Origin of the sequence: Pseudomonas japonica, assembly GCF_900188455.1 — a bacterium.
GTDB lineage: Bacteria > Pseudomonadota > Gammaproteobacteria > Pseudomonadales > Pseudomonadaceae > Aquipseudomonas > Aquipseudomonas japonica.
Window position 1 is genome coordinate 115344 of the sequence record NZ_FZOL01000001.1, and the last position, 229135, is coordinate 344478.

The following is a 229135-nucleotide window of genomic DNA, read 5'->3' on the forward strand; positions in this document are numbered from 1 at the left end:
CAGCTGGAAGATCACCGTGCCCTTGGCCGCGTACTGGCCGTCGTCCACCAGTTGGCGGGCCACGGTGCAGTCGCAGGGGCTGGTGAGGGTGCCGCTCAGTTGCTTGCCGAACAGTTCCTCGACCTTGGCCGGCTGCAGTTGCTGGTCGTCCAGATGGCCCTTGAGCAGGTCGAGCATGCTGCTGCTGAACGAAGCCAGCGGCGCGCCCTTGACCACCTGCCCGCCGTTCTCCACCAGGGCCTGCAGCGTGCCGTCACGGGGCATGGTGACCTGGGTGGTGGGCACGCTGACCACGCCGGCTTCGGCATGGCTGACGAAGTACACGCCGTACACCGATTTGGCGATGAAGCCGAACGCCGCCACGCCGACCACGAACACGCCGAGGCTGAAGGTCACCGCGCGCAGCCGGCCGAGCGGGCTGAGGCCGCCACCGTCGTGCTTCTGCTTGCGCGCCTTGGTGAAGTTGTCGCGCTGCAGGGTGCTGAGCACGTCGCCGATGCTGATCAGCTCGCCGGACAGGTGCGAGGTGATCAGGTGGCGCAGGGTGGCGATGTCGCGCTGTTCGAGGTTCTGGAACTGCACACCGGCACGGCCGCTGGTCGGGTTGAAGGAGCGCACCTGGAACTCGATGTCCATCGACAGGCCGAGGTTGTCGACGGTGAACTGCAGGCGCCCGCGCAGCACTTCGCCGATGTTCAGCGGCTGCCTGGCATGGAAGCTGAGGCCGCCGGCGGAGAGGTCCTCGACCTTGGCTTCGAGGGTCTCGCGGTTCGCGCCCAGGTAGCGCAGCTTCGCCGGGATTTTCACCCGGGCATGCTGGCGCTGGGTCTCGGACTCATGCACGACATTGACGTTCACGGCGGTATTCATGGTGATGTTTTCCTGTTGGATCCGTAGGGGCTGCGACTCACACGACCACGAACAGCACAGCCACGAAGATGCTGGCCGCCGAGAAGGTCATGGTCCGCGAGGACCAGGTGTTGAACCATTGCTGAAAGCTGGCGAGGTCGCGTTTGAGGGCGGTGGGCTGGCGGGTCCAGGACTGCCGGTCGAGGCGGAAGAACACGTAGATCTTCATCAGCGCGCCGACGATCTGGTTGTAATAGAGGATCAGCGGATAGGCCGGGCCGATCCGGTGTCCGGAGCACAGCAGCATGATGGTCAGGATCAGCCGGGTGATGCCGATCCACAGCAGGTAGGCGAGGATGAACTTGGCGCCGAACTTGAAGCTGGCGATCAGCGCCACGGTCAGGCCGAGCAGGCTGGTCCACATCGACACGCGCTGGTCGAACAGGACGATGCTGGTGAACAGGCCGAGGCGGCGCATGCCCAGGCCCAGGGCGCGGGAGTTCTGCCGCAGGTTGTTGCCGTACCAGCGGTACATGAGTTTGCGGCTGGCCTTGAAGAAGCTCTTTTCCGGCGGGTGCTCGACGGTGTTGATGTCGGCGTCGGGCACGTAGAAGGTGTCGTAGCCCAGGCGCATCAGGCTGAACCAGCTGGACTTGTCGTCGCCGGTGAGGAACTTGAAGCGGCCGAGGCGCCAGTGGTACAGCGAGTCGCTTTCCACGTCGGCGATGAATTCGGGGTTGGTCACCACGGTGGCGCGGAACATCGACATGCGCCCGGTCATGGTCAGCACGCGCTTGGACAGGGCCATGGAGCACATGTTGATGTGGCGCTGGGCGAAGCGCAGCTTGTGCCACTCGCTCATCACGTAGCCGCCGCGCACTTCGCAGAATTCGTTGGTGGTCAGGCCGCCGACATTGCCGAACAGCTTGAACCAGGGCACGGTCTTGCGCACCACGCCTTCGCCGAGCACGGTGTCGCCGTCGATCACCGCGACCACGGCGTTGTCGTCCGGCAGGTGGCGGGAGATGGCGCGGAAACCGAAGGCCAGGCCATCGCGCTTGCCGGTCCCGGCGATCCGCACGAAGTCCAGGCTGACCCGCTGCGGCGGGTTGTACCTGGCCCACAGGCTCTTGATCAGCAGCTCGTCGGACATCTCCACCAGGGAGCAGACCACGGTGGTCGGGTAGCCGCAGTCGATCGCCTCGCGGATCACCGAGCTGTAGACCTGGGCGGTGGTCAGGGCGTCGATGCGGAAACTGGTGACCATCAGGTACACGTGCGACGGGTCGGCGGCGGCGCCGAGCTTGCGCACCTTGCGCCGCAGGCGCGGGTAGACCACGTAGAGGAACAGCATGCCGCGCACGAAGTGGGTCGCGCCCATGGAATAGCGCCAGATGCCGACCGCGCCGATGAGGAACAGGAAGTCCTTGGAGTCGGGGTCGAACAGGGTATTGGGCAGGGCCAGGGCGATCAGCATGAGCAGGCTCACGTAGAACAGCCAACCGGCGGCCTGCAGCAGGCCGTGCTTGAGGCTTTGCATGTTCAGCATCCGTATCGGTGACGGGACGTTCGGAGAAGCGCGCGGGGCCGGCTGGCCCCGCGCGGTCTGCTTACCAGCAGATACCTTCGGTACGGCTGGTCGCGCAGGTGGCCTTGCTCATGAAGCCCACCAGGTCGATGACCTGCTTGCCGGCCGGGGCCTGTTGGGCGAGGGCACGGAACTGCTCGTCGCGGTTGCCCAGGACGATGATCTCGGCGTCGTCGATGACCTTCTGGAAATCGGCGTTGAGCAGGGACGAGACGTGGGGGATCTTCGACTCGATGTAGTCCTTGTTGGCACCATGGACCCGGGCGTACTGCACGTTCTGGTCGTAGATGTTCAGCTCGTAGCCCTTGCCGATCAGGCGCTCGGCCAGTTCCACCAGCGGGCTTTCGCGCAGGTCGTCGGTGCCGGCCTTGAAGCTCAGGCCGAGCAGGGCGACCTTGCGCTTGTCGTGGCTTTCGATGATGTCGAAGGCGTTCTGCACCTGGGATTCGTTGCTGCGCATCAGCGAGTCGAGCAGCGGGGCTTTCACGTCGAGGCTGCCGGCGCGGTAGGTGAGGGCGCGGACGTCCTTGGGCAGGCACGAGCCGCCGAAGGCGAAGCCCGGGCGCATGTAGTACTGCGACAGGTTCAGGGCCTTGTCCTGGCAGACCACGTCCATCACTTCGCGGCCGTCGACGCCCACCGCCTTGGCGATGTTGCCGATCTCGTTGGCGAAGGTGACCTTGGTCGCGTGCCAGACGTTGCAGGTGTACTTGATCATCTCGGCGACTTCGATGTCCTTGCGGATGATCGGTGCGTCGAGTTCTTCGTAGAGGGCCTGGAGTACGTCGCCGCTGGCGCGGTCCAGTTCACCGATGACGGTCATCGGCGGCTGGTCGTAGTCCTTGATCGCGGTGCTTTCGCGGAGGAATTCGGGGTTCACCGCGACGCCGAAGTCGACCCCGGCCTTTTTCCCGGAGCAGTCTTCGAGGATCGGGATCACCACGTTCTTCACCGTGCCCGGCAGCACGGTGCTGCGTACCACGATGGTGTGGCGGCTGGCTTTCTCGCGCAGGACGAAGCCGATCTCGCGGCACACCGACTCGATGTATTCGAGGCCGAGGTCACCGTTCTTCTTGCTCGGGGTGCCGACGCAGATCATCGACAGGTCGCTGTCGCGGATGGCCTGGGAAAAGTCGGTGGTGCCACGCAGGCGGCCGTTGGCGATGCCCTGTTGCAGCAGGGTTTCCAGGCCAGGCTCGACGATCGGCGATTTGCCCTGATTGATCAGATCGATCTTGGTCGCGGACACATCCACGCCGATGACCTCATGGCCGCGGGCGGACAGGCAACCGGCACAGACCGCACCCACATAACCCAAACCAAAGATGCTGATACGCATCGCATTCACCTCATGTAGTTAGCTACGCCGATTCCCTTCAAAGAACCGGACCGGGTTGAATTACCAGCCGTTTTCCAGGCGCACGACGCCGCTCCGTTAGTTCGCGGTGTCGAACGCAGGCATAAGTAAGTTGTGAGCGCTAAAACAGGTGCACTCGAACAAGGCAGGCAAAAGCCTTAAAACGGGGCATGCCCCAAACGTTGGCCGTCTTTATTGCAGTACCCATCTTTCGATACTGCAGTGCTTGTTTTTTCAAGTGGATAAAATCCTTTGAAATCAACCACTAGGACGAATTTTTAGGGCGTCTTCTCCTGAGCCTGAGCGGCGCGCCGGAGGGGTTCCGGGCGGGGCTCACCGAAGGTCCGTACAACTTCCAATGGGGACGATTTGTTATGTAAGTCATTTCTCACATGGAGCGCGAAAATCGTTACGGGTGGTATGAGCGGACGAACAGGGGAGAAGTTCCGGGGGTGGCAAAGTGCTGGTGAAAGATTTTTTAATATTTTTTCCGATGGCGATACTTTCAATCTGATAGCACGCGGGAGTTTCACCCCTATATATAAAGGGCGAACTTGAGGTGGGATGGTTTTATGCCAGTACGTGAAAAGATTTCAGGATTTTTCGTCAAAAAACTACGAACGGTCTTATGGCGTTTTGCGATAACGGCGTGGTGGTGGTTTTATGGCGCTGGTTTTTTGGCTAAATCTGGGTTTATGACTGGCCTGTAGGAGCGTGGCTTGCCCGCGAAAGGACCGCAAAGCGGTCCCCGATAGCACTGAGATCCGGGACCGCCATGCGGTCCTTTCGCGGGCAAGCCACGCTCCTACAGGTCCAAGCCAGCTCAGTTGCGGTGATCAATCGACCGGGTGATCCCGCAGGAACACCAGGTTGTCCACCTTCGACAGCTCGGCACTGTAGTAGTAGCCCTGCACGTCGAACTGCTTGAGCTTCTCCGGGTCCGCGATCCGCTCCTGGATCACGAAGCGGCTCATCAGGCCGCGGGCCTTCTTCGCATAGAAGCTGATGATCTTGTACTGGCCGTTCTTCTGGTCGCGGAACTCGGTGTTGATCACCCGTGCCTTCAGGGCGCTGCGTTTCACCGCGCTGAAGTATTCGTTGCTGGCCAGGTTCAGCAGCAGGTCGTCGCCCTGGTCGGCCAGGGCCTGGTTCAGCCATTCGCTGATCCGCGTGCCCCAGAACGCATACAGGTCCTTGCCGCGGGCGTTGGCCAGCTTGGTGCCCATTTCCAGGCGATAGGGCTGCATCAGGTCCAGCGGACGCAACAGGCCATACAGGCCGGAGAGCATGCGCAGATGCGCCTGGGCATGGCTGAAGTCGTCTTCGCTCAGGCTCTCGGCATCCAGCCCGGTGTACACATCGCCCTTGAAGGCCAGCAGCGCCTGCTTGGCGTTGGCCGGGGTGAACTGCGGGGTCCAGCTGCCGAAGCGCGCGGCGTTGAGGCCGGCGAGCTTGTCGGAGAGGTGCATCAGTTCGCTGATCTGCGCCGGCGACAGTTCGCGCAGTTGCAGGATCAGTTCCTGGGAGTCGTCCAGGTATTGCGGCAGGGTGTGCCGTGCGGTCACCGGCGGGGTGTCGTAATCGAGGGTCTTGGCGGGGGAAATCACCGTCAGCATGGGGTCGGCTCCTTGAATCGTCGGGCGATTCTACGGGGCAGGGCGGATGTTCTCCAGCTATCGCGGCGATAGGCGGACGCGCTGCTATAGTGCCCGGCGGATCAACCGATGAGTGTTCACCGTGCGCCTAGTCCTCGTTGCCCTGACCGCCTTGCTCGCCTTCGGCGTCCAGGCCGCCCCGCAGCCGATCGCCATTTTCGACCGCGGCCACTGGCCGGAAACCCTCGAGACCCCGGTGCTGTTCGATGTCGCCTCGCGGGCCGAGATTCTTTCGTTCGCCCGCGTGCTGAGCGAAACCGAGTCCCTCGACGACGCGACCCTGACCGCGCGCCTGCAACTGCGCCAGGCCAACCTGCCGATGGTCCGCGAACTGCGCGAGCGCCTCTGGGGCATGCTCTGGCGCAACTACGCCATGGCCCAGCAGAGCTGCGAGCAGGATGCTTCGTTCTGCTACGCCGTCGACAACCTCGGCGACCTGCGCCGCACCGCCGCCACCTTCACCGTCGAGGCCGGTTCCTTCTATGCCGGCTGGGCCGAGCCGAGCCGGCAGTTCCATTTCGCCTACCTCAATGAACTGCTGCGCAAGGCCGCGCTGTTTCCGCAGACCGCCAGCGAAGTGGCGTTCTTCTCGCTGCAGGAGGTCAGCGGCGACCGTCTCAACGACCGTGTGTTCCTGCTCAGCTTCGACGGTGGCCCGAGCGTGGTTCCCGGCACCACCGAAGCCCTGACCACGTTCCTGCGCAAGCAGAGGCTGAAGGGCCTGTTCTTCGTCCTCGGGCAGAACCTGCAGAGCCGTCGCGACAAGCAATCGATGCAGGCCCTGCGGGATGTCTATCGCGGCCAGTGCGTCGGTACCCAGGGCTGGCAGTACCGCTCCCATGCGCAGTGGCAGGACTGGGAGGATTCGGTGATACGCGGTGCGGCGCGGGCGCAGAGCGATCTGCCGGAGCAGTACGTACCGCTGTTCCGCCCGCCTTACGGCCAGCGCCGTGCCGACAGCCCGGCCTTTTTCGCCAGCCAGAACCTGCGGGTCACCCTGTGGGACATCGACGCCCAGGACCTCAGCCCGCTCACCGCCGAACAGTCGGCGCAACGCACCCTGACCCTGATGCTGCTGTGGCGCCGCGGCCTGATCCAGTTGCATGACGGCCAGCCGAAGGCGCAGCAGGTGGTGACCTGGTTGCTGAGCAATACGGCGCAGAGTGGGATTGGTTGGGAAGGTTGCAGGGACTTTGCCGAGCGGCAATGAAGAAGGCTTTGGCGTGCTGGAGGAAACGTTTCAACGAGGTCCAATCATGACTGTAGTCGTGCTTTTCCCACGCGCCAAGGGCTATTCGTCAAACCGAAAAATAAACTTCACTTACATGCAAAAACGCTTTTTCCGGTAATGGTTTTTGCGGTATGTAGGAGTCAGACAGCCGAATCCTGCAGCCAGGTGGCGTCTTCCGGACACTCACAGTGCAGGTGCGCTTCCCGCCCGTAACGACGCGGATACGGGGAGAACGGCGGTCACTCTGCGATGCGGCAGTAGCGCATCGTGTAGCTCCCACACAAGGTGACCGAGTATGGATGACCAAGGACGCACTTCTTCCTCCAACCAGCCAATCCTCTATGTGTTGGATACCAACGTCCTGATTCACGACCCCAACGCCCTGCTCAATTTCGAAGAACACCACGTCGCCATTCCGATGACGGTGCTGGAGGAACTCGACAAGCTCAAGACCGGTAAACACACCGTCGCCGCCGAATGTCGCCAGGCCATCCGCCTGATCGACCAGACCCTGGGCGATGCGACGCCGTCCGATGTCGAGCTGGGTGTGCCGATCCAGCGCGGCAAGAGCGGTCCGAAGGGTTCCCTGTCGATCCTGATGACCGCGCGTACCGAGCCCAATCGCCTGCTGCCGGAGCACCTCAACGACAACATCATCATCAACCAGGTCCTGGACTTGCGCGCCAAGCACAAGGACCGCGACGTGGTGCTGGTGACCAAAGACATCAACATGCGCCTCAAGGCCCGCGCTTGTGGGATCGCGGCAGAGGACTACAGCACCGACCAACTGGTTGACGACGTCAGCCTGCTGTCCAAGGGCTATCACTCGGTCACCGGTTCGTTCTGGGATCGGGTCGCCAAGGTCGAGACCCGTCAGGAGCGCGGTCGCACCTGGCACCGGGTACAACTGATCGACAACCTGCCGGCGGTGCATGTCAACGAGTTCATCATCGATGAGCAGGGGTTCGTCGGCTGGATCAAGGCCATCAAGGACAGCGAACTGCTGCTCCTCGACCTGCATCAGGAACCGCTGCTGCACCAGGAAGCCTGGGGCCTGAAACCGCGGGACATTCATCAGGGCCTGGCGCTGTTCGCCTTGCTCGACCCGGACATCCACCTGGTCAACCTGACCGGTGCCGCCGGTTCCGGCAAGACCATCCTGGCCCTGGCCGCGGCCATCGAGCAGACCATGGTCAGCAAGCGTTACCGGCGCATCATCGCCACTCGCAGCGTGCAGGGCCTGGACCAGGAGATCGGCTTCCTGCCCGGCACCGAGGCGGAAAAAATGGAGCCCTGGCTCGGCGCCATCACCGATAACCTCGAAGCCCTGCACATGGACGACGAGAGCACTCACGGCAGTGTCGAATACATTCTCGAAAGGGTGCCGCTGCAGTTCAAATCGCTGAACTACATCCGCGGACGCAGCTTCCAGCAGAGCCTGATCCTGATCGACGAATGCCAGAACCTCACCCCGCACCAGATGAAAACCATCATCACCCGTGCCGGCGCCGGTTCGAAGGTGATCTGCCTGGGCAACCTGGCGCAGATCGACACCCCCTACCTGTCGGCCACCAGCTCCGGCCTGACCTACCTCACCGAGCGCTTCAAGGACTTCCCCAACGGGGTGCACATCACCCTGCAAGGGGTACCACGGTCGATTCTCGCCGAATACGCGGAGTCCCATCTGTAGACCAGCCCGCCGGGCGGCCTCGTGCCGTCCGGCTTTTTTTCGCTGCGAGATCCTGACCCGCGGGTTTACAATCAGCGCCCCCGATCAGGAGTTTCCGCTGTGCTGACTCATCTCGATTCCCAAGGTCGCGCCGCCATGGTCGACGTGACCGACAAGGCCGTGACCCACCGCGAAGCCGTGGCCGAAGCGCGGGTGCGCATGCTGCCGCAGACCCTGCGCATGATCGTCGACGGCGCCCATCCCAAGGGTGACGTGTTCGCCGTGGCGCGCATCGCCGGTATCCAGGCGGCGAAGAAGACCAGTGATCTGATACCGCTGTGCCATCCGCTGATGCTGACCAGCGTCAAGGTCGAGCTGAGCGCCGAGGGCGACGACTGCGTGCATATCGTCGCGCGCTGCAAGCTGGCCGGACAGACCGGGGTGGAGATGGAGGCGCTGACCGCCGCCAGCGTCGCGGCGCTGACCATTTACGACATGTGCAAGGCGGTGGACCGCGGCATGACCATCGAGAACGTGCGTCTGCTGGAGAAGCTCGGCGGCAAGAGCGGTCATTACCAGGCGGAGGCGCAATGAAGATCAAGGTGGTCTATTTCGCCCGCTACCGCGAGCTGCTGGGTCGCGATGGCGAAACCCTCGACGGTGCTTTCGGCCGGATCGAGGATGTGCGCCAGGCCCTGCTCGGCAAGGGCGAGGCCTATGCCGTGCTGGCCGAGCAGAACCTGATGTGCGCGCGCAACCAGGACCTGTGCAAGCCCGACGAAGCCCTGGTGGACGGCGACGAAGTGGCTTTCTTCCCGCCGGTCACCGGAGGTTGAGATGAGCGTTCGGGTCCAGACCGCGCCCTTCGATCCGGGGGCGGAAACCAGTGCGATGCATGCGGCCAATGTCGGCGTCGGCGCCGTGGTGGCGTTCGTCGGGTATGTACGTGATTTCAACGATGGCCTCGAAGTGGCGGGGATGTTCCTCGAACACTATCCGGGGATGACCGAGAAGGCCCTGGGCAAGATCGTCGTCGAGGCCGAGCAGCGCTGGCCGCTGCTCAAGGTCGAGGTACTGCACCGCATCGGCGTCCTTGAACCGGGCGAGCCGATCGTCTTCGTCGGCGTCGCCAGCGCCCACCGCCAGGCGGCATTCGACGCCTGCAACTTCATCATGGATTACCTCAAGACCCGCGCTCCGTTCTGGAAGAAGGAACAGACCAGCAAAGGCGAGCGTTGGGTGGAAGGGAAGCAGAGCGATTCGGACGCCGCCGATCGCTGGTAGATCCACTTTTCCCGTTGGTCTTCAAGGGACTCATCGCGGGCTTGCCTGCGATGAGTCCGCTCATCTCCGTCTGTTGTAATTTCGTACAATAGAGTCCAGTATGGACTCACAAGTACAAATACAGGCAGCACCTCCCCCTTTCCTCTGCTTTGTCACCACCCCAACAACAACGAGCGAGAGAGACCCAACATGAAGACCTCCCACCTGATCGCCGGTCTGGCCCTTGGCCTGTTCGCCAGCAGCCCGCTGTTCGCGGCCGACAAGCCCCTGCGCATCGGCATCGAGGCCGCCTATCCACCGTTCGCCTACAAGACGCCGGAAGGCAACATCGCTGGCTTCGACTACGACATCGGCAATGCCCTGTGCGCCCAGATGCAGGTCAAATGCGAGTGGACCGAGCAGGAATACGACGGCCTGATTCCTTCGCTGAAGGTGAAGAAGATCGATGCCGCGCTGTCCTCGATCACCATCACCGAGGAACGCAAGAAGTCCGTGGACTTCACCCACAAGTACTACTTCACCTCCGCGCGCCTGGCGATGAAGGAGGGCACCCAGGTCGACGACCAGTACGAGGCGCTCAAAGGCAAGCGTATCGGCGTGCAGCGCGCCACCACCACCGACCGTTACGTGCGCGCGGTGCTGGAGCCGAAGGGTGTGACCGTGGTGCCGTACACCACCAACGAAGAGATCTTCATGGACCTGGTCGCCGGACGCCTGGATGGTGTGTTCGCCGATACCATCCCGCTGCAGCTGGGCTTCCTCGACACGCCGAAGGGGCAGGGCTTCGCATTCGTCGGTCCGGAGCTGAAGGATCCGAAATTCGTCGGTGAAGGCGCCGGTATCGCCGTGCGCAAGGGCAACACCGAGCTGGTCGGCAAGCTGAACGCCGCCATCGACGCGATCCGCGCCAATGGCGAGTACCAGAAGATCCAGTCGAAATACTTCAAGAGCGATATCTACGGCGACTGATCTGCCGCTCTGATGGAGCGTGGTTTCTGTAGGAGCGTGGCTTGCCCGCGAAGGACCGCGTAGCGGTCCCTGATAGAGGTGAGGCCTGGGACCGCTATGCGGTCCTTCGCGGGCAAGCCACGCTCCTACGCAGACGGCGCGGCAGCGCCGTTGCAAAAGCCATCAGGCCTTCAGTTCCTTCAGGTGCTTGTACACCGTCGCCCGCCCCATGTTCAGCACATTGGCCACATAGTTGGCCGCACTCTTGCCACGGAATGCGCCCTCGGCGTGCAGGGCCAGGACCAGCTCGCGCTTGTGGTCGCGGTTGAGCAGGTTGAGGCTGAGCTGGCGCTGGCGCAGCCAGCTGTTGAGAAAGGTGTTGATGCGCTCCTGCCAGTCGTCGCGAAACAGCGCGTCCGGCTGCGGAATCAGTTTGCTCGGCGAGAGGAACAGGTCCAGCGCCGCCTTGGCGTTCTCGAACAGGGAAATGTTCAGGTTGATGCACAGCACCGCCAGCGGCTGGCCGTGCGGGTCGCGCAGCACTGTGCTCAGCGAGCGGATCTTCTGCCCGTCCCAGTTGAGCTTTTCGTACGGGCCGATATTGGTCTCGTCGCTACCCTCCTCGAACATGTCCTCCAGCGCCGCGTCGTCGCCGATCTCGCGCTTGGACAGGTTGTTGGCGATGTAGTCGATCTTCTGCGTGCGCAGGTCGTGCAGTACCACTTCGGCGTGGGGGAAGAACAGCGTGGCGATGGCGTCGGCGATCGCCCGGTAGTTCTGCAGGAGAGGATCGGTGGTGGACATTCGGGCGGGCTCCGCGAAGGGGGTCAGCGCCCTTGGAGCAAGGGCGCTGGGAGTGTGCCGCAAACGCGCGGGGGCGTCATCCATTCAGGCGCGCGGGCGACAGTTGCGCGGCGCTCAGGCCGAAGGCGGCGAGGCTTTCCGGCAACGGCTCGCCGCGCACCAGTGCGGCACTGGCCTGGCCCATCGCCGGCGAGGTCTGGATGCCGTAGCCGCCTTGCGCCGCGACCCAGAACAGACCGTCGACACGCGGATCGAAACCGGCCACCAGATCGCCGTCGGCGACGAAGCTGCGCAGCCCGGCCCAGGTCCGGAACGGCCGGCGGATGCTCAGGGTGGTGGCTTCCTCGATCAGGTAGATGCCGGTGGCGATATCCAGTTCTTCCGGTTGCACGTCGTGGGGTTCGACCGGATCGGCATTGCACGGCGAGCCCAGGAGCATGCCGGCATCCGGCTTCATGTAGAACGATTCGTCGAGGCTGACCAGCATCGGCCAGCCGTGGCTGTCGATGTCCGCCGGCGCTTCGAAGATGAAGGCCGCGCGGCGCTTGGGCTGCAGGCCCAGCGCCGTGGCGCCGGCCAACTGGCCGATCTGGTCGGCCCAGGCGCCGGCGGCGTTGATCAGCACCGGCGCGCGGAACTGGCCGCGAGTGGTCTGCACCAGCCACTGACCGTCGGCATCCCGCTGCAGGGCGAGCACTTCGCAGTCGCCGTGGATTTCGCCCTGCTGGCGGCGAATACCGCGCAGGTAACCCTGGTGCAGGGCATCGGTATCGATGTCGCTGGCGCTGGGGTCGTACAGCGCGCCGTGGACTTTCTCCCGGCGCAGCACCGGCAGGCGCGCGCAGGCTTCGTCGGCGCTGAGCAGCTGCATTTCCGGTACGCAGGCGCGGGCGCTGTCGAACTGGCGCTGGAGTTCTTCGGCGTTGCCGTCGAAGTCCACGGTCATTTCGCCGCGGGGCATCAGCAGCGGATGCTCGGCGAAGCCGGCCGGCGGCTGGTCGAAAAAGGCGCGGCTGGCCAGGGTCAGGGCGCGTACCTGTGGCGTGCCGTAGGCGGCGGTGTACAGCGCCGCGGAGCGGCCGGTGGAGTGGTAGCCCGGCAGGGTTTCCCGTTCCAGCAGCAACACCTTGCCGTGGTTGGCCAGCCAGTAGCCGGTGGAGGCACCGGCGATGCCGGCACCGATGATGAGGTAGTCAGCCTGTTGCATGGCGCTCTCCACGGCTCAGTGGCCGCGCTGCAGGTGATACAGGGCGTTGGCCAGGGCGATGTCTTCCAGACCCAGGCCGATGGAGCGGAAGAACGCGTGGCGCTGGTAGTCCGGGCGTGCGGCCTGGCCGCTGACCAGTTCCGGCAGGTCGCCACGGATGGCTTCCGGGCTCCAGCCGTGCTGTTCGGCGGCGAGGCGCATTTCGCCGGCGCTGCCGGGGGTGGTCTCGCGGTAGTCGCAGTAGACATCCATGGCCGCCAGGCTGGCCGGCGGTACTTCGTGGGCGCGCACGGCGTTGGTGCTGATGGAGGTGATCAGCGCCGGTTTGCTCAGGCTGGCCGGATCGATGACCGGACGGGCCGAGGAGGTGCAGAGCAGGATGACATCGGCGTCGATCAGCGCTGCGTCGGCATCGTCGTGCAGGCTCAGGCGTGGATCGCTGGAGGCCAGGGCATCGCGTTCGCTGGCGCCGAGGTCTTTCAGGCTCGGCGCGTAGAGACGAATGTCCTGCCATGGGCGCAGTTCGCGCGCGTAGCGCAGGTGCGCGCGGGCGACCGGACCGCCACCGATGATGGTCAGGCGCCGGGCGCTGTCGGGGGCGAGGGCGTCCACGGCCACGGCGGTGGCCGCGGCGGTGCGGGCGATGGTCAGTTCACCGGCATCGCAGAGCAGCAGCGGCTGGCCGCTGTCCATGGACATCAGCAGGGTCCAGGCGGTGACCAGCGGGCCCTGTTCGCGAACGATGTAGGGCGAGGTCTTGACCCCGTAGACGCGGTCTTCGGCGAGCACGCCGCCGTAGTTGATGAAGTCGCCCTGGCCGGCCGGGAATTCCACCAGTTGCTGCGCGGGCTGTACTGCCTGGCCGGCGGCGAGGTCGCGGAACAGGTCGCGCATCACCCGGGGAACATCCACCTGGGCGAGCAGTTGACGGGCTTGCTGCTGATCGAGAACGAGGGGGGCGGCCATCGGGGTGCTCCGGGGTTGGGTTTAAACTAATTTTTCCATTATGGACTTTTAGTTTAAGTTTTTGCTATCCCCGTCGTCTGAAAAATCTTGGCGCTGCAAGGCAGCCCCAAAAAGAAAAACGCAGCCCTGAGGCTGCGTTTCCTTGATTACCCGTGCTTCTTCGGCACCGGTTTGAGCAACTCCGTCGGCGGCATCTCGCAACTGATCTTGCGCCCCAGCAATGCCTCGATCGCCGGCAACTGATAGGAATCGTCCTCGCCGGCGAAGCTGATCGACACGCCGCTGGTCCCGGCGCGGCCCGTCCGGCCGATGCGGTGGACGTAGTCGTCGGGATCTTCCGGCAGGGTGAAGTTGATCACGTGGCTGATGCCGTCGATATGGATGCCGCGACCCGCCACGTCGGTCGCCACCAGCACGGTGATGCGGCCTTCACGGAAGTTTTCCAGGGTGCGGATGCGCTTGTGCTGCGGCACGTCGCCGGACAGTTGCGCGGCATTCACGCCGTCGCGCACCAGGCGCTCCTCGATGCGGCGCACCTCGTCCTTGCGGTTGGCGAAGACGATGACCCGCTCCCACTTGTTCTCGGTGACCAGGTTGTACAGCAGCTTGTACTTGTCGCTGCCGGCCACGGCGTAGACGTGTTGTTCCACGGTTTCGCTGGCGACGTTCTCCGGCTCGATCTCGACGATGGCCGGGGTGGTGGTCCACTGCTTGGCCAGGTTCATCACGTCTTCGGTGAAGGTGGCGGAGAACAGCAGGGTCTGACGCTCGGCCTTCGGTGGGGTCTGACGAATGATCTGACGCACCTGCGGGATGAAACCCATGTCCAGCATGCGGTCGGCTTCGTCCAGCACCAGCACCTCGACCATGTCCAGGTGCACTTCGCCGCGCTGGTTGAAGTCCAGCAGGCGGCCCGGCGTGGCGACGAGGATGTCGCAATGACGGGCTTCCAGGGCCTTGAGCTGCTTGTCGTAGTCCATCCCGCCGACGAAGGTCATCACGTTGAGGCCGGTGTACTTGGTCAGCGCCGCGGCATCCTTGGCGATCTGCACCACCAGCTCGCGGGTCGGCGCGATGATCAGCGCACGTGGCTCGCCCATGTAGCGCTCTTTCGGCGGTGGGGTCTGCTGCAGCTGGGTGATGATCGAGATCAGGAAGGCCGCGGTCTTGCCGGTACCGGTCTGGGCCCGGCCGATGGCGTCCTGGCCGCGCAGGGTGAAGCCGAGCACCTGGGCCTGGATCGGTGTGCAGTACGGGAAACCGAGATCGTGGATGGCATGCATCAGCTCGTTGGAGAGCTTGAAATCGTGGAAGCGGGTCTTGCCTTCCTGCGGTTCGACCGCGAAGTCTTCCAGCTTCCAGGTCGAGGCCTGGGGTTTCGGCTTGCGCTCGCGGCGCGGCTTGGCGGCGGGTGCCGGCTCGGCGGGCGCCGCTTCTGCAGGCGTCGGCTGAGCAGCAGCGGGCTGGGCCACTTCGCTGTTCCTGGCCGGGGCTCTGGGCGCTGGGGCGGGAGCGGGTGCTGGAGCGGGCGGCTGCATCACGGGGGCAGCGCTTTCGGCGGCGAGTTGCTCGACCTCGCCTTTGCCGAACATTTTCTTGAGTGCTTTGAGCACGGGCTTCTCGTCAATTGGTTAAGGAATGTACGCCGGGCAGTGTAATGCAAGATCCGGGCTCGGCGTAGGGGAATGCACCGACAACTACAGGGAATGCGACTTTCAGCGCAAGCGCTGCAGCAGCCAGGCGCCGATGTCGCTGATTTCTTCCGGCACTACCGCGTGTTCCATCGGGTATTCCTGCCAGCCGACACTCACGCCCCAGTGCTTGAGGTGTTCGTAGGCGGTGCGGCCCATGGCCGGTAGCACCACCGGGTCGTACTGGCCGTGCAGGCACAGCGCCGGAATGCGCTGCTGGCTGGCGGTGAGCTGGGTGTCGTCCTTGAAGGTCGGGGCGTAGGTGGACAGCGCAAGCACGCCACCGAGGGCACCTTGCCACTTTATATAGGCCGTGTGCAGCACCACCGCGCCGCCCTGGGAGAAGCCGGCGAGGATGATGCGGTTGGGGTCGATGCCCAGCGCGCGCTGTTCCTCGATCAGGGCGATGACCTGGGCGGCGGACTCTTCCAGTTGCCCTTCGTCGATGGCTCGCGCCGGGCTCATGGCCTTGATGTCGTACCAACTGGGCATTTCATAGCCGCCGTTGATCGTCACCGCCCGGGTCGGGGCCTGGGGCATAACGAAACGGGTGGTCAGCAAGTGTTCCTGCAGGGCCTCGGCCACTGGCATGAAGTCGTAGCGGTCGGCACCCAGGCCGTGCAACCAGATGACACAGGCGTCGGCGTTCTTTTGTGGTTCGAGAATCAAGGGTTTGCTCATGACTGCTCCGAAAAAGTGCACGCGATCTCAATGGGGTGCATGAAAAAAAGGCACGCGGGGATCACAGCTAAAAAAGATGTCGCATTGCTATAACTTTGCCCGTTGCAACTGACTGAATCGCTTTAGCGAAACGATCTGGTACGCGCTTTGCAAATCCGTCGGGTACGTGAGGGAAGTAGCAATGCGCGGTAACACCCCTCATGGGAAACCCAAGGCTGTCACAGAACAGCGAATTGCGCCAATTGACCCAATAACAAGCCGAAAAGGGTCGGATGCGCCTCATAAGGGTGCGGTGCAAACCGGCTCAACACAATAAGAGCGAACTGGAGGTTTTAATGAAGATGTTGAAGACCACCCTGGCAGTCATGACGGCTGCCGCGGCACTGGGCGTGAGCGCCATGGCCCAGGCGGGTGCGACCCTGGATGCAGTGCAGAAGAAGGGTTTCGTCCAGTGCGGCGTGAGTGACGGTCTGCCGGGCTTCTCGGTACCGGACGCCAAGGGCACCATCGTCGGTATCGACGCCGACGTCTGCCGCGCTGTCGCGGCCGCGGTATTCGGTGACGCGACCAAGGTCAAGTTCAGCCAGCTCAACGCCAAGGAGCGCTTCACCGCGCTGCAGTCCGGCGAAGTCGACGTGCTGTCGCGCAACACCACCTGGACCAGCTCGCGCGACGCCGGCATGGGCCTGGTATTCGCCGGTGTCACCTACTACGACGGCATCGGTTTCCTGGTGAACAAGAAGCTCGGCGTTTCCAGCGCCAAGGAGCTCGATGGTGCAACCATCTGCATCCAGGCCGGTACCACCACCGAGCTGAACGTGTCGGACTACTTCCGCGCCAACGGTCTGAAATACACCCCGATCACCTTCGACACTTCCGACGAGAGCGCCAAGTCGCTGGAGTCCGGTCGTTGCGACGTGCTGACCTCGGACAAGTCGCAGCTCTACGCACAACGCTCCAAGCTGGCCGCGCCGACCGACTACGTCGTGCTGCCGGAAACCATCTCCAAGGAGCCGCTGGGCCCGGTGGTGCGCAAGGGTGACGAGGAGTGGTTCTCCATCGTGCGCTGGACCCTGTTCGCCATGCTCAATGCCGAAGAAATGGGCATCACCTCGAAGAACGTCGAGGCCGAAGCCAAGGCCACCAAGAACCCTGACGTCGCGCGCATGCTCGGTGCCGACGGCGAATACGGCAAGGACCTGAAACTGCCGAAGGACTGGGTGGTACAGATCGTCAAGCAGGTGGGCAACTACGGCGAAGTGTTCGAGAAGAACCTCGGCAAGGGCACCCCGCTGCAGATCGACCGCGGTCTGAACGCCCTGTGGAACAACGGCGGTATCCAGTACGCGCCGCCGGTGCGCTGATTGGGCCGGCCCGCGGTGACGCTGTGGTCACCGCGGGCCGTATCGTTCCTTCTTTTCGGGGCCTTTCATGCACAATCCACCCAGGGGCTTGTCCCTTAGCGATCCACGCGTTCGCGCGTGGCTGTTCCAGATCCTCACGATCGTCTTCGTGGTCGGTCTGGGCTGGTACCTGTTCCACAACACCCAGACCAACCTGCAACACCGGGGTATCACCTCGGGCTTCGACTTCCTCGAACGCAGCGCCGGCTTCGGCATCGCCCAGCATCTGATTCCCTATGTCGAGTCCGATTCCTACGCCCGGGTCTTCGTCATCGGCCTGCTCAACACGCTGCTGGTGACCTTCATCGGGATCATCCTGGCGACCTTGCTCGGCTTCATCATCGGCGTGGCGCGGCTGTCGCCGAACTGGATGATCAACAAGCTGGCAACGGTCTACGTCGAGACCTTCCGCAACATCCCGCCGCTGCTGCAGATCCTGTTCTGGTACTTCGCCGTGTTCCTGACCCTGCCGGGACCGCGGGGCAGCATCAACCTCAACGACACCTTCTTCATCAGCAACCGCGGCCTGAACATGCCCGGCGCCTCGATCGCCGAAGGTTTCTGGCCGTTCGTGATTGCCGTGCTGCTGGCCATCGTCGCGGTGGTCGCCATGGTGCGCTGGGCCAACCGTCGCTTCGAGGCGAGCGGTGAGCCGTTCCACAAGTTCTGGGCCGCCGTCGGCCTGCTGCTGGTAATCCCGGGCCTGAGCGTGCTGCTGTTCGGCAACCCGCTGAGCTGGGAACTGCCGCAATTGAAAGGATTCAACTTCGCGGGCGGCTGGGTACTGATCCCCGAACTGCTGGCGCTCACCCTGGCCTTGACCATCTATACCGCGGCGTTCATCGCCGAGATCGTCCGTTCCGGGATTCGCTCGGTGAGCCACGGCCAGACCGAGGCGGCCCGCTCCCTCGGCCTGCGCGAAGGCCCGACGCTGCGCAAGGTGATCATTCCCCAGGCGCTGCGGGTGATCATTCCGCCGCTGACCAGCCAGTACCTGAACCTGGCGAAGAACTCCTCGCTGGCGGCCGGCATCGGCTATCCGGAAATGGTCTCGCTGTTCGCCGGCACCGTGCTCAACCAGACCGGGCAGGCCATCGAGGTGATCGCCATCACCATGAGCGTGTACCTGGCCATCAGCATCAGCATTTCCCTGCTGATGAACTGGTACAACAAGCGCATCGCGCTGATCGAGCGGTAAGGAGACGCGCATGACTACCCATGTTTTCAAACCCGACATGCCGCCACCGGTGAAGACCGTCGGCGTCGTGGCCTGGCTGCGGGCCAACCTGTTCTCCAACTGGCTGAATACCCTGCTGACGCTGTTCGCCATCTACCTGGTCTGGCTGATCGTGCCGCCGCTGCTGCAATGGTCGATCTTCGACGCCAACTGGGTCGGCACCACCCGCGCCGACTGCACCAAGGAAGGCGCCTGCTGGGTGTTCATCCAGCAGCGCTTCGGCCAGTTCATGTATGGCTATTACCCCACCGAGCTGCGCTGGCGCGTCGACCTGACGGTCTGGCTGGCGGTGATCGGCGCGGCGCCGCTGTTCATCTCGCGCTTCCCGCGCAAGGCGATCTACGGCCTGTGCTTCCTCGTCGCCTACCCGATCATCGCCTACACCCTGCTGCACGGCGGGCATCTGGGCCTGACCACGGTATCGACCAGCCAGTGGGGCGGCCTGATGCTGACCCTGGTGATCGCCACCGTGGGCATCGTCGGTGCCTTGCCGCTGGGTATCCTGCTGGCCCTGGGCCGGCGTTCGCGCATGCCGGCGGTGAAGGTGGTCTGTGTGACCTTCATCGAGTTCTGGCGCGGCGTGCCGCTGATCACGGTGCTGTTCATGTCGTCGGTGATGCTGCCGCTGTTCCTGCCCGAAGGCATGAGCTTCGACAAGCTGCTGCGGGCCATGATCGGGGTGATCCTGTTCCAGTCGGCGTATATCGCCGAGGTGGTGCGCGGTGGTCTGCAGGCCATTCCCAAGGGCCAGTACGAAGCCGCTGCGGCCATGGGCCTGGGCTACTGGCGCTCGATGGGCCTGGTGATCCTGCCGCAAGCCCTGAAGCTGGTGATTCCCGGCATCGTCAACACCTTCATTGCCCTGTTCAAGGACACCAGCCTGGTGATCATCATCGGCCTGTTCGACCTGCTCAACAGCGTCAAGCAGGCGGCTGCCGACCCCACCTGGCTGGGCATGGCGACCGAGGGCTATGTGTTCGCGGCCCTGGTGTTCTGGATTTTCTGTTTCGGTATGTCCCGCTACTCCATGCATCTGGAGCGCAAGCTGGACACAGGCCACAAGCGTTAGGAGTGTTTCGAATGAGTGAAGCGATCAAGCAGTCTGTCGGCCCTGAAGGCATTATCCAGATGCAGGGCGTGAACAAGTGGTACGGCCAGTTCCACGTGCTCAAGGACATCAACCTCAATGTGCGCCAGGGCGAGCGTATCGTTCTGTGCGGGCCGTCCGGTTCGGGCAAGTCCACCACCATCCGCTGCCTCAACCGTCTGGAAGAGCACCAGCAGGGCCGCATTGTTGTAGATGGCGTGGAACTGACCAACGATCTCAAGCAGATCGAGGCGATCCGCCGTGAAGTCGGCATGGTGTTCCAGCATTTCAACCTGTTCCCGCACCTGACCATCCTGCAGAACTGCACCCTGGCGCCGATGTGGGTACGCAAGATGCCCAAGCGCAAGGCCGAGGAAATCGCCATGCACTACCTGGAGCGCGTGCGCATTCCGGAGCAGGCGCACAAGTTCCCGGGGCAGTTGTCCGGCGGTCAGCAGCAGCGCGTGGCAATCGCCCGGGCGCTGTGCATGAAGCCGAAGATCATGCTGTTCGACGAGCCGACCTCGGCACTCGACCCGGAAATGGTCAAGGAAGTACTGGACACCATGGTCAGCCTGGCCGAAGACGGCATGACCATGCTCTGCGTGACCCACGAAATGGGCTTCGCCCGGACCGTGGCGAACCGGGTGATCTTCATGGACAAGGGGGAAATCGTCGAACAGGCCGCGCCGGATGACTTCTTCGACCGGCCGCAGAACGAGCGGACCAAGTTGTTCCTGAGTCAGATCCTGCATTGATGCTGTAAGGACAGGCCTCATCGCGGGCAACGCCCGCTCCCACAAGGTTCAGCGGCGCATGCGATCCTTGTGGGAGCGGGCGTTGCCCGCGATGAGGCCATCAGCAGCAATAAAGCTATTGAATCAGTTCTCTTCTCCCTGCACCGCCGGCGCCGGTGGCGGACGCAGCCCCACCGCGGCGATCAGTTTCAGCTGCTTGCCATTGCGCAGCACCTCGATGGCGACCTTCTCGCTCGGCTTGATCCGTGCGACCTGGTTCATCGACCGCCGACCATCACCAGCCGGCTCGCCATTGATGCTGAGAATCACGTCACCCAGTTGCAGACCCGCCCGCTGCGCCGGACCGTCGCGGAAAATCCCGGCGACGACGATGCCTGGACGCCCCTGCATACCGAACGATTCAGCCAGTTCCTCGCTCAACGGCTGTACTTCGATACCCAGCCAGCCACGGATCACCTGGCCATGCTCGATGATCGACTTCATCACCTCCAGCGCCAGCTTGGTCGGAATGGCGAAGCCGATGCCCTGGGAACCGCCGGACTTGGAGAAGATCGCCGTGTTGATCCCGGTCAGGTTGCCGTTGGCGTCCACCAGCGCGCCGCCGGAGTTGCCCGGGTTGATCGCCGCGTCGGTCTGGATGAAGTCTTCGTAGTTGTTCAGGCCCAACTGGTTGCGCCCGGTGGCGCTGATGATGCCCATGGTCACGGTCTGGCCGACGCCGAACGGGTTGCCGATGGCCAGGGCGACGTCGCCGATGCGGATGTTGTCGGAACGGCCGATGGTGATCGCCGGCAGGTTCTTCAGGTCGATCTTCAGCACCGCCAGGTCGGTTTCCGGGTCGCTGCCGATGACCCGGGCCAGGGTTTCGCGGCCGTCCTTGAGCGCCACCACGATCTGGTCGGCACCGGCGGTCACGTGGTTGTTGGTCAGCAGATAGCCTTCCGGGCTCATGATCACCGCCGACCCCAGGCTCGACTCCCAGCGTCGCTGCTTGGGCAGGTTGTCGCCGAAGAAACGGCGGAACTGCGGATCTTCGAACAGGGGATGGGCGGACTTGTTGACCACCTTGGTGGTGTACAGGTTGGCCACCGCCGGCGCCGCGTGGCTCACCGCGTCGGCATAGGACACCGGGCCCTGGACCATGCTGGTGGTCTGCGGCGCCTGTTGCAGGTTCACGTCCTGGCTGGGCAGGCCGACCCATTGAGGAAAACGCTGGATGACCAGCAACGCGACCAGCACGCCGGTGAACAGCGGCCAGCCGAAATAACGCAAAGCCTTGAACATTGAATGGATCCTGGGGAGTTGGCCCGAGCCGGTAATGCGGTGGGGAAGGGTGACCGCGCGCGATCATACTTCGGCAAGACCTGTGCAGGAACCGCTAAATCATTCGACGTGTGACAGCGTCGGTCGAATGCCCCCAGGTAGTTGCCGTCGGTTTCCCCAAAACAGTCGACGGCCCATAATGATGGCCATTATACGGGGCCTTGTGCCGCGCTGAACTGCTGAATTGAGGAGTCTTTTCCATGGCTGTTGCCCTGACTACCCTGGTCGAGGAAGCCGACCGCTATCTCGGTAGCGCGAAAATCCAGGACTACTGCCCCAACGGCCTGCAGGTCGAGGGCCGTCCGCAGGTGACCCGCATCGTCAGCGGCGTGACGGCCAGCCAGGCGCTGCTGGACGCCGCGGTCGAGGCCGAAGCCGACCTGGTGCTGGTCCACCACGGCTATTTCTGGAAAGGCGAGAACCCGTGCATCACCGGCATGAAGCAGCGCCGCCTGAAAACCCTGCTGAAGCACGACATCAGCCTGCTGGCCTACCACCTGCCGCTGGACGTGCACCCGGAAGTCGGCAACAACGTGCAACTGGCGCGGCAACTGGATATCACCGTCGAGGGCCCGCTGGACCCTGACAATCCGCGGGTGGTGGGGCTGGTCGGGTCGCTGGCCGAACCACTGTCGGCGCGCGACTTCGCCCGTCGGGTCAATGAAGTGATGGGCCGCGAGCCCTTGCTGGTGGAAGGCGAGGCGGTCATTCGTCGGGTCGGCTGGTGCACCGGTGGTGGCCAGGGCTACATCGACCAGGCGATCGCCGCCGGCGTCGACCTGTTCATCAGCGGCGAAGCCTCCGAGCAGACCTTCCACAGCGCGCGGGAAAACGGCGTCAGCTTCATTGCCGCCGGGCACCACGCCACCGAGCGCTACGGTGTGCAGGCGCTGGGCGACTACCTGGCTCGCCGGTTTGCCCTCGAACACCTGTTCATCGACTGTCCGAACCCCGTGTGACAGCCCAAACACCCGGGCATATCCATAGATTGTTTCGTTCTAGGCCGCCTCCTAAATAGAAGCGGGCGCTGTGATAGAGTGGCCCGCTCGAACACGGCCCGCCTGGCCGTCCATAAAAGATCGTTTTTCCCGTGAGTAGCCATGGTCGACAAACTGACGCATTTGAAACAGTTGGAGGCGGAAAGCATCCACATCATTCGTGAGGTGGCCGCCGAGTTCGATAACCCGGTGATGCTGTACTCGATTGGCAAGGACTCGGCCGTGATGCTGCATCTGGCGCGCAAGGCCTTCTTCCCTGGCAAGCTGCCGTTTCCCGTGATGCATGTCGACACCCAGTGGAAATTCCAGGAGATGTACCGCTTCCGCGACAAGATGGTCGAGGAAATGGGGCTGGAGCTGATTACCCACGTCAACCCGGAAGGGGTGGCGCAGGGTATCAACCCGTTCACCCATGGCAGCTCCAAGCACACCGACATCATGAAGACCCAGGGCCTCAAGCAGGCGCTGGACAAGCACGGCTTCGACGCCGCCTTCGGTGGCGCGCGCCGCGACGAAGAGAAGTCGCGGGCCAAGGAGCGGGTCTACTCGTTCCGTGACAGCAAGCACCGCTGGGATCCGAAGAACCAGCGTCCGGAGCTGTGGAACATCTACAACGGCAAGGTCAACAAGGGCGAGTCGATCCGCGTCTTCCCGCTGTCGAACTGGACCGAGCTGGACATCTGGCAGTACATCTACCTCGAAGGCATCCCGATCGTGCCGCTGTACTTCGCCGCCGAGCGCGAAGTCATCGAGAAGAATGGCACCCTGATCATGATCGACGACGAGCGCATCCTCGAGCACCTCAGCGACGAGGAAAAGGCCCGCATCGTCAAGAAGAAGGTGCGTTTCCGTACCCTCGGCTGCTACCCGTTGACGGGTGCCGTCGAGTCGGAGGCCGAGACCCTGACGGACATCATTCAGGAAATGCTCCTGACCCGGACGTCCGAACGCCAGGGCCGTGTCATCGACCACGATGGCGCCGGTTCCATGGAAGACAAGAAACGCCAAGGCTACTTCTAATTTCAGGGTTACTCCATGTCGCACCAATCTGATCTGATCAGCGAGGACATCCTCGCCTACCTGGCCCAGCACGAGCGCAAGGAACTCCTGCGTTTCCTGACCTGCGGCAACGTCGACGATGGCAAGAGCACCCTGATCGGGCGCCTGCTGCACGACTCGAAGATGATCTACGAGGACCACCTCGAGGCCATCACCCGCGATTCGAAGAAAGTCGGCACCACCGGCGAGGAAGTCGACCTGGCGCTGCTGGTCGACGGCCTGCAGGCCGAGCGTGAGCAGGGCATCACCATCGATGTCGCCTACCGCTACTTCTCCACCGCCAAGCGCAAGTTCATCATCGCCGACACCCCGGGCCACGAGCAGTACACCCGCAACATGGCCACCGGTGCGTCCACCTGCGACCTGGCGATCATTCTCGTCGACGCCCGCTACGGCGTGCAGACCCAGACCCGCCGGCACAGCTACATCGCCTCGCTGCTGGGGATCAAGCACATCGTCGTCGCCGTCAACAAGATGGACCTGAAGAACTTCGACGAGCAGGTCTTCGAGTCGATCAAGGCCGACTACCTGAAGTTCGCCGAGGGCATCGACCTCAAGCCGAGCAGCCTGCACTTCGTGCCGATGTCGGCGCTCAAGGGCGACAACGTGGTCAACCGCAGCGAGCGTTCGCCGTGGTACACCGGCCCTGCGCTGATGGAAATCCTCGAGACCGTCGAAGTCGCCGCCGACCGCAACTTCACCGACCTGCGTTTCCCGGTGCAGTACGTCAACCGTCCGAACCTGAACTTCCGCGGCTTCGCCGGCACCATCGCCAGCGGCCTGGTGCACAAGGGTGACGAGATCGTCGTGCTGCCGTCGGGCAAGAGCAGCCGGGTCAAGTCCATCGTCACCTACGAGGGCGAGCTGGAAAACGCCGGTCCCGGCCAGGCCGTGACCCTGACCATGGAAGACGAGATCGACATCTCCCGTGGCGACCTGCTGGTCCACGCCGACAACGTGCCGCCGGTGACCGACCAGTTCGACGCCATGCTCGTGTGGATGGCCGAAGAGCCGATGCTGCCGGGCAAGAAATACGACATCAAGCGCGCCACCAGCTATGTGCCGGGCTCGATCGCCAGCATCACCCACAAGGTCGATGTGAACACCCTGGAGCAGGGCGCCGCCAGCGCGCTGCAACTGAACGAGATTGGCCGGGTGAAAGTCGCCCTGGACGCCTCGATCGCCCTGGACGGTTACGACAGCAACCGCACCACCGGCGCCTTCATCGTCATCGACCGCCTGACCAACGGCACCGTTGGCGCCGGCATGATCATCGCGCCACCGGTTCTGCCGCACGGCAGCACCGGTCAGCATGGCAAGCAGGCCCACGTATCCACCGAGGAGCGTGCCCTGCGCTTCGGCCAGCAACCGGCCACCGTGCTGTTCAGCGGCCTGTCCGGCGCTGGCAAGAGCACCCTGGCCTATGCCGTCGAGCGCAAGCTGTTCGACATGGGCCGTGCGGTCTACGTCCTCGACGGCCAGAACCTGCGCCATGACCTGAACAAAGGCCTGCCGCAGGACCGTGCCGGTCGCACCGAGAACTGGCGCCGTGCCGCCCACGTGGCGCGCCAGTTCAACGAAGCCGGCATGCTCACCCTGGCCGCTTTCGTCGCCCCGGATGCCGAAGGCCGCGAGCAGGCCAGGGCGCTGATCGGCAAGGAGCGTCTGGTCACCGTTTACGTCCAGGCTTCGCCGCTGGCCTGCCGCGAGCGTGACCCGCAAGGCCTGTACGCCGCCGGTGGCGACAACATCCCGGGCGAAAGCTTCCCGTACGATGTGCCGCAGGATGCCGACCTGGTCATCGACACCCAGTCCACCAGCGTGGAAGAGGGTGTGAAGCTGGTCCTGGATGTGCTGCGTGAGCGTGGCGCTATCTAAGCGTCCGGGCTGACAGGAAAGAACCCGCGATGGTGAAGGCCATCGCGGGTTTTTTCTTGTCCGAAGAGCGGGCTCAGATGTGCTTTTCCGACACCGGAATCACCCGTTTCTCTTTCACCGCCTTGTAGGAAAAACTCGAATAGATCTCCTTCACCCCTGGCAGCGATTGCAGGGTTTCCCGGGCGAATTCGCCGAAGGATTCCAGGTCGCGGGCCAGCACTTCGAGGAGAAAGTCGTAACGTCCTGAAATATTGTGGCAGGCGACGATCTCGGGAATCTCCATCAGGCGTCGCTCGAAGGCGCGCGCCATCTCCTTGGTGTGGGAGTCCATCATGATGCTGACGAAGGCAGTCACGCCGAAGCCAAGGGCCTTGGGCGAGAGGATTGCCTGGTAGCCGGTGATGTAGCCGCTTTCCTCGAGCAGCTTGACCCGGCGCCAGCAGGGCGAGGTGGTCAGGGCGACACTGTCGGCCAGTTCGGAGATGGTCAGCCGCGCGTTGTCCTGCAGGGCGCCGAGCAGGGCGCGGTCGGTGCGGTCGAGGGCGTTGGGCAAGATTTGCCCTGTCTTCAGCGGATCGTGGAATTTCATGCTCGGAAAGCCCCGGAGTAGTGGTCACATTTGGAAAAATATTAGCTGATCGCTGGCATAAGCTTATGGCAATCCAACAAGAGGGCATCGCCATGAGCGGCTCCAGCAAGACCCAGGGATTCGCCACTCGTGCCATTCACCATGGCTACGATCCGCAGGCTCACGGAGGGGCACTGGTGCCGCCGATCTACCAGACGGCCACGTTCGCCTTTCCTACCGTCGAATACGGTGCGGCCTGCTTTGCCGGCGAAGAGGCCGGACATTTCTACAGCCGAATTTCCAATCCCACGCTGGCGTTGCTGGAAAGCCGCATGGCTTCGCTGGAAGGCGGCGAGGCGGCCCTGGCCCTGGCCTCGGGCATGGGCGCCATCACCGCCACGCTGTGGACGCTGCTGCGCCCCGGTGATGAGGTGCTGCTCGGCAGCACGCTGTACGGTTGCACCTTCGCCTTCCTGCACCACGGCATCGGCGAATTCGGGGTCAAGCTCAAGCATGTCGACATGGCCGACCTCAAGGCGGTGGAGGCAGCGATTTCGCCAGCGACGCGGCTGATCTATTTCGAGTCGCCAGCCAACCCCAACATGCATCTGGCGGATATCGCCGGGGTGGCGAAGATCGCGCGTCGGCACGGCGCGACGCTGGTGGTGGACAACACCTATTGCACGCCGTACCTGCAGCGGCCGCTGGAGCTGGGCGCGGATCTGGTGGTGCACTCGGCGACCAAGTATCTCAGCGGGCACGGCGATATCACCGCAGGGCTGGTGATCGGCGCCCGAGACCTGGTGGGGCGGATTCGTCTGGAAGGCTTGAAGGACATGACCGGTGCGGTGCTGTCTCCGCACGATGCCGCGTTGCTGATGCGCGGACTGAAGACCCTCAATCTGCGCATGGAGCGTCACTGCGCCAATGCCCAGGCGCTGGCGGAGTTCCTGAAGAAACAGGCGGAGGTCGAGGTGCTGCATTACCCGGGGTTGCCGTCGTTCCCGCAGTACGCCCTGGCGAAGAAACAGATGGCATTGCCGGGTGGCATGCTGGCGTTCGAGTTGAAGGGCGGGATCGCCGCGGGGCGGCGCTTCATGAACGCGCTGCAATTGTTCTCGCGGGCGGTGAGCCTGGGCGATGCCGAGTCCCTGGCACAGCATCCGGCGAGCATGACCCATTCCAGCTACACCCCGCAGGAGCGGGCGCGCTACGGGATCTCCGAAGGCCTGGTACGGCTCTCGGTGGGGCTCGAGGATATCGACGACCTGATCGCCGATGTTCGTCAGGCGCTCAAGGCCTGTGCCTGAACGATAAACGCCGGAAACGAAAAGGGGCGCCATGGAGGCGCCCCTTTTCGTTGTTGCCAATCAGCGTTTCAGGCCGTAGCTCTCGTCGAGCATGCCGGGCGTATTCGGCGTTTTCGGCGCGTAGTCGCGTGGCACTTCGGTGTCCCGTGGCGGGGTCAGGCGATCGCGCGGGCCTTGCGCCGCGTCGGAGTGCAGGGCGGCCAGCAGGCGCTGACGGGTCAGGTCGTCCAGGGCCAGGCGGTTGGCGCCATCGGCCAGATGATCCTGCACTTCCTGGTAGCTTTGCGTGAGCTTCTTGACCAGAGCCGCGGTGCTGTTGAAGTGGGTCACCACTTCGTTCTGGTAGCTGTCGAAGCGTTCTTGGATATCGTCCAGTTGCCGCTGGGTGCTGCTCGGCGCGGCGTTGGGCAGGAGGCGGGCAACCAGGAAACCAACGACGACACCCACTGCCAGGGCCAGGGTCGGCAACAACCAAACTAAGAGCGAGAGTTCCACGAGTCCTTCCTCTATAAACGGCTTTGCTTTACGTTAACGGCTCGGACCTGCGCTGTATACCGCGAAGCATCGCAAATATCTCAGAACAGAATCATTCAGCTAGACGAGTCGACCCTTGCCGGGGTCACGGAGTTTAATTCCTTGCTTACCCGCGAAATCCCTGCATTCATCGACGGCCCGGTCGGTCAACTGGAAGCCCTCTATCAGGAAGTGCCCGATGCCCACGGCGTGGTGCTGATCTGTCACCCCAACCCGGTGCAGGGCGGGACCATGCTCAACAAGGTGGTGTCGACGTTGCAACGCACCGCGCGGGACGCCGGCCTGATCACTCTGCGCTTCAACTACCGCGGTGTTGGCGCCAGCGCCGGTAGTCACGACATGGGGACCGGCGAGGTTGACGATGCCCAGGCCGCCGCGGCCTGGCTGCGGGACAAGCATCCCGAACTGCCCCTGACCCTGCTCGGTTTCTCGTTCGGCGGTTTCGTCGCCGCGGCGCTCGGTGGCCGTCTCGAAAGCCAGGGTGTGACGTTGAAGCATCTGTTCATGGTCGCGCCGGCGGTCAGGCGTCTGAACGCCACCGAGGCCGCTCCGCGCAACGCGCCGCTGACCATCATCCAGCCGGATGCCGACGAAGTGATCGAGCCGCAGACCGTCTATGACTGGTCCGCCGCACTGCCGCGCCCCCATGAGCTGTTGAAAGTGGCAGAATGCGGACACTTTTTTCATGGCAAGCTGACCGACCTCAAGGATCTGGTACTGCCGCGTCTTTCGAACTGAGCCAAGCCTGATAAGCGATTACCCATGACTACGCGCATCCTCACCGGTATCACCACCACCGGCACCCCGCACCTGGGCAACTACGCCGGTGCCATTCGCCCGGCGATTCTCGCCAGCCGCCAGCCGGGTGCCGACTCCTTCTATTTCCTCGCCGACTACCACGCGCTGATCAAGTGCGATGACCCGCAGCGCATCCAGCGTTCGCGCCTGGAAATCGCCGCGACCTGGCTGGCCGGTGGCCTGGACTGGGAAAAGGTGACCTTCTATCGCCAGTCCGACATCCCCGAGATCCCCGAACTGACCTGGCTGCTCACCTGCGTCAGCGCCAAGGGCCTGCTCAACCGCGCCCACGCCTACAAGGCCTCGGTGGACAAGAACCTGGAAAACGGCGAAGACCCGGATGCCGGCGTGACCATGGGGCTGTACAGCTATCCGGTGCTGATGGCCGCGGACATCCTGATGTTCAACGCGCACAAGGTTCCGGTCGGCCGCGACCAGATCCAGCACGTGGAGATGGCGCGGGACATCGGCCAGCGCTTCAACCACCTGTTCGGCAACGGCAAGGACTTCTTCGTCCTGCCGGAAGTGGTGATCGAAGAGAGCGTGGCCACCTTGCCGGGCCTGGACGGGCGCAAGATGTCCAAGAGCTACGACAACACCATCCCGCTGTTCAGCAGTGCGAAGGAAATGAAGGACACGATCTCGCGCATCGTCACCGACTCCCGTGCGCCGGGCGAGGCCAAGGATCCGGACAACTCGCACCTGTTCACCCTGTACCAGGCCTTCTCCACGTCTGAGCAGTCGGCGGAGTTCCGCGACGAACTGCTGCAGGGCCTGGGCTGGGGCGAAGCGAAGCAGAAGCTGTTCCAGTTGCTCGATGGCCAGTTGGCCGAGTCCCGCGAGCGCTACCAGCAACTGATTGCCCGTCCGGCGGACCTGGAAGACATCCTCCTGGCCGGCGCGCAGAAAGCCCGCAAGGTTGCCACGCCGTTCCTCGAACAACTGCGCGAAGCGGTGGGCCTGCGTTCCTTCCGCACCATCACCCAGGGCCCGGCCGAAGTGAAGAAGAAGGCCGCGAAAGCCGCACGCTTCGTCAGCTTCCGCGACGACGACGGCAGCTTCCGTTTCCGCCTGCTGGGTGCCGACGGCGAACAACTGCTGCTGTCGCGCAGTTTCGCCGACGGCAAGGCTGCCGGTGCGGTGACCAAGCAACTGCAGCAGGGTGACGAACTCGACGTGCGCGCCGAAGGCCTGGGCTTCAGCCTGTGGCTGGAGGGCGAGTCTGTCGCCGAAGGCCCGCAGTTCGCCGACGCCATCGCTCGCGACGCCGCCATCGAGGCCCTGCGTGCCGCCCTGGCGCCTCAACAGGACTGACGGCTTATCGGAAGTCTGATTGCCATTACCCAGGGCCGTCGCTACAGTGACGGCCCGCTTTTGTTGCCTTGCTAACGAATTATGACGCCCCTAGAACGATATCAAGCAGATCTGAAACGTCCCGACTTCTTCCATGACGCGGCGCAGGAAACGGCGGTGCGCCATCTGCAGCGCCTGTACGATGATCTGCTCGCGGCGCAGAACAACAAGCCGGGGGTATTCGGCAAGCTGTTCGGCAAGAAAGAGCAGGCGCCGGTCAAGGGTCTGTATTTCTGGGGTGGAGTAGGCCGGGGCAAGACCTACCTGGTCGATACCTTCTTCGAGGCGCTGCCGTTCAAGGAAAAGTCGCGCACCCACTTCCACCGCTTCATGAAGCGCGTGCATGAGGAGATGAAGGGCCTCAAGGGCGAGAAGAACCCGCTGACGCTCATCGCCAAGCGTTTCGCCGATGAGTCGCGGGTCATCTGCTTCGACGAATTCTTCGTGTCCGACATCACCGATGCGATGATCCTCGGCACCCTCATGGAAGAACTGTTCAAGAACGGTGTGACCCTGGTGGCGACGTCCAACATCGTTCCGGACGGCCTGTACAAGGATGGCCTGCAGCGGGCGCGCTTCCTGCCGGCCATCGCGCTGATCAAGCAGAACACCGAGATCGTCAACGTCGACAGTGGCGTCGACTATCGTCTGCGCCACCTGGAACAGGCGGAACTGTTCCACTTCCCGCTGGATGAAGCCGCCCATGAAAGCCTGCGCAAGAGTTTCCGCGCCCTGACGCCGGAATGCACCCAGGCACTGGAAAACGATGTGTTGATCATCGAGAACCGCGAGATCCGCGCCCTGCGTACCTGCGACGACGTGGCCTGGTTCGACTTCCGCGAATTGTGCGACGGCCCGCGCAGCCAGAACGACTACATCGAGCTGGGCAAGATCTTCCATGCCGTGTTGCTGAGCGGTGTGGAGCAGATGGGCGTGGCGACCGACGACATCGCGCGGCGCTTCATCAACATGGTCGACGAGTTCTACGACCGCAACGTCAAGCTGATCATCTCGGCCGAGGTCGAACTCAAGGACCTGTACACCGGCGGTCGCTTGACCTTCGAATTCCAGCGCACCCTCAGCCGTCTGCTGGAGATGCAGTCCCACGAGTTCCTCGCGCGGGCGCACAAGCCTTAAGCGCTATCGACAGCTTGACTCCGACCCTGTGGGAGCTGGCTTGCCAGCGATGAGGCCAGCCAGCTCCCATGGGTTTTTCTGTCAGCCTCGATATTCAGTGCACGACGATCAGGCTTCCTGCATGAACTGCTGCCGATACTGGTTCGGTGACAGCGCAGTATGCTGCCTGAACAACCGTGCGAAGAAGCTGGCATCGTCGTAGCCGACTTCGTAGCTGATGGTCTTGATGCTTTTGCGCGTGCCGGAGAGCAGTCCCTTCGCCGTTTCGATGCGCAGCCGCTGCAGGTAGTGCAGCGGCTTGTCGCCAGTGGCGCTCTGGAAGCGCCGCATGAAGTTGCGAATGCTCATGCCGTGATTGCGTGCGACATCCTCGAAGCGGAACTTGTCGGCGAAATGCTCTTCGAGCCAGTGCTGGATCTGCAGGATGATCACGTCCTGGTGCAGCTTCTGCCCGCCGAAGCCCATGCGCCCCGGGGTGTAGTTGCGCTGCACTTCATAGAGGATGTCACGGGCCACGGCCTGGGCGACATTGGCTCCGCAGAAGCGCTCGATCAGGTAGATGTAGAGATCGCAGGCCGAGGTGGTACCGGCGGCGCAGAACAGGTTGTCGGCATCGGTGAGGTGCTTGTCCTGGTTCAGGTTGACCTTGGGGAAGCGCTCGGCGAATTGATTGAAGAAGCGCCAGTAGGTGGTCGCTTCCTTGCCGTCCAGAAGCCCGGCCTCGGCCAGCCAGAACACGCCGCTGGCCTCGCCGCAGAGCACCGCGCCGCGGGCATGCTGCTGGCGCAACCAGTGCAGGACCTGGGGGTAACGCTCGCACAACGTGGAGAAATCTTCCCAGAACGCCGGGAGAACGATCACATCGGCATCTTCCAGACCGCTGTCCACGGGGACCAGGACATCGCTGAAACTGCGCACCGGTTCGCCATCGGGGCTGACCAGGCGGGTCTCGAACATGGGCTGCAGGTTCAGGCCCAGTTGCCTGGCATAGCGCAGGCTGGCCAGATGGAAGAAGTCCTTGGCCTGCATCAGGGTCGAGGCGAATACCGTGTCGATGGCGAGGATGCTGACGCGCCGCAGGGGCACGTTGGGTTGGGTAAACATCATGTTCGTTATTCTTATAGGGGAGAGTGGTCAATCACCGGCGGGATCGTCTTATTTTTTGGCGATTGTGTCCAGCTTCGTGTCCCTGAGCGGTACGGCGGGCGTGTTCCGGGTCACGTCAGGACTTGCTGCGGGAAAAGATCCAGAAAATCAGCTTGATATTTCTCCGGTAATCCGGATAATCCGCCGTCTCTTTCTACGGTGGAAGTGATGCCCCGCCGCTGAAAAAGAACCCCCGCCGAGTACTGGACGCGCTGACCCGAGCCCCCGAAAGCGTTCGTAGCCGGCTGCCTTTGACCTTGTCAAAGTAAGCACTATTCAGTAAGATTCGCCGTCTTATTTTCGCTGGGCGGCCTCTGAGGCTTATTAAAGAATGAAAACTTTTACTGCTAAACCGGAAACAGTAAAACGCGACTGGTTCGTCGTTGACGCTGCTGGTCAGACCCTGGGTCGTCTGGCCACTGAAATCGCGAGCCGTCTGCGTGGCAAGCACAAGCCAGAGTACACCCCTCACGTTGACACCGGCGACTACATCGTCGTGATCAACGCCGAGCAGGTACGTGTCACTGGTGCCAAGACTTCGGACAAAATGTACTACTCCCACTCCGGCTTCCCGGGCGGTATCAAGGAAATCAACTTCGAGAAGCTGATTGCCAAGGCCCCTGAGCGCGTGATCGAGACCGCGGTTAAAGGCATGCTGCCGAAGAACCCGCTGGGTCGCGACATGTACCGTAAGCTGAAAGTCTATGCGGGCGCTACTCACCCTCATACTGCTCAGCAGCCCCAAGAACTGAAGATTTAACGGAATAGTTCATTATGTCGGCGACTCAAAATTACGGCACTGGCCGTCGCAAGACTGCAACCGCTCGCGTTTTCCTGCGTCCGGGCACTGGCAACATCTCCATCAACAACCGTTCTCTGGACGTGTTCTTCGGTCGTGAAACCGCGCGCATGGTCGTTCGCCAGCCGCTGGAACTGACCGAGACCACCCAGAAGTTCGACATCTACGTCACCGTCATCGGTGGTGGTGTCAGCGGTCAGGCCGGTGCGATCCGTCACGGCATCACCCGCGCTCTGATGGACTACGACGAGTCCCTGCGTGGCGCTCTGCGCCGTGCTGGCTACGTCACCCGCGACGCTCGTGAAGTCGAGCGTAAGAAAGTGGGTCTGCGTAAAGCACGTAAGCGTCCACAATACTCCAAGCGTTAATTCGCTCAGAGTTTCAAAAAAAGCCCGGTTCCAAGTGGAACCGGGCTTTTTTTATGTCTTGAATAAGGAGGGCTGGCCATTCGTGTGACAACTTGCCGCATAGACGCAGATCAAGGCTAGCGCGGGATACAGGCCTTTGGCCAGGGTAATAACCTTGTCAGACATGGGTCTTTTCTTTACCATGCGGCAAATTTTTAGCGCTTCAGAAATTACTTAGTAGATGCCTGTTTCAACAGGCCACAAAGCTGATGGGAGAGGACTGAATGAGCAATGACGGCGTCAATGCAGGCCGGCGTCGCTTCCTGGTTGCAGCCACATCTGTTGTGGGTGCCGCGGGAGCGGTGGGGGCTGCGGTCCCGTTCGTAGGGTCATGGTTCCCCAGTGCCAAGGCGAAAGCTGCCGGTGCACCGGTGAAGGTCAATATTGCCAAGGTCGAGCCTGGGCAGCAGTTGGTGGCCGAGTGGCGTGGTCAGCCGGTTTTCATCGTCCGTCGTACCGAGGAAATCCTGGGTAATTTGAAGAAGATTACCGGAGATCTCTCCGATCCCGAGTCCAAGGCCTCGGTTCAGCCAACTTACGTCGATCCGTCGAATCGCTCGATCAAGCCAGAGATTCTGGTTCTCGTCGGCCTCTGCACCCATCTCGGTTGCTCGCCGACGTTCCGTCCTGAAGTCGCTCCCGTCGATCTCGGTCCGAAATGGGTTGGTGGTTATTTCTGCCCTTGCCACGGTTCCCACTACGACCTTGCTGGCCGCGTCTACAAGTCCCAGCCCGCACCGCTCAATCTGCCGGTGCCGCCGCATTCGTACGAGTCGGATGACATCATCATCGTCGGCGTCGATCAGGAGAAAGCGTGATGAGCAAGTTCATGGAATGGGTTGACGCCCGCTTCCCCGCCACCAAGATGTGGGAAGATCACCTGAGCAAGTATTACGCACCGAAGAACTTCAACTTCCTGTATTTCTTCGGTTCCCTGGCGCTGCTGGTGCTGGTCAACCAGATCGTTACCGGTGTCTGGCTGACCATGAGCTTCACCCCCTCGGCCGAAGAGGCATTCGCCTCGGTCGAGTACATCATGCGTGACGTCGAGTACGGCTGGATTCTTCGCTATCTGCACTCCACCGGCGCGTCGGCGTTCTTCATCGTCGTCTACCTGCACATGTTCCGCGGGCTGCTCTACGGTTCCTACCAGAAGCCGCGCGAACTGGTGTGGATCTTCGGCATGCTGATCTACCTGGCGCTGATGGCCGAAGCGTTCATGGGCTATCTGCTGCCATGGGGCCAGATGTCCTACTGGGGTGCCCAGGTGATCATCTCGCTGTTCGGTGCCATCCCGGTGATCGGCGATGACCTGACCCAGTGGATCCGTGGTGACTACCTGATTTCCGGCATCACCCTGAACCGCTTCTTCGCCTTGCATGTGGTCGCACTGCCGATCGTCATCCTCGGCCTGGTGGTCCTGCACATCCTGGCGCTGCATGAGGTGGGCTCGAACAACCCTGACGGGGTCGATATCAAGAAGAAAAAGGATGAAAACGGCATTCCCCTCGACGGCATTCCGTTTCACCCCTACTACACGCTGAAAGACATCGTTGGCGTAGTGGTCTTCCTCTTCGTGTTCTGTGCCGTGGTGTTCTTCTTCCCGGAAATGGGTGGCTATTTCCTCGAGAAGCCCAACTTCGAGCAGGCCAACGCCTTCAAGACCCCCGAGCACATCGCACCGGTCTGGTACTTCACGCCGTTCTACGCAATTCTGCGGGCCGTTCCGGACAAGCTCTTGGGCGTCATCGCCATGGGCGCGGCGATCGCGGTGCTGTTCGTCCTGCCGTGGCTGGATCGCAGTCCGGTGCGTTCGATGCGCTACAAGGGCTGGCTGAGCAAGATCTGGTTGGTGGTGTTCTGCATCTCGTTCGTGATCCTGGGCGTGCTCGGTGTTCTGGCGCCGACCCCGGGTCGCACGTTGCTCTCGCAGGTATGTACCTTCCTGTATTTCGCCTACTTCATTCTGATGCCGTTCTACACCAGGCTTGAGAAGACCAAACCGGTTCCGGAAAGGGTGACTGGCTGATGAAAAAGCTATTTGCAGTATTGATTCTGGCAGTGATGCCCGCGCTGACCTTCGCCGCCAGTGAGCACGGCCCGGAACTGGACAAGGTTGATATCGACCTGACCGACAAGGCTGCCATGCAGGATGGTGCGCGTACTTTCGCCAACTATTGCATGGGTTGTCACGGTGCCAAGTTCCAGCGTTATGAGCGTGTTGCCGATGACCTGGGCATCCCTCACGAGCTGATGCTGGAAAAACTGGTCTTTACCGGCGCCAAGATCGGCGACCACATGAACACCGGCATGCAGCCGGCCGACGCCAAGGTCTGGTTCGGTGCCGCGCCACCGGATCTGACGCTGGTCGCCCGGGTTCGTGGTACCGACTGGCTGTACAGCTACCTGCGCGGCTTCTATGAGGATCCGGCGCGTCCATGGGGTGTGAACAACAAGATCTTCCCCAACGTCGGCATGCCGAACGTGCTGGTGGGACTGCAGGGTCGTCAGGTCGTGGGTTGCAAGCAGATCCAGACTGTTGCCGATGGCAAGAAGCAATTCGACCCGCTGACCGGTGCTCCGTTGACTCACGAAGCCTGTGACCAGCTGACCATCGTGCCGAAATCCGGTACCCTGAACGAAGAGCAGTTCGACGAGAAGGTCAAGAATCTGGTGACCTTCCTGGCCTACTCGGCCAACCCGGTCAAGCTGGAAAGCCAACGCATCGGTACCTATGTACTGCTGTACCTGGCCTTCTTCTTCGTATTCGCCTACCTGCTCAAGCGCGAATACTGGAAGGACGTGCACTGATCACGCAGTAATTTCTGGTAGTTGAACGCGCGCCCTGGGGCGCTTCCGGAATCCGGAGGCACCCCAGGGCGCGTTTGCGTTTTTAGCCTTTACCATTTCATGCGAGGAGGAACCTTATGGGCATGACCAACCGGTTGGCCTGCTACTCCGACCCCGCTGACCACTATTCTCATCGGGTGCGCATCGTTCTCGCCGAGAAGGGTGTCAGCGTCGAGATCATCGACGTCGCGGCCGGCAACCAGCCTGCCCGGCTGCTGGAGGCCAATCCGTACGGCAGCCTGCCGACCCTGGTCGACCGCGACTTGGCGTTGTATGAATCCACGGTGGTAATGGAATACCTCGATGAGCGTTACCCGCATCCGCCGCTGCTGCCGGTCTATCCGGTGGCGCGGGCGAACAGCCGGTTGTTGATCCATCGTATCCAGCGTGACTGGTGTGCGCTGGTCGACCAGATTCTCGATCCACGGGCCAAGGATGCGGCTCGTGTCCAGGCGCGCAAGGAGCTGCGCGAGAGCCTGACCGGGGTTTCCCCGTTGTTCGCCGACAAGCCCTGTTTCCTCAGTGAGGAGCAAAGTCTGGTGGATTGTTGTCTACTGCCCATATTGTGGCGTTTGCCACTATTGGGTATCGAATTGCCACGGCAGGCCAAACCTCTGCTGGACTATATGGAGCGACAGTTTGCCCGCGAGCCTTTCCAGGCAAGCCTGTCCGCTGCTGAACGAGAAATGCGCAAGCTTTAAGGAGCTGTTGATGAACTCCAGTCGCCCCTACCTGGTGCGTGCACTGTACGAGTGGATCGTGGATAACGATTGCACGCCTCATATCCTGGTGAATGCCGAGTACCCCGCGGTACAGGTGCCTCAGGGTTTCGCCAGCGACGGCCAGATTGTCCTGAATGTTTCGCCGAACGCCGTGCGCGGTTTGCAGATGGAAAACGACGCGGTCAGTTTCGAGGGTCGCTTCGGTGGCGTTGCCCACAGCCTGTATGTACCGATTGGCGCCATCCTCGGCATCTATGCCCGTGAGAACGGCCAGGGCATGGTGTTCGAGCTGGAATCGCCGATGGTCGACGATGAAGACGATGTCGAGCCGGATGATGATGGTCCACCGGATGGTGGGCAGCCGCCGCGTCCGAGCGGGCGGCCGAGTCTGAAAGTGGTGAAATGAAAAAAGGCGACCTTCGAGGTCGCCTTTTTCATGGCTTGTGCCTGTTCGCGATCAGTCGATGTATTCGAACAGCTTGACGATCTTCTGCACGCCGGACACACCCTGTACCAGGCTGGTGGCGCGGTTCGCCTCTGCTTGAGTCATCAGGCCAAGCATGTAGACGATACCGTTCTCGGTGATGATCTTGATGCGCGAGCCGGGAATATTGGCGTCCGCGAGCATCTGCGTCTTGATCTTGGTGGTCAGCCAGGCGTCGTTGTTGCGTGCCAGCAACGAGGAGGGCTGTAGCACCTGCAATTCGTTGTGGACTTTCTTGACCTTCTGTACCTGGCTGGCGGTCTGTTCGGCCAGGCTCTTCAGGTCGGCGCGCGGGGTCTGGCCGGCCAGCAGGACGATGCCGTTGAAGCTGCTGACGACGATGTGCGAGTTGCGATCCAGGTCGGGACTGGCCTTGGCCACGTTGACCGCGACCTTGGTTTCGATCAGCGAGTCGTCGATCTTGCTGCCCAGGGTGCGGGTGCCGCGGTCGTCATCGATCGGTGACTCACGGCTGGCGGTGATCACCGAGCTGCAGCCGGTCAGGCTCAGGCACAGGGTCAGGGCCATCAGGCCGAAGCGTTTAGCGGTCATTCTTCACTCCCGAACAGTTGGCTGTCGATCAGGTCGCAGAGGCAGTGGATCGCCAGCAGGTGGACTTCCTGGATACGTGCGGTGACGTTGGCCGGTACGCGAATCTCGACATCTTCGGGCAGCAGCAGGGAAGCCATGCCGCCGCCATCGCGTCCGGTCAGGGCTATGACAATCATTTCGCGATCATGTGCGGCCTGGATTGCTTGAATGATGTTCGCCGAGTTGCCGCTGGTGGAGATTGCCAGCAGCACGTCGCCCGGCTGGCCGAGGGCACGGATCTGCTTGGAGAAGACTTCGTTGTAGCTGTAGTCGTTGGCGATCGAGGTGATGGTCGAGGTGTCGGTGGTCAGGGCGATCGCCGGCAGGCTCGGACGCTCGCGCTCGAAGCGGTTGAGCAGTTCCGACGAGAAATGCTGGGCATCGCCGGCTGATCCGCCGTTGCCGCAGGCGAGCATCTTGCCCTCGTTCAGCAGGGCATTGACCATGATCTGGCTGGCTTGCTCGATGTGGGGTGCAAGGACTTCCATCGCCTGTTGCTTGGTGTTGATGCTGGCCTGGAAAAGCTGGCGAATTCGGGATTGCATGTCCATCAGTGTGACCTTAAATGGGGCTGGCCGGGCGGGGATTGAAAGGCTCCCGGCACATGTCTGTGCAGCCCGCGAAGCAAAGAGCAAAAAGTTGAGTGGGTAAAGACGCATCCGTCGGCGCGGGGTCAGCTGTAGAAGGCATTCTGCAGCCAGTCGAGTGGTTGTCCCGAATGGCCACTGCCTTGCAGAGCGATTACATCGAAACGGCAGGGATGGCTGGCCCAGCGTGGTTCCTCCATCAGGAAATGCTGCGCGGCGAGCGTGAGCTTTTCCTGTTTGCGGGCGTCGATGCTGCCGAGGGCGCCGCCAAAGCCTGCGTGCAGGCGATAACGAACTTCGACGAATACTACTGTATCGCGGTCGAGCATGACCAGATCAAGCTCGCCGCGTTTGCAGCGCCAGTTCCGCGCCAGAAGCAGCAGCCCCTGGGCCAGAAGGTAATCCAGGGCCTGTTGCTCGGCCGCCATTCCGGCGGCCTGACGCGAAGGAACGGGCATCAGCGTGGGGTGTCGGGCAGGCGCTTGACCTGGCCGCCGGCGAACTCCGCCCACGGCAGCTGGCGCTCGATGCGCTGGCTCGGGTTCATGCTGAGGCTGCCGGAAAGGCCTTCGATGCGGTTGTCCGGCAGGGTTTTCAGTTGGCCCAGGCGCGGTGCCAGGCTGTAGGCGTCGACACCCATCGCGTAGAGGCGGCCCAGGCTGCCGGCGGCTTGCGGCCACTGGCGAACCACCTGCTGGCGCAGGCCGTTGGTGCTGTCGAGCAGCCATGGGGTTTCGCAGAAGCGGATACCGGTCATGTCGTTGTACTGATTGACGTCGCCGCTCGCGCTGTAGACGTTGGAGGTCGCGTAGACCGGCACGTCGCCGGCGTACTGGAAGTTCAGGGTCGGCTTGATCTGTTGCGCCTGTTGCGGCGTCGAGGCGAGGAAGATGAAGTCGATGTCCTGGCGCCGCGACGGCTGCGCGGAGACGTTGCCGCCCACGGTGCTTTGCAGGCTCTTGGCGCGACCTTCGCTCTGGCGCAGCTGGAACAGATCGGCGATCTGCTGCGCCAGTGCCACCGGCTGGGCCACGCGCTCGGCGGCGATCAGGGTGCCGCCCTTGGCTTGCCAGTCCTGGCGGAAGGCATTCAGTACACGGTCACCCCACTCACCGCTCGGCACCAGCGCCACGGCACGGCGCATGCCGTCGGCGTATGCGCGGCGGGACACTTCGCGGGCTTCGTCCTCGGCGGCGAGGCCGAACTGGAACAGCTGTGGCGGGTTGCTCTGGCCGGCATCGCTGTAGTTCAGCGCCAGGGTGGTGATTGGCAGCTGAGGATACGCAGCGAGTTGCTTGACCAATGGTTTTTCCAGCGGGCCAACCACCAGTTGCACGCCGGCGGCCTGGGCCTGGCGGTAGAACTCATCGAGGGAGGTCAGGCGGGAGCTGTCGAACACCTGGATGGCGGGCGGGTTCTGGCCGGCCTGCTGGGCCTGGAAGTGCGCAGCCATGAAGCCGTCGCGCAGGGCGCGGGCGACGCCGGCCAACTGGCCTTCCTGGGGGAGCAGCAGGGCGATTTTCGTCAGCGGCTGGCTGGTCAGGCTTTTCAGTTTGACCAGTGGCGATGGCAGTTGCAGTGCGGCTGGATGTTCGGGGTGCTGGGCTTTCCAGGTATCGATCGCTGCCTGCTGCTGCTCCAGGGTGCCGGCGCTTTTCACCGCCAGGGCCAGGCTGGTCCAGCCGCCAAGGGTGTCGCTGCCTGCACTCTGCAGTTGCTCGGGGGGCAGGGCGGCGACCAGGTTCCAGATCGCGTCGTTGTTGCTCATGGCGGCATCGCCGCTTAGCAGCGGTGCCAGGGCAATGCGCTCCTGCGCGGCGGCGAGGGTCTGGCCATCGGCTTCGAAAGCAAGGGCATGGGCGCTGCGGGTGCGCGCCTGAAGATCGGCCGGCAATTCATTCAGATGGGCCAGGCTCGGGTGGCTCAGGGCGTTGAGCGCGGCTTTCGGCTGGTTGCGGCTCAGGGCCAGCTCCGCCGAGAGGGTGCTGGCGAATACCTGCTGGGCCGGCTTCAGCGAATCGATCTGCACCTGCTCGAGGATGCGCGCAGCACGGGCATTGTCCTTCTGCCGATAGGCCTGGTCGGCGGCGCTCAGGCGCAGCAGTGCGGCTTTCTCCGGCGTTTTGCTGTTGGCAGCCTGCTCGAGCAATTGCTCGATGCTGGCATCTGGAGTGCGTGGCAGCTCGCCCAGGCTGGACGAAGGCGAGCTGGCGCAGGCTGCCAGCAGGGCGGCGAGGCAGATGGCTGAGAGCAGCCGCAGGCATGCGATCATGTAAGGGTCCTGTTACTCGATCAAATAGCCTGCGATTGTACCCAAGCGCTGGCCGGGGTGCGATCTTGCTGGAGTGAAACCTTCTTTGCAGATTGTGGGAAATGTCTCTGATGGGGAATTGTTGTCAGTGATCACGCTACAATGGCGGCTTTCATCCAGATGACAGGTATGTGCTGTGACCGATGCTCCAGGTGCTTCCAACCCCGCCGCCGGGACTCTCTATGTAGTGGCGACTCCCATCGGCAACCTGGATGACATCAGTGCCCGGGCATTGAAGGTGCTCGCCGATGTTTCGCTGATCGCCGCCGAGGACACCCGTCACTCGATCCGTTTGCTGCAACATTTTGGAATCAATACGCCGTTGGCGGCCTGTCATGAGCACAACGAGCGCGATGAGGGCGGGCGGTTCCTGGTCCGCCTGCTGGCCGGGGACGATGTCGCGCTGATTTCCGATGCCGGAACGCCGCTGATTTCCGATCCGGGTTATCACCTGGTGCGTCAGGCTCGGGCCGCGGGTGTCAGTGTGGTACCGGTACCGGGGGCCTGTGCGCTGATTGCGGCATTGTCGGCAGCGGGGCTGCCGTCGGATCGTTTCATCTTCGAAGGGTTTCTGCCGGCGAAGGCAGTGGGGCGTCAGGCGCGTCTGAATCTGCTGAAGGAAGAGCCTCGTACGCTGATTTTCTACGAAGCGCCGCATCGTATCCTCGAGTGTCTTCAGGACATGGAGGCGATTTTCGGTGGCGAGCGCCCGGCGGTACTGGGGCGAGAACTGACCAAGACCTTCGAAACCCTGAAGGGGCTGCCGCTGGCACAACTGCGCGAGTTCGTCGAAAGCGACAGCAATCAGCAGCGTGGCGAGTGCGTGGTGCTGGTGGCAGGCTGGAGTGCGCCGGAGGACGAGCAGTCAGTCAGTGGCGAAGTGCTGCGCGTACTTGATTTGTTGCTGGCGGAGATGCCGCTCAAGCGTGCGGCGGCGTTGGCTGCGGAAATTACCGGTGTGCGCAAGAATGTTCTCTATCAAATCGCGCTGGAAAAACAAAAAAATAAATGATGTCACGATGATATTATATATTTTGTCACTTGTTCTCGGAGCGCGCTGCCGTTAATCTTTCACGCGGAGAGTCGATTGGACAGTCGCTGCCTTCTTTTGTTCCGCAAAAGTAGGGGGAGGAAAGTCCGGGCTCCATAGGGCAGAGTGCCAGGTAATGCCTGGGAGGCGTGAGCCTACGGAAAGTGCCACAGAAAATAACCGCCTAAGCACTTCGGTGCCGGTAAGGGTGAAAAGGTGCGGTAAGAGCGCACCGCACGTCTGGTAACAGTTCGTGGCTAGGTAAACCCCACTCGGAGCAAGACCAAATAGGGTTCCATTGGCGCGGCCCGCGTTGGAACCGGGTAGGTTGCTAAAGACGTCCAGTGATGGCCGTCGTAGAGGAATGACTGTCCTCGACAGAACCCGGCTTACAGATCGACTCTCCACTCCTTCCTTTCTCTGCTTGGTTCGATAGCAGAAGCGCTTCGGTAATACCAAAAAAGTCTTACTCTTAATAAATCACTTTAACTTCACACTCTATTCGTTTGAGTGAGTTCGCCTTTTCGTCCCGAAATCCCCGCCAAAGTAGCCCATTGTCTGTCCTTGTTACCCTAAATCGCCGATCTGTAAGGGTTTTCCTTATATGCGCGCCTTGACGGTGTGGTAGGCGGATTCCTATAGTGTGCGCAAGTGGCAGAAAGTGGCATGAAGTGGGTTTTCAGACACAAAAGAGCTAACATTTAGGGAATCGCAGCCGTGTTTCGCGGAGCAAACGTCATCAATCTCGACGCCAAGGGCCGTCTCGCCATGCCGAGCCGGTACCGTGACGAGCTTGAAACGCGTAGTTCCGGGCAACTGATCGTGACGATCGATGCGGTGGATCCCTGCTTATGTGTGTACCCGCTCGACGAGTGGGAACTGATCGAAGCCAAGTTGCGCGCCTTGCCGTCGTTACGCGAAGAGAACCGTCGCCTGCAGCGTCTGCTGATCGGCAATGCGGTGGATCTGGAGCTGGACGGCAGCGGGCGTTTTCTGGTTCCGCCGCGTTTGCGCGAATACGCCAAGCTCGACAAGCGCGCGATGCTGGTGGGGCAACTGAATAAATTCCAACTGTGGGACGAGGATGCCTGGAATGCTGTTTCCGCAGCGGACCTGGCAGCCATTCAACAACCGGGCGCCATGCCCGATGAACTGCGTGATTTGATCCTGTGACTATCGATAGCGGCTTTAACCACATCACTGTGCTACTGAACGAAGCCGTGGAGGCTCTTTCGGTGCGCGCCGATGGCTGCTATCTGGATGGCACCTTCGGGCGTGGCGGTCACAGCCGCCTGATCCTGCAGAACCTGGGGCCGGATGGGCGCCTGCTGGGGTTTGACAAAGACCCTCAAGCGATTGCCACCGGGCAAGCGCTGGCGGCCGAAGACGGCCGCTTTGTCGTTGTGCAGCGCAGTTTTGCCGAACTGGGTGCGGAAGTGGCCGAGCGCGGCCTGGCCGGCAAGGTCAGTGGCGTGCTGTTCGACCTCGGCGTGTCTTCGCCGCAGCTCGACGACCCGGAGCGCGGTTTCAGCTTCCTCAATGACGGTCCGCTGGACATGCGGATGGACCCGTCCCGCGGCGTCAGCGCCGCCGAATTCATCGCCACTGCGCCGGAAGAGGAAATCGCCCGCGTATTCAAGGAGTACGGCGAGGAGCGTTTTGCCAAGCGCATGGCGCGCGCCGTGGTTCTACGCCGCGAACAGCAGCCGTTCACCCGTACCGCCGACCTGGCGGAAGTGCTCAAGGTTGCCAACCCCGCCTGGGAAAAAGGCAAGAACCCGGCGACCCGTGCCTTCCAGGGCCTGCGCATCCATGTGAACAATGAGTTGGGCGATCTCGAGACCGGTCTCGAAGCGGCGCTCGACGCCCTGGAAGTCGGTGGCCGTCTCGCGGTGATCAGCTTCCATTCCCTCGAAGACCGTATCGTCAAACTGTTCATGCGCAAGCTGGCCAAGGGCGAGCAGGACAATTTGCCGCGCAACCTGCCGGTTCAATACAAACCGTTCGAGCCGCGGATCAGACTGATCGGCAAGGCCCAGTTCGCCTCCGAGGCCGAACTCAAGGCCAACCCGCGTTCGCGTAGCGCCGTCATGCGTGTGGCGGAGAAGCTGCGGTGAGCAGGCTCTACGCCAAACCCCTGCCCGGCGGGAGCTTCCTGATGCTCCTGCTGTTCATCGGTGTGCTCGTGTCGTCGGTGGCGGTGTCCTACAGCGCGCACTGGAACCGGCAACTGCTCAACACCCTGTACGGCGAACTCAATGAGCGCGACAAGGCACAGGCCGAATGGGGCCGGCTGATTCTTGAACAGAGCACCTGGACGGCACACAGCCGCATCGAGATGCTGGCCAGCGAACAGCTGAAAATGCGCGTTCCCGCCGCTGACGAAGTGCGGATGGTGGCGCCATGATGAAGCTCGAGGGCGCTCTCTACCCCTGGCGTTTCCGTGTCGTGCTGGGTCTGCTGGCGCTGATGGTCGGTGCCATCACCTGGCAGATCATCAACCTGCAGGTGATCGACCGTGACTTCCTCAAGGGACAGGGCGATGCCCGCAGCCTGCGTCATATTCCGATTCCCGCGCACCGTGGCCTGATCACCGACCGCAACGGCGAGCCTCTGGCCGTCAGTACTCCGGTCACGACCTTGTGGGCGAACCCCAAGGAAATGCAGAGTGCCAAGGATCGCTGGCCGGCACTGGCCGCGGCGATCAGGCAGGATCCCAAGCAATTGGCCGAACGCCTGGAGCAACAGGCGAGCAAGGAGTTCATCTACCTGGTTCGCGGCCTGACCCCGGAACAGGGGCAGGTGGTGCTCGACCTCAAGGTTCCTGGTGTCTACGGCATCGAGGAATTTCGTCGTTTCTACCCCGCCGGTGATGTCGCGGCGCACATGGTCGGCTTCACCGACCTCGACGACCACGGTCGCGAAGGCGTCGAACTGGCCTACGACGAGTGGCTCGCCGGCGTGCCCGGCAAGCGGCAGGTGATCAAGGATCGGCGCGGTCGCTTGATCAAGGATGTCCAGGTAACCAAGAACGCCAAGGCCGGAAAGACCTTGGCGTTGTCGATCGACCTGCGCCTGCAGTACCTGGCCACCCGCGAGCTGCGCAACGCCATTGCCGAGCAGGAAGCCAAGGCCGGCAGCCTGGTGATCATGGATGTGAAGACCGGCGAAGTCCTGGCCATGGTCAACCAGCCGACCTACAACCCGAACAACCGTCGCAGCATGTTCCCGGCGGCGATGCGCAACCGCGCGATCATCGATGTGTTCGAACCGGGCTCGACGGTCAAGCCGCTGTCCATGAGCGCCGCGTTGCAGAGTGGGCGCTGGAAGCCGACCGACAAGGTCGAGGTCTATCCCGGTACCCTGCAACTGGGCCGCTACACTATTCGTGACGTTTCCAAGACCGAGGGGCCGATCCTCGACCTGACCGGTATCCTGATCAACTCCAGTAACGTCGGTATGTCGAAAATTGCCTTCGATATCGGCGGCGAGGCCATCTACCGGGTGATGTCGCAGCTGGGCCTGGGTCAGTACACCGGCCTCGGCTTCCCTGGCGAGCGCGTGGGCAACCTGCCGAACCACCGTGAGTGGCGCAAGGCCGAAACCGCGACCCTGTCCTATGGCTACGGCGTTTCGGTGACCGCGCTGCAGCTGGTGCATGCCTACGCCGCGCTGGCCAACGACGGCAAGATGGTGCCGCTGAGCATTCTCAAGGTGGACAAGGCGCCCGAGTCGACCCAGGTAGTGCCGAAGGACACCGCGGAAACCATCCAGCAGATGCTGCAGCAGGTGATCGAAGCGCCGCGTGGCGTGTTCCGTGCGCAGGTGCCGTCCTATCATGTCGCTGGCAAGTCGGGTACTGCGCGTAAAGCCACCATCGGCTCCAAGGGCTACACGGAGAACGCCTACCGCTCGCTGTTCGCCGGCTTCGGTCCGATGAGCGATCCGCGTTACGCCATCGTCGTGGTGATCGACGAGCCGAGCAAGGGCGGCTACTTCGGTGGTCTGGTCTCGGCACCGGTATTCAGCAAGGTCATGTCTGGCACCCTGCGTCTGATGAACGTTCCGCCGGACAACCTGCCAACATCCCAGCAGCAAGTCGATGCTGCGCCCGCCAAAGGAGGGCGCGGTTGATGACGATGCCATTGAGCAAACTTTTCGCCAACGCCAGCAGCGATCCGCTGATTCGCGAACTGACCCTGGACAGCCGCAACGTGCGGCCGGGTGACCTGTTCCTGGCCGTGCCGGGGGCCAAGGTCGACGGCCGTGAGCACATCGCCGATGCGCTGCGGCGTGGTGCCGCGGCGGTGGCCTATGAGGTTCAGGGCGCTACCGTCCTGCCGATCACCGACGCGCCGCTGATTCCGGTCAAGGGTCTGATCGGGCAACTGTCGGATATCGCCGGACGCTTCTACGGCGAGCCCAGTCGCCTGCTGGATCTGGTGGGGGTCACCGGCACCAACGGCAAGACCAGCGTGACCCAGCTGGTGGCCCAGGCCCTGGACCTGCTCGGTCAACACTGCGGCCTGATCGGCACGCTCGGCACCGGCTTCTACGGCGCGCTGCAAAGTGGCCGCCTGACGACCCCCGATCCGCTTGCCGTGCAGTCGACCCTCAACGACCTGAAAAAGGCCGGTGCCCGCGCCGTGGCCATGGAAGTGTCGTCTCACGCCCTGGAGCAGGGCCGGGTCGCTGCGCTGGCCTTCGATATCGTGGTGATGACCAACCTGTCCCGCGACCACCTCGACTATCACGGCAGCATGGAGGCTTACAAAGCGGCCAAGGCCAAGCTGTTCGCCTGGTCGAACCTGCGTTGCCGGGTGGTGAACCTGGATGATGATTTCGGTCGCGAGCTGGCGGCTGAGCCTCGTGAATCACGATTGATCAGCTACAGCCTCAAGGAGCCGTCCGCGACCCTGTACTGCCGCGAAGCCAGCTTCGACGACGAAGGCGTGCGCGCTGTGCTGGTGACCCCGCAGGGCGAGCACATGCTGCGCAGCCGTCTGCTCGGTCGCTTCAATCTGAGCAACATGCTGGCGGCGGTGGCCACCCTGCTGGCGATGGATTTCCCGCTCGACGAAATTCTCAAGGTCACCGCGAAGCTGGAAGGTCCGATCGGACGCATGCAGCGTCTCGGTGGTGGCAGCAAGCCGTTGGTGGTGGTCGATTACGCACACACCCCGGATGCCCTGGAGAAAGTCCTCGACGCCCTGCGTCCGCATGCGCGCGGGCAACTGATCTGCCTGTTCGGCTGTGGCGGCGACCGCGACCGCGGCAAGCGCCCGCTGATGGCGGAAGTGGCCGAGCGCCTGGCGGACCGGGTGATCGTCACCGACGACAACCCGCGTACCGAGGGCCCGCAGGCCATTTTCAACGACATTCGCCCCGGCTTCGCCGACGTCGATGCGGTGCAGTTCATCGCAGGGCGTGGTGAGGCGATCGCGCGGGTCATCGCCTGTGCCGGTGTGGATGACGTGATCGTTCTGGCCGGCAAAGGGCACGAGGATTACCAGGAAATCAACGGCGAACGTCACGATTTTTCCGATTTGGTCGAAGCCGAAAAAGCGCTGGCAGTCTGGGAGGCGACCCATGCTTGAATCCCTGTCCCTCAGCCAGTTGACCGAAGCGTTGCAGGGCCGCCTGCTGGGCGCCGATGCACGTTTCGACGGTGTCAGCATCGACAGTCGCAAGATCGGCCCCGGCCAGTTGTTCGTCGCCTTGGCGGGTCCGCGTTTCGACGGTCACGATTATCTGGATGAGGTCGCTGCCAAGGGCGCTGTCGCGGCGCTGGTGCAGCGTGAAGTGCCAGGCTCCAGCCTGCCGCAGTTGCTGGTGGCCGATACCCGTCTGGCCCTGGGCCAGTTGGGGGCGCTGAACCGTCGCGCCTTCAAGTCGCCGGTGGCGGCGATCACCGGTTCCAGCGGCAAGACCACGGTCAAGGAAATGCTCGCCAGCATCCTCGCTACCCGTGGCCCGGTCCTGATGACTCGCGGCAACCTGAACAACGATCTCGGCGCGCCGCTGACCCTGCTCGAACTGGCGCCGCAGCACACCGCCGCAGTCATCGAGCTGGGCGCCAACCACGTTGGCGAGATCCGCTACACCGTCGGTTTGACGCAGCCGCAGGTAGTGCTGATCAACAATGCGGGCACGGCTCATGTCGGCGAGTTCGGCGGGCCGGAAAAGATCGTCGAAGCCAAGGGCGAGATCCTCGAAGGGTTGGGGGAGGGTGGCGTCGCGGTATTGAATCTGGACGACAAGGCCTTTGGCATATGGAAACAGCGCGCCGGCAAACACGCCGTGCTGACCTTCGCCCTGAGCAACGCTGCCGCCGATTTCCACGCCAGCGACATCGCCCATGACCCGCGTGGTTGCCCATCCTTCGTCCTGCACGCTGCGCGAGGCAGCGTGGCAATCCAGCTCAACCTGCTCGGCACCCACAATATCGCCAATGCCCTGGCCGCGGCCGCGGCCGCGCACGTCTTCGGCATATCGCTGCAAGGCATCGCCGAGGGACTGAACAGCGTGCAGCCGGTCAAGGGGCGCAGCGTGGCGCAGATGACCGCCGGTGGCTTTCGTGTGATCGACGACACATACAACGCAAACCCCACCTCGATGTGCGCCGCGGTTGATATACTCGCCGGCTTTTCCGGCCGCACCGTCCTGGTGCTCGGGGATATCGGAGAGTTGGGCCAGTGGGCCGAAGAGGGCCACCGCCAGGTCGGTGACTACGCTCGGGGCAAGGTCGACGCCCTGTATGCCGTAGGTCCGATGATGGCCCATGCGGTCAAGGCCTTTGGCCAGAATGCCCGCCATTTCACCAATCAAGCTGACCTGATCGACGCCGTTCGCGGCGAGCAGGCCACCAACACCACTATTTTGATCAAGGGCTCGCGCAGCGCTGCGATGGAGAACGTCGTGGCGGCCTTGTGCGATTCCAGCGGGGAGAAACATTAATGCTGCTGCTGTTGGCTGAGTACCTGCAACAGTTCTACAAGGGCTTCGCGGTCTTTCAGTACCTGACCCTGCGCGGGATCCTGGGTGTGCTGACCGCGTTGTCGCTGGCCCTGTGGCTGGGCCCGTGGATGATTCGCACCCTGCAGATCCGTCAGATCGGCCAGGCGGTGCGCAATGACGGTCCGCAATCGCACCTGTCCAAGTCCGGCACCCCGACCATGGGTGGTGCGCTGATTCTTTCCGCCATCGGCGTGAGTACGCTGCTGTGGGCCGACCTGAGCAACCGCTATGTCTGGGTGGTGCTGATCGTCACCCTGCTGTTCGGTGCCATCGGCTGGGTCGACGACTACCGCAAGGTGATCGAGAAGAACTCCCGTGGTCTGCCGAGCCGCTGGAAATACTTCTGGCAGTCGGTGTTCGGCCTGGGCGCGGCGATCTTCCTCTACATGACCGCGCCGACCAGCGTGGAAACCACACTGATCGTGCCGATGCTGAAAGACGTCACCATTCCCCTGGGTGTCGGTTTCGTCGTGCTGACCTACTTCGTCATCGTCGGTTCGAGCAACGCGGTCAACCTGACCGACGGCCTCGACGGCCTGGCGATCCTGCCGACGGTGCTGGTGGGCGGGGCCCTGGGCATTTTCTGCTACCTGTCGGGCAACGTGAAATTCGCCGAATACCTGCTGATCCCGTATGTCCCGGGCGCGGGTGAGCTGATCGTGTTCTGCGGCGCGCTGATCGGCGCCGGCCTTGGTTTCCTGTGGTTCAACACCTACCCGGCCCAGGTCTTCATGGGCGACGTCGGCGCACTGGCGCTGGGTGCCGCGCTGGGCACCATCGCGGTGATCGTTCGCCAGGAAATCGTCCTGTTCATCATGGGCGGCGTGTTCGTCATGGAGACCCTGTCGGTGGTCATCCAGGTCGCGTCGTTCAAGCTGACCGGCAAGCGTGTGTTCCGCATGGCGCCGATCCACCACCACTTTGAACTCAAGGGCTGGCCCGAGCCGCGAGTGATCGTCCGTTTCTGGATCATCACCGTGATTCTCGTGCTGATCGGCCTGGCAACCCTGAAACTGAGGTAGAACGCGTGTCCCTGATCGCATCTGACCACTTCCGCATCGTTGTCGGCCTCGGCAAGAGCGGCATGTCCCTGGTTCGCTTCCTGGCGAACCGGGGCGTTGCGTTTGCGGTCGCCGACACGCGCGAGAACCCGCCGGAACTGGCGACCCTGCGTCGCGACTACCCGCAGGTGGAAGTCCGTTGCGGCGAGCTGGACGTGGAGTTCCTCTGCCGCGCCGACGAACTGTACGTCAGTCCCGGCCTGGCGTTGGCCACGCCGGCTCTGCAGCAGGCCGCTGCTCGCGGTGTGAAGCTGTCCGGCGATATCGAGCTGTTCGCGCGCAACGCCAAGGCGCCGATCGTTGCCATCAGTGGTTCCAACGCCAAGAGCACCGTGACCACCCTGGTCGGCGAGATGGCCGCCGCGGCGGGCAAGCGCGTGGCGGTAGGCGGCAACCTGGGCACGCCGGCGCTGGAACTGCTCGACGACGATGTCGAGTTGTATGTGCTGGAGCTGTCGAGCTTCCAACTGGAAACCACTGACCAGCTCAACGCCGAAGTGGCCACCGTGCTCAATGTCAGCGAAGACCATATGGATCGCTACAGTGGCCTGCCGGCCTATCACCTGGCCAAGCACCGTATTTTCCGTGGCGCGCGCCAGGTCGTGGTCAACCGCCAGGACGCCCTGAGCCGTCCCATCCCGATCGAGGGCCAGCCGTGCTGGACCTTCGGCTTGAACAAACCGGATTTCAAGGCCTTCGGTCTGCGCGAGGAGAATGGCGAGAAATACCTGGCCTTCGAATTCCAGAACCTGATGCCGGCCCGCGAACTGAAGATCCGTGGCGCCCACAACCAGTCCAACGCCCTGGCCGCGCTGGCCCTGGGGCACGCCGTGGGCCTGCCGTTCGACGCCATGCTGGAAAGCCTGCGCAACTTCGCCGGACTGGCCCACCGCTGTCAGTGGGTGCGTGAGCTGAACGGCGTCAATTACTACGACGACTCCAAGGCCACCAACGTCGGTGCCGCCCTGGCCGCGATCGAAGGCCTGGGCGCCGATATCGACGGCAAGCTGGTGCTGATCGCCGGTGGTGATGGCAAGGGCGCGGACTTCTCCGGCCTGCGCGCGCCAGTCGGCAAACACTGCCGCGCCGTGGTTCTGCTTGGCCGCGATGCCGAACTGCTCGCCGAGGCCCTCGGCAATGATGTGCCGCTGGTGCGGGTCAAGACCCTGGACGAAGCCGTGACCCGCTGTGCCGAACTGGCCCGGCCGGGTGACGCCGTGCTGTTGTCGCCGGCCTGCGCCAGCCTCGACATGTTCAAGAACTTCGAAGAGCGTGGGCGGTTGTTCGCCCAGGCCGTGGAGGCGCTGAAATGATCTTCGGCGTCATCAAGCCCTATCCGTCGCCGCTCGTCAGCGGTCGTGGCATCGACCTGGACTTCCCGTTCCTGGTCGGCTGCCTGGCCCTGCTCGGCCTGGGCCTGGTGATGATCACCTCGGCCTCCTCGGAAGTGGCCGCGGCGCAGTCGGGCAACCCGCTGTACCACATGATTCGCCACCTGATCTACGTGACCCTCGGCGTGGGCGCCTGCATCGTCACCATGATGGTGCCGATCGCCACCTGGCAGCGCATGGGTTTCCTCATGCTGATCGGCGCCTTCGGCCTGCTGGTGGCGGTGCTGGTGCCCGGCATCGGCCGTGAGGTGAACGGGTCGATGCGCTGGATCGGTTTCAGCTTCTTCAACGTGCAGCCTTCGGAAATCGCCAAGGTCTTCGTGGTGGTCTACCTCGCCGGCTACCTGGTGCGACGCCAGCAGGAAGTGCGCGAGAGCTGGATGGGGTTCTTCAAGCCGTTCATCGTTCTCCTGCCCATGGCCGGCCTGCTGCTGATGGAGCCGGACTTCGGTGCCACCGTGGTAATGATGGGCTCCGCCGCGGCGATGCTGTTCCTCGGTGGGGTGGGCCTGTTCCGCTTCGGCCTGATGGTGGTGCTGGCGGTGGGCGCGGTGTTCGTGCTGGTCCAGGCCCAGCCTTACCGGATGGCGCGTCTGATCACCTTCACCGACCCCTGGTCCGACCAGTTCGGTTCCGGTTACCAGCTGACCCAGGCGCTGATCGCCTTCGGTCGCGGCGAGTGGTTCGGCGTTGGCCTGGGCAACAGCGTGCAGAAGCAGTTCTACCTGCCGGAAGCGCACACCGACTTCGTGTTCTCCGTGCTCGCCGAGGAACTGGGCGTGGTCGGTTCGCTGCTGACCGTGGCGCTGTTCGTCTTCGTCACCGTGCGCGCGCTGTACATCGGCCTGTGGGCGGAGAAGGCCAAGCAGTTCTTCGCCGCGTATGTGGCCTTCGGCCTGGCATTCCTGTGGATCGGCCAGTTCCTCATCAACATCGGGGTGAACGTCGGCCTGCTGCCGACCAAAGGCCTGACCCTGCCATTCCTCAGCTATGGCGGCAGCTCCCTGGTCATCTGCTGTGCCTGCGTCGGGTTGCTGTTGCGCATCGAATGGGAGAGCCGCACGCACCTGGGCAGCGAGGAACACGAATTCGACGAAAACGATTTTGCCGAGGAGCCGAATCATCATGGCCGCTGACGGCAAGAACGTATTGATCATGGCCGGCGGTACCGGCGGCCATGTGTTCCCGGCGCTGGCGTGCGCGCGGGAGTTCCAGGCGCGTGGTTTCACCGTGCACTGGCTGGGTACGCCCCGCGGGATCGAGAACGAACTGGTGCCGCAGGCCGGCCTGCAACTGCACCTGATCAACGTCACCGGCCTGCGTGGCAAGAGCAAGCTGTCGTTGCTCAAGGCACCCTTCACGCTGGTCAAGGCGGTGCTCCAGGCGCGGCGAATCATCCGCCAGTTGAACCCGGTCTGCGTGGTTGGCTTCGGCGGCTATGTCACCGGTCCTGGCGGTGTGGCGGCGAAGCTGGCCGGCGTGCCGGTGGTGATCCACGAGCAGAATGCCCGCGCCGGTACCGCCAATCGGATGCTGGTACCGCTGGCCGGACGGGTCTGTGAAGCTTTCCCGGATACCTTCGATGCCAGCACCAAACGCCGTACCACCGGTAACCCGGTGCGCGCCGAGCTGTTCCTGGAGCCGGTTCGCGAAGCCCTGGCCGGACGCCGCGCGCGTCTGCTGGTGCTGGGTGGCAGCCTGGGCGCCGAACCGCTGAACAAGCTGCTGCCCCAGGCCCTGGCCCTGGTGCCGGAAGCCATCCGCCCGGAGGTGTTCCACCAGGCCGGAAAGAACCACGACCAGATCACCGCCGAGCGCTATCGCGACGCGGGAGTCACGGCTCAGGTGGAGCCGTTCATCAAGGACATGGCCCAGGCCTATGGCTGGGCCGACCTGGTGGTGTGCCGTGCCGGCGCGCTGACCGTCAGCGAACTGGCCGCGGCCGGTCTGCCCTCGATGCTGGTGCCCTTGCCCCATGCGATCGACGACCACCAGACCCACAACGCCCATTATCTGGCACGCGAAGGCGCCGCCTTCCTGATGCCGCAAGCGACAACTGGCGCAGCGCAGCTCGCTGAACGCCTGAACGAGGTGCTGATGCAACCGGAAAAACTCGACACCATGGCGACCACCGCGCGCCGCCTGGCCAAACCCGCCGCTACCCGCACCGTGGTCGATATCTGCCTGGAGGTGGCCCATGGTTGAGAACCAGAAAGCCATGCCCCAGCCTGAAATGCGCCGTATCCGTCGCATCCACTTCGTCGGTATCGGCGGCGTGGGCATGTGCGGTATCGCCGAAGTGCTGCTGAACCTGGGTTACCAGGTCTCCGGTTCCGACCTCAAGGCTTCGGCTGTGACCGAGCGTCTGGAGTCCTTCGGGGCGCAGATCTTCATCGGCCACCGCGCCGAGAACGCCGCCAGCGCCGACGTACTGGTGGTCTCCAGTGCCATCAACACCGCCAACCCGGAAGTCGCCACCGCGCTGGAGCGTCGCATTCCGGTGGTGCCGCGGGCCGAGATGCTCGCCGAGCTGATGCGCTACCGCCACGGCATCGCCGTCGCCGGTACCCATGGCAAGACCACCACCACCAGCCTGCTGGCCTCGGTCTTCGCCGCCGGCGGCCTGGACCCGACCTTCGTCATCGGTGGCCGTCTGAACGCCGCGGGCACCAATGCCCAGCTCGGTACCAGCCGCTACCTGATCGCCGAGGCCGACGAAAGCGACGCCAGCTTCCTGCACCTGCAGCCGCTGGTGGCGGTCGTCACCAACATCGATGCCGACCACATGGCCACCTACGAAGGCGACTTCAACAAACTGAAGAAGACCTTCGTCGAGTTCCTGCACAACCTGCCGTTCTATGGCCTGGCCGTGATGTGCCTGGACGATTCGGTGGTTCGCGAGATCCTGCCGCAGGTCAAGCGCCCGGTGGTCACCTACGGCTTCAACGAGGGCGCCGACGTGCGCGCGATCAACGTGCGCCAGTCGGGTATGCAGACCCACTTCACCGTGCTGCGCCGCGACCGCGCGCCGCTGGACGTGTCGGTCAACATGCCGGGCAACCACAACGTGCTCAACGCGCTGGCGACCATCGCCATCGCCACCGACGAAGGCATCAGCGACGAAGCCATCGTCCAGGGCCTGTCCGGCTTCCAGGGTGTCGGCCGACGCTTCCAGGTCTACGGCGAACTGCCGGTGGAAGGCGGCAGCGTCATGCTGGTGGACGACTACGGTCACCACCCGACCGAGGTCGCCGCGGTCATCAAGGCCGTGCGTGGTGGCTGGCCGGAGCGGCGTCTGGTGATGGTCTACCAGCCGCACCGCTACAGCCGTACCCGTGACCTGTACGACGATTTCGTCCAGGTCCTCGCCGATGCCAACGTGCTGCTGCTGATGGAGGTCTATCCGGCCGGCGAAGAGCCGATCCCGGGCGCCGACAGCCGCCAGCTGTGCCACAGCATCCGTCAGCGCGGTCAGCTCGACCCGATCTACATCGAGCGCGGCATCGAGCTGGCACCACTGGTCAAGCCGCTGCTGCGCGCCGGCGACATCCTGCTGTGCCAGGGCGCCGGTGATATCGGCGGTCTCGCGCCACAACTGTTGAAGAGTCCGTTGTTCGCTGGTGCGGTTGCCAGTCAGGAGAAAACCAAATGACTGCCGAAGCCTACGCCAAGCTGCATTCCACCCTCGCACCGCAGGACTTCGGCCGCGTTGCCGTGCTCTACGGCGGCAAGAGCGCCGAGCGCGAGGTGTCGCTGAAGTCCGGCGCCGCGGTGATCGAGGCGCTGACGGGCGCCGGTGTCGACGTGGTCGCCATCGACGTCGGTGACGATCTGCTCGACCGCCTGCAGAGCGAGAAGATCGACCGCGCCTTCATCATCCTTCACGGCCGCGGCGGTGAAGACGGCAGCATGCAGGGCCTGCTGGAGTGCCTGGGCATTCCCTACACCGGCAGCGGCATCCTCGCCTCGGCCCTGGCCATGGACAAGCTGCGCACCAAGCAGGTATGGCAGAGCCTGGGTATTTCCACCCCGCGCCATGCCGTGCTGGCCAGCGAGGCCGACTGTATTTCCGCGAGCGCGGAACTGGGCTTTCCTTTGATCGTCAAACCGGCCCATGAGGGTTCCAGTATCGGTATGGCGAAAGTGACCAGTGTCGAGGAATTGATCGCGGCCTGGAAAGACGCCGCGCGCTACGACTCGCAAGTGCTGGTCGAGCAGTGGATCAAGGGTCCGGAGTTCACTGTCGCGGTGCTGCGCGACCAGGTCCTGCCGCCGATCGCCCTGGGTACTCCGCACACCTTCTACGACTACGACGCCAAGTACCTGGCATCCGATACCCAGTACCGGATTCCGTGTGGTCTCGACGCCGCCAAGGAACAGGAATTGATCGACCTCACCGCCCGCGCCTGCGAAGCCATCGGCATCGCTGGCTGGGGCCGTGTGGATGTGATGCAGGACGAGCAGGGCCGTTTCTGGCTGCTCGAAGTCAATACCGCACCAGGCATGACCGACCATAGCCTGGTGCCGATGGCGGCCCGTGCCGCCGGCCTCGATTTCCAGCAATTGGTGCTGGCGATCCTGGCGGCCAGTGTCGAGGCGCGAGGTTAAGCCCATGCAAGGCGCGATGGTACGTCATCAGCAACCCGCCACCGGTCGCAACAAGCCGGTGCCGCGTGGTGCCAGTCGGATGGTGGCCAAGGAGCCACTGTCGGCGCGCCTGCCCAAGCCGAACTTCAGCATCTTCAAGCGGTTGCTGTGGCCGGTCCTGCTGGTCGCCGCCGGTTTCGGCGCCTACGAGGGCGCGCAACGGCTGATGCCGTACGCCGACCGGCCGATCACCAAGATCGCCGTGCAGGGCGATCTCAGCTACATCAGCCAGCAGGCGGTGCAGCAGCGGATCGCGCCCTATGTGGCGGCGAGCTTCTTCACCGTCGACCTGGCGAGCATGCGCACCGAGCTGGAGCAGATGCCCTGGATCGCCCATGCCGAAGTACGCCGCGTGTGGCCGGACGAAGTGGTGATCCGCCTGGAAGAACAGCTGCCGGTGGCACGCTGGGGCGAGGATGCCTTGCTCAACAACCAGGGCCAGGCCTTCACCCCGCGCGAACTGGCGAACTACGAGCACCTGCCGCAGCTGTTCGGGCCGCAGCGGGCACAGCAACAAGTGATGCAGCAATATCAGGTACTGAACCAGATGTTGCGTCCCCTGGGCTTTTCGATCGCCCGCCTGGAACTGCGCGAGCGTGGCAGTTGGTTCCTGACCACCGGCGCCGGCAGCGCGGGACCGGGGATCGAACTGCTGCTGGGGCGTGACCATCTGGTGGAAAAGATGCGCCGCTTCATTGCCATTTATAACAGCACGCTCAAAGAACAGATCACGAACATCGCCCGCATCGATCTGCGTTATGCCAATGGCCTTGCCGTTGGCTGGCGGGAACCGATTGCACAGCCCGCGGCCCAACCCGCCGTGGCGAAGAATTAGAGAGAGGCAGGACCCATGGCAAATGCGCAAAGCGGCAAAATGATCGTCGGGCTGGATATCGGCACGTCCAAGGTGGTTGCACTGGTGGGCGAAGTCGCCGCCGACGGCACTCTGGAAATCGTCGGTATCGGTACCCACCCGTCGCGCGGGTTGAAGAAGGGCGTGGTGGTCAACATCGAGTCCACCGTGCAGTCGATCCAGCGCGCCGTCGAAGAGGCCCAGTTGATGGCCGGCTGCCGGATCCACTCGGCCTTCGTTGGCGTGGCCGGCAATCACATCCGCAGCCTGAACTCCCACGGCATCGTCGCCATCCGCGACCGTGAGGTCAGCACCGCCGACCTGGAGCGGGTCCTGGATGCCGCGCAGGCCGTGGCCATCCCGGCCGACCAGCGCGTGCTGCACACCCTGCCGCAGGACTATGTGATCGACAATCAGGAGGGCGTGCGCGAGCCACTGGGCATGTCCGGCGTGCGTCTGGAGGCCAAGGTCCACGTGGTGACCTGCGCCGTCAACGCCGCGCAGAACATCGAGAAGTGCGTGCGTCGCTGCGGCCTGGAAATCGACGACATCATCCTAGAGCAACTGGCCTCGGCCTACTCGGTGCTCACCGATGACGAGAAAGAGCTGGGCGTCTGCCTGGTGGACATCGGTGGCGGCACCACCGACATCGCCATCTTCACTGAAGGCGCGATCCGTCACACCGCGGTGATCCCGATCGCCGGCGACCAGGTGACCAACGACATCGCCATGGCCCTGCGTACGCCGACCCAGTACGCCGAAGAGATCAAGATCCGCTACGCCTGTGCCCTGGCCAAGCTGGCCGGTGCCGGCGAAACCATCAAGGTGCCGAGCGTCGGTGACCGTCCGCCGCGCGAGCTGTCGCGCCAGGCCCTGGCCGAAGTGGTCGAGCCGCGCTACGACGAGCTGTTCACCCTGATCCAGGCCGAGCTGCGTCGCAGTGGCTACGAGGACCTGGTGCCGGCGGGCATCGTCCTCACCGGCGGTACCTCGAAGATGGAAGGCGCGGTGGAACTGGCCGAGGAAATCTTCCACATGCCGGTGCGCCTTGGCGTGCCGCACAGCGTCCGCGGCCTCAGCGACGTGGTACGCAACCCGATTTATTCCACTGGCGTGGGCTTGCTCACCTACGGCCTGCAGAAGCAGTCCGACGGCGTGCCCGTGCCAGGTATCAGAAACGACAGCTATGGCGATGAACCAAAGGCCCCGGTGCTTGAGCGATTCAAGCGTTGGGTCCAGGGAAACTTTTAAGTTTCAAAGCAGTAGTGGTAGGCGCAAAACTAGAGAAATGAAAGGAGAGGGAAAATGTTCGAGCTCGTAGACAACGTCCCGCAAAGTCCGGTCATCAAGGTGATCGGCGTCGGTGGCGGCGGTGGCAACGCCGTCAACCACATGGTCAAGAGCAGCATCGAAGGCGTCGAGTTCATCTGCGCCAACACGGATGCTCAGGCCCTGAAAAACATCGGTGCGCGCACCATCCTGCAACTGGGTACCGGCGTGACCAAGGGCCTGGGCGCGGGCGCGAATCCGGAAATCGGCCGCCAGGCCGCGCTGGAAGACCGCGAGCGTATCGCCGAGGTGCTGCAGGGCACCAACATGGTCTTCATCACCACCGGCATGGGTGGTGGTACCGGTACCGGTGCCGCGCCGATCATCGCCGAAGTGGCCAAGGAACTGGGCATCCTCACCGTTGCGGTGGTGACCCGTCCGTTCCCGTTCGAGGGTCGCAAGCGCATGCAGATCGCCGATGAAGGCATCCGCGCGCTGGCTGACAGCGTCGACTCGCTGATCACCATCCCGAACGAGAAGCTGCTGACCATCCTGGGCAAGGATGCCAGCCTGCTGTCGGCCTTCGCCAAGGCGGACGACGTGCTGGCCGGTGCCGTTCGCGGTATCTCCGACATCATCAAGCGTCCGGGCATGATCAACGTCGACTTCGCCGACGTGCGTACCGTGATGAGCGAGATGGGCATGGCGATGATGGGTACCGGCTGCGCCAGCGGTCCGAACCGTGCGCGCGAAGCCACCGAGGCGGCGATCCGCAACCCGCTGCTGGAAGACGTCAACCTGCAGGGCGCTCGCGGCATCCTGGTCAACATCACCGCGGGTCCGGACCTGTCCCTGGGCGAATACTCCGATGTGGGTAGCATCATCGAGGCGTTCGCATCCGACCACGCGATGGTCAAGGTCGGTACCGTGATCGATCCGGACATGCGCGACGAGCTGCACGTCACCGTGGTCGCCACGGGTCTGGGCGCGAAGATCGAAAAACCGGTCAAGGTCATCGACAACACCCTGCAGGCCGCGGCCGCGCAAGTGTCGACCCCGGCCCCGGCGCCTGTGCGCAACGAGCAACCGGCGGTGAACTACCGCGATCTGGAGCGTCCGACCGTGATGCGCAACCAGACCCACGCCGGCGCGGCAGCTGCTGCCAAGCTCAATCCGCAGGACGATCTGGATTACCTGGATATCCCGGCTTTCCTGCGTCGTCAGGCCGATTGATGGAATTTATCAGGGGTATTAGGGTGATTGGTGTTCAGCAAAGGCGGGGTCTGTTATCATCCTCAGCCTTTGTTGATACCAGTTCGCAATCTGTGCTGAAGCGGCCAATGCCATGATTAAACAACGCACCCTGAAAAATATCATCCGTGCCACAGGTGTCGGTCTGCACTCCGGGGAAAAGGTTTACCTGACCCTCAAGCCCGCTCCTGTGGATACCGGCATCGTATTTTGCCGAGCCGACCTCGACCCCGTGGTGCATATTCCTGCCCGTGCGGAAAACGTCGGTGAGACCACCATGTCGACCACACTGGTCAACGGCGATACCAAGGTAGACACGGTAGAGCACCTGCTCTCGGCCATGGCTGGCCTGGGCATCGATAACGCCTACGTCGAGCTCTCCGCGTCCGAAGTGCCGATCATGGACGGTAGCGCAGGTCCCTTCGTATTCCTGATTCAATCCGCCGGCCTGGAAGAACAGGACGCGCCGAAGAAATTCATCCGCATCCTGCGCGAAGTGACGGTGGAGGACGGCGACAAGCGTGCCACCTTCCTGCCTTTCGACGGGTTCAAGGTGAGTTTCGAGATCGATTTCGACCATCCGGTGTTCCGCAACCGTACCCAGAGCGCCAGCGTGGACTTTTCCAGCACCTCGTTCGTGAAGGAAGTCAGCCGCGCCCGTACCTTCGGGTTCATGAGCGACATCGAATACCTGCGCAAGCACAACCTCGCCCTCGGCGGCAGCGTGGAAAACGCGATCGTGGTGGACAAGGACGGTGTACTGAACGAAGACGGTCTTCGCTATGAGGACGAATTCGTCAAGCACAAGATTCTCGATGCCATCGGCGATCTGTACCTGCTGGGCAACAGCCTGATCGGCGAGTTCCGTGGCTTCAAGTCGGGCCACGCGCTGAACAACCAGCTGCTGCGCAAGCTGATCGAAGAGAAGGACGCCTGGGAAGTGGTGACCTTCGAGGATGCGAGCACCGCACCGATCTCCTACATGCGTCCGGTTGCTGCTGTATAAGCTCGAATACTCTCTCTAGTTTGAAGGCCACCCTCGGGTGGCCTTTTTTATGGGGATGGATTCATTCGTCGGCTGGTTTCTTCCCGCCCTTGGCATGACTGGCCAGGCGCTCCAGCGCGGCGCGCAGTTTCGGGTCGCTGATGCCCTCGGCGGTGGCCTGGATGTTTTCCGCGGACTTGTCGGAGATGTCGATGACATGGCTGGCGCTGCGCGTCACGCCGGTGACCGGCTGTACCTTGAACAGGATGCGGGTCAGGTTGGCGAACGCCTCCAGTTGCTGCAACTGCCGTTGCAGGCGTTTCTGCTGATAGCGCAGGCGAGTTGCCCAGTGACCGTCGGTGACCACCAGCATCAGCGTGCCCTCACGCCAGGACGCGACATGGCAATGCTCGCGCGCGGCTGGCTGCAACTGGCTATCCAGCAGGCGCTGCAGATGGGCAATGCGCTGAGCCTGGCTGAACAGAACCTTGAGCGGACGCGCTTCGCGCAGCAACACGGCGGGCGCACGGGCGGGGGAAGGGCGATAGGCCATGGCGAGACTCGGGATGACAATGTTGGCCATCTTACCAGAGCGCAGCCTGAACATCGTGGGAGTGGCAATCTTGCGCCGACGGGTTGAAGTTGGCGAAAAAGCCCTTATTGTACAAAAGCCCCGTCACAGCGCTGTGCCAGCATCGTGGAACTTCGCCACTTTCCTCACCATCGTTTCCGGGTAGAATGCTCGTTCGCATGCGGCCTGCAAGGGCTGCACGGGCGACTCACGGGGCCGCCCTCCATCCCTACGTGTGGAAGATCCTGCCGATATGTTTGCGCCTTTGTTAAAGAAACTTTTTGGAAGCAAGAACGAGCGTGAAGTCAAACGCATGCTCAAGACGGTACAGATCGTCAATGCCTTCGAAGAGCAGATGGTGGCCCTCTCCGACGAACAACTGCGCGGCAAGACCGCCGAGTTCAAAGAGCGCCTGGCCAAAGGCGAGACCCTCGACCAGCTCCTGCCCGAAGCGTTCGCCGTTGCGCGTGAGGCCGGCAAGCGCATCATGGGCATGCGTCACTTCGACGTGCAGCTGATCGGTGGCATGACCTTGCACGAAGGCATGATCGCGGAAATGCGCACCGGTGAGGGCAAGACCCTGGTGGCGACCCTGGGTGTGTACCTCAACGCGCTGTCCGGCAAGGGCGTGCACGTGGTCACGGTCAACGACTACCTGGCCCGCCGCGACGCCAACTGGATGCGTCCGCTGTATGAATTCCTCGGCCTCACCGTCGGCGTGGTCACCCCGTTCCAGCCGCCGGAAGAGAAGCGCGCCGCCTACGCCGCCGACATCACCTACGGCACCAACAACGAATTCGGTTTCGACTACCTGCGCGACAACATGGCGTTCAGCATGGAAGAGAAATTCCAGCGCGAGCTGAATTTCGCCGTGATCGACGAAGTCGACTCCATCCTGATCGACGAAGCGCGGACGCCGCTGATCATTTCCGGCCAGGCCGAAGACAGCTCCAAACTGTACATCGAGATCAACAAGCTGATCCCGCGCCTGACCCAGCACATCGAAGAAGTCGAAGGCCAGGTCACCCAGGAAGGCCACTACAAGATCGACGAGAAGAGCCGCCAGGTCGAGCTCAACGAAGCCGGTCACCAGTTCATCGAGGAGATGCTCACCCAGGTCGGCCTGCTGGCCGAGGGCGAAAGTCTCTACTCCGCGCACAACCTGAGCCTGCTGACCCACGTCTACGCCGGCCTGCGCGCGCACAAGCTGTTCCACCGCAACGTCGAGTACATCGTCCAGGATGGCCAGATCCTCCTGATCGACGAGCACACCGGCCGCACCATGCCGGGCCGTCGTCTTTCCGAGGGTCTGCACCAGGCCATCGAGGCGAAGGAAAACCTGAACATCCAGGCCGAAAGCCAGACCCTGGCCTCGACCACCTTCCAGAACTACTTCCGTCTGTACACCAAGCTGTCCGGCATGACCGGTACCGCCGACACCGAAGCGTTCGAGTTCGCCCAGATCTACGCCCTCAACGTGATGGTCATCCCGCCGAACAAGCCACTGGCGCGCAAGGACTTCAACGACCTGGTGTACCTGACCGCCGACGAGAAGTACGCGGCGATCATCGCCGACATCAAGGAAAGCATGACCCAGGGCCGTCCGGTCCTGGTCGGTACGGCGACCATCGAAACCTCCGAGCACATGTCCAACCTGCTCAAGCAGGAAGGCATCGACCACAAGGTCCTCAACGCCAAGTACCACGAGAAGGAAGCCGAGATCATCGCCCAGGCCGGTCGCCCGGGTGCGCTGACCATCGCCACCAACATGGCCGGTCGCGGTACCGACATCCTGCTCGGCGGCAACTGGGAAGTCGAAGTGGCTTCCATGGAAAACCCGACGCCTGAGCAGATCGCCCAGATCAAGGCCGACTGGCAGAAGCGTCACCAGCAGGTGATCGAGTCCGGTGGCCTGCACGTGATCGCTTCCGAGCGCCATGAGTCGCGCCGTATCGACAACCAGCTGCGTGGTCGTTCCGGTCGTCAGGGTGACCCGGGTTCCAGCCGTTTCTACCTGTCGCTGGAAGACAGCCTGATGCGCATCTTCGCCTCCGACCGGGTGAAGAACTTCATGAAGGCCCTGGGCATGCAGTCCGGTGAAGCCATCGAACACCGCATGGTGACCAACGCCATCGAAAAGGCGCAGCGCAAGGTCGAAGGTCGCAACTTCGACATCCGCAAGCAACTGCTCGAATTCGACGACGTGGCCAACGAGCAGCGCAAGGTGATCTACCACATGCGCAACAGCCTGCTGGCCGCTGAGAACATTGGCGACACCATCGCCGACTTCCGTCAGGAAACCCTCGAAGCCACCTTCAGTCAGCACATCCCGCCGCAATCGCTGCCCGAGCAGTGGGACGTGGCCGGTCTGGAGGCCGCTCTGGCCAGCGACTTCGGCGTGAAACTGCCGATCCAGCAGTGGCTCGACGACGACGACAAACTGTACGAGGAGCCGCTGCGCGAGCGCGTTCTGCAGGAACTGGTCAGCGCCTACAACGAGAAGGAAGACAGCGCCGGCGCCGAAGCCCTGCGCACCTTCGAGAAGCAGATCCTCCTGCGCGTCCTCGACGACCTGTGGAAAGACCACCTGTCGACCATGGACCACCTGCGTCACGGCATCCACCTGCGCGGCTATGCGCAGAAGAACCCGAAACAGGAGTACAAGCGCGAGTCGTTCACCCTGTTCCAGGAACTGCTGGATTCGATCAAGCGCGACACCATCCGTGTGCTTTCCCACGTTCAGGTTCGTCGCGAAGACCCGGTCGAAGAAGAGGCCCGCCTGCGCCGCGAAGCCGAGGAACTGGCCCAGCGCATGCAGTTCCAGCATGCCGCGGCACCCGGCCTGGAAGGTGCCGAGGAGCAGGAAGAGGGCGCTGAAGTCGCCGTTGCCTCGCCAGCCCGCAACGATATGAAACTGGGCCGCAACGAGCTGTGCTGGTGCGGTTCGGGCAAGAAGTTCAAGCACTGCCATGGACAGATCAGCTGATCCAGCCGTGCCACGCTGAAACATGAACACCGCGCCGCGACCGGGTCATCCCGTCGCGGCGCTGTTCCATTCCAAGCGCCGTTGACTCGAAGACGGCGTATTTTTTTCTAGGAGCGCTTTCATGGCTGTTGGTCTTGGTCCTTTGCCAACGTTGCACCCGGTTCCCGGTTTCGAACTCGGCATCGCCTCTGCGGGCATCAAGCGCCCCGGGCGCAAGGATGTGGTGGTGATGCGCTGTGCCGAAGGCTCCAGCGTCGCTGGCGTGTTCACCCTGAACGCCTTCTGCGCCGCCCCGGTGATCCTTGCCAAGCAGCGCGTGCAGGGCACCGTGCGCTACCTGCTGACCAACACCGGTAATGCCAACGCCGGTACTGGCGCCCCGGGTCTGGCCGCCGCCGAGCGCACCTGCGCCAGGCTGGCCGAGCTGACCGGCGTCGACGCCAGCGCCGTGCTGCCGTTCTCCACCGGTGTCATCGGCGAGCCGCTGCCGGTCGAGAAGATCGAAGGCGCGCTGCAGGCCGCCCTGGACAACCTGTCCGAGAACAACTGGGCCGAAGCCGCCACCGGCATCATGACCACCGACACCCTGCCCAAGGGCGCCAGCCGTCAGTTCCAGCATGATGGCGTGACCATCACCGTCACCGGCATCAGCAAGGGTGCCGGCATGATTCGTCCGAACATGGCCACCATGCTCGGCTACATCGCCACCGACGCCAAGGTCGCGCCGGCGGTGCTCAAGGACCTGATGCTGGACGGCGCCAACAAGTCGTTCAACCGCATCACCATCGATGGCGACACCTCGACCAACGACTGCTGCATGCTGATCGCCACCGGCCAGGCCGATGTGGCCGAGATCACCGAGGCCAGCGGCCCGCTGTTCGACGCGCTGAAGAAGGCTGTGTTCGAAGTCTGCATGGAGGTCGCACAGGCCATCGTCCGTGACGGCGAAGGCGCCACCAAGTTCGTCACCGTGCAGGTCAACGGCGGCGGCAACCACCAGGAATGCCTGGATGTCGGTTATGCCGTGGCCCACTCGCCACTGATCAAGACCGCGCTGTTCGCGTCCGACCCGAACTGGGGCCGTATCCTCGCCGCCGTTGGCCGCGCCGGTGTACCGAACCTCGACGTCAGCCTGATCGACGTGTACCTGGACAGCGTCTGCATCGCTAGCAAGGGCGGGCGCAGCGCCAGCTACACCGAGGACCAGGGCGCCGCGGTCATGGCCCAGGAAGAGATCACCATCCGCATCGAACTGGGTCGCGGCCAGTGCAACGAGACCATCTGGACCACCGACCTGTCCCACGAGTACGTGAAGATCAACGCGGAATACCGCACCTGATCGAGGGCCGCCGTGTCGCCTGGCGACGCGGCGGCATCCCTTGCAATCCCCCTCTGCGGAGCAGAAAGATGAAACGGATTCATGTCGCCGCCGCCGTCATTCGTGGCGCGGATGGCCGTATTCTGATTGCCCGTCGTGGCGAAACCCAGCATCAGGGCGGCCTCTGGGAGTTTCCTGGCGGCAAGGTCGAAGACGGCGAAGCCGTGGAGACCGCCCTGGCGCGTGAGCTGCGTGAAGAACTGGGCATCGAGGTGGGCGCCGCGCGGCCACTGATCGAAGTCCGCCACGATTATCCGGACAAACACATCCTCCTGGACGTCTGGGAGGTCTCTGCGTTCTCTGGCGAACCCCATGGCGCCGAGGGCCAGCCACTGGCCTGGGTGTCGCCACGGGACCTGGGACAGTACGAGTTCCCCGAGGCCAATCGGCCGATCGTCGCGGCGGCGCGTCTGCCGGGTGAATACCTGATCACTCCGGATGGTCTGGAAACCCCGCAGTTGCTGCGCGGCATCCAGAAGGCGGTTGCCAGCGGAATCAAGCTGGTGCAGTTGCGGGCGCCGAACATGTACGACCCGAAATACCGTGATGTCGCGGTGGACGCGGTCGGACTCTGCGCGGGCAAGGCACAACTGATGCTCAAGGGGCCACTGGAATGGCTGGGGGATTTCCCGTCCGCCGGCTGGCACCTGACCTCGGAACAACTGCGCAAGTACGCCGCCAATGGCCGGCCGTTCCCGAAGAACCGCTGGCTGGCGGCGTCCTGCCATAACGCCGAGGAGCTGGCCTTGGCCGAGCGCATGGGCGTGGATTTCGTCACCCTGTCGCCGGTGCAGGCCACCCAGACCCATCCCGAGGCGCAGCCACTGGGTTGGGACGTCGCCGAGCGACTGATCGAGGGCTTCAACCAGCCGGTGTTCCTGCTGGGCGGGGTCGGTACCGCCGAGCGTGAGCGTGCCTGGCAGGTTGGTGCGCAGGGAGTGGCGGGGATCCGGGCGTTCTGGCCCGAGGCCTGAAAACCCAACGGCGGCCCCGTAGGAGCTGGCTTGCCTGCGAAGGACCGCGCAGCGGTCCCTGACTTCAATCGGGGACCGCTGCGCGGTCCTTCGCAGGCAAGCCAGCTCCTACACGGGAGCGCGGTGGGTTTCAGGGTTTTGTGGCGGCCTGCCATAGAACTTCGGCAATGCCCTGACGCCGCGCGATCAACCGCGCCGCCACGAACAACAGGTCCGACAACCGGTTGATGTAGGCCAGTCCCACCCCCGCCAGCGGTTCCACCGCATTCAACTGCTGACAGCGCCGCTCCGCGCTACGGGCCAGGCTGCGACAGACATGCGCCTGCGCCACCAGCATCGAGCCGCCCGGCAGGATGAAGTTTTCCAGCGGACCCAGCTCTTCGTTCCAGTGGTCGATGGCCGCCTCGAGCCGTTCCACTTCCGCCGCGTTCAGCGCCTGGTAGCTCGGCATCGCCAGTTCGCCGCCCAGATCGAACAGACGATGCTGGCAGGGCGCGAGCACTTCGATCAGTTCGTTCAAGCCTTGCTCGGCCAGCCCGGCCAGGAGCACTCCCAACTGGCTGTTCAGCGTATCGACTTCGCCGATGGCTTCGACGCGCGGGTGGTCCTTGGGCACCCGGCGGCCGTCGCCGAGGCCGGTCTCGCCCTTGTCGCCGGTGCGGGTGTAGATCTTCGACAGGCGAAAGCCCATGGTTCATGACTCCAGTTTGCTCGGGCTGGGCAGCGGCGCGGCGACCAGCGGCAGGCGCAGGGTGAAGCAGGTGCCCTGGCCCGGGGTCGACTGCACTTCCATCTGGCCCTTGTGGTTGTTGGTGATGATGAAATACGACACCGACAGGCCAAGGCCGGTGCCCTGGCCGATCTCCTTGGTGGTGAAGAACGGCTCGAAAGTGCGTTTGCGCACGGTCTCGGGCATGCCGACACCGTTGTCTTCCACCTGGATTTCCGCCCACGGCGGGTTGAACCGGGTGCGCAGGGTGATGCGTCCGGGCTCGCGGTCGTCCTCGCGCAGATGGATGGCCTGCGCGGCGTTCTTCAGCAGGTTGAGCAGCACCTGTTCCAGCTCGTTGGCGGTGCCTGGCACCGGGCCCAGTTCGGGGTCGAACTGGCGGACGATGGCCTGGCCCTTGAAGTCGAAGCCGATCGCCAGGTCGAAGTCGTTGCCGGCAATCTCCACCGCCTGGTCGATCAGCGCCGGCAGGTCGCAGGGCGCCATCTGCCGGTTGCTGCGCCGGCTGAAACTGAGCATGTGGGTGACGATCTTGGCCGCGCGCGCGCCTGCTTGCTGGATGCCATCGAGCAGTTGCGGGACCTGGCGACCTTCCAGGTACTGGTTGACCGTGTCGAGGTCGATGCCGGTTTCGCTGGCCGCTTCGAGGTTCTTCGGCAGGTCGGGCGAGAGGCGCCGACGAATGTTCTGCACGTTGTGCAGGATCGCGCCGAGCGGATTGTTGATCTCGTGGGCCATGCCTGCGGCGAGGCCGCCGACGGAGAGCATCTTCTCCGACTGCACCATCATTTCCTCCAGCGACAGGCGCTGGGTGATGTCGTCGATACGGATCACCACGCCGCGGCCGCCGCCGCCGGTCAGCGGATAGAAGGTCAGGGCGTAATGGCGGGCGTCCTCGCCGCGGGTCCAGGTGACCCGTTCGATCTTCGCCACCCGGTGCTTCTCCACGCTTTCCTTGAGCTGCGGCAGGAATGGCTTGAGCGGCTCGAAGGCGAGGAAGATCGGCTGGTTCAGCGCTTCATCCAGCGGCGTACCGGAGAGGCTGCTGGCCTCCTGGTTCCACTGCGTGACGTAGAGCTGCTCGTCGAGGGCGATCAGGGCCGAGGGCATGGAGTCGATGATGCTGTTGAGGTAGTTCTGGAAGCCCGTCAGCTTGCGCTCGATCTTGCTGCGGACCTGGACTTCCAGTTCCAGCTTGCGGTTGGTATGGCGGGTTTCCTCGGCCAGCCCCTGGGCCTGGTCGAAGGCGTGCTGGAATTCGTCGCGGGCGCGCTTGAGCTGCTGTTCGCGCGCTTCGATGCGCGACAGCATGGTATTGAATGCCTCGGCCAGACTGCCGATTTCGTCGTGATTGCCGGGGCTGGCGCGCAGGGCATAGTTCTCCTCGCGGGTGACCTGGCGCGACAGTTGTTCCAACTGGTAGATCGGCTGGGTGATCAGGCGCTTGATCTGCCTGGCGATGATCATCCACAGCAGCACGCTGAACACCAGGATACCCAGGCTGGCGGTCAGGGTGCCGGTGTAGAACGCGGTAGGCAGCTCGCTGCTGGCCACCAGCAGCAGATGTCCGGGCGGGCTGCCCGGGCGTGGCAGACGCACCAGCTGGGTGCTGCGGAACTCGGTGAGACGCCAGCCTTCGATATTGCGCAAGCGCTTGGGCAGGGCGATGGACTCGCCGTGCTGCAACTGCGCCAGTAGCTTGCCGTCGGCGCCGTACAGCGCGGCGGCGCGCAGCGGGGTATAAGTGTCCAGCTCGTCCAGCAGGCGGTTCGCCGCTTCCGGCGAGTCCGTGGCCTGCTCGGCGATCTGCGGGTTGGAGACCAGCCGGCCAATGGTCTGCAGGGCCTGTGGGGCCATGGCTTCCTGGGAAATCCAGTAGGCGGCGCTGATGAAGGTCAGGTTGGCCACCAGCAGGATGGTGATCAACAGCACCAGCAGGGCGGCCAGCAGTTTCTGGCCGACCGGCAGGTTTTCCAGGCGTTCGCGCAAGGGCATGGTGAAAGCGTGGTCCTGTGGTTGAAAGGGCAGGGTAACGCTGCCTTCAGTCGCTGGGCAATCCGTGACCGTTGAGGTGTTCGACCAGGCGTCGGTAGAGCCGTTCCAGGTGGGGCAGCGGGTGACCGTGGCGGGTCGCGGTGCGGCAGGCGTGACCCAGCAGGTAATGGATTTCGGTGCGGCGACCGTTGCCGACATCCTGGTACATCGAAGAATAGTTGGCGGCGGTGGCCTGGATGACCCGCTGTACCTCGTTTTCCAGGCCTTCGGCGGCCTGTGGCTGGCCACATACCTGGAGCAGTTCGGCCAGTTCGGCGCACAGCGTGGCGACTTCGCAGTGGTGCTCGGCGAGCCCGCCATTGCGGCAGTCGTAGAGCACCGTCAGGGGATTGATCGCGCAGTTCAGGGCCAGCTTGCGCCACAGGCGGGTGAGGATGTCCGGCGTCCACTCATGGGGAATGCCGGCGTCGGCGAGGTCGTCGAGCCAGGTCGGTGCCAGGGGATTGGCCGGGTCGCCCAGCCAGTTGAAACCGTGGCCGGCGAAGTTCACCTGCCAGTCCCGCTCGCGGAAGGCGCCTTCGGTGCTGGAGGCGGACACGCAGCGTGCCAGGGGCACGCGGGCGGCGACGTCGTCCTGGCTGCCGAGGCCGTTCTGCAGGAGGATCAGCTCGGCGTCAGGGCGCAGGCGGTGGGCGATGCTGGCCACGGCCTTTTCCGCGTCGTAGGCCTTGCAGGCCAGCAGCAGGCGCTGGATCGGGCTGCTGTCCGCGGTGGTTTGCGCGTCGATGGCGAAGGTCTGTGGGCGACCCTGCTCGACCAGGGTCAGTCCACCGGCGCTCTGATAATCGCGCAGGCGCTGTTCGTCGCGCAGGATCAGGCGGACCGTCTTGCCCGCGCGGGCCAGGCGGCAGGCCCAGAGGCTGCCGAGGCTTCCGGCGCCGAGAATATGCCAGGTGCTGCTCATCAGCGTTTCGCAACCGTTTATAATGAGCCCGCATTTTAACCGTCAAACCCGGTGCGCTCCATCGCGCTTCTCTGTACAGAGGCGCCAGCGCACCTTTTATTTTTGGAGAAGGATATGCCGTCGTTCGACGTGGTATCGGAACTGGACAAGCACGAAGTCACCAACGCGGTGGACAACGCCATCAAGGAACTGGATCGCCGCTACGACCTGAAGGGCAAGGGCAGCTTCGAGTTCAAGGAAAAGGAACAGACCGTGCTGATGACCGCCGAGGCGGAATTCCAGCTCGAGGCGATGCTGGAAATCCTGCGCATCGCCCTGGTCAAGCGCAAGATCGACGTGAAGAGCCTGGAGGTCAAGGATGCCTACGCCTCCGGCAAGGAAATGAAGCAGGAAGCAGTGTTCAAGGAAGGTATCGATAAAGATCTGGCGAAGAAGATCGTCGCTCACATCAAGGACGCCAAGCTGAAAGTGCAGGCGGCCATCCAGGGCGAGCAGATCCGCGTCACCGGCAAGAAGCGCGACGACCTGCAGGAATGCATCGCCGCCCTGCGCGCCAAGGAGTTCGATATGCCGCTGCAGTTCAACAATTTCCGCGACTGATCGCTGTCGTCGAGGAACCTTGGCGCTTTGATGGCGTCCGAGGTTCCTGGCGTCGCTGAATCGTTTGCGGCGTATTAATTTTCTGTTGTTGCCGCATTAGGAGGGCACATGGATTTGAATGCAGAGGTCGATCAACTGGTCAGGACTTCGCAGACCTGGATTCCGTTGATCATGGAATACGGCAGCCGTCTGACCCTGGCCCTGATTACCCTGGCGATCGGCTGGTGGCTGATCAACAAGGTCACCGCGAAACTGGGCAAGCTGCTGTCCCTGCGCAACGCCGACCTGGCGCTGCAGGGCTTCATCAGCACCCTCGCCAACATCATCATGAAGGTCCTGCTGTTCGTCAGCGTGGCCTCGATGATCGGCGTGGAAACCACGTCCTTCGTCGCCGCCATCGGTGCCGCTGGCCTGGCCATCGGCCTGGCCCTGCAGGGCAGCCTGGCCAACTTCGCCGGCGGCGTGCTGATCCTGCTGTTCCGTCCGTTCCGCCTGGGCGACTGGATCGAGGCACAGGGTGTCAGTGGCACCGTGGACAGCATCCAGATCTTCCACACCGTGCTGCGCACCGGCGACAACAAGACGGTGATCGTGCCCAACGGCAATCTGTCCAACGGCATCATCACCAACTACAACCGTCAGCCGACCCGCAAGGTCGTGTTCGATGTCGGTGTCGACTACGAGGCCGACCTGCAGAAGGCGCGCAACGTCCTGCTCGACCTGGCCAACAACGACCCGCGGGTGCACAAGGATCCGGCGCCGCAGGCCGTGGTCGCGACCCTGGGCGACAGTGCCATCACCGTTTCCCTGCGCATCTGGGTGAACACCGCCGATTACTGGGATGTGATGTTCATGCTCAACGAGCACGCCCGTGATCGCCTGAAGAGCGAGGGCATCGACATTCCCTTTCCGCAGCGGGTGATTCGCGTGGTGCAGGAAGCCGCAGTGCAGTAGCCCTGTGCGCCCTACTCCGTAGGAGCGTGGCTTGCCCGCGAAGGACCGCGCAGCGGTCCCGGACGTTACCGATATTGGGACCGCTGCGCGGTCCTTCGCGGGCAAGCCACGCTCCTACGCGATTTCGCCTCGGCATTACACTTCTTCACCTCTTCCCGCTATCGGTCCGTCGAGCTTTTCTGGCATACAAGCCCGTCTCGTTTCTCTCTGCCGGCCGAATCATGACCCCGCTCATCCAGATCACCCCATTCAGGGCCCTGTGTTTCGCCCTGACCCTGGCCCTGTTCGAACTGATCACCTACCTCGCCAGTGACGTGGTGATGCCGGCCATGCCGCAGGTGGTGACCGACCTCGATGCCAGTCCCGAGTACATTCCCCACGCGCTGAACCTGTATCTGCTCGGCGGTGTGCTGCTGCAGTGGCTGATCGGCCCGCTGGCGGACCGTTTCGGCCGGCGTCCGCTGCTGCTCGGCGGCTGCGCGTTCTTCTGCGTGGCCTGCCTGGCGACCTACTGGGTCGATGGCATCGAACTGTTCAACCTGCTGCGTCTGTTGCAGGGCATCGGCCTGGGCTTCGTGGTCACGGTCAGCTATCCGGCGCTGAACGAGGCGTTCAGCGAGGCGGACGCGGTGCGGATGATGGCCCTGCTGGCGAATATCGCCCTGCTCTCGCCGCTGCTCGGTCCGCTGGTGGGCACCCTGCTGCTGGAATGGGTGTCATGGCGCTGGCTGTTCGTGCTGTTGGGCATCAGCGCCGTCGCCGCCTGGTTCGCCCTGTACCGCTTCATGCCGGAAACCCTGGGGGTCGAGCGTCGCGATGGTTCGCGTCTGGCATTCCAGCCGATTCATCTGCTGCCGCTGCTCGCAGGCTACGCGCAACTGCTCGGCAATCGCCGTTTCGTCGCCGGCAGCGCGGCGCTGGGGCTGATCGGTCTGCCGCTGATCGGCTGGATCGGCCTGTCGCCGGTGCTGCTGATCCATGACGAGGGGCTGAGCAAGATGGAATACGCCCTGTGGCAACTGCCAGTGTTCGGTGGACTGATTCTGGGCAACCTGATCATCAACCGGATCGCCGACCGCTATCCGCTGACCTCGCTGGTGCGCGTCGCCCTGTGGCCATTTCTGGCCGGGCTGCTGGTGGCCGTGGTGGCGACCTGGTTCGCGCCGAGCGTGTCGAGTCTGGTGCTGGGCCTGTCGGTCTACGCCCTCGGCCTGGGTATCGGCAACGCCGTGCTGTACCGCATGACCCTGTTCAGCAGCGAGCAGAGCAAGGGGCTGGTCTCGGCGATGCTGGGGATGATCACCATCGCCCTGCTGGGCCTGGGCGGCGTGGTGCTGGCGATGTTCGGCGCGGGCGCCAGCCTGCAGGCCTTCGCCCTGGCCTCGGGCGTGGCCGGCGTGCTGGCACTGTGGCCGCTGTCGGCGGTGTTGCGGGTGGAGGCAGTGCCGGCCTGAGTCAGCGCTGCTGTTGCTCGCTGGCCGGGGCGGCGGGTTGTTCCGCCTCTTGGGGTTGCTTGTCGCGGTTGATCTCCTGATGCCAGTGCAGGGCGATCAGGATCAGCGTCGGCACGCCCAGCAGCGCGGTGATCAGGAAGAAGTCGTGGTAGCCGAACTTTTCCACCAGCACCCCTGAGTAGCCGCCGATCAGGCGCGGCAACAGCAGCATGATCGAGCTGAGCAGGGCGTATTGGGTGGCCGAGAACTTCAGGTTGGTCAGGCTCGACAGGTAGGCGACGAAGGCCGAGGTGGCCAGGCCCGAGCTGAAGTTGTCGAGTGAGATGGTCACCACCAGCATTTCCACGTTCGGGCCCATGTCGGCCAGCATCAGGAACAGGATGTTGGTGCCCGCCGAGGTCACGCCGCCGATGAACAGGATCGGCAGGATGCCGAAGCGCACGATCAGCAGGCCGCCGACGCCGGCGCCGAGCAGGGTCATGATCAGGCCGAAGATCTTGCTGATACTGGCGATCTGGTCCTTGGTGAAGCCCTGGTCGATGTAGAACACGTTGGCCATCACGCCCATCACCGTGTCGGACATGCGATACGTGGCGATCAGTCCGAGCAGCAGCAGGGCCTGCCAGCGGTAGCGGTGGATGAAGTCGTTGACCGGCGTCAGCACTGGCGCCAGGCCGCGACGGCCCATGGCCGAGAGGCACAGGCAGGTCAGGGTGATGTAGAGGATGGCGCGCAGGAAGGCGCGGTCTTCCAGCAGCAGGTCGAGCAGGCTCACGCCTTCGAACAGCACGCTGGCGAAATCGGTGTTGTACAGCTGGGTGAACATCGCCGGCACCGAGACCAGCAGGACGATCAGCACGAATACCGAAATCAGCTGATGACCGAAGCCGTAGCGGGCGGCCTGCAACTGCGTGCGCAGGGGGACCGGCGGTTCGCGCATCAGCAGGGTGGTCAGCAGCGCCGGCAGCATCATCACGCCGAACAGCACGTAGGTGCCGGTCCAGGCCTTGTGCATGTAGTTGAAGCCGGTGGAGCCGAACCACTCGGCGAAGAACAGCGCACCGGCGGTGGCGAGCAGGGCGGCGACCCGATAACCGGCCATGTAGCTGGCGGCGAGCGCAGCCTGGCGCTGGTCGTCGGCGATTTCCAGGCGGTAGGCATCGACGGCGATGTCCTGGGTGGCGGAAGCGAAGGCCACCAGCACCGCCAGGGCGATCAGCCAGGACAGGTGTTTCTGCGGATCGCAGAAGCCCATGCCGATCAGGCCGATGACCACCAGCAACTGTGACAGGACCAGCCAGGAGCGGCGGCGACCGAGCTTGCCGAGCAGCGGCAGGCGCCATTGGTCGAGCAGCGGCGACCATACCCACTTGAACGCGTAGGCCAGGCCGATCAGGCTCGCGTAGCCGATGGTCTCGCGCGCCACCCCGGCTTCGCGCAGCCACACCGACAAGGTCGAGAACACCAACATGTAAGGCAGGCCGGCGGCGAAGCCGAGCAGCAGCAGCACCACGGTCGACGGGCTGGCATAGGCAGCGAGCGCAGCGCGCCAGGTTTTACGGGGCATGGGCCAACATCTGCCTCAAGATTACGAACACAAAGCGCGCACTCTAACTGTTGTGATCCATCGGACGCCAGCCATGGCGCGACATATCGACGCGATTATTGCGCAGGCTGACCCCTTCGGCGCGCAAACGCGCCCTTTGTTCCTCGCCCGAGGGCGTGCCCTGCTGCAGGCTGAGGCGACCGCCGGCACCGAGCACCCGGTGCCAGGGCAGGCGGGTATCGGCCGGCAACTGGCTCAGCGTGCGTCCGACCCAGCGCGCGGCGCGGCCCAGGCCAGCCATCTGCGCCAGTTCGCCGTAGCTGATCACCTTGCCCGGGGGAATCTGGTCCATGACCAGATACAGCGCCGCTCGTCGGGCGTCGTTGCTCTCCTGGGTCAGGTCGCTCGTCGCGTTCATCCGTGAGGTTTCCGACGGCTTATCGGCATGTGGAAACATTTGGGAATTGAACTCATTGTCATTGGTCGGGTCTGTCCTTGTTCTGGCGCTGGGCATCCGGATAATGCCCGACTTTTTTCGCGAACCTGAATGTCTGTATTGCCTATGTATTCTAGAACCCTGTTGTGCCTTGCAATGGTCGGCGTGTGCGCGCCGGCTCTCGCCGATACCGTGTGGATGAAGAACGGTGACCGCCTGAGCGGCAAGATCAAGGTGTTCGACGGCGGCAAGCTGTTGCTCGAAACTCCTTATGGCGGCTCGATCGCGCTGGACTGGAAGCAGGTCAAGACCCTGGAAAGCGACCAGGAACTGCTGGTCAAGCAGGACGAATACAGCGGCGAGCGGGCCAAGTCGCTGCAGGCCGCCGACCAGGGCAAGGTCACGCTGGCCAATGGCGAGACGCCGAAAACCGTCGAACTGGCGAGCATCCAGCAGATCATGAAGCCCAAACCGGTGGTCGAGGACCTGATCTGGAAGGGCAATGTCGACCTGGCCCTGGATTACAAGCGCGCCGAGACCGACACCGACGACTACGACATCGATTTCAAGACCACCGCGCGTCACGGTCGCTGGCGGCACAATGCCGAGGGCGAGTACAACCGCGACAGCAAGGACGATGTCACCACCACCAACAACTGGAGCGCCGAATACGCCCTGGACCGCTTCATCACCGAAAAGTGGTTCTGGCAGGGGCGCCTGGAATACAAGCGTGACCATGTCGAGGACCTGGCCCGCCAGCGCACCGTGGGTACTGGCCCGGGCTACCAGTTCTGGGATGACGAACTGGGTGCGTTCTCCCTCGGGTCGCTGCTCAACCGCACCGACTACGAGTACGCCGATGGCGGCAAGGACAACTTCTATTCCGTCGGCATGAAGTGGAACTACAACCGCTTCCTGATCGGCAAGAGCGTCGAGCTGTTCACCAACGGCGAAGTCGGCAAGCCGCTGGGCAATGTCGCCGACTACAGCCTGGATGCCGAGGTCGGCCTGCGCTACAAGGTCACCGAATGGGCCTCGCTCAACCTCAAGGCGGAGAAGGACATCATCAGCGGCACCAACGACAGCGACCTGGACAAGACCCGCTATACCGCCGGCTTTGGCGTGACCTGGTAAGTCCTCCTTGGCAGCGGCGGGTGATGATGATTAGCTTATCGCCATCACCGCCCGCGCCGGGCGGTCCGTCCCACTCAGGAGTCCAGACGTGAGCGCCAACGTTGCCAGGCCAGCCCGAGAGCTGCTGCTCAAGGAGTACCGCGGGGTACTCTCGACCCATTCCAAGTCGATGCCCGGTTTTCCTTTCGGTTCCGTGGTGCCGTACTGCCTGGATGCCGATGGCAATCCGCTGATCCTGATCAGCCGCATCGCCCAGCACACCCACAATCTGCAGAAGGATCCGAAGTGCTCGCTGCTGGTGGGTGAGCGTGGTGCCGAGGATGTCCAGGCGGTGGGGCGCCTGACCGTGCTGGCCGAGGCCCGCAAGCTGGAAGACGCTGCGGCCGTCGAGGCCGCCGCCGAGCGCTACTACCGTTACTTCCCTGATTCGCGCAATTACCACAGCGCCCACGATTTCGATTTCTGGGTACTGCAGCCGGTGCGCCATCGTTACATCGGCGGCTTTGGCGCGATCCACTGGATCGACCAGTTGAGCCTGGCCAATCCCTTCGCCGGCAAGGCGGAGGCGAGCATGATCGAACACATGAACAGCGATCATGCCAAGGCCATCGCCCATTACGTCGCACTGACCGGTCTGCCGGATGCGGTGCCGGCGCAACTGGCCGGGATCGACAGCGAGGGCATGCACCTGCGCATCGGCCAGGCGTTGTACTGGCTGGCCTTTCCCGAGCCCTGCAATACTCCGACACAAATACGTGAGGCCTTGGTTTTGCTGGCTCACGCCGAGCAATGGCCGCAACCGCAGGTCGCCGAGGCTTGAAATTGCGAGTCGAAGTTACCATTTGAGGTCTATTGGAAGATGTCTTCCGCTGAGGAAACCTCGATGCGTGCTTTTCTACTGCTGTTTCTGATTTTCCCGATTCTGGAGCTGTACGCCTTTTTCAAGGTGAGCAGCGCCATCGGCTTCTTTCCCGCGCTGCTGCTGATCTTCGCCGGCTCCGCTCTGGGTCTGCTGGTGGTGCGGGTGGCCGGCCTGGCCACCGCCCTGCGTACCCGTGACAGCCTGCAACGCGGCGAGATGCCGGCGGAGGACATGTTTCACGGCCTGATGCTGGCACTGGGTGGTGGCTTGTTGCTGATCCCCGGATTCATCAGTGATGTGTTCGGTCTGATCCTGCTGCTGCCGTTCGTCCGTCGTCTGCTTGGGCGCAAGCTGCGCCAGCGGGCCGAGGCCCAGGCGATGCGCCAGCGCGCGTTCGCCGAGGATCCGTTCAACGCCCAGCCGGGCGGACCAGGGCGTACGCCGCGGCAGCCGAATGTGATCGAGGGTGAATACGAGCACCGCGACTCCTGAAACTCACGTGTATGAAAAACGGCCTTTCGTGGGCCGTTTTTCATTCTTGCGGACTCATTTCAAAAAAATTCATTTGCGAGCCTTGTAATCGCCAAGGCCGCCCCTATGTATGGGTCACCGCAAGGTTTCTGGGCATCCGCACCAGACATGAACACGCGTGGCCCGCTCCGCGAGTCACGACCGGCAACGCCGGACAGCATCCACCCGCCGGTACCGAAACCGGCCGATGAAAACCACAATCAGGAGAGATCGACAATGAAGCTTCGTCCTCTGCATGACCGCGTCGTTATCCGCCGCAGCGAAGAAGAATCGAAAACCGCTGGCGGTATCGTTCTGCCAGGCTCGGCCACCGAGAAGCCAAACCGTGGCGAAGTCGTCGCCGTTGGCGCCGGTCGCATCCTGGACAACGGTGAAGTGCGCGCGCTGGCCGTGAAAGTGGGTGACAAAGTGGTTTTCGGCCCTTACTCGGGCAGCAACACTGTGAAAGTTGACGGCGAAGACCTGCTGGTAATGAGCGAGAACGAAATCCTCGCCGTTGTCGAAGCTTGATTCCGCTGGTTTCCCGTTACTCCAAAGTATTCAAGGATTAAACGATCATGGCTGCTAAAGACGTAAAATTCGGCGATTCCGCCCGCAAGAAAATGCTCATTGGTGTCAACGTACTGGCTGACGCGGTAAAAGCGACCCTGGGCCCGAAAGGCCGCAACGTGGTCCTGGCCAAGAGCTTCGGCGCTCCGACCATCACCAAGGACGGCGTTTCCGTCGCCAAAGAGATCGAGCTCAAAGACGCCTTCGAGAACATGGGCGCCCAGCTGCTGAAAGACGTTGCCTCCAAGGCCAACGACGAAGCCGGTGACGGCACCACCACCGCTACCGTTCTGGCCCAGGCCATCGTCAGCGAAGGTCTGAAATCGGTTGCCGCCGGCATGAACCCGATGGACCTGAAGCGCGGCATCGACAAGGCGACCATCGCCATCGTCAAGGAACTGAAAGCCCTGTCCAAGCCATGCGCCGACTCCAAGGCCATCGCTCAGGTAGGCACCATCTCCGCCAACTCCGACAACTCCATCGGCGACATCATTGCCGAAGCCATGGAAAAAGTCGGTAAAGAAGGCGTGATCACCGTCGAAGAAGGCTCGGGCCTGGAAAACGAACTGTCCGTCGTCGAAGGCATGCAGTTCGACCGTGGCTACCTGTCCCCTTACTTCGTCAACAAGCCGGACACCATGGTTGCCGAGCTGGAAGGCCCGCTGCTGCTGCTGGTCGACAAGAAGATCTCCAACATCCGCGAACTGCTGCCAGTTCTGGAAGCCGTTGCCAAAGCCGGCCGTCCGCTGCTGATCGTGGCTGAAGACGTCGAAGGCGAAGCCCTGGCTACCCTGGTCGTCAACAACATGCGTGGCATCGTCAAGGTTGCCGCGGTCAAGGCACCTGGCTTCGGCGACCGCCGCAAGGCCATGCTGCAGGACATCGCCGTCCTGACCGGCGGTACCGTGATCTCCGAAGAAATCGGCCTGAGCCTGGAATCGGCTACCCTGGAGCACCTGGGCAACGCCAAGCGCGTCACCCTGTCCAAGGAAAACACCACCATCATCGATGGCGCCGGTGCCGAGTCCGACATCGAAGCACGCGTCAAGCAGATCCGTGCCCAGATCGAAGAAACTTCCTCCGACTACGACCGTGAAAAACTGCAAGAGCGTCTGGCCAAGCTGGCTGGCGGTGTTGCCGTGATCAAGGTCGGTGCCGGCACCGAAGTTGAAATGAAAGAGAAGAAAGCCCGCGTTGAAGACGCCCTGCACGCTACCCGCGCAGCCGTCGAAGAAGGCGTGGTGCCTGGCGGTGGCGTGGCCCTGGTTCGCTCCCTGCAGGCCATCGCTGACCTGCGTGGCGACAACGAAGACCAGAACGTCGGTATCGCGCTGCTGCGTCGCGCTGTCGAAGCGCCACTGCGCCAGATCGTCGCCAACGCCGGCGACGAGCCAAGCGTTGTCGTTGACAAGGTCAAGCAAGGTTCGGGCAACTTCGGTTACAACGCTGCTACCGGCGAGTACGGCGACATGATCGAAATGGGCATCCTGGACCCAGCCAAGGTAACTCGTTCGGCGCTGCAAGCAGCCGCTTCGATCGGCGGTCTGATGATCACCACCGAAGCCATGGTTGCCGACCTGCCGGAAGACAAGCCAGCCATGCCTGACATGGGCGGCATGGGCGGTATGGGTGGCATGGGCGGCATGATGTAAGCCAGCCTCACCCCGCTGCAAAAAAGAGCCCCGCTGATGCGGGGCTTTTTTATGCCTGGGAGAAAGGGGGCACCTGGTTCGGGGCGCAGGCATGCGGCGCTCAGCCCGCCTGCGCGACCTTGCTGGCCGAGGCCTCGTCAACCGGCGCCCGGCGGCGATACAGCACCAGGTAATAGCAGCCCAGCGCGATCAGCCAGCAGAACACCGCGGTCCACACGTTGTGCGAGAAGAAGTGCGCGCCTTGCAGCATGCGCCCGACGGAGAACACCGTGCCCAGGGCAAAGGCGAACATCAGGGCGGCCCTGGCCAGGCGCGGGCGACGATCGCGCAGGACGAAGAACAGGGCGAACAGGGTGAAGCCGGTGGCGGCATGCCCGCCGGGCCAGCAACGCCCGGGCTTGTCGGTCTGCGGACGGGCTTCCAGCAGCTTGCTGTAGGTTTCCTTGCCGCCGAATTCACTGAGGCTCCAGGGGCACTGCACCGCGGTCACCGTTTTCAGCGGGGTGACGAAGCCAGTGGACAGGCCCATTGCCAGCACCAGGCAGCCCAGCTCACGCCGGATCGGCTTGAGCCGTTGCACGACGAAGCTGGCGAGCAGGCCGATGATCGCGAACACGCTGAAGGCGATGACCACCTGTTTGGCCCGGTCGTGCAGGATGTCTTCGAGGAAATAGCTGTGGCGACCGATGAACTGGCCGGCGCTGTGATCGAAGGCCAGACTGGCCAGGGTCATGTCGAGGTCGGTGAGCTCCAGCAGGATCAGGACCACGGCGGTGAGCAGTGGGATGCCCAGGACAATCCACGGATTGAGCGGGCGGGAGGGGCGAAAATCGTTGGCTTCAGGCATGGGTGATCCTGGTTGGACGGAAGACAACCGGCGATTCTCCACGTCGACGCATGGGCCGTTCGTGAATCCGTCGTGAAAAAAACGTCAGGTGACAATATCGTCCGGATGGCCTAGCGGCTTGGCTACTATGACCGTAAGCTGCGCCAGCCAAAGCAAGCAGACGAGAGGAAGCCATGCGCATTCTACTGGTTGAAGACAACCGCGATATCCTGGCCAACCTGGCCGATTACCTGGGGCTCAAGGGTTACACCGTCGATTGTGCCCAGGACGGTCTGTCCGGCCTGCACCTGGCCGCTACCGAGCACTACGACCTGATCGTGCTCGATATCATGCTGCCCGGCATCGATGGCTACACCCTGTGCAAGCGCCTGCGCGAAGACGCCCGTCGCGACACCCCGGTGATCATGCTCACCGCTCGCGACCAGCTCGACGATCGTCTGCAGGGCTTCCGTTCCGGCGCCGACGATTACCTGCTCAAGCCGTTCGCGCTGTCCGAACTGGCCGCCCGCATCGAGGCGGTACTGCGGCGTGCCCAGGGCGGCGGTCGGCGCAGCCTGCAAGTGGGCGACCTGAGCTACGACCTCGACACCCTCGAAGTGACCCGCCAGGGGCGCCTGCTCAAGCTCAACCCGGTCGGCCTGAAACTGCTGGCGGTACTGATGCAGAAAAGCCCCCATGTATTGCGTCGCGAAGTGCTGGAGGATGCACTGTGGGGCGATGACTGCCCGGACAGCGACAGCCTGCGCAGCCATGTGCACCAGTTGCGCCAGGTGATCGACAAGCCGTTCGACAAGCCGCTGCTGCACACCGTGCACGGCGTTGGCTATCGCCTGGCCGAGGGCCGTGATGGAGTTTAAGCAAAGCCTCGCGCAACGGATCATCATCGCCTTTGCGCTGATGAGCACGCTGGTGGCGGGTGCCTTCGCCATCGGCATCGTCTCCACGGTCCACCTGGTGGAAGAACGCTTGATTTCCTCGGTGCTGGGCGGCGATCTGCAGCGCCTGTTGCTGATGGACAGCGTCAGCGAGTGGAGTCACCGACCGCGGCCCGACCAGTTGTTCTACTACAGTGGCGGGCGCGATGATTTCGCCCTGCCATCCGACCTCAGGCACCTCAATCCCGGTTTTCATGAAGTGTTCCGCGAGCACCTGTCGTACCACGCCATGGTCGAGGTGGTGGATGGCCGGCGCTATGTGCTGTTGCAGGACCAGAGCGATTTCGAAGAACGCGAGCGGGTGCTCTTCGCCGTGGTGGTGGTGGGCTTCGTGCTCAGCCTGGCGCTTGCGGTACTTCTTGGCTGGGTTCTCGCACGGCGGGTGATGGCGCCGGTGATCCGCCTGGCCCGCCAGGTGCGTCACCGCGACCAGTTGCTCGGCCTGGCGCCGCCGCTGGCCCCGGATTACGCCGCCGACGAGGTCGGTCAACTGGCCGTGGCGTTCGATGCCACCCTGGGCCGCCTGCGTGACGCGCTGAACCGCGAGCGCCTGTTCACCAGCGACGTCAGCCACGAATTGCGCACGCCATTGATGGTCCTCGCCAGCTCCTGCGAGCTGCTGCTGGAATACCCGGGTATCGAAGGGCGCGCCCGCGCCCAGGTGGAGCGTATCGCCCGGGCCACCGAGGAAATGCGCGAGCTGGTCAAGACCTTCCTCATGCTGGCCCGGGCCCAGCGCGACGAGGGCGCGGTGGCCTCGCGGACCACGCTGCGGGAGGTCGCCGACGAGCTGATCGGCGTCTGGCGCGACACCATCGAGCAGAAAGGCCTGAAACTCAGCCTGGTGGTCAACCAGGCTTCCTCGACGCTGTACAACGCGACCTTCCTGCAGTCGGTGATGGGCAATCTGTTGCGCAATGCGGCCCACTACACCGATCACGGTTTCATCCGCCTCACCCTGGAGGCCGACAGCTTCATCGTCGAGGACAGCGGGGTGGGCATTCCCGAGGAGCAGCGCGAGGCGATGTTCCAGCCGTTCGTCCGCGGCGGCGAGAAGCGCGGTGAAGGATTGGGACTTGGTCTCTCGCTGGTCCAGCGCATCTGCGACGACCAGGGCTGGGTCGTCAGCCTCAGCGAAACCCAGCCCCACGGCTGCCGCTTCCATGTCAGCCTGGGCGACAAAGGCGTGTCGCCGGACCTCTGAGTCCGTCGGCAGGCCTTGTAATACTTTGTAAAGGCTCGCCTTTTGGCTGACATTTTTTTCACGCAGGCATGACCTGACGACAACGTTGCGCCACGTAACTTGGCGCTCATTGCAGTCAGGAGATGCCTCATGTCCAGTCCTACCAAACTCGAATTTTCCGAAAAATACGACCGGCAGCACGCCCAGCAGTATTTCGAGAAGCATCACGCCAGTCTCGCCCGGCGGCTGTCGCACCAGCGCGACGAGCAACTGGCCCGTCGCGCCTTGACCCTCGCCGGCGAGCCTGGGCTGGTGCTGGATCTGCCTTCCGGTGCCGGGCGTTTCTGGCCATTGCTGGCGGAAAAACCCAATCGGGTGATCATTGGCGCGGACAACTCCGCCGCCATGCTGGAAACCGCCTGCCGCTCGCAGCCTGCGGAGATCGTGAAACGGGTACGTCCCTTGCAAACTTCTGCATTTGATATCAATTTGCCCGACAATGCGGTCGACAGCATTTTCTGCATGCGCCTTTTTCACCATATCGGTGAAGCGCCTCACAGGATGCAGATTCTCAGGGAATTTCAAAGGGTTACGCGTGATAGCGTGATTCTTTCCCTGTGGGTGGATGGAAATTTCAAAGCATGGCGACGGAAAAAGCTCGAAGATCGACGCATTGCCCGGGGTGAAACCGGGGGTTACCAGAATCGCTTTGTGTTACCGGCTGCTACGGTCGAGGCGGAGTTCAAGGCCGCGGGCTTCCGGATTCAGGAACGAATGGACTTCCTGCCGCTCTATGCGATGTGGCGAGTCTATGTACTGCGAAAAGGTTGAAGACTATGGATGTGGCAAGCGCGGCCGGTACTGATCGGTTCGACTATTTCTGGCGGCAGCAGGGCGAGTGGGTGGAAGAACCCAACCAGCGCCGCGGTGGTGAAAGCGGCGTGCAGCGCCTGCGCGACGACCGTGGACACCTGCTTTATGCCAAGCGCCAGGTCGGCCATATCTACCGCAGTTTGCTGCATCCCTTCGGGCGCCCCACCGTATTGCGTGAATATGAGGCGCTGCACAGTTTCGAACAGCTGGGCGTGCGGGTGCCGGCCATCGTGTATTGCGGCGTCGAGCGTGACGCCGACCGTCAATGGCGGGCACTGCTGGTCAGCGAAGCGCTGGAGGGTTTCGAGGAAATCGACAGCTGGTACGCCGGGGGCGGTCGCGAGCGTCATGGCGAGGCCTTGCACGACCGAGTGCTCGAAGACCTGGCGCGCAACCTGGCGCGCATGCACCTGGGGCATTGGCAACATGGCTGCCTGTACGCCAAGCATGTCTTCGTCAAGGTCGTGGGCACGGGTGACGAGGCCCGGGCCGAAGTGGCGTTGCTGGACCTGGAGAAATGCCGTCGGCGTATCAGTCGGCACAAGGCTGCCGTCAACGACTTGCGGCAGTTGCGCCGCCATTCGTCGTTCAGCGACGCCGACTGGGAAAAGCTGCTCTACTTTTACCGTATGGCGTTTGGCAGCGCAGTCAAAGGTTTAGAGTAATGAATCTAGAAATAGCTCGAACCCTGTTTCTCCTGGCTGCCCTGGCCACCGCGACCGCCGCAGCTGCCGCCTGGGAAGAGCCACGCCCCGGCGTGATCAGTGCATCGAGCCACTGTCCGCTGCCGCGGGTGGTGAAACCGCAGGTCGACGTGAAGCCCGACCACGACCTGCTGCTGTTTCTATTCGGTATGAGCCAAGGGCTGCGCGCCCAGGGCTGAACAGGGTGAGTTGCAAGCGAGAAGGCCCCGTCCATGGATGGGGCCTTTTGCTGTGTCCGTCCCAAGGGCATCAAGCAGTGGACTGCTCGGCCGTGCCGACTTCATCCCTGCGCGCCAGCAAGGTATACACACAGGGCAACACGAACAGCGTGAACAGCGTCCCCACCGACATCCCCGTGGCGATCACCGTGCCGATATCGAAGCGGCTCACCGCCCCCGCGCCGGTGGCGATGATCAGCGGCACCATGCCGAAGACCATCGCCGCGGTGGTCATCAACACCGGCCGCAGGCGAATCGCCGCGGCCTCCTCGATCGCCTCGCGCACCGACAGCCCCTTCTGTTCACGCAACTGGTTGGCGAACTCGACGATCAGAATGCCGTGCTTGCTGATCAGGCCGATCAGCGTCACCAGGCCGACCTGGGTGTAGATGTTCAGGCTCGACAGGCCGAGGAACAGCGGAATCAGGGCGCCACAGATCGACATCGGCACCGTCACCAGAATCACCAGCGGGTCGCGGAAGCTTTCGAACTGCGCCGCCAGGACCAGGAAGATGATGGCCAGGGCCAGGCCGAAGGTCACCCACAGCGCGCTGCCTTCCTGTACGTACTGGCGTGCTGCGCCACCGTAGTCGAAGGCGAAGCCGGCCGGCGCTTCCTGCTGGGCGATGCTCTTCACCGTGTCCAGCGCTTCGCCCATGCTGACCACCGGGAAGCCCGAGATGATCGCCGAGTTGAGTTGCTGGAACTGGTTGAGCTGGCGCGGGCGGGCGCGGTCGCTGACCTTGATCAGGGTCGACAGCGGCAGCATCTGCCCGTCCTGGTTCTTCACGTAGTAGTTGTTCAGCCAGTCCGGGTTGTCGCGGTAGGCCCGTTCGACCTGGGCGATGACCTTGTAGCTGCGTCCGTCGATGGTGAAGCGGTTGATCTCGGCCTCGCCCAGCAGGGTCGCCAGGGTGCTGCCGAGCACGTCCATGGACACGCCCATCTGCGCGGCCTTGGCGCGGTCGATGTCGACCACCACTTCCGGCTTGTCGAAGGCCAGGTCGATATCGAGGAAGGCGAACTTGCCCGAGGCTTCGGCGCGCTCCTTGACCCGTTGGGCGACGTCCAGCAGCGACTCGTAGTCGTTCGGCGTGTTGATCACGAAGGCAAACGGCAGGCCCTCGCCGGTCCCCGGCAGCGACGGCAGGTTGAAGCCGAAGATCTGCAGGCCGGCGATGCCGTTGAGCCTGGCCTGGACCTCCGGCAGCAGCGTCATCTGGGTACGCCCGCGGTCACCCCAGGGCTTGAGCAGGAAACCGCCGATGCCCGACTGCACGCCGTTGAAGCCGTTGATCTGGAACGATGAGTAGTACTCCGGGAACTCCTTGAAGATCTGCGTGAATTCGTCGGTGTAGGCGTTGAGGTAATCGAGGTTGGCCGGTTGCGGTGCGGTGGCCATCATGAAGATCACGCCCTGGTCTTCGTCCGGGGCCAGTTCCGACGTGCTGAACTTGAGGAACACCGGAATCAGGCAGAGCACGATGAGGCCGAACACGATCACCACCGGCCGGGTATCCAGGGTGGCATGCAGGAGCTTCTGGTAGCGCTGCTTGAGGCGTTCGAAGATCAGGTCGAGGCGATGGGCCAGACCACTGGGGTTTTCCTCGTGGCGCAGCAGGGTGGCGCACATCATCGGCGACAGGGTCAGGGCGACGATGCCGGAGATGATCACCGCGCCGGCCAGGGTCAGGGCGAATTCCTTGAACAGCGCCCCGGTGAGGCCTTCGAGGAAACCGATCGGCGCGTACACCGCGGCCAGGGTGATGGTCATCGACACCACCGGCATGGCGATCTCCCGCGCGCCTTCCAGCGCGGCGTCGAACGGCGTCTTGCCCTCCTCGATATGGCGGTGGATGTTCTCCACCACGACGATGGCGTCGTCCACCACCAGGCCGATGGCCAGGACCATCGCCAGCAGGGTCAGCAGGTTCAGCGAGTAGCCCATCAACTGCATGAAGAACAGCACGCCGATCATCGACAGGGGAATGGTGATCACCGGGATCAGCACCGAGCGCAAGGCGCCGAGGAACAGGAAGACCACGACGATGACGATCAGCACCGCCTCGACCAGGGTCTTCACCACCTCGTCGATGGAGGCCTGGATGAACAGGGTGGCGTCGTAGGCGATGGAGGCCTTGAGGTTGGGCGGCAACTGGCCTTCCAGTTCAGGCATCAGCTTGCGCACTTCCTTGATCACGTCCAGCGGGTTGGCCCCCGGGGTGGCCTTGATGCCGATGTACACCGAGGGCGTGCCATCGAAGGAACTGACCGTGTCGTAGTTCTCCGCGCCCATTTCCACCCGGGCCACGTCGCCGAGCAGGACCCGACTGGTGCCGCTGGTCTTGAGCGGGATATTGGCGAAGGCTTCGGCGGACTTCAGTTCGGTGCTGGCATTGATGCTGGTGACCACGTACTCGCCCTTCACCTCGCCGGCGGCGGAGAGGAAGTTGTAGCGGCGCACCGCGTCGGTTACGTCGCTGGCGCTGAGGCCGTAGCCGGCCAGGCGCACCGGATCGATCCACAGGCGCATGGCGAACACCTGGTTGCCGAGGATCTCCGCCTCGGCCATGCCCGGCAGGGTCGCCAGCTTGGGCTGGATCACCCGGGACAGGTAGTCGGTGATCTGCGGGTTGCTCAGTTCCTTGCTGTAGAAACTGATGTACATCAGCGCCGAGGCGTCGGCGGCCTCCTTGCTCAGCACCGGATCCTCGGCGTCCTGCGGCAGCTTGTTCTTGACCTCGTTGGCCTTGGCCAGCAGCTCGGTGAACAGGCGGTCGCTGTCCGAGCCGATGCGCGCGTAGATCGAAATCACCGAGAAGTTCTGGCGGCTGACCGAGGTCATGTAGTCGATGCCCTCGGCGCTGGCCAGGCTCTGTTGCATCGGCTGGGTGATGTAGCCCTGGATGGTCTCGGCGTTGGCCCCGGGATAGGCGGTGGTCACCGTGATCAGGGCGTTTTCCATCTGCGGGTACTGGCGGATGGGCAGTTTGCTCCAGGCCTGGAAGCCGAGCAGCACGATCAGCAGGCTGACCACGCTGGCCAGCACCGGACGGCGGATGAACGGATCGGTAAAAGCCATGCTGCCTCCTCCGTCAGTTGGCGCCGGTCTGGCTGTTGACGGGGGCTTGCAGGGTCTTGTCCGGGCTGACCGTGATGGCCGCGCCCTGGGTCAGCTTGAGCTGGCCGGCGGTGACCACGGTTTCGCCGGCCTCCAGGCCCTTGCTCACCACCACCAGGCCGTCACGGTGTTCGCCGGTGGTGACGAAGCGCCGTTCGGCGATCAGCGCCGGCTTGCCGTCTGCGTTCTTTTCCTCCTCGCCGTTCTCGCCGTTCTCGCCTTTCTTCGGCATGGCGACGTAGACCGAGTTGCCGTACAGGGTGTAGGTCACCGCGCTCTGCGGCACCACCACTTCGTCGCGCGGGTTGGGCAGCAGTACCTGGACGCTGGCGAACATCCCCGGCAGCAGCTTGCCGTCGGGATTGGCCAGGGTGGCGCGGACCAGCACGTTGCGGGTGGCGTCCTCGACCCTGGGGTTGATCGCGCTGATGCGCGCACTGAAGGTTTCGCCGGGGAAGGCGGCGACGCCGATCAGCACCTCCTGGTCGATGCCGAGTTTGGGCAGGCTCTGCTCCGCCACGGAGAAATCGACGTAGAGGCTGCTGAGGTCCTGCAGGGTGGCGATCACCGTGCCGCTGGGCAGGTACTCGCCGACATCCACCTGGCGGATGCCGATGGTGCCGCCGAACGGCGCGACGATGCTTTTCTTGGCCAGCGAGGCCTTGAGCTGATCGACCACGGCCCTGGTGCGGCGGAACTGCGAGGTCAGGCGGTCGTACTCACCTCTGGAGATGGCCTGGCTGCCGACCAGCTGGCTGCCGCGCCCGTAGTCCACTTCCGCCAGCTTGAGGTCCGCCAGCGCGGTGCCGAGCAGGGCGGTTTCGACCTGGCTGTCCAGTTCCAGCAGCGGCTGACCCTGTTTAACCTTCTGTCCCGACTCGAACAGCAGCCGGGTCACCGTGCCGTCGGTTTCCAGGCTCAGGTCGACGCCCTGCAGCGCCTTGAGCGTGCCCACCGCCGGCAGGCGGCTTTGCCAGGGCAAGGTACGGGCCTCGGTCGCCGCCACGCTGACCGGTGGCTTCGGTGCGGAGAACACCTGGATCTGCTGGTAGACGGAGAAGGCCTTGTAGCCCCCCAGCACGAGCACGATCAACAGCACGATGCCCAACATGATCAGCATGCGACGACGCAGCATGGTTTCCATTTCCCTGGAGTCGAATTGGCGAAGTCTAGTCCGTTTGCCCTACGCCTGGCGAAGACGCGTCAAACCAGATGCAGATGGTTGTCCCACAACCCCGACGGCAATTGCAGCGGCTGACCGATCAGCTCGTTCTGCCGGCAGTCATAGAGACGGCAGCGACCCTGTCCGGAGGTGACCACGAAACCGTCCGCCACCGCACCGACGCCGGCACAGTCCGGCATCGGCGCGTCGAGGCGCACGCTGGCGTCGTCGAGGTTCCAGATGAACAGACGGTTGGCCCGCGGCGCGGTCATGGCGACCAGGCGCAGTTCGCTGTGCACGGCGACGCTGGCGGTGTACTGGGCCATGGAATGCAACTGGTGCTCCGGCACCGGGAAGGCCTCGAACGGCTGTCCCGGGCGTTTGATCGCCAGCAGCTCGGCGGTTTCGTGGGCGTCGCCCATGAACTGCTGGCAGGCGATCACGGTGCCGTCGCTGGCGATCGCCAGGTGGCGCACGCTGTTCATCTGCTGGCCGAGGGTTTCCTTGCTGATCAGGCTGCCGTCGCGACGCATCAGGACCAGGCTCGGCTGCATGGCGTCGAGGTTCATTTCCACGCGGCTTTCCGCTTCGGTGCGAATGCCACCGTTGGCTACCACCAGGGTTTCCCCATCCGGCAGCCAGGACACCTGGTGCGGACCGATGCCGTGGGTCGACAACTCGCCGCTGTGCACCAGGCGCTCGCCCTCGAAGCGGTACACGCCGAGCACGCCGCGTCCCGGGTCGGTGGTGTCGTTCTCGGTGGCGTACAGCCAATCGCCACTCTGGTGGATCACCGCGTGGCCGTAGAAATGCCGGTTCGGCTGCGACACCAGGGTCTGCAGCAGGCGTCCGTCGCGCAGGTCGATCAGGTAGCTTTCGGTACCGGGGCGGCGGGCGACGAACAGGGCGATGGGCAGTTGTGGGTGATTGATGATGTCATGGCAACGCTGGGCGACCCGGGTGGCGAACACCTGGGTGCCGTCCAGGCGATAGCCGACCGCGTAATGCTGGCCGTCCGCGTCGTCGCGGGCGGAGAGCAGCAGTGGCGGCTGATCCTTTCGCCGCAGCAGGGTCCAGCCGCCCAGGGTCAGGGCGCTGAGCAGAACGCTACCGAGTTTCAGGGCCTGGCGTCGCAGCATGATCAGTCACCGTCGTTGGCGTTGAAGCCGAGCTGGATGTTCAGGGCCTTGGCCAGTTCGCCTTCGTGCAGGCGGTGCACCACGTTGAGGCTGTCGTAGATGGCGTTCAACTGCTGGCGACCGGCCTCGTCCTCGAGCAGTTCGCTCAATGGGCGCTGGTTGCTTTCAAGCAGTTTGCTGGCCTCGGCGTAGGCCGCGTCGATCTTGTCGGCCAGGGCTTTCTGCTCCTTGCCGAGCAGACCGCGCAGCCCCTGGTTGTCGACGCCGACCCAGACGGTCTGGGCCGCGGCGAGGCTGGCGGAGATGCTCTTCAACGACGACTGGCTGCGCCAGGCTTCGGCCTGCAGCGGTTGCGGGATGCCTTTGCTCATGCGGCCCATCGGCGTACCGAGCTTCTTCTTCAGGGTATCCAGGGCGGTGACCTGGGCGCGCAGCAGATCGGCAATGGCTTCGTGCGAATCGGCGTAGCGCTGGTTGGGGAACTTGGTCAACTGGGCGAGCATGCCGTCGGTGCTGTTCCAGTTCTTCAGGATGTCTTCGGCGAAGGTCTTCTGGTAGTCGGCGATGGCCACCAGCAGCGGGCAGTAGCGCGCCTTCTGCTCAGGATTGGTGGCGTCCGGCTTGCTGTCGAAGAGGATGTATTCGTAGGCGGACAGGCCGCGCACCACCACGCTGGACTTGGCCACCGCATCGGCGTCCACCGGCTTGTCGCCGCTGACCAGTTGCTCGACCTGACGGCCGACCAGGTTCTTCTTGTCCGGCCAGAACTGTACCTGCCAGGCGCGGTTGCCCTCGGCCAGCGGGCCGATCAGCAGCGGTTGCAGTTCGGCCCAGGCTTTCTGCGCATGGAGGAAGTCGGCGCGGGCGGTTTCCAGGCTGGCCTTGCCTTCGCAGTAGGCCAGGGCGCTGACGGCCAGCTGGCGGTCGGCTTCGACCCAGCGGCTGTAGGTCGGCATGATCACCTGCTTGGCGATGGCGGCGGAGGTCACCGCCTGCGGGTCCTGCGGCGAGCACGCGCCCAGGGCGAGGGCGGCGAGGCTGGTGAACAACAGCTTGGGACGGAACATGTCCGGCTCCTTCTCTTTAGAGTGAGTTCAGAAATGCCAGCAGCGCGCTGCGCTGCTCGGCATCGAAGGTCAAGACACGTTGTCGGGCAGCCTGCGCCTCGCCGCCGTGCCAGAGCACGGCTTCGAGCAGGTTGCGTGCCCGGCCATCGTGGAGGAATTGGGTGTGGCCACTGACGATCTGGGTCTTGCCGATGCCCCACAGCGGTGGGGTACGCCAGTCCTGGCCGCCGGCGGCGAATTCGCTGCGCTGGTCGGCGAGGCCCGGGCCCATGTCGTGCAGAAGCAGGTCGCTGTAGGGCCAGATGGTCTGTTCGGCCAGCTCCGGCTCGACGCCGTTGGCCGCAGTGACGAACTTGGGCGTGTGACAGCCCTGGCAGCCAGCCTGGTAGAACAGGGTCTTGCCCGCCAGTACCTTGGCCGAGGCGACGTCCTGACGCGCAGGCACGGCGAGGTTGCGGGTGTAGTAGAGGATCAGCCGGAGGATGTTGTCGCTGACCTCCTGCTCACCGTTGGCGCCGTTGCCGCTGGGGGCGGCGAGGCAGTCGGTCTGCGCCGCGGTGCAGTCGTCGGACGGCAGCAGCGTGGTGGTCAGGCCCATGTCGCCGGACAGCGCATGGACATTCTGCTGGTTGAGGTTCGGCTGGCCGGCCTTCCAGCCGAAGCGGCCGAGCACCGTGCGCTGCTCGGCCTCGTCCCAGACCTGATTGGGCCGGCCGCGGATGCCGTCGCCGTTGCGGTCGTGCGGGTCGGCGTTGGCCAGGATGGCCTCCTCGGGAATCGCTTCGAGCAGGCCGAGGCCGATCATCGGCGGGGCGATGCGCGCCGAGAAGCGTGTGTCCGGGTGCATCGGGCCGTAGCCGAGCTGGGTGATCTGCAGTTTCGGCTTGCGCAGTTCGACCGCGGTGCCGTCGGCGAAGGTCACGGTCAGCGGCTCGTACTCGACCCGGACCTTGCCTTCCGGAGCCACGCCGGGGATCGCCATGTCCTGCAACTGGCCGCCGTAGACCGGTTCGGGGACGATGCCCTGGCGTTCGATGACCTTGGCGTAGTGCGGCTGGTCGGGAATCGACAGGCGTACCAGCATCGACACCGCGTTGCTGTCGCCGGGCTCCGGCGGATGTCCACGACCATCGCGGACATGGCAGTTCTGGCAGGCGTTGGTATTGAACAGCGGCCCGAGGCCGTCGCGGGCGGTGGTGGTGGAGGGCGCGATGACCCAGGGATTGCGGAAGAAGCTGTCGCCGACGTTGAAGTCCAGGCGCCGGACCGGGGTCAGATTGGCCGAGGGCATCGAGTAGGCGCGACGGTCGTCGCGGTTCACCGTGGTATCGCCACCGGCACGGGCTTCGCCCGGCTCGGCCCGGGTGAAGCGCGGGGCTTCGTCGCAGGCGGCCAGGGGCAGAGCCAGCAGCAGGGGCAGACAAAGGCGAAGCGGCGAGGGCATGCGGAGTCCCGGAAGGTGTTCGAAAAATCAGCCCGCAAGCTTAGCAGGAGCGGGGCGCAGTGAATAAGAGGGATTTGCGTTTGCTGGATGAAATCGCTGTCAGGTTTGCGCGCGATCAACCTGTAGGAGCGAGGCTTGCCCGCGAAGGACCGCGCAGCGGTCCCAAAATGGTGTGGTCATTGAGAATCCGGAACCGCTGCGCGGTCCTTCGCGGGCAAGCCTCGCTCCTACGAGGTCCGTGTCCAGCCTGGAAATGAAAAAGGCGACCCGAAGGTCGCCTCTTTCGTCCCAGCCGGTGCCGAATCAGAATTCGTGATCAGCGGTGTCCGGGTTCAGGTCGGTGATGCCCAGCTTGCCGGCGGCCTGTTCGATGGCGCCGGTCTGCTTGACCAGCGAAGCGATGGCGTCACGCACGATCTGGTTGCCGGCGGTGTTGTCGGCGGCGATCAGCTGGTCGTAGTGCTCACCCTTGAGGGCGTGGTCGACGATGATCTGGATCTTCGCCTCGGTGGCGGCCAGGTCGTCCTGCAGGGTCTTGTCCACGGCCGGGTCGACCTTGGCGACCAGCGAGGACAGGCTCGGGCCGCTCAGCTTGCTGCCGTCGACGCGGGTGTACTCGCCCAGGTAGACATTGCGGACGCCCTTGGCGTCGTAGAAGTGCGAGTAGTGGGTGTTGTCGCTGAAGCAGTCGTGCTCGTCTTCCGGCGAGTTGGCTTCCAGGGATACCTTCATGCGCTCGCCCGCCAGTTCACCCAGCGACAGGCTGCCCATGCCGAACAGCATCTTGCGCAGGCCATTGGCGGCCGGCTCGGCTTCCAGGCTGGCGCGGTAGTTGTCGGTGACGTTCGGCGCCCAGTTCTTGACCATTTCTTCCAGGTCGCTGACCAGCAGGGTGGTGACCGCTTTCAGGTAGGCGCGACGACGGTCGTTGTGGCCGCCGGTGGCACCCTGGCCTTCCAGGTAGTCCGAGGCCGGACGGTTGCCGGCGCCCGGGCCGGTGCCGTTCAGGTCCTGGCCCCAGAGGAGGAATTCGATGGCGTGGTAGCCGGTGGCGACGTTGGCCTCGGAGCCGCCCAGTTCGTTCAGGGTGGCGAGTTTTTCCGGGGTGATGTCCTTCACGTCGACCTTGTCTTCGCCGACCTGGATCTCGGTGTTGGCGATGATGTTGGCGCTGGCCGCCGGGTTGCCCAGGGCGTGTTCGTAGCTCTTGTCGACGTAGTCGATCAGGCCTTCGTCCAGCGGCCAGGCGTTAACCTGACCTTCCCAGTCGTCGATGATGGTGTTGCCGAAGCGGAACACTTCGCTCTGCAGATACGGTACGCGGGATGCGACCCAGGCGGCCTTGGCGGCGTTCAGGGTTTCGTCGTTGGGCTTGGCGAGGAAGGCATCGATGGCGGTTTGCAGGGTTTTCGCGGTGCTCAGCGAGTCGCTGTAGACGGCATGGACGATCTCGGCATAGTGCTTGACCACGGCCTGGGCGGCAGCCTCGTCGACCGCGCCGGCGGTGGCAGGAGCGGCCGGGGTGGCGGCTGCGGCCGGTGCCTGGGCTTGCGGAGCGGCGGCCTTGTCCTTGCTGTCGCCGCAGCCGGCGAGGGAGATGGCAATGGCCAACAGACTGGCGGTAGCCAGAGGCATACGGATCATGGCGAATTCCTGCGTCGATGGATTGAACAGCGTGCGAAAGGCCGCACGCCCAAAAAAAGCTGCGACATAATGCGAAAGATTTGCATTTTATGTAAAGAGGCCATCACGCAAATAGTGCCGCGGTGTCGCCCCCGGACAACCGGGGTGTCGCCTCAGAGTATCGACACCTGGTTGCGCTGCGCCTGCTTGAGGAAAGCGGTCAGCTCGCGGGCCGGCAACGGCTTGCTGTAGTGATAGCCCTGACCTTCGTGGCAGCCCTGGGCGACGATGTAGGCTTCCTGTTCCGCGGTCTCCACGCCTTCGGCGATGACCTGCATGCCGAGGCTCTTGCCGAGCTGGATGATGGCCCGGACGATGGTGGCATCGTCGTCGTCGTCCAGCAGGTCCTGGACGAAGCTCTTGTCGATCTTGATCTTGTCCAGCGGCAGCGACTTCAGGTAGCTGAGCGACGAATAGCCGGTGCCGAAGTCGTCGATGGCGATCAGCGCGCCGGAGCGGCGCAGGCTCAGCAGGTGCTGGGCGGCTGTGCTGATGTCTTCCATCAGGCCGGTCTCGGTCACTTCCAGTTCCAGGCTGCGGGGCGGCAGGCGATAGATCTGCAGGAGGTTGTTGACCACCCGCGGCAGCTCGCTGTGGTGCAACTGCACGGTGGACAGGTTGACCGCCATGCGCAGTTCGCTGAAGCCCTGATCGTGCCATTCGCGCAGCTGGCGACAGGCCTGGTCGAGGACCCATTCGCCGATCACCACGATGTTGCCGTTCTGCTCGGCGAGGGGGATGAACTGGTCCGGCGGCACCATGCCCAGCTCCGGGTGCTGCCAGCGCAGCAACGCCTCGACCCCGACCACACGCTGGTCGCGATAGCTGACCTGGGGCTGGTAGACCAGGTACAGCTGGTTGCGCGACAGGGCTTCGCGCAGGTCCTTTTCCAGCTCGCGGCGGCGGCGCATCTCGCTGTCGACGCTGGCGATGTAGAACTGGTAGCGGTTGCGTGAGCGCGTCTTGGCCAGGGTCATGGTCTGTTCGGCTTTCTGCAGCAGCTTTTCCGTGCTGTCGCCGTCTTCCGGGAACAGGGTGATGCCGATGGTGGCGCGCAGGCGGATTTCCTGGAGGTCGAGGGCGAACGGCGCTTCCAGGTCGTCGAGGATGCTCTGCGCCAGTTCCGCGGCTTCGTAGGGTTGTTCGATATCGGCCTGGACCAGGGCGAACTGGTCGCCGCCGAGGCGGGCCAGCGCGCCGAGGCGGCCGCTGTGGGCGCGCAGGCGGTCGGCCAGGGCCAGCAGCAACTGGTCGCCGGCCTGGTAGCTGAACTGTTCGTTGATGCCCTTGAAGTCGTCGAGGCCGACGCAGATCACCGCGACCCGACGTTGCAGGCGGCCGGCGTCGACGAGGATCTTGTCCAACTGTTGCTGCAGTTGCAGGCGGTTCGGCAGACCGGTGAGAAAGTCGTACTGGGCCATGCGCAGCAGGCTGTTTTCCGCCTCGTGGCGCAGGTGGGTGTTGCGCTCGATCGAGGCCAGCAACTGGTTGGCGGTATTGATCCACAGACCCAGCTCGTTCTTCTCGTGACCCTTGAGCAGGGGCAACTGGTGCTGGCTGGGCCGGTCGGGGTTGATCTGGGTGAGGTGCTCGATGATCCGTGACAGCGGCTTGGTCAGCAGCCAGTGATAGACCAGGTACAGCACCAGGCCCATGGCCAGTGCGCGCAGCACGCCGGAAATGAAGATGATCACCGAACTGAAGATGAAGCTCTCGCCGTAGCTGGCGGTATCCAGGGTGATATTGAGGTCGCCGTAGTACTCGCTGTACGTGCCGCGGCCCACCAGTTGCGTACTGAAGGCGCGTTCCTGGCCGAGGATCGGGTCGGTCAGCCAGCGGGTGCGGGTGTCCTGCAGCGGCCGGGATTTTTCCGCGAGCATGGTTTCGTTGGGATGGCCGATGGAGGCCATGCGCACCGAGTGGTCCTGGAACAGACCCTCGATGACCTGCATGCCCATTTCCCGATCAAGGCTGTAGACCGCCTGGGTCGACGGGTCGCGGAACATGTCGAGAATGCGCTGGGCATCGTTGGCCACGGCCTGACGGGTCTTGTAGGCATCGAACACGATCTGCGCACAGCTGAGCACCACTCCGACGATCAGCGCCGAAAGCAGGACAACCCTGAGCAACTTGACCGATAAGCTGTTCTTGAATTCCAGCTTCAATGGGGGGTTCCTTAATCCAGGCGCATGGCATCATTTTGCCATCAACCATGGCAATCCACTATCGGCTTTTATGCGGGATCCGTGTAGTGGTTTTTCATTTTTTCCCGCAGCTTGATCCGGCCTTTCCGATGGGCCTTTGGGCACTGTATCGGTTGACCCTTCATGGGACTTGAGTGCCAGTCGACGAGTTTCCCAAGATTTTTGATGTTAGCGCGCCTTGCGATGCCGGCAAGGAAACCCGCGCCTGGCGCGGACGAAAAAAAACCCGGCGAGGCCGGGTTTTTTCACAAGCGCGCGACTCAGGCAGTGAAGGTCTTGCCTTCGAACTGCTCGGCGACGAACTTCCAGTTGACCAGCGCCCAGAACGCCTCGACGTACTTCGGACGCAGGTTGCGGTAGTCGATGTAGTAGGCGTGTTCCCAGACGTCGCAGGTCAGCAGCGGGGTGTCGCCGTTGGTCAGCGGGTTGCCGGCGCCGATGGTGCTGGCCAGGGCCAGGGAACCGTCAGCCTTCTTCACCAGCCAGCCCCAGCCGGAACCGAAGGTGCCGACGGAAGTCTTGGTGAACTCTTCCTTGAACTTGTCGAAGGAACCGAAAGCGGCGTTGATGGCTTCAGCCAGGGCACCGGTAGGCTGGCCGCCGGCGTTTGGCGCCAGGCAGTTCCAGTAGAAGGTGTGGTTCCAGACTTGAGCGGCGTTGTTGAAGATGCCGCCCGAAGAGGTCTTGACGATCTCTTCCAGGGTCTTGCCTTCGAATTCGGTACCTGGGACCAGGTTGTTCAGGTTCACGACGTAGGTGTTGTGGTGCTTGTCGTGGTGGTATTCCAGGGTTTCCTTGGAAATGTGCGGCTGCAGGGCATCGTGGGCGTAAGGCAGCGGCGGCAATTCAAAAGCCATTTGGATTCTCCTAATCAGGTCTGGTGCGGTGAACGCAAGGCCGATCACGGGCGGCCGGGATGCATCGGCGAGTTTGTACTCTTTGCGACGCAGGCTCGGGATCATAGCACCGGGCCCGAGCCTAAACCACGCAACAAGTGTATGGACAAGAGGTTCCAGAGCGGTTTCACGCACCTGACCAATGACCGTCAGGTGAAGATCAACTGCGCCGCCACGGCGAACATCATCACCGCCACCATCAGGTCGAGCAGACGCCAGGTGCCGGGTCGGGCCAGCCATGGCGCGAGCCAGGCGGCACCCAGCGCCAGGGTGAAGAACCACAGCAGCGAGGCGCTGGCGGCACCGGCGACGTAGGCCCCGGGTACGCTCTGCTGGGCACCGAGGGAGCCGATCAGCAGGACCGTGTCGAGATAGACATGGGGGTTGAGCAGGGTCACCGCGAGGGCGCTGAGCAACACCGCGCGACGCGAGCGCAGGCCCTGGCCTTCGCCCTGTTCCAGGCTCTGGCTGGAGCAGGCGCGCAGCAGTGCCTTGCCGCCGTACCAGATCAGGAACACCGCGCCGCCCCAGCGGGCCACGGCCAGCAGGGTCGGGTTCTGCGCCAGGACCGTGGCCAGGCCGAACACGCCGAGGGCGACCAGGATCGCGTCGCACAGCACGCACAGCGCGGCCACCGGCAGGTGGTGTTCACGGCGCAGACTCTGGGCGAGGACGAAGGCGTTCTGGGTGCCGATGGCCATGATCAGGCCGAAGGCGACGAGGAGACCGTTGAGGTAGCTTTGCCACATGGGGATGACTCCGGGTGCGATTTTTTGGGACCGCTTCGCGGTCCTTCGCAGGCAAGCCAGCTCCTGCACAGCATGGCGCGTGACTCCTCCGTAGGAGCGTGGCTTGCCCGCGAAGGGCCGCCAAGCGGCCCCCGAATGACTAGCCATTCTCCGGACTTTGCGGCTATAAGAAAAACCAATAAACCTCATCCCGCATTAGGAAATCTGATGTTCGACTACAAACTGCTTTCGGCCCTCGCCGCCGTCATCGAGCAGGCCGGTTTCGAGCGTGCCGCGCAGTTGCTCGGGCTGTCGCAATCGGCCATCTCCCAGCGCATCAAACTGCTCGAAGCACGGGTCGGCCAGCCGGTGCTGGTGCGTGCTACACCACCGACCCCGACGGAGATCGGGCGACGCCTGCTCAACCATGTGCAGCAGGTGCGCCTGCTCGAACGCGACCTCCAGGGCCAGGTCCCGGCGCTGGACGAAGAAGGCCTGCCGGAACGCCTGCGGGTGGCGCTGAATGCCGACAGCCTGGCGACCTGGTGGGCCGAGGCGGCCAAGGAGTTCTGCGCGCAGACCCAGGTGCTCCTGGACCTGGTGGTGGAAGACCAGGAAGTCGGCCTCAAGCGCATGCGCGCCGGCGAGGTGGCCGGTTGCCTGTGCGCCAGCGAACGCCCGGTGGCGGGCGCGCGCAGCGTGCTGCTCGGGGCCATGCGCTACCGCGCCCTGGCCAGTCCGGCGTTCATGTCCCGGCACTTCAGCGGCGGTGTCGAGCCGCAACACCTGGCGCGTACCCCGGCTATCGTGTTCGGTCCGGACGATTTCCTGCAGCATCGTTACCTGGCTTCATTAGGCATCAGTGACGGTTTCCTGCATCATCTGTGTCCTTCATCCGAGGGTTTCCTGCGCTTGACCGAAGCCGGTCTGGGCTGGGGCCTGGTGCCGGAGCTGCAGGCCCGCGAGCAACTGGCGAGCGGTCGGCTGGTGGAAATCCTGCCGGACCGGCATATCGATGTGCCATTGTATTGGCATCATTGGCGCAGCGGCGGGCAACTGCTGGCGCAACTGACCGATCATCTGCGCCACAGTGCCAGCCAGTGGCTGGTGCCGTGGGACGCCCAGGCGGCGTCTGTAACATCTGGAAAAAAATAGTAGGCGGAGTGCTTCATGGGAATTCTGGTCACCGGCGCAAGTGGCTTCATTGGCGGGCGCTTCGCGCGTTTCGCTCTGGAGCAGGGCCTGGAGGTTCGGGTCAATGGTCGTCGGGCCGAAGGGGTCGAACACCTGGTACGTCGCGGCGCGCAATTCATTCCCGGTGACCTGGGCGATCCGGAAGTGGCCCGGCGCCTGTGCCAGGGCATCGACAGCGTGGTGCATTGCGCCGGTGCCGTGGGCAACTGGGGGCGTTACCAGGACTTCTACCAGGGCAATGTGGTGCTCACCGAGAACGTCGTCGAGGCCTGCCTCAAGGAGCATGTGCGGCGTCTGGTCCACCTGTCGTCGCCCTCGATCTATTTCACCGGCCGCTCGCGTACCGGCATCACCGAAGAGCAGGTGCCGCGGCGCTTCTACGACCATTACGGGGCGACCAAGCACCTGGCCGAGCAGAAGGTCTTCGGTGCCCAGGAATTCGGCCTCGAGGTGCTGGCGCTGCGTCCGCGCTTCGTTACCGGTGCCGGCGACGTCAGCATCTTCCCGCGGCTGCTGCAGATGCAGTGCAAGAAACGCCTGGCGATCATCGGCAACGGCCTGAACAAGGTGGATTTCACCAGCGTGCAGAACCTCAACGAGGCGCTGCTCAGTGCCCTCAACGCCGGTCCGGAAGCACTGGGCCAGGCCTATAACATCAGCAACGGTCATCCGCTGCCGGTGTGGGATGTGGTCAATTACGTGATGCGGCGCATGTCGCTGCCGCCGGTGACCCGCTACCGTTCCGTCGGCCTGGCCTACACCGCCGCGGCGCTCAACGAAGGGTTCTGCAGGCTCTGGCCGGGCCGCCCGCAGCCGACCCTGAGCCGCCTTGGCGTGCAGGTGATGAGCAAGGATTTCACCCTGGATATCGGTCGCGCCCGGCATTACCTGGATTACCGCCCGCAGGTGAGCATCTGGGCCGCGCTGGACGAGTTCTGCGCCTGGTGGCAGGCGCAGCACGGCGGTCATTGAACCCGACACCGTACTTGTGGCCGATGAGGGCGGCGTTACAGGTGGTTATACTAGCGCCCATTTTGCTATCACTGTGGTTGAAAACTGCCCATGCGCAACGATGCTCAAGACGATTTTGATAACGTGCCCACGCTCAAGGCGGTGGAGCGCGACGACGATGAGTTCGCTCCGGTCGCCCACCCGCGCACCGCGCGCAAGCGGGCGGCCAGGGCGCCGATGGTCGGGCCGCTGTGGGCGCTGCTCGGCGCGGCGTTCATTGCCCTGGGCGGTGTGGCCTGGTGGAGCTTTCAGCAGATCTCGCTGATGGAGCAGCAACTGGTGGCGACCCAGGAGAGCTTCGCCCGCATCAGCGAAGAAGCGGCGGGGCGCCTGCAGGCGATTTCCGGCAAGGTCAGCGCCACCGAGAGCTCGGCCGCGACCGAGAACGAAGCGCTGAAACTCCAGGTGCGCCAATTGCAGGCGAGCCTGACCGAGCAGGGCAAGCAGCAGGAAGGCGTCGCGGGTCAGGCCGGCGAACTGGGCAAGCGCCTGGAGGCGGCGATGGTCCAGGTCAGCCAGCAGCAGGCGGCCAATGCCCAGTTGCAGACCGAGTTGCAGACCCAGTTGAAAGCCGTGGCCGAAGAGCTGACCGCGCTCAAGGCCGCCCAGCTGGACGGCGGCAAGATCAATGCGCAGATCAAGGCGGTGGCCGACGATGTCGCCGCGCTGAAGGCCGCGCGGGTGGATGGCGGCAAGATCGATGCCCAGCTGAAGAACCAGGCGGCGGCGACCCAGCGTCTGGAGCAGGACCTGATCGTGCTCAAGAGCGAGCAGGAAAATCGTCCCGCACCCGTGGCGGCCGCTGGCGGGGCGTCGACGGCGGAGTTCGATGCCTTCCGCGGGCAGATGACTCGCAATATCAACACCCTGCAGAGTCAGGTGCAGAATCTGCAGCAGCAGATCAATGCCCGTAATTAACGTTTGACGCCGCTCTCCGCTTCGACGCCGCTCTTCTTGTAGGAGCTGGCTTGTCGTGTGACGAACCACTGCGAAGGACCGCGCAGCGGTCCCCGAAAGCGTTGAAGTCTGGGACCGCTTTGCGGTCCTTCGCAGTGGTTCGTCACACGACAAGCCAGCTCCTACAGGGGAAGCGTGTCAGTTTTACAGCCGCGGATAATCGATGTAGCCCACTGGCCCCTTGCCATGGAAGGTCTCGGGGTGTGGCTCGTTCAGCGGTGCATCCGCCGCCAGGCGCGCCGGCAGGTCCGGGTTGGCGATGAAGGGCACACCGAAGGCCACGGCATCGGCGCTGCCCGCCGCCAGCGCGGCATTGGCACTCCGCTTGTCGAAGCGTTCGTTGACGATGTACGCCCCTCCGAACGCCGCCTTGATCTGCGGCCCGAGGCTGTCGTCGGCTTCCATCTCCCGCGCGCAGATGAAGGCGATGCCGCGCTTGCCCAGTTCCCGCGCGACATAGGTGAAGGTTTCCGCGCGGTTGGCGTCGCCCATGTCATGGGCATCGGCGCGCGGTGCCAGGTGCACGCCGACCCGCTGTGCACCCCACACCTCGATCACCGCGTCGGTCACTTCCAGCAGCAGGCGCGCGCGGTTTTCCAGGGAACCGCCATAACGGTCGCTGCGCTGGTTGGTGCTGCTCTGCAGGAACTGGTCGATCAGGTAGCCATTCGCCGCATGCACTTCGACACCGTCGAAGCCGGCGGCCTTGGCATTCTCCGCGGCGCTGCGGTAGGCATCGACGATGTCCTCCAGCTCGGCGCTTTCCAGGGCCCGCGGGGTCGGGTAGGCGGTGATCGGACGCACCAGGCTGACATGCCCCTTGGGCTGGATCGCACTCGGTGCCACCGGCAGCTCGCCGTTCAGGTAGCTGGGGTGGGAAATCCGCCCCACATGCCACAGTTGCAGGAAGATCCGCCCGCCCGCGGCATGCACCGCCTTGGTCACGTTGGTCCAGCCACGCACCTGGTCGTTGGACCAGATCCCCGGGGTATCCGGGTAACCCACGCCCATCGGCGTCACCGAAGTGGCTTCGCTGATGATCAGCCCCGCGCTGGCGCGCTGCACGTAGTACTCGGCCATCAGCGCGTTGGGTACCCGGCCTTCGTCGGCGCGGCAACGGGTCAGCGGCGCCATGATGATGCGGTTCGGCAGTTCGAGGTCGCCGAGGGTGATCGGATCAAACAGAGTCGTCATTGCATGAACCTCAGTGGGTTGCCGGAGCCAGTTCGGTCTTGCCACCGGCCTGGCTGAAAGTGATCAGGGTGACGATCAGCGCGAGCACCGCCAGCACTGCCGCGGCCAGGGGCACGCGGGTCAGGCCCAGGCCCTGTGCGATGACCAGGCCGCCGATCCAGGCACCCAGGGCATTGCCCAGGTTGAAGGCGCCGATGTTCAGGGTCGAGACCAGGTTCGGCGCGGCCTTGCCGAACATCACCACGTTGACCTGCAGCGCCGGCACCGCGGCGAAGGCGGCGGTGGCCCAGAGGAACAGGGTGATCTCGGCGGGAATCAGGGCGACGCTGGTCCAGCTGAGGACGGTGGAGACCACGGCCATGGCGGCGAACACGCCGATCAGGGTGGCGCCGAGGCGGCGGTCGGCCAGCTTGCCCCCGAGGATATTGCCCAGGGTCAGGCCCAGGCCGATCAGCAGCAGGGTCCAGGTCACGCCGCGCGGGCTGACGCCGGTGACATCGCCGAGCAACGGCGCGACATAGGTGAACAGGGCGAACATCGACGCCGAGAACAGCACGGTCATCGACAGCGACAGCCAGATACCGGCGCCCTTGAGCGCGGCCAGTTCGGCGCGCATGTCGAGCTTTTCCTCGTCGTGGCGCAGCGGCAGGACGCGGATCAGGCCGATCAGGGCGATCACGCCGATGCCGGTCACCACCCAGAAGGTCGAACGCCAGCCGGCGACCTGGCCCAGCGCGGTGCCCAGCGGCACGCCGAGGACGTTGGCCAGGGTCAGGCCGGTGAACATCAGCGCCACCGCCGAGGCGCGCCGGTTGGCCGGCACCAGGCTGGCGGCGACCACCGAGCCGATGCCGAAGAAGGCACCGTGGCAGAGCGCGGTGACCACTCGGGCGACCATCAGCAGGTTGTAGTCGCTGGCCACCGCGCAGAGCAGGTTGCCGACGATGAACACACCCATCAGCGAAACCAGCGCCAGTTTGCGCGGCAGGCGCGAGGTGGCCATGGCCATGAACGGCGCACCGATGGCCACGCCGAGGGCGTAGCCGGTGACCAGCCAGCCGGCGCCGGGGATCGATACGCCGAGATCACGGGCCACGTCCGGCAGCAGGCCCATGATGACGAACTCGGTGGTGCCGATGGCGAAGGCGCTGAGCGCCAGGATCAAGAGGGAAAGGGGCATGGGATTCCTGTTCAGAGCTCGCGGCTCAATTGCGCGAGGAACGCCTGGATGGTGTCCTCGTTGCGTTTGAAGAAGTTCCACTGCCCGACCTTCTGGCTGCTGATCAGGCCGGCCCGTTGCAGGGTGGCCAGGTGCGCCGAGACGGTGGACTGCGAGAGGCCGCAACGCTGGTCGATCTGCCCCGCGCACACGCCGTTGTCGAGGCTGTGGTGCTGGTCGGGGAAGCAGGTGTGCGGGTCTTTCAGCCAGCCGAGGATGTCGCGCCGCACGGGGTGGGCGAGGGCTTTTATTATTTCGTCGAGATCAAGGGGCATGGTCGGGCTCGTGGGGTATGTAGCGGTATATCGCGATGTGGCGAAATATAAATCGGTATTTCGCGATATACAAATATGAAAAGGTTTGGGAGGTGGAAGAAATCGATCTATGCCAGTGAGTCAAGCGCGAGCTTTTTGCGTAGGAGCGTGGCTTGCCCGCGAAGGATCGCGCAGCGGTCCCGCATAGGTTCAAGGCCATGAGGTCTGTGGGCCCGCGTTGCGGTCCTTCGCGGGCAAGCCACGCTCCTACGGGATCGATAGTGGGCGCACCAGGCTGAGTTACACTCACTCCCCATGAACTACCTAGCCCACCTCCACCTCGGCGGCGACCAGCCCGAGCAATTGCTCGGCAGCCTCTATGGCGACTTCGTCAAGGGCCCGCTGGAAGGCCGCTTTTCCCTGCCCCTGGAACAGGCGATCCGCCTGCACCGGCGCATCGATACCTTCACCGACAGTCACCCGCTGGTACTCGCTTCGCTGGCACGCTTCCCCGCCCAGCGACGCCGCTTCGCCGGAATCATCCTCGACGTGTTCTTCGACCACTGCCTGGCCCTGCACTGGCAGGACTACGCGCGGCAGCCGCTGCCGCAGTTCACCGCGCGGGTCTATCAGGTACTGGAGGCGGAGCGCGAATTGCCAGGACGGCTGGCGCAGATCGCACCGCTGATGGCGGCGGATGACTGGCTGGGTTCGTATCGCCAGTTCGCGGTGCTGGAGCAAGTGTTCAGGGGCATCGCCCGGCGCCTGTCACGGCCCGAGGGCATGAGCGGGGCGATGGCGGAGGTGGAAGCCCTGTATCCGTTGCTGCTGGAGGACTTCCGCCAGTTCTATCCGCAGTTGCAGGCCTTCGCGGCCGCGGCGCTGGCCGATTCTCAGGCGGCCTTGGCGCGGCGCTGAGGCACGCTTTGCGCGGCTTCGCCGAACAGCGCCCGGGTGATCGCCTGCTGGGCCTGGAAGGCCAGAGCGGCACGCTCCATGCCCAGGCTGGGAATGGGCTGCAGCAGGTGCACCTCCACTTCCCCACACGGTTGGGCGAACAACCGCATCAGGTGCGACAGCAGGTCGTCATCGCCGATGAACGGCGCGATCGGGTCGGCCTGGCCATCGCGCAGGTAGCGCAGGGCGATGGGTTGCAGCGCCACTTCGCTGTCGATGGCGCTGGCCAGCAGGCGACCGTGGAAGGTGCGCAGGCTGCGGCCGTCGGTGGTGGTGCCTTCCGGGAAGATCAGCAGGGCGCAGTCCTGTTGCAGGTGCTGGCTGATCTGCAGGCGCAGCAGTTGACTGTCGCCACCGCCACGGCGGATGAACAGGGTTCCGGCCTTGTGCGCCAGCCAGCCGGCCACCGGCCAGGTGCGCACTTCGGCCTTGGACAGGAAGGACAGCGGCGCGAGCATGCCGAGCAACGGGATATCGGTCCACGACACATGGTTGCTGACCCACAGCATCGGCTGTTGCGGCAGCTCGCCGATCACCCGTACGCGAAACGGCAGGGCATTGCTCAGGCGCTGCATGAACAGCCGCGACCAGCGCTGCCGGCGCTGCGCCGAGGCGTTGATGCCAAGGCGCTCGAACAGGCCGAACAGCGCGGCCATGCCCAGGCCGAGCATGACCACCAGCAACACCCGGACGATGCGGGCGTACACCCGCACGCGCTGCATCACACCGCCGCCTTGAAGTGACGGGCGTAGCGCGGGCAGAGTTCGTCGCGCTTGAGCAGGATGAACACGTCGGCGACCTGGAAGTCCTCGTCCCAGCACGGCTCGCCGCAGATCTTCGCGCCCAGGCGCATGTAGGCCTTGAGCAGCGGCGGCATCTGCGCGATGACGTTGCCCGGCAAGGCCAGGTTCGGCAGCGGGTTCTTCGGTTCGGCGCGCAGGTATTCGGTGCACAGGTGCTGTTCGCGCAGGCGCTGCATGATCGCGTGGGCCTGTACGCCGCCATCCTGCATCGGGATGCTGGCGCAGCCCATCAGGTAGCTGTAGCGGCCTTCGTTGAGGATTTCCGCCAGCTCGCTCCACAGCACCGCGATGGTGCCACCATTGCGGTAGGCGGCATCCACGCAGGTGCGGCCCAGTTCGAGGATCGGGCCCTGCAGGTGGCCGAGGCCGTGCAGGCTGAATTCCTCTTCGCTGTAGAAGCGTCCCAGGCTGCTGGCGGCGCGGTGGTCGAGCAGGCGGGTGGTGGCTACCAGGCGACCGCTATTGAGGTCGCGCACGCCGATATGCAGGCAGTGCGCGTCGTAATCGTCCATGTCCAGGCCTTGCTCGGCTCCCTTGAGCTTGGCCTTGAATTCACCGCTGAAGACACTGAAACGCAGGGCCTGGGCCTCGCGAAGGGCAGCCGGGCCAACCAGGCGTTCGGCTTGCAGACGGCGTTCAGTGCTGTTGTCGCCAGAGCGAGCGATCTGAGTCATTGCGAGTCTCCATAAGCCAGCCATGGGGTTGCGGCCGGTCGACTTTGTTGTGCAAGCTCAGAGACTAGGTAGACGGGGTGTCACCCCCGTGAATGTTTGGTGATGCTTGTATGACAGCCCCCGAGGAGCCTTTCATGAGCTGGCTGGAACGACTCGACGAGACGCATGCGCAACCCCTCCTGGACAACCTGGGGGACACCTGGGCCAGCCTGCTGGACCGTCTGGGGCCGGTATCGCCGTTCGAACTGGCGGTGCTCGGCGGCCAGGCGATGGCGACGCCGGGGCTGGCCTTTCTGGCCGGCTACCAGGCGGCGCTGCGGGTGCTCTGGCCGAGCGCGCCAGGCGGTCTCGGCGCGCTGTGCGCCAGCGAGAAGCGCAGTGTGCGCCCGGCGGACATGACGATGCGTCTGGACCTTGCGGCACTGCGCCTGGACGGCCGCAAGGATTTCGTCACCTGTGGTTCCGACGCCGACTGGCTGCTGGTGGCCGCGCGCAGCGAGGCGCCAGGGGAGGCGCCGCAACTGAGCCTGGCGGTGATCTATCCCGGCGAGCCGGGGGTACGTCTGGAGCCCCTGCCGGCGCTGCCGCTGATGCCGGAAGTCGGGCATGCCCGGCTGCACCTGGAACAGGCATTGTGCGAGCGGCTGGCGGGGGATGGCTGGGATGCTTATGTGAAGCCGTTCCGCACCCTTGAAGACCTCTATGTGCTGAGTGCCATCTGTGCCTGGCTGTACGGCATCGGGCGTAGTCATGGCTGGGCGCAGGGGTTGCAGTTGCGCCTGCTGGCGCTGCTCGGCGGCTGTGCCGAAGGCAGTCGGCAGAGTGCCGAAGCGCCCGCCAGTCATTTGTTGCTGGGTGGGCTGTTCGCCCAGTTCAGTGCAATGCGGGATGAGATCAACGCGGCGCTGGCGGCCACGGAAGGGGAGTGGGCGAACCTGTGGATGCGCGACCAGGGGATTCTGGAGATTGCCAGTGCGGCGCGGCTGAAGCGGTTGGAGAAGGCCTGGAGGGCTGCGGGCTTTTCCTGAACATTGATGTTGTTCTTACGGGCCTCATCGCGGGCAACGCCCGCTCCCACAAGACTGCATGCACCGCCGAACCTTGTGGGAGCGGGCGTTGCCCGCGATGAGGCCCGCAAGAACAACGCCCAATCCTGTCATGAACCCCTGCTAGCCTTGCCCGACCACCATTTCGGGTACAGGCCATGCGCATCGCGTTCATCGGATTCCTGCTCTGGGCACTCATCGCCCCGGCCTCGGCCAGCGAGGTTTCGGCCCTCGAAGCCTATGCCTTCCCGCCCCGCGACGAGCAAACCCGTGAGGGCGTGCGCACCGACGCCCTGCTGGTCATCCGCGACGGCAAGGTGCTCTTCGAGCGCTACGCCGACCCCACCCGCGCCGACACCCCGCACCTCACCTGGTCGATCAGCAAGAGCGTGCTGGCCACTGTCCTCGGCATCGCCTATGGCGAAGGCCGCTTCAAACTGGACGATCCCGCTGCGAAGTTCTACCCGCCGATGCAGGCCCACCCGCAGGTGCGCATCGAGGACCTGCTGCACTGGGCCAGTGGCCTCGACTGGCAGGAAGACTACGAATATGCCCCGCTGAAGTCCTCGGTGGTGGCGATGCTCTATACCCGCGGTCGCGGTGACATGGCCGGGTTCACCGCGGCGCATGGCGTGGCGGCGGCGCCCGGCGAGCGCTTCCTCTATTCCAGCGGCGACAGCAACGTGCTGGCCGCTGCCTTGCGCCAGATGGTCGGCGCCGAGGCCTACGTCGACTATCCCTGGCACGCCCTGTTCGAACCGCTGGGCATCCAGCATGCGGTCTGGGAGCGGGACGCCCAGGGCACCTTCGTCGGCTCTTCCTACCTCTACATGAGCGCCCGCGAACTGGCGCGCATCGGTCAGCTGATGCTCGACGACGGCCGCTGGCAGGGCCGCCAGTTGCTGCCGGCGGACTGGGTGGCGTTCAACCGCGAGGCCTTCGCCAAGGCCGCGGACGAACCTGGCGAGCCGCTGCCGGGCGGGCACTGGTGGCTCAACCACGCGGGTGCCTGGCCCGATGCGCCGGCGGACACCTTCGCCGCCCTTGGCCATTGGGGACAGGGCCTGTACGTCCTGCCGCAACAGCGACTGGTGATCGTGCGCTACGCCGACGACCGCGACGGCAGTTTCCAGCACAACAGCCTGTTGCGGCTTGTCCTGGCGGCCTTTCCGGGAGCGCGCTCATGAAACGCCTGTCGCTGCTGGTCCTCCTCGGCCTGCTGCTCTGGGGCTGGTCCGAGCGCGCGGCACTGAGCGCGTTTCCCGGCATTCTCAGTGCCTACTCGGCCAAAGAGTACTGTTCCTGTCGCTACGTGATGGGCTTCGACGCCGGCTACTGCCAGGGCTACGTCAAACAATGGCTGCCGCTCGGCGAACTGCGCGACGATGCGCAGGCCAGACGGGTCTACGCTCGTGGCCTGGGGCGCGAGGCCAGCGCGCAATGGCGCGGTCCGCGCGAGGGCTGCGGCTTGCTGCCGTGAAGGCGGGCGGGTAAGGTTGAGCGCCACAGTGTTTCAGGATTTTCCATGCCCAGCCCGCTTCGCCTTCTGCTCGCCTCGCTGGCGATCGTCTGCCTTCCCGCCCAGGCCAACTGGTATCTGGACAACGAGTCATCGCGTCTTTCCTTCATCAGCAGCAAGAACGGCGACGTGTCCGAAGTGCACCGCTTCCTGGTGCTGCACGGCAAGGTCGACCGCAAGGGCGCGGCCGAGCTGGAGGTCGAGATGGAGTCCATCAGCAGCGGCATCCCGCTGCGCGACGAGCGCATGCGCAAGGAATTGTTCGATGTCGCGGCTTTCCCCGAAGCGGTGATCCGTGCCCAGCTTGACCTGCGTCCGATCAACGACCTGGCCAACGGCGCCCAGCTGGAATTGCGCCTGCCGGTCAATGTCACGCTGCACGGCAAGAGCCACAGCTACAACGCCCAGTTGCTGGCGACCCGTCTCGACGAGCGACGCTTTCAGGTCGTGACCCTGGAGCCGCTGGTGCTGCGTGCCGAGCATTTCGACCTTGCGCCGGGCCTGGAGACCCTGCGCAAGGCTGCCGGGCTCAAGTCGATCAACCTCTCGGTGCCGGTGGGTGCGGTGCTGATCTTCACGGCGCGCTGAGATGGCCGGGCCGGTCTTTCCCTGGCGTTCCGGCAACCAGTTCGAGTTGCTGATCGACGGACCGGCGTTTTTCCCGCCCATGCTCACCGCCATCGCCCGTGCCGGGTTTCAGGTCGACCTGGAGCTGTATCTGGTGGAAGCCGGCGCCTGCGCCGAGGCCATGGTCCAGGCGCTGGTCAGCGCAGCCGAGCGCGGGGTGAAGGTGCGCTGCCTGTTCGACGATTACGGCTCCCTGGCATTCACCATGGGCCTGCGCCAGCGCCTGCAGGCCGCCGGCGTCGAGCTGCGCTGGTACAACCGCCTGCGCTGGCGCCGGGGGGTACGCAACCTGTACCGCGATCACCGCAAGCTGCTGCTGGTGGACCAGGGCGTTGGCTGGGTCGGCGGCACCGGGGTTACCGACCAGTTCTGGCACCCTGATCAGGCCAGCAGCGAATGGCACGAAGTGATGGTGCAGATGCAGGGCCCGCTGGTGGCCGACTGGCAGATGCTCTTCGACCGTCAGTGGCGGGCCAACCCGCGCCGCGTGGCCTGGCGTCCGCCGACCCACTTCGGCTTGCCGCGCCTGCCGCGGGTGCCGCTGACTGGCGCGGGCCTGGGCCGGGTCGCCTATGCCGACGCCCGCCAGCACCGCGATATCCTGCAATCCCTGGTCCGCGCCCTGAACAGCGGACAGCGCCGCATCTGGCTGGCCACGCCGTATTTCCTGCCGACCTGGAAAGTCCGCCGCTCCCTGCGCCGCGCGGCCGCCCGTGGCATCGATGTGCGTCTGCTGCTGACCGGGCCGCGCACCGACCATCCCTCGGTGCGTTATGCCGGTCATCGCTATTACCCGCGCCTGTTGCGCGCCGGAGTGAAGATCTTCGAGTTCCAGCCGTGTTTCCTGCACCTGAAAATGGTCCTGGTGGATGACTGGGTGAGTATCGGCTCGTGCAACTTCGACCACTGGAACCTGCGCTTCAACCTCGAAGCCAACGTCGAGGCCATCGACCCGGCGCTCACCCTGGCGGTCAGCGAGAGTTTCGTTCGTGATTTCGCCCAGAGCAGCGAGATCCAGCTCGATGACTGGCGTGCCCGACCGTTGTGGTGGCGTCTGCAGCAGCGGGTGTGGGGCTGGCTCGACCGGGTGGTGGTGAACCTGCTCGATCGTCGCGACTGACGTAGTACTGGCCTATTACCCGCAAGTGCTCGGCAGGGACTACCGTGTCTGGGTATCTTTTCCACTGCACGCGAAGGAGATGGTGAAATGGCGGCCAAGAAGATTCTTATGTTGGTGGGCGACTACGTCGAAGACTACGAAGTGATGGTGCCGTTCCAGGCCCTGCAGATGGTCGGTCATGTCGTGCACGCGGTGTGCCCGGGCAAACAGGCGGGGCAGACGGTGCCCACGGCGATCCACGATTTCGAGGGCGACCAGACCTACAGCGAGAAGCCGGGGCACAACTTCGCCCTCAACTTCGATTTTGCCAAGGTGAAGGCCGAGGACTATGACGCCCTGGTGATTCCCGGCGGTCGCGCGCCCGAGTACCTGCGCCTGAACGAGGACGTCCTGGCCTTGGTGAAAGCCATCGACCAGGCCGGAAAGCCGATCGCCGCGGTCTGCCACGGCGCGCAGCTGCTGGCGGCGGCGGGCGTGCTGGAAGGTCGCGAGTGCAGTGCCTACCCGGCGTGCGCGCCGGAAGTGAAGCTGGCCGGTGGTCGCTATGTCGACATCGAGGTTACCCAGGCCCATGTCCAGGGCAACCTCGCCAGCGCCCCGGCCTGGCCGGCCCATCCCGCCTGGCTGGCGGGTTTCCTGGGATTGTTGGGTACCCGCATCACCTTGTGAAGGCATACGCGGCCCTTGTAGGAGCAGGCAAGCCAGCTCCTACGGGATCACGCAAGGCCGTCCACCATTCAGAATGAAGGAAGCGCCATGTGCGAGTTGTACGTCAAGGCCGACCCGATCCTCTACGAGTCGCGCAGCCGCTCGCTGCGCATTCGCGGGGTGGTGACCACGCTGCGCCTGGAAAACCAGTTCTGGGATGTGCTGCGGGAAATCGCCGAGGTCGATGGCATGACCACCAACCAGCTGATCACCAAGCTCTACGACGAGGTGATGGAGTACCGCGGCGAGGTGGTGAACTTCGCGTCGTTCCTGCGCGTCAGCTGCATTCGCTACCTGAGCCAGCGACGGGTGGCCGAGGCGGTGCCGCTGAAGGCCGTCGCTCGTTGAGCCAATAAAAAAGCGGCGTGGATATCCACGCCGCTTTGGCCTTTCACTTGAAGCTTGCCGCTTGAAGCGTGGGGCTTGTTACTTCACTTCCACCGCCAGGCTTTCGGCGATCTTGCTCTGCCAGATCGCAGGACCGGTGATGTGCACCGACTCGCCCTTGCTGTCGACCGCGACGGTGACCGGCATGTCCTTGACCTCGAACTCGTAGATCGCTTCCATGCCCAGTTCGGCGAAGGCCAGGACCTGGGATTTCTTGATCGCCTGGGCCACCAGGTAGGCGGCGCCGCCGACGGCCATCAGGTACACGGCTTTGCTGTCCTTGATCGCGTCGATGGCGGTCGGGCCGCGCTCGGACTTGCCGATCATGCCCAGCAGACCGGTCTGCTCGAGGATCTGGCGGGTGAACTTGTCCATGCGCGTCGCGGTGGTCGGGCCGGCCGGGCCGACGACTTCCTCACGCACCGGATCGACCGGGCCGACGTAATAGATGAAGCGGCCTTTCAGGTCCACCGGCAGCTCTTCGCCACGGTTGAGCATTTCGACCATGCGCTTGTGCGCGGCGTCGCGGCCGGTGAGCATCTTGCCGTTGAGCAGGATGGTCTCGCCCGGCTTCCAGCTCTGCACGTCTTCCGGGGTCAGGGTGTCGAGGTCGACACGGCGAGCCGACGGACCGGCTTCCCAGACGATTTCCGGGTAGGCGTCCAGCGACGGCGCTTCCAGTTCGGCCGGGCCGGAGCCATCGAGGACGAAGTGGGCGTGACGGGTGGCGGCGCAGTTCGGGATCATGCACACCGGCAGCGAAGCGGCGTGGGTCGGGTAGTCCATGATCTTGACGTCGAGCACGGTGGTCAGGCCGCCGAGGCCCTGGGCACCGATACCCAGCTGGTTGACCTTGTCGAACAGCTCCAGGCGCAGTTCCTCGATGCGGTTCTGCGGGCCACGGGCTTTCAGTTCGTGGATGTCGATGGACTCCATCAACACTTCCTTGGCCATTACCGCGGCTTTCTCGGCGGTACCGCCGATGCCGATGCCGAGCATGCCAGGCGGGCACCAGCCGGCACCCATGGTCGGGACGGTCTTGAGCACCCAGTCGACGATCGAGTCGGACGGGTTGAGCATGGCCATCTTCGACTTGTTCTCGGAGCCGCCGCCCTTGGCCGCGACGTCCACTTCCACGGTGTTGCCCGGGACGATGGAGTAGTGGATCACCGCCGGGGTGTTGTCCTTGGTGTTCTTGCGGGCACCGGCCGGGTCGGCCAGGATCGAGGCGCGCAGGACGTTGTCCGGCAGGTTGTAGGCGCGACGCACGCCTTCGTTGATCATGTCGTCGACGCTCATGGTGGCGCCGTCCCAGCTCACGTCCATGCCGACGCGGACGAACACGGTGACGATACCGGTGTCCTGGCAGATCGGGCGGTGGCCGGTGGCGCACATGCGCGAGTTGATCAGGATCTGCGCGATGGAGTCGCGCGCGGCGGGCGACTCTTCACGCAGGTAGGCCTCGTGCATGGCCTGGATGAAATCGACGGGGTGGTAGTACGAAATGAATTGCAGGGCATCGGCGACGCTCTGAATCAGGTCGTCTTGCTTGATCACGGTCATGCAGCGCGCTCCTCTTAAACACGGGAACATTCAATAAGGTATTCCGACGCGGACAGGCCGAGTTGTCGAAACGACCTTTCAGACGCGCCAGGACGGGGTGTCCGACGCAAAAAAGGCGCGGCAGTATAGCGCGCCTCGGCCGTTGGTACACGCGCCAGTGGTCCAACCATGGTCGGTTATCGCCCGGCATCGTTCTTGCTGTTTTCCTTGGCCTGTCCTACGGAACAGGCCTAGATTGGCGTATGAATATTTTCTGGAGATGAACCTCGATGCCCGAACTGCGTGTCGGCGAACGCCTGTGGTCCGTTGCGCCCGGCAGCAACCTGCTCGATGCCCTCAACGAGGCGGGCTGTGGCGTGCCCTACAGCTGCCGGGCGGGCAGTTGTCATGCCTGCCTGGTGCGCTGCCTCGAAGGCGAACCGGAAGACGGGCGCCCCGAGGCCCTGGGCGCGGCACAGCGCGAGGCGGGGTGGCGCCTGGCGTGCCAGTGCCGGGTCGGCATGGACCTGCGGGTGGCGTTGTTCGATCCGAAGACCGATGGCCAGCCGGCGCGCGTCGTCGCGGCGGACTGGCGCGGCGAGGTACTGCGCCTGCGCCTGCAGCCGTTGAACGGCCTGCGTTATCAGGCGGGACAACATCTTTTGTTGTGGAACGCCTCGGGCGTCGCGCGGCCGTACTCCCTGGCCAGCGTGCCGGGGGAGGAGCCGTGGCTGGAGTTTCATATCGATTGTCGGCATCCCGGCGCCTTCTGCACCGAGGCGCGGCGCTTGGCCGTGGGCGACGAGTTGCGCCTGGGCGAGTTGCGCAGCGGTGCCTTGCACTACGACCCGGAGTGGCAGGACCGGCCGCTCTGGCTGCTGGCGGCGGGCACCGGGCTGGCGCCGTTGTGGGGCATCTTGCGCGAAGCGTTGCGCCAGGAGCATCGCGGGCCGATCAGGTTGCTGCATCTGGCGCGGGATGGCGCGGCGCATTACCTGGCGGAGGAATTGCGGGAGAGGGCGGGGCGCTATTCGCAGTTGCAGGTGGAATTGGTGACACCGGGGGAATTGCCGGCGGCGCTGGCGGCGTTGCGGGTTCAGTCGCGGCAGACCGTGGCGCTGGTATGCGGGGCGCCGGGGAGTGTCGAGGCGTTTTCGCGGCGGTTGTTTCTGGCCGGGGTGCCGCGCAATCAGGTGTATTCCGATCTCTTCGTGGGACATGCCTGATTGGGACCGCGTTGCGGTCCTTCGCGAGCAAGCTCGCTCCCACAGAAAATGCAGAGCACCGCTCGATACCGTGTGGGAGCGAGCTTGCTCGCGAAGGGCCGCAACGCGGCCCCAGGAACAGGCAACCCCGATTTCAAATGAAAACGCCCGGTTCAGGACCGGGCGTTTTCATTCATAACAGCAATCAAACCAGCGGATCACCGACATGCAGGATCTTCATGCCATTGGTGCCACCGATGGTGTGGTAGCTGTCGCCCTTGGTCAGGATGACCCAGTCGCCCTGTTTGACCAGACCGCGTTTGAGCAACTCGTCCACCGCCGCCTGGCTGACCTGCTCCGGTGGCAGCGCCGCCGGGTCGAACGGTACGGTGTAGACGCCGCGGAACATGGCCACGCGGGCCTGGGTCTCGCGGTGCGGGGAGAAGGCGAAGATCGGGATCGAAGAACGGATCCGCGACATGATCAGCGGGGTGTAGCCACTCTCGGTCAGGGCGATGATCGCCTTCACGCCCGGGAAGTGGTTGGCGGTGTACATGGCGGCCAGCGCGATGCTCTCGTCGCAACGGCTGAACTGAGTGCCCATGCGGTGGCTGGAGGTCTTGCTGGTCGGGTGCTTTTCCGCGCCCAGGCAGATCCGCGCCATGGCCTGCACCGCTTCCAGCGGGTAGGCACCGGCAGCACTTTCCGCCGAGAGCATGACGGCGTCGGTGTAGTCCAGCACGGCGTTGGAGACGTCGGACACTTCCGCGCGGGTCGGCATCGGGTTCTGGATCATCGACTCCATCATCTGGGTCGCGACGATCACCGCTTTATTGTGGCGGCGTGCGTGCAGGATGATCTTCTTCTGGATACCCACCAGCTCGGCATCGCCGATTTCCACGCCGAGGTCGCCACGGGCAACCATCACTGCGTCACTGGCGCGGATCAGGCCATCGAGGGTTTCGTCGTCGGCGACGGCCTCGGCGCGCTCGATCTTCGACACCAGCCAGGCGCTGCCGCCGGCTTCGTCGCGCAGACGACGGGCGTATTCCATGTCGCTCGCGTCACGCGGGAAGGACACGGCCAGGTAGTCCAGGTCCATTTCCGCGGCCAGCTTGATGTCGGCCTTGTCTTTCTCGGTCAGGGCCGGCGCGGTCAGGCCGCCACCCTTGCGGTTGATGCCCTTGTGGTCGGACAGCGGGCCGCCGATCAGCACCACGCAGTGCAGCGAGTCCGCGGTGGCGGTTTCGACGCGCATGACCACGCGGCCGTCGTCGAGCAGCAGTTCGTCACCGACGCCGCAGTCCTTGACCAGGTCCGGGTAGTCGATGCCGACGATTTCCTGGGTGCCGGCAGTCAGCGGGTGGGCGGTGGAGAAGGTGAAGCGGTCGCCGACCTTGAGTTCGATACGTTTGTTGGTGAATTTGGCGATGCGGATCTTCGGACCCTGCAGGTCGCCCAGCAATGCCACATGACGGCCGTGGCGGGCAGCGATGTCACGGATCAGGCGGGCGCGCGCCTTGTGCTCGTCCGGCGTGCCGTGGGAGAAGTTCAGGCGGGCGACATCCAGGCCGGCGAGGATCAGTTGCTCGATCACTTCCGGTGAATTGCTGGCGGGGCCGAGGGTGGCGACGATTTTGGTGCGGCGGATGGTCATGCACAGACTCCTGTAGTGAAGCGCAGCGAGAGGCTACTCCTGAAAAACGCTGTAGTCATTGTTCCTTTGCACTACCTTGGGAGGGGTCTGGCTGGCGTTTGAACGGTGTTCGCGGAAGTTGTGAGGTGTTCGTGGTCCAACCCGGTATCGCCTATAGATTTGTCGGAAAACGCCGATATAGTGCTCAGCAAAGGAGAATCCCCATGCGAGCCCTGTTTATCCTGGCCCTGGCGACCAGTGTCGTCGGCTGCACCCGCTGGTCCATGGACCACCACCTGAACAATGCCTACCGGGCTTATGATCGCGGCGATTGCGAGCGGGTCACCCTCGAGCTGTCGCAGGTCGATCGCACCAGTCGCGCACGGCCGTTCATCTGGCCGGAAGCGGCGATGTTGCGCGGTCAGTGCCTGGAGCGGCAGAAGCTGTTCGTCGATGCGGCGCAGACCTATCAGTACATCATCCAGCAGTACCCGCGGAACGAGTATGCCTACCGTGCCCGCGCGCGCCTGCAAACGCTTGAGCAGCTTGGACATTATCGCGAGGGTGAAGCCGCGCTGACGCGTCCCGCGCCGCTGGCGCCGTTGCGTTGATTGACCGCCAGGGCAATTTCCGCTGGAAGCATTGCCCTGGTCTGCGCTACTCTGATTGAAACAGACTGTGTACAAACAGCGTGCACCTGTACAAGACGGCACTAGCGCGACCCTGCTCAAAGGGTTATCCATTGCGATCCTTTGCCATGTATACCGAGCACCGAATCGAGCGTCACCTGCTTCCCTACTTCCTCAAGGTCTACAACCGTTTCACCGATCAGCCCATCGGTTACCTGGGCAATGCGTCGGAAGACGGTCTCATGCTCATCAGCACCCTGCCGTTGTTGGTCGGGCCTGATTTCGAGCTGCAACTGAGGATTCCCGGCCATGCCGATGGCTGGCAGCGCATCAATATCACGGCCAGTTGCCTGTGGTGCCACGAGGACGAGAGTCCCGGCTTCTTCGACTCCGGTTTCATGCTGCTGCAGGCGCCGCGGGAGTACGAGGAACTGGTGAGTGCCCTGCACGACTACTTCAGTTTCCGTCCGTTGCAGGCATCGGCATGAGGTAGACTCCGGCGATTTCCCCTGTTCAGGACGAAGCCGCCGTGAGCTCCAGCATTTTCTGGCACGACTACGAAACCACCGGCATCAATCCGCGTTGCGACCGGCCCTTGCAGGTCGCTGGCGTGCGCACCGATCTGGACCTCAACGAGATCGAAGCGCCGATCAATCTGTTCTGCCAGCCCAGCGACGACATCCTGCCGCACCCGGCCGCCTGCCTGATCACCGGCATCAGTCCGGGGCAACTGGCCCGCGATGGCCTCGCCGAAGCCGACTTCATGACCCGGGTCCACGCCGAGCTGTCCCGTCCAGGTACCTGTGGCGCGGGCTACAACACCCTGCGTTTCGATGACGAAGTCACCCGCTACAGCCTCTACCGCAACTTCTTCGACCCCTATGCCCGCGAGTGGCAGGGCGGCAACACTCGCTGGGACCTGATCGATACGGTGCGCACGGCCTATGCGCTGCGGCCGCAAGGTATCCAGTGGCCGCAGGTCGATGGCCAGGTCAGCCTGCGTCTGGAGTTGCTCAGCGCGGCCAATGGCCTGGAGCACGGCCAGGCGCACGAGGCGCTGTCCGACGTACGTGCCACCATCGCGCTGGCGCGTCTGATCCGTGCCAGGCAACCACGTCTGTACGAGTGGCTGTTCGAATTGCGCAGCAAGCAGAAAGTTCTCGAGCAGATTCGTTTGTTGCAGCCCCTGGTACATATTTCCGGACGTTTCTCGGCGGCGCGTAGTTATCTTGGGGTGGTGCTGCCGTTGGCCTGGCATCCGGAGAATCGCAATGCCTTGATCGTGTGCGATCTGCATCAGGATATTGAGCCGCTGCTGACGGAAAATTCCGAAGTATTGCGTCAGCGTTTATACATGCGCCGCGAGGATATGCTCGAAGGGCAGTTGCCAGTTCCGCTCAAGTTGCTGCACATCAATCGTTGCCCGGTAGTCGCGCCCTTGGCGGTATTGCACAAGGAAGATCAGCAACGCCTGGGCCTGGATATGTCCGATTTGCTGCGGCGTGGTGAACGACTGATGACGGCACGGGAGCAGTGGGAGCATAAATTGACGTCAATTTATGCGGAGGGTGATTTTGCCGAGAGTGAAGACCCTGAACAGCAGCTATATGGCGGATTCATCGGCGACCGTGATCGTCGTTTATGCGAACAGGTGCGCGCCGCCGATCCGCAGGAACTGAGCGGCCGACGCTGGATGTTCGACGACCCGCGTTTGCCCGAGTTGCTTTTCCGATATAGGGCTCGGAACTTTCCGGCGAGTCTTGATGAGGAGGAGCAACAGCAGTGGCGAACGTTCTGCCAGCAACGACTCATCGATCCCGCATTGGGTGCGCCGCATACCCTGGCGGCATTCGATGCCGCTCTGCTGCAGGCCCTGGCGGAGGCGCAGGGGAGCCAGCGGGCGCTGCTGGAGGAATGGCGTGGGTATGCCGCGAATTTGCGGCAACGCTTGAACGTGTAAAAAATGTTAAGAAGAGTTAATAAAAAACGCCGGCATTGCCGGCGTCTTTTTTGCTAAGCGGGAAAATTAACCCAGCAGGGTTGCCCAGCCTTCCACGACGTCACCGCCCCACTTGGCTTTCCACTCTTTCAGGGTCTTGTGGTTGCCGCCTTTGGTTTCGATGATTTCACCGTTGTGCGGGTTCTTGTATTGCTTGACCTTGCGCGCGCGCTTGGTGCCGGTGGTCTTTGCCACGGCGCCGCGAGGAGCCTTGTTCAGTTTGGCTTCAGGGTCGAGCAGGGCAATGATGTCTTTCAGGGATTTGCCGTAAGTCCCCATCAGTTCGCGCAGCTTCTTCTCGAACTCCAGTTCTTTCTGCAGCTTGTCGTCGGCGGACAGACTCTGCAGGCGGGCTTGCAGTTCTTTGATAGCTTCTTCGGTAGCGCGATATTCGTTGATCAGGGACATGAGGCGTTCCTTTGGAAATAGTGAGCTCGGGTAACTGTGCGGCAATAATAGTCAGACTATTTGCGCAAGTAAACAATTCGATTTCATGCTCTTAGTAGTGGTTTATTTCCGCTGCGCAATGTCGCGGGTGCAATTTACATGTGCTTATTGGTCGAACGACTAAGTGGATTAGTCCGTCGACAGCTGTCGCGCCCTCCGGCGGCCCGCCAGACGGGGCCGTCCGGCAAGCGACGGATATCACATGGATACTGTAGTTTTGCCGGGCAATCGCTAGAATGTGCGCCTTTACGAAGTTCTGGAGCCCCCTGCATGCGTACCTATCGGCTGGTGATCGCTTGTCCCGACCGTGTCGGCATCGTCGCCAAAGTCAGTAATTTTCTGGCGTCCCACAACGGCTGGATCACCGAAGCGAGCCATCACTCCGATGACCTGAGCGGCTGGTTCTTCATGCGTCACGAGATTCGTGCCGACACCCTGCCTTTTGGCATCGAGGCCTTCCGCGAGGCCTTCGCCCCGATCGCCGAAGAGTTCTCCATGACCTGGCGGATCACCGACACCGATCAGAAGAAGCGTGTCGTGCTGATGGCCAGCCGCGAGTCGCATTGCCTGGCCGACCTGCTGCACCGCTGGCACAGCAATGAACTGGACTGCGATATCCCCTGCGTGATTTCCAACCATGACGACCTGCGCAGCATGGTCGAGTGGCACGGCATTCCGTTCTTCCATGTCCCGGTCGATCCGAAGGACAAGCAGCCGGCGTTCGCCGAGGTCTCGCGTCTGGTCAAGGAACACGGCGCCGACGTGGTGGTGCTGGCGCGCTACATGCAGATCCTGCCGCCGCAGCTGTGCGAGGAATACGCCCAGCAGGTCATCAATATCCACCACAGCTTCCTGCCGTCCTTCGTTGGCGCCAAGCCGTACCATCAGGCTTCGCTGCGTGGCGTGAAGCTGATCGGCGCGACCTGCCACTATGTCACCGAAGAGCTGGACGCCGGCCCGATCATCGAGCAGGACGTGGTGCGTGTGAGTCACAGCGACAGCATCGAGGACATGGTGCGCTTCGGCCGCGATGTCGAGAAGATGGTCCTGGCGCGTGGCCTGCGCTATCACCTGGAAGACCGCGTGCTGGTGCACGGCAACAAGACCGTGGTGTTCGGCTGACCCCCGAGGGCGGTGCAATGAGCGATCCCTTCGACAAAGCCACCGCCCATCCTCCGCCCACGCTGGGTGAGGGGTGCCTGAGCCGTTACGATCCGAGCGCCCTGGGCAGCGAGGACGGTACCGATTTTCCGGGCGCCGCCGAGTTGTGGAAGACCTTGGCGGCGAGCGGCGATGCGCTCAAGCAAGGCTCGGCTGAGCAGGTAGAGGTAGTTGGTCACAACCCGCCAGACCCGCACCGCCGCCGCGGTTGACTTGCCCACCATGGGCGTCAGCAGTGCCGCCAGCCAACGCGTCTCACGGCCCTGGCCGGCTGGCCAGCCAGGCCAGCTTGGTCATTGGCATGCGCCCGTCCGCCAACAGATGTTGCAAGGTGTTCAGCCAGTAGCGCCGGGCAAACCGATGGCGCATATCCACCGGGTGCAGGCCGAGGCGAATGGTGCTGGCGTCGGCCATGCGCCGTTCCTGCACCGCGCTGACGGCTCGCGACAGGCCTCGTCGCCAGGCGCTGCGCGCGCTCCACACCAGGCCCGGCGCCGTCACCGGGGTGAAGTCGGGCAGGCGATAGAGATGCTGCGGGTCGCTGGTGTAGTGCAGCGGCAACTGACGCAGGGCCTGGCGGGTGCCTTCGCTCATCAGCCAGGCCGGCGCGACGAAGCCGCTCAACGGCCAGTCCAGGCGCCGGAACAGCTCGATACCGGCGCCCAGGCGCTGCAATGCCTGGTCCTGGCTCAATGCGTAGAACTCGCCTTCCCAGGTGTAGAGGCGGCGCATGAAGTATTCGCCGGGCGTGCGCGGCGCGGGACCGTCGTCGGCGTGGTAGTAGCCGTGCAAGGCCAGTTCGTCGCCACGCACCAGGCGATGGTCGAGAATCCGGCGGAACGAGGTGTTGCGCTCCACGGCATTGCGCCGGTGAAAATCCGGCACCACCAGCAGGGTCATGGGGATCTGCCCGAGGGCGTCCACCGCTTCGACGAAGGGCTGGTAGTCCGGCCAGGTTTCCGGCGCGACGTCGTGCAGCACCAGCAGCACGCTGCGCCCGGCGCGGGGGGCGGCACAAGGCTCAGGCATGGGCGCGCACCGGCAGGTCGCTGTAGCCCAGTACCGCGCGGTAGTGTTCGAGCAGGCCGCTGACCACGTTGTCCCAGTTGTAGTGCTGCTCGACGTGGCGGCGAGCTTGTCGACCGAGGCGCACGGTGCCGCGTTCGAAGATCTCCCGCACCGCCTCGGCCATGGCGTTGCCATCACCGGGCAGGCACAGCTGGCCGCACTGCGCATCGACGATCTCGCTGAAGGCCCCGGCCGCTACCGCCACCACCGGCGTGGCGCTGGCCATCGCTTCGAGGATCACCAGGCCGAAGGTTTCCTGGTCGCCGGCATGCACCAGCAGGTCGGCGCTGGCCAGCAGGCGGGCGACTTCGCTGGCCGGGAGGAATTCGCCGAACACCGTGACGTTGTCCGGCACGTTGGCCGGCATGTGCGAGCCGGCCAGGAGCAGGTGATACGGGTTGCCCAGGCGCTGGATGCAGTCGAGCAGCACCGGCAGATTCTTTTCCCGCGAGCCGCGACCGGCGAAGACCAGCAGCCGGCTGTCCTCGGCCAGGCCCAGTTCGGCGCGCAGCGCCGGGTCGCGTCGGGCGGGATGGAAGGTGTTGAGGTCGACGCCGAGGCGCTGCACGTGGACATTGCCCACGCCGAGGCTGCGCAGCTTGTGCGCCATCACCTGGCTGGGCGCCAGGACCCGGTCGAAATTGCCATAGAGCTTGCTGACATAGGCTTCCACGTTGGGTGTGAACCAGTTGCCCATGCGGTTGCCGACCAGCAGTGGCAAATCGGAGTGATAGAAGCCGATCACCGGCACATCCAGGCGCCGCCGCGCGTCGAGTGCGGCCCAGGCGGTGAGGTAGGGATCGCCGACTTCGATCAGGTCGGGCTGCAGCTCGCGCAGCACGTTGCACCAGGGCGCCAGGCGCAGGGGAAAGCGGTAGCCGTTGCCGAAGGGCAGGGGCGGCGCGGGAACCTCGTGGATGCCATTGGCATGACGGGCGCTGGCGCCGGGGATCAGCAGGCTGTGGCGGACATTCGGGGCGAGGCCGAGGCGGCGGTGCTTGGCATCGAGGTAGGTCCGCACGCCACCGCTGGCGGGGGCGTAGAACATGGTGATGTCGGCGATATGCACGATCAGCATCCCTCCGGGATCGTCTTGTGGACAGTCACGCGGCGTTCTGCGACCGCGGTGACGCGCCTTAAAGTTGACCTACGGAAAGAATAGTTTGTTCGATTGGTAACAAAGGCACCCGGTAAGAACGCTTGTGGGAGCGAGCTTGCTCGCGAATGGGCGCGAAGCGGCCACAAAACCTGAGTCCTCGATGTGCCTGACAATCCCGGGACTCAGGTTTTACGACGGCTGCGCCGCCGTTCGCGAGCAAGCTCGCTCCCACAAGGTCCACCGTAGGTGGATACGGATGGATCAGATGCGGAAGCTGCCGACCAGGTGCTTCAGGCGACCGGCCTGTTCTTCCAGGTCCGCGCAGGCGCGCAGGGTCGATTGCAGGTTCTCGACACCTTCCTGGTTGAGCATGTTGATTTCGCTGATGTCCATGTTGATCGAGTCGACCACGGCGGTCTGCTCCTCGGTGGCGGTGGCCACCGACTGGTTCATGCCGTCGATCTCGCCGATACGCTGGGTCACGCTGTTCAGGCGCTCGCCCGCCTGGTTGGCGATGTTCACGCTGTCACTACTGTGGCGCTGGCTCTGGCTCATGGTTTCCACCGACTCGCGAGCGCCGACCTGCAGTTCCTCGATCATGTTCTGCACCTGCTGCGCCGACTCCTGGGTGCGGTGCGCGAGGTTGCGCACCTCGTCGGCGACCACGGCGAAACCACGCCCGGCCTCGCCGGCACGGGCGGCCTCGATCGCGGCATTGAGGGCCAGCAGGTTGGTCTGCTGGGAAATGCTGGTGATCACTTCGAGGATCTGGCCGATGTTGACGGTCTTGCTGTTCAGCGTCTCGATATGGGTGCTGGAGGTCGAGATCATGTCCGACAGACGATTCATCGCCTGGATGCTGCGGTCCACCACTTGCTGGCCTTCTTCCGCCAGATGCCGCGCCGAACTGGCCTGCTGCGAAGCCTGGGCCGCGTTATGGGCGATTTCCTGGGCGGCGGCGCCGAGCTGGTTGATCGCCGCGGCGACGCTGTTGGTGCGGTTGCTCTGCTCGTCGGAGTTGACCATCGACGAGTTCGAGGCGCTGACCACGCGCAGGGCCACTTCGTTGACGTGCTCGGTGGCCGAGGCCACTTCGCGGATCGACTCGTGGATACGCCCGACGAAATGGTTGAAGGCCTTGCCGAGCATGCCGAATTCGTCGTGGTTGTGGATATTCAGGCGGCGAGTCAGGTCGCCTTCGCCCTGGGCGATGCCTTCCATCGCGCGGATCATGGTGTGCAGCGGACGCAGCAGGACGTTGATCAGCAGGCCCAGCAGACCAATGATGAAGGCTACGGCAATGATCGTGGCAACCACCGCGGAAGTGCGGAATTTGCTCAGCATTGCGTAGGCCTTGTCCTTATCCACGGACAGACCGATATACCAGTTGGCCGAAGGCAGGCCCTTGACCGGGGTGAAGCTGAGGATCCGGGTGGTGCCGTCCAGTTCCACCTCCACCGGCTCGCGGGCCAGGCGTGGGGTGTTCTGCGGGAACACATCGGTCAGCGACTTCATGGTCAGGTCTTTGTTCGGGTGCACCAGGATCTTGCCCTGGTCGTTGACCAGGAAGGCATAGCCCATGCCGCCGAAGTTCAGCGAGTTGATGATCTCCACCAGGCCGTCCAGGGCCAGGTCGCCACCCACCACGCCGACATCGCGGCTGACCGCGCCGATGATCGAAATGACCATCTTGCCGGTACTGGCATCGATATAGGGTTCGGTCAGCATGGTCTTGCCCACGGACATGCCGTCCTTGTACCAGGGACGTACGCGCGGATCGTAGCCGTCGGGCATTTTCATCTGCGGACGAATGGTGAAGTCACCATTCGGATGGCCCATGTAAACAGTCAGGAAACTTGAAGTAAGGGCCTTCTGCGCGAGCAGTTCGCCAACCTTCTGCGGATCGGCGGCAATGTTCTGCACGACGTTTTCCACCAGCAGAATACGACCGTCGAACAGGTTCTTGATGTTGGTTGCCGTACTGTCGCCCATTTCCTGAAGATAGTTCTCCAGGTTTTCCCGAATCGCATTACGCTGCAAGTAGTCGTTGTACAGCGTGAACAGGCTGAACGCGATCATGACGATCAGTGAGGCGGCCAACAGAATTTTGTGGCTGAAACGGAGATTTTTATTCATGGCTTGTTGGGTCCGCTAAGGTCTTGAATATCCGGGTCGTTCGCACGAAAGAGCATCGCGAAAGCAGAGCATTCCCATGTCCTTGTCGGGGTTTTCCTGACTTTCTTGTAGCAATCACACTTCGGTATCGGCTGACTCACACCAAAGCTTTATATGGAGGATGAAAAAACATGGCGGATTCTGTGCAATTCGTTCTCGGCGGCGATCTTGACGGACAGCCGGTTTCCCAGTCCCTGCGCCTGGCCAACCGCCATGGTCTGGTGGCCGGGGCCACCGGTACCGGCAAGACCGTGACGCTGCAGCATCTGGCCGAGGCCTTCAGCGACGCCGGGGTGGCGGTGTTCGCCGCGGACGTCAAGGGCGACCTGTGCGGCCTGGGCGCGGCAGGCAATCCCCAGGGCAAGGTGGCCGAGCGTATCGCCGGGATGCCCTGGTTGAATCATCGTCCCCAGGCCTATCCGGTGACGTTGTGGGATATCCACGGCCAGTCCGGTCATCCATTGCGTACCACCCTGAGCGAAATGGGTCCGCTGCTGTTGGGCAATCTGCTGGAGTTGAACGACAGCCAGCAGGCCGCGCTGTATGCGGCGTTCAAGGTGGCCGACCGGGAAGGTCTGCTGTTGCTGGATATCAAGGACCTCAAGGCCCTGCTCGGGCATCTCAAGGACAACCCGCAATTGCTGGGCGAAGACAGCGCGCTGATGACCAGCGGTTCGACCCAGGCCTTGCTGCGTCGCCTGGCGACCCTTGAACAGCAGGGCGCGGAGGCGCTGTTCGGCGAGCCGGCGCTGCAACTGGAGGATCTGCTGCAGCCGGCGGCGGATGGGCGCGGGCGCATTCACCTGCTGGATGCCAGTCGGCTGGTGCATGAGTCGCCCAAGGTCTACGCGACTTTCCTGTTGTGGCTGCTGGCCGAGTTGTTCGAGCAACTGCCGGAGCGCGGCGATGCCGACAAGCCACTGCTGGCGCTGTTCTTCGACGAGGCGCACCTGCTCTTCAGCGGCACGCCGAAGGCCTTGCAGGACCGTCTGGAACAGGTGGTGCGGTTGATTCGTTCCAAGGGCGTCGGGGTGTACTTCGTCACCCAGTCGCCAGGCGATCTGCCGGATGATGTCCTGGCGCAATTGGGGCTGCGTATCCAGCATGGCCTGCGCGCGTTCACGGCCAAGGAGCAGAAATCCCTGCGCGCGGTGGCCGACGGCTTCCGGCCCAATCCGGCGTTCGACACCCTCAGCGTGCTGACCGAACTGGGTATCGGCGAAGCGCTGGTGGGTACCCTGCAGGACAAGGGCACGCCGGGGATGGTCGAACGGGTGTTGATCGTTCCGCCGCAGTCACGCATCGGGCCGTTGAGCGCTGCCGAGCGGACAGCCCTGGTGGCGGCTTCGCCACTGGCCGGGCGCTACGACAAGCCGGTCGACCGGGAGTCGGCCTACGAAATGCTCAGCGCGCGCAAAGGCGAGGTGGCCGAGGCGCCGACGGTGGCCAAGGCAGAAGAGGAGAGTCTGGCGGACAAGGCGGGAGAGTTCCTGCAGAGCGCGGCGGGGCAGGCGATCAAGTCGGCGGTGCGGCAGGCGGCCAATCAACTGGGCCGGCAGTTGGTGCGAGGCTTGATGGGCTCGTTGCTGGGTGGAAAGCGCAAATAGCGCAGGCATGAAAAAGGCGCCCCGGGGCGCCTTTTTCATGTTCGGATCACTCAGCCGACGAAGCGGGTGGAGATCCAGAACAGACCCGCCGCCAGGCCCATCGAGGCCGGCAGGGTCAGTACCCAGGCCAGCAGGATGGTGCGAACCGTGCCGCCCTGCAGGCCGCTCTTGTTCGCCACCATGGTCCCGGCGACACCGGACGACAGTACGTGGGTGGTGGAAACCGGCAGGCTGAAGATGTTCGCCATGCCGATGGCGCAGGCCGCGGTGATCTGCGCCGACATGCCCTGGGCGTAGGTCATGCCCTGCTTGCCGATCTTCTCGCCAATGGTCAGTACCACACGTTTCCAGCCGACCATGGTGCCGAGGCCGAGGGCCAGGGCGACCGCGAGGATGACCCAGAACGGTGCGTATTCGGTGGTCGCCGTCAGGTCCTTGCGCAGCTTCTCCAGGTCGGATTTTTCACGGGCCTGCAGGCCCGGCAGCTTGCCGACCTTCTTCGCGGTGTCATCCAGGCAGAGCAGGTAGCGACGAACTTCGACACGGGTTTCCGCGCTCAGCGCACGGTAGTCGGCGACGCCTTCCAGCGACTGCTGCAGCGCGGCGATGGTCGGTTCGGTCTGGTGCGGGTTGCAGCTGAACTGCTCCGGCAGGTCGCCTTTGGCGGCCTTGCCCAGGGCCAGGAACTCACCGAGGGTTTCGTGGTTGCGTTCGTAGAACTGGCTCAGGTGCAGGGTCGCGTCGCGGGTCCGCTCGATCTGGTAGGTGGTGCTGTTGAGGTCGAGAACGAACTGCTGCGGGACGATACCGATCAGCACCAGCATGATCAGGCCGATACCTTTCTGACCGTCGTTGGAACCGTGCACGAAGCTTACGCCCATGGCCGACATGACCAGGACCAGGCGGTTCCAGAACGGTGGGTGCTTCTTGTCGTCGAGCATGCGGCGCTGTTCCGGCGTCTTGTGCATCTTCGACAGCGGGCGCCACCACTTCAGGCCGAGCAGGACCAGCGCGGCGACCAGGAAACCGGCCATCGGCGACAGTACCAGGGACATGCCGATATCGATCGCTTTCTGCCAGTTCACCCCGTCACCCAGGGGAATGTCGTTGATCAGCGCGTTGGCCAGGCCGACGCCGAGGATCGAGCCGATCAGGGTATGCGAGCTGGACGCCGGGATGCCGAAGTACCAGGTGCCGAGGTTCCAGGCGATGGCTGCGGCCAGCAGCGAGAAGACCATGGCCAGGCCGTGCCCGGTGTTGACGTTGATCAGCAGTTCCACCGGCAGCAGGTGAACGATGGCGTAGGCGACACCGACACCGCCGAGCAGCACACCGAGGAAGTTGAAGACACCGGAGGCGAAGACGGCCAGTTGCGGGGGCATGGCTTTGGTGTAGATGACAGTCGCGACCGCGTTCGCGGTGTCATGAAAGCCATTGATGAACTCGAAGGCGAGTACGAAGGTCAAGGCGAGGATGAGGCTCACCAGTACCCACGCATCAAGTCCGCTGAATAATTCGATCATGAAGGTTTTCTGACCCGGTCATAAGGGGGCGCGATTATGCCAGAAATCCCCCGTAATCAATGCACTGGCTGCTGACCGGTGGAGACCCCCGGAGTGAGGGGTGTTCACGCGAATGGATCCGCGCTTGCCAGAAAAACGAAGCGAAAATCCACGAGAATATGGATTCTTGACGGCAAATTCGTGAATTGTACGTGTCAGAAAAGTTTCAAACGAATGTATGAAATTTGTGAGAATCCGTTACGGTTTCATCATCACGACGTAACGATGGGGACGAGGGTACCTGCATGGACAGGTACCACGACGATCCCGAACCTGCCTGACGCGGCGCCGGAGTCACGGCTCCTCGACGTTCAGGTCCTTTTCCATCTTGCGCAGTTCTTCGGCGAAGACCTGGTCCATGACGGTGGCGCGCTTGCGCCAGGGTTTGCGTTCCGGGTCGGGTTGAGCGGCGTAGGTAGTGACTTCGCCACCATAAAGGTCCTTGAAGCGTTGTTCCTGGCGCTCAAGTTCCGCGCGCAGTTCGTCTTTCGTCACAGTGCTACCTGTTATCAAATTAACGCTGGCTTTTCGCGAAGGCGTTGCAGCAGGAGTTGCATGACGCACACGCGGCTACGGTTGCCAGAGTGTCAACGGCTGTCGCAGCAACAGATTATTGTCGTGTGTCGACGCTTGTTTGCGTCCGACACGGGATCCGGACAATTGAATGGATGGATCCATAATGCGTGACCCTGGCGGGTGGCATCAGGTTTTGATTATAGCAATTGATATCCGCAAGGAAACTGGCAATCAATCTCTTACAGGAAGGGACATTAAACAAAGGGACTTTGTTTCCTTCTTGTTCTGCGCGGCATTTATTCCGTGGTGGAAGAGATGTCCACGGTACTTTTCCGTTCTGAATAAAAAACGGCCTCGCTGGTGGGCGAGGCCGTACCCGGGACTTCTACGGTGGGTACCTGACCAGTCTCTCCAAGAAGCCACAAGGGCGGAGGAAAGGTATAAGCAATTGTGGTCATCGGTCAATTGCGATTATCGGTCGATGGTTCGATAATCGCACCTGTGAGTGTGTGACCGAGGTGAGTCATGAGTGATGAAACAACCCCAAAGGGACCTGGATTGAACGATCACGTGCGCAGTTCGTTTGCGTCCCTGGCGCCGCCCATCGTGGCGTCGCCGGCCAAGCGTATCCAGGCGTTCACCGGCGATCCGGATTTCATGACGTCCCTGGCCCGCGGGCTGGCGGTGGTGCAGGCGTTCCAGGAGCGCAAGCGGCACCTGACCATCGCCCAGATCAGCCACCGCACCGAGATCCCCCGGGCGGCGGTGCGGCGTTGCCTGCACACGCTGATCAAACTGGGCTATGCCACCACCGACGGACGCACCTATTCGCTGTTGCCCAAGGTGCTGACCCTGGGGCATGCCTACCTGTCTTCGACGCCGCTGGCGGTATCCGCCCAGCCGTACCTGGACCGCATGAGCGATCAACTGCACGAGGCCTGCAACATGGCCACCCTGGAAGGCGACGACATTCTCTATATCGCCCGCTCGGCCACGGTGCAGCGCCTGATTTCGGTGGACCTGTCGGTGGGCGGGCGATTACCCGCCTATTGCACGTCCATGGGGCGCATCCTGCTGGCCGCGCTGGATGACGCCACCCTTCACGAATACCTGGAACACGCCGACCTGCAGGCCAAGACCAGCCGCACCATCCACGACCCGCACGCGTTGCTGGAATGCCTGCAAGCGGTGCGTCAGCAAGGCTGGTGCATCGTCGACCAGGAGCTGGAACAAGGCCTGCGCTCCATCGCCGTGCCGGTGTACGACGCTTCCGGGCAGGTCCTCGCCGCGCTGAATGTCAGTACCCATGCCGGGCGGGTCAGTCGCAGCGAGCTGGAGCAGCGTTTCCTGCCGATCATGCTCGCCGCCAGCCGCGACCTGAGTGCGCAATTGTTTGCCTGATCGATGCAATCCTGTTCGATAAACGCACACTGATGCGTTTATCGAATTGCGTCGTTTCGCCCGCCTGATTAATGTCCCTCGCAACGGTCGGCCCGCCCCGTCCGTCAATAATAATGAGCGAGAGGCAAAGTCCCATGACCCGCACGTCCTTCCCAGTCCGCTCGTCCGCGCCGCGACGACGCCGCTGAATCGTCCTTTTCAGCTTCACTGAACAGTCTTTGCCCCGACGCACACGCGTCCGCTCGCGCCTGCCCGCCTTTTTCCGGATAACAATAATGAACAGTCCGCACGCTGCTATCGGAACACCCCTGGATGTCCAGTCGTTCATCAACGCCCAGCCCTTGTCGCGTTATCAATGGCGGGTGGTGATCCTGTGTTTCCTCATTGTCTTTCTCGACGGCCTGGACACCGCTGCCATGGGTTTCATCGCCCCGGCGCTGTCCCAGGACTGGGGCATCGACCGCGCCAGCCTCGGCCCGGTGATGAGCGCCGCGCTGATCGGCATGGTCTTCGGCGCCCTCGGTTCCGGTCCGCTGGCTGACCGCTTCGGGCGCAAGGTGGTGCTGGTCGGCGCGGTGCTGCTGTTCGGTGCCTTCAGCCTGGCTTCGGCCTACAGCAGCAACGTCGATCAATTGCTGGTGCTGCGTTTCCTCACCGGCCTGGGACTTGGCGCCGGCATGCCCAACGCCACCACGCTGCTCTCCGAGTACACCCCGGAACGCCTCAAGTCGTTGCTGGTGACCAGCATGTTCTGCGGCTTCAACCTGGGCATGGCCGGTGGCGGTTTCATTTCCGCCAAGCTGATCCCGGCGTTCGGCTGGCACAGCCTGCTGTTGATCGGTGGCTTGCTGCCGCTGCTGCTGGTCGTGGTGCTGGTGTTCTGGCTGCCGGAGTCGGCGCGTTTCCTGGTGGTGCGCAATCGCGGCATCGAGAAGATCCGGAAGACCCTGGCGCCGATCGAGCCAGCCACCGTGGCCCAGGCCACCGGCTTCAGCGTGCCGGAGCAGAAGATCGTCAAGAGCCGCAACGTGCTCGCGGTGATCTTCTCCGGGACCTACAGCGTCGGCACCTTGCTGCTGTGGCTGACCTATTTCATGGGCCTGGTCATCGTCTACCTGCTGACCAGCTGGCTGCCGACACTGATGCGTGACAGCGGCGCGAGCATGGAGCAGGCGGCCTTCATCGGTGCGCTGTTCCAGTTCGGTGGCGTGCTCAGTGCGGTGGCGGTGGGCTGGGCCATGGACCGCTTCAATCCGCACAAGGTCATCGGCACCTTCTACCTGCTGGCCGGGGTGTTCGCCTACGCGGTCGGGCAGAGCCTGGGCAACATCACCCTGCTGGCGACTCTGGTGCTGATCGCCGGGATGTGCGTCAACGGTGCGCAGTCGGCGATGCCGTCGCTGGCGGCGCGCTTCTATCCGACCCAGGGGCGGGCCACCGGGGTGTCGTGGATGCTCGGGATCGGTCGTTTCGGCGCGATCCTCGGGGCGTGGATGGGCGCGACCCTGCTCGGTCTTGGCTGGAATTTCGAGCAGGTGCTGACGGCGCTGGTGATCCCGGCGGGGCTGGCCACGGTGGCGGTGGTCGTGAAAGGGATCGTCAGTCACGCGGATGCGACCTGAGTTCCAGGTCGTCTGGTTCTGGGACCGCTATGCGGCCCTTCGCGAGCGAGCTCGCTCCCACAGGGAACAGTGAAAGTCTGCTTTCCGTGGGAGCGAGCTTGCTCGCGAATGGATCAAAAAAGCACTCTTACAATCCGTTCGATAATCGAACGCTATGCCGATTATCGGATTGAACCGCTCCACCCCCCGCCTTAATCTGAGTCCCATACCGGCGCCACTCCAGGCGCTCCGAACCGACCCCCGACTCAGCACATCCAGGAGTCTTCCATGGCTGAAATCCTCTCGCTCCACGACGCCGTGAAGCAGTTCGTCCACGACGGTGACAGCGTTGCCCTCGAAGGCTTCACCCACCTGATTCCGACTGCCGCCGGACATGAAATCATTCGTCAGGGCAAGAAGGATCTGACCCTGGTGCGCATGACCCCCGACCTGATCTACGACCAGTTGATCGGCGCCGGCTGTGCGAAGAAGCTGATCTTCTCCTGGGGCGGCAACCCGGGTGTCGGTTCCCTGCACCGACTGCGTGATGCCGTCGAGAAGCAGTGGCCGCACGCGATGGAAATCGAAGAGCACAGCCACGCCGACCTGGCCAACGCCTACGTCGCCGGTGCTTCCGGCCTGCCGTTCGCGGTGCTGCGTGCCTACGCCGGTTCCGACCTGCCGAAGGTCAACCCGCTGATCAAGAGCGTGACCTGCCCGTTCACCGGCGAAGTGCTGGCGGCAGTGCCGTCGGTACGCCCGGACGTCACCGTGATTCACGCGCAGAAGGCCGACCGCAAGGGCAACGTGCTGCTCTGGGGCATCCTCGGCGTGCAGAAGGAAGCGGCCCTGGCGGCCAAGCGCTGCATCGTCACCGTCGAGGAAATCGTCGACGACCTCAACGCCCCGATGAACGCCTGCGTCCTGCCGACCTGGGCGCTGTCCGCGGTGTGCCTGGTGCCGGGTGGCGCGCATCCGTCCTACGCCCACGGTTACTCCGAGCGCGACAACCGCTTCTACCAGGCCTGGGACCCGATCGCCCGCAGCCGTGAAACCTTCAGCGCCTGGATCGACGAATACGTCCGGGGCACCGCCGACTTCAACGAATTCAAGGCAAAACTGGCCAGCACCGCGGAGGCTGCACAATGAGCTACTCCACCAACGAAATGATGACCGTCGCCGCCGCCCGCCGCCTGCAGAATGGCGCCGTGTGCTTCGTCGGCATCGGCCTGCCGTCCAAGGCCGCCAACCTGGCCCGCCTGACCTCCTCGCCGGATGTGGTGCTGATCTACGAATCCGGCCCGATCGGTGCCAAGCCAAGCGTGCTGCCGCTGTCCATCGGTGACGGCGAGCTGGCCGAGACCGCCGACACCGTGGTCCCCACCGGCGAGATCTTCCGCTACTGGCTGCAGGGCGGGCGCATCGACGTGGGCTTCCTCGGCGCCGCCCAGGTCGACCGCTTCGGCAACATCAACACCACCGTGGTCGGCGACTACCACGCGCCGAAAGTGCGTCTGCCGGGTGCCGGTGGCGCGCCGGAGATCGCAGGTTCGGCGAAGAAGGTGCTGATCATCCTCAAGCAGTCCAACCGCGCCTTCGTCGACAAGCTCGACTTCATCACCTCGGTTGGCCACGGCGAAGGCGGCGACTCGCGCAAGCGCCTGGGTCTGCCTGGCGAAGGTCCGGTGGGCATCATCACCGACCTGTGCATCATGGAGCCGGAAGCCGGCACCCATGAATTCGTGGTCACCTCGATCCACCCGGGCGTGACCCGCGAGCAGATCGTCGCCGCCACCGGCTGGGCGATCCGTTTCGCCGACAACGTCGAGACCACCGCCGCGCCGAGCGAGGTCGAGCTGAGCGCGCTGCGTGATCTCGAAGCCCGTACCGCCGCCGCCCACGGCCAGGCACCAGGAGAAGCGTGATGCGTGACGTATTCATCTGCGATGCCATTCGCACCCCCATCGGCCGCTTCGGCGGCGGCCTGGCCGGCGTGCGCGCCGACGACCTGGCCGCGGTGCCGCTGAAGGCCCTGATCGAGCGCAACCCGAGCGTGCAATGGGCGCAGATCGACGAAGTCTTCCTCGGCTGCGCCAACCAGGCCGGCGAGGACAACCGCAACGTCGCGCGCATGGCCCTGCTGCTGGCCGGCCTGCCGGACAGTGTCCCGGGCGTGACCCTCAATCGCCTGTGCGCCTCGGGCATGGACGCGGTGGGCACGGCCTTCCGCGCCATCGCCAGCGGCGAGATGGAACTGGCCATCGCCGGCGGCGTCGAGTCGATGTCGCGCGCCCCGTTCGTCATGGGCAAGGCCGACAGCGCGTACTCGCGCAACATGAAGCTGGAAGACACCACCATCGGCTGGCGTTTCGTCAACCCGCTGATGAAGGCGCAGTACGGCGTCGATGCCATGCCGCAGACCGCCGACAACGTCGCCGACGACTATCGGGTTTCCCGCGCCGACCAGGACGCCTTCGCCCTGCGCAGCCAGCAGCGCACCGCCGCGGCCCAGGCCGCCGGGTTCTTCGCCGAAGAGATCGTGCCGGTGCGCATCGCCCACAAGAAGGGCGAGACCGTGGTCGAGCAGGACGAGCATCCACGCGCCGACACCACCCTGGAAGCGCTGGCGAAACTCAAGCCGGTCAACGGCCCGGACAAGACCGTCACCGCCGGCAACGCCTCGGGCGTCAACGACGGCGCCGCGGCGATGATCCTCGCCTCCGCCGACGCGGTGAAGAAACACGGCCTGACCCCGCGCGCGCGGGTCCTCGGCATGGCCAGCGCCGGTGTGGCGCCACGGGTGATGGGCATCGGCCCGGTGCCGGCGGTGCTCAAACTGACCGAGCGCCTGGGCCTGGCGGTCTCCGACTTCGATGTGATCGAACTCAACGAAGCCTTCGCCAGCCAGGGCCTGGCTGTACTGCGCGGTCTGGGCCTGGCCGACGACGCGCCGCAGGTCAATCCCAACGGCGGCGCCATCGCCCTCGGCCATCCACTGGGCATGAGCGGTGCGCGGCTGATCCTCACCGCCTTGCACCAGCTGGAGAAATCCGGCGGGCGCAAGGGCCTGGCGACCATGTGCGTCGGTGTCGGCCAGGGCCTGGCCCTGGCCATCGAGCGAGTGTGAACCAATGACCCCGGACCGCCGGCCTCCACGCAAGGCCGGCGGTCCGGGGTGATTGCCGAGCGGAACGAGAGTGTTACTGAGTGTGTCTAGACTCACTGATACCCTCCAGGAGTATGCAGTCATGACTTCAAGCTATTACACCGGCGAAGAGCGCAGCAAACGCATCTTCGCCATCGTCGGTGCGTCCTCGGGCAACCTGGTCGAATGGTTCGACTTCTACGTCTATGCCTTCTGCGCGATCTATTTCGCCCCCGCGTTCTTCCCCTCCGACGACCCCACGGTGCAATTGCTCAACACCGCCGGCGTGTTCGCCGCGGGCTTCCTGATGCGTCCGATCGGGGGCTGGCTGTTCGGCCGCATTGCCGACCGTCATGGGCGCAAGAATTCGATGATGATTTCCGTGCTGATGATGTGCGCGGGTTCGCTGGTGATCGCCTGCCTGCCGACCTACGCCAGCATCGGCCTGATGGCGCCGGCGCTGCTGTTGGTCGCGCGGTTGTTCCAGGGCCTGTCGGTGGGTGGCGAATACGGCACCACCGCGACCTACATGAGTGAAGTGGCCTTGCGCGGTCAGCGCGGTTTCTTCGCCTCGTTCCAGTACGTGACCCTGATCGGCGGCCAGTTGCTGGCGGTGCTGGTGGTGGTGATCCTGCAGCAACTGCTGACAGAAGATGAGCTGCGTGCCTACGGCTGGCGCATTCCGTTCGTGGTCGGCGCCTGCGCCGCGCTGGTCTCGCTGTTCCTGCGCCGTTCGCTGGAAGAAACCAGCAGCGCCGAGACCCGCAACGACAAGGAAGCCGGCAGCATCGCCGGGCTGTTCCGCCACCACAGCGCAGCCTTCATCACCGTGCTCGGCTACACCGCCGGCGGCTCGCTGATCTTCTACACCTTCACCACCTACATGCAGAAATACCTGGTGAACACCGCCGGGATGAGTGCCAAGACCGCCAGCTTCATCATGACCGGCGCGCTGTTCCTGTACATGTGCATGCAGCCGCTGTTCGGCATGCTCTCCGACCGTATCGGCCGGCGTAATTCGATGCTCCTGTTCGGTGCCCTGGGCACGATCTTCACCGTGCCGATCCTGATGGCCCTGAAGACCGTGACCAGCCCGCTCCTGGCCTTCGTGCTGATCACCCTGGCCCTGGCCATCGTCAGTTTCTACACCTCCATCAGCGGCCTGGTGAAAGCCGAGATGTTCCCGCCGCAGGTGCGCGCGCTGGGGGTGGGCCTGGCCTACGCGGTGGCCAACGCGGTGTTCGGCGGCTCGGCGGAGTTCGTCGCCCTGAGCCTGAAGTCGATCCAGCTGGAAAACGCCTTTTACTGGTACGTTACCGCGATGATGGCGATCGCCTTCCTGTTCAGCCTGCGCCTGCCGAAACAGGCCGCCTACCTGCACCACGATCATTGACCTGCCGGCGCGCCCATGACCGGCGCGCCCCGTTGAAGGACCTGTCATGACTCCACGACCGGGCAACCAGTTGTTCGATGCCTATTTCACCGCGCCCGCCATGCGCGAGATCTTTTCCGACCGTGGCCGCGTCCAGGGCCTGCTCGATTTCGAAGCCGCGCTGGCCCGCGCCGAAGCCGCGGTCGGGGTGATCCCGGCGGTGGTGGTGGCGCCGATCGAGATGGCCTGTCAGGCCGAGCGCTACGATTTCGCCGCGCTGGCCGAGGCCATCGGCATCGCCGGCAACTCGGCGATTCCGCTGGTCAAGGCGCTGGGCAAGGTGATCGCCAGCGGCGTGGCCGAGGCCGAGCGCTATGTGCACCTGGGCGCCACCAGCCAGGATGCGATGGACACCGGCCTGGTCCTGCAACTGCGCGATGCCCTGGCGCTGATCGACGACGAGCTGGCGCAACTGACCGACACCCTGGCGCGGCAGGCCAGTGCCTACGCCGATGTCCCGCTGGCCGGGCGCACCTGGCTGCAGCACGCCACGCCGGTGACCCTGGGCATGAAGATCGCCGGTTGGCTCGGCGCCCTCGACCGCAGCCGCGAGCGGCTGCGCGAACTCAAACCGCGCCTGCTGACCCTGCAGTTCGGCGGTGCGTCCGGCACCCTCGCGGCGCTGGGCGACAAAGCCCTGCCGGTAGCCGAGGCATTGGCGCGGCAACTGCAACTGAGCCTGCCGGAACAGCCCTGGCATACCCAGCGCGACCGCCTGGTGGAGTTCGCCGCGGTGCTCGGCCTGGTCGCCGGCAGCCTGGGCAAGCTGGGACGCGACGTCAGCCTGCTGATGCAGACCGAAGCCGGCGAAGTGTTCGAACCGTCGGCGCCGGGCAAGGGTGGCTCCTCGACCATGCCGCACAAGCGCAACCCGGTGGGCGCGGCGGTACTGATCGGCGCCGCGACCCGGGTTCCCGGGCTGATCGCCACGCTGTACGCGGCCATGCCCCAGGAGCACGAGCGCAGCCTCGGCCTGTGGCATGCCGAATGGGAAACCCTGCCGGAGATCTGCTGCCTGGTCTCCGGCGCGCTGCGCCAGGCGCGGATCATTGCCGAAGGGCTGGAAGTGGATGCCGCGCGCATGCGCCGCAACCTCGACCTGACCCAGGGCCTGGTCCTCGCCGAGGCGGTGAGCATCGTCCTCGCCCAGCGCCTGGGCCGCGATGCCGCGCACCATCTGCTGGAGACCTGCTGCAAGCGCGCGGTCGCCGAACAGCGTCACCTGCGCGCCGTCCTTGGCGACGATCCGCAGGTGAGCGCCGAACTCTCGGCGGACGAACTCGATCGTCTGCTCGACCCGGCCCGTTACCTCGGCCAGGCGCAAGCCTGGGTCGAGCGCGCGGTGGCCGAACACAACCGGATCCAAGCCTGAAGGAGGCTGCTGTGGGAAGCGTACAACTCGCCGATGGCGTACTGAATTACCAGCTCGACGGACCTGAAGACGCGCCGGTGCTGGTGCTGTCCAACTCCTTGGGCACCGACCTGCGCATGTGGGACACCCAGGTGCCGGCGTTCGCCGCGCATTTTCGCGTGTTGCGCTACGACACCCGCGGTCACGGCGGCTCGCTGGTCAGCGAAGGGCCTTACAGCATCGAGCAACTGGGGCGCGACGTGCTCTCGCTGCTCGATGCCCTGCAGATCGACAAGGCGCATTTCTGTGGCCTGTCCATGGGCGGCCTGATCGGCCAGTGGCTGGGGATCAACGCCCCCGAGCGGCTGAACCGGCTGATCGTCTGCAACACGGCGGCGAAGATCGCCTCGCCGGAGGTCTGGAACCCGCGGATCGAAACCGTGCTGCGCGACCGTGAAGCGGCCATGGTCGGCCTGCGTGATGCCTCGATTGCGCGTTGGTTCACTCCGGCGTATTCCGAGGCCAATCCTGAGTCGGCCAAGCGCATCACCGACATGCTCGCCGCCACCTCGCCGGATGGCTACGCGGCCAACTGCGCCGCCGTGCGCGATGCCGACTTCCGCGACCAACTCGGTGAAATCAAGGCGCCGCTGCTGGTGATTTCCGGCGCTGCCGATGCGGTGACGCCGCCCGCGGGCGGGCTGTTCATCCAGGAGCGTGTGGCCGGTGCCGAATACGCCGAATTCCAGGCCGCGCACCTGTCCAACGTCGAGGTGGGCGAGCCGTTCAGCCGCCGTGTTCTCGACTTCCTGCTGGCCCGCTGAGGAGCTGATTTCCGTGGATGAGAAACAACGTTACGACGCCGGCATGCAGGTGCGTCGCGCGGTGCTGGGCGATGCCCATGTCGACCGCAGCCTGAACAACCTGACCGAGTTCAACAGCGAGTTCCAGGAGATGATCACCCGGCATGCCTGGGGCGATATCTGGACCCGTCCCGGCTTGCCGCGGCATACCCGCAGTCTGATCACCATCGCCATGCTGATCGGCATGAACCGCAATGAAGAGTTGAAGCTGCACTTGCGTGCGGCGGCCAACAACGGCGTGACCCGCGAGGAGATCAAGGAAGTGCTGATGCAGAGCGCGATCTACTGCGGGATCCCGGCGGCCAATGCCACCTTCCACCTGGCGGAGTCGGTGTGGGATGAGCTGGGGGTCGAGTCCCGCGCCTGAAGGTGTTGTGCGCCTCTGCTCGTAGGAGCGTGGCTCGCCCGCGAAAGGACTGCAAAGCGGTCCCAGTTGCAGTGTCATCGGGGACCGCTTTGCGGTCCTTTCGCGGGCAAGCCACGCTCCTACGGCGGCGGGGGGATGAGCATCAGATGGCGGCGTTCTTCTGCCGAATCATCACCGGCCCCGCATTGCGTTCCACCGCCGCCTTCAGCTCCGGCCGCAAGCCGAGCATGAACGCCAGTTCCGCCACCACGAACAACGGCCCGACGATCAGCCCGCTGACATCGTCGACGAATGCCGGCTTGCGCCCCTCGTAGTAGTGCCCGACGAACTGGATCACCCAGCCGACCACGAACAGCCCCAGCCCGGCGCTCAGCCAGACCAGGGTGGTCTGCACCGCCAGCGCCGCCCCGGCCCACAGGCAGGCGCCGAGCAGGGCCGACATGATCACGCCCAGGCGCGTATCGAGGCGGAAATAGAACCACGCCGAGGCCAGCGCCACGACGAACGCCGGCGACAGCCACAGGCCACCCAGGGCAATCCCCGGTCGCGACAGCAGCACGGTCACCGCCACCACGATCATCGGGATCCCCACGAAATGCGTGGCGATATTGCGCGGGTCTCGGTGGTAGCTGGCATATTGACTCAAATGTTCCACGAGGTTTTTCATTGTTATTCCTCCGGTAGGGATGACCCAGCATGCCCCCGCCGATCACTCCAAGTCTGTCGCCTGCCCGACAGTCTGCGTTTCGAGGCCCATGGATGAACGAGTCGCACCTCTGGCGTGAACACCTGCAGCATGGCCACTGGTTCCGCCAGCTGTCACCCGCCCTGCAGGACAGCCTGCTGGCGGCTGCCCGTCCGCGCAGCCTGGCTGCCGGCGAACGTCTGTTCCAGCGCGGCGATGCTCCCTGCGGACTGTATGCGGTGCTGTCCGGGGCGATGCGCATCGGCGCGGTCAGCGCGGAGGGCAAGGAGGCGCTGCTGACCCTGGTGGAAGCGCCGCACTGGTTCGGCGAGATCTGCCTGTTCGACGGCCAGCCGCGCACCCACGATGCCTTTGCCGAGGGCGCGACCAGCCTGCTCTGGGTGCCGCAGGCGATGCTCCTCGGCTTGCTCGAACGGCATCCGGCGTACTGGCGCGAGTTCGCCCTGTTGATGAGCCACAAGCTGCGCCTGGCCTTCGTCGCCCTGGAACAGCAGAGCCTCAAGGGCGCCGCGCCACGGGTGGCGTTCCGTCTGTTGCAGATGGCCGCCGGGTACGGCGAGGTGGACGGGGCGCGGCGCGTGCTGCAACTGTCCCAGGAGCAGCTGGCCTTGATGCTGTCGCTGTCGCGGCAGACCACCAACCAGATCCTCAAGGCCCTGCAGCAGGACGGCGCGGTACGCCTGGGCTACGGCGAGATCGAGATACTCGATGCCGCGCGGCTGGAAGCGCTGGCGCGCGGCTGAGGCGCTGGCTGATCGAGGCTGACCAGTATCTCGATCATCGCGCGTGCGGCGGGCGACAAGCGATAGCCGGCGCGACTGACGATGCCGCAACGGGCGTTCAGGCTTTCCGGATTCACCGGCAGATTGCGCCAGTGCAGTTCCACCAGCGCCCCGGCGGCGATTTCGCCGGCGAAGGCTTCTTCCGGACCGATGCCGATGGCTTCGCTGTCCAGCACCACCTTGAGCAGGGTCGGCAGGTGTTCGGTCTGCACCTGGGGCGAGAAGTCGGTCTTGCCGCTGAGATTGGCCAGCAGCTTGCGCGCGCCGGGGAGGATCTGCGGGGTCGCCAGCGGGTACTCGAACAGGTCGTTGGTCGACAGGCTGTCCTTGGCCAGCAACGGATGCCCGGGGCGGCAGAAAAACAGGCCGCGACGGGGCGTCAGGGGCAGGGTCTGGAAGCTCGGGTCGGCTTCGAAATGACGGATATCGGCGATGAAGAATTCGATCTCTTCGCGATTCAGGGCGCGGCTGAGGTTTTCCCAGTGGTCCACGCTCAGGCGCGTCTGCACCCTGGGATGGACCTTGACGAACTGGCTCAGCGCCCGAGGCACCAGATCCGCGGCGGGGGCGGGGCCCGAGCCGAAGTGCAGTTCGCCGGCGTCGAGCTTGGTCATGCGCCGTACATCGTTGCTCAACTGATTGGCACCCTGTACCAGACGCAGGGCGTGTTGCAGCACCACTTGGCCTTCGGGCGTGGGGCGCAGGTCCTTGCTGCCACGGTCCACCAGCACGCAGCCGAATTCCTGCTCCAGGCCCTGGATGCTGCGGCTGAACGCGGGTTGGGTGATACCCATGGCCTCGGCGGCGCGGACGAAGCTGCGGTGGTCGTTGAGCGCGATGAAATAGCGCAGTTGGCGGAGATCCATGTGGGGTACCGGAGTGCGTTTGGGGACCGCTGCGCGGTCCTTCGCGGGCAAGCCACGCTCCTACGCGGAATGGCGGGGCACCACATACCCCGTAGGAGCTGGCTTGTCGTGTGACGAACCACTGCGAAGGGCGCGCAACGCGGCCCCAGGGAAAACCGGTTTTTTAAAGCCGGGCGCTTATTTCGTCAAAGAATCAATTATTGGATTGATAGCGCTTTTTTGTATAAATCAGAGAACGCTGAACGGATAGCTGATGATCAGGCGGTTCTCGTCGAACGAGTTGGTGCTGAAGTCGCGGCGCATGGTGGAGTTACGCCACTTGAACGACAGGTTCTTGAAGGTGCCGGACTGCAGGGTGTAGGCCAGTTCCGATTCCCGCGCCCATTCCTTGCCGTCGTCGACCACGGCGGTGTGCACGTTGTCACCCTTGATATAGCGGTTCATCAGGGTCAGGCCGGGTACACCGAGGGCGGCGAAGTTGTAGTCGTGACGTACCTGCCAGGAGCGTTCCTTGGCGTTGTCGAAGCTGGAGTTGTAGCTGTCGTTGGCCAGGGTGCCGCCGCTGGTGCCGTTGACCCGCATCCACAGGTCGTCGCCGCTGACTTTCTGCAGGCCGACATAGAAGGTGTTGCCGCCGTACTTGGCCGAGAGCATGGCCGAGGCGGTGCGGTTGTCCAGGTCGCCGGCGCGGGCCGAGCCGTCTTCCTTGCCGAGGAAGTAGCCGAGGTTGGCGCCCAGGGTCCAGTCGCCCAGCGGCTGGCTGTGCACCAGGTTGATGTATTGCTGCTGGTAGATGTCCTTCAGTTGCGCGTTCCACAGGCCGATCAGGGTGCGCTTGTCGTTGAAGGTGAATTCACCGCCGGCGAAGTTGAAACGGTCGGACTTGAAGGCTGTTTTGCCGTTCATGAACATGTCTTCCATGCTCGCGTCGTTGCGCGGGCTGTTGCCGCGGAACTGGCCAGCGTAGAGGGTCAGGCCGTCGATCTCCTGAGAGGTGACCTGGCCGCCGCGGAAGGTCTGCGGCAGCGAGCGACCGTCGTCGGAGCGCAGGATCGGCAGCACCGGCATCCATTCGCCGACCTTGACTTCGGTCTTCGACACCCTGGCCTTCAAGGCCACGCCGAGGCGGCCGAAATCGTCGGCCGGACGACCGTCGTCATGCACCGGCAGCAGGTGAGTGCCGGCGGTACCCTTGCCGCCATCGAGCTTGACCGAGTACAGGCCGAGCACATCGACGCCGAAGCCGACCGTGCCCTGGGTGAAGCCGGACTTCGCGTCGAGGATGAAGCTCTGCGTCCATTCCTCGCCCTTGCCCTGGGCGTTGGCCGGGTCGACGAAGTTGCGGTTGATGTAGAAGTTGCGCAGGTTCAGCGTGGCCTTGGCGTCCTCGACGAAGCCACCTTCGGCGGCGAGGGCGGGCAGGGCGCAGGTCATAGCGAGAAAGCCGGGAAGCAGGTGTCGTGCGGGGTGCGGAGTGTTCATCGTCGGTGTGTCTCTTGTTTTTATGTAAGGCGAAACGGTCCGCTGCGGCTGAAAAGAGTCACAGGAGGCGTTGCGTCTTGGGGGTGTGCTTTGGAAAAAGCGGCAGGAGGATGGTGCGGCGACGGGCGGGGAGGAATCAATTCGTAACAGGTGGAAGTGGGCGATAATCGAACGTTAACTGAATGGTTAGTTCCCCTCGGTAGCGGTCACCCCGTAGGAGCGCGGCTTGCCCGCGAAAGGGCTGCGTAGCAGTCCCATTACGGCATTGCATGGAAGAGGGACTGCTACGCAGTCCTTTCGCGGGCAAGCCGCGCTCCTACGAGGAGTCATGCGGTATACGAGGAGTCATGCGGTATACGAGGAGTCATGCGGTATACGAGAAGTCATGCGGCATACGAGAAGTCATGCGGCGTACGAGAAGAGACATGCGGCATAAAAAAGCCCACCGCGAAGGGTGGGCTCTTTGACTTCAGCCAGATGAGTCAGCCTTTCGGCGCATCCACCGCAGCCTGCTGTTGCCGGGCATCGCCGGTGCGCTCATACCAGCCGCCACCCAGCGCCTTGTACAGATTCACCTCGCTGACCAGCTGCGACAGGCGATCGGTGATCAGCGACTGCTGCGCGCTGAACAGATTGCGCTGGGCATCGAGGAACACCAGGTTGCTGTCGACGCCGATGCGGTAGCGGCGTTCGGCCAGGCGGTAGTAATCCTGGTTGGCGGCAACCAGGTCGCGCTGGGCCTGCAACTGCTCGTTGTAGGTCTGGCGCGCGGCAAGGCCATCGGAGACTTCCTGGAAGGCGGTCTGGATGGTCTTTTCGTACTTGGCGACGTTGATGTCCTTCTGGATCTTCGAGTAGTCCAGGCTCGCCTTCAGCGCGCCGGCATTGAAGATCGGCAGGCTGATCTGCGGCTGGAACAGCCAGGTCCCGGAACCACCCTTGAACAGACCGTCCATGTCCGGGCTCAGGGTCCCGGCATTGGCGGTCAGGCTGATGCGCGGGAAGAACGCCGCGCGTGCCGCGCCGATATTGGCGTTGGCCGCTTTCAGCAGGTGTTCGGCTTCCATGATGTCGGGACGCCGGGTCAGCAGGTCGGACGGCAGGCCGGCGGGCATTTCCGCCAGCAGGTCGGCGTCCAGCGGCATGGCCGCCGGCAGGTTCACCGGCAGGCCGGCACCGACCAGCAGGGTCAGGCTGTTGAGGTCCTGGGCCACCAGGCGCTGGTACTGCGCCAGCTTGACCCGCGCGCCTTCGACGGCGGTGCGCGCCTGGCTCAGGTCGAGGGCCGAGGCCACGCCGACGTCGCTGCTGCGCTGGGTCAGCTTGTAGCTTTCCTCGTAGGTCTTCAGGGTCTCGCCGGTCAGCTTGAGCAGGGCCTGGTCCGCCTGCCAGGTGAAGTACGCATTGGCGACGCTGGCCACCAGGGCGATCTGCGTCGAGCGGCGTGCCTGTTCACTGGACAGGTAGGTTTCCAGGGCCTGCTCGCTCAGGCTGCGAACCCGGCCGAACAGGTCCAGCTCGTAGGCGCTGACGCCCACGGTGGCCGAATACTGGCTGGAGATCGACGACTGGCCGGTCTGCGACATGTCCGCCGGCAGCCGCTGGCGCGAACCGCTGCCGTTGGCCGAAACCGCCGGGAACAGGTCGGCGCGCTGGATGCGGTACTGCGCGCGGTAGGCGTCGATGTTCAGCGCCGCGACGCGCAGGTCGCGGTTGTTCTCCAGCGAGCCCTGGATCAGTTGCTGCAGCGCCGGGTCATGGAAGAACTGGCGCCAGCCTTGCTCGGCCGCGGCGACCTGGGCCGACTCGGTCGGCGAATACGCCGGGCCCGCGGGCCACTGGGTCGCCACCGGCGACTCGGGGGTCTTGTACTCGGGGATCAGCGAGCATCCGCCCAGGATGAACGCGGTGACCGCCAGGGATAACAGGGACTTGGTCATTGCCCAGCCTCATAGCGTGGAGTTTCAGGTGTGACGTCCTTTTCCGGCGCCTTGCTGCCGAACCACGACGACACGCTTACGAAGAACAGCGGTACCCAGAAGATGGCCAGGACGGTCGCGGTGATCATGCCGCCGATCACCCCGGTACCGATGGCGTGCTGGCTGCCCGAGCCCGCGCCGCTGGCGATGGCCAACGGTACCACGCCGAGAATGAACGCCAGCGAGGTCATGATGATCGGCCGCAGACGCATGCGACAGGCCTCGATCGCCGCGTCGATCAGGCTGCGGCCCTGCTCGTGCAGTTCCTTGGCGAATTCGACGATGAGGATCGCGTTCTTCGCCGCCAGACCGATGGTGGTCAACAGACCCACCTGGAAGTACACGTCGTTGGACAGCCCGCGCAGACTGGTGGCCAGCAGCGCACCGATGATCCCCAGCGGCACCACCAGCATCACCGCGATCGGAATCGACCAGCTTTCGTACAGTGCCGCCAGGCAGAGGAACACCATCAGCAGCGACAGGGCGTACAGCGCCGGTGCCTGGGAGCCCGACAGGCGCTCCTCGTAGGACAGGCCGGTCCAGGAGTAACCGATGCCCGCCGGCAGTTGCGCGGCGATGCGCTCGACTTCGGCCATGGCCTCACCAGTGCTGTAGCCGGGCGCCGGCGCACCGAGGATTTCCACCGCCTCGACGCCGTTGTAACGCGACAGCTTCGGCGAGCCGTAGATCCACTCGCCCTTGGCGAAGGCGGAGAACGGCACCATCTCGCCGGCGGCGTTGCGCACGTACCACTTCTGCAGGTCTTCCGGGCTCATCCGCGACGAGGCTTCGCCCTGGATGTAGACCTTCTTGACCCGGCCACGGTCGATGAAGTCGTTGACGTAGCTGGCGCCCAGGGCGATCGACAGGGTGCTGTTGATGTCGGCGATGGTCACGCCCAGGGCACTGGCACGCTCGTCGTCGACGGTCAGCTGGTACTGCGGCTCGTCGTTCAGGCCGTTCGGACGCACCGCCGAAAGGATCTTGCTCTGCGCGGCCATGCCGAGGAACTGGTTGCGCGCTTCCATCAGCTTGTTGTGGCCGACGCCGGCGCGGTCCTGGAGGAACACGTCGAAACCGGTGGCGTTACCCAGCTCCAGTACCGCCGGCGGGGCGAAGGCGAAGACCATCGCGTCGCGGAAGCTGAAGAAGTGCTGCTGGGCGCGGGCCGCCAGTTTGAACACGCTGTTCTCGGCGGAGCGCTCGTCCCACGGCTTGAGCATGATGAAGGCCATGCCCGAGCTCTGGCCGCGGCCGGCGAAGTTGAAGCCGGTCACGGTGAACACCGAAGCCACGGTATCGGCTTCCTTGTCCAGCAGGTACTCGCGCATCTGGTCGACCACCACCTGGGTGCGCTCGGCACTGGAACCGGCCGGGGTCTGCACCTGGGCGAACAGTACGCCCTGGTCTTCTTCCGGGAGGAACGCGGTGGGGATGCGGGTAAACAGCCAGATCATGCCGACCACGATCAGCAGGTAGGCCAGCAGGTACGGCGCCTTGTGCCGCAGCATGTTGCCGACGCCGCGCTCGTAGCTGCGCACGCTGCGGTCGAAGTTGCGGTTGAACCAGCCGAAGAAGCCGCGCTTGGCGGTGTGGTGCTCGCCTTTCTTCAGCGGCTTGAGCATGGTGGCGCACAGCGCCGGGGTGAAGATCAGCGCCACCAGTACCGACAGGGCCATGGCCGAGACGATGGTGATGGAGAACTGCTTGTAGATCACCCCGGTGGAGCCGCCGAAGAACGCCATCGGCAGGAGTACCGCCGAGAGCACCAGGGCGATACCGACCAGGGCGCCCTGGATCTGGCCCATGGACTTCTTGGTCGCTTCCTTGGGTGACAGGCCCTCTTCGGACATCACCCGCTCGACGTTTTCCACCACGACGATGGCGTCGTCCACCAACAGGCCGATGGCCAGGACCATGCCGAACATGGTCAGGGTGTTGATGCTGAAGCCGGCCGCCGCGAGGATGCCGAAGGTGCCGAGCAAGACCACCGGCACCGTCATGGTGGTGATCACCGTGGCGCGGAAGTTCTGCAGGAACAGGTACATCACCAGGAACACCAGGACGATCGCTTCGATCAGGGTGTGGATCACACCGCTGATGGACTCGGTCACCACCGGGGTGGTGTCGTACGGGAAGACCGCCTTCATGCCTGGCGGGAAGAACGGTTCCAGGTCGGAGATGGTCTTGCGCAGCGCCTTGGCGGTATCCAGGGCGTTGGCGCCGGTGGCCAGTTTCACCGCCAGGCCGGACGCCGGCTTGCCGTTGAACTGGGCGCTGACCGCGTAGTTTTCACCGCCCAGGCCGACCGTGGCGACATCGCCCAGGCGCACCTGCGAGCCATCCCGGTTGACCTTGAGCAGGATCCTTTCGAACTGCTCGGCGGTCTGCAGGCGGGTCTTGCCGATGATGGTGGCGTTGAGTTGCTGGCCGGGCAGGGCGGGCAGGCCGCCGAGCTGGCCGGAGGAAACCTGGACGTTCTGCGCGGCGACCGCGGTCTTCACGTCGACCGGGGTCAGCTGGTACTTGTTCAGCTTGGCCGGGTCGAGCCAGATGCGCATCGCGTACTGGGCACCGAAGACCTGGAAGTCACCGACACCGGCGGTCCGCGAAATCGGGTCCTGCATGTTGGAGACGATGTAGTTGGCCAGGTCGTCCTTGGTCATGCTGCCGTCTTCCGACACCAGGCCGATCACCAGCAGGAAGTTCTTCACCGCCTTGGTCACGCGGATACCCTGCTGCTGCACTTCTTGCGGTAGCAGCGGGGTGGCCAGGTTCAGCTTGTTCTGCACCTGGACCTGGGCGGTATCGGGGTTGGTGCCCTGCTCGAAGGTGGCGGTGATGGTCATGCTGCCGTCGGAGTTGCTCTCCGACGACACATAACGCAGGTTGTCGATACCGTTGAGTTGCTGCTCGATCACCTGGACCACGGTGTCCTGCACGGTCTGCGCGGACGCGCCCGGGTAGCTCACGGCGATGGCGATCGCCGGCGGGGCGATGCTCGGGTACTGGTTGATCGGTAACTTGAGGATCGACAGCGCGCCGACCAGCATGATCACCAGGGCGATCACCCAGGCGAAGATCGGGCGATCGATAAAGAATCTCGACATGGTTTACTCCCCTTTGGCCCCTGCGCTCGCGGCACTGGCCTGGGTTGGCTGGGCAGGTTTGACGTTGGTCGCTTCGCTGACCTTCACCTCGACGCCTGGCTTGACGAACTGCAGGCCTTCGGTGATCAGACGGTCACCGGCACTCAGGCCTTCCTCGACCAGCCAGTCGTTGCCGACGGTGCGGCTGGCCTTGAGCTGACGCAGTTCGACCTTGTTCTCCTGGTTGACCACCAGGGCGGTGGCCTGGCCCTTGAGGTCACGGGTCACGCCTTGTTGCGGGGCGAGGATCGCGGTCTCGTTGATGCCGTTGTTGAGGCGGGCGTGGACGAACATGCCGGGCAGCAGGTTGTGTTCCGGGTTGGGGAACACGGCGCGCAGGGTCACCGAACCGGTGGTCTGGTCGACCGACACCTCGGAGAACTCCAGGCGACCTTCCTGGGCATAGGTGCTGCCGTCTTCCAGCTTCAGGGTGACCTTGGCCGCGTTGTCGCCGACCTTCTGCAGCCTGCCGCTTTCCAGTTCACGGCGCAGTTTCAGCAGTTCGGCGGAGGACTGCGTGACGTCGACGTAGATCGGGTCGAGCTGCTGGATCACCGCCATGGCGGTGGCCTGGCCGTTGCTGACCAGCGCGCCCTCGGTGACGTTGGAGCGCCCGATCCGGCCGCTGAGCGGGGCGAGAACCTTGGTGTAGCGCAGATCGATCTCGGCGCTTTTCAGCGAAGCTTCAGCCTGCAAACGTTTGGCCTGGGCATCGTCGTATTCCTGGCGGCTGACCGCCTGCTCGTTCACCAGCTGCTTGTAGCGGTCGGACAGCGACTTGGTGGATTGCAGGTTGGCCTTGGCGCTGGCCAGGGTCGCCTCGTACACCGACGGGTCGATCTGGTACAGCTGCTGACCTTCCTTCACGTCGCTGCCTTCCTTGAACAGGCGCTTGAGAATGATGCCGTTGACCTGCGGACGGACTTCCGCCACCCGGTAGGCGATGGTGCGCCCCGGCAGATCGGAGACGAGGGTATAGGATTGGGCCTGGAGGGTAACGACGCCGACCTGAGGAGCCTGCGCCACGGGCGCCGCTTCTTCCTTTTTACAGCCGCTGAGCAGTGTTGCCAGGGCGACGGCGGATACCAGAGCGGTAACAGCTGGCTTGAATTGCATGAAGATCCTCGGGTCAGAAAGAGCTGAAGACGCTCAAGAGTAATGGAAAACGGGTTGTCGGAAATATCACTTCCGGCTAGATAAGTAGCATGCTAAGGAATATACTTACATTCATGCTTGTTTGTAAACACCCGCTACCTTGTCCTGCGAATCCAGCAAGGCGCGAAACCCGAACTCCCGGAACGCGGCCAAACCCCGCCGCACCGGTTTAGAAACCGCTCGCCCGATGCAGGCGCGCGGCCCCTTGATGAGGTTGCACTGCCATGGTCCGTCGAACCAAAGAGGAAGCACGGGAAACCCGTAACCAGATCCTCGAAGCTGCGGAAAAAGCCTTCTATAAACGTGGGATCGCACGTACCACCCTGGCGGATATCGCCGAACTGGCCGGGGTCACCCGCGGTGCGATCTACTGGCATTTCGACAATAAGGCCGAGCTGGTGCAGGCCCTGCTCGACAGCCTTCAGGAGCCCCTGGACGCCCTGGCCCGGGCCAGCGAAAGCGAGGACGAACTCGATCCGCTGGGCTGCATGCGCAAACTGCTGGTGCAACTGATGCACCAGATGGCCAGCGACTCCAAGACGCGTCGTATCAATGAAATCCTCCACCACAAATGTGAATTCACCGATGAGATGTGCGAGATCCGTGTGCAACGCCAGAACGCGGTGATCGACTGCCATGAGCGCATCAGCTGTTCGCTGGGCAACGCCATCAAGCGTGGCCAACTGCCTGCGGATATGGACCCGGAACGCGCGGCGCTGGCGTTGTTCGCCTACATCGACGGGCTGATCCGGCGCTGGCTGCTGCTGCCCGACAGCTTCGACCTGTTCGAGGATGCCGAGCGCCTGGTCGATACCGGGCTGGACATGCTGCGCTTGAGCCCCTCCCTGCGCAATTGAGGTTTTGTGAGCAATTGTGAAGCCTTGTATTCGCAATTGCCTTGAGTTGTGTCAGACGCCGGCCTGGGCAAGAATCAGACCGGCGTCTTCATTATGTAGGCAAGCGCCGTCTAAATACTTAGCTGGCTAATTAAATTTTCTTCATCGAGTCCGGACATGACTGCGCAGACCCCGACAATCAAAGGCGCCGATCAACCGTTGCGGGGGATCGCCCTGATCTGTCTGGCGGTGCTGCTGTTTGCCAGCCATGACGCGCTGTCCAAATACCTGTCGGGTTTCTACGCCATCGTCATGGTGGTGTGGGCGCGCTACGTGGTGCACACCCTGCTGATGCTGGTGGTGTTCGTGCCGCGCACCGGGCTCTCGGCGGTGGTGCGCACGCGCCGGCCGCTGCTGCAGCTGGCGCGGGCACTGTGCCTGATCGGCACCAGCCTGCTGTTCACCACCGGCCTGCGCTATATCCCCCTGGCCGAGGCCACGGCGGTGAACTTCCTCGCGCCGCTGATGGTGACCGCGCTGTCGGTGCCCTTGCTGGGCGAGCGGGTGACCCGTGGGCAATGGCTCGCGGTGTCGGCGGGCTTCATCGGCGTCCTGATCGTGATCCGTCCCGGCGGGGTGCTGTTCACCCCGGCGATCCTGCTGCCCCTGGGTTCGGCATTCTGCTTCGGCTGCTACCAGTTGCTGACGCGCAAGCTCAGCACCACCGACAGCCCGACCACCAGCAACTTTCTCACCGGGATCTTCAACAGCCTGATCATGACGGCCCTGGTGCCCTTCTTCTGGAGCGTGCCGAGTTTCACCCATGCCCTGTTCATGCTCGGCCTGGGGACCTGCGGCATGCTCGGTCACATGCTCCTGACCTCGGCCTTCAAGCATGCCGCGCCGGCCCTGCTGGCGCCGTTCAGCTACGGCCAGATCCTCTTCGCCGGGATGTTCGGCTACCTGATCTTCGACCACAGCCCGGATGCCTTCGGCGTGGTCGGGATCGCCATCATCTGCTTCAGCGGCCTGGCCGTGGCCTGGGTCCAGCGGCGGCGCTGATCAGTGCCCGCGCAGCTCGCGGTTGGGCAGGGCCAGCGCGGCGGCCAGGCCCAGCAGCGAGATCGACGCACTGCCCAGCAGCAGGTTGCGGAAGGTCACCGACAGCTCGGCCTGCACCTGCAGGCTCGCCTCGCCGGCGCGCAGGCTGCCGAGCAGGGCTTCGCCGGCCAGGGCATAGCCGCCGTCCTGCAGCATCGCCAGCAACAAGGCCGACATCAGGGCCACGCCCACGGCGCCGCCGAGTGAGCGGAACAGGTTGGTGGTACTGGTCGCCACGCCGATGTCCCTGGCCTGCACCGCGCTCTGCGCCGCCACCAGCGAGGTGGGGAACTGGGCACCGCTGGCGATGCCGGTGAGCAGCATGAACAGGCCGCCGAGCAGCGTCGAGGAGGGCGGGCTCAGGGCCATGCCGACGATGGCCAGGGGCATCAGCGTGCTGCCGAAGAGAATCTGCGGCTTGAAGCGTCCGGTCAGGTTGGTCAGGCGCCCCGCGCAATAGGCGCCGATCGGCAGGCCCATGGCCAGCGGCAACAGGTGCAAGGCGGCGCTGTCGGCCCCGGCGCCGGTGATGCTCTGGAAGCGCAGCGGCATCAGCATGGTCAGGGAGATGGCCTGGAAGCTGGTGAAGAAGATCGTGCACCAGCACAGCACGGCGACGCGGTTGCCGAACAGCTTGAGCGGCAGCAGCGGTTCCGGCGCACGGCGTTCGTGCAGGACGAACAGGGTCAGGCCGAACACCGCGGCCGCCAGCAGTGCCAGTACCGCCTCGCTGTGCCAGGCATGGCCCTGGCCGATCAGGGTGATCGCCAGGAGCAGGGCGCTGAGGCCGAGGATCAGCAGCAGGGCGCCGGGATAGTCCACCTTCGCCTCCCGCTGCGGCGTCGCCAGCCCGCGCAGGCTGTTGCGCGTCACCCACCAGGCGGTCAGGCCCAGCGGCAGGTTGAGCCAGAACACCCAGCGCCACGACAGGTACTCGGTCAGCAGCCCGCCGAGCACTGGGCCGGTGACGCTGGCGGCGGCGTACATGCTGCTGAAATAGCCCTGGTAGCGCCCGCGTTCCCGTGGCGCCACCAGGTCGCCGAGGATCGCCTGGCTGACCGAGACCATGCCGCCGGCACCGATGCCCTGGACCACCCGGGCCAGCACCAGTTGCTCCATGTTCTGGGCCATGGCGCAGAACACCGAGGCGAGGGTGAAGATCGCCGTGCCACTGAGGATCATGCGCCGACGGCCATAGAGATCGCCGAGCTTGCCGTAGATCGGCGTGGCCACGGTCATGGCCACCATGTAGCCGGAAATCACCCAGGCCAGCAGGCCGACATCATTGAACTGCGCGGAGATCGCCGGCATCGACACGGCGATGATGGTCTGGTCGAGGGCGCCGAGGAAAATCGCCAGCATCAGGGCGACGAGGACGGTGCGGATGGCGGGTTGCGGCGGGGTGTGGGGTAGGGTCACGGAGGGGCTCGGCTCATGGCCGATCGGGACCGCGTTGCGGTCCTTCACGGGCAAGCCACGCTCCTACGGCTTGATGCGATTCTTGCGTAGGAGCGTGGCTTGCCCGCGAAGGGCCGCAACGCGGCCCCCTCGGCTGTCTTGAATAGTATGTCCGAGTGTAACCAATAGCTTGCTAAGAGTCTCGCTGGCCTACCTCAGCGCACTCAGCGTCGCCGTATGCGGCACGCAATGCGCCAGCGAACAGCTTGCCGCCGACCATGGCTGATTGCGCGCCTGCTCGACCCGCCAGGCGGCGGTCGCATAGAGCCCCATGACGGCGGCGATGGCGCAGACGATGGCGCATTTCCTGGATTTGACACCCATGATGCTGACCTCCGGCAACCCACACATACGGTTACAAGGATAGTCCAGCACCCGTGGTGTCGCTCAGGGCAGGTCGCGATCCCACTCCGGTGGGTCGCGGAAGCGCTCGGCGAGGAAATCCAGCATGCTGCGCAAGGTCGCCGGCATGTGCTTGCGCGAGGTGTACACCGCATTGAGGTTGAGCGTCCGGGGTCTGGCCTCGGGCAGCAGGCGGATCAGTTCGCCGCTGCGCAGCGGGCCGTGGGCCAGGTAGCTCGGCAGCATGGCGATCCCGGCACCGGCCAGGGTCGCCTGCTGCAGGGTCAGCGCTTCGTTGGCGCTGATGTTGCCGTGGATCGGTACCGACACGCTTTCGCCGTCCACCTCGAAATGCCAGAGGCTGTGGCCGAAATAGGAGTGGGTCAGGCAGTTGTGCTGGCTGAGGTCCTGCACCACCCGCGGCGCCGGATGCTCGCGCAGGTACGCGGGCGCCGCGCAGATCACCGAATGACACACGCTCAGGCGCCGGGCGATCAGGTTCGGGTCGATATCGTTGCTGGTGCGGATCGCCAGGTCGATGCGCTCGTCCACCAGGTTGACGGTGCGATCGAGCATCTGCAGATCGACCTTCACTTGCGGGTAACGCCGCACGTATTCGGCAATCGCGTCCACCAGTTGCGCCTGACCGAACGAGGTGCTGACGCTGATGCGCAACTCACCGCGCGGTGCCTGGTCCGGCGTGCTGACCGCCGCCTGCAGGTCTCCGGCCAGCTCCAGCATCTGCCGGCAGCGTGGCAGGGTCTCCTTGCCGGCGGCGGTCAGGCTCAGTTTGCGCGTGGTGCGCTGCATCAGCCTTGCGCCGACCCAGTTCTCCAGGTCGGCCAGATAGCGGGAAATCACCGGACGCGACAGGTCCAGATGATCGGCGGCGGCGGACTGGCTGCCGAGGTCGACCACGGTGACGAAGACCCGCATGGCGGTAAGGCGGTCCATGGATATGTCCGATTTCAGAAACAAACTATGTCGAAGCATCGCATTTTTTGCTGCGAATCGTGCAACTAAGCTGTGGGACATCATCTTGCACAGGATTCCGCGATGCTTCGTCTTCTCTCTTTGCGCCGTTTGCTGCCGGCCCTGCTTGCCCTGCTCTGGTTCACCCGCGCCGTGGCCGCCGAGGCGCCGCTGCAACTGACGGTCTACAACCCGGGCACCGAGGCGCTGTTCCCGGTCACCTCGGTGATCGTCAGTGGCGCCCACGACGCCATCCTCATCGATGCCCAGTTCGGCAAGGCCCAGGCCGAGCAGGTAGTGGCAAAACTGAAGGCCAGCGGCAAGCAGCTGACCACGATCTACATCAGCCACGGCGACCCGGATTACTACTTCGCCCTCGACACCGTGCTGCGTGCATTCCCGGATGTACGGGTGGTCGCCTCGCAGCCGACCGTCGAGCACATCAAGCAGACCATGGACGCCAAGCTCGCCTACTGGGGCCCGCAGATGGGCGCCGACAAACCGCGGCGCCTGGTGTTGCCGGACGTGCTCGAGGGTGACCGGCTGATGCTCGAAGGCCAGGTGCTGCAGGTGGTCGGCCTCGACGGCCCGCAGCCGGACCGCAGCTTCGTGTGGATTCCATCGATCAAGGCGGTGGTGGGCGGCATCCTGATCGCGGAAAACCAGCATGTGTGGATGGCCGACACCCAGACCGCGCAGTCCCATGCCGACTGGCTTGCCGGCCTGGCCCGGATCGAGCGCCTGGAGCCGACAGTGGTGGTTCCCGGTCATTACCTGGGCGCCAGCAGCGGCTCGCTGGAGGCGGTGCGTTTTACCGGCAACTACATTCGCGCCTTCGATGAGGAAACCGTCCGTGCGGCCAATGCCGATGCGCTCATCGCGGCAATGAAGAAACGTTACCCGGGCCTGGGCGAGGAAAGCTCGCTGGAGCTGAGCGCCAAGGTCGCCAAGGGCGAGATGCAGTGGTAACCCGTTCAATCCGATAGGAGGTTTTTCATGAGCAAGATCGCAATCATCGGTGCTACCGGACGTGCCGGCAGCCAGTTGCTGGAAGAGGCCCTGCGCCGTGGTCACAGCGTCACCGCCATCGCCCGCGATCCGGCGGCGCTGCAAGGGCGTGCCGGGGTGACCACGGTTGCCCTGGACATCAAGGATGGCGCCGCGCTGCAACAGGCCCTGAGCGGGCACGACGTGGTGCTGAGTGCCGCGCATTTCTCCGGTATTCCCGCCGCCACCCTGCTGGGCCCGGCGAAGCAGGCCGGGGTCAAGCGCGTGCTGGTGGTGGGCGGGGCGGGCAGCCTGTTGCTGCCGGACGACTCGCGAGTGATCGACAGCCCGGACTTTCCCGAAGCCTACAAGGCCGAGGCCAGCGCTGGCGCGGTCTACCTCGACACCCTGCGTCAGGAGAAGGAACTGGACTGGACCTTCCTTTCGCCGTCGGCGGAATTCGTCGAAGGCGCGCGCACCGGCCAGTACCGGCTGGGCCAGGATCACCTGCTGATCGGCGCGGACGGCAAGAGCTGGATCACCTTCGCCGACTACGCGATTGCCTTGCTGGATGAGGTGGAGAAGCCGGCGCATTCGCGGCAGCGGTTTACTGTCGGCTATTGAGTCGTCGGCGCTGCGAAGGGCCTGGAACTGGCTTGCCTGCGAAGGACCTGGAACTGGCTTGCCCGCGGAGGGCCTGTAGGAGCGTGGCTTGCCCGCGAAAGGACCGCGCAGCGGTCCCGATAGCGGTGAGGTCTGGGACCGCTGGCGCGGTCCTTTCGCAGGCAAGCCAGCTCCTACGGGTCTTTCGCAGGCAAGCCACGTTCCTGCAGGTTGATGTCAGCGTTTTTGCGCCTGACCCTCCAACCACGCCATCAACTCCAGCAACCCCGTCCCCGCCACCTTCCCCGGCATCACCAGGTAATACGCCTTCCCCGTCGCCACCTTGAGCCCGAACGGCATCACCAGCCGTCCACTGGCCAGGTCCTCGCCGATCAGCGCCCAGTCGCCGATCGCCACCCCGGTGCCCTGCGAGGCCATGGCCATCGCCATGTCCAGGGTCTCGAAATGCTGGCGCTTGCCCTGGATCTCCAGGCCACTGCCCGCCGCCTCCAGCCAGGTCTGCCAGTCCCGCTCGTCCCGCGATGGATGCAGGAGCATCTGCCCGCGCAGGTCCGTCACCTCGCGCAACGCTGCCTTGCCCGCCAGCAGTTGCGGCGAACAGACCGGCGTCAGTTGCTCGTCGAACAGCTTCAGCGCCTGCGTTCCGGGCTCCGGCTCGGGGCCATAGACCACCGCGGCATCGAAGCCCTCGCGACGAAAATCCACGCCGTGCTGGATGGTGGTGGTCAACTCCACCGGCACGTCCGGGCGCAACGCCTGCCATTCCATCAGGCGCGGCAGCAGCCAGCGCATCACGCAGGTCGGCGCCTTGAGCTGCAAGGTGCTGTGCGGTGCGCCGATCTGCTGCATACCGTCCTCGAGCAGCGCGAATACCTGCTGCACCCGCGGCAGCCACTCCTGACCTTCGCGGGTCAGGCTCAGGCCGCGGGCCTGGCGGATGAACAGGGGGTAGCCGAGGTGTTCTTCCAGCCCGGCAATCTGGCGGCTCACCGCTCCCTGGGTCAGGTACAGCTGCTGCGCCGCGCGGGTGAAATTGCAGCACTGGGCGGTGATCAGGAAGGTGTGCAGGGCGGGGAGGGGCGGGAGTCTTTTCATGTGTCGTAAGCCATGACTGGGGCGCATGGCTAGTATGAGGAACTTTGCATTGTGCCGGTAGCCGCCCGGCGGTCCAATGAAGTCCTTGTTCCGAATACAGACAACAGGCGACAGAACATGGCGACGTGCGGCGAAGTGCTGGTAAAACTCCTCGAAAACTACGGTGTCGACCATGTGTTCGGCATCCCTGGCGTGCACACCGTCGAGCTCTATCGCGGGCTTGCCTCGTCCAGCATTCGCCACATCACCCCACGCCACGAGCAAGGCGCTGGCTTCATGGCTGACGGCTATGCGCGGACCCGCGGCAAGCCGGGGGTCTGCTTCATCATCACCGGCCCGGGCATGACCAACATCACCACCGCCATGGGCCAGGCCTACGCCGACTCGATCCCGATGCTGGTGATTTCCAGCGTGCAGTCGCGCAACGCCCTGGGCGGCGGTCGCGGCAAGCTGCATGAGCTGCCGAACCAGAGCGAACTGGTGTCCGGTGTCGCCGCCTTCTCCCATACCCTGATGAGCGCCGACGACCTGCCGGCGGTGCTGGCGCGCGCGTTCGCCGTGTTCGACGGCGCCCGCCCGCGGCCGGTGCATATCGAGATTCCCCTGGACGTGATCGTCGAGGAGGCCGATCACCTGCTGGGCAGCGAGCCGGTACGGGTCGATCGCGCCGGTGCCGCGTCGGCGCCGGTGGCGAAGATGGCGACCATGCTGGCGGCCGCCCAGCGTCCCCTGATCCTCGCCGGTGGCGGTGCGATCGCCGCCAGCGCCGCGCTGACCCTGCTGGCCGAGTACCTGCAGGCCCCCACCGCGCTGACCATCAACGCCAAGGGCATGTTGCCGTCCCATCACCCGCTGCTGATCGGCTCGACCCAGTCGCTGGTCGCCACCCGCGAACTGGTGCGCGAGGCCGATGTGGTCCTGGCGATCGGCACCGAACTGGCCGAGACCGACTACGACGTCACCTTCAAGGGCGGTTTCGAGATCCCCGGGACCCTGCTGCGCATCGACATCGATCCGGACCAGACCGTGCGCAACTATCCGCCGAAGCTGGCCCTGGTCGCCGATGCCGGCGAGGCCAGCGACGCGCTGCTGCGCGCGCTCGCCGAGCAGCCGGCGCCGGTGCGGGCTGACGACTGGGGCCAGGCCCGCGCCGCGCGCCTGCGGGAAACCCTGGCCAGCCAGTGGGATGCCGCGGCCAAGGCGCAGACCCTGTTCCTCGAAAGCATTCTCGAAGTGCTGCCGGATGCGGTGCTGGTGGGCGATTCGACCCAGCCGGTGTACACCGGCAACCTCACCCTGGACCTGGACCAGCCGCGTCGCTGGTTCAACGCCTCCACCGGCTACGGCACCCTCGGCTACGCCCTGCCGGCCGCCATGGGCGCCTGGCTGGGCAGCGCGGCGAACCCGGCGCAGCGGCTGCCGGCGGTGTGTCTGATCGGCGATGGCGGCATCCAGTTCACCCTGCCCGAACTGGCCAGCGCGGTGGAGGCGCAAGTGCCACTGATCGTCCTGCTGTGGAACAACCAGGGCTACGAAGAGATCAAGCGCTACATGGTCAACCGTGCCATCGAGCCGGTGGGCGTGGACATTCACACGCCGGACTTCGTCACCATCGCCAAGGGCTTTGGTTGCGTGGCCGAGGTGGCCAATGACGTGGCCGCACTGCAGGCGGCGCTGGTCGCCGCCGCCGCTCGCCAGGGCCCGACACTGATCGAGATCGACCAGCGTCGCTGGAGCGAAGCCGTTCTGGCCTAGATCGCGTTGCGCAGGCGCGCCATGTCCCGCAAGGGCGGCGCGCCGTACAGCCGGCTGTATTCGCGGCTGAACTGCGACGGGCTCTCGTAGCCCACCCGATAACCCGCAACCGCCGCCTCCAGTCCGTCGTTGAGCATCAACCGACGGGCCTCCTGGAGGCGCAGCTGTTTCTGGTACTGCAAGGGGCTCATCGAGGTCACCGCCTTGAAGCGGTGATGCAGGGCCGAGGCGCTGAGGTTCACTTCCCTGGCCAGGTCCTCGATGCGCAGCGGTTTGTCGAAGTGATCGTTGAGCCACTGGATGGCCTGGCAGACGCGATGGGTCTGGCTGTTGGCCATGGCGATTTCGTACAGGCGATGCCCCTGTTGCCCACGCAGCAGGCGGTAGAGGATTTCCCGGCGGATCAACGGTGCGAGCACCGGGATGTCTTTCGGCGTGTCCAGCAGGCGGATCAGGCGCAGCAAGGCATCGATCAAGGCAGCGTCGACCCGCTCGACATACAGCCCGCGCCCGGAGGCGCTGGGAACGCCCATCGGGCCGGCATCGGCGATCAGGTTGTTGATTTCCGCCGGGTCGATATCCAGGCGAATGCCCAGGCTCGGGTTTTCCGGGCTGGCGTCGAGGTACACGCCGCTGATCGGCATCGCCACCGACACCACCATGTAATGCAGCGGGTCATAGACGTAGCGCTCTTCGCCCAGGTGCACCGCCTTGCTGCCCTGGGCGAGGAGGCACAGGGCCGGCTGTGTCAGGGCAGGCATCGAGCGGATGTTTTCCTCGTGGATGACCAGGCACAGGTCCTTGATCGCCGAAGGTTCGCCGGGCACGGCGGCGGCGTGCCGGCGCACCAGGTCGGCCAGTTCCTGGCGCCTGGATTCGAGAGCGGGATCGAGCGGGTCGGCGTCTGACATGGAGATGAGTCCTCGGCGGGTTGTCGCAGCATAGGTTTGGGCAAGTCCGGACGCTAGCCGAAAGCTGTCGGTTTCTTGCACGATCCTGCGGGTGGCTGCCGTCTGTCGGTAAATTGAAGCGATTGCGTGTGCCTGAAGGCGAACCCGTCGGGTGTGCGTCGGCGCAGGCCTGGTCGCGAGCCTGCACGGCCTGCCATGCAGGATCAGGCAATCCGCGGACAGCATTCGCCTAACGCCGGCTGACACCCGTGGGTAATCTTGGCTACCTGGCAGTTTCCCTCTGGCCCGTTACAGGAGCACCGCACATGACGCCATCGCAACCGGTCAGCCATCTTTCCTTCGTGCGCGCCTGCGCGGGGCGTTCCGCCGAGCTGGGCGAGCGTCTCGCGCAACTGCTCGAACCCAGCCGCGGCACGCCGGGTTGTCTGGGTTTCAGCCTGCAGCGTTCGACCTGCGACGGTGATCTCTGGTTGCTCAGCAGCCAGTGGCGCGACCAGGCGGCGATGCACGGTTACTTCAATTCGCCGAACCTGCGGGTGTTCGGCGAACTGGTGCAGGCGCGGGTGCTGGAGAGTCTCGATCTGCACACCTTCAGCGCCCCCGGCGTAGAATGAGCGCCTTTTTCCCAATCGATGTGGATGTAACCGGCATGGCGCGCAGAGTATTCGTGGGTTTCGAAGCGGTATCGGCAGTGGTTCCCGGCGAAGGCGGCTACAGCGCCGCGATCGCGGTGAAGGGCCTGGGCGCCACTGGCGCGCCGCGTTTTCACAAGGTGCTGCCGGGGCAGATCTTCAAGACCGCCACGGCCGCCGACGAAGCGGCCAGTGCCGAACTGGAGCGCCTGAACGGCGTCAGCGCCGACGCCGAACTGGTCTGGTAGGCGCTCAAGCCTGTGGGCGGGCCATCTTGAACAGGTTGCCCAGCTCGAAATAATCCGCCGGTCCGCCACCACGCAGGATCGGCTGTGCCGCGGCGGTGTCGTAGATACCGTCCTTGAGCAGATGCTCGGCGATATGCACCGCCACCACCTCACCCAGGATCAGCCAGCTCGGCACCAACTGCTGGTCGGCACGCTGCAGCTGGATGATCTGACTCACCTTGCATTCGAACGACACCGGGCTTTCCTGCACCCGCGGCACCGCGATCACCCGCGACGGTGCCGCGGTCAGTTGGCTCAGGGCGAACTCGTCGACCTCCGGCGGCACTGCCGCGCAGCTCTGGTTCATCGCCTCGGCCAGTGGGCGGGTGGCCAGGTTCCAGGCGAATTCGCCGGTCTGTTCGATGTTGTTCAGGCTGTCTTTGCGCCCGACGCTGCAGAAACCGATGATCGGCGGAATGTAGTTGAAGGCGTTGAAGAAACTGTAGGGCGCGAGGTTCAGGCGGCCTTCGGCGTCCTGGGAAGAGATCCAGCCGATCGGGCGCGGACCGACGATGGCATTGAATGGATCATGGGGCAGGCCGTGGCCTTTTGCGGGTTCGTAGTAGTACATCGAGCGGGCCTTGTGGGCTGGAACACGGAAGGAAGGGCCCTAGTGTGCCAAGAGCGCCGGCCCCTGAAAACGATTAAGCCCGGCCGGAGCCGGGCTGTGGAAGGAAGTGCCGTGCGTTTCAGCTGAAGCGGTGGGCCTGGGTGCGGTCGAAGCCATCGGCGGCGAATTTGGCGCCGTTGGTGCGATCGAAACCGTCTTCGGCGAATTTGGCACCGTTGGTGCGATCGAAGCCGTCTTCGGCGAATTTGGCAGCGTTGGTGCGATCGAAGCCGTCTGCGGCGAATTTGGCGCCGTTGGTGCGATCGAAGCCGTCTTCGGTGAATTTGGCGCCGTTGGTGCGATCGAAGCCATCTTCGGCAACGGCCGCCGCCTGGGCTTGTGGGTGGCTGAAGTTGTGGCTGCCGGTGCGGTCGAAGCCGTCGGCGGCGAAAGCGTTGGCGGTCAGAACCGAGAAGGCCAGGGTCAGGATCAGTTTGCTTTTCATGGTGGTTGCTCCGGGGTAGTGAGTAGGGTTGCTTGTTTTCATGGGTTTGATGCTACGCCGATTAATTTGATTAAAAAGCGCAAAAAATAGGCTGTTTAAATCAGTTAATTCGATTTGATGGCTGGCCCGGACCAAGATGAAACCTTTTTCATCAACGCTTTTTTGATGGGTTGCCCACCCATTTTTCATGGGGGCTTGAGCAGTCTTCGCGGCATCTGCCACTGGAGGCCTCACCCGATGAATAAACTTCCGCACATCACCCTGGCGTTCTGGATCATGAAGATCTGCGCCACCACCCTCGGCGAAACCGCCGGTGACCTGTTGTCGATGACCCTCGATGTCGGCTATGCGCTGAGCTCGGTGATCCTGCTCAGCCTGTTCCTGGTCACCTTGCTGGCGCAGTTGATGTCGCGCCGGCACCATCCGGCGCTGTACTGGTTGGTGATCCTGTCCACCAGTACCGCGGGCACCACCATGTCCGACTTCATGGACCGCACCCTGGGCCTTGGCTACGCCACCGGTTCGGCGATCCTCATCGGCATCCTCCTGCTGACCTTCGCCCTCTGGCGCCTGAGCGGCGATCCGCTCAACGTCAACAACATCAGCACGCGTCGCAGCGAGTTGTTCTACTGGGTGGCGATCCTGTTCTCCAACACCCTGGGCACGGCGTTGGGCGACTATCTGGCGGACGATTCCGGGCTGGGTTTCGCGGGCGGTGCGCTGCTGATCGGCGCGGCCATCTGCGTGGTGGTGCTGGCGCGCTACCTGACGCGGATTTCGCCGGTGCTGCTGTTCTGGATCGCGTTCGTCCTGACGCGGCCGTTCGGCGCGACCCTGGGAGACTTCCTGACCAAGCCGTATGCGAAGGGCGGGCTGGATTTCGGCACCGTGGGTTCATCGGCGGTGCTGGGTGGGGTGTTGCTGGTGATGGTGGGGATGGCGTACTGGTTCGATCGTCAGCGTAGCCGGCAGCAGGCGGCGTTGGTGCGGATTTCCTGATCGATGGTGTTGGGGCCGCTTTGCGGCCCTTCGCGGGCAAGCCACGCTCCTACGGGCGTCCGCGCAAGCCACCGTAGGAGCGTGGCTTGCCCGCGAAGGCCTGCGCAGCAGGCCCTGGTGGATCAGTCAGTCACGATCCGCGAGTGCTTCTGGGTGTCCTTCATGAACACATACACCAGCAGGGAAATGGCGATACAGCCGGTGACGTACCAGTAGTAGCCGGTCTCCATGCCGTTGCTCTTGAACCACAGCGCCACGTACTCGGCGGTGCCGCCGAAGATCGACACGGTCAGCGCGTACGGCAGGCCCACGCCCAGGGCGCGGATCTCGGTGGGGAACAGCTCGGCCTTCACCACGGCGTTGATCGAGGTGTAGCCGCTGACGATGATCAGCGCCGCCATGATCAGGAAGAACGCGCCCCACCAGGTCTCTACGGTGTGCAGGGTGGAGAGGATCGGTACGGTGAAGATCGTCCCCAGCACGCCGAAGGCGATCAGGATCGGACGCCGGCCGATCTTGTCGGACAGGCCGCCGATCACCGGTTGCAGGCACATGAACAGGAACAGGGTGGCCGCCGAGATCATGGTCGAGTCGCTGATGCTCATGCCCACGGTGTTGACCAGGTATTTCTGCATGTAGGTGGTGTAGGTGTAGAAGGCCAGGGTGCCGCCCATGGTCAGGCCGACCACGGTGGCGAGTTCCTTCGGATGACGCATCAGGGTGCGCATCAGGCTTTCCTTGGCCTTGGGCTTTTCCTTCCTGGTGAACGACTCGGTTTCTTCCATGCCGCGGCGCAGGTACAGGGCGACCACCGCGCACAGCGCGCCGATCACGAAGGGTACGCGCCAGCCCCAGGCGTAGAGCTGTTCGGTGGTCAGGGTCTGCTGCAGGATGATCAGCACGGCCAATGCGATGAGCTGGCCGGAGATCAGGGTCACGTACTGGAAGCTGGAGAAGAAGCCGCGACGCTCCTTGGTCGCCATCTCGCTGAGGTAGGTGGCCGAGGTGCCGTATTCGCCACCCACCGACAGGCCCTGCATGAGGCGGGCGATGACCAGCAGGATCGGGGCGGCGACGCCGATGGTCTCGTAGCCCGGGGTCAGGGCGATGACTAGGGAGCCGAAGCACATCAGCAGGACCGAGGCCATCAGCGCGGCCTTGCGCCCCTTGCGGTCGGCGTAGAGGCCCATCAGCCAGCCGCCGATCGGACGCATGAGGAAGCCCACGGCGAAGATCGCGGCGGTGTTGAGCAGTTGCGCGGTGGTGTCGCCGGCCGGGAAGAAGGCCTTGGCGAAGTACAGGGAAAACGCGGCGTAGACGTACCAGTCGTACCACTCGACCATGTTGCCGACCGATCCGCTGAAGATCGACTTGAGGCGACTACGGGTGGTTTTTTCCGGTGCGGACGTGGCAGCCGCCCCGGCGGGCAGGGTGGAGGAATTATCCATTGGACGGGACCTTCATGTTGTTTTTGTGGAGGCGTAGGGAAACGCAGCCTGCGGGGGCTATAGCAGGAGGTGTGCCAGGGCAGGAATGGGGGGAATTGGAGCGTGCTATCGCAGGCAAGCCAGCTCCTACGGGGGCGGTGCAAGCCGCGTATTTCCTGGTTTTCCGAGGAACCCGTAGGAGCTGGCTTGCCTGCGATGAGGCCAGCACAGGCGAAGATGAACAAGCGGATTTCCGCTTATCTGAAGCAGGGTATAAGCGGAATTCCGCTCACGCTCAGGACCGCTCGAGAAAGTCCTCGCGCACCAGCCCATGGCGCTGCATCTTCTCGTTCAGCGTGCGCCGCGGCAGTTGCAGTTCTTCCATCACCGCCTTGATCTCGCCCTTGTGCCGCCGCAGCGACGTGCGCAGGCAATTGGCCTCGAACGCTTCGCTCTGCGCCGCCAGCGAGGAGTCGGCGGCGGGCTGCGGCGCATCCGGCTCGCTCAGGCCCATGGCATGGCGTTCGGCGGCATTGGCCAGTTCGCGCACGTTGCCCGGCCAGTCATGCCCGAGCAGTTGCCCCAGTTGCAGGATGCTCGGCGGCGGTGCGCTGCGGCCGACCCGCTCGGCGGCATGGCGGGCGAAATGTTCGAACAGCAGCGGGATGTCCTCGCGCCGTTCGCGCAGCGGTGCCAGGCGCAGTTCGGCGATGTTCAGGCGATACACCAGGTCTTCGCGAAAACGTCCGGCGCGGGCCTCTTCGAGCAGGTCCGGCTTGGTCGCGGCGACGATGCGCAGGTCCACGGCGATGCTCTGGTTGGCGCCCAGGCGTTCCAGCTTCTGCTCCTGGATCACCCGCAGCAGCTTGGCCTGCTGGGCCAGCGGCAGGCTTTCGATTTCGTCGAGGAACACCGTGCCGCCGTTGGCGTATTCCAGCTTGCCGATGCGCTTGCCCTGGGCGCCGGTGAAGGCACCGCTCTCGTGGCCGAACAGCTCGGCCTCGAACAGGTGCTCGGGAATCGCCGCGCAGTTGAGGGCGACGAAGGGCTTGGCCGCGCGCGGGCCGAAGTCGTGCAGGCAGCGCGCGACCTGTTCCTTGCCGCTGCCGGTCTCGCCACGGATCAGCACGTTGACCGGCAGGCTGGCCAGCTCCAGCACCTGGCGGCGCAGCTGCTGCATGCCCTGGGTCATGCCGAGCAGGGTGGCTTCGAGACGGGTCTTGAGGTCGGCCTGTTCGAGCAGGCGGCGGTTTTCCAGGACCAGGCGGCGTTTTTCCAGGGCACGCAGCAGACTGCCCATCAGGCTGTCCGGGCTGAAGGGTTTTTCCAGGAAGTCGTAGGCGCCGTTGCGCATGGCTTCCACCGCCATGGGTACATCGCCGTGGCCGGTGAGCAGGATCACCGGCAGGTCGGGATCGCGCCCCCGCAGCTGCGCCAGCAGTTGCAGGCCGTCCATGCCCGGCATGCGCACATCGCTGAGGATCACCCCGGGAAAGTGCGCGGGCAGTTGCGCCAGGCAGTCCTCGGCGCGGCTGAACAGCTGCACCTCGAAGCCCGACAGGCCGAGCCACTGCTCGACCGCCGTGCGGATGCTGGCTTCGTCGTCGACGACTATCACCGAATTCAACATACAGGCTCCGGGTCGCGGGGAAGGGTGAAGCTGAAGCGGGCGCCGCCGGGCTGGTTATCGACCCGCAGGCGGCTGCCGGCTTCATGGATGATGCCATAGGAAATCGCCAGGCCCAGGCCCAGGCCTTCGCCCACCGGCTTGGTGGTGAAGAACGGGTCGAAGACATTGCCCAGATGCTGCGCGGCGATGCCGCCGCCGCTGTCCTGCACGCTCAGGCGCCAGCCGTCCTCCTCGGCGTCGATGCGGATCTCCAGGCGGCGGAAGCTCTTGTCGGCCATGGCGTCGAGGGCGTTGCGCAGCAGGTTGATCAGCACCTGTTCCAGGCGGATCGCATCGCCGCGTACCCAGGCCGGTCGCGCCAGGTACAGCGCGGTGCTGACGTTCTCGGCGCGAATCCGCGCATCCAGCAACTGCAGCGCGTGATCGACCACGGTGGCCAGGTCGAGGCGCTCGCGCAGGCCGCTGGGGCTGTTGCGGGCGAAGGTCTTCAGGTGGCCGGTGAGCGCGGCCATGCGCGTCAGCATCTGCTCCAGTGGCACCAGGGCCTGGCGGGCTTCCTCGACGCGGTCGTGGTCGAGCAGCAGGCGCAGCGAGGCCAGCTGCATGCGCTGGGTGGTCAGCGGCTGGTTGAGTTCGTGGGCGAGGGCGGCGGACATCTGCCCCAGGGCCGCCAGCTTGGTCGATTGCACCAGGCCTTCCTGGGCGGTGCGCAGGTCGCGGGTGCGTGCTTCCACCAGGCGCTCCAGCTCCTCGCGACTGCGCTGGCGCAGGCGGGCCAGGCGCAGGCGCTGGCTGACGAACAGCGCGGCGAACACCAGGCTCAGCCACACGGCCGCCGCGGCCAGGGCGGCGTTGCGTCCGTCGTTGCCGGTCTGCGGCTGGCGCAGCAGGTGCAGGGTCCAGCCTTCGCTTTCCAGCGGCAGGCTCTCCCACAGGTAGTCGACGCTGCCCTGCGGGCCCTGCACGCGGACCAGGTTGCTGTTGTCGTCGAAGCGTTCGAGCACCTGGCGCTGCAGCGGCACCAGAGCCTGCTTGTCGTACTGGCGGGTCTGTTCCAGTTCGTTGAAGTCATGGGCCGACAGGGTGTTCAGTTTGCGGTAGCGCCAGCCGTCCTGGTTGGCGATGAAGAAGATGCCGCGGGCATCGCTGACCAGGACGATGTCGTTGCCCTGGCGCCATTCGCGTTCCAGCTCGGGAAACTCCAGCTTGACCACCATGGCGCCGAGAAAGCCCTGCTGTTCGTCGGTGACCGCGCTGGAGAGGAAATAGCCGGGGATCCCGCTGGTCACGCCGACCGCGTAGAAGCGTCCGCTGCCCTGGCTGCGGGTCTGCTTGAAGTAGGGGCGGAAACCGTAGTTGTGACCGACGTAGGTGCTGGGCAGGCGCCAGTTGCTCGCGGCGACGGCCAGGCCGGTGCGGTCGAGCAGTTCCAGGGTCGAGGAATTGGCCGCGCCGTTGATGCGCTCCAGCTTGCGATTGAGCAGGTCCTGGGTTTCAGGGCCCACGGTACCGCGCAGGGCGGTGATGAGTTCGGGATCGAGGGCGAGCACCGCGGGCAGGGCGCGGTAGCGTTCGATCAGGGTGTGCAGCGAGTTGGCGTACAGGCCCAGTTGCTGGCTGGCCCGGGCCGCGTCCTCGACCATGGCCTGGCGCTGGGCATGCTGCATGGCCCAGGCCGCGGCGATCAGGGTGCCGGCGCTGATCGACAGGACGATCAGCCCCAGGCGCAACGTGCGAAAGGAAAGGGTCATGGCGAGCCATCCGGGCGATGGGGAAGGCCGCGTGGCGCTTCCCCTTGAGCGTGGCGGCGCTTACAGCAGCTCGAAGCTCTGTTGCTGCACCGACTCGGAATCCAGGCCGACCTGCACGTTGAACTCGCCCGGTTCCGCGGCGTACTTCAACTGGCTGTTGTAGAACTTCAGGTCGTCCTCGCCGATACGGAAGGTCACGACCCGCTCTTCGCCCGCCTTGAGCATGATCTTCTGGAAGTTCTTCAGTTCCTTGACCGGCCGGCTCATCGACGCGGCGACGTCCTGCACGTACAGCTGCACCACGGTTTCGCCGTCGCGCTTGCCGGTGTTCTTCACCTTCACGCTGGCTTCGAGGCTGGCGCCCTTCTTCAGGGTCTTGCCCGACAGGGTCAGCGGCGACACCGAGAAGTCGGTGTAGCTCAGGCCATAGCCGAACGGATACAGCGGGCCGTTGGGCTCCTCGAAGTACTGCGAGGTGTAGTTGCCCGGCTTGCCCGGGGTGAACGGCCGGCCGATGCGCATGTGGTTGTAGTACATCGGGATCTGCCCCACCGAGCGCGGGAAGCTGATCGGCAGCTTGCCGGACGGGTTGTAGTCGCCGAACAGCACGTCGGCGATGGCGTTGCCGCCCTCGGTGCCGGAGAACCAGGTTTCCAGCAGTGCGTCGGCCTGCTCGCGTTCCCAGCCGATGGACAGCGGACGGCCGTTCATCAGCACCAGCACCAGCGGCTTGCCGGTGGCTTTCAGGGCCTTGATCAGGTCGCGCTGTACCGCCGGGATCTCCAGGGTGGTGCGGCTGGAGGACTCGTGGGACATGCCACGGGACTCGCCGACCACGGCGACGATCACGTCGGACTTCCGTGCCGCCTTGACCGCCTCGTCGATCAGCACCGCGGCCGGGCGCGGGTCGTCGACGATTTCCGGGGCGTCGAAGTTGAGGAAGTTCAGGTAGTCGAACATCGCCTTGTCGCCGGTGACGTTGGCGCCCTTGGCGTAGACCAGCGTGGCCTTGTCGCCCACGGCACGGCGCAGACCTTCGCGCACGGTCACCGAGTGCACCGGTTTGCCGTCGGCGGCCCAGCTGCCCATCATGTCGATCGGCGCGTCGGCCAGCGGGCCGACCAGGGCGATGGTCCCGGCTTTCTTCAGCGGCAGGGTCTGCGCGCGGTTTTCCAGCAGGACCAGGCCGCGCCGGGCCACGTCGCGAGCGGCGTCGCGGTGCAGGCGGGCATCGGCGTAGTAGTCCGGCACGTCGTTCTCGGCCTTGCCGATGCGCACGTACGGATCCTTGAACAGGCCCATGTCGTACTTGGCCCCGAGCACTTCGCGCACCGCCTGGTCCAGCTCGCCCTGGCTCACTTCGCCGGAGGCGAGCAGGCCTGGCAGCTCTTCGCCGTACAGGGTGTCGTTCATGCTCATGTCGATGCCGGCCTTGATCGCCAGCTTGGCCGCCTCGCGGCCGTCGCGGGCTACACCATGGCGGATCAGTTCCTGGATCGCGCCGTGGTCGCTGATGGTCACGCCATCGAAGCCCCACTCCTTGCGCAGCAGGTCATTCATCAGCCACGTGTTGGAGGTGGCCGGCACGCCGTTGATCGAGTTCAGCGCCACCATCACCCCGCCGGCACCGGCGTCGATGGCCGCGCGGTAAGGCGGCAGGTAGTCGTTGTACATCTTCGGCAGGCTCATATCGACCGTGTTGTAGTCGCGCCCGCCTTCCACCGCGCCGTACAGGGCGAAGTGCTTGACGATGGCCATGATGCTGTCGGGGTTGGCCGGGCTCTTGCCCTGGAACGACTCGACCATCACCTTGCCGATCTTCGACGTCAGGTAGGTGTCTTCGCCGAAGCCTTCACTGGTGCGGCCCCAGCGCGGGTCGCGGGCGATGTCGACCATCGGCGCGAAGGTCATGTCGAGGGAGTCGGCGGCGGCCTCGACGGCCGAGGTGCGGCCGACCGTGGCGACCGCCTGCATGTCCCAGGACGAGGCCATGCCCAGGCCGATCGGGAAGATAGTGCGGTTGCCGTGGATGGTGTCGTAGGCGAAGAACATCGGGATCTTCAGCCGGCTGCGCATGGCCGCGTCCTGCATCGGCCGGTTTTCCGGGGCGGTGCGCGAGTTGAAGGTGCCGCCGATGCGGCCCGCGGCGATTTCCTCGCGGATCTTGTCCCGTGGCATCTCCGGGCCGATGGAGATCAGGCGCAGCTGGCCGATCTTCTCGTCCTGGGTCATCTGGCCGAGCAGGTGGTCGACGAAGGCTTTCTTTTCCTTCAGGTGCGCGGCGGCGGAGGTGTCGGCCAGGGCCGTCTGACTGGCCAGGCTGACGAGCAGGCCCAGCAAACACAGGTTCTTCATGAATTCTGATCTCGTGGCGCGCACCGGTATTCACGGTCGATACCGGCCAGCCGAAATTGGGGGAGCGGCTATTGTTGTAGTTTGCTGGGGCACGTTTGTAGCCGATTGGGCCCGCACTATCCAGCGGCGGTCACGGATTATGCCTCAAGTCCGGTGCTTAACGGTTAATCGAGGAGCGTTGCGAGATGCGCATGATGCAGAGTGCCAAACCCTGGTTGCTGATCCTCTGCGCCAGCCTGCTGGCCGGCTGCGGGATCAACAACATCCCCAGCTACGACGAGCAGGTCAAGGCGGCCTGGGGCCAGGTGCAGAACCAGTACCAGCGCCGCGCCGACCTGATCCCCAACCTGGTGGAAACGGTCAAGGGCTATGCGAAGCACGAGCAGGACACCCTCACCGCGGTGATCGAGGCGCGGGCCAAGGCGACGTCGATCCAGGTCGATGCCCGCACGCTCGACGATCCGGAGAAGATCAAGCAGTTCCAGGCCGCCCAGGCCCAGCTGACCGGCGCGTTGAGCCGACTGATGGTGGTCGCCGAGCAGTATCCCAACCTCAAGGCCGACCAGAACTTCCTGGCGTTGCAGTCCCAGCTCGAAGGCACGGAAAACCGTATCGCCGTGGCGCGCAAGGACTTCATCGCCGCGGTGCAGACGTACAACACCGAGATCCGCACCTTCCCCGGGCGCATCTGGCACAGCCTGATGTACAGCGACCTGCCGCTGCGCGAGAGCTTCGAGGCCACCAGCGCCGATGCCGACAAAGCCCCTGAAGTGAAATTCTGATGCGTCCGCTCAAGGCCGTGATCCTCCTGGCGCTGCTCTGCGCGGCGCTGGCGGTGCGCGCCGAGGTGGTGTTTCCGCTGCTGAGCGGGCGGGTGGTGGATGACGCCAACCTGCTCGACGGGCCGACCCGCAACCAGCTCACGCAGATGCTGCAGGCCCATGAACAGGCCAGCGGCGAGCAGGTGGTGGTGGTCACCGTGCCTGACTTGCAGGGCCTGGAGATCGAGGATTACGGCTACCAGTTGGGGCGGCACTGGGGCATCGGGCAGAAGGGCAAGGACAACGGCGCGCTGCTGATCGTCGCGCCGCAGCAGCGCAAGCTGCGCATCGAGGTGGGCTACGGGCTGGAGGAACGGCTGACGGATGCGCAGTCGTCGGTGATCATCAACCGCATCATCCTGCCGGCGTTCAAGCGCGGTGAGTTCAGCCAGGGGATCGTCCAGGGCACGGCGGCGATGCTCCAGGTGCTCGGCGGCAATCCGCTGGCGCAGCCTTCGGCGCTGAGTGCGTCGCAGCAGGAGGGCGAGCCGCCGTCGTTGTGGATGATCGGGTTGTTCATCGTGCTGGTGGTCGTGGTTCTGTACCTTCAGGGGCTTGGTGGCGGTGGTCGGCATGGACCCGGAGGTGGGTTCGGTGGCGGTTTTGGCGGGTTGGGTGGTGGGCGCGGCGGTGGTTTCAGCGGTGGCGGTGGCAGTTTTGGTGGCGGTGGTTCGTCCGGGAGTTGGTAATACGGCCTGAGCCCTTTGTAGGAGCTGGCTTGCCTGCGAAGGACCGCGAAGCGGTCCCAAATCGGCCCGGCTTATGATCGGGAACCGGGACCGCTTCGCAGTCCTTCGCAGGCAAGCCAGCTCCTACAAGGAGGGGCAGGCACTTCAGTCTTGTAAGGAGCATCAATGGCACTGCTCAACGAATTCCAACAACGCCAGGTCGCCGAGGCGATCGCCGGCGTCGAGCGACACACCGATGCCGAGCTGGTCACCGTCCTGACCCGCAGCGCCGACGACTACGCCTATGTCCCGCTGGTCTGGGCCAGCCTGCTGGCGCTGCTGGTGCCGGGACTGCTGCATTACCTCACGGGTTGGTTCAGCACCCATGGCCTGCTGCTTGCCCAGTGGCTGACCTTCATCGTCCTCTGCCTGGTCCTGCGCCTGCCGATGTTCACCAGCCGCCTGGTGCCTCGCGCGGTCCGCCAGTGGCGCGCCTCGAACCTGGCGCGGCGGCAGTTCCTCGAACAGAACCTGCACCACACCACGGGCCGCACCGGGGTGCTGATCTTCGTCTGCGAGGCCGAGCGCTATGTCGAGATCCTGGTGGACGACGGCATCGCCGCGCGCCTCGACAACCAGGTGTGGGACGCCATCGTCGCCGGCTTCACCACCCAGGTCCGCGCCGGGCAGACCCTGGAAGGTTTCCTCACCTGCATCGCGGCCTGCGGCGAATTGCTCAAGACCCATGTCCCGGCCACCGCCCAGCGCAATGAGCTGCCCAATCGCCTGGTGATCCTCGACTGAGCGCCGGCCATCCCCGTAAAATGCCCGGCATCGCGCGCCGGCTGGCGCCCCCGCAACCCCGAGGCACCCCATCCCCATGTCCGCTACCCCCAACGCCCAGGCCGCGCCGGATGCGCGTGCGCAGTTTCTCGCCGTGCTGGCCGAGAGCCTGCAACAGCAGTCCTTCGTCAAGCTGGTGCTGGCCCGTCATGTCGGCAGCGAAGCCGACCTGCAGCGCATCACCGCCAAGCCGCTGACGGTCAAGGGCACGCCGAGCCTGCAGTTTGTGCACCGCTACAAGACCCGCGACATCACCCGCAACCTGCCGCTGGAGCAAGCCCAGGCGCAGATCGGCGAATGGCTGCCGGGCGCGTTCCGCAATGCCCACCTGCTGACCCTGGCCGACGAGGTGCAACTGGAGTTCAGCAAGAAGGGCAAGCCGATGCTGCACCGCAACGCCGCGCAGCAGGTGCGCCAGGCCGCGGGCGACGAGCATGACCGCGAGAAGAAGCGCTACCTGGAACTGAGCCGGCCGTTCCTCCACGACCTCGGCGTGACCGACAGGCAGCAGGCGCTGATCCCGGCCATGTCGCGCAAGTGGAAGCAGATCAACAAATTCATCGAAGTGTTCTCCCATGCCTTCACCAGCGTGGCGCTGCCGACTGAGCAGCCGGTGCGGGTGGCGGACTTCGGCTCGGGTAAGGGCTACCTGACCTTCGCCATCCACGACTACCTGTGCAATACCCAGCAGCGCCAGGCGCAGGTCACCGGCGTCGAGTTGCGCGCGGACATGGTCGAGCTGTGCAACGCCGCCGCCGGCCGCCTGGAGCATCCGGGCCTGGTGTTCGAGCAGGGTGACGTGCGCAGCGTGGTCCCGGCCGAGATCGACGTGATGATCGCCCTGCATGCCTGCGACATCGCCACCGACTACGCGATCCACACCGGTATCCGCACGGGCGCGGCGATCATCATGTGCTCGCCGTGCTGCCACAAGCAGATCCGCCCGCAACTGCACAGCCCGGGCCTGCTCAAGCCGATGCTGCAATACGGCCTGCACCTGGGCCAGCAGGCGGAAATGCTCACCGACAGCCTGCGCGCGCTGTACCTGGAAGCCTGTGGCTACGAGGTCAAGGTGTTCGAGTTCATCTCGCTGGAGCACACCAGCAAGAACAAGATGATCCTCGCCACCAGGCGGCGCGAGGCCGGCGATCCGAGCGCGCTGCTGGCGAAGATCGCCGAGTTGAAAGCGTTCTACGGGGTGACCGAGCATTGCCTGGAGACGTTGCTGCGGGCGGATGGCTTGATTGCCGGGTGAGCGGGGGGAACGTCTCGCTCACCCGGTTTGCGGCCCTTACTTGCGGGTCGAGAACATCACATCGAAGACCTGTCCGCCCAGTCCGTACCAGAACTGCAGGGTGGGCCGTGGTACCAGCTTGACGCCCGGTAGCGCCATGGCGATCAGCCCTTGGTAGGCAGGATCGCCAAAGCCGGTGTAGGCCTCAGGCGGTACGATGAACTCATACGCCTCTCCCGGCGTCCCGATGAACTCGATCTGCCAGTGGTTGACAGGCCTCAAACTACCCCCCTGTAGGATTGCGTCGACCTGAAACTCGAAGACAACCGGATGGTAATCCCGGATATTTTCGATGGGATCGATTCTGACGGTGAGGCCATCCGGGTAGTCTTCCGGTTTCAGGGTATCCCCGTGCTTCAGGTCGGCGACGATCATCTCACCATCTACCAACGCTTTGGCGAGATGAGCGTTGAAACTCCTGCCGACTTCCACGCGGCCATCCGGCAGTGTGACCTCGCATTCGACCAGGACATCTTTGCCGACGTCCTCTCTCAGCCAGCTATCGGGGATCCTCAGGCTGGTGTTCACTTGCCCGTCGCCGAACAGGGTGAAGTCAAGAGTGCGTGGGTTGCTTCCATCATGGGGTGTCCAGCGCAGCAGGAGTTTCGAGTTGGCGGGCATTCCCAGGGTTTCGATCTCGATCATCTTCGGAAAGCCTGCCTGCACCGTTTCCTCGGGCAGGATCAGGCCCCACGGGGCCATCTCGATCATGTCGATGTGATAGTTGACGTACTGACACCAGACGCGGGTCTGGAACGGTATCTGCGAGCTGTCTTCCGGATGATGCTGGAACAGGCCGCGGTAGGTCGGGTCGTTCGGTAGGGTCTTGTGCATTTCAGACTCCTCGGGCGCTTTTCAAGGGCCCGCAAGAAGGCTGGAGACACGGGCGCCGTACCCGTGAAAGGAAAAAGGGGATGCGATATCGGCCCCGTTCATCGGCGTGATAGCGACAACGGGACGACTCTGCCAGGACGCGGAAGGAAGGACCCGACGGGTGTCGGGTCGTTTTCGAAGTGTAGGTCAGTCGATCGGGATGCTCACGGTGGATCTGGCCAGGGCGACGGAGAGCAGCGCCTTGCCGATCTTCAGGTCGAGTTGGGCGCTGGTGAACTGGCCCTACTTGCGGGTCGAGAACATCACATCGAAGGTCATCCCGCCCAGTCCGTACCAGAACTGCTGGTTGGGTCGCGGTATCAGCTTGACGCTCGGTATCGCCTTGGCGACCAGCGCCCGGTAAGCCGGATCGCCAAAGCCGGTGTAGGCCTCTGGCGGCACGATGAACTCATACGCCTCACCCGGCGTCCCGGTGAACTCGATCTGCCAATGGTTCAGAGGCCTCAAACTACCACTCTGGGTGACCGCTTCGATGAGCAACTCGAAGAGAACCGGGTGGCGATCCTGGATATTGCCGATGGGGTCGATCCTGACGGCGAGGCCACCCGGGTAGTCTTCCGGTTTCAGGGTATCCCCGTTCTTCAGGTCGGCGACGGTCAGCGCACCGCCCACCAAGGCTTTGGCGAGATGAGCGTCGAAGCTTCTGCCGACTTCCACGCGGCCATCCGGCAAGGTGACCTCACACTCGACCAATACATCCTTGCCGACGTCCTCTATCAGCCAGTCATCGGGAATCTTCAGGCTGGTGTTCACTTGCCCGTCGCCGGGCAGGATGACATCAAGAGTGCGTGGAGTGCTTCCATCATGGGGTGTCCAGCGCAGCAGGAGTTTCGAGTTGGCGGGCATTCCCAGGGTTTCGATCTCGATCAGATAGGGAAAGTTTGCCTGCAACGTTTCTGCGGGCAGAATCAGGCCCCACGGCGCCACCTCGATCAGGTCGATGCGGGTAGCGAAGTACTGACACCAGACACGGGTCTGGAACGGTATCTGCGAGCTGTCTTCCGGATGATGCTGGAACAGGCCGCGGTAGGTCGGGTCGTTCGGTAGGGTCTTGTGCATTTCAGACTCCTCGGGCGCTTTTCAAGGGCCCGCAAGAAGGCTGGAGACACGGGCGCCGTACCCGTGAAAGGAAAAAGGGGATGCGATATCGGCCCCGTTCATCGGCGTGATAGCGACAACGGGACGACTCTGCCAGGACGCGGAAGGAAGAACCCGACGGGTGTCGGGTCGTTTTCGAAGTGTAGGTCAGTCGATTGGGATGCTCACGGTGGATCTGGCCAGGGCGACGGACAGCAGCGCCTTGCCGATCTTCAGGTCGAGCTGGGCGCCGGTGAGCAGGTCCTGGTTGCTTGGCATCGGTTGCAGCGGAAGCAGGTAAAGCGCGCGGATGGCGCTGTCCAGGTGCTGGTCGGCGATGCGCACGGCCTGGTCGTGGGTGAGGCCGGGGCGGAGGGAGAACGCGGGGGGGATCGGGGACGCGCTTTTTCATGGTGACTCCTGACGTCTTCCAGAGGGAGTTGCCACGCTTCGCTGCTAACGAATGGGTGGCGACTGTATGCGGGTAGCAGACCGAGGACGTCAGAACCCGGCGCACCCGAAGGTGCCCACACATACAGCCGCCATGAAAGGTGCCAGCGCCTTGCCGATCTTCAGGTCGAGCTGGGCGCCGGTGAGCAGGTCCTGGTTGCTTGGCATCGGTTGCAGCGGGAGCAGGTAGAGCGCGCGGATGGCGCTGTCCAGGTGCTGGTCGGCGATGCGTATGGCCTGGTCGTGGGTGAGGCCGGGGCGGAGGGAGAGCGTGGGGGGTGGATCGGGGACGATCTTCTTCATGGTGACTCCTAGTGCCGGTTGACTGGAGTCGCCACGCTTCGCCGCTAAACGAATGGGTGGCGACTGTATGCGGGTTAGCAGACCGAGGGCACTAGAACCCGGCGCACCCGAAGGTGCCCACACATACAGCCGCCATAACAGGTGCTGGAGGGTCTAGTGCTGTTCGGACTGCTAATCCGGTCGTTGATTTGGCAACGACCGGCGGAGATTAGGCAGCGTTTCCACAGGACGCAACCGCCAGGCGGGGGCGGGGAGTATGCTTGGGAAATTGCCTACAAGAAAGTCGGAGATGGGTGAATTTTCGTGGCGGAATGCGACAGGTTTTTGCTGTTTTCAATGGTGTCATTGCCGCATGTGTATCTACGCAAATTTGCTGGTCTGGCGGGAAACTGCATCAAGGCGGTCAGGTGCTTGTCTTGAGTGTTGCAGCGCTCTGAAGATCGAGCGCCGCCCGCGCGGCGCATCGCGAGCACGCTCGCTCCTACATTTTTTGCAACGTGCCATGGCCTGTGGGATAGGCGTCGCCAGCCTTTGTCGCTTGTCGATTTATCGCGGGGAAGCCTTTCGGGTCGACACGATACCGCGTCGTGCAAACAAGGCGGTCAACCATGGCCTGTCAGGCATAGGTACGTTGCAAAAAATGTAGGAGCGAGCGAGCTCGCGATGCGCCGCGCGGGCGGCGCTCGATCTGGAGGGCGCTGCAGGGCTCAAGACAGGCACTGGTGTCAGAAGAACCGCGTCACACTCACCTTGGCATTGCGCCCCACGCTGTACACGTTGTCGTCGCTGAGCATCGGCGCGTAATCGCGGTTGAACATGTTGTCCAGGGTGAAGTTGACCTCGGTGCCCTTCAGGTACGGCTGCTGCGGCTTCCAGCTGGCGAACAGGCCCTGGACGTTGTAGGCGTCGTTGGCGCGATGGTCGAAGAAGGTGTCACCCGAAGCACTGCCCAGGTCGCCCGGGCCGTACTTGTCGCTGGGCAGGCGATCGGTCTGGCGGACCCACAGGCCTTTCCAGCCGACCACGGCATCCCACTGGGGAATCTTCACCCCCAGGCGCGCCACCCACTTCGGCGCCGGCACATCCTGGGCCCAGACATCCCGAGCCCACGGGTTGGTGTAGGCACCTTCGTGCTTGCCAGTCATCCAGGTGTAGGACAGGGTGCCGAACAGGTAGGTCGAGTCGTAGAAGCTCTCCACCTCGAAGCCCTTGTAGGTCACCCCGTCGAGGTTGCGGTAGTTGCCGATCAGGTAGTTGCCGCAGGTCTTGCCGATGCTGCCGCCGACCACGTTCTGCGCCTGGCATTCGACACCCAGGTTCTTGAAGATCTCGTCCTTGACCTTGTTGTGGAACAGGGTGGTGCGCACCTGCAGGTTGTCGTCGCCGGTGAACAGTCCGGAGAAGTCGGTGACGTTGCCGGCGCGCAGGGCGGTGATGCGCTCGGGGTCGAGGTCGCGACTGGTGGCGCTGCGCGTGCTGGCCGCGCTCTGCACCTCGTACTGCTCGTCGATCACCGGTGCGCGCCAGGTCTTCGAGTAGTCGGCGAAGAACGCGGTATCGTCGGTGGCCCGCCAGAACAGCGACAGGCGCGGCGACCAGCCGGTGTAGGTCTTGGCGCCATAGTCATGCCCGGCGGCGGCGACGTTGTAGTACGGCGCGTCGTTCTGCTCACCGCGGTTGCGCACATGGTCGTAGCGCAGCGACGGGGTGATGGTCACCTGGCCGAGGGTGATGGCGTCCTGCACGTAGGCACTGTTGGTGTCGACCTTGCCGTGGGGCATGAACCCCGGCTGGAAGTGGCCGTAGTTGTAGTTCCTGGTGTTGTACGTGGCGCCGGGCATCCACATTTCGGTCTCGCGGACATGGCGGTGCAGTTCGACACCGGTGGTCAGCGAGTGCTGCAGCGCGCCGGTATCGAACTGGGCGGTGTTGCGCACTTCGAAATTGCGGTCCTTGTAGTCGGTCTGCATGCGCCGGCCGCCGCTGGCGAGCTGGAAGAACGCCGTGGCACTGCGTTTGTCGGTCTGGTCGACATCGGACTCGGAGTACTTCACCTCCAGGTTGACCAGCGGATTGTCCACCGGCTGGTAGCGGTACTTGGCCGACCAGGTGGTGTCGAGGGTCTCGCGGTGGGCGAGGTAGCGGCGGATCGCTTCGTCGTAGCCGTAGCGGTCGATGTTGGCCTGGGTCGGCGGCGTGGCGTAGTTGGTCGACGAGTAGCGGGTCATGCGTTCGTTCTTCGAGCGCGAGTAGGACAGGCCGAGGGACTGTTCCTCGTCGAACTGGACGTTCAGCTTGAACAGACCGCCTTCCAGGTCCTGGGCGCTGTCGGGCAGGCGCTTGGGATTGATCGGGTACTGGTTGCGCTCGTCGGGCAACGATGAGGCCAGCTTGAAGTCGTCGCCATCACGCTTGGTCAGGTAGACCAGGCCGTCGATGCGGCGGTCTTCGGTGCGGCCGAACAGCGCCGAGCTGTACACCTGCTGATGGTCGTTGCTGGAGTAGCCGTACTTGAGCATGGCGCCGCTGTCGCGGCCTTCCTGGAGCAGGTCCGGGGCATCCTTGGTGGTCATGTGCACGCTGCCGCCCAGGCCGGCGTTGCCGACGAAGGGCGAGTGCGGGCCTTTCTCCACCTCGATGCTCTTGATCAGTTCCGGCTCGATGAACATCGTGCCTTGCTGGTAGCGCTCGAAACCGGTCTTGGTGGCGCCGTCGACGGTCAGTTGCACGTCCTCGGCGTCGCCCATGCCCCAGATGTTGATGGTCTGCCCGCCGGGCAGCATGGAGCCACCCATTTCCACGCCGGGCAGGGTGCTCAGCAGGCTGGGGACGTTGTTCGCCTGTTCGCGGTCGATGTCGCGCTGGGTCAGGGTCGAGCGGCCGACGGTGGCCGGGGTCACTTCCTGGCCGTTGCCGACGATGCTCATGGCGCCGAGCTGGATGCTGGTGTTGGCGTTGCCGGCGGGCGTGGTTTCGCTGTCCTTGGCCCGCACCACGTAGGTGCTGCCGACCTTGACCAGGGTGAAGCCACTGCTGGCCAGCAGGCGGGTGATGGCCTCCTCGGCGCTGAACTGGCCGTTGAGGGCCGGGGCCGAGACGTTGCGCAGCAGCGCCTCGTCGAACAGCAGTTGCACCTTGGCCTGCTGTGCCACCTGGCTCAGCGAAGTGGCCAGCGGCTGCGCCGGCAATTGCAACTGCACGGGTGCGGCCTGGGCCTGCAGGCTCAGGGCCAGGCACACGGCAAGCAGCGATGGCTTGGAAGCTCGAAACGCACGAAACATGAATTCCCCCACTACGGCCAAAGGCCAAAAAAAGACGGTGTCGACGGCGCAGTCGGGGAGGAAGACGCGGGGCGCGGGAAAACCCTCACATGCGAATGAAAAATATTCTCAGGTTTTTGACGGTCACGTCCCCCGTAGGAGCGCGGCTTGTCGTGTGACGAACCACCACGAAAGGACCGCGCAGCGGTCCCAGCCCGGCCAATCAGGGTTCTGGGACCGCTTTGCGGTCCTTTCGCGGGCAAGCCGCGCTCCTACGGTGGGGGGAGGGGCAGTGTGGTTTTATTTGCGACGCTCGATCCGCAGCCGCCCATCCGCCAGTGCCACGGTCTTCACCGGCAGCAGCGCCGGTAAGGCATTGAGCAAGGCATCCGGATCATGCACATCGAGATTGCCCGAGACCTTGTAGCCGGCCAGCGCCGGGTCGGCCAACAGCACGGCGGCCGGGCGATACAGCGAAAGCTCGTCCACCAGGCTGGCCAGCTCGCGGTTGCGGAACGACACATGGCCACCGCGCCAGTCGGCCACTTCGGCATCACTCAGGGTCTGCCGGCTCAGGTCGCCGCGGGCGAGGTTGTACACCGCGCGTTCGCGGGCCCCCAGCAGCAGCGGTTCGCGCCGCTCGCCCGGGGTTTCGAAGGCCACCTGGCCGTGGGCCACGCTGAGCACCAGTTCGCGCTGGCCACGACGCAGGTCGAAGGCGGTGCCGACCACCCGTACCCGCGCCGTGCCGGCATCGACGAACAGCGGGCGCTCCTTGTCCGGCGCCACGTCCAGGTAGACCTGGCCCTGCTGCAGGTGAATCACCCGGCGCTCGGCGTCGAAGTCGAGGCGCAGGCGGGTATTGGCATTGAGTTCGAGGCGGCTGCCGTCGGGCAGGGTGACGCTGCCCGCTCGCCCGTCCTGGCTCGTCAGTTCGCGCTGCCAGGGCGTCGGGGTGCTGCCCGGGTTGCCGGCCATCAGGGTGCACAGCAGCGCCGCCGCGGTGGCCAGCGCCGGACGCCAGTACGCCTTCTTGCGTGGGCGCAACGGCACGGGGCGGTTCAGTTCCTTGAGCGCGGCGAGGTCGTCCCACAGGTGTTCGAACTGCCGGTAGGCCTGGGCGTGGCCGGGTTGTTCCAGCCAGTGGGCGAAGGCCTTGCGCGTGCTCCGCGAATGGTCGTTGCGATTGCGCGTGAACCAGCTCGCGGCCTGGGCGTCGAGCGAACGGTTGTCCATGTCAGGTAGGGTCATTCCGCTTGCTCCGCAACGTTGTCACTGTCCAGGCGCTGCTTGCAGTACAGGAGCGCGGCGGCGATATGTTTCTCCACCATGCTGATGGAAATCCCCATGCGTTCACTGATCTGCGCCTGACTCAAGCCTTCGAAGCGGTGCAGCATAAGGGCTTCACGGCGACGCGGCGAGAGTTCGGCGAGGACAATCTTCAGCTGTTCAAGGCGTTGCAGACGCTGCGCGCCGGCCAGCGGGTCGGAGCCTGGGGCCTCGCTGGCCCGCTCGTCCTCGCGGGCATCGGCCTGCTCGTCGAGCACTTCATGGCGGACTTTCTGCCGCCGCCAGTGATCGCGCAGCAGGTTGCGTGCCATCTGGAACAGAAAGGCGCGCGGCTGATCCACCCTGGCCTTGTCGCGGTAGCCGAGCCACTGGGTGAAGACGTCCTGGGTCATGTCCGCGGCATCGCTGGCGCTGTCCGTGCGCTTGCGCAGGAAATGCAGGATATCGGCGTAGAAACCGTGGCAGGCATCCTGCGCGAAGCGGTCGGGTTTGGGGCGCTGCATGCGAACTTTCCAGGGAGACCGGAGAGAAAGGTCGCGGATGTTATCGAGAATTATTGTTATTTGCTATGGGTTTTCAACACCGCAACGCCCTCAGCGGCGCCGCCGGGTGATCGCGGCAGGGGCGGGCACATTGAGCTCGGGACGCCCCAGCGGATGGGTCGAGGCATCGAAGAAATGCACCGCGATCTCCGGTGTTTCTTCGAAGATGGCTGCGTAATGCTGCTTCTGGCTGACGATGGCCGCTTCGCTCAGGGGCAGGATCGAGATCGCCACATGGGCCGGTCGGGCCTGCTGGATGGCGCGCAGCAGATGGCGGTCGGCGCGGTCCAGGTGATGGCCGAAAATGCACAGGCCCTGGTCGTGGGCGGCCAGGGCGGCGTAGCTCCAGGTCAGGTAGTCGGAGCTGCGGATCGCCCGCAGCTTGTGCTCGCTGGTGCATTCGTTGACGAACAGCGGCACATCGCCGGGGGTGTTGATGGCGAAGCCGTCGAGCAACTGGCTGCCATGGGCGCCGCGCTGGCGCGTACGGCCGTTCTCGGTGCGCAGCAGGTGCAGGCCGCCATGCAGGTAGTGCAGGCGCGTGCCGCTGCCGGCAGTGCGGCTGACATCGAAGTGGCCGTCCTCGTCGAACAGTGGCTGGAAACCCTCCGGCGCCTGGCTCACCGCCCAGTGGCAGAGCAGGTCGTAGTTGCCGGAGAACACGCTGCGGTAGTTGCGCAGCTCGACATTGATCGCGGCCAGGGTGCTCGCGGGCAGCAGCTTCCAGGGGATATGCACGCTGCGCACGGCGTGGATCAGCGCTTCCTTGATCGCGTAGTAGCGGTTCAGCGGCGCCGAGGCGCCGATCGCCAGCGCGGCGTTGACCCGCACCGTGGTGTTGAGGGCGCTGAGCACGGGTTCGAACAGCTCGCTGCCCAGCGACTTGAACAGCGCCTGGTCGCTGACCCCCAGCGGTTTGTTGCGCACCCGCTGGGCCAGCTCGAACAGCGAGAAATAGCTGAACGGCCGCCAGATCGCCCGGCTCGCGCCATTGCCCAGGAGCAGGCCGGAGCACGGGTGGCGGGCCGCGAGGTCCGGCCAGGTGGCGAGGGAGGCGTCGAAATCGGCGGGCATGGTGTTCTCGCAGGCAGCGGTGGCAAATCGGCAGGGCGCGACTTTATCACGGCTGGCACGGAAACTGGCCGGCTGCCCTGGAGGCGGCGTAGACTGCGACGTCCAACCGATCCGGATGCCGTTTTCATGACCCTCTCGCTGCTCTTCGCCGTGCTCGCTTCCGGCTTTATCTATGGCATCACTCCCGGCCCCGGCGTGCTCGCCGTGCTGGGCATCGGCGCGACCCGGGGCCGTCGCGCCGGCGCCGGATTCCTCTGCGGTCATCTGCTCGGCGATGTGCTGTGGTGCAGCACCGCGCTGGTGGCCATCGTCGGCGCGCGGCAGATCGGCAGCTCGGTGTTCGACATCCTCGGCGTGATCAGCGGCCTGTATCTGTTCTGGCTCGGCTGGCGCGCGTTGCGCAGCCGGCCGGGCGATGCCGCCGAACAGGGCGCGGTGCGCCAGCCGTTCTGGCATGGCGTGGTGTTCGGCCTGACCAACCCCAAGGCCTACCCGGTGGCGGTGGCGACCTTCACCGCGCTGCTTTCCAGCCGTGCCGAAGCCCTGGACTGGTCGATGCTGCCGGCGTTGATCGCGCTGAGTTTCCTGGGTGGCTTGCTGGCCTACCTGATCCTGATCGTGCTGGTCGGGGCGCGGCAGGTGCGCACCCTGTATACCCGCTATGAGCTGTGGATCACCCGGGCCTGCGGGTTGATGTTCATCGGGTTTGCCGTCAATGCGCTGATGCATGCGCTGCCGGGGCTGGTGCCGCGACGGGGGTGAAGCCCTCCGGGACCGCGTTGCGGTCCCGGCTATCTCAGGGCAATACCGGCGTCGTCTTGACCCGCGACTGATCCGCCTCGTCGCGCCTTACCTTGTTGCGCCACAACCGATACGCCCGGATCCCCGCGCGCACCGAGCCATACAGCAGGTGATTCTCCATCTCCCGGGCCAGCCCCGAGCGCACCAGCATGCGCAGGAAGGCGCCCCTGGCCCGCGCGATGCCCAGCTCGATCCCTTGCGCATTCAAGGTATCGCGCACTTCGCGCAACGCCGCGATGCCACTGACATCGATGCTGCTCACCGCCTCGGCATCGAACAGCACCGCCTTCGGTTCCGGCTCGCGCTGGACCGCTTCGAGCAGGCGCATCTTGAAGTAGTCGGCGTTGAAGAACAGGATCGCGTCGTCGAAGCGGTACACCACCAGCCCCGGTACGGTGTGCGCATCCTTGTGCTGGCTGATGTCGACCTGGCCCTCGATCCCCGGGGCCCAGCCGAGCACCGCGTCGGTGGGCTGGTAGATGCTGTAGAGCAGGCGCAGGACCGCCAGGGTCACGGCGATGATGATCCCCGGCAGCACCCCGACGCCGAGCACGCCGATGGTGGTGAACACGCAGAGGCAGAACTCGAAGCGGCTCAGCGTCCAGATCTTGCGCAGCGACTGCACGTCGATCAGGCCCCAGCCCGCCATCAGCAGCACCGCGCCCAGCGCCGCCTGGGGAATCCAGGCCATGGGTGCGGTGAAGAACATCAGGATCACGGCGATCACCAGCGCGGCGACGATGCCCACCAGCTGGCTCTTGCCGCCGACCATGTCGTTGACCGCGGTGCGCGAGTCGGCGCCGCTGATGGCGAAACCCTGGGATACGCCAGCGGCCAGGTTGGACACGCCGAGGGCGACGAACTCGTGGTTGGCGTTGATCGCATAGCCGTGCCGCGCGGCGAAGCTGCGGGCGGTGAGCATGGCGCTGCAGAAACTCACGGTGGCAATACCCAGGGCGTCGCGCAGCAGGCTTTTCATTTCTTCCAGCGAGGTCTGCGGCCAGGCCAGTTCCGGCATGCCGCCGGGGACATGGCCGAGCACCGCCACACCGTGGCTGTCGAGACCGAAGACCCCGGCGATCAGGGTGAACACCGCCACCGTCACCAGGGCCGAGGGCAGTTTCGGGAAGCGCCGTGGCAGCCAGATCAGCATGGCCAGGCCGGCCAGGCCGATGGCCAGGGTCAGCCAGTGGATTTCGCCGAGCCGTTCGAAGAAGTTGATCATGCTGAGGATGAAGCCGTTGCCCTCGATCTTGAAGCCGACCACCTTGCCCAGTTGCCCGGCCAGCAGGCTCAGGCCGATGCCGTTGAGGTAGCCGATGAGGATCGGCCGGGAGAAGAAGCTGGCGATGAACCCGGCGCGGGCCACCCCGGCGCAGATCAGCATCAGGCCGACCAGCACCGTGACCACCACCGACAGTTGCAGCAGGCGGTCCGGGTCGCCCATGGCCAGCGGTGCGATGGCCCCGGCGACCATGGCACAGGTGGCGGCGTCGGGGCCGACCATCAGTTGCCGCGAACTGCCCACCAGGGCGTAGACGATCATCGGCAGGATGCATGCGTACAGGCCTACCTGCGGCGGCAGGCCGGCGATCTGGGCGTAGGCGATGGCGATGGGGATCTGGATGGCGGCCACCGACAGGCCGGCCTGCACATCCGGGCGGAACCATTCGCGACGGTAATGCAGCAGGTTGGCCAGGCCCGGAAGCCAGCGGGAAAGAAACATGTTCAGGTCCTTTTGATGTATCTGACAGACGCTAGCGCAAAAGCCCGGCATCCGGCGCTTCAGGGAAGAAGGTCGGGGTGGCTGGGGGCATTTGGCCAGCATCGTACCCGGTGTTGCGCCGGGAGGCCAATTCAGGGTGCCTGTACCGGCCTCATCGCTGCATGGGTATCTACACATCTTTGAAGGCTTGGCGGGGAATCGCATCAAGGCCGCCAGGTGCCTGTCTTGAGTCTTGCAGCGCTCTGAAGATCGAGCGCCGCCCGCGCGGCGCATCGCGGGCAATGCCCGCTCCCACATCGGTTGCAACGTACCTATGCCTGACAGGCCATGGTTGACCGTCTTGTTGGTTCGACTCGATACCGAGTCGAGCCCAACAGCCTCCCCGCGATGCATCGCCGAAAAAACAAAGGCTGACAACTCAAATCCCACAGGCCATGGCACGTTGCAAAAGATGTGGGAGCGGGCCTTGCCCGCGATGCGCCGCGCGGGCGGCGCTCGATCTGGAGGGCGCTGCAAGGCTCAAGACAGGCACTTGGCGGCCTTTATGCGGTTTCCGCAAGGTTTTCAGAGTTGTGTAGATACCCATGCAGCGATGAGGCCCGAAAGAGCAATGGGTTACTCAGCCCACTCCGGATCCCCGGTGAACACCACGGTCAGCCAGCGATCCGGTCCTTCACCGCCAATCGCGTTGCCGATCTCGTCCCGCCAGGCATCCCACTCGGCGATGTTCCGCGCCGCCATGGTCCTGGGCACGATGAAGTACAGCTCGATCTCCCGCGAGCGCCCGACCTTGGCCACGTAGGCCCGGTACGACAGCATGCTGTGCCGCTCGACGAAGGCCTGCGCCACGTCGTCGACATGCTGCTTGAGATCCCCCGGGGTCACCAGGAACATGTCCGCCAGGGCCTGGCGGATCACCGACAGCGGCAGCGGGATGATCACCAGGCACACCAGCCCCAGCACCGCCGGGTCGATATAGGGCGAGATCCATTCCCACTCGGTCCCCTGCACCGCGATGCCGACGCAGAAGGCGACCAGCAGCGCCGCGGTGATGCTGGCCGACATCACCCAGCCCCTGACGTCCATGCGCACGAAGTCCGAGTTGATCCGGCGATTGGCCCGGGCCTCCAGCACGGCGATGGTCAGGCAGGCGCAGACGGTGACCAGCGCATACACCAGGGCCACGCCGAACTCCAGTTCGCGCCCGCCTTCCAGCAGGCTGAGCACGGCGTTGATCAGTGCATAGATCGCCACCCCGGTGAGGAGGATGCCGTTCAACGCCAGGACCATCGGTTCCAGATGCCAGAAGCCCATGCTGAAACGCTCGCGCAGCTTGCGCGACATATGGGCGCTGCGGGTATGCGCGGTGATCAGCCGCACCACCACCAGGGACAGGCCGCTCATGCTCGCGTCGACCATGGAGTAGACGCCGTCGAAGACGATCGAGAACGACCCCGAAGCGATGCCGAAGACAATGCCGATCACGGCGATGAACAGGGTGACGGCGATGGAGGTACGCAGTACCCCCTGCTCGTCGGTCAGGTCGAAAAAGCGTGTTGCCACAACGGAACTCCTTATTGAAACGCCAGGCCATCAGACCCGAAATTGCTCCATCAGCGCCTGCTGCTGGTTGGCCAGGCGATTCAGTGCCTGGCTGATGCGCGCCGACTCGTCGGCCCGGCCGGACAGCGATTCGGTCACGTCGCGAATGCCGGCGACATTGCGGTTGACCTCCTCGGCCACGGCGCTCTGTTCCTCGGCGGCGGAGGCGATCTGCAGGTTCATGTCGCTGATCACCGTGACCGCCTCGCCGACCCGTTGCAGGGCCGGCACCGCCTGTTCCATGCGGGTGACGCTGTCCCTGGCCTGGCGCTGGCCATCGTGCATGGCCTCGACCACGCCTTGGGTGCCGCTCTGCAGAGCTTCGATCACCTGGCGGATTTCTTCCACCGACACCTGCGTACGCTGGGCCAGGTTGCGCACTTCGTCGGCGACCACGGCAAAGCCGCGTCCCGCTTCGCCGGCGCGGGCCGCCTCGATGGCGGCGTTGAGGGCGAGCAGGTTGGTCTGCTCGGCGATGGCGCGGATCACTTCCAGCACCGAGCCGATCTGTTCGCTGCGGCCGGCCAGGGCCTGGACCCGCTCCATGGCCAGGTCCATGTCGGCGGCCAACTGGTCGATGGCCTGGCGGGTATTGCCGACCAGCGCCAGCCCCTCGCGGCTGGCCTGGTCGGCGCCGCGGGCGGCCTGGGCCGCCTGCGCCGCGTTGTTCGCCACGTCGTGGGCGGTGGCGCTCATTTCGTTGGCGGCGGTGGCGACCTGTTCGATCTCGCGCTGCTGTTGCTGCATGCCGTCGCTGGTCTGGCTGGCGATGGCGGCGGACTGGTCGGCGGTGCCACGGGCTTCCTGCAACGAGCCTTTGACCTGGACGATCACCGGCTGCAGCTTGTCGAGGAAACGGTTGAACCAGGCACTGAGCTGGCCCAGTTCGTCGTCGCGGGCATAGTCCAGGCGCTGGGTCAGGTCGCCGTCGCCGCTGGCGATCTCGCGCAGGCGCTCGGCCACGGCGAGGATCGGCCGGGTCACGCCGCGGGCGGTCAGCCAGATCAGGACCAGGCCGGCCAGGGCCGTCACCAGGGCGATCAGCAGATTGCTCAGGTTGGCGCTGCGGTTGCTCGCGTCGAGGTGCTGGTTGAGCTCGATGGCCGGTGCCTGCAGCACGGCTTGCGGCAGTTCCAGCAGCACTTGCCAGGGCGCGGCGTCGGGGATCGGCGCGAAGGGCCGGGCGACCCGCATCAGACCGTTTTCCACGGTCGCCTGCAGCGGCTTGCCCAATTGCCCGGCATCGGCGCTGTGCCCGGCCAGCAGGCCGGCGGGGCTGACGATGCTGACCTGGCCCTGGCCGGCGAAGAGTTCCTTGCGTCCGTCGAGGGCCAGTTGCTGCAGGTTGTCGAGGCCGATATCCAGGCCGATCACCCCGACCACCTTGCCGTTGTCCAGCAGGGGCAGGGCGATGCTGGTCATCAGCACCTGCTTGCCGTTGACCTCGTCGAAATAGGGATCGACCACGCAGGGCTTCGCGGTTTCCAGCGGGCAGGTCAGCCAGCGGTTGTAGGGCGAGCCGTTGGCGCCGATGCTGGCATCGGCCAGCATGGCTTCGGGCATGGCTTCCGCTTCGAGTTCGCCGGCGGTATTGCGCGACCAGTACAGCGAGAAGCGGCCGCTGTCGTTGCTGCCCCGCGCGGCATCGCCGACGAAGCGGGCGTCCTGGCGGTCCAGGCCATTGGGCTGGAACACCAGGAACAGACCGATCAGATCGCGATTGCCGGCCAGTGCCGCGCGGGCCTGCTCCACCAGGGCCGGGCGCAGGTCGCCGTCAGCGCGCTGGCGCAGCACCTGGGCCAGGCGGGCGAAGCCGTTGCCGTACTGCCAGGCGTCCATGAAATAGCGCTGGATGCGCAGTGCCTGGGTCTCGCCGTGGGCCTGCAGGCGCAGGCGGGCGTTGTCTTCGAGCAACTGGGTATTGGCGGCGAAGACCTCGGCGGCGCTGCGCCGCGACTGGGTCAGCGAGGTGACCGCGAGGACCACGACGATGGCCAGCAGGCACAGGCCGGCGAGGAGGATGATCTTCCACTGGATGGACAGGCGGCGCGGGAGCATGAGGGGTTTCCTTCTCGGTCATGAACGACGCCCGCGGAATTCGCGGGCGTGCTCGACAGGCGGTCTCACTCGGCGAGGTAACTCGGTGGCGCGACCCGGAACGACTTGGTCAGCCAGGCCAGGTACAGCACGCCGCACAGCGCCCAGATGCCGCCGAACAGCAGGGAATGCTCGTTCAGGTCGAGCCACAGCACGGCGATGATGCAGAAGCCGATGGTGGGCAGCGCCAGGTGCTTGAGCTTGTTCGCCAGGCCCTGGTTCAGGCCCTGGCGGATGTAGCAGTGGCTGATGACCGACAGGTTGACGAAGCTGAACGCCACCAGCGCGCCGAAGTTGATGATCGAGGTGGCGGTGACCAGGTCGAAGAAGATCGCCGACAGCGAGATGAACGCGACCACCAGCAGATTCAGCACCGGCGTCTTGAAGCGTGGGTGCAGGCGGGCGAACAGGCCTTGCGGGATCACCTTGTCGCGGCCCATCACGTACAGCAGGCGCGACACGCTGGTCTGCGAGGCCAGGCCCGAGGCGATGGTGTTGATCACGGTGCAGGCGATGAAGATCGACTGGAACAGCTTGCCGCCGACGTACAGGGCGATTTCCGGCAGGGCCGCTTCATGGTCCTGGAAGCGCTCCATGGTCGGGAAATAGGCCTGGATGAAGAACGACGTGAGGATGAACACCGCGCCGCCGATCAGGGCGGTGAGGAAGATCGCCCTGGGAATGACTTTTTCCGGCTGGTGGGTTTCCTCCGACAGGGTGGTCACCGCGTCGAAGCCGAGGAAGGAGAAACACAGGATGGTCGCCCCGGCCATCAGCGCGCCGAGCTGGGTCTTGTCGTCGGCGAAGGGCAGCAGGGTCCAGGCGGTGCCCTGGCCTTCACCCTGGTTCAGGCCGCGCAGGCACAGGTAGACGAACACCGCCATGATCACCACCTGCACGGCGACGAACAGGACGTTGAAGTTGGCCACCAGGTTGATGCTGCGGATGTTGATCAGGGTGATCAGGGTGACGAAGCCGACGACCCAGGTCCATTCCGGCACCTCGGGGAACATCGCCGACAGGTAGAGCTTGGCCAGCAGGGCGTTGACCATCGGCAGCAACAGGTAATCCAGCAGCGACGACCAGCCCACCAGGAAGCCGACGTGGGGATTGATCGCACGCTGGGTGTAGGTGTACGCCGAGCCCGATTGCGGGAAATGCCGCACCAGGATGCCGTAGCTCAGCGCGGTGAACAGGATGCCCAGCAGGGCCAGGACGTAAGCGCTGGGCACATGGCCGGCGGTGAGGCCGGAAACGATGCCGAAGGTGTCGAACACGGTCATCGGGGTGAGGTAGGCCAGGCCGATGATCACCACCTGCCACAGGCGCAGGGACTTGCGGAGTTGGACGTTGCTGTGGGCGCTTTGCTCAGGCTGCATGCGGGCGATGCTCCTGCGGCGGGACCACGGACGGGGTGTGCGACGGGCACGGCAAGGTCGAGCGGGTGGGCTCCATATTGTTCACCTTTTATGTCGGAGCTGGGGTTGGCGCGGGCGAGGCGCCGATGTCACTGGCAGGACCGAAACGGAAAAGCGACGCGCAGGCGCGCGGACGCCGGGGCGTCAGGCAGCGGCGCTGTTGTTTTTCCTTATCGGGCGCTGGGCAAGGTGGGAAAAATAAGAAACGATCTGGCTGGATTGTGTCAAGTAAATCGTTACATTATTTTTCTTTCATGAATTTCCATCGCTCTTTTCCGCGGTTTTCATCGCGGCGACGACATTTTCGGTCGGAACAAGGATTTTTCTGTCCGTAAAAATTGACGCTCTGTTCAGCGCGCATAGATCAGTTTCCCGGCGAACCAGGTCTGCTCCACGCGGGTGTCGCGCAGCGCTCGCGCGTCGACACTGAGCACGTCGCGGTCGAGCACGATCATGTCGGCCTGCTTGCCCGGCGCGAGCGAGCCGATGCTCTGCTCCAGGCGCATCGCCCGCGCGGCATTCAGGGTGTAGGCCTGGAGCATGGTCTGCCGGTCGATGGCTTCGTCGGCATTCAGCACGCCTTTCGGGCCCTCGCGGGTGATCGCCTGGTAGATGGCCTTCCAGGGTTCCGGGGTGCTGATCGGCCAGTCGCTGGCGCCGGCGATGGTCGCGCCGTGCTTGAGCAGCGAGCGCGCCGGGAAGGTGTGCTGGAAGGCCATGGCGCTCACGTAGGGTTTGACCAGGTCGAGGTTGGCGGCGTCGGCGGCGGCCCAGTACAGCTGCATCGAGGCGATCACGTCGAGCTGCTTGAACCGCGCGTATTCCCGCGGGTTGACCAGTTGCAGGTGGGTGATGGAGTGGGGAATGCCGCTGTTGCGCTCGCGGCGCGCCTGTTCGATACCGTCGAGGGCGGTGCGTACCGCGCGGTCACCGATGGCGTGGACATGCACCAGCCAGCCGCGGGCGTCGGCAGCGCTGACCAGTTCGCCGAAATGCGCGGGATCGAGCAACAGCTCGCCGCGCTGCCCGGAGTTGCGGTAAGGCTCCAGCATCGCCGCGCTCTGCGCCGGCATCTCCGCGACGCCATCGGCGAAGACCTTGATCCCCGGCAGGGTGAGATTGGGCACGCCGAGAAACTGCTGGCGCACCTTGTCCAGTTCGTCCAGGTCGGCGGGGCCGGCCTTGGCGTCGGCCATCAGCAGGGCCGCGACGTGGGCGGTCAGCTCGCCGTTCTCGGCCAGTTCCCGGTACACCGGCAACACCCCCAGCGAGTCGTTGCGCACATCGGCGCCGGGCAGCTCGTTGGCCAGCGGGTCCATCCAGCCGGTGATTCCCAGCTGTTTCGAGTATTCCAGGGCCTGGCGTCCGGCCCTCAGCAAGGTCTCGCGGGACAGCGGCGGGAGCAGGTCGCTGACCGGGTACAGCGCGGCATCGACGAGAAAGCCGTTGGGGCTGCCGTCGGCGTGCTGGCCGATGGTGTTGCGGGACTCGGCCGGCAGCGCGGCGATGCGCCTGGCGTCGATACCGGCGCGCTGCAGCAGGGCCTGGTTGGCCCAGCCGGTGTGCATGTCGTTGGCGGCGAAGAGCACCGGCTGCGTGGCCCATTCGCCGTGGTTGAAGCGTTGTTCGAGGGCGGCGATATCGTCCCAGTAGCTCACCGGCAGGCCGGCGACACTGAGGAATTCTCCCCGCCGCGCCTTGCCGTCGTCGCGCCACTGGCGCAGGCGGCGTTCCAGTTCGTCGAGGGGCAGTTGCTCGCCCGCGAGGTCGGCCAGCTCCCTCTGCAGGCCGCCCTTGATGGCGTGGGAGTGGGAGTCGAGCATGCCGGGCAGCAACAGCTTGCCGCCCAGGTCGATGACCCGCGTGGTCTCGGTCTTCAGGCCCAGTACCGTCTGGTCCGAGCCCACCGCGACGATCCGCGCGCCGTCCACCGCGACCGCCTGCTGCAAGGGCTGGCCCGGTTCGGCGGTGTAGACCCGGGCGTTGTGCAGGATCAGGTCGACGGCCGCGACACTCGGCAGTGCGCTGCAGGCCAGGCTGGCGCCGAGCGCGATGGTCAGGAAGCGGTTCATGCAAGGCCCTTATCGTTGGTGGTGATGGGCGCAGCCTAGTCAGGCGGCGAGGGCAGTTAAACGCACGGGCCGGCACAACTTTTTTTGCCTTGGGGAAAAAATCAATTGCCGTGGTGCAAGGGCAGCGCGCAGCAATGCCATTTGCCGGTTTTGCCAGCGCGGCCAATACTCGGGTGTTTTCCCTCTGTTCTTTTGTGCCCACCAGGAAGCAACCATGGACAAGATGACGGCCCTGACCATCTTCGTCGCCGCCGCCGATCACGGCAGTTTCAGCCGCGCGGCGGAGCAACTGGGCAAGACTCCTTCGGCGGTGACCAAGGCCGTCGCCCATCTGGAAAGCGAGCTGGGCGTGCGCCTGTTCGAACGCACCACCCGGCGCATGGCCCTGACCGAGGCCGGTGCGCGCTACCTGGAGGGCGCGCGCCAGGCGCTGATGCACCTGCAACGGGTGACCGAGGAGGTGCAGCAACTGCAGCACGAACTGCGCGGCACCCTGCGCATCACCGCGCCGCCGTCGTTCGGGCCGGCGTTTCTCAACCAGGTGTGCTGCCGCTTCCTGCGCGAGCATCCGCAGGTGCGCCTGGACGTGAACCTGAACGATGCCAACGAAGACCTGATCGATGGCGGTTACGACCTGTCGCTGCGCGACGGTCCTACCGACCAGCCGGAACTGATCGCCCAGCCGCTGATCGAGAACCGCGTGGTGCTGTGCGCCAGCCCCGCGTACCTGGCGCGCAACGACGAGGCCATCACCCTGGACAGCTATGCCCGGCACGACTGGCTGCTGTTGCGCCATCCGCTGATCAACCGTGGCCACTGGTGGATCGAGCAGGACGGCCAGACGATCCGGGTGCGCCAGCCGACCCCGCGGCTGCTGAGTGACAACTTCGATTTTCTCCTGGCCTGCCTGCTCGATGGCCAGGGCCTGCAGTTCGTGCCGACCTGGGCGGCGGCGCCGTACCTGAGTCGCGGCGAACTGGTCGAGGTGATGCCGGAGTACTGGCGTTCGGTCAGTGGGTTCGGGCCCTGGGTGCATGTGCTGTACCTGCCGCACCGGCGCAACACGCGCAAGGTGCAGGCGTTCATTGCCTTGTTGCATGAGCAGTTGCGGGGGCAGGGGTTGGAGTGAGATTGGTTTTCCCGCCGAACTTTGTAGGAGCTGGCTTGCCTGCGAAGGACCGCAGGGCGGTCCCAGACCTCACCGCAATCGGGGACCGCGTTGCGGTCCTTCGCGGGCAAGCCTCGCTCCTACAGGGATTGTGCGAGGGCATGTCCGATCTGTTCCAATCCGGCACAAAAGTTGTGCGCTCTCTGACGATGATCCCTGCCGCCCCGCTGGATAGTCTGCCCCTGCACGTCCGAGCGTGATTCTTTCCCGGACAGCACAGATGGCGCTTTCCACAGGAGCTACCCGCAGTGAAGATTCATACCCTCGTCAGCGAGATCCGCGACCCCCTCGAACGTGGCCGCGAGATCGGTGAGCGTTTCGCCGAGCAGATCCGCCACACCACCGGCCTCTACCTGGATTTCTTTCCCCAGGTCGGCGTGTCCCTGGGTGACGCCGAGCGCATCGGCGACAACAGCCTGGCCGCGCTGCAAGCCTGGAGCCCGGGGCTGGCAGCGGAAGTCATCGGCATGGCCAAGGGCGCCGCGGTCCCGCTGTGGCAACTGGCAAGCCTGAACGCCCGCACCGAAGTCCTCGCCGCGCGCACCCGCCACAGCGAATGCTCCACCACTGTCTTCGCCCCGCCCGGCGCGCAGGCACCGCGCACCCTGCAGACCTGGGACTGGCACGACTGCCTGTGCCCCCACGGCCTGATGCTCGACTTGCACACCGCGCGTGGCATGCAGGTGAAGCTGTTCTGCGAGTTCGGCATGCTGGCCAAGCTGGGGGTGAACAGCGCCGGTCTGGGCCTGCATTTCAATATCCTGCATCACGCCAGCGACCACGACGGCGGCGGCGTGCCGGTGCATGCCATTGCCCGCCGCGTGCTGGAAGAAGCGAGCAGCGTCGATGAGGCCATCGAGCTGGTGCGTTCGGCGCGGGTCAGCGCCTCCACGGTATTGACCGTGTTTTCCCGCGAAGACCGCAGCCCGCGGGCAGTGAGCATCGAGATGAGCCCGCAGCGCACCGCGCTGGTCCTGCCTCGCGAGGACGGCTGGCTGCTGCACACCAATCATTTCCTCGATCCGCAGCTCAGCCTCGGCGAGCAGGTGGCGGACCGTGCCGATACCCACTGCCGCCTCGACCACCTGCAGCAGGTGATCGCCGGGATGGACAACCCGGACCTGCGTGCCCGCGCCGAAGCCATGTGCGGCGCCGCCGGTGACAGCGCGCCGATCTGCTTCCACCCGGACCTCTCCCTGCCTGGCACCGAGCGCTGGGAAACCCTGCTCAGCGTGGGCATCGACACGCAGCGTTGCCTGCTGGAATACGTGGCGGGCACGCCGCTGCACCTGGCCAAGGCCGGCTTCGAACGTTTCTGAGCCAACCCGGTGCCGCCGCCAAGGGCGGCACCCGTCAATGAGAACAACAACAATGACTGTGCAAGTTTCCCGCTCCGCAATGCGGACCTTCTGCGTTTCAGGTCTGGGCACCGCGCTGGAGTTCTACGACTTCATCATCTATGGCACCGCCGCCGCCCTGGTGTTTCCCCAGGTGTTCTTCCCCGACCTCGATCACCTCACCGCGACACTGGTGGCGTTCAGTGCCTTTGGCGCGGGGTTCTTCGCCCGGCCGCTGGGCGGCCTGGTGTTCGGTCACTACGGTGACCGCATCGGCCGGCAGAAGGTGCTGGTCACCACGCTGCTGCTCATGGGCCTGAGCACGTTCCTCATCGGTTGCCTGCCGAGCCACGCCAGCATCGGCGTGGCGGCGCCGATCCTGCTGGTGCTGCTGCGTCTGGTCCAGGGTTTTGCCGCCGGTGGCGAATGGGGCGGTGCGGCGTTGTTCGGCATCGAATCGGCGCCGCCGGGACGGCGCGGGTTGTGGGGCAGTTTCACCAGCATGGGCATCGGTGTCGGCGGGATTCTCGGCGCGGCGGTGTTCGCCGTGGTCAGCGCGGCGGCCGACGACAACCTGGTGGATTTCGCCTGGCGCATACCGTTCTGGCTCGGCGGCACGCTGGTGCTGATCGGTCTGTATGCCCGCCTGCGCATGCCGGTCGCGGCCACGCCCGCGCTTGCCGAACCGGTTCGCGCGCCGCTGGCCGAGGCGCTGCGCCAGCGTCCGCGGCAGTTGCTGCTGTGCACCGGAGTCGCCTTCGGGTACTGCACCATCGCCTACATCGGCAGCACCTTTTTCCTGACCTATGCGACCCAGGTCGGCTACGGCAGCACCGAGGCGCTGATGTTCGATCTCACCCTGTCGGTGGCCATCGTGCTGTCGGCGCCGTTGTTCGGCCATCTGAGCGACCGTCTGGGGCGGCGCGCGGTGATGGTCTTCGGCGCACTGGTCATGGCCCTGGGACTGTTCGCTTTCTTCAGCCTGGTCGGCATGAAGAGTTTCACCGTCGCGCTGTTCGCCTACGGCCTGGCGGGAGCCTTGATGGGCGCGACCCAGGGACCGATCCCGGCGTTTCTCGGTGAGCAGTTCCCACGCAGCATGCGCTACTCGGGCATTTCCGCCAGCTACCAGATCGGTGCCGCGCTGGGTGGCGGAACGGCGTCGAGCATCGCCACGGCGATCCTGATTCTCACCGATCACGACCCGATGGGCGTGGCCTGGTACGGGACGGCGGCGCTGGTGCTGGTGGCGGTGTGTTCGTTGCTGTTGCGCGAGACATCGCAGTTGAGCATGGAGGCGATCGATGTGCAGGGACAATCGGCGGTGACGGGCGCTGAGCGTCTTCAGGCGAGGGAAGGCTAGGGGACGTGGGCCCTCTCGCATGGCCCAAGCGTTGCCGGGCTACTCGACAGCGCACCTTTCGGTAGTCAAGCGTCCACGCAGAATCAAACGGATTTCCGGAGTTTTGCTAGCCGAAAACCCTCGCCAGGGGGGGTGCGTTCACCTCGAAAATCGCCAAAATTCCTCGGTACCAACTATTCCTCGGCTTAGAGGAATAGGAAGAGGAGGAGGAAGAAATGCTGAAGCATGAGTGTGCCAGTTCAACTTCGCATGAAGTTTTGCCAAGCGACGAAGAGCGAGGAATGCTGCAAGAAAGCCTGCGCCGATTACTGATGCGCTTGTGGCCCGTCGATCAGGCGCTGGCGCTTGCAGCCAGCCCGCGCGCCATTGCGTCGATTTGGCGGGAGTTTGCTGAGCAAGGTCTCACGAGTCTCGGCAGTGAACCTGCCGAAGGTGGTCTGCGGGAGATCGTCCTGGCCCTGGAAGAGTTGGGCCGCGCGGGGTGCCCAGCACCGCTTGTAGACGCGGTGATTGCCAACATTGTCCTGGGGTCCATGCGCAGCAATTCGGATGAGGCGGTGTCGCTGCTGACCGCGCTTCATCAAGGCGAAGCTACCGTCAGCTTCGCCTTGGCTGGCTTCGATGGCGATCCGCATGCAGGGCGATTGCAACTGACCAACGGGAAGTTGCAAGGCCGAGCTGCATTTATTGAGGGCGCTGCATTCGCCACCCACCTGCTGGTGCTTGCTGAACCCGGACCAATGCTGGTGATCGTGCCACGCGATGCGCCAGGCCTAATCATTGAAGAAGCTCCTGGTTTGGCAGTCCCTCCCATGGCGACTGCACGTTTCGACCTGGAGTCCGCAAGCGCGCTTGAGCTCTCATGCGAACAAGCAGAAGACCTGCATCAGATTGCCGGGCTTGCCTTGTTGGCGCGCGCACTGGGTGCAGCCCAGCGAGGCTTCGACTTGGCCGTCGAGTACTCCAAGGAGCGACATCAGTTCGGTCAACCTATCGGCCGATTCCAGGCGTTGCAACATAAGTTCGCGAACAGCTTGATGGGGCTCGAGGCTGCGCGCTTGATGTTGCACAACGCTGCCAAAAGTTACGACTACGGTTTGGCGGAGTGGCGAACGCTCGGTGCCTGCGCGCGTGCTTTCTCCAGTCCCGCATTGCGCCAGGTGGCGATCGAGACACATCACGTCTTTGGGGCCATTGGCTACTCGGAAGAGCATGAGGCGCCACGACACTTTCGACGTGTACATGCGGACCTGGCGCGTCATGGCGGAGTGCGTCGCGCGCGTGAACAACTGGCTCGCGCACTGATTGACCAAGGGCTGACACTTCCAGAGCACGACCTGGGGGCAGAAGGTAACGCCTTCCGCAATGAGGTTCGGGGCTGGTTGAAAGAGAACTGGGACGCCGCTAGCCAAACGCGTGGTGAAGAGCGCCCCTATGAAGAGTGGGGATTCGATACCCGCTTCACTGCGCTTTTGGGGCGCAAGGGTTGGAACAATCTGAGTTGGCCCAAGGAACACGGTGGTCAGGGACGCACACCCTACGAGCAGCTTGCCTTCATGGAAGAAGTCCAGATGGCAGGTGCACCGATGGGAGGCCGCGGTGATATCCAGGCACATGCACTGATGTCTTTCGGCTCGAGAGCGCAACAATCCGAATTCCTCCCGAAGCTTGCCTCGGGAGAGATCACCTTCTGTCTCGGCTACAGCGAACCTGGGGCGGGTTCTGATTTGGCCTCGATGCAAACAACGGCAGAGCGCGACGGTGACGAGTGGGTAATTAACGGCCAGAAGATCTGGACAACCGCCGCTGAGAAAGCAGACTTCATTTGGCTGGCCGCGCGCACCGACCGGAACGCAGTATCGCCGCATGCAGGAATCAGCATTTTCATCGTGCCGATGAATAGCCCAGGCATAACTGTTCGCCCATCGATGGCAATGTATGGACATACGTTCTGCCAGGAGTTCTTTGACAATGTTCGAGTACCGGCGAGTGCACTTGTTGGTCATGTCAATCAAGGTTGGGAGATCTTGAGGTCGGCTCTTGCCACAGAGCGAATGATGATGGGGAGCTTCATTGCCAACGCGCGAGCGGAGTTTGAGCGACTGGTTCGGTGCATACGCATGACAAGTGAAGGCGAAGAGCAACTGGGCAGTAATGGAGCCGTTCGTGATCGCATCGGGGCACTCGCTGCGGCGGTCGAAGCAGGGCGACAATTGTTCATGAACAGTGTAGTCGCGGCCGAAAAAGGCAAAGCCCCCATCTATGAAGCAGCCATGAGTAAGGTCTACACGGGTGAGTTGCTGGAGCAGTTAGGCGAAGCCGCACTCGATATTCTAGGTGCAGGGACCATCTTGTCCGAGGATGCACCGGATGCAATCGCGGGTGGTAAGTTCGAGCAACTGCTGCGCTACTCGATTCTGGTAGTCATAGGCGGCGGCACCGCTGAAATCCAGCGTAATTTGATTTCGCAGTACGGGCTGGGTTTGCCGCGCTGAGTCAGAGACGAACAATGACTCATGAAGTATGTCAGTGGATGATCACCAAACAGCCGATGTACCGATGATCGGCCTGAAACTGAGTTCGCTCATCGCATAAGACAAGCCGTGCGCCGCGCGCCACCTCGTGGATGGCGAGAGGGCGGCCTTGGTAGCCAGGCCGGCCAGTGCCGGGCGAGGACCGGGCTGCGCTTCGACATGCGGAACAACCCATTCAGAAAGTCAGTTCACCGTCCTAAGGACCCCTAATGAGCGACCTGATCCACTACCGCGTCGAAGACGGCCTGGCCCTGATCGGCCTGGCCCGCCTACCCGTCAACGCCCTGGGACACCCCTTGCGTGTCGCCCTCCTCGAAGCCTGTGTGCGCGCTGCCGCTGACGCCCGCGTGCAGGCCATCATCCTCCACGGCGAGCACGGCCTTTTCAGCGCCGGTGCTGATATCACCGAGTTTGGCAGCGACGCCACCTTCACTGCCCCGGACCTCCCAGGCTTGCTCGTGCGCCTGACCGAGATCCAAAAGCCGCTGATAGCCGCTATCGGCACCCTCGCCCTCGGTGGCGGTCTGGAACTGGCCCTGGCCTGTGGCTATCGCGTTGGTGAGCCGAATGCTCGCCTCGGCCTGCCGGAGATAAACCTCGGCCTGTTGCCCGGCGCCGGTGGTACCCAGCGGCTTCCGCGCCTGATCGGCGTTGAGCCCGGCTTGGACATGATGATCTCCGGCGAGCCAATCACTGCCAGCCGTGCCCTTGAGCTGGGCCTGCTCGACCGCGTGGCGGGCAGCTCCGAGAGCCTGCTCGGTGACGCCCAGGCGTTCGCTCGTGAACTGCTTGCCCAGAGCGCCCAACCACAACGGGTCGGTCGTTTTGCCAATCCGGCCGAAAGCGTGGGGGCTGATTTCTTCGCCGAGTTCCGTGCCGTCAATGGTGCGCGCTGGAGGGGCCGTCTGGCTCCGCGCCTGGTTCTGGCCGCGGTGGAAGCCGCCTGCACCCTGCCACTGGCTGAGGGGCTGCTTCGTGAGCACGTGCTGTTCAAGGAGGCCGAAGCCTCCAGGCAGTCGGCCGCATTGCGCCATGTGTTCTTCGCCGAGCGCGAAGCCGGGCGGATTCCGGGCATCGGCAAGGACACCCCGCTGCGCAGGATCGACAAGGTGGCGGTGATTGGTGCCGGCACTATGGGCGGTGGCATCGCCATGAACTTCGCCAACGCAGGCATTCCGGTGGCCCTGCTCGAGCTCAAGGCCGAGGCATTGGAGCGAGGTCTGGCAAACATCCGAAGGAACTACGAGGTCAGCGTCAAGCGCGGCAAGCTGACCTCCGCACAACTGGAACGGCGCATGGACATGCTGTTCGGTACTCTCGACTACGCCGACCTCGCTGACGCCGATCTGGTGATCGAGGCGGTGTTCGAAAAGATGGAGATCAAGCAGCAGGTATTCCGTACCCTTGATCGGGTTTGCAAACCGGGCGCCATACTCGCCAGCAACACCTCGTCGCTCGACGTCGATGTCATCGCGGCGACCACCTCCCGCCCGCAGGATGTGATCGGCCTGCACTTTTTCAGTCCGGCCAACGTCATGCGCCTGCTCGAAGTGGTTCGCGGAAAAGTCACCGCGCCGGATGTCCTGGCGACCACCATGCAGATCGCCAAGCGTGTCGGCAAACTGCCGGTGATCTCCGGCGTTTGCTTCGGTTTCATCGGCAACCGCATGCTCGAGCCCTACGCTCGCGAGGCACATCGCTTGGTTCTGGAGGGAGCGACACCCGCGCAGGTGGACAAGGTGCTTACCGACCTCGATCTGAACATGGGGGTGTTCAGCATGCTGGATCTGGCCGGCATCGATGTGAACTTCCTGGTACGAGACTCGAATCGCGCCGCGATCGCCCATGACGAAAGCTACTGTCGTCTCGGGGACGAACTTTATGCCCTGGATCGATACGGACAGAAGACCGGACGCGGCTTCTATCGCTATGAAGGCCGAAATCGCCAGGATGATTACGAGGTGATTGCTCTGGCAGAACGCCTGGCTGGCGAGCTGCGGGTTCCCCGACGCCCCATCGATGACTCGCAGATTCATGACCGCTGCCTGTTCAGTTTGATCAACGAAGGCATACAGCTGCTGGACGAAGGCATTGCCCTGCGCTCCAGTGACATCGACCTGGTGTGGATCAACGGCTACGGCTTCCCCGCCCACCTCGGTGGCCCAATGCACTATGCCGAGTTGCTCGGCCTGGACAAGGTGCTTGCCGGCATCCGGCACTATCGCCAGGCGCTTGGTAGCTATGGAGAGATGTGGTTCCAGCCGGCATCGCTACTGGAGCGGCTGGTCGCTGCAGGAAAGACCCGCATCGAGAAAATCTGAATTGCTCCGGGTTTGGCCGGCAGCCCCTTCCCGACGGGATACTCGATTCATGAGCGCTCGAGGGCGAGCGTGCCCTGCAAGTCGTCAAGCGGCCGCTTGGTCATAGCGCAATATGCACTTCGCCCGCGGGGCAACGACGTCGCACAGCCGATGACGTCGTTGCCCAGCAGCACATGCGCCAGAGTCGCCGCCAGTGGCTCAATCGATTAGGCCACGTTTGCGAGCGGCCACCACTGCATCATAGCGACTCGAAACGCCGAGCTTGCCGAAGATGCCCTTCAGGTTCCATTTCACTGTTTCCAGTGTGATGTTCAGGGTCAGTGCAATCCGCTTGTTCGACATGGACTGCCCAAGCAGGCACAGAATCTCGATTTCGCGCGGTTTGAGTCCTAGATTGTGCTCCTCGGCCTTGTTGTCTTTGGTCGTGGTCAGTGTTGAGCAATCGGCATCGCCAACGCGCACGACTTTGGCCAGGTACTCGCTTATACCATCGGGCTCTAACGTCGGTTGCAGCTTGCGCAAGGCGAGAACAACCGAATCGCCTTCATCCAGCAATGTGCGTACGAGACCCAGGCGCTTCGCAGCTTCGACACCGGCTACCAGGCAGTTCCTCGAGTCTGAGGCGCGTCCCAGATAGGTGAGCGCGACACCGGAAATCAAGTCGGCCAGCACCAGGCTCTTCTGACGGGAAAATGCGATTCCATGGCGTCGCACTCCCTGAATGCAGGTCAATACATGTTCCCACTGGCCAAGTTTGAGAGCGAGACGGGCGGCCGCCAACGCAGCGATGGAGTCGATCTCGGCCATGAAGCCTTCCGCGTTACGATGACGATCGGCCAGTTCGTTGAGTTCGGTCTGCAACTCCTGAGCGGCATCCAAGTGATTCAGCAGCAAATGCAAACGTGCCTGTTCAGCCAGTACATGGGCAAGAGGTCGATCCAGGGCTTGCTCGCGGCAGTGGTCCTCGTCCTCGCTCAACACGTGCAGCGCCTCCTGTGGGGAGGTCTGCATGGCAACGAGCCGGCTACGTACTATCAGGGCGCGGATCATTGGCTCAGGCGATGAGAAGCGCAGCAGGTCCAGGCGGTTGGCCAGCACTTCATGAGCCTCGCTGAGGCGGTCTGCTTCGTAGTACGCGTCGGAAGTGAATGCCGCGCAATTGACCGCAGACACCGAGCGCCGGCCATTAGCCTGCTCGGCTCGAACGACGAGGGCGCTGCCGATGCGGATTGCCTTGCGGTATGTTCCCTCCAGGAGGTAGCTGAGCAGCAGCGTCGATTCTGCAACCAGCGCCATATCATCGAGCAGTTCAGCCCGCGGCAACCGCGCAACATTACGATGCAGTGCTCGTGCATCCGCATAACGTCCGGCAGCACAGTAGGCCAGGCTGAGGACGGCCAGGTGTGCTTGACGAAGAAATCGATCCTTGAGCGTATTGAAGTCTGAAGTCGCAACAAGAGACAACGCGGCGTCGGTGTCATCACGCTGCAGGGCGATGCTTGCCCGAAGGTAGCGCGTATGTAGGGCGAATTCAGAGTGTACTTGCTGGAGTCGGTTCAGCCAGGCTTGCGCGTCTCGCCAGTGGCAAGTTGCAACCAGGGCCCAGCATCCAAATATCAGCAGTCTGGGGTGCTCCATCAGGACGTCGGCCGAGAGTTGATTCATCCAGCGCTGCAGCGTGCTGATAAAGCTCATGCTGCGGATTGGCAGGTCTGCACATTCGGCGAGGCGTGCGGCGGCCTGAAGATCATTGGCATGGTAGGCGTGTCGCAAGGCTTCGGTCAGCGATCCGTGCCGCTCGAACCAGTAGCTCGCCCGAGAGTGAATCTTGCGCATCAGCTCCGGGTTGCGCGCCGATAGTCTTTCCTGGAGGAAGTTCGCGAACAAGGGGTGCAGGCGATACCAAGGGGATGGACTATCCAGTTCCACAGGGAGCAGGAGCAGGTTGTCCCGCTCGAGTTGATCCAGCAAGGTCCTGGCCTGCGGGTCGTCGGAGACGCATTGGGCCAGGTCGGCATTGAAGCGTCGGCAGATGGAGATCATCTCGAGGAAATCAGCAACATTCTGGGGGAGGTCGCGCATCACATCTTCCGACAGGTAGCGCTGCAGGTGGTTGCGTTGAAGCAGCATCTGGGAAAGCCCAGTCCGATTCGTCGGGTCTCGTTTGAGCCTGATGCAGATCATCTGTACGCACATAGGCCAACCATCCGTGATCTCGTGAATCAGTCGCATGTCATCGGGCGTAACATCACCCAGGTGTTTGCCGAGAAAATCCTGGGTCTCATGAAAGTCGAAGGGTAATTCGGGGAAAGAAATCTCCGTCAACTCGCCTGTCATGCGCATGCGGCCGATCGTCAGCGGCGGGTGTGTCCTTGAGGCAAGAATCAGGTGCAGTTCATCTGGACCATGATCGAGGAGACCCTGGATAAGCGCATGTGTCGACGCGTCATCGGCATGGTGGTAGTCATCAATGAATAGAAAGATGTCCTTACCGTACTGGCACACGGCGTCGATGATGGTTGCGACGGTGCTGGCTACAGGAAGCTCTGCCCGTGCTTCAGACGGCAGTGCGGTCCCGGTGTCGACAGGCAGCCCCGCCTGCTGGAGTGCCCCCATGAGATAGGTGCGGAACTGGGGTAGTTGCTGCTCTTCGGGGGACAGGGATAGCCAGCAGACGTGCTCGCCGCGCTTCAACAGTTCCTGGCGCCACTGGGCAAGCAAGGTCGTCTTACCGAAACCCGCACTCCCGCACACCAGCGTCAACCGGCAATCCTGTGATTCCTTCAATCGCGAGAGCAGTTTACTTCGCGGCGTTGTTTGCGGGCTGATGCGTGGCGGCGCGAATTTAGTGGGAATGAGCAGGCTATCAAGGGACAAGTGAAAGACTCCTTCCGATCAGTTCTATTTTGATCTTACAGTGGGGATGCCCTAGCGTCCCTCCAGTCTCATAGAATCCACTCACTATGAGGGGTGTGCATGATCAGTAGCAGTAGCACCATCAGTTCAAGTCCTGCAAACGCGAAGGTCGGGATGACCAAGCGAGCTTTGGCATCCTCCCTGGCGTGGCGCCTGAGCGTCGAGTAGGAACAACAAAAACAAGAATTCGTGAAAAGAGGCGTATATGAAAGTCGATTTCTCGAGGTGGTCGCTCGACGCGGCGTCGCGCTTTGCCCAGCGCGAGGCTCTGGTCAATGTCGAGCGAGGGCGTCGCTACACGCACCTGGAGCTTCACCGGCTCACCAATCGAATTGCGCATATGGTCAAACAGCGGCTTTACCTGGCGGCTGGCGATATCTATCTGACCATTCTTGAAAACGACAACATGAGCCTGTTGAGTTTCGCTGCGCTCGCCAAGACGGACGTGAAGGCCTCGTGGTGCAACTTCCGGGATACCTACGACGAGCACTTGTGGCAGATCGACTTGGTCGAGCCCAAGGTGGTGTTCCTGGAGAATGCTCTGCTCGACACCTATCAGCCCATGTTGAGCGAGCGCGGCATCCGCATCATCTGCATGGACCCGCTGGCTACGCCGCGCGACGGCGTCGAATGCTTCTGGGATCTGTTGGAGGGCTTGCCGGAGTCCGAGCCCCATATCGAGATCGATATGGACGAGCCGCTGCTGTATCGCTTCACTGGCGGTACCACGGGCAAGGGCAAGTGCTGCATGTACAGCCTGCGCAACTGGCTGGCCCTGCATCGTTACTTCTACGCGATGCCGGATGAGATGTTTGGTCCGGACACTCGCCATTTGAGCATCACGCCGCTGAGCCACGGCTCTTCGGCCTACGTGATGACGCTGGCTTTCAAGGGCGGCTGCCATGTGACGATGAATGCCGCCGACCTCCGGCAGTTCTGCGCCAACATCCAGAACGAGAAGATCACCACCTCCCACCTGGTGCCGACCATTCTCTACCGCTTCCTGGAGTTCGACCTGTGCGAGCAGTTCGATCTTTCCAGCTTGCAGGCGGTGATCTACTCGGCCGCCCCCATGAGCCCCGCCAAGCTGACCTTGCTGCAGGAGAAGTTCGGCAACATCTTCATCCAGGCTTATGGCAGCAGCGAGGCCCTGGCGCCGGTAGCCGTGTTGAGCAAGGCGGACCATCTCTGCGCGCCGGGCGAAAGCAACCCGCGCTTGAAGTCGGCGGGCATCCCGCTGCCCGAAACGGAAATCGTCGTGATGGATGACGAGGGACGCGAGCTGCCGTGCGGACAGACCGGCGAGCTGTGGATCCGCGGTCCCGGGGTGATTCAGGGCTACTACAAGAACCCGGAGCAGACTGCCGCCGAATTCCAGGATGGCTACTGGAAATCGGGTGACCTGGGGTTCATCGACGAAAACCGCTATGTGCACATCGTCGACCGCAAGAAAGACATGATCATCAGCGGCGGATTCAACGTGTACGCCATCGAAGTCGAGGCGGTGCTCAATGCGCACCCCGCGGTCCTGATGTCGGCGGCGATCGGCATCCCCCACGACGAATGGGGCGAATCGGTACATGCCGAAATCGTACTCAAGGACGGCCATTCAGCGGCCCCTGAAAAAATCCTCGCCTTCTGCAAGGAACGCATCGGATACAAGGCGCCCAAGAGCCTGAGCATCGTCGAGAGTCTGCCAGTGACGGTGATCGGCAAGGTGCTGCGCCGGGCAGTGCGTGACAAGTACTGGTCGGGACAGCAGCGCAGGGTGAACTAGCCACGGTCCCTGCGGCCGCAACGAAGCCGGACCCATGCCGGAGCTCTCAACGCAGCGTGGTCTGGCAACCCCGGTTTTGTTTGATCGAGCACTCGGGCCAGGAGCACGAGTGCGGTCGCGAGAATAAAAGATGCATTCGCAAGGTGCTGAATCGTGAGCCGAAGTTGCCCCTTGAACTCATGAGTTAGCAGGGCGAATCGCATATGCCTGAGCGGATCCGTAAATAAGTAAGACTCTTGGTCGTTCGCGTACTGCTGCGCACCTGTCGATAAAGAAGGTGTGCTGATAATGCGGTGAATGATTTTTCGTGAAACCACAGAAAGAGTTAGTAAATTAAATGAATAAAAACAATAAGATTTACCATCCCAATCTCTGTCGCGGACTTCTTGCTACATCGATTCTGGCAGCACTAGGCGTCACTCCAGTTCAGGCGCTCGAACTCGATACGGGTAATGAGGATCTTTCGATCCGTTTCGACAATACGCTGAAGCTCAATTACGCCCAGCGCGTTGAAAGTGCCAACTCTAAACTGGCCAACTCGTGGAACAACAATGATGGTAACCGCAACTTTTCCTCAGGCAGCGCGGTATCCCAGCGCGTCGATGTGCTCTCTGAACTGGATGTGGTGTTCAAGGAAAAGACCGGTTTTCGCATCAGTGCCAACAGCTGGTACGACCATGCCTACGACGATGTCGGCAGCTTCAATCCGTCGACCAACCAGATCAATAACGGCAAGCCGGACTCCCGGCACCGGAGCGGTTACGCCAAGCGTTATTACAACGGTCCTTCCTCGGAGATCCTCGATGCCTTCGTCTTCGGCAGCGTGGAGTTCGGCGAGGAATCCTTACTCGCAGCCAAGCTCGGCAGCCATACCCAGTACTGGGGGGAGTCCCTCCTGTCACTTGCCCATGGCAACAACTACGGCCAATCCGGCCTGGATATCTCCAAGGCGCTGGCTGTACCGGGCACCGAGGCAAAGGAGCTATTCATCCCGCGCAACCAACTGTCCACCAACCTGACCCTGACCCCGGAATTAACCCTGGGCGCACAGTACTTCCTCGACTGGGATGCCTCGCGGGTGCCCGAGTCCGGCTCCTATCTGGGCTTCAATGACGGCGTTCAAAGCGGCGGGCATAACCTATCGCTGATCGCTGCGCGCAATCCCTTCTTCGGTGTACCTGGCCCGATGGGGGCCAACGAGTTCCTGCGTGTATCCAACGGTCATGTTTTCACTCCGGACAAGCGCGGCGACTTCGGCCTGATGGCCAGGTGGAGTCCCGCATGGTTGGATGGCACCCTCGGCTTCTACTATCGCAATACCTCCGATATTTTGCCGAACCTGGTCCTTCAACCAACGGCAGTAGGCGTTCCGCAGCTGATCTCCGGCAATGCTGGTAGCTATAACCAGTTCTACGTCGATGACATCGATGTCTATGGCATCAGTCTGTCGAAGAACATCGCCGGGGTCAGTGTCGGCTTCGATCTGAACTACCGCGAGAACATGCCTCTGGCCAGCGTAGTGGCGACCGTCAGTCCGGCGGCAGCGGCAGCCGGGCTGCCCGGTTTCATCTCCAGCTTCGACGGCGAGAATGGTGTCGCCCGCGGCAACACCGTACATGCGGTGCTCAATGGCCTGGCCACCTTCGGTGCTACGCCGGTTTGGGATACGGCCTCTCTGCTGGTCGAACTCGGCTACAGCCGTTGGCTGGACGTGACAGAGAACAAGCAACTGTTCAAGGGCGAGAGTTGGTATCGCGGCGTCGATAAGGTCACCAAGGACAATTACACCCTGGGTGTCAACTTCAACCCAACCTGGTACCAGGTCTTCCCCAGCATCGATGTTTACCTGCCCATCAGTTACAGCGTTGGACTTCAGGGTAACTCCGCCGTGCAACTGGGCGGTAACGAGGACTCCGGCAGTTACTCGATAGGGATTGGCATGGATGTTCGCAACCAATACCGCTTCGACCTGAAGTATGTGGACAACTTCGGGCCTTTCGATACCTGCGAGGTGGCCGGAGCGGGGTTGGTCCCGGGCGATGGCGTCGCGCCTGGTGCCAACGGCATGTACAACTGCACGCCTGGTCAGCCTACCGCCTTCGCCGGCGTTCAGGCGCAGCTCAAGGATCGCGGCATGGTCACCATGACCTTCAAGACGACCTTCTGATCGAATCACTGCCTGAAGCAGGAGAACACCAATGAAATTTGTGAAATCACTTCTGGCTACTGCCCTCGCTGTGACCATGGCCGGCGCTGCACAGGGGGCGGTATCCCCGGATCAGGCTGCGAAGCTCAGCGCCACGTTGACGCCTGTTGGCGCGGAAAAGGCAGGCAATGCCGATGGTTCCATCCCGGAGTATCAGGGGGGGCTGACTACTCCGCCTGCCGGCTATCAGCAGGGGAGTTCCTTTCGCCCGGATCCCTTCGATGGAGAGAAGCCGCGCCTGGTGATCAGCGGCGCGAATGCCGCCCAGCACGCCGACAAGCTCACGGCCGCGACCCGAGAACTGCTCAAGCGTTTTCCATCCTTCCGGTTAGATGTCTACCCGACCCATCGCACGGTGGCCCTGCCGCAATGGTTCCTGGATAACACGGCGAAGAACGCCGTGGGGACCAAATCGCTCGAGGGTGGGCTCGCGCTGGAAAATGCTCTGCCGGGGGTCCCTTTCCCGATCCCCAACGATGGCAATGAAGCCATGTGGAACCACCTGTTGCGTTACCAGGGATACGCCCTCAACTTGAAGTTCGACGCCTGGAACGTCGACTCGGCGGGCAATGCAACCCTGGCTACTACGGTCAACGGCTACCTCGAGTATCCGTTGTACGCTCCAGGCCTTACCCAGTCTGCGAAAGAGGATGACCTCTACTTCAAGACCAAACTCTATTACCTGGGCCCAGCTCGCCGTGCAGGTGAAGCAATTCTGGTGCAGGACGCCGTCAATCCATTGAAGCAACCGCGGCGTGGCTGGCAGTACCTGCCGGGGCAGCGTCGTGTGAAGCTGGCCCCTGATATCGCCTACGACACTCCGAACCCGGGTACCGGTGGCAGCGCCACCTACGATGATGCCTGGGTGTTCAACGGGGCGATGGATCGGTACGACTTCAAGCTTGTCGGCAAGAAAGAGATGTTTGTTCCATACAACACCTACAAGCTGAACTACCACAAAACTGCGGCTGACATCACTACGCCGAACCACCTCAACCCTGATCTGGTTCGCTGGGAACTGCATCGAGTCTGGGTTGTAGAGGCAACGCGGAAACCGGGTCAACGTCATATCTACAAGAACCGCACCTTCTACATTGACGAGGACAGCTGGATTGCCCTGGCCTCCGACGAGTATGACGACAATGGTCAACTTTACCGAGGCTCCTTCGCTCACATGGCTTACAGCTATGACGTACAGGCGCCGAACTCGGACAACCATATGATCTACGACTTCGTTTCAGGCAACTACAACATTAACGGTTTCTACGGTCCCTACGGCGGCGTCAAGTACATCGAGCCGCTGTCGAAGGCCCAATGGGCACCGGATTCGCTGGCCGGTACCGGTATCCGTTGAGCCAACTCTTGCATTGTGATTTTCGTCACCGGTGGGTCTGCCCCCGGTGGCGAGTTTTTCGAGAAAAACAATGAATAAGTTCCAGAGGATAGTTCTCGCTGCATTGGTTATGGCACTGGCGCAAGCGCTCTCCGGACCCACTACCGCGGCAGATTTTGCAGATGTACTGGACAGCCCGGCGATCCAGAGTGAGAAGGCTGCCCATGCCCTGTTTACAGGTCTGGCTGAGGCCGGAAGTCGCCTGGTCGCAGTGGGGCAGCGCGGCCACATTCTATTTTCTGACGATGCTGGCCTGCACTGGCGCCAAGCCAGAGTGCCGGTCAGTTCGGACTTGACGTCCGTGCATTTTCCGAACCCCAGCCAGGGTTGGGCCGTGGGGCATGACGGCGTCGTCTTGTACAGCAGCGATGCAGGTGAAACCTGGACCCGTCAGTTCGACGGTCGTCAGGTCGGGCAGCGCATGCTCGAACGCTATCAGCCGTTCGCTGCAGCGCACCCCGAAGACCAGGTACTGGTGGCATTGGTGAATGATGCCGTGCGAATGAAGGAGGAGGGTGCCGACAAGCCATTTCTTGACCTGTGGTTCGAGAATGAGCGCACCGGTTACATAGTCGGCGCTTTCAACCTGATTTTTCGAACCGACGATGGCGGTCGTAGCTGGATCCCTTGGGGGGATCGCGTGGACAACCCGAATGCACTGAATTTGTACGCGATACGCCGGGTTGGAGAGGATCTATTCGTCGCGGGTGAGCAAGGGCTCTTGCTGAAGCTTGATCCGGTGGCCGGTCGGTTCGTTCAAGTGTCAACGCCATATGGCGGCACTTACTTTGGCGTCACTGGCAAGCCTGGGGCGATCCTGGTTTTCGGCCTGCGGGGCAATGTGTATCGCAGTGTCGATGGCGGTGTCAGTTGGAGCAAAGTTGAGTTCGGTCTGCAGCAGAGCATAACCGCCAGTACGGTCGCCGCGGATGGGCGAATCTTCCTGTTTAGTCAGGCTGGTGATGCGCTGGTAAGCGCCGATGACGGCAAGAGCTTCCAGCCGTTGCCGAACAAAGTCCTGACGCCAGTTGCCGCCGCGCTGGCGTCCGACTCCGGTGCGTTGGTGGTCGCAGGGCCTCGGGGCCTTCGACAGTTGCCCCTTGAGTAAGCCCACTTCCGACTATCAGAGAGCCACATAGCCATGGGTAACTACGAACTCGACACCATGCCGGTGATCCGGGAGCTGAAGGGCTTCGATGTGCGTTCCGGTAAGCTGCTGGAGCGGCTGATCTTCAACAACCGTTTGCTGGTGGTGATTGTCTGCCTGCTCGCCACCCTGGTGCTGGGCTACTACGCAGCCACTCGGCTGAGTCTCAGTGCCAGTTTTGAAAAGATGATTCCGCAGAGCCACCCCTTCATCAAGAACTACTTGGAGAACCGCCAGGCACTGCGTGGCCTTGGCAGTTCGGTGCGGGTGGTGGTGGAGAACAGCGAGGGCGATATCTTCGACCCTCACTATCTGCAGGTACTGAAGGAAGTCAATGATGAGCTGTTCCTCACTCCGGGCATCGATCGTGCCTGGATGAAGTCGCTGTGGACCCCTGCCGTCCGCTGGACCGAAGTCACGGAGGAAGGGTTTCGTGGCGGTCCAGTGATGCCGAACGCCTACGACGGCTCGGTTGGTAGCGTCGAGCAGTTGCGTCAGAACATTTCCCGTTCCGGTATTGTCGGCAGCCTGGTGGGCAACAACTTCAAGTCGAGCATGATTTTCGTGCCGCTGTTGGAGAAGGACCCCGTCACCGGCCAGACCATCGACTATCACGACTTCTCGCGCCTGCTCGAAGAGAAGCTGCGCAACAAGCACGAGTATCAGGGCGACGCCAAGGCGCATGGCTCGGGCGAGGAGGGCAAGGGCCCGATCAGGATTCGCGTAATCGGCTTTGCCAAGCTGATTGGCGATCTGCTCGATGGCCTGGTGCAGGTGATGATGTATTTCGGCGCCGCCGCCTTGATCGCCACTGCCGTAATCTATTGCTTCACTCGCTGTGTACGCAGTACGGCTCTGGTGATCCTCTGTTCAGTGGTAGCGGTCGTCTGGCAGCTCGGCGTGGTGGCACTGTTGGGCTACAGTCTCGATCCCTTCTCGATTCTCGTGCCTTTCCTGGTCTTTGCGATCGGCGTGTCCCATGGTGCGCAGAAGATGAACGGCATCCTGCAGGATGTCGGGCGTGGCACCCATCAGTTGGTAGCTGCACGTTACACCTTTCGCCGCCTGTTTCTCGCGGGTCTCACGGCGTTGCTGGCGGATGTCGTCGGCTTCGCCGTACTCATGCTGATTGATATTCCGGTCATCCAGGATCTGGCCATTACCGCCAGCATCGGCGTGGCAGTGCTGATTTTCACCAACCTGGTTCTGCTGCCGGTGTTGCTCTCCTATTGCGGCGTCAGTCGCCACGCTGCGGCGCGCAGCCTGCGCGCGGAAAGCGCAGAGATTCGTGGTCGCGGCATTGGGCTGCTCTGGAGCGTTCTCGACCGCTTCACCGAGCGGCGTTGGGCGACTGGAACCGTTGTAGTGTCAGGCGTGTTGGCCATCCTGGGTCTGGTGGTCAGCCTGCAACTGAAAATCGGCGATCTCGACCCCGGTGCGCCGGAGCTTCGCCCGGACTCGCGCTATAACCGCGACAATGCCTACATCACCGCTAACTACTCGCTCTCCAGCGATCAGTTTGCAGTCATGGTTAAAACGCCCAGCGAAGGTTGCCTGAAGTACGAGACGCTGGTGGAGGCGGACCGCCTCGGTTGGCTGCTGCAACAACAGCCTGGCGTGCAGACCACTGTGTCGCTCGTGAATGCCGTGCGGCAGATCACCGCCGGCTCCTATGAGGGCAGCCCGAAATGGCTGACCATCGCGCGTAACCAGAACGTGTTGAACTACGGAGCACAGCAGGCTTCGGTAAACAGTCCGGAGCTGTTCAACAACGACTGCTCGATGATGCCGGTGGTGGCCTATCTCTCGGATCACAAGGCCGAGACACTGGACCACGTGGTGAGAGTTGCCGAAGACTTCGCCCGTGAGCACAGCAACGGCGAGCGTCAGTTCATGCTCGCCGCCGGAAGCGCCGGGATCGAGGCTGCGACAAACATCGTCGTTCGGGAAGCCAATCGCACCATGCTGCTTTACGTGTATGGGGCGGTGATCGTGCTCTGCTTCATCACCTTCCGCAGTTGGCGTGCGGTCGTGGTGGCGGTGCTGCCGTTGATGTTGACCTCTATCCTGTGCGAGGCATTGATGGTCCTGCTCGGCATCGGCGTAAAGGTGGCGACGTTGCCAGTGATTGCGCTGGGTGTTGGTATCGGAGTGGACTACGCGCTGTATCTACTTAGCGTGCAATTGGCTCATCAACGTGCAGGCCTGTCGCTGGCTGAAGCCTACAGGGGGGCTGTGGCGTTCACCGGCAAGGTGGTGGCCCTGGTTGGCGTCACCCTGGCAGCGGGCGTCATCACCTGGGCCTGGTCGCCAATCAAGTTCCAGGCCGACATGGGCATTCTCCTGACGTTCATGTTCATTTGGAACATGGTCGGTGCACTGGTATTGATTCCTGCTCTTTCGCATTTCCTGTTGCGCAAGGCGGATTATGCAATTCGGGGATAAGTTAGCAGTGCATGCCTGCTGTTTGGAGCTCTAGAAATGACCAGTGATTATGATGATCGGCAACGCCAGCCAATTCACAAGCGCAATATTGAGTGTGTTGGTTATCTGCGCGCAGATGGTCTTTGGGATATTGAAGGCAGGCTGAACGATAGCAAGACCCATTCCGTGCAACTTTCCGAAGGCCGGCTCCTGACAGCAGGGCAGGCGTTCCACAGCATGTGGATACGGCTAACCCTGGACGATGATTTCATTGTACGAGACGTGCAAGTATCGATGTCCGAGGTGCCTACCAGCGAATGTCGCAGTGTCGCTCCCGCTTACCAAAAATTGCTTGGTGAGCGGGTCGGTCCGGGCTTTTCACGGCGAATCAAGGAGCTCTTTGGAGGTATAGGTGGCTGTGTTCATCTGACGGAACTGTTGCTGCCTATCGCCACGACGGCTTTTCAGACCATCCCAATAGCCCGAGCCCTGGTTGCGCCACGTAACGAGCATGACACCGAGGCCCACAGCCGCGCTCTCAGCGGCATGATCGATACCTGCTACGCCCTTCGCTCAACAGGACCAATTGCTTCGGCTATCAAGAAATAGTTCACCTCCAGCTTGGCAGCGACCCACCCTGTGTACGGTCGCGAACGTTTCGAGTCGCGGCTAGCCGCCGGGGGCTGCCCCTTGACTCAGGGCCTTGGGCTTGAAAATGCCGGAGGTCTGCGGCGGTTGTTCAAATGCCTATGGCGAGTATGCATCGGTTGAATGTTCCCCAAGGGTGAGTCTTCAACGTGCATTTCATACAGGTAAACCCATGTCAGGATCGAAAAAAGATGCACTAGCGCCATTGAATGACGTTGCGCAACGACTCACCACCATGGGCAGCTATACCTTGGCAATCGCCAAGGCACTGGAAACCAATGGGGTTGATAGCAGGCGTATTTTTGAAGCAGTTGGAATACCTGGCAATGTGGCTAACGATCCCTTGTTCCGTCTACCGGAAGCCACGATTAGCCAATTGTATCGGGCCTGCGTGGATGCAACCAATAACCCCTATTTCGGTTTGGACGTTGCCAGGTTCGTACATTTTACCCACCTCCATGCACTGGGATACGCGCTGGCAGCCAGCAGTACGCTAATGGATTTCTGTTGGCGACTGGAACGCTATTCACGGCTTGTTTCGCAAGTCGTCAACGTCGTCCTTACCGAGGTCAGCGGCACTGTCTTCGTGCGTTTTGAACATCTGGTCGAGCTTAGTGGCGAGACCGAGGATGCTTTCTTCGGATTTCTGATACTGACCATGCGGCTGCTGTACAAATCTGACTTCAATCCATTGCGGGTTGAGTTTCACCGGCTGATGCCACCCGGGGGCGCTGAACCCTATGAGGTTTTAATGCGCGCGCCGGTAAGCTTTGCGCATTCAACCAGTCTGCTGGTCTTTAACAAGGCTGATCTGATGCAGAGTCTTGTTGGATCCTGCCCTGAACTCGCGCAGGTTAATGACAACATCATCATCAGCAGTCTTGCTCGACTGGACAGGAACGATGTAATCGCCGGCGTAACCCAGAAAATCCTGGAGTATCTGCCCGATGGTGATTGCACCAGGAACAAGGTGGCGAAGTCGCTTTTCATGAGCCCAACCACGCTGCAGTTTAAGTTGTCGCAACGCGGGACACATTTCCAGCAGTTGCTGGATGACACTCGCAAGGCGCTCGCGTGCACTTATCTGCGTCAATTCGCGCGCCCGGTGACGGAAATCACATTCCTCCTTGGCTTCAGCGATACCAGCAACTTTACTCGGGCTTTCAAGCGATGGACCGGTCTATCACCGACGGATTTCCGCCAGCAGTCCAGAGGGGACGCTGGCACTGTGCATGGTTTTCCTCAGGGCTTCTCCTAGCGACCTGAGGCTGAATGGTTTAGCCAGAGCCCACTGTGTTCCGGCCCTGGCCAAACGTCAGCAAGCAGGGTCAGTAGGTCCCGATCAGCCGGCTGGCAATTGCCGCGATTTTCTGCGGTGGGATCGGGTAGAGCAGGGCCAATGGATCACTGGCGACCGCTTTGACGATGCGTTCCATATCGCTGGTCGGAATTCTGAACTGGGCGAAATCCGCAGGCATCCCGATTTGCTGTTGAAGGTGCCTGATGCGGGAGATCACTTTGCGCACGGTGGCCTCAGGCTCCCCGTCAGGGATTGAGAATGCCTTGGCCAGTTGGCTGGCATAGGGCAGGTAGAACTCAATCAGCTCCTCCATCACCACTGGCAATAGAACGCCGTTGGCCCGGCCATGGGGAATGTGGTACAGCGCCCCCAGGGCGTGCGAGCAGTTGTGCACCGGAGCGGCCGAAAGCGCGTTGGCGAGCGCCAGGCAGGCCATGCTCGCGGCCTGCAGCATGTCTTGGCGTGCCTGCAGATTGTGCCCGTCCTGCACGGCGATTGGCAGGGCACCGAGAATGCGGTCGACCGCACTGAGGGCAAGGCCATCGGTGAAAGGGTTACTTGTCGCATTGACCAGTGCTTCAACGGCATGTGTCAGGGCATCCATACCGGTATCGGCGGTAATGGCCGTTGGCAAGCCAAGGGTTAGCTGCGCATCGAGCAGCGCAATATCGGACTCCAGATAAGGGGCCTGCAGCACCGCCTTGACGCCGGTATTGTCGTTGAAAACGACCGCACCGTTGGTCATTTCCGAACCGGTGCCGGCGGTAGTCGGAATGCTGATGTGGGCGATTCCCATGGGCTGGCCGGTGACCTCCATGCGCATGCCGGCAGCCAGCACATCACAGATATCAACCAGATCATGGGCGAGCGCGAATTTCACGGCTTTCGCTACATCCATGGCACTGCCACCGCCGAGAGCAACGATGGCGTCGGCACCTATTTCGCGGGCGTAGCGGGTGGCAGCATTGACGCTGTTGCTGCCGGCGTCGGGCAGTATGTCGGTGAAGATTCCGGCCAGTTGCAGCTGGTTGCCTGCCGCAGCATCGCGCAAGACGTAGGCAACCTGTTCAACCAGGCCGATTTTCTCAAGCCCTTTATCGCTCAGCAGGAGCACGCGCTTGGCGCCCAGAGACACCAGCAGGGCGGGAAGGCGTACCGTGGCACCGACGGCACAATGGACTCGCGTACGTGCCCAGAACTCAAAATATCCAGTAGACATGCTGTTCCTCAATCATCGAGTGGGCTGGTTTTTCAGGCCGCATTAGGCTGACTTGTGCACGACGCCGTAAGTCATGGTTTTCTTTGCCGGGTCGCGCTGGAAGGCGGTCGAGATGGCTTTGGTCTCCAGAAACGACTCCAGTCCGGCGATGCCCATTTCGCGGCCCTGACCACTTTGTTTGTAGCCACCGAACGGCACGTCGGTCCGCAGCATGTGCCAGTCGTTGATCCACACCGATCCGGCCTGCAAGCGTCGAGCGAGTAGTTGTGCCGCCAACACGTCGCCAGTCCAGATTCCTGCCGAAAGGCCATAGTCGGAGTCATTGGCGATGGCGATGGCCTCCGCTTCGTCGCGGTATTTGATGACGGTCAGCACCGGGCCGAAGATTTCTTCTCGCACGGCGTTCATCTGGTTGTGGCAGTCGGCCAATATGGTCGGCGCGATAAAGAAACCGCCTTCGCATCCGGGCACGATGATCCGTTCACCGCCGCACACCAGTCGTGCTCCTTGTTCCAGAGCCGAACGGATATATCCCAGTACCTTTTCGCCATGGGCGGCATGGCACATCGGCCCAATGCTGGTGCGTGGGTCCAGCGGGTCGCCGATCTGCAAACGCCCTGCGACTTCTGCGAGCTTGGCCAGCAAGGGCTCGTGGATGCTTTCATGCACCAATAGACGAGTGCCCGATTCGCAGGCCTGGCCCGAGTTCAATAGCACGCCGAACAGGGCACCTTGCGCCACGGCATTCAGGTCCGCATCGGCGGTGACTATCGCCGCGCCCTTGCCACCGAGTTCGAGGGTGACGTGCTTGAGGCTCGCCGCCGCGTTGGTCTGGATCCGCTTGCCGACAAGGGTTGAACCGGTAAAAGAGATCTTGCCGATTCCCCGATGCAGGGTCAGGGCCTCGCCGACTACCGGACCGATACCATTGACGACGTTGAGCACTCCGGGTGGCAAGAGCGGAGCAAGCAGTTGCGCTAGCCGCAGTGTTGTCTGCGGCGTCAGTTCGGATGGTTTGACGACCACCGTATTGCCTGCTGCCAGAGCTGGCACCAGCTTGTTGATGAACAACAGCATCGGCAAGTTCCAGGCCGGGATCAGGGCACAGACGCCAATCGGCTCTTTTACTACCTTGACGTCGGTCAGCTCCGGCAAGGGCTTCGCTGGCAAACTCTGGGTGAAGGGATAGGTCTTGATCAAATCGGCCATGCTCATGATCGACTCGACCATGAGCAACAAGTCTATATTGGCGATACGGCTGATGGTGCCACCGGAGCTGATGACTTCCAGATAGGCCAGCTCGTGTGCATTCTGCTGGATGACACCAATGAACCGGTTTAGCAGCGCCGAGCGATCCCGCGGAGTCATGTCGCGCCACACCGGGTTGTCCAGGGCACGCTGCGCCGCGGCTACCGCGAGATCGACATCCTGCTCGGTACCGCAGGCGACCTGAGCAATTACCTCCCCAGTCGCTGGGTTTTCCACGGCCATGTACTTGCCACTGCCCGGCGCCACTAGCGCGCCGTCGATAAAGTGATCCAGCTTGGGAATAACCATCGTTTCATCCTTCATTAGTCGGTGCGATTGCGATCCGGCAGATGAGCTGGTGCGTGCCAGAGCGCTCCAGAGTGTTGTACCGAGTGGGGGCGCAAGGGGCCGGTCATTAGCGTCAAATCATTGGTCAGCGGAGCAGGGCGCTCTTCACCGTCTGAGAGGAGGGCGTGTTCGCACAGCTGAGCAACTGCAGCGAAGCTTCAAACCGGCTTTTCACGAAGCACGGTTCTGTGCGCTCGGATTGGGTGTTCGAGCAGGTGACATGAACGGCTCCATCATCAGCTGGGTGCACAAGGCAAAGCCGGGAGCGATGACCAATCGGAGGATGCCCCGCAGGATCGCGGGGTATGGGATTTCCCAGGCCGCTGGCTGGCCTGGGGGGCGCGTTAAGTTCAGAACTGCGCGGCGTCCAGCAGGAACAGCGACTCGCTGCCGGCCTTGATCGAAGCAGTCAGGGAGTGGATACGCGGCAGCAGGCGGGCGAAGTAGAAGCGCGCGGTGCCCAGCTTGCTGGCGTAGAACTCGTCGTGACCTGCCTTGCCGAGGGATGCACGTGCCATCAGCGCCCACATGTAGGCGTAGGCGGTGTAGCCGAAGACGTGGAGATATTCCACGGAGGCGGCGCCGATCTCGTTGGGGGTGACTTTGGCGCGGTCCAGCAGCCAGGCGGTGAGATCGTCCAGGTTGGAGATAGCGACCTTCAGCGGATCGACGAATTCGGCCAGCTCGACGGGCGCACCGTTGGCGAAGGCGCTGATCTCGTCTGAGAAGAGCTGGTAGAGCGCGCCACCACTACCCACGATCTTGCGGCCCATCAGGTCCAGGGCCTGAACGCCATTGGTACCTTCGTAGATCTGACCAATGCGTACATCACGGACCAGTTGCTCCTGGCCCCATTCGCGGATGTAGCCGTGACCGCCAAACACTTGCTGGCCATGAACGGTGACTTCCAGGCCCAGGTCCGTGAGAAAGGCCTTGGCCACCGGAGTCAGCAGGGCGACCAACTCTTCCGCACGTTTACGCACAACAGCGTCATTGCTGTACTTGGTGGTATCGAGCTGCATCGCGACAAAGCAGGAAAAAGCCCTACCGCCCTCGTTGAGCGCCTTCATGGTCAGGAGCATACGGCGCACGTCCGGGTGGACGATGATCGGGTCGGCGGTCTTGCTCTTGGCGACCGGGCCGGTCGGTGCACGGCTCTGAAGGCGTTCGCGCGCATATTCGACGGCGCTCTGATAGGAGCGCTCACCGGCCGCCAAGCCTTGGATACCGACCCCCAGGCGCTCGTAGTTCATCATGGTGAACATGGCGTTGAGGCCCTTGTTCACCGCGCCGACCAGATAGCCGACGGCGCCGTCGAAGTTCATTACGCAGGTGGCCGTGGCCTTGATGCCCATCTTGTGCTCGATGGAGCCGCATGAAACTGCGTTCTGCTTACCTGGCGAGCCATCGGAGTTGACCAGCACCTTGGGCACCAGGAACAGGGAAATGCCTTTCGAGCCTGCGGGGGCGTCCGGCAGCTTGGCCAGCACGAGGTGGATGATGTTCTCGGTCAGGTCGTGTTCGCCACCGGTGATGAAGATCTTGGTGCCGGTAATCTTGAAGCTGCCGTCGGCCTGGGGTTCCGCCCTGGTGCGGATGATGCCGAGATCGGTGCCAGCATGTGGCTCGGTGAGGCACATGGAGCCTGCCCAGGTACCGGCGTACATGTTCGGCAGGTACTTCTCCTTCAGCTCGTCGTTGGCATGAGCGTTGATCGACAGGCATGCGCCGACAGTGAGCATCGGGTAGAGGCCGAAAGACAGGTTGGCCGAGGCGACCATCTCTTCGACCTGGACGGAAATTGCCTTGGGCATGCCCATTCCGCCGTAGGCTGGATCACCGCTGATCCCCACCCAGCCCCCGTCAGCGTAGGCGCGGTAGGCCTCGGGGAAGCCGATCGGAGTGCACACCGCTCCATTGCTCCAGGAACAGCCTGATTCGTCGCCACTGCGATTGAGTGGAGCGAGCACGTTCGCGGTGATCTTTCCACCTTCTTCGAGAATGGCGTTACCAGTGCTTTCATCAATGACGTCAGCCAGGGCCGGAAACTCAGACCACAGCCTGGAAATTTCGAAGACTTCATTCAGGACGAAGCGCATATCGCGCAAGGGAGCTTTGTAGTCAGTCATATGTGATTACTCAGGTGTTTTAGGCGCGAGCACAGAACCGATGGGTGGAGAGTTGCGAGGTCGCACGGTTAGTTGCCACGTAACCGTACAAGGGGATCGCCAGGAACATGTGCGAACTCCCCTGGGTCAACTCAGGTTCGTTCGAATATGGCGGCAATGCCCTGTCCACCACCAATGCACATGGTCACCAGGGCGTAGCGGCCCTGGGTGCGATGCAACTCATGGATGGCTTTTGTCGCAATGATCGCGCCTGTGGCGCCGACAGGATGACCGAGGGAAATTCCGGAGCCGTTCGGGTTTGCCTTGGCAAGATCGAAGTCGAGTTCACGGGCTACCGCGCACGCCTGTGCGGCAAAGGCTTCATTGGACTCAATGACATCCAGGTCGGAGACTTTCAGTCCGGCCCGCTTCAGTGCCAGCCGAGTCGCCGGTATAGGGCCGAGTCCCATCAGCTGGGGTTCGACACCAGCATGGGCGTAGCTCACCAGGCGCGCGAGGGGGAGCAAGTTGTTTGCCTTCACTGCGGCGTCACTGGCGAGTACTACGGCTGCCGCGCCATCGTTGAGACCCGAGGAGTTGCCGGCGGTAACCGTACCATCCTGCTTGAATACAGGTTTCATTCGCGCCAATTGTTCGAGCGAGGTATCGGCGCGGGCGTGCTCATCGACTTCGAACAGTTGGTTACCTTTGCGGGTCTGGATTTCAATCGGCACGATCTGTTCGCGGAAGTACCCATTGGCAATCGCCCGGGTCGCTCGCTGGTGGCTTTCCAGTGCCTGGGCGTCCTGTTCCTCTCGGCTGATGCCAAGGCGCTGGGAGATGTTTTCGGCGGTGATGCCCATGTGAATATGGTGAAAGGGGTCGTGCAGTACACCGAGCATGTAGTCGATGGCTTGCATGTCGCCAAGACGTCCCCCCCAGCGTGCGCCGGGCAGCATGTAAGGGCTGCGACTCATGGATTCGACGCCGCCACCGACTACGATGTCGGCATCGCCCACCAGCAGGCATTGTGCTGCAGAGATTATTGCCTGCAGACCTGATCCGCACAGTCGGTTGACGTTGAAGGCCGGAGTTTCCCGGGGCACTCCAGAGTTGATGGCGGCTACTCGCGAGACATAGGCGTCTTGTGGCGTGGTCGGAATCACATTTCCCATCACCACATGTCCGATGCTTTCGACAGGGCAACCACTGCGCTCGATAGCAGCTCGCACCGCAGTTGTAGCCAACTGGAGCATAGGGACATCTTTGAGCGAACCGCCACAGGAGCCAATAGCAGTTCTTGCCGCGCTGACGACATAGACTTCGGGGGTGGGCATGGGGGACTCCGATAGAATGGATTACTACTTGGTTCGAATCATTGAGAACTAGGAGATCTGGTCTTGGGGGCTGGGATACAGGATGGGGGGTTACTCCGCTCAGTAATCAGCTGCTGAAAATGAGGTCAGAAAAATATTGGCTGCAATTCAGGTTTCAGTACGGCTAGTCTTATTCTCTGGATTCGCAGGATGAACAGGGTTGCCAGGCATGTTTCGACATCAGGCTGAGACATGTCATTCATGCGGTTGGCCGGCGCTCGGTAACTATCACCTGTCAGCATTGAATAAATCGGCACCGACACCCTCTATTCGTGGAGAGGGGGCGATGCCGAGCAGGCCATTCTCGCTTTATAGCCAGAGGACCATGCGCTTAGGGGGAGACTCTCCGTCAACGCCAGAAAACCGCTGACAAGGTTGGAAGAGGTCCTGCCCTGTAACTTATTTCGGTAGCGTTACCCCTTACTGGCGGTTTAGCAACTACGATAACGCTACGGTATAAGTACCAGCCCGTGATTGCGTGTGTTTTCGAATTACTGTGCTTGTCAATCTCCGAAGTCAAACAGTCAGCACTTTATCCGAGTCGTAATCGTTGTCGTATTGGATGGCCAGAACCGATATTACGTGCTGTCTGGAGATCGTTACCGCGTAGCCAGAAGACTCGCGTGACCTGCCCCTTCAAGGGCTGGCTTTACACTCTCGATTGCACCGCCGCCGTCGCAGGGGATTAGTGCTCCAGAGATGTAGCCGGCATACGGTGAGGAAAGAAAGAGTGCAAGATTGGCGATGTCGTCCAAAGTGCCAAAGCAACGAAGAGGCACATGTGCTGCTGCCGCTGCACGCTCTTTCTCGGTAGGCGCCATCAGCTTCCTGAACCCTTCCGTGCCTTCGATCGGTCCAGGCGAGATCGAGTTGATACGAATGCCTTCGCCACCCCATTCCAGCGCGAGCACGCGGGTTAGTTGGTCAACGCCTGCCTTGGCGGCGCATGCATGTACCTGGTAACGCATGGGCACGAATGATTGAGGTGCGGTTACATTGATTACCGATGCACCTGGTTTTTTCAGATGGGGATAGGCTTGGCGCAGCACATGGAAGCTGCCAACCAGGTCGATATCGACTACTACGCGAAAGCCATTGGAGGACATATCCTTGGCCTCGCAAAGAAAGTTGCCTGCAGCGCCTGAAACAAGTACGTCAATAGCTCCGAAGTTGTGCACAGCTTCTTCGAACGCACGCCCAACAGCCTCGAAGTCTCGCACGTCGGCACAGACGCCATGAACTTGACCACCAAGCTCGGCGAGCTGCTTGCATGCCAGTTCCACGTTCTCTTTCTTGCGGCTCGCTACGGTGACTGAGGCTCCCTGTCGAGCGAATGCTTGTGCGATACCAAAATTGATACCGGTTGTACCGCCGAAAATGAAGACATGGCGGCCTTTGAAGTCGAGATTGAGTTGCATGATTATTTTCCTATTGTCTTTACTCAATGCGGACTAGGGCAGAAATCTAGGCGCCCGTTTTTCCAGGAAGGCCGCAATGCCTTCAATTGCGTGTGGTGAAGTGGCTGACTCGACCATCAGGCGATGTTCCATTTGAAGTTGCGCTTCAAGCGACCTTTCATGTGCGCCATCGACGAGACGCTTGATCCGTCCCAATGCGCCAGTCGCTCCTTGCGCCAAGGTCTCAGCCAATGCCACAGCATGTGCAGCTAGTTGATCATCCGGAACAATCTCGGACACGATGCCGAGCTCCAGGCATTGCCGGGATGACAGCAAGTTGTTTGTAAAGAAGATCTGCTTGGCTCGCATGGCGCCGATACGGCGAGTCAGGAACCAGGACGCACCGACATCCGGTGTGAGTCCAATGGCGGAGTAGCCACCACGCAGCTTCATTGATTCGGCCGCCAGCACGATGTCTGCACATAAGGCGAGGCCGATGCCTCCGCCACCGACCGGTCCGTTGATGGCACTGATCACTGGGACCGGCAGGGTGGCCAGTTTGTACAGGGCTGCGTGTAACGGGCCGAGGAGCGCGTCAAGCGTTTCCGGCAACTCGGCGCCTGCCTGGACAAAGAAGTCGATGCTGCCCCCTGCGCAAAATTGCCGTCCGATGGCACGCACGAGGACGGCGCGTACCGAAGGGTTGGCGGCCACCTTGTCGATGATCTCGATCAGGGCTCGGGATGACTCCAGGTCAATGGCATTGGCTTTTTCGGGGCGGTTCAGTGTGATGGTAGCCACATGGCCGTGCACATCGAACAGGATAGGGTGAGTCATGCATGTATCTCCAGAACGTCCGTTGGGCAAATGCTCGCCGTGATCCTCACGCGCGCCGCTGCAGGATGGCGACTGACACTGCGGTGCCCAGGCCTCCGTTTTGTTGAAGTGCAGTGCGCGCCCCCTCAACCTGCCGCAGGCCGGCATCGCCGCGCAACTGAGTGGTGAGTTCGGTGATCTGCGCCAACCCGGTTGCGCCCAGAGGATGGCCTTTGGAGAGCAAGCCACCCGAAGGGCAGACCACTACCTGGCCACCATAGGTGTTTTGTCCGCTGACAACGAAGCGCTCGAGATCCTCCTCAGCGCAGAAACCAAGGCCTGCATAACTGAGCAGTTCATTGCTGACAAAGCAGTCGTGTACTTCGGCCACGTCGATGTCCCGGGGGCCTACCCCTGCGTGGGCATAGGCACGTTCTGCCACGCGCCGCGTCGCGGCTCTGCTCAACGCGTCGGGTACGTTGGGCGGATCGAGGTCGGACGCAAAATCGCTGCCCATCTCATGGGCAAGGATCGCCACGTCGGCGCGCAATCCGTGCCGAATGGCGAAATCATGGCTGCATACGATTACGGCGGCGGCGCCACAACTCGGTGCACAGGCATAAAGTTTGCGCAGACGACCCCAAACGGTCGGTGCAGCCAGCACGTCTTCGGTCGTGAGCGGCTCGCGGAAGATCGCGAAGGGGTTGTGCTTTGCGTGCGTGCGCGCCTTCACGGCGATGCGCGCAAATACCTCGTCGCTAATTTGAAGTTCGCGTGCGACCCATTCGAGTTGTGAGCCGAACATCAGCAGTGCGGGAGGCAGCTCACGTTCTTTCTCACTCAGTTTCATCGCTGCGATCACGCTCTCGCGATGGCGCTCCAGCGGGTCGGCATGGGTTGGAAACACCCGATCCAGGGCGCCGGGTCGCATCTCCTCGAAGCCGACTGCCAATGCACAGTCCGCTCCCGCGAGGACAGCCTGGCGCGCCAGATACAAGGCCGATGATCCAGATGCGCAGTTGTTGTTCACATTGGTGATCGGTATGCCGGTGATACCCACACGATAAAGTGCACGCTCGCCCGAGCAGGAATCACCATAGACGAAGCTCGCGAACGCCTGTTCTACCAGATCGTAGTCAATGTTGGCGTCGGCCAGTGCGGCTCGCACGGCATGTTCCGCCATCACGTCATAGGGGGCGCTCTGGCCAGGGCGCACGAAGGGCACCATACCGACACCGGCAATCAACACTTCTTTAGTCATGAGCGTCTCGTATCTGGAGTTATATGTTGCGGTTCTGTTCCGCCCAATATGGCGCGCGGAGGTCTTTCTTCAGAACTTTGCCATTCGGGCTACGGGGCAGGGAGGCGACAAAGTCGACCGACTTGGGTGCCTTTACACTCCCCAGTTTTTCCTTACACAGTGCGATCAACTCTTCGCCTGACACATCCGCGCCGGAATTGAGCTCGACGATGGCTTTCACCGCTTCACCCCAGACGGGATCGGGAACCCCGATCACCGCGCAATCCTGTACGGCGGGGTGCGCCCAGATGACCTGTTCGGCCTCGCTGGGGTAGACGTTGAATCCGCCGGTAATGACCATGTCTTTCTTGCGATCGGTAATCCGCAAGTAGCCGTCACAGTCGATGTGGCCGATATCTCCGGTGTGTAGCCAGCCGTCGGTGACGGCCTCCGCGGTCTTTTCCGGTGCCTTGTAGTAGCCCTTCATGACCAGGTCACCACGAACACAGATCTCGCCGGTTTCGCCAGTGTTTTTCAGCGTGTTGTTCTCGCCCATGATCGCCACCTGGACCAGTGGACTTGGTCGACCGCAGGAGAGCAAACGCGTGTCGTGCGCCAGTTCCCCGTCAATGAAGTTCTCTTCCGGTCGTTTGATCGCGATCGCGCCGGGGGCCTCGGTCTGCCCATACGCTTCCATCATTACCGGCCCGAACACCGAAATCGCTCGACGCAACTTTTCTGCTGACATCGGCGCTGCGCCGCAGATGAAGTACTTGAGTGAGTCAAAGTTGCGACGTTCGATCCCGGGCATGTCCAGCAGCCGGTAGATCACGGTCGGTGGGAGGAAGAACTCGCTCACACGATGTTTTTCGATCGCATCGAGCAGAGAAGCGGGATCAGGTTTGCTCAGCACTACAACCATGCCGCCTCGCGCCGTGCATGGCAGCGACAGCACCCCCGCGGTGTGAGTCATCGGCGCAGCAGCCAGGTTCACGATCTTTTCGTCAGCGCGGTAGCTGCAGGCAATCATGAACTGTGCGCAGAATGCCTGGAAACTGCGATGTGTATTCATGACCCCTTTCGGCAGTCCTGTAGTACCCCCCGTCGGCATCACCGCGATAGTGTCGTCAAGCTCGTAGGTGACCTTCGGTTTGGTTGCGGGCTGTCCTTCGATCCATTCAGCCAATCCAACGGTATCGGGCAACGTACCGTCGATACAGATGAAAAGTTTGATCTTCGGCAACTTCGAGCGCAATGCGTTGACGGCAGGGGCGAACGCCTGCTGGAAGAACAGCACTTCGCAATCAAAGCTGTCCAGTAGCTGTTGGTTATCGTCGAGCGAACCAAGTGGGTTCACGGGCATCCATGCCATCCCGGCGCGCCATAGGCCCAAGGTGCAGGTCCAGGGAAGGGGATGGTTGGCAGCCCAGACAGCTCCTATCTTCTCGCGCCCCATACCGGCAGCCAGGAGTGCGTTTGCTATGCGGCAGGAAAGCGTGCCTACTTCGTCAAACGTAAAGACCTTGTCTTCCATGACATAAGCTGCGGCCTTCGGGTTGATCTGCCACCCGCGGTCGAAAAAATCGATGACTGCCATATTCGTCTCCAATTGCCTTGCTTGGATAGGCTGAGGCTTGTGGGCTTCAATGCCTGAGAGTTTGCCCTCAGCGATCAAAGCGCTTCACCCCTCGAATGGAGAGTTTCTGGTGAGGTGTCGAAAATGGAATCAGCATTCAGCACCGGCCGTAGTCCCATTTCCTGTGTGCGCCACTCAAGGGCGGACACTCCCGGCACGTAGTCAAACCGTCGGGGTTTCGCCGATACGTCGAGGTGGGTAGCCAATGAAGCACAGGGGGGGGCTGCGAGTGCTGTCGGGTCACGGTGCGCATGGATACGCTGTGGCATTGGTCGGCGCCCCAGACGTTGCAGGGGGCTGCCGAGGATTTCAACCCGGGCAGTGCTCGGGGGGTAGACGTTTGCTTCAGCTTCAGCGGAGTCATCGCTGGATCACGGCCGGTTGCCTCGGCAACCGGCCGCAGTGAGGAACCCAGGAAAGTCGGCATCACAGGCACCCAACGTCCTTTGCAGGGCCAGTGAGATTCTCAGCCAGCGTGCAGGGATCCGTTGGACACGCTGCGTTCGAAGGCGGGTCGCTCAAGCGCCATCGGAAGCAGGTTCGAAGTAGCAGATGTCCCTGATGTTGCCCTCTCGCGCCTCGGCCAAAACAGCGCAAACACGCATACCGACCGTCACTTTTTCGAGATCTACCTTGCTGAGGTAATGCACCAGTGAAGTGTCCGCGCCGTCGAGCTGAATAAGCCCCAGTACATAGGGCGTTTCCAAGGCTTGCAGCATCCCGGGCTCACGCACAACGGTGTAAGCCTTCAAGGTGCCCAGGTTACTGACGTCGACCCATTCGTGAAGTTCTTCGAAACACTCATGGCAACTGAGCCTGGGCGGTAGATAAACGCGCTCGCAGTGAGCACACCGGGTTGCAGTGATTTTTCCGTGATCGCGCAGTGCGGCAAAGAAGATGCTGTTGACCTGTCCCGCGTCATAATTGATGTCGGCATACAGCACCGGCTGCTTCAGCAACATGGGAGGGGCATTTTCGAGTTCGGTGGGATACATCTCTCAATCTCCTTGGGCTGGACTCTGGGTTTCCACTGGCAACCAATAGAGGATGTCGGTCATCAATCCCTGCCGCTGCTCTTTCGGTCGGAATACAGCACGCACGCGCATGCCGTTATGCACCTTGCTCAAGTCGGTTTCACCGATGTAGTGCCACAAGAATCCGGCGGTACGACCGGGAGAGTCGACCATCAGAACCCCCACCGGGTACTGGCTGCTTTGCACCGACAAGTCGCTGGTATCGATAAATGGCATGCTGAACGACATGAAGCCGGCCACAGTCGCCTCAGGTCCCATCTCTTCCCATCGCGGATCAACGAAGTTCTCGGAGTGGCAGATGGTGCACACGCCTTGCGGTGGCAGCATGGTGAAATCGCAGTTGCGACACACCATCCCCAGCAGACGACCGTTGTCGCGCATCTCGCGGGCGAACTTGCCATTGAACAGGCCCAGCGGGTACTCCATGTAGAAAGGAGTCCGCAGACGCGTCGGTGATACCGGTTGGAACTTGCTGTCTTTAGTCGTCATTACCCATCCTCCTCACTTGTCCTTCGAAAGCAGAACCATCGGTGTCCAGCCGGTGCCACCGAAGCCCGTAGCCACGCCAAGCTTGACGTCACGGGGTACCTGGTGTTCACCGGCATCGCCTCTGATCTGCAACGCCAGCTCGCCATATCGAATCAACGTCGAAGGAACACCTGGGTTAGTACAGGTCACGCCTCCCGAAGGGTTGATGGGCAGCTCGCCATCTATTTCGGTCGCGCCACTGCTGACCATTTTCCAAGCTTGATTCGGCTCGCACAGGCCCATGGTTTCCATCCACACGAGCTCGGCCCAGGTGCAGGGCTCGTACATCTCGATCACATCGAGTTGTTTGGCCGGCCGCGTGATGCCGTTGCGCTTGTAAAGGACTTCGCAGGCCTTGGCGAGGCTGGGCAGGAAGCAGCGTTCTTTGGGCGCGATGAAATCCTGCAGCGCAGCCCAGTGTTGCGCGGAATGGATGGTAACCATGTCCTTGATCCACACCGGATTTTTGCTGATCTTGTGGGCCACGTCTTCGCTGGCGACGATCAGGGCTGCCGAACCTTCGGTAATCGGGCACATGTGGAGCTGACGCATTGGCGCAGTCAGCATCGGTGACTTGAGCACGTCCTCCACGGTGAGGGGCATCCGCAGGTGCGCGAAGGGATTCTTCATCGCATTGTTCGCGGCTTTGACCCGGGCCAGGGCGACCGCCTCCTCGGTACAACCCGACAGTTTGGCGTAGGAACTCGCCATCAATGCGAAGGTTCCTACCGCTCCGACGCTGCACCATTTCTCGGTGAGCGCATGCAGACCCGAGTTGATTGCTGCCTGCAAGAATGGGCCACGCGGCAGTACGCCGGGAGGCGGGCCGACGAACTTTGCGGTTGCCGACACCAGGGCCACGTCGCACGCGCCGGCCGCTACGTGGTGCACCGCTGACAGCACGGCGGAGCCGCCCACGGTACCGCCCGTTTCGATCTTCATGACGGGCTTGCGGTAATGCCCGATCCAGTCGGCCAACTCCATCTCCGACTCGGCCGTGCCCGACACCCAGTCGATGTCGCCGAGCACGATCTCGTCCACCTGTTTCATCGTGATCTGCGCATCGGCCAAAGCCCGTCGCACGGCTTGATTGGCCAGTTCCACTTTTGTGAACGGGCTGTTCGCCGTCATTTCAGTCTGGCCGAAGCCGACAATTGCCACTCTGCGATTCATATGCTTTTCCTTACTGGGCGTTAAGGTGTCGTGCCGAGGACCATGACCTGTTGCAGTTGGCCGCAGGGGCCTGCTGCCAACTGCGCAACACCCGTGCGCGCGCCGTCGACCTGACGCGTACCGGCTTCGCCGCGCAGCTGCAGCACGATCTCGGCAATGCGCCCGATCCCGATGGTGGTGTGGGAACAACCCGAAAGTGCGCCCCCGGAAAGATTGACGGGTTGATGGCCGCCACGAGCACTCGCTCCCGATTCGAGCCATCTTCCGCCCTGGCCGGGATCACACAGCCCCAGGCCTTCGTATGCCATCAACTCCTGATAGGAGAACTCGTCGGTCACCTCGACCAGGTCAATCTGCTTGCGGGGGTTGTCTATCCCGGCCATGCGATACGCCTTGTTGGCTGCGATTGCGAGAACCTCGGACTCCGCGAGATCACGATCGCCCAGGAAGTACCCGTCGCAACAGTTGGCCAGGCCCTTGATCCACACCGGTTTGGAGGTCAGCTGGCGGGCGCGCTCCTCGCTCGCCAGGAGCATGACCGTTGCGCTGTCGCCGAACGTGCGTGTCTGCAATGCGGTGATGGGGTCCGCAAGCATCTTGGCGGTGAGCACATCAGAAATGTTGAAGTCGCCGGAGCGCAGAGCAAGGGGGTTATCCTTCGCATTGCGCAGGTTCTTGACCGAGACCGCGGCCTGTTGCTCCGCTGTGATGCCGTACTTGCCGCTGTATCGATTGGCTTGTAGTGCGGCGGCTTGTACGTTGTCCAACCCCAGCGGACGACAGAAAAATGGGTCGAAGGCTTTGTTCTCGATGGCATTACCCGCGCAACTGGCGGTGGAGTCCTGGCCTATCGCAATGACCAGTACGGTATCGAATTCGCCCGAGGCAATCTGCCAGAACGCTTCGAGCACGCCGAGTGCACCGTCCTGGTCAACTTTCTCGTCGGGGCGCAAGTGCGCGCCTGCCACGTCGACGATGAGCGATGCGGAGAATGGTCGTGCGATGCGCGAGTGTTCATGGCAAATGATGGTGGCGTCGATCCCGCCCTTTTCGTATGCGGGAAGGAAACGCAGTCCGGTTTGCTGAAGTACCGGGTTAATCGCCTTGTAGGCCAACTCCTCCGGAGAATACGCACGCTTC

General features: G+C 63.5%; 199 protein-coding genes, 1 other RNA gene and 2 pseudogenes (2 of these 202 only partly in view). 111 read left to right on the plus strand and 91 right to left on the minus strand.

What is annotated here, in order from left to right; genetic code table 11:
* From CHB99_RS00480 to yaaA, 4 genes are all read right to left on the minus strand, one after another.
* On the minus strand, positions 1-870 hold the 5' portion of the coding sequence (locus tag CHB99_RS00480; protein WP_042122923.1) for an alginate biosynthesis protein Alg44. Its footprint begins 297 nt before the window's first position; the window shows 870 of its 1167 coding nt (coding positions 1-870); the start codon lies at positions 868-870; its stop codon lies beyond the left edge, outside the window.
* 37 nt (positions 871-907) lie between these two features.
* A complete protein-coding gene (gene alg8, locus CHB99_RS00485; protein ID WP_042122924.1) occupies positions 908-2389 on the minus strand; it encodes a mannuronan synthase in 1482 nt (493 codons plus the stop codon).
* Between the two features lie 70 nt (positions 2390-2459).
* Entirely contained in the window at positions 2460-3776 is a 1317-nt protein-coding gene (locus CHB99_RS00490) for a nucleotide sugar dehydrogenase (RefSeq protein ID WP_042122925.1), read from the minus strand.
* 854 nt (positions 3777-4630) lie between these two features.
* Entirely contained in the window at positions 4631-5410 is a 780-nt protein-coding gene (yaaA, locus tag CHB99_RS00495; protein ID WP_042122926.1) for a peroxide stress protein YaaA, read from the minus strand.
* Between the two features lie 121 nt (positions 5411-5531).
* On the opposite strand from yaaA, the gene CHB99_RS00500 reads away from it, so the two are divergent.
* The 6 genes from CHB99_RS00500 (at position 5532) to CHB99_RS00525 (ending at position 10602) form a co-directional block, all read left to right on the plus strand.
* Complete coding sequence (locus tag CHB99_RS00500; protein WP_042122944.1) at positions 5532-6659, plus strand: polysaccharide deacetylase family protein; 1128 nt, start codon at positions 5532-5534, stop codon at positions 6657-6659.
* Between the two features lie 316 nt (positions 6660-6975).
* Positions 6976-8370, plus strand: coding sequence for a PhoH family protein (locus CHB99_RS00505; protein WP_042122927.1), 1395 nt, complete (start codon positions 6976-6978; stop codon positions 8368-8370).
* Positions 8371-8469: 99 nt separating this feature from the next.
* On the plus strand, positions 8470-8943 hold the full coding sequence (moaC, locus tag CHB99_RS00510; RefSeq protein WP_042122928.1) for a cyclic pyranopterin monophosphate synthase MoaC: 474 nt from the start codon (positions 8470-8472) through the stop codon (positions 8941-8943).
* The gene (locus tag CHB99_RS00515) at positions 8940-9185 is read left to right on the plus strand and encodes a MoaD/ThiS family protein (protein WP_042122929.1); all 246 of its coding nucleotides are present in this window, start codon (positions 8940-8942) and stop codon (positions 9183-9185) included. The genes moaC and CHB99_RS00515 overlap by 4 nt, the downstream gene beginning before the upstream one ends.
* Position 9186: 1 nt before the next feature.
* A complete protein-coding gene (gene moaE / locus CHB99_RS00520) occupies positions 9187-9633 on the plus strand; it encodes a molybdopterin synthase catalytic subunit MoaE (protein WP_042122930.1) in 447 nt (148 codons plus the stop codon).
* Positions 9634-9822: 189 nt separating this feature from the next.
* Positions 9823-10602: an ABC transporter substrate-binding protein gene (locus CHB99_RS00525; RefSeq protein ID WP_042122931.1), complete on the plus strand. Its 780-nt coding sequence runs from the start codon at positions 9823-9825 to the stop codon at positions 10600-10602.
* Positions 10603-10764: 162 nt separating this feature from the next.
* Here the strand turns inward: CHB99_RS00525 and CHB99_RS00530 are convergent, their stop codons facing one another.
* The 5 genes from CHB99_RS00530 to CHB99_RS00550 all read right to left on the minus strand — a co-directional run bounded on the left by CHB99_RS00530 (position 10765) and on the right by CHB99_RS00550 (position 15930).
* Positions 10765-11385 carry a helix-turn-helix transcriptional regulator gene (locus tag CHB99_RS00530; RefSeq protein ID WP_042122932.1) on the minus strand — a complete coding sequence of 207 codons (621 nt, stop codon included), beginning with the start codon at positions 11383-11385 and terminating at the stop codon, positions 10765-10767.
* Positions 11386-11461: 76 nt separating this feature from the next.
* Positions 11462-12592, minus strand: a complete 1131-nt coding sequence (locus CHB99_RS00535) for an NAD(P)/FAD-dependent oxidoreductase (protein WP_042122933.1) — start codon at positions 12590-12592, stop codon at positions 11462-11464.
* A gap of 15 nt (positions 12593-12607) precedes the next feature.
* Positions 12608-13558: an ornithine cyclodeaminase family protein gene (locus tag CHB99_RS00540; RefSeq protein WP_042122934.1), complete on the minus strand. Its 951-nt coding sequence runs from the start codon at positions 13556-13558 to the stop codon at positions 12608-12610.
* A gap of 146 nt (positions 13559-13704) precedes the next feature.
* A complete protein-coding gene (gene rhlB / locus CHB99_RS00545; RefSeq protein WP_042122935.1) occupies positions 13705-15171 on the minus strand; it encodes an ATP-dependent RNA helicase RhlB in 1467 nt (488 codons plus the stop codon).
* Positions 15172-15273: 102 nt separating this feature from the next.
* Positions 15274-15930 carry an alpha/beta hydrolase gene (locus tag CHB99_RS00550; RefSeq protein ID WP_042122936.1) on the minus strand — a complete coding sequence of 219 codons (657 nt, stop codon included), beginning with the start codon at positions 15928-15930 and terminating at the stop codon, positions 15274-15276.
* Positions 15931-16265: 335 nt separating this feature from the next.
* On the opposite strand from CHB99_RS00550, the gene CHB99_RS00555 reads away from it, so the two are divergent.
* From CHB99_RS00555 to CHB99_RS00570, 4 genes are all read left to right on the plus strand, one after another.
* Complete coding sequence (locus tag CHB99_RS00555) at positions 16266-17294, plus strand: amino acid ABC transporter substrate-binding protein (protein ID WP_042122937.1); 1029 nt, start codon at positions 16266-16268, stop codon at positions 17292-17294.
* Between the two features lie 67 nt (positions 17295-17361).
* Positions 17362-18531, plus strand: a complete 1170-nt coding sequence (locus tag CHB99_RS00560) for an amino acid ABC transporter permease (RefSeq protein WP_042122938.1) — start codon at positions 17362-17364, stop codon at positions 18529-18531.
* A 10-nt stretch (positions 18532-18541) separates the two neighbouring features.
* Entirely contained in the window at positions 18542-19639 is a 1098-nt protein-coding gene (locus CHB99_RS00565; protein WP_042122939.1) for an amino acid ABC transporter permease, read from the plus strand.
* An 11-nt stretch (positions 19640-19650) separates the two neighbouring features.
* Positions 19651-20415, plus strand: a complete 765-nt coding sequence (locus tag CHB99_RS00570; RefSeq protein WP_042122940.1) for an amino acid ABC transporter ATP-binding protein — start codon at positions 19651-19653, stop codon at positions 20413-20415.
* A gap of 123 nt (positions 20416-20538) precedes the next feature.
* Here the strand turns inward: CHB99_RS00570 and algW are convergent, their stop codons facing one another.
* Positions 20539-21699 carry a Do family serine endopeptidase AlgW gene (gene algW / locus CHB99_RS00575; protein ID WP_089266385.1) on the minus strand — a complete coding sequence of 387 codons (1161 nt, stop codon included), beginning with the start codon at positions 21697-21699 and terminating at the stop codon, positions 20539-20541.
* A 239-nt stretch (positions 21700-21938) separates the two neighbouring features.
* Between algW and CHB99_RS00580 the strand changes: the two genes are divergently transcribed.
* The 3 genes from CHB99_RS00580 (at position 21939) to cysN (ending at position 25673) form a co-directional block, all read left to right on the plus strand.
* The gene (locus CHB99_RS00580; RefSeq protein WP_042122946.1) at positions 21939-22697 is read left to right on the plus strand and encodes a Nif3-like dinuclear metal center hexameric protein; all 759 of its coding nucleotides are present in this window, start codon (positions 21939-21941) and stop codon (positions 22695-22697) included.
* A gap of 141 nt (positions 22698-22838) precedes the next feature.
* Entirely contained in the window at positions 22839-23756 is a 918-nt protein-coding gene (gene cysD / locus CHB99_RS00585; RefSeq protein WP_042122947.1) for a sulfate adenylyltransferase subunit CysD, read from the plus strand.
* Between the two features lie 15 nt (positions 23757-23771).
* A complete protein-coding gene (cysN, locus tag CHB99_RS00590; RefSeq protein WP_042122948.1) occupies positions 23772-25673 on the plus strand; it encodes a sulfate adenylyltransferase subunit CysN in 1902 nt (633 codons plus the stop codon).
* Between the two features lie 73 nt (positions 25674-25746).
* On the opposite strand, the gene CHB99_RS00595 is transcribed toward cysN, so the two are convergent.
* On the minus strand, positions 25747-26226 hold the full coding sequence (locus CHB99_RS00595) for an Lrp/AsnC family transcriptional regulator (protein ID WP_042123020.1): 480 nt from the start codon (positions 26224-26226) through the stop codon (positions 25747-25749).
* 128 nt (positions 26227-26354) lie between these two features.
* On the opposite strand from CHB99_RS00595, the gene CHB99_RS00600 reads away from it, so the two are divergent.
* Positions 26355-27551: a methionine gamma-lyase gene (locus tag CHB99_RS00600; RefSeq protein WP_042122949.1), complete on the plus strand. Its 1197-nt coding sequence runs from the start codon at positions 26355-26357 to the stop codon at positions 27549-27551.
* A gap of 60 nt (positions 27552-27611) precedes the next feature.
* Here the strand turns inward: CHB99_RS00600 and CHB99_RS00605 are convergent, their stop codons facing one another.
* Complete coding sequence (locus CHB99_RS00605) at positions 27612-28046, minus strand: Z-ring associated ZapG family protein (RefSeq protein ID WP_042122950.1); 435 nt, start codon at positions 28044-28046, stop codon at positions 27612-27614.
* A gap of 141 nt (positions 28047-28187) precedes the next feature.
* Here CHB99_RS00605 and CHB99_RS00610 point away from each other — a divergent pair, with 141 nt between their 5' ends.
* From CHB99_RS00610 to zapE, 3 genes are all read left to right on the plus strand, one after another.
* Positions 28188-28823 carry an alpha/beta hydrolase gene (locus CHB99_RS00610; RefSeq protein WP_042122951.1) on the plus strand — a complete coding sequence of 212 codons (636 nt, stop codon included), beginning with the start codon at positions 28188-28190 and terminating at the stop codon, positions 28821-28823.
* A 24-nt stretch (positions 28824-28847) separates the two neighbouring features.
* A complete protein-coding gene (locus CHB99_RS00615; protein WP_042122952.1) occupies positions 28848-30197 on the plus strand; it encodes a tryptophan--tRNA ligase in 1350 nt (449 codons plus the stop codon).
* Positions 30198-30278: 81 nt separating this feature from the next.
* Positions 30279-31373, plus strand: a complete 1095-nt coding sequence (gene zapE, locus CHB99_RS00620; protein WP_042122953.1) for a cell division protein ZapE — start codon at positions 30279-30281, stop codon at positions 31371-31373.
* Positions 31374-31481: 108 nt separating this feature from the next.
* Here zapE and CHB99_RS00625 read toward each other — a convergent pair whose 3' ends face one another.
* Positions 31482-32378 (minus strand): GlxA family transcriptional regulator, encoded by an 897-nt coding sequence (locus tag CHB99_RS00625; RefSeq protein ID WP_170946352.1) that lies wholly within the window; start codon positions 32376-32378, stop codon positions 31482-31484.
* A gap of 472 nt (positions 32379-32850) precedes the next feature.
* Between CHB99_RS00625 and rplM the strand changes: the two genes are divergently transcribed.
* The 7 genes from rplM to CHB99_RS00660 all read left to right on the plus strand — a co-directional run bounded on the left by rplM (position 32851) and on the right by CHB99_RS00660 (position 37703).
* On the plus strand, positions 32851-33279 hold the full coding sequence (rplM, locus tag CHB99_RS00630) for a 50S ribosomal protein L13 (RefSeq protein ID WP_009404632.1): 429 nt from the start codon (positions 32851-32853) through the stop codon (positions 33277-33279).
* Between the two features lie 14 nt (positions 33280-33293).
* Positions 33294-33686 carry a 30S ribosomal protein S9 gene (gene rpsI / locus CHB99_RS00635; RefSeq protein ID WP_042122954.1) on the plus strand — a complete coding sequence of 131 codons (393 nt, stop codon included), beginning with the start codon at positions 33294-33296 and terminating at the stop codon, positions 33684-33686.
* A gap of 263 nt (positions 33687-33949) precedes the next feature.
* A complete protein-coding gene (petA, locus tag CHB99_RS00640) occupies positions 33950-34543 on the plus strand; it encodes a ubiquinol-cytochrome c reductase iron-sulfur subunit (RefSeq protein ID WP_042122955.1) in 594 nt (197 codons plus the stop codon).
* Positions 34543-35754, plus strand: coding sequence for a cytochrome b (locus tag CHB99_RS00645; protein WP_042122956.1), 1212 nt, complete (start codon positions 34543-34545; stop codon positions 35752-35754). Before petA ends, CHB99_RS00645 begins: the two co-directional genes overlap by 1 nt.
* Positions 35754-36536, plus strand: a complete 783-nt coding sequence (locus CHB99_RS00650) for a cytochrome c1 (protein WP_042122957.1) — start codon at positions 35754-35756, stop codon at positions 36534-36536. Before CHB99_RS00645 ends, CHB99_RS00650 begins: the two co-directional genes overlap by 1 nt.
* A 116-nt stretch (positions 36537-36652) precedes the next feature.
* A complete protein-coding gene (locus tag CHB99_RS00655; protein WP_042122958.1) occupies positions 36653-37276 on the plus strand; it encodes a glutathione S-transferase N-terminal domain-containing protein in 624 nt (207 codons plus the stop codon).
* Positions 37277-37286: 10 nt separating this feature from the next.
* Complete coding sequence (locus CHB99_RS00660) at positions 37287-37703, plus strand: ClpXP protease specificity-enhancing factor (RefSeq protein ID WP_042122959.1); 417 nt, start codon at positions 37287-37289, stop codon at positions 37701-37703.
* Between the two features lie 51 nt (positions 37704-37754).
* Here the strand turns inward: CHB99_RS00660 and CHB99_RS00665 are convergent, their stop codons facing one another.
* From CHB99_RS00665 to CHB99_RS00680, 4 genes are all read right to left on the minus strand, one after another.
* Positions 37755-38333 carry a BON domain-containing protein gene (locus tag CHB99_RS00665; protein ID WP_042122960.1) on the minus strand — a complete coding sequence of 193 codons (579 nt, stop codon included), beginning with the start codon at positions 38331-38333 and terminating at the stop codon, positions 37755-37757.
* Positions 38330-38923, minus strand: coding sequence for a phosphoheptose isomerase (locus tag CHB99_RS00670; protein WP_042122961.1), 594 nt, complete (start codon positions 38921-38923; stop codon positions 38330-38332). Before CHB99_RS00670 ends, CHB99_RS00665 begins: the two co-directional genes overlap by 4 nt.
* A 122-nt stretch (positions 38924-39045) precedes the next feature.
* Entirely contained in the window at positions 39046-39417 is a 372-nt protein-coding gene (locus tag CHB99_RS00675) for a YraN family protein (protein ID WP_042122962.1), read from the minus strand.
* Entirely contained in the window at positions 39417-41231 is a 1815-nt protein-coding gene (locus CHB99_RS00680; RefSeq protein WP_042122963.1) for a penicillin-binding protein activator, read from the minus strand. The genes CHB99_RS00675 and CHB99_RS00680 overlap by 1 nt, the downstream gene beginning before the upstream one ends.
* A gap of 175 nt (positions 41232-41406) precedes the next feature.
* Between CHB99_RS00680 and rsmI the strand changes: the two genes are divergently transcribed.
* The 18 genes from rsmI (at position 41407) to lpxC (ending at position 60795) form a co-directional block, all read left to right on the plus strand.
* Positions 41407-42282, plus strand: a complete 876-nt coding sequence (gene rsmI / locus CHB99_RS00685) for a 16S rRNA (cytidine(1402)-2'-O)-methyltransferase (protein ID WP_042122964.1) — start codon at positions 41407-41409, stop codon at positions 42280-42282.
* A gap of 67 nt (positions 42283-42349) precedes the next feature.
* Positions 42350-42708, plus strand: an RNA gene (gene rnpB, locus CHB99_RS00690) — RNase P RNA component class A.
* Positions 42709-43017: 309 nt separating this feature from the next.
* Positions 43018-43473: a division/cell wall cluster transcriptional repressor MraZ gene (gene mraZ / locus CHB99_RS00695; protein ID WP_042122965.1), complete on the plus strand. Its 456-nt coding sequence runs from the start codon at positions 43018-43020 to the stop codon at positions 43471-43473.
* Positions 43470-44417: a 16S rRNA (cytosine(1402)-N(4))-methyltransferase RsmH gene (gene rsmH / locus CHB99_RS00700; protein ID WP_042122966.1), complete on the plus strand. Its 948-nt coding sequence runs from the start codon at positions 43470-43472 to the stop codon at positions 44415-44417. The genes mraZ and rsmH overlap by 4 nt, the downstream gene beginning before the upstream one ends.
* Positions 44414-44707 carry a cell division protein FtsL gene (gene ftsL, locus CHB99_RS00705; protein WP_042122967.1) on the plus strand — a complete coding sequence of 98 codons (294 nt, stop codon included), beginning with the start codon at positions 44414-44416 and terminating at the stop codon, positions 44705-44707. Before rsmH ends, ftsL begins: the two co-directional genes overlap by 4 nt.
* The gene (locus CHB99_RS00710; RefSeq protein ID WP_167335844.1) at positions 44707-46434 is read left to right on the plus strand and encodes a peptidoglycan D,D-transpeptidase FtsI family protein; all 1728 of its coding nucleotides are present in this window, start codon (positions 44707-44709) and stop codon (positions 46432-46434) included. Before ftsL ends, CHB99_RS00710 begins: the two co-directional genes overlap by 1 nt.
* A complete protein-coding gene (locus tag CHB99_RS00715; protein WP_377697490.1) occupies positions 46431-47897 on the plus strand; it encodes a UDP-N-acetylmuramoyl-L-alanyl-D-glutamate--2,6-diaminopimelate ligase in 1467 nt (488 codons plus the stop codon). The genes CHB99_RS00710 and CHB99_RS00715 overlap by 4 nt, the downstream gene beginning before the upstream one ends.
* Complete coding sequence (locus tag CHB99_RS00720; protein ID WP_042122970.1) at positions 47890-49257, plus strand: UDP-N-acetylmuramoyl-tripeptide--D-alanyl-D-alanine ligase; 1368 nt, start codon at positions 47890-47892, stop codon at positions 49255-49257. Before CHB99_RS00715 ends, CHB99_RS00720 begins: the two co-directional genes overlap by 8 nt.
* Positions 49257-50339: a phospho-N-acetylmuramoyl-pentapeptide-transferase gene (gene mraY, locus CHB99_RS00725; RefSeq protein ID WP_042122971.1), complete on the plus strand. Its 1083-nt coding sequence runs from the start codon at positions 49257-49259 to the stop codon at positions 50337-50339. The genes CHB99_RS00720 and mraY overlap by 1 nt, the downstream gene beginning before the upstream one ends.
* Before the next feature lie 5 nt (positions 50340-50344).
* Positions 50345-51691, plus strand: a complete 1347-nt coding sequence (murD, locus tag CHB99_RS00730) for a UDP-N-acetylmuramoyl-L-alanine--D-glutamate ligase (protein WP_042122972.1) — start codon at positions 50345-50347, stop codon at positions 51689-51691.
* Positions 51688-52905 carry a putative lipid II flippase FtsW gene (gene ftsW / locus CHB99_RS00735; protein ID WP_042122973.1) on the plus strand — a complete coding sequence of 406 codons (1218 nt, stop codon included), beginning with the start codon at positions 51688-51690 and terminating at the stop codon, positions 52903-52905. The genes murD and ftsW overlap by 4 nt, the downstream gene beginning before the upstream one ends.
* On the plus strand, positions 52895-53974 hold the full coding sequence (gene murG, locus CHB99_RS00740; protein ID WP_042122974.1) for an undecaprenyldiphospho-muramoylpentapeptide beta-N-acetylglucosaminyltransferase: 1080 nt from the start codon (positions 52895-52897) through the stop codon (positions 53972-53974). The genes ftsW and murG overlap by 11 nt, the downstream gene beginning before the upstream one ends.
* Positions 53967-55421: a UDP-N-acetylmuramate--L-alanine ligase gene (gene murC, locus CHB99_RS00745; RefSeq protein WP_042122975.1), complete on the plus strand. Its 1455-nt coding sequence runs from the start codon at positions 53967-53969 to the stop codon at positions 55419-55421. The genes murG and murC overlap by 8 nt, the downstream gene beginning before the upstream one ends.
* Complete coding sequence (locus CHB99_RS00750; protein WP_042122976.1) at positions 55418-56377, plus strand: D-alanine--D-alanine ligase; 960 nt, start codon at positions 55418-55420, stop codon at positions 56375-56377. Before murC ends, CHB99_RS00750 begins: the two co-directional genes overlap by 4 nt.
* 4 nt (positions 56378-56381) lie before the next feature.
* The gene (locus tag CHB99_RS00755) at positions 56382-57251 is read left to right on the plus strand and encodes a cell division protein FtsQ/DivIB (RefSeq protein WP_042122977.1); all 870 of its coding nucleotides are present in this window, start codon (positions 56382-56384) and stop codon (positions 57249-57251) included.
* Positions 57252-57266: 15 nt separating this feature from the next.
* A complete protein-coding gene (ftsA, locus tag CHB99_RS00760; RefSeq protein ID WP_042122978.1) occupies positions 57267-58520 on the plus strand; it encodes a cell division protein FtsA in 1254 nt (417 codons plus the stop codon).
* Between the two features lie 54 nt (positions 58521-58574).
* The gene (gene ftsZ, locus CHB99_RS00765) at positions 58575-59771 is read left to right on the plus strand and encodes a cell division protein FtsZ (protein WP_042122979.1); all 1197 of its coding nucleotides are present in this window, start codon (positions 58575-58577) and stop codon (positions 59769-59771) included.
* Positions 59772-59883: 112 nt separating this feature from the next.
* Entirely contained in the window at positions 59884-60795 is a 912-nt protein-coding gene (lpxC, locus tag CHB99_RS00770) for a UDP-3-O-acyl-N-acetylglucosamine deacetylase (RefSeq protein ID WP_042122980.1), read from the plus strand.
* Positions 60796-60856: 61 nt separating this feature from the next.
* Here lpxC and CHB99_RS00775 read toward each other — a convergent pair whose 3' ends face one another.
* Entirely contained in the window at positions 60857-61327 is a 471-nt protein-coding gene (locus CHB99_RS00775; RefSeq protein ID WP_042123022.1) for a DUF721 domain-containing protein, read from the minus strand.
* 271 nt (positions 61328-61598) lie between these two features.
* On the opposite strand from CHB99_RS00775, the gene secA reads away from it, so the two are divergent.
* The 3 genes from secA to CHB99_RS00790 all read left to right on the plus strand — a co-directional run bounded on the left by secA (position 61599) and on the right by CHB99_RS00790 (position 66683).
* A complete protein-coding gene (gene secA / locus CHB99_RS00780; RefSeq protein WP_042122981.1) occupies positions 61599-64331 on the plus strand; it encodes a preprotein translocase subunit SecA in 2733 nt (910 codons plus the stop codon).
* A gap of 121 nt (positions 64332-64452) precedes the next feature.
* The gene (gene argJ, locus CHB99_RS00785) at positions 64453-65670 is read left to right on the plus strand and encodes a bifunctional glutamate N-acetyltransferase/amino-acid acetyltransferase ArgJ (protein ID WP_042122982.1); all 1218 of its coding nucleotides are present in this window, start codon (positions 64453-64455) and stop codon (positions 65668-65670) included.
* A 68-nt stretch (positions 65671-65738) separates the two neighbouring features.
* Positions 65739-66683, plus strand: a complete 945-nt coding sequence (locus CHB99_RS00790) for a Nudix family hydrolase (RefSeq protein WP_042122983.1) — start codon at positions 65739-65741, stop codon at positions 66681-66683.
* A 130-nt stretch (positions 66684-66813) separates the two neighbouring features.
* On the opposite strand, the gene CHB99_RS00795 is transcribed toward CHB99_RS00790, so the two are convergent.
* The 3 genes from CHB99_RS00795 to CHB99_RS00805 are packed head-to-tail and all read right to left on the minus strand — an operon-like array spanning position 66814 to position 70372.
* A complete protein-coding gene (locus CHB99_RS00795) occupies positions 66814-67374 on the minus strand; it encodes a cob(I)yrinic acid a,c-diamide adenosyltransferase (protein ID WP_042122984.1) in 561 nt (186 codons plus the stop codon).
* 3 nt (positions 67375-67377) lie between these two features.
* Positions 67378-69408, minus strand: coding sequence for an ATP-binding protein (locus CHB99_RS00800; RefSeq protein WP_042122985.1), 2031 nt, complete (start codon positions 69406-69408; stop codon positions 67378-67380).
* 46 nt (positions 69409-69454) lie between these two features.
* The gene (locus tag CHB99_RS00805; protein ID WP_042122986.1) at positions 69455-70372 is read right to left on the minus strand and encodes a putative 2-dehydropantoate 2-reductase; all 918 of its coding nucleotides are present in this window, start codon (positions 70370-70372) and stop codon (positions 69455-69457) included.
* A gap of 114 nt (positions 70373-70486) precedes the next feature.
* Between CHB99_RS00805 and CHB99_RS00810 the strand changes: the two genes are divergently transcribed.
* The 3 genes from CHB99_RS00810 (at position 70487) to CHB99_RS00820 (ending at position 73380) form a co-directional block, all read left to right on the plus strand.
* Entirely contained in the window at positions 70487-70972 is a 486-nt protein-coding gene (locus CHB99_RS00810) for a YajQ family cyclic di-GMP-binding protein (protein ID WP_042122987.1), read from the plus strand.
* Between the two features lie 108 nt (positions 70973-71080).
* Positions 71081-71926: a mechanosensitive ion channel family protein gene (locus tag CHB99_RS00815; RefSeq protein WP_042122988.1), complete on the plus strand. Its 846-nt coding sequence runs from the start codon at positions 71081-71083 to the stop codon at positions 71924-71926.
* Positions 71927-72147: 221 nt separating this feature from the next.
* Positions 72148-73380 (plus strand): MFS transporter, encoded by a 1233-nt coding sequence (locus CHB99_RS00820; RefSeq protein ID WP_042122989.1) that lies wholly within the window; start codon positions 72148-72150, stop codon positions 73378-73380.
* A 1-nt stretch (position 73381) separates the two neighbouring features.
* On the opposite strand, the gene CHB99_RS00825 is transcribed toward CHB99_RS00820, so the two are convergent.
* On the minus strand, positions 73382-74947 hold the full coding sequence (locus CHB99_RS00825; RefSeq protein WP_042122990.1) for an AmpG family muropeptide MFS transporter: 1566 nt from the start codon (positions 74945-74947) through the stop codon (positions 73382-73384).
* 43 nt (positions 74948-74990) lie between these two features.
* Positions 74991-75344: an MGMT family protein gene (locus CHB99_RS00830; protein ID WP_042122991.1), complete on the minus strand. Its 354-nt coding sequence runs from the start codon at positions 75342-75344 to the stop codon at positions 74991-74993.
* Between the two features lie 144 nt (positions 75345-75488).
* Between CHB99_RS00830 and CHB99_RS00835 the strand changes: the two genes are divergently transcribed.
* The 5 genes from CHB99_RS00835 (at position 75489) to groL (ending at position 80090) form a co-directional block, all read left to right on the plus strand.
* Positions 75489-76496 carry a DUF481 domain-containing protein gene (locus CHB99_RS00835; protein ID WP_042122992.1) on the plus strand — a complete coding sequence of 336 codons (1008 nt, stop codon included), beginning with the start codon at positions 75489-75491 and terminating at the stop codon, positions 76494-76496.
* Between the two features lie 88 nt (positions 76497-76584).
* Entirely contained in the window at positions 76585-77316 is a 732-nt protein-coding gene (locus CHB99_RS00840; protein ID WP_042122993.1) for a HugZ family pyridoxamine 5'-phosphate oxidase, read from the plus strand.
* Positions 77317-77379: 63 nt separating this feature from the next.
* Positions 77380-77850: an FxsA family protein gene (locus CHB99_RS00845; RefSeq protein WP_042122994.1), complete on the plus strand. Its 471-nt coding sequence runs from the start codon at positions 77380-77382 to the stop codon at positions 77848-77850.
* Positions 77851-78105: 255 nt separating this feature from the next.
* Positions 78106-78399, plus strand: coding sequence for a co-chaperone GroES (locus CHB99_RS00850; RefSeq protein ID WP_042122995.1), 294 nt, complete (start codon positions 78106-78108; stop codon positions 78397-78399).
* Positions 78400-78446: 47 nt separating this feature from the next.
* Positions 78447-80090: a chaperonin GroEL gene (gene groL, locus CHB99_RS00855; protein WP_042122996.1), complete on the plus strand. Its 1644-nt coding sequence runs from the start codon at positions 78447-78449 to the stop codon at positions 80088-80090.
* A 100-nt stretch (positions 80091-80190) separates the two neighbouring features.
* Here the strand turns inward: groL and CHB99_RS00860 are convergent, their stop codons facing one another.
* The gene (locus CHB99_RS00860; RefSeq protein ID WP_042122997.1) at positions 80191-80937 is read right to left on the minus strand and encodes a phosphatase PAP2 family protein; all 747 of its coding nucleotides are present in this window, start codon (positions 80935-80937) and stop codon (positions 80191-80193) included.
* Between the two features lie 173 nt (positions 80938-81110).
* Between CHB99_RS00860 and colR the strand changes: the two genes are divergently transcribed.
* The 5 genes from colR (at position 81111) to CHB99_RS00885 (ending at position 84811) form a co-directional block, all read left to right on the plus strand.
* The gene (gene colR / locus CHB99_RS00865) at positions 81111-81794 is read left to right on the plus strand and encodes a two-component system response regulator ColR (RefSeq protein ID WP_009395556.1); all 684 of its coding nucleotides are present in this window, start codon (positions 81111-81113) and stop codon (positions 81792-81794) included.
* Positions 81784-83076, plus strand: coding sequence for a sensor histidine kinase (locus tag CHB99_RS00870; protein ID WP_042122998.1), 1293 nt, complete (start codon positions 81784-81786; stop codon positions 83074-83076). Before colR ends, CHB99_RS00870 begins: the two co-directional genes overlap by 11 nt.
* A gap of 129 nt (positions 83077-83205) precedes the next feature.
* Positions 83206-83886, plus strand: coding sequence for a class I SAM-dependent methyltransferase (locus CHB99_RS00875; RefSeq protein WP_042122999.1), 681 nt, complete (start codon positions 83206-83208; stop codon positions 83884-83886).
* Between the two features lie 5 nt (positions 83887-83891).
* Complete coding sequence (locus CHB99_RS00880; protein ID WP_042123000.1) at positions 83892-84593, plus strand: lipopolysaccharide kinase InaA family protein; 702 nt, start codon at positions 83892-83894, stop codon at positions 84591-84593.
* Positions 84593-84811 (plus strand): hypothetical protein, encoded by a 219-nt coding sequence (locus CHB99_RS00885; protein ID WP_042123001.1) that lies wholly within the window; start codon positions 84593-84595, stop codon positions 84809-84811. Before CHB99_RS00880 ends, CHB99_RS00885 begins: the two co-directional genes overlap by 1 nt.
* 70 nt (positions 84812-84881) lie before the next feature.
* Here the strand turns inward: CHB99_RS00885 and CHB99_RS00890 are convergent, their stop codons facing one another.
* From CHB99_RS00890 to CHB99_RS00930, 9 genes are all read right to left on the minus strand, one after another.
* On the minus strand, positions 84882-87932 hold the full coding sequence (locus tag CHB99_RS00890) for a multidrug efflux RND transporter permease subunit (protein WP_042123002.1): 3051 nt from the start codon (positions 87930-87932) through the stop codon (positions 84882-84884).
* A 13-nt stretch (positions 87933-87945) separates the two neighbouring features.
* Positions 87946-89106, minus strand: a complete 1161-nt coding sequence (locus CHB99_RS00895) for an efflux RND transporter periplasmic adaptor subunit (protein WP_042123023.1) — start codon at positions 89104-89106, stop codon at positions 87946-87948.
* Between the two features lie 68 nt (positions 89107-89174).
* Complete coding sequence (locus CHB99_RS00900; RefSeq protein ID WP_042123003.1) at positions 89175-90272, minus strand: DUF1513 domain-containing protein; 1098 nt, start codon at positions 90270-90272, stop codon at positions 89175-89177.
* 2 nt (positions 90273-90274) lie between these two features.
* Complete coding sequence (locus CHB99_RS00905; RefSeq protein WP_042123004.1) at positions 90275-91339, minus strand: imelysin family protein; 1065 nt, start codon at positions 91337-91339, stop codon at positions 90275-90277.
* Positions 91340-91355: 16 nt separating this feature from the next.
* On the minus strand, positions 91356-92783 hold the full coding sequence (locus CHB99_RS00910; RefSeq protein ID WP_042123005.1) for a di-heme oxidoreductase family protein: 1428 nt from the start codon (positions 92781-92783) through the stop codon (positions 91356-91358).
* A 303-nt stretch (positions 92784-93086) separates the two neighbouring features.
* Positions 93087-94427, minus strand: a complete 1341-nt coding sequence (locus CHB99_RS00915) for an imelysin family protein (protein WP_042123006.1) — start codon at positions 94425-94427, stop codon at positions 93087-93089.
* Positions 94428-94579: 152 nt separating this feature from the next.
* Positions 94580-96631, minus strand: a complete 2052-nt coding sequence (locus CHB99_RS00920) for a putative bifunctional diguanylate cyclase/phosphodiesterase (protein ID WP_042123007.1) — start codon at positions 96629-96631, stop codon at positions 94580-94582.
* A 299-nt stretch (positions 96632-96930) separates the two neighbouring features.
* Positions 96931-97527 carry a superoxide dismutase gene (locus CHB99_RS00925; RefSeq protein WP_042123008.1) on the minus strand — a complete coding sequence of 199 codons (597 nt, stop codon included), beginning with the start codon at positions 97525-97527 and terminating at the stop codon, positions 96931-96933.
* 188 nt (positions 97528-97715) lie between these two features.
* Positions 97716-98315: a LysE/ArgO family amino acid transporter gene (locus CHB99_RS00930; RefSeq protein WP_042123009.1), complete on the minus strand. Its 600-nt coding sequence runs from the start codon at positions 98313-98315 to the stop codon at positions 97716-97718.
* Between the two features lie 207 nt (positions 98316-98522).
* Here CHB99_RS00930 and CHB99_RS00935 point away from each other — a divergent pair, with 207 nt between their 5' ends.
* From CHB99_RS00935 to CHB99_RS00945, 3 genes are all read left to right on the plus strand, one after another.
* Entirely contained in the window at positions 98523-99449 is a 927-nt protein-coding gene (locus tag CHB99_RS00935) for a LysR family transcriptional regulator ArgP (protein ID WP_042123010.1), read from the plus strand.
* Between the two features lie 15 nt (positions 99450-99464).
* Positions 99465-100460 carry an NAD-dependent epimerase/dehydratase family protein gene (locus CHB99_RS00940; protein WP_042123011.1) on the plus strand — a complete coding sequence of 332 codons (996 nt, stop codon included), beginning with the start codon at positions 99465-99467 and terminating at the stop codon, positions 100458-100460.
* A gap of 90 nt (positions 100461-100550) precedes the next feature.
* Positions 100551-101417: a hypothetical protein gene (locus CHB99_RS00945; RefSeq protein WP_042123012.1), complete on the plus strand. Its 867-nt coding sequence runs from the start codon at positions 100551-100553 to the stop codon at positions 101415-101417.
* Between the two features lie 183 nt (positions 101418-101600).
* Here the strand turns inward: CHB99_RS00945 and CHB99_RS00950 are convergent, their stop codons facing one another.
* The 3 genes from CHB99_RS00950 to CHB99_RS00960 are packed head-to-tail and all read right to left on the minus strand — an operon-like array spanning position 101601 to position 104144.
* On the minus strand, positions 101601-102650 hold the full coding sequence (locus tag CHB99_RS00950) for an alkene reductase (protein WP_042123013.1): 1050 nt from the start codon (positions 102648-102650) through the stop codon (positions 101601-101603).
* 10 nt (positions 102651-102660) lie between these two features.
* Positions 102661-103830 carry an MFS transporter gene (locus CHB99_RS00955; protein WP_042123014.1) on the minus strand — a complete coding sequence of 390 codons (1170 nt, stop codon included), beginning with the start codon at positions 103828-103830 and terminating at the stop codon, positions 102661-102663.
* 11 nt (positions 103831-103841) lie between these two features.
* Complete coding sequence (locus tag CHB99_RS00960; RefSeq protein ID WP_042123015.1) at positions 103842-104144, minus strand: ArsR/SmtB family transcription factor; 303 nt, start codon at positions 104142-104144, stop codon at positions 103842-103844.
* Positions 104145-104438: 294 nt separating this feature from the next.
* Here CHB99_RS00960 and CHB99_RS00965 point away from each other — a divergent pair, with 294 nt between their 5' ends.
* Positions 104439-105041: an acyl carrier protein phosphodiesterase gene (locus CHB99_RS00965; RefSeq protein ID WP_042123016.1), complete on the plus strand. Its 603-nt coding sequence runs from the start codon at positions 104439-104441 to the stop codon at positions 105039-105041.
* Here CHB99_RS00965 and CHB99_RS00970 read toward each other — a convergent pair.
* Both CHB99_RS00970 and olsB read right to left on the minus strand, forming a co-directional pair.
* Entirely contained in the window at positions 105017-105802 is a 786-nt protein-coding gene (locus tag CHB99_RS00970; RefSeq protein ID WP_042123017.1) for a lysophospholipid acyltransferase family protein, read from the minus strand. The genes CHB99_RS00965 and CHB99_RS00970 overlap by 25 nt on opposite strands.
* Positions 105802-106557 carry an L-ornithine N(alpha)-acyltransferase gene (gene olsB / locus CHB99_RS00975; protein ID WP_042123018.1) on the minus strand — a complete coding sequence of 252 codons (756 nt, stop codon included), beginning with the start codon at positions 106555-106557 and terminating at the stop codon, positions 105802-105804. The genes CHB99_RS00970 and olsB overlap by 1 nt, the downstream gene beginning before the upstream one ends.
* A 134-nt stretch (positions 106558-106691) precedes the next feature.
* On the opposite strand from olsB, the gene CHB99_RS00980 reads away from it, so the two are divergent.
* From CHB99_RS00980 to CHB99_RS01010, 7 genes are all read left to right on the plus strand, one after another.
* Positions 106692-107585, plus strand: coding sequence for an acyl-CoA dehydrogenase family protein (locus tag CHB99_RS00980; RefSeq protein WP_042123019.1), 894 nt, complete (start codon positions 106692-106694; stop codon positions 107583-107585).
* Positions 107586-107761: 176 nt separating this feature from the next.
* On the plus strand, positions 107762-108790 hold the full coding sequence (locus CHB99_RS00985; RefSeq protein WP_089266388.1) for a serine hydrolase domain-containing protein: 1029 nt from the start codon (positions 107762-107764) through the stop codon (positions 108788-108790).
* Positions 108787-109083, plus strand: coding sequence for a hypothetical protein (locus CHB99_RS00990; RefSeq protein WP_042123025.1), 297 nt, complete (start codon positions 108787-108789; stop codon positions 109081-109083). Before CHB99_RS00985 ends, CHB99_RS00990 begins: the two co-directional genes overlap by 4 nt.
* 45 nt (positions 109084-109128) lie before the next feature.
* On the plus strand, positions 109129-109710 hold the full coding sequence (locus CHB99_RS00995) for a YceI family protein (protein ID WP_042123026.1): 582 nt from the start codon (positions 109129-109131) through the stop codon (positions 109708-109710).
* A 1-nt stretch (position 109711) separates the two neighbouring features.
* Positions 109712-110869, plus strand: a complete 1158-nt coding sequence (locus CHB99_RS01000) for a phospholipase D-like domain-containing protein (RefSeq protein ID WP_042123027.1) — start codon at positions 109712-109714, stop codon at positions 110867-110869.
* 87 nt (positions 110870-110956) lie between these two features.
* Positions 110957-111538: a DJ-1/PfpI family protein gene (locus CHB99_RS01005; RefSeq protein WP_042123028.1), complete on the plus strand. Its 582-nt coding sequence runs from the start codon at positions 110957-110959 to the stop codon at positions 111536-111538.
* Positions 111539-111625: 87 nt separating this feature from the next.
* The gene (locus CHB99_RS01010) at positions 111626-111925 is read left to right on the plus strand and encodes a ribbon-helix-helix domain-containing protein (protein WP_042123029.1); all 300 of its coding nucleotides are present in this window, start codon (positions 111626-111628) and stop codon (positions 111923-111925) included.
* A gap of 78 nt (positions 111926-112003) precedes the next feature.
* On the opposite strand, the gene CHB99_RS01015 is transcribed toward CHB99_RS01010, so the two are convergent.
* The gene (locus CHB99_RS01015; RefSeq protein WP_042123030.1) at positions 112004-113527 is read right to left on the minus strand and encodes a fumarate hydratase; all 1524 of its coding nucleotides are present in this window, start codon (positions 113525-113527) and stop codon (positions 112004-112006) included.
* Positions 113528-113796: 269 nt separating this feature from the next.
* Here CHB99_RS01015 and CHB99_RS01020 point away from each other — a divergent pair, with 269 nt between their 5' ends.
* Positions 113797-114732: an iron-sulfur-binding ferredoxin reductase gene (locus CHB99_RS01020; RefSeq protein ID WP_042123031.1), complete on the plus strand. Its 936-nt coding sequence runs from the start codon at positions 113797-113799 to the stop codon at positions 114730-114732.
* A 184-nt stretch (positions 114733-114916) separates the two neighbouring features.
* Here the strand turns inward: CHB99_RS01020 and pyk are convergent, their stop codons facing one another.
* Positions 114917-116368, minus strand: a complete 1452-nt coding sequence (gene pyk, locus CHB99_RS01025) for a pyruvate kinase (protein ID WP_042123032.1) — start codon at positions 116366-116368, stop codon at positions 114917-114919.
* Positions 116369-116571: 203 nt separating this feature from the next.
* Here pyk and CHB99_RS01030 point away from each other — a divergent pair, with 203 nt between their 5' ends.
* From CHB99_RS01030 to sbcB, 3 genes are all read left to right on the plus strand, one after another.
* Complete coding sequence (locus tag CHB99_RS01030) at positions 116572-116958, plus strand: tol-pal system YbgF family protein (protein WP_042123033.1); 387 nt, start codon at positions 116572-116574, stop codon at positions 116956-116958.
* Between the two features lie 146 nt (positions 116959-117104).
* Entirely contained in the window at positions 117105-117464 is a 360-nt protein-coding gene (locus CHB99_RS01035) for a pilus assembly protein PilZ (protein ID WP_042123034.1), read from the plus strand.
* Positions 117465-117505: 41 nt separating this feature from the next.
* The gene (gene sbcB, locus CHB99_RS01040) at positions 117506-118936 is read left to right on the plus strand and encodes an exodeoxyribonuclease I (RefSeq protein WP_042123035.1); all 1431 of its coding nucleotides are present in this window, start codon (positions 117506-117508) and stop codon (positions 118934-118936) included.
* Between the two features lie 66 nt (positions 118937-119002).
* Here sbcB and mvaT read toward each other — a convergent pair whose 3' ends face one another.
* On the minus strand, positions 119003-119383 hold the full coding sequence (mvaT, locus tag CHB99_RS01045; protein ID WP_042123036.1) for a histone-like nucleoid-structuring protein MvaT: 381 nt from the start codon (positions 119381-119383) through the stop codon (positions 119003-119005).
* A 309-nt stretch (positions 119384-119692) separates the two neighbouring features.
* Here mvaT and purU point away from each other — a divergent pair, with 309 nt between their 5' ends.
* Positions 119693-120544 (plus strand): formyltetrahydrofolate deformylase, encoded by an 852-nt coding sequence (purU, locus tag CHB99_RS01050; protein WP_042123037.1) that lies wholly within the window; start codon positions 119693-119695, stop codon positions 120542-120544.
* A gap of 17 nt (positions 120545-120561) precedes the next feature.
* Positions 120562-120795 carry a hypothetical protein gene (locus CHB99_RS01055; protein ID WP_042123038.1) on the plus strand — a complete coding sequence of 78 codons (234 nt, stop codon included), beginning with the start codon at positions 120562-120564 and terminating at the stop codon, positions 120793-120795.
* 43 nt (positions 120796-120838) lie between these two features.
* Here CHB99_RS01055 and gpgD read toward each other — a convergent pair whose 3' ends face one another.
* The 4 genes and pseudogenes from gpgD to CHB99_RS30445 all read right to left on the minus strand — a co-directional run.
* Positions 120839-121612 (minus strand): N-acetylglucosaminyl phosphatidylglycerol deacetylase, encoded by a 774-nt coding sequence (gene gpgD, locus CHB99_RS01060; protein WP_042123039.1) that lies wholly within the window; start codon positions 121610-121612, stop codon positions 120839-120841.
* Positions 121605-122729: an N-acetylglucosaminyl phosphatidylglycerol synthase gene (gpgS, locus tag CHB99_RS01065; protein ID WP_042123040.1), complete on the minus strand. Its 1125-nt coding sequence runs from the start codon at positions 122727-122729 to the stop codon at positions 121605-121607. The genes gpgD and gpgS overlap by 8 nt, the downstream gene beginning before the upstream one ends.
* Before the next feature lie 282 nt (positions 122730-123011).
* A complete protein-coding gene (locus CHB99_RS30440; RefSeq protein ID WP_377697531.1) occupies positions 123012-123776 on the minus strand; it encodes a methyl-accepting chemotaxis protein in 765 nt (254 codons plus the stop codon).
* Positions 123777-123866: 90 nt separating this feature from the next.
* Positions 123867-124886 (minus strand): annotated as a pseudogene (locus CHB99_RS30445) (HAMP domain-containing protein); the annotation flags it as partial.
* Positions 124887-125056: 170 nt separating this feature from the next.
* Between CHB99_RS30445 and CHB99_RS01075 the strand changes: the two are divergent.
* The gene (locus CHB99_RS01075; protein WP_042123042.1) at positions 125057-126532 is read left to right on the plus strand and encodes a helicase HerA-like domain-containing protein; all 1476 of its coding nucleotides are present in this window, start codon (positions 125057-125059) and stop codon (positions 126530-126532) included.
* A gap of 50 nt (positions 126533-126582) precedes the next feature.
* Here the strand turns inward: CHB99_RS01075 and CHB99_RS01080 are convergent, their stop codons facing one another.
* Positions 126583-128055: an inorganic phosphate transporter gene (locus CHB99_RS01080; RefSeq protein WP_042123044.1), complete on the minus strand. Its 1473-nt coding sequence runs from the start codon at positions 128053-128055 to the stop codon at positions 126583-126585.
* 333 nt (positions 128056-128388) lie between these two features.
* On the minus strand, positions 128389-128589 hold the full coding sequence (locus tag CHB99_RS01085; RefSeq protein ID WP_042123046.1) for a hypothetical protein: 201 nt from the start codon (positions 128587-128589) through the stop codon (positions 128389-128391).
* A 546-nt stretch (positions 128590-129135) separates the two neighbouring features.
* Between CHB99_RS01085 and pcaR the strand changes: the two genes are divergently transcribed.
* The 9 genes from pcaR (at position 129136) to pcaC (ending at position 138770) form a co-directional block, all read left to right on the plus strand.
* Positions 129136-130011: a pca regulon transcriptional regulator PcaR gene (pcaR, locus tag CHB99_RS01090; protein ID WP_170946348.1), complete on the plus strand. Its 876-nt coding sequence runs from the start codon at positions 129136-129138 to the stop codon at positions 130009-130011.
* A gap of 275 nt (positions 130012-130286) precedes the next feature.
* Positions 130287-131633: a 4-hydroxybenzoate transporter PcaK gene (gene pcaK, locus CHB99_RS01095; protein WP_042123049.1), complete on the plus strand. Its 1347-nt coding sequence runs from the start codon at positions 130287-130289 to the stop codon at positions 131631-131633.
* A 267-nt stretch (positions 131634-131900) separates the two neighbouring features.
* Entirely contained in the window at positions 131901-132761 is an 861-nt protein-coding gene (locus CHB99_RS01100) for a CoA transferase subunit A (RefSeq protein ID WP_042123051.1), read from the plus strand.
* On the plus strand, positions 132758-133537 hold the full coding sequence (locus CHB99_RS01105; protein ID WP_042123052.1) for a CoA-transferase subunit beta: 780 nt from the start codon (positions 132758-132760) through the stop codon (positions 133535-133537). Before CHB99_RS01100 ends, CHB99_RS01105 begins: the two co-directional genes overlap by 4 nt.
* Positions 133534-134739, plus strand: coding sequence for a 3-oxoadipyl-CoA thiolase (pcaF, locus tag CHB99_RS01110; protein WP_170946349.1), 1206 nt, complete (start codon positions 133534-133536; stop codon positions 134737-134739). The genes CHB99_RS01105 and pcaF overlap by 4 nt, the downstream gene beginning before the upstream one ends.
* A 121-nt stretch (positions 134740-134860) precedes the next feature.
* Positions 134861-136150, plus strand: coding sequence for an MFS family transporter (locus tag CHB99_RS01115; RefSeq protein ID WP_042123057.1), 1290 nt, complete (start codon positions 134861-134863; stop codon positions 136148-136150).
* 46 nt (positions 136151-136196) lie between these two features.
* Positions 136197-137561, plus strand: a complete 1365-nt coding sequence (locus tag CHB99_RS01120; RefSeq protein WP_042123060.1) for a 3-carboxy-cis,cis-muconate cycloisomerase — start codon at positions 136197-136199, stop codon at positions 137559-137561.
* Positions 137562-137572: 11 nt separating this feature from the next.
* Positions 137573-138364: a 3-oxoadipate enol-lactonase gene (pcaD, locus tag CHB99_RS01125; protein WP_042123061.1), complete on the plus strand. Its 792-nt coding sequence runs from the start codon at positions 137573-137575 to the stop codon at positions 138362-138364.
* 13 nt (positions 138365-138377) lie between these two features.
* Positions 138378-138770 (plus strand): 4-carboxymuconolactone decarboxylase, encoded by a 393-nt coding sequence (gene pcaC / locus CHB99_RS01130; protein ID WP_042123063.1) that lies wholly within the window; start codon positions 138378-138380, stop codon positions 138768-138770.
* 142 nt (positions 138771-138912) lie between these two features.
* Here the strand turns inward: pcaC and CHB99_RS01135 are convergent, their stop codons facing one another.
* On the minus strand, positions 138913-139437 hold the full coding sequence (locus tag CHB99_RS01135) for an Mpo1 family 2-hydroxy fatty acid dioxygenase (protein WP_042123064.1): 525 nt from the start codon (positions 139435-139437) through the stop codon (positions 138913-138915).
* A 92-nt stretch (positions 139438-139529) separates the two neighbouring features.
* Here CHB99_RS01135 and CHB99_RS01140 point away from each other — a divergent pair, with 92 nt between their 5' ends.
* Positions 139530-140219, plus strand: a complete 690-nt coding sequence (locus CHB99_RS01140) for a Crp/Fnr family transcriptional regulator (RefSeq protein WP_042123066.1) — start codon at positions 139530-139532, stop codon at positions 140217-140219.
* Here the strand turns inward: CHB99_RS01140 and CHB99_RS01145 are convergent.
* The 5 genes from CHB99_RS01145 to CHB99_RS01165 all read right to left on the minus strand — a co-directional run bounded on the left by CHB99_RS01145 (position 140162) and on the right by CHB99_RS01165 (position 148850).
* A complete protein-coding gene (locus tag CHB99_RS01145; RefSeq protein WP_042123069.1) occupies positions 140162-141124 on the minus strand; it encodes a LysR family transcriptional regulator in 963 nt (320 codons plus the stop codon). The two genes, CHB99_RS01140 and CHB99_RS01145, sit on opposite strands and share 58 nt — an antisense overlap.
* A gap of 228 nt (positions 141125-141352) precedes the next feature.
* Positions 141353-142606, minus strand: coding sequence for an OprD family porin (locus CHB99_RS01150; RefSeq protein ID WP_042123071.1), 1254 nt, complete (start codon positions 142604-142606; stop codon positions 141353-141355).
* A 482-nt stretch (positions 142607-143088) separates the two neighbouring features.
* Positions 143089-144546, minus strand: coding sequence for an AdeC/AdeK/OprM family multidrug efflux complex outer membrane factor (adeC, locus tag CHB99_RS01155; RefSeq protein WP_042123073.1), 1458 nt, complete (start codon positions 144544-144546; stop codon positions 143089-143091).
* A complete protein-coding gene (gene ttgB / locus CHB99_RS01160) occupies positions 144543-147695 on the minus strand; it encodes a multidrug efflux RND transporter permease subunit TtgB (RefSeq protein WP_042123075.1) in 3153 nt (1050 codons plus the stop codon). The genes adeC and ttgB overlap by 4 nt, the downstream gene beginning before the upstream one ends.
* Positions 147696-147698: 3 nt before the next feature.
* Positions 147699-148850, minus strand: coding sequence for an efflux RND transporter periplasmic adaptor subunit (locus tag CHB99_RS01165; protein WP_042123077.1), 1152 nt, complete (start codon positions 148848-148850; stop codon positions 147699-147701).
* Between the two features lie 263 nt (positions 148851-149113).
* On the opposite strand from CHB99_RS01165, the gene CHB99_RS01170 reads away from it, so the two are divergent.
* Entirely contained in the window at positions 149114-149746 is a 633-nt protein-coding gene (locus tag CHB99_RS01170; RefSeq protein ID WP_042123079.1) for a TetR family transcriptional regulator, read from the plus strand.
* Positions 149747-149902: 156 nt separating this feature from the next.
* Positions 149903-150787, plus strand: coding sequence for a DMT family transporter (locus tag CHB99_RS01175; protein WP_042123081.1), 885 nt, complete (start codon positions 149903-149905; stop codon positions 150785-150787).
* Here the strand turns inward: CHB99_RS01175 and CHB99_RS01180 are convergent, their stop codons facing one another.
* From CHB99_RS01180 to CHB99_RS01190, 3 genes are all read right to left on the minus strand, one after another.
* Complete coding sequence (locus CHB99_RS01180; RefSeq protein ID WP_052419396.1) at positions 150788-152188, minus strand: MDR family MFS transporter; 1401 nt, start codon at positions 152186-152188, stop codon at positions 150788-150790.
* 246 nt (positions 152189-152434) lie between these two features.
* Positions 152435-152608, minus strand: a complete 174-nt coding sequence (locus CHB99_RS29715) for a hypothetical protein (protein ID WP_167335845.1) — start codon at positions 152606-152608, stop codon at positions 152435-152437.
* A 63-nt stretch (positions 152609-152671) separates the two neighbouring features.
* Positions 152672-153580 carry a LysR family transcriptional regulator gene (locus tag CHB99_RS01190; RefSeq protein WP_042123084.1) on the minus strand — a complete coding sequence of 303 codons (909 nt, stop codon included), beginning with the start codon at positions 153578-153580 and terminating at the stop codon, positions 152672-152674.
* 102 nt (positions 153581-153682) lie between these two features.
* On the opposite strand from CHB99_RS01190, the gene CHB99_RS01195 reads away from it, so the two are divergent.
* A complete protein-coding gene (locus CHB99_RS01195; RefSeq protein ID WP_042123086.1) occupies positions 153683-154567 on the plus strand; it encodes an MBL fold metallo-hydrolase in 885 nt (294 codons plus the stop codon).
* Positions 154568-154594: 27 nt separating this feature from the next.
* On the plus strand, positions 154595-155209 hold the full coding sequence (locus CHB99_RS01200) for an NAD(P)-dependent oxidoreductase (protein WP_042123088.1): 615 nt from the start codon (positions 154595-154597) through the stop codon (positions 155207-155209).
* A 216-nt stretch (positions 155210-155425) separates the two neighbouring features.
* On the opposite strand, the gene CHB99_RS01205 is transcribed toward CHB99_RS01200, so the two are convergent.
* Positions 155426-156304, minus strand: a complete 879-nt coding sequence (locus CHB99_RS01205) for a LysR substrate-binding domain-containing protein (RefSeq protein ID WP_042123090.1) — start codon at positions 156302-156304, stop codon at positions 155426-155428.
* Positions 156305-156421: 117 nt separating this feature from the next.
* Between CHB99_RS01205 and CHB99_RS01210 the strand changes: the two genes are divergently transcribed.
* A complete protein-coding gene (locus tag CHB99_RS01210; protein ID WP_042123092.1) occupies positions 156422-158059 on the plus strand; it encodes a 5-guanidino-2-oxopentanoate decarboxylase in 1638 nt (545 codons plus the stop codon).
* On the opposite strand, the gene CHB99_RS01215 is transcribed toward CHB99_RS01210, so the two are convergent.
* Complete coding sequence (locus CHB99_RS01215; RefSeq protein ID WP_042123094.1) at positions 158056-158970, minus strand: AraC family transcriptional regulator; 915 nt, start codon at positions 158968-158970, stop codon at positions 158056-158058. The two genes, CHB99_RS01210 and CHB99_RS01215, sit on opposite strands and share 4 nt — an antisense overlap.
* A 305-nt stretch (positions 158971-159275) precedes the next feature.
* Between CHB99_RS01215 and CHB99_RS01220 the strand changes: the two genes are divergently transcribed.
* Together CHB99_RS01220 and CHB99_RS01225 are read left to right on the plus strand one after the other, a co-directional pair.
* Entirely contained in the window at positions 159276-159584 is a 309-nt protein-coding gene (locus CHB99_RS01220; RefSeq protein WP_042123096.1) for an antibiotic biosynthesis monooxygenase family protein, read from the plus strand.
* A gap of 35 nt (positions 159585-159619) precedes the next feature.
* Positions 159620-159850, plus strand: coding sequence for a hypothetical protein (locus CHB99_RS01225; protein WP_170946350.1), 231 nt, complete (start codon positions 159620-159622; stop codon positions 159848-159850).
* Positions 159851-159854: 4 nt separating this feature from the next.
* Here the strand turns inward: CHB99_RS01225 and CHB99_RS01230 are convergent, their stop codons facing one another.
* Positions 159855-160460, minus strand: a complete 606-nt coding sequence (locus CHB99_RS01230; RefSeq protein ID WP_042123101.1) for a flavin reductase family protein — start codon at positions 160458-160460, stop codon at positions 159855-159857.
* A gap of 118 nt (positions 160461-160578) precedes the next feature.
* Entirely contained in the window at positions 160579-160944 is a 366-nt protein-coding gene (locus tag CHB99_RS30405) for a hypothetical protein (RefSeq protein ID WP_042123103.1), read from the minus strand.
* Between the two features lie 237 nt (positions 160945-161181).
* Between CHB99_RS30405 and CHB99_RS01240 the strand changes: the two genes are divergently transcribed.
* Entirely contained in the window at positions 161182-161943 is a 762-nt protein-coding gene (locus CHB99_RS01240) for a COG4705 family protein (RefSeq protein WP_042123105.1), read from the plus strand.
* A 122-nt stretch (positions 161944-162065) separates the two neighbouring features.
* On the opposite strand, the gene CHB99_RS01245 is transcribed toward CHB99_RS01240, so the two are convergent.
* The 4 genes from CHB99_RS01245 to bglX all read right to left on the minus strand — a co-directional run bounded on the left by CHB99_RS01245 (position 162066) and on the right by bglX (position 169106).
* Positions 162066-163391 carry an MFS transporter gene (locus tag CHB99_RS01245; protein WP_042123107.1) on the minus strand — a complete coding sequence of 442 codons (1326 nt, stop codon included), beginning with the start codon at positions 163389-163391 and terminating at the stop codon, positions 162066-162068.
* Positions 163392-163665: 274 nt separating this feature from the next.
* A complete protein-coding gene (locus tag CHB99_RS01250) occupies positions 163666-165000 on the minus strand; it encodes a sigma-54-dependent transcriptional regulator (protein ID WP_042123109.1) in 1335 nt (444 codons plus the stop codon).
* Complete coding sequence (locus CHB99_RS01255) at positions 164994-166751, minus strand: ATP-binding protein (protein ID WP_042123110.1); 1758 nt, start codon at positions 166749-166751, stop codon at positions 164994-164996. The genes CHB99_RS01250 and CHB99_RS01255 overlap by 7 nt, the downstream gene beginning before the upstream one ends.
* A 60-nt stretch (positions 166752-166811) precedes the next feature.
* Positions 166812-169106, minus strand: a complete 2295-nt coding sequence (bglX, locus tag CHB99_RS01260) for a beta-glucosidase BglX (protein WP_042123111.1) — start codon at positions 169104-169106, stop codon at positions 166812-166814.
* Positions 169107-169291: 185 nt separating this feature from the next.
* Between bglX and CHB99_RS01265 the strand changes: the two genes are divergently transcribed.
* The 4 genes from CHB99_RS01265 (at position 169292) to CHB99_RS01280 (ending at position 172693) form a co-directional block, all read left to right on the plus strand.
* The gene (locus CHB99_RS01265; protein ID WP_042123113.1) at positions 169292-169888 is read left to right on the plus strand and encodes a LemA family protein; all 597 of its coding nucleotides are present in this window, start codon (positions 169292-169294) and stop codon (positions 169886-169888) included.
* The gene (locus CHB99_RS01270; protein ID WP_042123115.1) at positions 169888-170616 is read left to right on the plus strand and encodes a TPM domain-containing protein; all 729 of its coding nucleotides are present in this window, start codon (positions 169888-169890) and stop codon (positions 170614-170616) included. Before CHB99_RS01265 ends, CHB99_RS01270 begins: the two co-directional genes overlap by 1 nt.
* A gap of 165 nt (positions 170617-170781) precedes the next feature.
* Positions 170782-171399: a TPM domain-containing protein gene (locus CHB99_RS01275; RefSeq protein WP_042123116.1), complete on the plus strand. Its 618-nt coding sequence runs from the start codon at positions 170782-170784 to the stop codon at positions 171397-171399.
* A gap of 76 nt (positions 171400-171475) precedes the next feature.
* Positions 171476-172693, plus strand: coding sequence for a class I SAM-dependent methyltransferase (locus tag CHB99_RS01280; protein WP_042123118.1), 1218 nt, complete (start codon positions 171476-171478; stop codon positions 172691-172693).
* A gap of 36 nt (positions 172694-172729) precedes the next feature.
* On the opposite strand, the gene CHB99_RS01285 is transcribed toward CHB99_RS01280, so the two are convergent.
* From CHB99_RS01285 to CHB99_RS01315, 8 genes are all read right to left on the minus strand, one after another.
* The gene (locus CHB99_RS01285; protein ID WP_042123120.1) at positions 172730-173566 is read right to left on the minus strand and encodes a hypothetical protein; all 837 of its coding nucleotides are present in this window, start codon (positions 173564-173566) and stop codon (positions 172730-172732) included.
* A 282-nt stretch (positions 173567-173848) separates the two neighbouring features.
* Positions 173849-174685: a hypothetical protein gene (locus CHB99_RS01290; RefSeq protein WP_042123122.1), complete on the minus strand. Its 837-nt coding sequence runs from the start codon at positions 174683-174685 to the stop codon at positions 173849-173851.
* A gap of 186 nt (positions 174686-174871) precedes the next feature.
* On the minus strand, positions 174872-175048 hold the full coding sequence (locus tag CHB99_RS29720) for a hypothetical protein (protein ID WP_156994710.1): 177 nt from the start codon (positions 175046-175048) through the stop codon (positions 174872-174874).
* 156 nt (positions 175049-175204) lie between these two features.
* The gene (locus CHB99_RS01295) at positions 175205-175456 is read right to left on the minus strand and encodes a hypothetical protein (RefSeq protein WP_042123124.1); all 252 of its coding nucleotides are present in this window, start codon (positions 175454-175456) and stop codon (positions 175205-175207) included.
* Positions 175457-176181: 725 nt separating this feature from the next.
* On the minus strand, positions 176182-178737 hold the full coding sequence (locus tag CHB99_RS01300; protein WP_042130588.1) for a TonB-dependent receptor: 2556 nt from the start codon (positions 178735-178737) through the stop codon (positions 176182-176184).
* Positions 178738-179016: 279 nt separating this feature from the next.
* Entirely contained in the window at positions 179017-179967 is a 951-nt protein-coding gene (locus CHB99_RS01305) for a FecR family protein (protein WP_042130589.1), read from the minus strand.
* Positions 179964-180509: an RNA polymerase sigma factor gene (locus CHB99_RS01310; protein ID WP_042130591.1), complete on the minus strand. Its 546-nt coding sequence runs from the start codon at positions 180507-180509 to the stop codon at positions 179964-179966. Before CHB99_RS01310 ends, CHB99_RS01305 begins: the two co-directional genes overlap by 4 nt.
* A gap of 90 nt (positions 180510-180599) precedes the next feature.
* Positions 180600-181622, minus strand: coding sequence for a DUF4917 family protein (locus CHB99_RS01315; protein ID WP_042130594.1), 1023 nt, complete (start codon positions 181620-181622; stop codon positions 180600-180602).
* Between the two features lie 126 nt (positions 181623-181748).
* On the opposite strand from CHB99_RS01315, the gene CHB99_RS01320 reads away from it, so the two are divergent.
* A complete protein-coding gene (locus CHB99_RS01320) occupies positions 181749-182384 on the plus strand; it encodes a LysE family translocator (protein ID WP_042130596.1) in 636 nt (211 codons plus the stop codon).
* 34 nt (positions 182385-182418) lie between these two features.
* Here the strand turns inward: CHB99_RS01320 and CHB99_RS01325 are convergent, their stop codons facing one another.
* The 6 genes and pseudogenes from CHB99_RS01325 to CHB99_RS01345 all read right to left on the minus strand — a co-directional run bounded on the left by CHB99_RS01325 (position 182419) and on the right by CHB99_RS01345 (position 191338).
* Positions 182419-184149 (minus strand): SulP family inorganic anion transporter, encoded by a 1731-nt coding sequence (locus CHB99_RS01325; RefSeq protein ID WP_042130598.1) that lies wholly within the window; start codon positions 184147-184149, stop codon positions 182419-182421.
* 615 nt (positions 184150-184764) lie between these two features.
* Positions 184765-185712 (minus strand): cation diffusion facilitator family transporter, encoded by a 948-nt coding sequence (locus tag CHB99_RS01330; protein ID WP_042122569.1) that lies wholly within the window; start codon positions 185710-185712, stop codon positions 184765-184767.
* 30 nt (positions 185713-185742) lie between these two features.
* The gene (locus CHB99_RS30450; protein ID WP_377698338.1) at positions 185743-186498 is read right to left on the minus strand and encodes a methyl-accepting chemotaxis protein; all 756 of its coding nucleotides are present in this window, start codon (positions 186496-186498) and stop codon (positions 185743-185745) included.
* A 102-nt stretch (positions 186499-186600) separates the two neighbouring features.
* A pseudogene (locus CHB99_RS30455) lies at positions 186601-187809 on the minus strand (methyl-accepting chemotaxis protein); the annotation flags it as partial.
* A gap of 65 nt (positions 187810-187874) precedes the next feature.
* Positions 187875-189227, minus strand: a complete 1353-nt coding sequence (locus CHB99_RS01340) for an APC family permease (protein WP_042122572.1) — start codon at positions 189225-189227, stop codon at positions 187875-187877.
* 389 nt (positions 189228-189616) lie between these two features.
* Positions 189617-191338, minus strand: a complete 1722-nt coding sequence (locus CHB99_RS01345) for an amidohydrolase (RefSeq protein ID WP_042122574.1) — start codon at positions 191336-191338, stop codon at positions 189617-189619.
* 214 nt (positions 191339-191552) lie between these two features.
* On the opposite strand from CHB99_RS01345, the gene CHB99_RS01350 reads away from it, so the two are divergent.
* From CHB99_RS01350 to CHB99_RS01375, 5 genes are all read left to right on the plus strand, one after another.
* Entirely contained in the window at positions 191553-192467 is a 915-nt protein-coding gene (locus CHB99_RS01350; RefSeq protein WP_042122576.1) for a LysR family transcriptional regulator, read from the plus strand.
* Positions 192468-192754: 287 nt separating this feature from the next.
* Entirely contained in the window at positions 192755-193825 is a 1071-nt protein-coding gene (locus CHB99_RS01360) for a C45 family autoproteolytic acyltransferase/hydrolase (RefSeq protein ID WP_042122578.1), read from the plus strand.
* A 52-nt stretch (positions 193826-193877) separates the two neighbouring features.
* The gene (locus tag CHB99_RS01365) at positions 193878-195206 is read left to right on the plus strand and encodes an MFS transporter (RefSeq protein ID WP_089266393.1); all 1329 of its coding nucleotides are present in this window, start codon (positions 193878-193880) and stop codon (positions 195204-195206) included.
* 215 nt (positions 195207-195421) lie between these two features.
* Positions 195422-197701, plus strand: a complete 2280-nt coding sequence (locus CHB99_RS01370) for an acyl-CoA dehydrogenase family protein (protein ID WP_042122581.1) — start codon at positions 195422-195424, stop codon at positions 197699-197701.
* A 248-nt stretch (positions 197702-197949) separates the two neighbouring features.
* Positions 197950-200061 carry a 3-hydroxyacyl-CoA dehydrogenase NAD-binding domain-containing protein gene (locus tag CHB99_RS01375; protein WP_042122582.1) on the plus strand — a complete coding sequence of 704 codons (2112 nt, stop codon included), beginning with the start codon at positions 197950-197952 and terminating at the stop codon, positions 200059-200061.
* Between the two features lie 198 nt (positions 200062-200259).
* On the opposite strand, the gene CHB99_RS01380 is transcribed toward CHB99_RS01375, so the two are convergent.
* The gene (locus CHB99_RS01380) at positions 200260-202938 is read right to left on the minus strand and encodes a helix-turn-helix transcriptional regulator (RefSeq protein WP_042122583.1); all 2679 of its coding nucleotides are present in this window, start codon (positions 202936-202938) and stop codon (positions 200260-200262) included.
* 244 nt (positions 202939-203182) lie between these two features.
* Between CHB99_RS01380 and CHB99_RS01385 the strand changes: the two genes are divergently transcribed.
* The 7 genes from CHB99_RS01385 to CHB99_RS01415 all read left to right on the plus strand — a co-directional run bounded on the left by CHB99_RS01385 (position 203183) and on the right by CHB99_RS01415 (position 213830).
* A complete protein-coding gene (locus tag CHB99_RS01385; RefSeq protein WP_042122584.1) occupies positions 203183-204754 on the plus strand; it encodes a class I adenylate-forming enzyme family protein in 1572 nt (523 codons plus the stop codon).
* 337 nt (positions 204755-205091) lie between these two features.
* The gene (locus CHB99_RS01390; RefSeq protein WP_042122585.1) at positions 205092-206921 is read left to right on the plus strand and encodes a DUF1302 domain-containing protein; all 1830 of its coding nucleotides are present in this window, start codon (positions 205092-205094) and stop codon (positions 206919-206921) included.
* Positions 206922-206952: 31 nt separating this feature from the next.
* Positions 206953-208314 carry a DUF1329 domain-containing protein gene (locus CHB99_RS01395; protein ID WP_042122586.1) on the plus strand — a complete coding sequence of 454 codons (1362 nt, stop codon included), beginning with the start codon at positions 206953-206955 and terminating at the stop codon, positions 208312-208314.
* 70 nt (positions 208315-208384) lie between these two features.
* The gene (locus CHB99_RS01400; protein ID WP_042122587.1) at positions 208385-209461 is read left to right on the plus strand and encodes a WD40/YVTN/BNR-like repeat-containing protein; all 1077 of its coding nucleotides are present in this window, start codon (positions 208385-208387) and stop codon (positions 209459-209461) included.
* A gap of 33 nt (positions 209462-209494) precedes the next feature.
* Positions 209495-211945: an efflux RND transporter permease subunit gene (locus tag CHB99_RS01405; RefSeq protein WP_042122588.1), complete on the plus strand. Its 2451-nt coding sequence runs from the start codon at positions 209495-209497 to the stop codon at positions 211943-211945.
* Between the two features lie 36 nt (positions 211946-211981).
* Positions 211982-212533 carry a DUF2889 domain-containing protein gene (locus CHB99_RS01410; RefSeq protein WP_042122589.1) on the plus strand — a complete coding sequence of 184 codons (552 nt, stop codon included), beginning with the start codon at positions 211982-211984 and terminating at the stop codon, positions 212531-212533.
* 211 nt (positions 212534-212744) lie between these two features.
* A complete protein-coding gene (locus tag CHB99_RS01415; RefSeq protein WP_042122590.1) occupies positions 212745-213830 on the plus strand; it encodes an AraC family transcriptional regulator in 1086 nt (361 codons plus the stop codon).
* 70 nt (positions 213831-213900) lie between these two features.
* Here the strand turns inward: CHB99_RS01415 and CHB99_RS01420 are convergent, their stop codons facing one another.
* The 12 genes from CHB99_RS01420 to CHB99_RS01475 form a co-directional block, all read right to left on the minus strand.
* Entirely contained in the window at positions 213901-215091 is a 1191-nt protein-coding gene (locus CHB99_RS01420) for an iron-containing alcohol dehydrogenase (RefSeq protein WP_042122592.1), read from the minus strand.
* Positions 215092-215133: 42 nt separating this feature from the next.
* Positions 215134-216648, minus strand: a complete 1515-nt coding sequence (locus CHB99_RS01425; RefSeq protein WP_052419385.1) for an aldehyde dehydrogenase family protein — start codon at positions 216646-216648, stop codon at positions 215134-215136.
* Between the two features lie 389 nt (positions 216649-217037).
* Positions 217038-218816, minus strand: coding sequence for an acyl-CoA dehydrogenase C-terminal domain-containing protein (locus tag CHB99_RS01430; protein WP_042122594.1), 1779 nt, complete (start codon positions 218814-218816; stop codon positions 217038-217040).
* 131 nt (positions 218817-218947) lie between these two features.
* Positions 218948-220132 (minus strand): acetyl-CoA C-acyltransferase family protein, encoded by a 1185-nt coding sequence (locus CHB99_RS01435; protein ID WP_042122595.1) that lies wholly within the window; start codon positions 220130-220132, stop codon positions 218948-218950.
* A gap of 638 nt (positions 220133-220770) precedes the next feature.
* Positions 220771-221589, minus strand: a complete 819-nt coding sequence (locus CHB99_RS01440) for an SDR family oxidoreductase (RefSeq protein WP_042122597.1) — start codon at positions 221587-221589, stop codon at positions 220771-220773.
* Positions 221590-221622: 33 nt separating this feature from the next.
* Positions 221623-222405 carry an enoyl-CoA hydratase/isomerase family protein gene (locus CHB99_RS01445; protein WP_042122598.1) on the minus strand — a complete coding sequence of 261 codons (783 nt, stop codon included), beginning with the start codon at positions 222403-222405 and terminating at the stop codon, positions 221623-221625.
* A gap of 46 nt (positions 222406-222451) precedes the next feature.
* Positions 222452-223645: a thiolase C-terminal domain-containing protein gene (locus CHB99_RS01450; protein WP_042122600.1), complete on the minus strand. Its 1194-nt coding sequence runs from the start codon at positions 223643-223645 to the stop codon at positions 222452-222454.
* 19 nt (positions 223646-223664) lie between these two features.
* Entirely contained in the window at positions 223665-225221 is a 1557-nt protein-coding gene (locus CHB99_RS01455) for an AMP-binding protein (protein ID WP_042122602.1), read from the minus strand.
* Between the two features lie 557 nt (positions 225222-225778).
* A complete protein-coding gene (locus CHB99_RS01460) occupies positions 225779-226255 on the minus strand; it encodes a Zn-ribbon domain-containing OB-fold protein (protein ID WP_052419386.1) in 477 nt (158 codons plus the stop codon).
* A 3-nt stretch (positions 226256-226258) separates the two neighbouring features.
* A complete protein-coding gene (locus tag CHB99_RS01465; RefSeq protein ID WP_042122604.1) occupies positions 226259-226783 on the minus strand; it encodes a Zn-ribbon domain-containing OB-fold protein in 525 nt (174 codons plus the stop codon).
* Between the two features lie 12 nt (positions 226784-226795).
* Positions 226796-227995, minus strand: a complete 1200-nt coding sequence (locus CHB99_RS01470; RefSeq protein WP_042122606.1) for a thiolase C-terminal domain-containing protein — start codon at positions 227993-227995, stop codon at positions 226796-226798.
* Positions 227996-228015: 20 nt separating this feature from the next.
* Positions 228016-229135, minus strand: partial view of a thiolase family protein gene (locus tag CHB99_RS01475; protein WP_212555900.1) — the 3' portion only. It continues 50 nt past the right edge of the window; 1120 of the gene's 1170 nt are visible here — the last part of the coding sequence; its start codon lies beyond the right edge, outside the window; it ends in the stop codon at positions 228016-228018.

Bases quoted from the DNA above. Each gene is read 5' to 3' on its own strand.
- CHB99_RS00675 (WP_042122962.1), bottom strand. From the start codon at position 39,417: ATGCCCGTTCCTTCGCGTCAGGCCGCCGGAATGGCGGCCGAGCAACAG.
- CHB99_RS01145 (WP_042123069.1), bottom strand. From the start codon at position 141,124: ATGGATCTCCGCCAACTGCGCTATTTCATCGCGCTCAACGACCACCGC.
- CHB99_RS01100 (WP_042123051.1), top strand. From the start codon at position 131,901: ATGGCTGAAATCCTCTCGCTCCACGACGCCGTGAAGCAGTTCGTCCAC.
- CHB99_RS00650 (WP_042122957.1), top strand. From the start codon at position 35,754: ATGAAAAAGCTATTTGCAGTATTGATTCTGGCAGTGATGCCCGCGCTG.
- CHB99_RS01435 (WP_042122595.1), bottom strand. From the start codon at position 220,132: ATGCCCACCCCCGAAGTCTATGTCGTCAGCGCGGCAAGAACTGCTATT.
- CHB99_RS00965 (WP_042123016.1), top strand. From the start codon at position 104,439: ATGAACTACCTAGCCCACCTCCACCTCGGCGGCGACCAGCCCGAGCAA.
- CHB99_RS00970 (WP_042123017.1), bottom strand. From the start codon at position 105,802: ATGCAGCGCGTGCGGGTGTACGCCCGCATCGTCCGGGTGTTGCTGGTG.
- CHB99_RS00885 (WP_042123001.1), top strand. From the start codon at position 84,593: ATGAATCTAGAAATAGCTCGAACCCTGTTTCTCCTGGCTGCCCTGGCC.
- argJ (WP_042122982.1), top strand. From the start codon at position 64,453: ATGGCTGTTGGTCTTGGTCCTTTGCCAACGTTGCACCCGGTTCCCGGT.
- CHB99_RS01200 (WP_042123088.1), top strand. From the start codon at position 154,595: ATGAGCAAGATCGCAATCATCGGTGCTACCGGACGTGCCGGCAGCCAG.
- CHB99_RS01315 (WP_042130594.1), bottom strand. From the start codon at position 181,622: ATGCCCGCCGATTTCGACGCCTCCCTCGCCACCTGGCCGGACCTCGCG.
- CHB99_RS01005 (WP_042123028.1), top strand. From the start codon at position 110,957: ATGGCGGCCAAGAAGATTCTTATGTTGGTGGGCGACTACGTCGAAGAC.
- CHB99_RS01345 (WP_042122574.1), bottom strand. From the start codon at position 191,338: ATGAACCGCTTCCTGACCATCGCGCTCGGCGCCAGCCTGGCCTGCAGC.
- murC (WP_042122975.1), top strand. From the start codon at position 53,967: ATGGTTGAGAACCAGAAAGCCATGCCCCAGCCTGAAATGCGCCGTATC.
- CHB99_RS00850 (WP_042122995.1), top strand. From the start codon at position 78,106: ATGAAGCTTCGTCCTCTGCATGACCGCGTCGTTATCCGCCGCAGCGAA.
- CHB99_RS01195 (WP_042123086.1), top strand. From the start codon at position 153,683: ATGCTTCGTCTTCTCTCTTTGCGCCGTTTGCTGCCGGCCCTGCTTGCC.
- CHB99_RS30405 (WP_042123103.1), bottom strand. From the start codon at position 160,944: ATGAAAAGCAAACTGATCCTGACCCTGGCCTTCTCGGTTCTGACCGCC.
- CHB99_RS01275 (WP_042123116.1), top strand. From the start codon at position 170,782: ATGGCACTGCTCAACGAATTCCAACAACGCCAGGTCGCCGAGGCGATC.
- CHB99_RS01455 (WP_042122602.1), bottom strand. From the start codon at position 225,221: ATGGCAGTCATCGATTTTTTCGACCGCGGGTGGCAGATCAACCCGAAG.
- gpgS (WP_042123040.1), bottom strand. From the start codon at position 122,729: ATGCTGATCGTGCATATCGCCGACATCACCATGTTCTACGCCCCCGCC.
- CHB99_RS01305 (WP_042130589.1), bottom strand. From the start codon at position 179,967: ATGACCCTACCTGACATGGACAACCGTTCGCTCGACGCCCAGGCCGCG.
- CHB99_RS01105 (WP_042123052.1), top strand. From the start codon at position 132,758: ATGAGCTACTCCACCAACGAAATGATGACCGTCGCCGCCGCCCGCCGC.
- pyk (WP_042123032.1), bottom strand. From the start codon at position 116,368: ATGACCATCCGCCGCACCAAAATCGTCGCCACCCTCGGCCCCGCCAGC.
- CHB99_RS00565 (WP_042122939.1), top strand. From the start codon at position 18,542: ATGACTACCCATGTTTTCAAACCCGACATGCCGCCACCGGTGAAGACC.
- CHB99_RS01000 (WP_042123027.1), top strand. From the start codon at position 109,712: ATGGCCGGGCCGGTCTTTCCCTGGCGTTCCGGCAACCAGTTCGAGTTG.
- CHB99_RS29715 (WP_167335845.1), bottom strand. From the start codon at position 152,608: ATGGGTGTCAAATCCAGGAAATGCGCCATCGTCTGCGCCATCGCCGCC.
- CHB99_RS00985 (WP_089266388.1), top strand. From the start codon at position 107,762: ATGCGCATCGCGTTCATCGGATTCCTGCTCTGGGCACTCATCGCCCCG.
- CHB99_RS01165 (WP_042123077.1), bottom strand. From the start codon at position 148,850: ATGCAATTCAAGCCAGCTGTTACCGCTCTGGTATCCGCCGTCGCCCTG.
- CHB99_RS01325 (WP_042130598.1), bottom strand. From the start codon at position 184,149: ATGTTTCTTTCCCGCTGGCTTCCGGGCCTGGCCAACCTGCTGCATTAC.
- CHB99_RS01375 (WP_042122582.1), top strand. From the start codon at position 197,950: ATGAGCGACCTGATCCACTACCGCGTCGAAGACGGCCTGGCCCTGATC.
- CHB99_RS01300 (WP_042130588.1), bottom strand. From the start codon at position 178,737: ATGTTTCGTGCGTTTCGAGCTTCCAAGCCATCGCTGCTTGCCGTGTGC.
- CHB99_RS00820 (WP_042122989.1), top strand. From the start codon at position 72,148: ATGACCCCGCTCATCCAGATCACCCCATTCAGGGCCCTGTGTTTCGCC.
- CHB99_RS01395 (WP_042122586.1), top strand. From the start codon at position 206,953: ATGAAATTTGTGAAATCACTTCTGGCTACTGCCCTCGCTGTGACCATG.
- CHB99_RS00580 (WP_042122946.1), top strand. From the start codon at position 21,939: ATGGCTGTTGCCCTGACTACCCTGGTCGAGGAAGCCGACCGCTATCTC.
- ftsW (WP_042122973.1), top strand. From the start codon at position 51,688: ATGATCTTCGGCGTCATCAAGCCCTATCCGTCGCCGCTCGTCAGCGGT.
- CHB99_RS00775 (WP_042123022.1), bottom strand. From the start codon at position 61,327: ATGGCCTATCGCCCTTCCCCCGCCCGTGCGCCCGCCGTGTTGCTGCGC.
- CHB99_RS01075 (WP_042123042.1), top strand. From the start codon at position 125,057: ATGGCGGATTCTGTGCAATTCGTTCTCGGCGGCGATCTTGACGGACAG.
- petA (WP_042122955.1), top strand. From the start codon at position 33,950: ATGAGCAATGACGGCGTCAATGCAGGCCGGCGTCGCTTCCTGGTTGCA.
- mraY (WP_042122971.1), top strand. From the start codon at position 49,257: ATGCTGCTGCTGTTGGCTGAGTACCTGCAACAGTTCTACAAGGGCTTC.
- CHB99_RS00835 (WP_042122992.1), top strand. From the start codon at position 75,489: ATGTATTCTAGAACCCTGTTGTGCCTTGCAATGGTCGGCGTGTGCGCG.
- CHB99_RS00540 (WP_042122934.1), bottom strand. From the start codon at position 13,558: ATGGCCGCCCCCCTCGTTCTCGATCAGCAGCAAGCCCGTCAACTGCTC.
- adeC (WP_042123073.1), bottom strand. From the start codon at position 144,546: ATGACCAAGTCCCTGTTATCCCTGGCGGTCACCGCGTTCATCCTGGGC.
- yaaA (WP_042122926.1), bottom strand. From the start codon at position 5,410: ATGCTGACGGTGATTTCCCCCGCCAAGACCCTCGATTACGACACCCCG.
- CHB99_RS01290 (WP_042123122.1), bottom strand. From the start codon at position 174,685: ATGCACAAGACCCTACCGAACGACCCGACCTACCGCGGCCTGTTCCAG.
- CHB99_RS01430 (WP_042122594.1), bottom strand. From the start codon at position 218,816: ATGACTGACTACAAAGCTCCCTTGCGCGATATGCGCTTCGTCCTGAAT.
- ftsA (WP_042122978.1), top strand. From the start codon at position 57,267: ATGGCAAATGCGCAAAGCGGCAAAATGATCGTCGGGCTGGATATCGGC.
- olsB (WP_042123018.1), bottom strand. From the start codon at position 106,557: ATGACTCAGATCGCTCGCTCTGGCGACAACAGCACTGAACGCCGTCTG.
- CHB99_RS00830 (WP_042122991.1), bottom strand. From the start codon at position 75,344: ATGAACGCGACGAGCGACCTGACCCAGGAGAGCAACGACGCCCGACGA.
- CHB99_RS01420 (WP_042122592.1), bottom strand. From the start codon at position 215,091: ATGTCTACTGGATATTTTGAGTTCTGGGCACGTACGCGAGTCCATTGT.
- CHB99_RS00930 (WP_042123009.1), bottom strand. From the start codon at position 98,315: ATGTGGCAAAGCTACCTCAACGGTCTCCTCGTCGCCTTCGGCCTGATC.
- CHB99_RS00665 (WP_042122960.1), bottom strand. From the start codon at position 38,333: ATGACCGCTAAACGCTTCGGCCTGATGGCCCTGACCCTGTGCCTGAGC.
- CHB99_RS01385 (WP_042122584.1), top strand. From the start codon at position 203,183: ATGAAAGTCGATTTCTCGAGGTGGTCGCTCGACGCGGCGTCGCGCTTT.
- CHB99_RS01170 (WP_042123079.1), top strand. From the start codon at position 149,114: ATGGTCCGTCGAACCAAAGAGGAAGCACGGGAAACCCGTAACCAGATC.
- CHB99_RS00880 (WP_042123000.1), top strand. From the start codon at position 83,892: ATGGATGTGGCAAGCGCGGCCGGTACTGATCGGTTCGACTATTTCTGG.
- CHB99_RS01350 (WP_042122576.1), top strand. From the start codon at position 191,553: ATGGACAAGATGACGGCCCTGACCATCTTCGTCGCCGCCGCCGATCAC.
- CHB99_RS01180 (WP_052419396.1), bottom strand. From the start codon at position 152,188: ATGCTGGCGATTTTCCTCGGCGCCCTCGACCAGACCATCATCGCCGTG.
- CHB99_RS01450 (WP_042122600.1), bottom strand. From the start codon at position 223,645: ATGACTAAAGAAGTGTTGATTGCCGGTGTCGGTATGGTGCCCTTCGTG.
- CHB99_RS00490 (WP_042122925.1), bottom strand. From the start codon at position 3,776: ATGCGTATCAGCATCTTTGGTTTGGGTTATGTGGGTGCGGTCTGTGCC.
- CHB99_RS00660 (WP_042122959.1), top strand. From the start codon at position 37,287: ATGAACTCCAGTCGCCCCTACCTGGTGCGTGCACTGTACGAGTGGATC.
- CHB99_RS00800 (WP_042122985.1), bottom strand. From the start codon at position 69,408: ATGCCCTTGCGCGAACGCCTGGAAAACCTGCCGGTCGGCCAGAAACTG.
- algW (WP_089266385.1), bottom strand. From the start codon at position 21,699: ATGTTCAAGGCTTTGCGTTATTTCGGCTGGCCGCTGTTCACCGGCGTG.
- CHB99_RS00550 (WP_042122936.1), bottom strand. From the start codon at position 15,930: ATGAGCAAACCCTTGATTCTCGAACCACAAAAGAACGCCGACGCCTGT.
- CHB99_RS01190 (WP_042123084.1), bottom strand. From the start codon at position 153,580: ATGGACCGCCTTACCGCCATGCGGGTCTTCGTCACCGTGGTCGACCTC.
- CHB99_RS01240 (WP_042123105.1), top strand. From the start codon at position 161,182: ATGAATAAACTTCCGCACATCACCCTGGCGTTCTGGATCATGAAGATC.
- cysD (WP_042122947.1), top strand. From the start codon at position 22,839: ATGGTCGACAAACTGACGCATTTGAAACAGTTGGAGGCGGAAAGCATC.
- CHB99_RS01400 (WP_042122587.1), top strand. From the start codon at position 208,385: ATGAATAAGTTCCAGAGGATAGTTCTCGCTGCATTGGTTATGGCACTG.
- groL (WP_042122996.1), top strand. From the start codon at position 78,447: ATGGCTGCTAAAGACGTAAAATTCGGCGATTCCGCCCGCAAGAAAATG.
- CHB99_RS01080 (WP_042123044.1), bottom strand. From the start codon at position 128,055: ATGATCGAATTATTCAGCGGACTTGATGCGTGGGTACTGGTGAGCCTC.
- CHB99_RS00710 (WP_167335844.1), top strand. From the start codon at position 44,707: ATGAAGCTCGAGGGCGCTCTCTACCCCTGGCGTTTCCGTGTCGTGCTG.
- ttgB (WP_042123075.1), bottom strand. From the start codon at position 147,695: ATGTCGAGATTCTTTATCGATCGCCCGATCTTCGCCTGGGTGATCGCC.
- mvaT (WP_042123036.1), bottom strand. From the start codon at position 119,383: ATGTCCCTGATCAACGAATATCGCGCTACCGAAGAAGCTATCAAAGAA.
- CHB99_RS00980 (WP_042123019.1), top strand. From the start codon at position 106,692: ATGAGCTGGCTGGAACGACTCGACGAGACGCATGCGCAACCCCTCCTG.
- CHB99_RS01265 (WP_042123113.1), top strand. From the start codon at position 169,292: ATGCGCATGATGCAGAGTGCCAAACCCTGGTTGCTGATCCTCTGCGCC.
- pcaK (WP_042123049.1), top strand. From the start codon at position 130,287: ATGAACAGTCCGCACGCTGCTATCGGAACACCCCTGGATGTCCAGTCG.
- CHB99_RS00815 (WP_042122988.1), top strand. From the start codon at position 71,081: ATGGATTTGAATGCAGAGGTCGATCAACTGGTCAGGACTTCGCAGACC.
- CHB99_RS00895 (WP_042123023.1), bottom strand. From the start codon at position 89,106: ATGCTGCGTCGTCGCATGCTGATCATGTTGGGCATCGTGCTGTTGATC.
- cysN (WP_042122948.1), top strand. From the start codon at position 23,772: ATGTCGCACCAATCTGATCTGATCAGCGAGGACATCCTCGCCTACCTG.
- CHB99_RS00755 (WP_042122977.1), top strand. From the start codon at position 56,382: ATGCAAGGCGCGATGGTACGTCATCAGCAACCCGCCACCGGTCGCAAC.
- CHB99_RS00515 (WP_042122929.1), top strand. From the start codon at position 8,940: ATGAAGATCAAGGTGGTCTATTTCGCCCGCTACCGCGAGCTGCTGGGT.
- CHB99_RS00950 (WP_042123013.1), bottom strand. From the start codon at position 102,650: ATGACGACTCTGTTTGATCCGATCACCCTCGGCGACCTCGAACTGCCG.
- CHB99_RS01340 (WP_042122572.1), bottom strand. From the start codon at position 189,227: ATGCAGCCTGAGCAAAGCGCCCACAGCAACGTCCAACTCCGCAAGTCC.
- CHB99_RS01470 (WP_042122606.1), bottom strand. From the start codon at position 227,995: ATGAATCGCAGAGTGGCAATTGTCGGCTTCGGCCAGACTGAAATGACG.
- CHB99_RS00530 (WP_042122932.1), bottom strand. From the start codon at position 11,385: ATGTCCACCACCGATCCTCTCCTGCAGAACTACCGGGCGATCGCCGAC.
- lpxC (WP_042122980.1), top strand. From the start codon at position 59,884: ATGATTAAACAACGCACCCTGAAAAATATCATCCGTGCCACAGGTGTC.
- CHB99_RS00915 (WP_042123006.1), bottom strand. From the start codon at position 94,427: ATGATCCGTATGCCTCTGGCTACCGCCAGTCTGTTGGCCATTGCCATC.
- CHB99_RS01415 (WP_042122590.1), top strand. From the start codon at position 212,745: ATGTCAGGATCGAAAAAAGATGCACTAGCGCCATTGAATGACGTTGCG.
- CHB99_RS00805 (WP_042122986.1), bottom strand. From the start codon at position 70,372: ATGAGCAGCACCTGGCATATTCTCGGCGCCGGAAGCCTCGGCAGCCTC.
- CHB99_RS00890 (WP_042123002.1), bottom strand. From the start codon at position 87,932: ATGGCTTTTACCGATCCGTTCATCCGCCGTCCGGTGCTGGCCAGCGTG.
- CHB99_RS01015 (WP_042123030.1), bottom strand. From the start codon at position 113,527: ATGACCGTGATCAAGCAAGACGACCTGATTCAGAGCGTCGCCGATGCC.
- CHB99_RS00750 (WP_042122976.1), top strand. From the start codon at position 55,418: ATGACTGCCGAAGCCTACGCCAAGCTGCATTCCACCCTCGCACCGCAG.
- murG (WP_042122974.1), top strand. From the start codon at position 52,895: ATGGCCGCTGACGGCAAGAACGTATTGATCATGGCCGGCGGTACCGGC.
- CHB99_RS00810 (WP_042122987.1), top strand. From the start codon at position 70,487: ATGCCGTCGTTCGACGTGGTATCGGAACTGGACAAGCACGAAGTCACC.
- CHB99_RS30440 (WP_377697531.1), bottom strand. From the start codon at position 123,776: ATGGTCAACTCCGACGAGCAGAGCAACCGCACCAACAGCGTCGCCGCG.
- CHB99_RS01115 (WP_042123057.1), top strand. From the start codon at position 134,861: ATGACTTCAAGCTATTACACCGGCGAAGAGCGCAGCAAACGCATCTTC.
- CHB99_RS01405 (WP_042122588.1), top strand. From the start codon at position 209,495: ATGGGTAACTACGAACTCGACACCATGCCGGTGATCCGGGAGCTGAAG.
- CHB99_RS00870 (WP_042122998.1), top strand. From the start codon at position 81,784: ATGGAGTTTAAGCAAAGCCTCGCGCAACGGATCATCATCGCCTTTGCG.
- CHB99_RS01320 (WP_042130596.1), top strand. From the start codon at position 181,749: ATGACCCTCTCGCTGCTCTTCGCCGTGCTCGCTTCCGGCTTTATCTAT.
- CHB99_RS01245 (WP_042123107.1), bottom strand. From the start codon at position 163,391: ATGGATAATTCCTCCACCCTGCCCGCCGGGGCGGCTGCCACGTCCGCA.
- CHB99_RS01410 (WP_042122589.1), top strand. From the start codon at position 211,982: ATGACCAGTGATTATGATGATCGGCAACGCCAGCCAATTCACAAGCGC.
- CHB99_RS01175 (WP_042123081.1), top strand. From the start codon at position 149,903: ATGACTGCGCAGACCCCGACAATCAAAGGCGCCGATCAACCGTTGCGG.
- CHB99_RS00535 (WP_042122933.1), bottom strand. From the start codon at position 12,592: ATGCAACAGGCTGACTACCTCATCATCGGTGCCGGCATCGCCGGTGCC.
- CHB99_RS01365 (WP_089266393.1), top strand. From the start codon at position 193,878: ATGACTGTGCAAGTTTCCCGCTCCGCAATGCGGACCTTCTGCGTTTCA.
- secA (WP_042122981.1), top strand. From the start codon at position 61,599: ATGTTTGCGCCTTTGTTAAAGAAACTTTTTGGAAGCAAGAACGAGCGT.
- CHB99_RS00680 (WP_042122963.1), bottom strand. From the start codon at position 41,231: ATGATCGCATGCCTGCGGCTGCTCTCAGCCATCTGCCTCGCCGCCCTG.
- CHB99_RS00790 (WP_042122983.1), top strand. From the start codon at position 65,739: ATGAAACGGATTCATGTCGCCGCCGCCGTCATTCGTGGCGCGGATGGC.
- CHB99_RS01440 (WP_042122597.1), bottom strand. From the start codon at position 221,589: ATGCAACTCAATCTCGACTTCAAAGGCCGCCATGTCTTCATTTTCGGC.
- CHB99_RS00615 (WP_042122952.1), top strand. From the start codon at position 28,848: ATGACTACGCGCATCCTCACCGGTATCACCACCACCGGCACCCCGCAC.
- CHB99_RS01445 (WP_042122598.1), bottom strand. From the start codon at position 222,405: ATGACTCACCCTATCCTGTTCGATGTGCACGGCCATGTGGCTACCATC.
- CHB99_RS01255 (WP_042123110.1), bottom strand. From the start codon at position 166,751: ATGACCCTTTCCTTTCGCACGTTGCGCCTGGGGCTGATCGTCCTGTCG.
- CHB99_RS00825 (WP_042122990.1), bottom strand. From the start codon at position 74,947: ATGCCCCGTAAAACCTGGCGCGCTGCGCTCGCTGCCTATGCCAGCCCG.
- CHB99_RS01020 (WP_042123031.1), top strand. From the start codon at position 113,797: ATGCCCGAACTGCGTGTCGGCGAACGCCTGTGGTCCGTTGCGCCCGGC.
- CHB99_RS01295 (WP_042123124.1), bottom strand. From the start codon at position 175,456: ATGAAGAAGATCGTCCCCGATCCACCCCCCACGCTCTCCCTCCGCCCC.
- CHB99_RS01425 (WP_052419385.1), bottom strand. From the start codon at position 216,648: ATGGTTATTCCCAAGCTGGATCACTTTATCGACGGCGCGCTAGTGGCG.
- CHB99_RS00995 (WP_042123026.1), top strand. From the start codon at position 109,129: ATGCCCAGCCCGCTTCGCCTTCTGCTCGCCTCGCTGGCGATCGTCTGC.
- CHB99_RS01250 (WP_042123109.1), bottom strand. From the start codon at position 165,000: ATGTTGAATTCGGTGATAGTCGTCGACGACGAAGCCAGCATCCGCACG.
- CHB99_RS00905 (WP_042123004.1), bottom strand. From the start codon at position 91,339: ATGTTCCGTCCCAAGCTGTTGTTCACCAGCCTCGCCGCCCTCGCCCTG.
- CHB99_RS01270 (WP_042123115.1), top strand. From the start codon at position 169,888: ATGCGTCCGCTCAAGGCCGTGATCCTCCTGGCGCTGCTCTGCGCGGCG.
- CHB99_RS01150 (WP_042123071.1), bottom strand. From the start codon at position 142,606: ATGAACACTCCGCACCCCGCACGACACCTGCTTCCCGGCTTTCTCGCT.
- ftsZ (WP_042122979.1), top strand. From the start codon at position 58,575: ATGTTCGAGCTCGTAGACAACGTCCCGCAAAGTCCGGTCATCAAGGTG.
- CHB99_RS00795 (WP_042122984.1), bottom strand. From the start codon at position 67,374: ATGGGCTTTCGCCTGTCGAAGATCTACACCCGCACCGGCGACAAGGGC.
- CHB99_RS01390 (WP_042122585.1), top strand. From the start codon at position 205,092: ATGAATAAAAACAATAAGATTTACCATCCCAATCTCTGTCGCGGACTT.
- CHB99_RS00860 (WP_042122997.1), bottom strand. From the start codon at position 80,937: ATGCCTGAAGCCAACGATTTTCGCCCCTCCCGCCCGCTCAATCCGTGG.
- CHB99_RS00570 (WP_042122940.1), top strand. From the start codon at position 19,651: ATGAGTGAAGCGATCAAGCAGTCTGTCGGCCCTGAAGGCATTATCCAG.
- CHB99_RS01010 (WP_042123029.1), top strand. From the start codon at position 111,626: ATGTGCGAGTTGTACGTCAAGGCCGACCCGATCCTCTACGAGTCGCGC.
- CHB99_RS01215 (WP_042123094.1), bottom strand. From the start codon at position 158,970: ATGTCAGACGCCGACCCGCTCGATCCCGCTCTCGAATCCAGGCGCCAG.
- bglX (WP_042123111.1), bottom strand. From the start codon at position 169,106: ATGAAGAACCTGTGTTTGCTGGGCCTGCTCGTCAGCCTGGCCAGTCAG.
- CHB99_RS00720 (WP_042122970.1), top strand. From the start codon at position 47,890: ATGCTTGAATCCCTGTCCCTCAGCCAGTTGACCGAAGCGTTGCAGGGC.
- CHB99_RS01370 (WP_042122581.1), top strand. From the start codon at position 195,422: ATGCTGAAGCATGAGTGTGCCAGTTCAACTTCGCATGAAGTTTTGCCA.
- CHB99_RS01210 (WP_042123092.1), top strand. From the start codon at position 156,422: ATGGCGACGTGCGGCGAAGTGCTGGTAAAACTCCTCGAAAACTACGGT.
- CHB99_RS00935 (WP_042123010.1), top strand. From the start codon at position 98,523: ATGTTCGACTACAAACTGCTTTCGGCCCTCGCCGCCGTCATCGAGCAG.
- CHB99_RS00875 (WP_042122999.1), top strand. From the start codon at position 83,206: ATGTCCAGTCCTACCAAACTCGAATTTTCCGAAAAATACGACCGGCAG.
- CHB99_RS00955 (WP_042123014.1), bottom strand. From the start codon at position 103,830: ATGCCCCTTTCCCTCTTGATCCTGGCGCTCAGCGCCTTCGCCATCGGC.
- colR (WP_009395556.1), top strand. From the start codon at position 81,111: ATGCGCATTCTACTGGTTGAAGACAACCGCGATATCCTGGCCAACCTG.
- pcaR (WP_170946348.1), top strand. From the start codon at position 129,136: ATGAGTGATGAAACAACCCCAAAGGGACCTGGATTGAACGATCACGTG.
- CHB99_RS00940 (WP_042123011.1), top strand. From the start codon at position 99,465: ATGGGAATTCTGGTCACCGGCGCAAGTGGCTTCATTGGCGGGCGCTTC.
- CHB99_RS00670 (WP_042122961.1), bottom strand. From the start codon at position 38,923: ATGGACATGCAATCCCGAATTCGCCAGCTTTTCCAGGCCAGCATCAAC.
- CHB99_RS01140 (WP_042123066.1), top strand. From the start codon at position 139,530: ATGAACGAGTCGCACCTCTGGCGTGAACACCTGCAGCATGGCCACTGG.
- CHB99_RS00655 (WP_042122958.1), top strand. From the start codon at position 36,653: ATGGGCATGACCAACCGGTTGGCCTGCTACTCCGACCCCGCTGACCAC.
- CHB99_RS01055 (WP_042123038.1), top strand. From the start codon at position 120,562: ATGAGCGATCCCTTCGACAAAGCCACCGCCCATCCTCCGCCCACGCTG.
- rpsI (WP_042122954.1), top strand. From the start codon at position 33,294: ATGTCGGCGACTCAAAATTACGGCACTGGCCGTCGCAAGACTGCAACC.
- CHB99_RS00525 (WP_042122931.1), top strand. From the start codon at position 9,823: ATGAAGACCTCCCACCTGATCGCCGGTCTGGCCCTTGGCCTGTTCGCC.
- CHB99_RS00505 (WP_042122927.1), top strand. From the start codon at position 6,976: ATGGATGACCAAGGACGCACTTCTTCCTCCAACCAGCCAATCCTCTAT.
- moaE (WP_042122930.1), top strand. From the start codon at position 9,187: ATGAGCGTTCGGGTCCAGACCGCGCCCTTCGATCCGGGGGCGGAAACC.
- CHB99_RS01280 (WP_042123118.1), top strand. From the start codon at position 171,476: ATGTCCGCTACCCCCAACGCCCAGGCCGCGCCGGATGCGCGTGCGCAG.
- CHB99_RS30450 (WP_377698338.1), bottom strand. From the start codon at position 186,498: ATGCAGCAACAGCAGCGCGAGATCGAACAGGTCGCCACCGCCGCCAAC.
- CHB99_RS00945 (WP_042123012.1), top strand. From the start codon at position 100,551: ATGCGCAACGATGCTCAAGACGATTTTGATAACGTGCCCACGCTCAAG.
- CHB99_RS01120 (WP_042123060.1), top strand. From the start codon at position 136,197: ATGACTCCACGACCGGGCAACCAGTTGTTCGATGCCTATTTCACCGCG.
- gpgD (WP_042123039.1), bottom strand. From the start codon at position 121,612: ATGCCTGAGCCTTGTGCCGCCCCCCGCGCCGGGCGCAGCGTGCTGCTG.
- CHB99_RS01230 (WP_042123101.1), bottom strand. From the start codon at position 160,460: ATGTACTACTACGAACCCGCAAAAGGCCACGGCCTGCCCCATGATCCA.
- CHB99_RS01205 (WP_042123090.1), bottom strand. From the start codon at position 156,304: ATGAAAAGACTCCCGCCCCTCCCCGCCCTGCACACCTTCCTGATCACC.
- CHB99_RS01030 (WP_042123033.1), top strand. From the start codon at position 116,572: ATGCGAGCCCTGTTTATCCTGGCCCTGGCGACCAGTGTCGTCGGCTGC.
- CHB99_RS00600 (WP_042122949.1), top strand. From the start codon at position 26,355: ATGAGCGGCTCCAGCAAGACCCAGGGATTCGCCACTCGTGCCATTCAC.
- CHB99_RS01465 (WP_042122604.1), bottom strand. From the start codon at position 226,783: ATGACGACTAAAGACAGCAAGTTCCAACCGGTATCACCGACGCGTCTG.
- alg8 (WP_042122924.1), bottom strand. From the start codon at position 2,389: ATGCAAAGCCTCAAGCACGGCCTGCTGCAGGCCGCCGGTTGGCTGTTC.
- rplM (WP_009404632.1), top strand. From the start codon at position 32,851: ATGAAAACTTTTACTGCTAAACCGGAAACAGTAAAACGCGACTGGTTC.
- CHB99_RS01310 (WP_042130591.1), bottom strand. From the start codon at position 180,509: ATGCAGCGCCCCAAACCCGACCGCTTCGCGCAGGATGCCTGCCACGGT.
- CHB99_RS00645 (WP_042122956.1), top strand. From the start codon at position 34,543: ATGAGCAAGTTCATGGAATGGGTTGACGCCCGCTTCCCCGCCACCAAG.
- zapE (WP_042122953.1), top strand. From the start codon at position 30,279: ATGACGCCCCTAGAACGATATCAAGCAGATCTGAAACGTCCCGACTTC.
- CHB99_RS01035 (WP_042123034.1), top strand. From the start codon at position 117,105: ATGTATACCGAGCACCGAATCGAGCGTCACCTGCTTCCCTACTTCCTC.
- CHB99_RS00910 (WP_042123005.1), bottom strand. From the start codon at position 92,783: ATGCCCTCGCCGCTTCGCCTTTGTCTGCCCCTGCTGCTGGCTCTGCCC.
- CHB99_RS01225 (WP_170946350.1), top strand. From the start codon at position 159,620: ATGGCGCGCAGAGTATTCGTGGGTTTCGAAGCGGTATCGGCAGTGGTT.
- CHB99_RS00925 (WP_042123008.1), bottom strand. From the start codon at position 97,527: ATGGCTTTTGAATTGCCGCCGCTGCCTTACGCCCACGATGCCCTGCAG.
- CHB99_RS01285 (WP_042123120.1), bottom strand. From the start codon at position 173,566: ATGCACAAGACCCTACCGAACGACCCGACCTACCGCGGCCTGTTCCAG.
- CHB99_RS01460 (WP_052419386.1), bottom strand. From the start codon at position 226,255: ATGTATCCCACCGAACTCGAAAATGCCCCTCCCATGTTGCTGAAGCAG.
- CHB99_RS00990 (WP_042123025.1), top strand. From the start codon at position 108,787: ATGAAACGCCTGTCGCTGCTGGTCCTCCTCGGCCTGCTGCTCTGGGGC.
- CHB99_RS00900 (WP_042123003.1), bottom strand. From the start codon at position 90,272: ATGCTGCGACGCCAGGCCCTGAAACTCGGTAGCGTTCTGCTCAGCGCC.
- CHB99_RS00560 (WP_042122938.1), top strand. From the start codon at position 17,362: ATGCACAATCCACCCAGGGGCTTGTCCCTTAGCGATCCACGCGTTCGC.
- CHB99_RS01135 (WP_042123064.1), bottom strand. From the start codon at position 139,437: ATGAAAAACCTCGTGGAACATTTGAGTCAATATGCCAGCTACCACCGA.
- CHB99_RS00960 (WP_042123015.1), bottom strand. From the start codon at position 104,144: ATGCCCCTTGATCTCGACGAAATAATAAAAGCCCTCGCCCACCCCGTG.
- purU (WP_042123037.1), top strand. From the start codon at position 119,693: ATGCGTACCTATCGGCTGGTGATCGCTTGTCCCGACCGTGTCGGCATC.
- CHB99_RS00845 (WP_042122994.1), top strand. From the start codon at position 77,380: ATGCGTGCTTTTCTACTGCTGTTTCTGATTTTCCCGATTCTGGAGCTG.
- CHB99_RS01220 (WP_042123096.1), top strand. From the start codon at position 159,276: ATGACGCCATCGCAACCGGTCAGCCATCTTTCCTTCGTGCGCGCCTGC.
- CHB99_RS00555 (WP_042122937.1), top strand. From the start codon at position 16,266: ATGAAGATGTTGAAGACCACCCTGGCAGTCATGACGGCTGCCGCGGCA.